Consider the following 228,698-nt stretch of genomic DNA (forward strand, 5'->3'; position numbering starts at 1 on the left):
TCAGGTGTGTAAGCGCAGTAATGCGTTCAGCTAACTGATACTAATTGCCCGTAAGGCTTGATCCTATAACAAGTCTGCCTTGTAGATCGGCGCCGTGCGCAAGCACTGGCTGCGATCCAAAGCGACATGTTGGATTCTCGTGTGTGATACACACAACTCAAAATTACTGCTTCTTCCCGATTGGTCGCGCTGCGAAGCAACGCGACAACCCTCTTTGCCTGATGACCATAGCGAGTCGGTCCCACCCCTTCCCATCCCGAACAGGACCGTGAAACGACTCTACGCCGATGATAGTGCGGATTCCCGTGTGAAAGTAGGTAATCGTCAGGCTCCCTAAGCCAAAAACCCCCGCCCGAAAGGCGGGGGTTTTTGCATTTCAGCGGCGGAAATGCGAGGCGGCCGGGCAACGGGTAGCGTGCTCCATCATCGCATCCCCTCGGCGTCCGCCGGAGATCAGCCGTCTTCCTTCTACCTGCACCCACCGCGGAACGAAGCCGCGTGATTTGGTACGATCGAAATGTCGTCGGCGATTGCATACGTCGACGTTCACGTTCGAAACCGGGACTTGATGGAGAGGGCGGGGAATGAATATCGGTGACGCGTCGCGCGAATCCGGAGTCAGCGCAAAAATGATCCGGTACTACGAGCAGGTCGGCCTTCTTGCGCCGAGCAAGCGTACCGACGCCGGCTATCGGATCTACGGCGCGGACGAAATCCACATCCTGCGCTTCATCCGTCAGGCGCGACGGCTTGGCTTTCTCGTCGAGGACATCCGCAAGCTGCTGATGCTCTGGCAAGATCGCTCCCGCGCCAGCGCCGAAGTGAAGTCGATCGCCCTCGAGCACGTGGCCGAACTCGACAGGCGCATCGCCGAACTGAGCGACATGCGCGATACGCTGGCCGACCTGGCCGCGCACTGCCATGGTGACGGACGGCCAGAATGCCCGATTTTGGCGCGCTTGGCCGATCCCGTCAGTGAACCAGATTAGTGCGTGCACTCAGGGCTCGAAATGGGTGCCTGACTCAACCTCTATAAAAATCAATAAGTTAGGTTTGGTGGGTGCGCGCCCATTCCGAATTGGAATGCTTTCCATGCAAGTATTTCACTAGCATCTTGGTGCGGCGTCGCTATAATTCGGGAATACCCTATACGGGAAATCCCTGAATCTCGATTCGCCAGGGGTCCCCCTTCCTTGGAGAACATCATGATCGCCTACATCGTCGAAAAGCTGAGCAACTGGTTCGAATCCGCAGAACGTGAGCGCCGTGAGGCTTACCTCGCCACGTCGTCGGATATCGTCCAGCTCGAGCACCGCATCCGTTCGCTCGAAACCAACGGCTACTCGCTGTAATTCGAGTCACCGTCAGGTGCCGCGTGGCACCGACCGATAAGCAAGCCCCGTGTTGACGGGGCTTTGTTTTTTTGTGCGCCGGATCTGGCGAAATCGCTGCCGCGGCGCTATGGTATGGGCCTACTTTTCACCGTGAAGGACACGATCATGCGTTTGCGTCTCGATGTGCGTCGCAGTGCCCGCGCGCGTCTCGTTCTGGGCGCGGCCGTGCTTGTCCATGGCTTCGCGGCCGGTGCCGCGACTTCGTCCAAACCGCTGATTCTCGATACGCAACGCGGTATCCAGGACGGTAAGGGCGGGCTGGTGCTGCAGACAGCGCCGTTGTCTTCCGAGCCGATCGTCGAGCCGGCGGGCATGCGGGCTCCGGCCGGGCAAGCGCCGAACACGTCGGTGCCGCTGTTCGTCGCACCCTATATCAATGTGCCCGGCTGGGGAGTACCGCCGGCCAACCAACCGAGACTCGCACCGAGGCCGCAGCCGTAACGGCCGGTCGCCCGGTCAATTTCCGCGGTGCTCGATCTGACAACGGGCGCCGCTATCCTGTCCCAGCACCTCGACCAGATAGGGCAGTGCCTCGTTCATGCTCTGCGCAAGCGTATACGGCGGATTCAGGATGAACATCCCGCTGCCGTAGAGGCCCAGTCCATCGGTAGGCGGATTCGATACCGTCAGTGTCAGGTGCAGCCAGTTGTTCGGTTGCAGGCGCTTCAACTGCTCGGGAAAGCGCTGCGATTCCGTCCGCGTGACCTGCGGATACCAGATCGCGTAGCAGCCCGTCGCGAAACGCTTCAGGCATTCCGTCACGCAGCTTACCGTGCGCGCGTAATCCTTCTTGTCCTCGTAGGACGGGTCGATCAGCACGAGTGCGCGTCGCGGCGGCGGCGGCAGCAGCGCCTTGATGCCTTCGAAGCCGTCGCCGGCGAAGATCATCGCGCGTCGCCCGGCGTCGCGGAAGTTGTGGCGCAGCACGTCGATTTCCGTCGTGTGCATTTCGAACAGGCGCATCCGGTCCTGCTCACGCATCGATCGCCATGCGATATACGGGGAACCAGGGTAGAAGCGCAGTTCGCCGTCGTCGTTCAGTGCGCGTACTTCGTCCACATAATCACCCAGCGCTTCCGGCAGGTTCTTGTCGTTCCATAGCCGGCCGATGCCGGTGTCGAATTCCGCCGTCTTTGCCGCGTAGCCGTCGCGCAGCGAGTACACGCCGGCACCGGCATGCGTGTCGATGTACCAGTACGACTTGTCTTTCTTGTTCAGGTAGCGCAGCAGTTGGACGACGACGGCGTGCTTGAGCACGTCCGCGTGATTGCCTGCGTGAAAACCGTGACGATAACTGAGCATGGCGGGCTGCCTGAAACAGAAGGTGAATCGATGAAAGCGGTCGATCGGGTGCGGCTGTCAGGCCGGGCGCCGATGCGGCCGCGTATTGTACGCGAGTGGCCGTGAGTCGCCTTACTCGTATGCGTCGCCGACGACCTCTTCGATGCGTTGCTTCACATCCGGCGTCAACTTCGCGGCGACGTCGAGCGCGCGCATGTTCTCGCCGATCTGCTCGATTCGCGATGCGCCGGTGATCACCGAGCTCACGCGCGGATTCGCGAGCACCCACGCGATCGCGAGCTGGCCCGTGCTGCAGCCGAGGTCGACCGCGATCCCGCCGAGCCGTTCGACGATGTCGTTGCTGGCCTGATCGGTCAACCGGTCGCGCATCCAGTCGTAACCCTGCAACTGCGCGCGGCTGCCCGGCGGAACACCGTTGCGGTACTTGCCGGTGAGCAGGCCCGATGCCAGCGGGCTCCAGGTCGTGAGGCCGAGGCCGTAGTCGTCGTAGAGCCGCGCATATTCCCGTTCGACCCGCGTGCGGTGGAACAGGTTGTACTGGGGTTGCTCGACGACCGGCTTGTGCAGGTGATGCCGTTCGGCGATCTCGCACGCGGCACGGATCTCGTCGGCGCTCCATTCCGACGTGCCCCAATACAACGCCTTGCCGCGCACGATCATGTCACTCATCGCCCAGACGGTTTCCTCGATCGGTGTGTTTGGATCGGGCCGATGGCAATAGACGAGGTCGACATAATCGAGCTGCAGCCGGCGCAGCGAGCCGTCGATCGCGTTCAGCAGGTATTTCCGGTTCAGCGTGTGATACTGGTTCGGTGCTTCCGCGAGCCCCCAGAAGAACTTCGTGGACACGATATAGCTGATGCGCGGCCAGTCGAGCGATTTGAGCGCGTGGCCCATGATTTCCTCGGATTTGCCGCCGGCGTAAACCTCGGCGTTGTCGAAGAAGTTGACACCCGCGTCGCGTGCCGCGGCGAGGCATTCCCGCGCGACCCGCTGATCGACCTGATTGCCGTACGTGACCCACGAGCCGAGCGAGAGCGCGCTGATCTGCAGGCCGGAACGGCCTAGCCGTCGATAGTGCATGCGAATCTCCTGCGTGACAGAACCGATCTTAAGCTTAGACGTTTTGCGCGCGAACGGCGGGGCGGATCGTGCACAATGACGGCTGGCCCGCCGGTACGTCGCGCGATGAAAGCGGATGCGGCCGGCGCGTGTTTTATCGATCCGATAACGGGAGGAGACGGACATGGCAGCAGATCTGAATGGCAAGACCGCAGTCGTCACGGGCGCCGCAAGCGGCATCGGCAAGGAAATCGCACTCGAGCTCGCGAAAGCGGGCGCGGCCGTCGCGATCGCCGACCTGAACCAGGACGGCGCGAATGCGGTCGCCGACGAGATCAACAAGGCAGGCGGCAAGGCGATCGGCGTCGCGATGGACGTGACGAACGAGGAAGCCGTGAACAGCGGCATCGACAAGGCTGCCGAAACGTTCGGCTCGGTCGACATCCTCGTGTCGAACGCGGGCATCCAGATCGTCAACCCGATCGAGAACTACGCGTTCTCCGACTGGAAGAAGATGCAGGCGATCCACGTCGACGGCGCATTCCTGACGACGAAGGCCGCGCTCAAGCACATGTACAAGGACGATCGCGGCGGCGTCGTGATCTACATGGGTTCGGTGCACTCGCACGAAGCGTCGCCGCTGAAGTCGGCGTACGTGACGGCCAAGCACGGCCTGCTCGGCCTCGCACGCGTGCTCGCGAAGGAAGGCGCGAAGCACAACGTGCGCTCGCACGTCGTGTGTCCGGGCTTCGTGCGCACGCCGCTGGTCGACAAGCAGATTCCGGAGCAGGCGAAGGAGCTCGGGATCAGCGAAGAGGAAGTGGTGAAGAAGGTGATGCTCGGCAACACGGTCGACGGCGTGTTCACGACGGTGCAGGACGTCGCGCAGACGGTGCTGTTCCTGTCGGCGTTCCCGAGCGCCGCGCTCACCGGCCAGTCGGTCGTCGTCAGCCACGGCTGGTTCATGCAGTAACGCGGGCGCGGGCGGCGTAGCTGCCCGCTGCGATGAACGGCACAAAAAAACGCGCTCCGGGGAGCGCGTTTTTCATTTCGGCGGGGCCGGCGGCGGCGGCCGCCTGCCGGTGCCGAGTTACTTCAGCACGGCTGCGATTGCATTGGCGACCGCGTCGAGGTTGCGCGTGTTCAGCGCTGCGACGCAGATCCGGCCCGTGCCGACCGCATAGATGCCGAACTCGTCGCGCAGGCGATCGACTTGCGCCGAGGTCAGGCCCGAATACGAGAACATCCCGCGTTGCGCGTTGATGAAGCTGAAGTCGCGATCGACGCCGCTCGCCTTCAGGCGCTCGACGAGACCATTGCGCATCGCGCGGATGCGATCGCGCATTTCACCAAGCTCCTGCACCCACGAAGCGTGCAGTTCCGGCGATGCGAGCACCGCTGCGACGACCGCGCCGCCATGGGTCGGCGGGTTCGAGTAGTTCGTGCGGATCACGCGCTTCAGTTGCGACAGCACGCGCGTGGCTTCTTCCTTGCTCGACGTGATGATCGACAGCGCGCCGACGCGCTCGCCGTACAGCGAGAACGACTTCGAGAACGACGACGACACGAACGCGTTCAGGTCGGCCGCGGCAAACAGGCGCACGGCGGCCGCATCGGCCTCGATGTTCTCGCCGAAGCCCTGATACGCCATGTCGAGGAACGGCACGAGGTTGCGCGCCTTCACGACGTCGACGACTTGTTGCCATTGCGCTTCGGTGAGGTCCACGCCGGTCGGGTTGTGGCAGCACGCGTGCAGCACGACGACCGTGCCTGCCGCATAGCCGTTCAGCGCCGACAGCATGCCTTCGAAGTTCACGCCGTTGGTGGCGGCGTCGTAATACGGGTACGCGACGACTTCGAAGCCGGCCGCTTCGAACAGCGCGCGGTGGTTTTCCCAACTCGGATCGCTGATTGCGACCTTCACGTTCGGGTTCACGGTGCGCAGGAAATCGGCGCCGATCTTCAGTGCGCCCGTGCCGCCCAGTGCCTGGGCCGTGACCACGCGGCCCGCTGCGATCAGCGGCGAATCGTTGCCGAGCAGCAGCTTCTGCACGGCCGCATCGTAGGCGGCGATCCCGTCGATCGGCAGGTAGCCGCGCGGCAGGCCGGCCTCGACACGCACCTTCTCTGCTTCGCGAACCGCGCGCAGCAGCGGAATCTTGCCTTCTTCGTTCGTGTACACGCCGACGCCGAGGTTGACCTTGGTCGGACGCGCATCGGCGTTGAAGGCTTCGTTCAGGCCCAGGATCGGGTCGCGGGGAGCAAGCTGGACAGCGGAGAAGAGCGACATGATGATTCGGCAGTAGTGAAAAGAGGGTCAGGCTTTCAGCCGGCGGGCGGGCGCAGCGAACCGCGCGCCAACGGGCGCGACGCCGGAAAGCGCAGCAGCCTGACATTGTAGCGAATTCGCGCTGGCGGGGGCGCGCGATTCGGCGGCGAATCGCGATTTCGGGCGGCCGTCGCGCGTCAGGAGCCGACAGCAGTTCGCGCGGCCGCGAAGCGCTAGAATGCTTTCTTTGCCCTCGCTCCGGCCGCATTCCATGTCCGAACATCATGCCGAAGTCGGCGACGCGCTCGACGAATCCAAATTCGTCACCTTCGAAGGGTCGCCGTTCCAGCTGTATCAACCGTATCCGCCCGCAGGCGACCAGCCGACCGCGATCGACACGCTCGTCGAAGGTATCGGCGACGGCCTTGCCTTCCAGACGCTGCTCGGCGTGACGGGTTCGGGCAAGACCTTCACGATGGCGAACACGATCGCGCGGCTCGGCCGCCCGGCGATCGTGTTCGCGCCGAACAAGACGCTCGCGGCCCAGCTTTATGCCGAGTTCCGCGAGTTCTTCCCGCGCAACGCGGTCGAGTACTTCGTCTCGTACTACGACTACTACCAGCCTGAGGCCTACGTGCCGCAGCGCGACCTGTTCATCGAGAAGGATTCGTCGATCAACGAGCACATCGAGCAGATGCGGCTGTCGGCGACGAAGAGCCTGATGGAGCGCCGCGACGTGGTGATCGTCGCGACGGTGTCGGCGATCTACGGTATCGGCAACCCGTCCGAATACCACCAGATGATCCTGACGCTGCGCACCGGCGACAAGCTCGGCCAGCGCGACGTGATCGCGCGGCTGATCGCGATGCAATACACGCGCAACGAGCAGGATTTCCAGCGCGGCACGTTCCGCGTGCGCGGCGACACGATCGACATCTTCCCGGCCGAACATGCGGAAATGGCCGTGCGCGTCGAGCTGTTCGACGACGAGGTCGAGACGCTGCACCTGTTCGACCCGCTGACCGGGCGCGTGCGGCAGAAGATTCCGCGCTTCACCGTGTATCCGTCGTCGCACTACGTGACGCCGCGCGACACCGTGATGCGCGCGGTCGAGACGATCAAGGACGAATTGCGCGAACGCCTCGAATTCTTCCACCGCGACGGCAAGCTCGTCGAGGCGCAGCGCCTCGAGCAGCGCACGCGCTTCGACCTCGAGATGCTGCAGGAGCTCGGCTTCTGCAAGGGCATCGAGAACTACTCGCGGCATTTCTCGGGCGCCGCGCCCGGCGAGCCGCCGCCGACGCTCGTCGACTACCTGCCGCCCGATGCGCTGATGCTGCTCGACGAATCGCACGTGCTGATCGGCCAGTTGAACGGCATGTACAACGGCGACCGCGCGCGCAAGGAAAACCTCGTCAATTACGGGTTTCGCCTGCCGTCGGCGCTCGACAACCGGCCGCTCAAGTTCCCCGAGTTCGAACGCAAGATGCGCCAGGTCGTGTTCGTGTCGGCCACGCCGGCCGACTACGAGAAGCGCGTGACTGGGCAGGTCGCCGAACAGGTCGTGCGGCCGACGGGGCTCGTCGATCCGGAAATCGAAGTGCGGCCGGCGAGCTCGCAGGTCGACGACGTGCTGACCGAGATCAACGCGCGCGTGAAGGCCGGCGAGCGCGTGCTGATCACCGTGCTGACGAAGCGCATGGCCGAACAGCTGACCGAGTTTCTGGCCGACCATGGCGTCAAGGTGCGCTACCTGCACAGCGACATCGACACGGTCGAGCGTGTCGAGATCATCCGCGATCTGCGGCTCGGCACGTTCGACGTGCTGGTCGGGATCAACCTGCTGCGCGAGGGCCTCGACATTCCCGAAGTGTCGCTCGTCGCGATCCTCGATGCGGACAAGGAGGGCTTCCTGCGCGCCGAACGCTCGCTGATCCAGACGATCGGCCGCGCCGCGCGGAACGTGAACGGCAAGGCGATTCTCTATGCCGACACGATGACCGAGTCGATGAAGCGCGCGATCGGCGAAACCGAGCGGCGCCGCGCGAAGCAGATCGCGCACAACGAGAAAATGGGCATCACGCCGCGCGGCGTCGTGAAGCGCATCAAGGACATCATCGACGGTGTCTACAACGCGGACGAGGCGCGCGCGGAGCTGAAGGAGGCGCAGCAACGCGCGAAATTCGAGGACATGTCGGAAAAGCAGCTCGCGAAGGAAATCAAGCGTCTCGAGAAGCAGATGGCCGATTACGCGAAGAACCTCGAGTTCGAGAAGGCCGCCGCGACGCGCGACCAGCTTGCGCTGCTGCGCGAGCGCGTGTTCGGCGCGAACGTCGGCGACCACATCAGCGGCGGCCGGTAAATCTTTCCAAACGTCACCAAAACCTGTCAGTAACCGGTCTGTAAGCCTTGTCGGATCAGGGGTTTACACGGTATCCGGTTTGTTCGGAAACCGGTTCGGTGCTAAACTCCGCTATTATTGAGAATAGTTCGCATTAACGTTCTTCATTGCGTTAGTGTTTTCAGCGAGCCGCCCCGGCGGCGGCTCGGATGTCGTCAAGATAGTCAGACAAATAACAAGGAGTGTCCATGTTGGGTTCTTCGTTCATCCGCACGACGGTTGCGGTAGCGGCGGCGCTTGCCGCGATGTCGGCCTCGGCGGCCGAATATCCGATCGGCAAGCAGCAGATCCAGGGCGGCATGGAAATCGGCGCGGTGTACCTGCAGCCGATCACGATGGACCCGGAAGGGATGATGCGCAAGGCGTCGGATTCCGACATCCACCTCGAGGCCGACATCCATGCGGTCAAGAACAACCCGACGGGTTTCGCCGAAGGCGACTGGATGCCGTACCTGCAGGTCGCGTACAAGCTGACGAAGCAGGGCGACACGAAGTGGAAGGCTGAAGGCGACCTGATGGGCATGGTCGCGAGCGACGGTCCGCACTATGGCGACAACGTGAAGCTGAACGGCCCGGGCAAGTACCACCTGACGATGGTCGTCAAGCCGCCGATGCAGTCGGGCCACATGGCGTTCGGCCGTCACGTCGACAAGGAAACGGGCGTGGGCGCATGGTTCAAGCCCATTACGCTCGAGTACGACTTCCCGTTCGCCGGTATCGGCAAGAAGGGCGGTTACTGATCGGCGGCATCACGAACGGCGCGCTTCGGCGCGCCGTCGGCGTAGAGAATCCAGAATGAAAACTCCCCAGAAAATCATCGCCGCAGCCGCTGCGTTGTGGCTTGCAGGCGCAGCGCACGCAGCCGATCTGCCGACGTTCAAGCTCGAGATGGCGGACGGCAAGCTGAATCCCGCCCGCATCGAAGTGCCGGCCGGCCAGCGTTTCAAGATCGAGATCAAGAACACCGGCAAGGGCGCGGCCGAATTCGAGAGCGTGCAACTGCGCAAGGAGAAGGTGCTTGCGCCGGGTGCCGATTCGTTCGTGGTCGTCGCTCCGCTGTCGCCGGGCGAATACAAGTTTTTCGACGATTTCCACCAGCAGGCACAGGGCGTGATCGTCGCGAAGTAACGCGTTTTATCTGCGCGCGAGCATACCAGTCCGTTGCTTCGCGCGTCAGGAGGTATCGATGGGTCAGATCTTGTTCATCGTCTGGCGGGAGAGCGTCGAAGCGCTGCTCGTCGTCGGCATTCTCTATGCATGGCTGAAAAACGGCGACGACGACGCGCGCCGCGGCCTGCCTTTTCTCTGGGCCGGCGTCGGCGTCGGCTTGCTGATGGCGGTCGGCCTTGGTGCCGCGCTGGTCGGTTTCACCGAAGTGCTGTCCGGCGACGCGCAGGACTACTTCCAGACCGCGATGGTGCTGATCGCATGCGTGCTGATCGTGCAGATGGTGCTGTGGATGCGCCGGCACGGGCGCACGCTGAAGCGCGACATGGAGCAATCGCTGCAGCAGAGCACGCGCGATTCGAACTGGTGGGGCGTCGCCGTGCTGGTCGCGCTTGCGATCGCGCGCGAAGGCAGCGAGACGGTGATCTTCCTGTACGGCCTCGGTTTCGGCCAGTCGGGCCACGTCGACGGCAGCCAGATGCTCGCGGTCGTGATTGGCCTCGGTCTCGCGTTCCTCACGTTCTATCTGTTGCAGCTCGGCGGCAAGTACTTCTCGTGGCGGCATTTCTTCCGCGTCACCGAAGTGATGCTGCTGTTCCTCGGCGCGGGCCTGTTCCAGACCGGCGTCGACAAGCTGATCGACAAGGAAATCCTGCCGCTCGGCATCTCGCAGGTGTGGGACACGTCCGCGATCCTCGATGATTCGGGCACGTTCGGCTCGCTCGTCGCGACGCTCACCGGCTATCGCGCGCACCCGGCACTGACCAACCTGGTCGCCTATGCGGTGTACTGGGCGGTTGTCTGGCTGCTGATGAAGCGCGCGAGCCGTCGTCCGGCCGTTGCAGCAGGCCGCGCGGCATGAGCGTTGTCGCCGCAGCCAAGCCGGGCTGGCTCGCGCAGGCCGGCCAGTGGATGCAGCGCCACGGTGCGCTGATCCGCGGCATCCAGTGGGGCGTCGTCGCCGTCTACGCGTTCCTGATCATCGTGCCGGCGGTGTTGCCGCTGCCGGACGATTCCGCGCATCTGTGGAACAACCTGACGCTGATCGCGCAATTCGCGTTCTGGGGCATCTGGTGGCCGTTCGTGCTGCTGTCGATGGTGATGCTCGGCCGCGTCTGGTGCGGCGTGCTGTGCCCGGAAGGTGCACTCACCGAATACGCGAGCAAGTTCGGCCGCGGCGGCCCGATTCCGCGCTGGATTCGGTGGGGCGGCTGGCCGTTCGTCGCGTTCGGGATCACGACGATCTACGGGCAGATGGTGAGCGTGTACCAGTACCCGCTCGCGGTGCTGTTCGTGCTCGGCGGCTCGACCGTCGGCGCGATCGTGATCGGCGTGCTGTACGGCCGCGAGAAGCGCGTGTGGTGCAAGTACCTGTGCCCGGTCAACGGCGTATTCGGGCTGCTCGCGCGGCTCGCGCCGATGCGCTACAAGGTCGACGAGGATGCGTGGCGCCGTTCGTACAAGAATGGCGAGCATGGCCATCGCGTGATTCCGATCAACTGCGCGCCGCTCGTGCCGTTGCGCAGCATGAAGGGCGCCGCGGCGTGCCATATGTGCGGCCGCTGCAGCGGGCACCGCGACGCGATCTCGCTGTCGTCGCGCTCGCCGTCCGACGAGGTCGTGAACCTCGGCGCGCAGCAGGCGAACCCGTGGGATACCGCGCTGATCCTGTACGGCCTGCTCGGCGTTGCGATCGGCGCGTTCCACTGGACCGTCAGTCCGTGGTTCGTGCAGATCAAGCAATGGCTCGCGGGCTGGCTGATCGACCGTGACATCACCTGGCCGCTCGAAACCAACGCGCCTTGGTTCCTGCTCACGCATTATCCGGATCGCAACGACGTGTTCTCCTGGCTCGACGGCGGGCTGATCGTCAGCTATATCGTCGGCACGGGGCTCGTGTACGGCACGGCGCTGCTGGTGCTGCTGGCCGGCGCCACGCTGATGCTCGGCCGCTTCGATCGCGTGCGGCTGCATCACCTCGCGCAGGCGCTGATCCCGATCGCGGGCGCGGGCGTGTTCCTCGGGCTGTCGGCAACGACGTTGTCGTTGCTGCGTGCCGAACACGTGCCGCTCGGCTGGGCAACGGACGTGCGCATCGCGATCCTGGTCGGGGCCAACGCATGGAGTGCGTGGCTCGCGTGGCAAGTGACCGGGCGTTATGCGGCGTGGCCGCGCCGGCTCGCGGCATTCGCGTGGTTCGCCGTCGGGCTTGCGGTCGTCGACAGCGCATGGTGGTTGATGTTCTGGGGTTTCTGAAGCGGCTCGTGTGCGGCCTCGGCTGCGGCTTCGGCTGTGGTGCGAAGCCGCGAGGAAACAAGCGCGGTTCAGCTTTCGGCATGCATTGAGCGACAACGAACGTGGGTGACTAGCGTCACGCATTGGTCGCTCAAACAAAAAAGCGACACGTCGTTCGACGTGTCGCTTTTTTTCTTCCTTGTGCGAGAACCAAAAAAAAGTGGCTTGGCTTGCTGCAACGGCTGCTTGAGTGTGTTTGCACGAAGGGGTCTAGATCTCGCGTGCAAGCCGTTACGCTGGCTAATGCCCAACACCTCTCAGGGAGGTGGTCCCCACAATACTCGGTCGTTACTTCGTCAGGATCAGTTTGCCGAGCCGTGTGGCACGCAACTGATAGGTCTCTCCGTTATGCGCGATGCTGATGTGGCTGTGGCCTTGCAGCAGCGCATCGCTGCTGACGACCCGCGTGCCTGCATCGCGGTTGCCGGCGGGCTTCGCCGGCGTCGTGACCGCTGCCGTCTTTTGACGGCTGCTGCCTGCGGTGCCGGTCGTGCGGCGCAAGGTCAGCGTGGTCGGGCGCATGGTGTCGGTCATTCGGTTGATCGGTGACTGTCGATACGATGGAATGAATTCTAAATGATAACTATTCCCATTTACAAAAACTCTTTATCGATCGAAGCGGTGGACTTGATAGTTTGAATCAAAGGGCGGCCCGCAGGCCGCCACCGGGTTCAGTGCAGCGGATCGGGATCCTTGCGGCCCTGTGCGTATTCACGGATCAGGCGGACCGTGTCGATATCCGACGTGCGGTACGCTTCCTTGACGATTCCGTGCGTCTGCCGTGCTTCTTCGCTGTCGTCCGAGACGGTCAGCGTCGTGCGGTATTCGAAACGCAGGAACAGCTCGTGGTCTTCGCGCTCCTCGATCGTCATCGTCAGCGAGCCGCCGATCTCGCCATCGGCCGCGCGGATGTCGTAGCGGACCTGCTGGTTCGGCGTGAACGTGACGTGGTCGCGTACGGTCGCGTGGCCGTAGTGCAGTTCGCGTTCGAGCGTCGTTTCCGTCCGTTCGTGGACGACGCAGCTATCGAGGCCGAGCACGAACAGCTGCGGCTGTTCGGCGCGCAGCACGAGGCCTTCCCAGAGCTGGTCGCGGGTGAGGGTCGGCACGGCCGGATCATCGGAGTTGATCTGGATCAGGTGTTCGAAGTTCAAGGGTACGGATTCCTTCTGGTGGTGGGCGGCCACATGGTTCAAGAAGTTATTGTGACGCAAAACCATCCGTTTCGCGGCACCTGCCGCCCCCGATCGGGCGTCAGGCTTCGATGCGGCCCATGCGGCCGGTCTGGTAGTCGACGACGGCCTGCCGGATCTCTTCCTCGGTATTCATCACGAACGGGCCGTAGCGGACGATCGGCTCGTTGAGCGGCACGCCGCCGATCAGCAGCAGGTCGAGCGGCGTGTCGCCGGCGGCGAACGTGACCGTGTCGCCGTCGTCGCCGTATACGATCATGTGCCGTGCATCGACAGCCTGCCTGTCGGGCCCGTAGAGGCCCGTTCCGTCGATCGGATAGGCAAACACGCGATAGCCGGCCGGCACGGGCTGCGTGACCGTCGCGCCCGGTTCCAGCGTGAAATGCTGGTAGAGGATCGGCGTGCGCGTCTCGATCGCGGCACGGACGCCGAACGCTTCGCCGGCGATGACGCGCACGCGTGCGCGGCCGTCCGGCGACGTCGCGCTCGGAATGCGGTCGGCGGGGATCTCCTGATAGCGCGGCGCGATCATCTTGTCGCGGCGCGGCAGGTTGACCCATAGCTGGAAGCCGTGGGAGCGGCCGCCCGCCTGCGCGAACGCCGGGTCGGGCATCTCGCTGTGCACGACGCCTGAGCCGGCCGTCATCCACTGCACGTCGCCGGGGCCGAGCGTGCCGGCATGGCCGGACGAGTCGCGATGGCGGAAGCGCCCGTCGAGTGCGTAGGTCACGGTTTCGAAGCCGCGATGCGGATGGTCGGGCGCGCCCACGGCTTCGCCGGGGGCGTAGTCGACGGGGCCCATTTCGTCGAGCAGCAGGAACGGATCGAAATCCATCAGCAGCCGGGTGGGGAACGGGCGGTGAACCACGAAGCCGCCGCCTTCGGTCGTGCGAAGCGCGGGGTAGGTGCGATCAAGCGAGCGAGCGGTCGTCATGCGGAAGCCCTCGAAATCATCGGAATAGCGTTATTTTTGAAACATAGCGCTATTATATTGGGCGTTTAACCGTTCGATTTGCGGCGGTTCGCAATGGATTGTTCTGAAATTGGAACGATGACATGAATATCGATGCGCATAACCTGAACGACCTGATGTACTTTTCGCAGGTTGTCGAACATGGCGGTTTCTCGGCTGCGGAGCGCGTGCTGGGCATCTCGAAATCGCGCCTGTCGCGGCGCCTGACCGAGCTCGAGGCGGCGCTCGGCGTGCGCCTGCTGCAGCGCTCGACGCGCAAGCTCGCGCTGACCGAGGCGGGGGAACTGTTCTACCAGCATTGCCAGGCGATGCTCGCCGAAGCGCAGGCCGCGATGAACGCGGTGCAGCAGCTGCGCGCGTCGCCGCGCGGCTCGGTGCGGGTCAGCGTGCCCGTCACGCTGTCGCAGACGATGTTGTCGCGCATCCTGCCCGAATTCCTGCGTCGTTATCCCGAGGTGAAGGTACACGTCCGCGTGACGAACCGCGTGATCGACCTGTTCGAAGATTCGGTCGACGTCGCGCTGCGAGTTCGCTCGGAACCGCCGCAGAACGCCAACATCGTCGTGCGGCCGCTGTGGCGCACCGAGCAGATGCTGGTCGGCGCGCCGAGCCTGCTGAGCCAGAATGCGCCGCCGCTGGTGCCGGACGACCTGACTTACTTCGAGACGCTCGATACGCCGAGCGTCGACGGGCGGCATGTGTTCAACCTGATCGCGCCGGACGGTACGCGTCATGTGCACGAGCACGACCCGCGGCTCGTGACGGCCGACCTGATGACGATCCGCGAGGCCGTGCTCGACGGCCTCGGCATCGCGGCGCTGCCGGAGATGATGTACGGCAACGCGCTGCGTGCGGGCCAACTGTCGCCCGTGATGCCGGGCTGGACGCTGCCGGTGCCGCAACTGTATGCGGTGTTCGTGTCGCGGCAGGGGATGCCGCCCGCGGTGCGTGCATTCGTCGACTACCTGGTCGAGAAGCTCGATCACGGCGCCTACAAGGAGCCGGGTTGCCCCGAGCGCGAAAAGAACGAAGCAGCGGCCGATGCTTCGGCGACCTGAACACGACGCGCACGACGAGGCAAATTTGTTTTGTCATTGAAGCGTCGCCGGCAATCGCAAGTTTCAATCGCCGGAACCTTGAATGCACGGGCGGGCGGGCCTATATTGAAATCCCATTTCGTGAAGGAAGTTTCTGAGCGAAATCAGGTGGCCGCATATATTGCGAGCCAGATAGGGCAGAACGCGCAGTCCGTGCAGACCACGGTAGCCGCATTTGCGTTGCTCGAGGCGCAACCGATACCGCCGAAGAGCCCGCCGCCCGAAGGCGCCCGCGTGCGCATGAAAAAAGGCCTTCATCTGGCGATGAAGGCCTTTTACTTTGGGGGCGGCCGGCTAGGTACGCCCGGTTAGGGGCGGCCGGCGAGGTGCACCCCGCAAGGTGCGAAACGCGCGTGCGTTACTTCGCTTTCGCGCCCGGCTCCGTCACGAAGCCGAGCTTCGTCAGGCCGCCGGCCTGCGCATCCGACATCACTTCGGCCACATGCTCGTATGCAACCTTGCGGTCCGCACGCAGGTGCAACTCTGGCTGCGGCGTGCGTTTCGCCGCTTCCGCGATGCGTGCCTGCAACTGTTCGCGCGTGACGGTGTGGTCGTCCCACAGGATCGTGCCGTCGCCCTGGATCGCGACGTCGACCGTCTGCGGCTTTTCGTCGACGGGCTGGCTGCTGGCGTGCGGCAGGTCGATCTTCACCGCATGCTGCATCGCCGGGATCGTCACGAGAAAAATGATAAGGAGTACGAGCATGACGTCGACGAGCGGCGTCATGTTGATCTCGCTCATCACGGCATCGTCGTCATCGTCGCTGAAACCGCTGTTCATTGCCATGGTTCACCTCGCCTCAGCTGGCGCGCGTCGCGAGACGCAGGCCGTCGCGCGTCGACGACGATGCGAGGCTCGCGCCCGTCACGAAGTACGCGTGCAGGCCGTGCGCGAAGCGGCGCAGCTTGCTGACGACACCCTTGTTCGCGCGGGTCAGCGCGTTGTAGCCGAGCACGGCCGGGATCGCGACGAACAGGCCGAAGGCCGTCATGATCAGCGATTCGCCGACCGGGCCCGCGACCTGGTCGATCGACGTCTGGCCGGTTGCGCCGATCGCGAGCAGTGCGTGGTAGATCCCCCAGACCGTGCCGAACAGGCCGACGAACGGTGCCGTGCTGCCGATCGACGCGAGGATCGCGAGACCGCTCTGCATGCGCGAGATGCCTTCGTCCATCGTGTCCTTCAGGCAGCGCGTGACCCAGTCCGACACGTCCATGCGATCGTGCAGGTGCGGTTGCGTCTGGTGGTGGTGATCGGCGGCTTCCTTGCCCGACAGCGCGAGTGCGAGGAACGGGTTGTCGTTCGGCGTCGATGCGGCGAGGCCGAGCTTCTTGACGCCGTCGTCGAAATTGTCCGAATGCCAGAACGCCTGTTCGGCGTTCTTCGTGAGGCGGTTCAGGCGAACCACGTTCCAGCCCTTGATGACGATCACGATCCACGACAGGACCGACATCACGAGCAGCGTGATCGCGATGGCGCGCGTGACGAAATCACCTTGCGCCCAGACGTGCGCGATACCGTAGCTTTGCATTTTCTTGTTTCCTTTGAATCTTCCGGATGAGGCAGGTTAGTCGGTGAGCCCGAAGCTGTAGGGCTGTGTGCGGGCGGCGCGGATCGCCTGGCCGTTCTCGATGTACGGACGGCAGGTGGTCGAACGCATCGCGTCGAGTGCGGCATCGTCGAGGCGCGGGTAGCCGCTGCTCTTCTGCAGATCGATGCTTTCGATCTTGCCGGTCACGCCGACGACGAAGTGAACGTAGGCCGTACCCGATTCGCCGCGGCGGCGCGACATCGACGGGTAGTCAGGCTTCACGAAGTTGCATTGGAGCGTCGGCACGTTCTTCGGCGCGCTGACTTGCATCGTCTCGCGAGCCGGGCCGGGCGCGGCGGCCGGTGCTGCGGGAGCGGGCGCGGCGGGAGCGGGCGTCGGATCGGCGGCTGCCGGAGCGGGTGTCGGCGACGGGGCCGGCGATTGCGTAACCGGCTGAGGCGTCGGCTTTGCCGCTTTCGGCACCGGCTTCGGCTCGACCTTCGGCTTGACGCGCGGCACCGGCTTCGGCGGCGCGGGCTGCGGGATCGATTCGGCCGCGACCTGCTGGGCGATCGGTGCCGGCGTGATGAGTTGCGCGGTGATCGTCTGGACCTCGACCGATTTCGGCGGCGGCGCGTTGCGATGCAGCCAGGCGGCAGTCAGCATGACCGCGTGTGCGGCAAGCACACCGACCGCGACGACGATCACTCGGGGATTCATACGTGGTGCAGCCGGCAAGACGCCGGCAGGAGCGGAATGCGAAGCCTGCATGTTAGCTTGAAAGAACGATGTCGCACCCGGGGCGCGGCGGGTGAATCGGCATCACTTGCGGAAGATCAGCAGCGAGATGCAAACGGTGGTCACGAATCCGATCAGCAATTCCATCACAGGCTCCTTGGCAGGTAAGCCGCTGGCTCGCGTAGACGGTGGCTTGCTGACGGTCAAAACAAAAAATGCGGCCGGGGCCGCATGTGCACACTCGGCGCCGGTCAGGCGGCCTTGCGTTCGTAGAACGTGACCGGGATCGGGTGAGCGTGATGCTCGACACCGCACCGGCTCGCGCAGACGCCTTGCTCGGCCATGAGGTCGCGTACGGACTCCTCGCACTTGCCGCAGCACGTGGCCACGCCGAGCTCGAACTGGAGTTCATCGAAAGAGTTCACGCCCTCAGCGAGGGACGCGCGAATCTTGCGATCGGAAACAGACTTGCACACGCAGACGATCATGATGAGTTGCGATAGCTAACGTTAATGCGAATTATTATCATTAATTTTGCTGACGTTGACAAGTCTGGGTCGGGCTTTTTTTAAGGTCATCGGACCCTTGAAACGGCGGGGGCGGCGCAGCCGCATCGGGAGAGGGTGTACCGGCCCGCGTCAGGCGGTCGCGCAGGCGCGCGCGTTCGGCGAGGAAATGGTGACGGATTCGACCGGCGCATCGAGGCCGAGCAGCGTCGACGCGAGCGCCTGCAATTGCCGGCCGTCGCCGGTCGAGCAGAAGCGGGGCGACGCGACGGGCGTGCCGGCGGGCGCGCGCAGGCCGTGCTGGTCGAGCACGCGCGCGAGCTGGAGCGCGATCGCGTCGCTCGTGTCGATGATCGCCATGCGGTCGCCGACAATGTCACGAATCGTTGCGGTGAGAAACGGATAGTGCGTGCAGCCGAGGACGACCGTATCGGCGCCGTCGTCCAGCATCGGCTGCAGATAGCTGTCGAGCAGCGCGCGCAGCGCGGGCGAACCCGTGTCGCCGCTCTCGATTGCCTGCACGAGCCCGTGGCCCGGCTGGCAGATGAAGCGGCAGCCGGCGCCGTGACGTTCGAGCAGCGCCTGGAAGCGCGCGCTGCGCAGCGTGGCCTGGGTGGCGAGCACGCCGGCGACGCCGCTCGCGGACTGCTGGACGGCCGGCTTGATGCCCGGCTCGACGCCGACGAGCGGGATTGCGAGATGCTCGCGTACCGCTGCGATCGACTGGGCGGTCGCCGTATTGCAGGCGACGACGAGCGCCTTCGCGCCCTGACGGACAAACCATTCGCCGATCGCGAGCGTACGCTCGGTGATGAATGCGTCGTCGCGTTCACCGTACGGGATGTAGCGCGTATCGGCCGTATAGACGAACGATTCGCCGGGCAGGTGCGCGCGCACGGCGCGCAGCACCGACAGGCCGCCGAGCCCCGAATCGAAGATTCCGACAGGGGCGGCGGCGTGCATCGCGGGAGCGGCTGGCTGGTTCGTCATCGTCATGCGGACGGCGCGGCGGGCGGGGCGATTACTCGGCCGAACCCATCATCGTTTGCTGGTAGTTCTGCAGGCCGACCTTGCCGATCAGGTCGATCTGCGTTTCCAGCCAGTCGATGTGCTCTTCGGTGTCGTCGAGAATCTTTTCGAAGATTTCGCGCGACACGTAGTCACGAACCGATTCGCAGTAGGCGATCGCTTCCTTGCACGTGGTCTGCGAGATCTGCTCGAGCTTCAGGTCGCACTTCAGGATCTCTTCCGTTTCCTCGCCGACGAGCAGCTTGTGCAGGTCCTGCAGGTTCGGCAGGCCGTCCAGCATGAACACGCGCTCGATCAGCCAGTCGGCGTGCTTCATTTCGCCGATCGACTCGTCGTACTCGTGCTTGCCGAGCTTGTCGAGGCCCCAGTGCTTGTACATGCGCGCATGCAGGAAGTACTGGTTGATCGCCGTGAGTTCATTCTTCAGTTGGGCGTTCAGATATTCGATGACTTTCTTGTCGCCTTGCATGGCTGTTCCTTGTTCAGTGGGGCTTCAGAAACCGAACGATAATCGCTCGAACGAGAAAAGCCAAGCCTCGAAGCCTTGTCGGGCCTGCCTTTTGCGTGTAATGAGAATCAGCCTTGAAGAACCGGCTGCGCACAATAATGAGAACGAGAAGCAAAAAGGCCGGACTCCCGTCCGGCCTTTTGTGCGATCGAGCTTAAGCGGCTGCGACCGGGATCTTGCCGATCTTCGCCTGCCACTCCTTCGGACCGGTCTGGTGCACCGACGTGCCCGACGAATCGACGGCGACCGTCACCGGCATGTCCTGCACGTCGAACTCGTAGATCGCTTCCATGCCGAGGTCTTCGAACGCGAGCACCTTCGCGCCGCGGATCGCCTTCGACACGAGGTAGGCCGCACCGCCGACCGCCATCAGGTAGGCCGCCTTGTGCTTCTTGATCGCGTCGATCGCGACCGGGCCGCGCTCGGCCTTGCCGACCATCGAGATCAGGCCCGTTTGCGCGAGCATCGTCTCGGTGAACTTGTCCATGCGCGTGGCCGTCGTCGGGCCGGCCGGACCGACCACTTCGTCGCGTACCGGATCGACCGGGCCGACGTAGTAGATCACGCGGTTCGTGAAGTCGACCGGCAGCTTCTCGCCCTTCGCGAGCATGTCGGCGATGCGCTTGTGCGCGGCGTCGCGGCCGGTGAGCATCTTGCCCGACAGCAGCAGCGTCTGGCCCGGCGTCCAGCTCGCGACTTCTTCCGGCGTCAGCGTGTTCAGGTCGACGCGCTTGCTGGTTTCCGTGTTCGGTTCCCACTGGACCTTCGGCCAGGCGTCGAGCGACGGCGCTTCGAGCTTGGCCGGGCCCGAACCGTCGAGCACGAAGTGCGCGTGGCGCGTGGCCGCGCAGTTCGGGATCAGCGCGACCGGCTTCGACGCGGCGTGCGTCGGTGCGGCCATGATCTTCACGTCGAGCACGGTCGCCAGGCCGCCGAGGCCCTGCGCGCCGATGCCGAGCGCGTTGACCTTCTCGTGCAGTTCGACGCGCAGTTCCTCGACCCAGTCCTTCGGGCCGCGCGCGATGATTTCCTGGATGTCGATCGGCTCCATCAGCGATTCCTTCGCCATCAGCATCGCCTTCTCGGCGGTGCCGCCGATGCCGATCCCGAGCATGCCGGGCGGGCACCAGCCCGCGCCCATCGTCGGGACCGTCTTCAGCACCCAGTCGACGATCGAGTCGGACGGGTTCAGCATCACGAACTTCGACTTGTTCTCCGAGCCGCCGCCCTTCGCCGCGACCTGCACGTCGACCTTGTCGCCCGGCACGATCTCGTAGTGGATCACGGCCGGCGTGTTGTCCTTCGTGTTCTTGCGGGCACCTTCCGGCGGGTTGACGATCGACGCGCGCAGCACGTTGTCCGGGTGCGTGTAACCGCGACGCACGCCTTCGTTGATCATGTCGGTGAGGCCCATCGTCGCGCCGTCCCAGCGCACGTCCATGCCGACCTTCACGAAGATCGTGACGATGCCGGTGTCCTGGCAGATCGGGCGCTTGCCTTCCGCGCACATGCGGCTGTTCGTGAGGATCTGCGCGATCGCGTCCTTCGCGGCCGGGCTCTCTTCCAGCTCGTACGCGCGGCCGAGTGCCTGGATGTAGTCGAGCGGGTGGTAGTAGCTGATGTACTGCAGCGAATCCGCGATGCTCTGGATCAGGTCTTCCTGTTTGATGACGGTCATGGCTGAGACTCTGTGAGGACAGTGGGGAATACGTTTTATGCGTTGACGGCTGCTTCGACCGGCTGGCGGGACGCGGCCGCGGCGGGCGCATGCGTGTCGTGGAAATGGGCCGGGTGCGTGTGGGTCGTCAGGCGGTCGACCCACGCCATCACGAGCGCCGACACGAGGAACGACACGTGGATGATCACCTGCCACATGATCGCGTGCGTCGTGTGCTGGTCGGGGTTGATGAAGGTCTTCAGCAGGTGGATCGACGAAATGCTGATCAGCGCCATCGACAGCTTGACCTTCAGCACGCCCGCGTTCACGTGGTCGAGCCATTCGGGCTCGTCGGGGTGGCCTTCGATGCCGAGGCGCGATACGAACGTTTCGTAACCGCCGACGATCACCATGATCAGCAGGTTCGAGATCATCACCACGTCGATCAGGCCGAGCACCGCGAGCATCACGCTGACTTCGTCGAGGCCGGCTGCATGCGACAGCAGGTGCCAGACTTCCTTCAGGAACAGGAACACGTAGACGGCCTGCGCGACGATCAGGCCCAGGTAAAGCGGAACCTGGAGCCAGCGGCTCATGAAAATCAGCGCGGGAAGCGGGCGGAGCGGGCGACGGGCGGGGCGGCCGGGCGAATGCGGGGCGGACATGATGGCGGTGCGGGCGCGGTGCGCAGGTATCGGGGGTAATCTTGAAAAGGCGCGCTATTGTAACGCGTCGGCCGGCGCGACTGCAGCGACGCGCCGGCACTGGCGGGGACCGATCAGGATGCGGCCGCCGGCACGCGTTTCACGCGCAGGCTCGCGAGCACGATGCCGGCGACGACGCACGCGAGCGCGATGCCGTGCGCGAGCGTCGGGCGCTCGCCGAGGAATGCGATCCCGTACGCGGCCGCGGCGATCGGCAGCACCGCGCTGAACACGCCGGCGAGGCTGCCCGGCACGTGCCGGATGCCTTTCATCCACAACCAGAACGAGAAGATGCTGGCCGACAGGCCATACCAGACGACGAGCGCCCACGTGCCGGCCGGCACGCTTGCGTAATCGAAATGCCACAGCGCCGTCGCGCCGAGCGGCAGCATCAGGAACAGGCCGAACAGGTGCGTGTACGCGCAGATGTCGATCGGCGCGAGCGTCTGCGTGAGCCGGCGCGACAGGATCACGTAGATCGATTCGCAGCACACCGCGCCGAGGATCAGCAGGTTGCCGGTCAGCGAGCCGGATGCGTCGCCGTGGGCGCCGTGCGCGGCCGCGCTGCCGTTGGCGAGGTTGATCGTCACGACGCCGGCGATCGCGAGCGCGATCGACACGAGCGCACGGCCGTTCGGTTTCTCGCGCAGGATCAGCCATGCGAACAGTGCGACGATCGCCGGGATCGTGCTCGTGATGACGCCGGCCGCCACCGCGCTCGTGCGCTGCACGCCGTTGAGCATCAGCAGCGTAAACATGAAGGTGCCGAAGAACGCCTGCAGGAACAGGTTCAGCCACTCGCCGCGCTTGACCGCGCGCATCTTCACGGGGCTGAACAGCGGCCACAGCACGGCGATCGCGATCACGAAGCGCAGCGTGGCGAGGATGGCGACGGGGACGAATGCAACGATGGATTTACCGATACCGACGTTGCTGCCGACGAACAGCATCGACAGGATGAGGAAGAGGGCGTAGCGATTCAAGCTGGAATCCGGGGGGCGAGTTCAGTTAGGATTGTAGGGTCGCGGTCGTTACGGCGCAAAGCGCCGCCCGGCGTGCGAAACGGCCATGCCGCGTAAGTGACGGGTAAGTTGGAGCGCTTATCGTGGAAATTGCCGCGCCGCACGTTCATCGTCGTGTGACGTGGTGCGGTGCAGCATCGCGCGCAGCCTTCGCGGCCGTGTGCGGGTGGTGGGAGACAGCGGCGCGGATGCGCCGGCCAAGACGCGCGGCGCGCACGATCGCGCCGCCATGCAGAGGATTCATGTTCACCAAGGGGTTGTCGATGTCCACGATTGAATCGGTTCTTCACGAAACCCGCCAGTTTGCGCCGCCCGCGGCGCTCGAGCAGGCGGCGGCCATTTCCGGCATGCCGGCCTATCGCGCGCTCGTCGCCGAGGCCGAACGCGATTACGAAGGCTTCTGGGCGCGTCTCGCGCGCGAGGGCCTCGCGTGGCACAAGCCGTTCACCAAGGTGCTCGACGAGAGCAACGCGCCGTTCTACAAGTGGTTCGACGACGGCGAGCTGAACGCGTCGTACAACTGCCTCGACCGCCACGTCGAAGCCGGCAACGGCGAGCGCGTCGCGGTGATCTTCGAGGCCGACGACGGCACCGTCACGCGCGTCACCTATGCCGATCTGCTGGCGCGCGTGTCGCGCTTCGCGAATGCGCTGAAAAAACGCGGGATCGGCAAGGGCGACCGTGTCGTCATCTATATCCCGATGTCGATCGAAGGCATCGTCGCGATGCAGGCCTGCGCGCGCATCGGCGCGACGCACTCGGTCGTGTTCGGCGGCTTCTCCGCGAAATCGCTGAACGAACGGCTCGTCGACGTCGGCGCGGTCGCGCTCGTCACCGCCGACGAGCAGGCGCGCGGCGGCAAGACGCTGCCGCTCAAGAGCATCGCCGATGAAGCGATCGCGATGGGCGGCTGCGAAGCGGTGAAGAGCGTGATCGTCTATCGCCGCACCGGCGGCAAGATCGACTGGCATACGGGCCGCGACCTGTGGATGCATGAGATCGCGGACGGCGAGTCGGATCGTTGCGAACCGGAATGGGTCGGCGCCGAGCATCCGCTGTTCATCCTGTATACGTCGGGCTCGACCGGCAAGCCGAAGGGCGTGCAGCACAGCACCGGCGGCTACCTGCTGTGGGCCGCGCAGACGATGAAGTGGACCTTCGACTGGAAGCCGACCGACGTGTTCTGGTGCACGGCCGACATCGGCTGGGTGACTGGCCACACGTACATCACGTACGGCCCGCTCGCATGTGGCGGCACGCAGGTCGTGTTCGAAGGCGTGCCGACCTACCCGGACGCCGGGCGCTTCTGGAAGATGATCGGCGACCACAAGGTCAGCGTGTTCTACACCGCGCCGACCGCGATCCGTTCGCTGATCAAGGCGGCCGACGCCGATGACAAGGTGCATCCGAAGAGCTATGACCTGTCGAGCCTGCGCATCATCGGCACGGTCGGCGAGCCGATCAACCCCGAAGCGTGGATGTGGTACCACAAGCACGTCGGCCAGGAGCGCTGCCCGATCGTCGATACGTGGTGGCAGACCGAGACGGGCGGCCACATGATCACGCCGCTGCCGGGCGCGACGCCGACGGTGCCCGGTTCGTGCACGCTGCCGCTGCCGGGCATCATGGCGGCCGTCGTCGACGAGACGGGCCAGGACGTGCCGAACGGGCAAGGCGGGATCCTCGTCGTCAAGCGCCCGTGGCCCGCGATGATCCGCACGATCTGGGGCGACCCGGAGCGTTTCAAGAAGAGTTACTACCCGGAAGAGCTCGGCGGCACGCTCTATCTGGCCGGCGACGGCACCGTGCGCGACAAGGACACCGGCTACTTCACGATCATGGGCCGGATCGACGACGTGCTGAACGTGTCGGGCCACCGGCTCGGCACGATGGAGATCGAGTCGGCGCTGGTGTCGCACGAGCTCGTTGCCGAGGCGGCCGTGGTCGGCCGGCCGGACGACACGACGGGCGAGGCGGTCGTCGCGTTCGTGGTGCTGAAGCGTTCGCGTCCGGAAGGCGAGGAAGCCGCGGCGCTCGCGAAGACGCTGCGCGACTGGGTCGGCAAGCAGATCGGACCGATCGCGAAGCCGAAGGACATCCGCTTCGGCGACAACCTGCCGAAGACACGCTCGGGCAAGATCATGCGGCGCCTGCTGCGCTCGCTCGCGAAGGGCGAGGCAATCACGCAGGACACGTCCACGCTCGAGAACCCGGCCATTCTCGATCAGCTCGCCGAAGTGCGCTGATCTCACCTGTCGTGCGCCACGCGCGCATGAGCCCCTGCGCGGCAATCCCGATTGTCCGCGCAGGGGCTTTTTGCTAAACAACGGCATGACCGTTCCGACCCGTCCGGCGCCTGTCGCGCCGCCGCCCGTTCCCGAGCCGCTCGCGCGTGCCCACGCGCGCTACTGGCGCTTCAACGTCGCGTTGATCGCGGTGCTGATGGCGATCGGTTTCTCGGTGTCGTTCATCGTGCCGTTCTTCGGGCCCGCGCTCGCCGGGGTCCGGTTCGCCGGCTTCAGCCTGCCGTTCTATGTCGGCGCGCAGGGTGCGATTCTCGTGTATCTCGTGCTGATCGTCGTCTACATAGGGCTGATGCAACGCGCGGACCGCACGCTGCGCCGCGCGTACGACGACCATGCGGCGCGCACCGGCAATGCGCACGGCGGGCGCTGATTCATGCTGACGCATCGACTGATACGCGCATACGCGCTCTACACGCTCGGTTTTCTCGGGTTCGTGCTGCTGATGTGGCGGATCGAGCGCGCAACCGGCTCCGGTGTCTGGATCGGCTACGTGTTCCTGTTCGTGCCGATCGCCGTGTATGCGGTGATCGGGCTGCTGTCGCGCACGTCCGATCTCGTCGAGTACTACGTGGCCGGGCGGCGCGTGCCGTCCGCGTTCAACGGGATGGCGACGGCGGCCGACTGGCTGTCGGCCGCGTCGTTCATCGGCCTGGCCGGATCGCTGTACTCAACCGGCTACGACGCGCTGGCGTACGTGATGGGCTGGACGGGCGGGTTTTGCCTCGTCGCCTTCCTGCTCGCGCCTTATGTGCGCAAGCTCGCGCGCTACACGATTCCCGATTTTCTCGGCACGCGCTTCTCGAGCACGGCCGTGCGCGCGCTGGCGGCCGGCGCGGCGATCCTGTGTTCGTTCGTGTATCTGGTCGCGCAGATCCAGGGGATCGGCTTGATCGCGACGCGCTTCATCGGCGTCGATTTCGCGATCGGGATCTTCTGCGGGCTCGCGGGCATTCTCGTGTGCTCGTTTCTCGGCGGGATGCGCGCGGTCACGTGGACGCAGGTCGCGCAGTACATCATCCTGATCAGCGCGATCCTGATTCCGGTGTCGCTGATCGCGATGAAGAACGGGCTCGGCCCCGTGCCGCAGTTCAATTACGGCAAGCTGATGGAGCGCGTCGCGGCGCGCGAGGCGCATGTGCGCGATGCGGCCGACGAGCAGCAGGTGCGCGACGCGTACCGTCGGCAAGCCGCGGATATCCAGACGCGGCTCGACCGGTTGCCGGCGTCCTATGCGGACGCGCGCAGGCATCTCGCCGACCAGCTCGCCGACTTGCGACGCCACAACGGGCCGCTGCGCGAGATCAGCCAGCGCGAGCGCGAGCTGGCCGACTTCCCGCGCGATCCGGCGGCGGCACGCGTGGCGTGGACGCAGACGCGCGACGATCTGCTGGCCCGTGCCGAGCCACCCGTGCCGATGCACGAGCCGTTTCCCGCCGCGAGCGACGACGAACGCAAGCCGCGCGAGCGGAATTTCCTCGCGCTGCTGCTGTGCCTGTCGCTCGGCACCGCGAGCCTGCCGCATATCCTGACGCGCTACAACACGACCACGTCGGTTGCGTCGGCGCGGCGCTCGGTCGGCTGGACGCTGTTCTTCATCGCGCTGTTCTACCTGAGCGTGCCGGTGCTCGCGGTGCTGATCAAGTACGAGATCCTGGCGAACCTCGTCGGGCGGCCGTTCGCCGAATTGCCCGCGTGGGTCACGCAATGGCATCACTTCGAACCCGACCTGATCAGCGTCGTCGAGGTGATTCGCGACGGCATCGTGCACTGGTCGGAAATCCAGATGCAGCCGGACATGGTCGTGCTCGCCGCGCCGGAGATCGCGGGGCTGCCGTATGTCGTGTCGGGGCTGATCGCGGCCGGCGCGCTTGCCGCGGCGCTGTCGACCGCGGACGGGCTGCTGCTGACGATCGCGAACGCGCTGTCGCACGACGTCTATTACTGCATGGTCGCGCCGGACGCGTCGAGCCAGCGGCGCGTGACGATCTCGAAGGTGCTGCTGCTGGGTGTCGCGCTGTTCGCGTCGTATGTCGCGTCGCTCAATACCGGGAAGATCCTGTTTCTCGTTGGCGCGGCGTTCTCGCTGGCGGCATCGAGCTTCTTTCCGGTGCTCGTGCTCGGTGTGTTCTGGAAGCGCACGACGACGCGCGGCGCGATCGCCGGCATGGTGACGGGGCTCACGGTGTGCGTGTACTACATCGTGTCGACCTATCCGTACTTCACGCAGCTGACGGGGGTCGCGGGGCACACGTGGTTCGGGATCGAGCCGATCAGTTCGGGCGTGTTCGGCGTGCCGGCGGGGTTTGCGGTGGCGATTGCGGTGAGTTTGTGCGATCGGCGGCCGGATGAATATACGCGGGCGTTGGTGGATTACATTCGGCATCCGTGAGGGGGAGGGCGCGGGGAGGCCGGCGGGACGGAACGGTCGCATTGCCACACACGCCGACGATCAAGTAGATGGGTTCGTCCATCACGGCTTCGACGGCTTCGGGAAAGAGATGTGGCCGAGTATGACTAATGAAAAGCGTCGAACAAGCGCCAATGCTACTCGAGATATTGAACGAATCAGGCGACGTGGTTTGTGTTTGACGCTCGCCGGGTTCGCTACCTCGAATCCTGAACGGATATGACGCGCTCGACGATATGGGCGAAGGTCTGGACGGAGGGGCGGATGGCTTCGATATCGAGCGCGCCGAACCCCAACAGAAATCCGTCACGAAATTTTGGATCGCCTTGATTGAACGTGTGAAGCCGGCGAAGGTAAATGCCCTGTTCGAGAGAACGCGATATGGTCGTGTCGAAGTCGACCAGATCGCGAATCCTGACAGTCATATGCAGACCCACCGCGTTTCGCGACGTCTCGAGTGCATCGCCAAAACTCTGATCCAGGCATCGGAGCAATTCCGAATGTCTTGCACCGTAGATATCGCGCATCCGCCGAATATGCTTCGCGAAATGCCCGTCGGCAATGAAGTCGGCCATCGCCGCCTGTAACGAAAGGTGCCCTGGCCTGTACAAGCGTAACGAAGCGGCTGCAAAGGAATCGACCAGATCGGGCGGAACGACGATATAGCTGAGCCTCATGCCGGGATACATGATCTTGCTGAACGTTCCCATCAGAATGACGCGATCGCTTTTATCGGCACCTTGAAGAGACGGAAGCGCGCGCTGGTCATATCGGAATTCACTGTCGTAGTCGTCTTCCAGCACGAATGCGTCCCACCGCTCGGCAGCCTCGCACAGCCGGGTGCGCCGTTCGTCCGACAATGTGACGCCCATCGGAAACTGATGCGATGGCGTCGTCACGATCAGGCGGGGCCGACGCACGCATCGTTCGATCTGTATGCCGTTGTGATCGACGGCAATAGCCTCCACATCCAGCCCATTGGCACGCAACAGGATCGGTGTCGCCCAATGGCAAGGGTTCTCGACATAAGCCAGTTCACCCGCATCGGCCAGAATGCGCGAGCAAAGATCGATCGACTGATTGCTGCCCATGGTCACGATGATCTGTTCCGGGGTAGTTCGGACTGCTCGCGATATGCGCAAGTAATCGGACAGTGCGCGGCGCAACGGGAGATATCCCCCTGGATTGGAGTAGCCCATGAGATCCACGTGCTGCTCCCCGAGATAGCGATTCTGGATACGCCTCCATGTCTGATAAGGAAAGTGAGCCGTATCGCAGACCCCAGGCACGAACGCGCCCTTGCGCTCCTGAATGCCGGCGGGAGCGCGTATCAGTTGCTCCCCGCGTTCAGACAGCGTTCGTGCCGTCGACGCTCGGAGCGACGGCTTCGTCGATTGCGGCAGCGTGTCGGCGACAAGCGTGCCGCTCGTGGAGTCGGAACGAAGATAGCCGTCGGCCGAGAGCCTTTCGTAAGACGTTACGACGGTTATCCGGGAAACCTCGAGTGCCGCTGCGAGCGTTCGCGACGACGGCAAACGCGTCGAGGCCTTCAGCGTGCCGTCGGATATCGCGTCTCGGATCGCGTTCGCGATCTGGACCTGTAGCGGTGCGGACCCGTCTCGACGAAGGCGGCTGATCAGGAGGTCGGCGAGCAGCGAGTCAGCCATTGGACCTATCGAACTTTCTGAATTGGACTCATAGCATCACCACGGGAACACGTACTGTCAAGGCCAACCTCTTTCCGTTTATTGGCGGTCCTATGCGAGTATCTCTGGGCAAGAATATTCTTCAGTTACATCGGGTGATAGGTCTGAGCATTGGCCTGTTCGTCGTCATGGTGGCGATGACGGGCGCGGGCATGCTATTTCGTGCGCAGCTCGAACCGGTCGTCTACCCTGGTCTGCTCAAAGTTCAGACGTGTAACGCGCGCCTGCCGCTCGATACGTTGATCGCCAATGCCCGCGCTTCCAATCCGGCAGCAGGCCGGCCAAAGCAACTCCGCATATACGGTGACGCGGATTCCAGCACACGTATTCTCCTTGGCGACAACCGGTGGTACTACGTAAATCCATGCACCGGCAAAGTCCTCGGAAGCGAGGATCGTTACGGTGGCCTGTTCGGTGCGATGGCTGCCCTCCACAGTTTTCATTTCCTGAAAAATGGAAGCGTTGTCGCAGGATCGCTTGCGCTGACATTTGCGTTCGTCCTCGTCGTTGGCGGCCTGGCGGTGTGGATTCCGGAGACGCTGCGCAAACGCAGGCGAGCCGACGCGACCGCGGTCAACCTTCCCGTTCGTGCGCGCCGGCTCAACCTGCACAAACGGCTCGGCGGCTATGTCAGCGTCATCCTGCTTGCGTGCGCGCTCACCGGTGCCTTGCAGTCGTTCCAGTTCGTGAGGGACGCGCTCTATGCACTGACGGCCTCCATGCCCCCCACGCCGTCCCCCAAACTGGTCGTGCAGTCCACTACGCCCGGTTTGCCCGTGGAGGAACTGTGGCAACGAGCACAGGCTCTGGTGCCGAAGCCGGAATATGCCCGCATTCACTACCCAGCCAATCCCGGGGATGCTTTCAACGTCGACCTCGTCGCACGCGGCGCACCGCATATCAATGCATTTTCCTATGCAAGTCTCGATACGAGAACGGGCAAGGTATTGCGGTTTACTTCCTATTCCGATAACAGCTTAGGTCATCGAATTTACCTGACGGCGCTTGCACTGCATTACGGATGGCTGAGCGGCGGGTTTCTGCAAGTGCTGCAACTCATCGGCGTACTCTCGGTGCCGGTCCTGGCTTACATCGGCATCGGAAGCTATCTGCGCGGAAAACGCAAACGGCCTGAATCGGCGCTCGCGTCGGCGCCCGCGGCTCAACAGACGACGCTCACGTTGAAAGTGGCCAGGAAAACAGCCGAGGCGGAGAACGTTCAATCGTTCGAACTCGTCGACCCTGCCGGAAAACCGCTGCCGCCATTTACGGCCGGCTCCCACATCGATGTTCATGTACCCGGTGGAAAGGTGCGTCAATACTCGTTGTGCAATTCCTCAGCGGAGAGGCATCGTTATCTGATTGCCGTCATGCTGGCCGAATCGACGCGCGGCGGATCGAAGGCCATGCATGAGCGGCTCGGCGAAGGGGACTTGATCGAAGTCGGCCTGCCTAAAAATTTCTTCCCGCTCGTGGAAACCGCGAAGCGCTCCGTGCTTGTCGCGGGCGGTATCGGTATCACGCCGATCCTGAGCATGTCGGAACACCTGGCTGATGTGGGAGCCGATTTCGACATGCACTACTTTGCGCGCTCCGCGTCTCGCGCTGCCTTTGTCGAGCGCATCCAGCGTTCGACATTCGCCGACCGCGCTTTCTTTCACTTCACGCAAGACGAGCAACAGCAGCGGCTGGACCTGGCCGGATTTTTCGACAGTCACGATACCGAAACGCACCTGTACGTATGCGGCGGTGAGGCATTCATGAATGCGGTCATCAACGCAGCATTGGGAAAGGGGTGGCGCGAAGACCGAATACACCGGGAGTACTTCAGCGCAGAGCAGAGGGAATGTGACGGAAATTCCGAATTCGATGTCGTGATCGCAAGCACGGGCAAGACGATTCGGATACCCGAAGACAAGACCGTCATGGTGGCTTTGGCTGATTGCGGAATCCATATTCAGGCGTCGTGCGAACAAGGCGTCTGCGGCACCTGCGTGACGCGTGTGCTGGATGGCGAACCGCAACATCGCGACTTGTTTCTCTCCGATGACGAGAGAAAAAGAAACGACCTCTTCACTCCCTGCTGCTCGCGCGCCAATAGCCGGACGCTGGTACTCGATCTTTAAGTGAAACGACCGGCAGCGCCGGTAAAACCAGAAACAAATTTCTGATTGGAGAGGCCGTTGGCGCGATCGAGGATCGCGCTCTCGGCTTGGCATGCGCTCGTCAAGCGCAGGTGCGAGCTATTTGCAGCGTTGCTGCGACTGCACGGCGCATCGCCTTCATGGGCAATGAGATCGACAGGAATCGACCGTTTTTTTCAACCACTGGATGGAGATACAAATGAAGATCCCGACAAAGCTGGCCGTCGTGGCAAGCCTGCTCGCAGGCATGGGCACGAGCAGCCTCGCGCAGGCCCATGGCATCTGGTTCGCGCAGCGCTCGAACCAACTGGCGTTGGTCTACGGCATCGGCGCCGACGATCTGGACATGATCAAGCGGCAGTCCAAGGTAAAGAGCGTCACCGCCTACGACGAACAAGGCAAGGAGGTTTCCACGCAACTCACGGCCAGTGGCCCGCTGCTCGTAGTGAATACCGACAACCAGCCGGCAATCGTTGCCGGCGTGTTGGACAACGGCCTGTGGAGCAAGACGACGGACGGCAAGTGGTACAACAAGGGCAAGGATGAAGTGCCCAACGCCGAGATCAGCTTGCACACGTTCAAGTACGCGGTGCATCTGCGTCGCCCTCTGCATGGGGCGATGCCGATACTGCCAGGGCAGAAGCTGCAGATCGTGCCGGTCGGCAATCAACTGCCGGATCGGATGGGCCAGCCGCTCACGGTTCGGGTGCTGTATGACGGCAAGCCCGCAGCGGGCGTCGAGGTGCAGCCAGACCTTCTCAACGATCCCGACTCCGAACCGCTTAAGACGGGAGCCGACGGCAACGTGACGATTCCGGTGCGCAACCAGGGTTTGAACGTCGTCGTTGCGAAATTCGACTCGCCGTCGTCGGAACCCGCGAAGACGAACAGCGACGAGCACGAGGCCACGCTGTCTTTCGTGCTGCCGCATCTGCCGGAGTGATCGACCGGACCGCCATCTGCTGGTCGCCTGCAACGATGATTGCCGGCGTTCTCTTCGTTCCCGAAAGCGCTGACTGCCACGCATGAAGGACATTGTTTCAACTGCTTTTATTCACCCATCCCGCATTCACATGAAAAAGTCTTTGATTGCAGCGGTCCTGCTAGCCTCGGTCGCATGTACGGCACGTGCCCAGAGCAGCGTTACGCTCTACGGCTTGATTGACGTCGGGATCAATTATGCGAACAACATTGGCGGTCATAGCCAGTATTCAATGGGCGCGGGCAATCTCGCCGGCAATCGCTGGGGGATGCGTGGTTCCGAGGATCTCGGCGGCGGCCTGAAAACGATTTTCGTGCTGGAGAATGGATTTAGTATTGCGAACGGACGGCTTGGCCAAGGGGGAGACGAATTCGGGCGACATGCGTATGTCGGCCTGTCGTCATCGAACATGGGTACCGTTACGTTCGGCCGTCAATATGATCCGATTACCGACCTGATCTACATGTTCGTCGCGGCTCAGACGTGGGCCGGATACGCGAGCGCCCATCCTGGCGATGTAGACAACACCGATGGCAGCAACCACATCAACAATGCGATCAAGTTCACCAGCGTGTCGTATGGTGGATTCACATTCGAGGGCGCCTACAGCTTCGGCGGTATCGCTGGAAAATTCAACCAGAATCAGATCTGGTCGGTCGCGGCGAACTATGTTCGGGGGCCGCTCACACTTGGGGCCGCCTTCGCCGATGCACGGGATCCCAACTTCTCCTACTTCGGCAATAACGCGGCTTCAAGCGCTACCGGGTCCAATATGGGCGCAAGTCGTGTGTATTCGGGCTATGCGTCCGCGAAAAGACAGCAGATCTTCGTTGCGGGCGCTTCTTACGTCGTCGGTGCCGCGACCCTCGCTGTCGACTACAGCAACACGCAGTTCAAGAATATCGGGGCGTTGCCGGGTCTCCCGGCAACAGGCGCGGGTGGCGATGCACGATTCCACGACATTGAAGTCAACATCCTCTATCGCCTCACGCCTGCACTCCAGTTGGGCGTCGGCTATAACTTCTTGAAAGGCTATGGCGTCAACGGTGCGATTTACAATCAAGGTGCGATTGGCGTCGATTACTTTCTGTCGAAGCGGACGGATTTATACGCAAACGCGGTCTATCAGCACGCGTCGGGCACTGATTCGACAGGTGGGAGGGCGGTCGCCAACCTCAACGGCCTGACGGCTTCCACCACCCAGAGTCAAGCGGAAGTCGTTTTCGGCATTCGACATCGCTTTTAGCAATCTGCGTTCGAGGACTGAAACCTATTCGCACCTCGCGGGCACGATACGAGGTCGTGCCTGCGTCGTCGCACTGAATAGCGATCGTCTCGTCGAGCTTGCTGAATGACATGCATCATGCACTGGCCGAACCCGGTGGGCGAAACGAATACCTGCCGCTGCTTGGGTAGCCGATTCGTGAGCTTGAAAACAAAAAACCCCGCAAATCATTGATTTTGCGGGGTTTTCGCCAAGAATTCTGGCGGAGAGAGGGGGATTCGAACCCCCGATAGGCGATTAACCTATACACGCTTTCCAGGCGTGCGACTTAAACCACTCATCCATCTCTCCGGAAGACCGAGAGTATAGCAAACTCTGGCGGCGGCCCGCCACTCCCTTGCATGCACGTCAGAAATCCGTCGTCATCGACAGCCATACCGGCCGCGTATCTGCTCGTCACCGACTACGACTGCCCGTTCGAGGAAGCCGTCACGTTCACGCTCGTGTCGAAGGATCCGCTGAAGGTGCGCGCGCAGCGCACGGTCGGTGCGATGTATGCGTCGTGCCATCTGGACGACATCACGTGGTCCGACGACCGGCATTTCAGCGCGACGTTCGTGGATATCGACGGGCGATGGGATTTCAAGATTCGTGACCGATCCGTGCCGTTCATTCTGCCTCGGCTGGGCATGCATTGCGTACAGGATCGGTAGTGCGCGATCGACTGCCGCGAGCGCGTCATGCGTGCGTGTGCACCGTCTGAAATCCGCCAGAACCGGCGGTTTCATTTTTCTTTCGCATTGATCAGACATGTAAGTTTCGGCGCGCGCTGATCTTGCATGGTCCGGACGTATGGCGGCAGGAACGGCGATGTTCGGGTATCGCGTCCGCACGCAACATTACAAAATGAATGGAAATTGAAAGAATTCCTTCCCTTGACGCGATGCGCCCGTGCCATTTATTGTCCGTCTGCCGCCGTGAGAGAGCACGGCGGTTATCGCGGATGTGCGCGTCGCGCGCACGACAACACGTAGCAAAAAGCAGAAAAGGAAACGTGGTAGCCACATGAAGCCGCTATTCGACGACAAGAAATCCGATGCGGTCAGCGATCGTCCTTCCACCCCGTCTTTGTCACCCGTCGCGGTGCCTGCCGCCGCCGTCGTGCCGGCAGCGCAGCCGACGGAGCACGCGCGCCTGATCACCGTCGACGAGATCGACCAGCTCGGCGCGACGCAGGGTACGCGGATCGCCGCCTTCTCCCAGCAGATACTCGCGAGCGTCCGTGCGTCGGATGCCGACCAGTTCGGCGACAAGCTCAACGAACTGATCTCGACCGCGAAAGGACTCGACCCGCGCGGTGCCGACAAGGGCGGCTTCATCACGCAATTCACGCGGCTGTTCCGCTCGACCAAGGAAAAACTGCTGTCGCAATACGAGTCGGTGAGCAAGCGGATGGATACGCTCGTCGTCGAGCTCGAAAACCATGCGCAGCGCCAGAAGGCCGGCATCGACGAGCTCGAGCGGATGTACAACGACAACTACGCGCTGCACCAGGAGCTCGAGCAGTCGAAGGCGCACGGCGAAACGGCGCTCGCGACGCTGCGCGCGCATCTCGCGGCCGGCCAGCAGCCGGCGGACGACGCGTTCGCCGCGCAACGCCTGCTCGACGTGAAGCGCAAGGTCGACGCGCTCGAAAGCAAGCTCGACGACCTCGACCGCGCAATGCTGATGTCGAAGCAGCTCGCGCCGCAGATCCGGATGGAGCAGGACCAGAAACGCACGCTGACGTCGAAGTTCATGACGATCAAGACCGTGCTGATCCCCGCGTGGACCAACGCGTTCGCGCTCTACCTCGAGCAGCTCGGCACGAAGCGTGCGGCGGCGCTCGCGAACGCGACGTACGACGCGGCCGACGAGGCGATCCGCGCGCAGGCCGACCTGAATCGCCAGAACGCGCAGGAAGTCGCGAAGCTCGGCCAGCGCCCGGTGATCTCGACCGACACGTTCGAATATGCGCAGCAGCAGCTGTTCGGCGCATTCGACGACGTCACGCAGATCATTGCCGACGGCAAGCGCCAGCGTGAGCAGGACGCGCCGCGCCTGCGCCAGCTCGAACAGGACCTGATCACCCGATTCGCTCCGAAGCATAACTAAGGAACACCGCATGATTACGCTTGAGAAACGCGCGGCGAAGGTCGCGATCGTCCTCGAGAAACGCCAGATCCTGAAGCCGCCCGTCGTGCGCGTCGGCGCGGCGCTCGACATCTCGGGCTCCGCGAAGCCGCTTTACCAGTCGGGCGTGATCCAGGAGACGCACGACCGGATCCTCGGCATCGCACTGAAGTTCGACGACAACGGCGAAGTCGATACGTGGACCTTCACCGAAGGCTACGACCGCCTGCCGACCGCGACGCCGGACAACTACGGCTCGTACATCTCCGATCACGTGCTCGAAGCCCGGATCGACAAGTGGGGCGGCACGCAGTACGCGCCGGTGATGAACGACATCGTCGACTTCTTCTTCCGCGCGCCGGAGCCGAAGCGCGAAGAAAAGCGCGGCTTCCTGAGCCGGCTGTTCGGCGGCGCGGACGAAGCGCCCGCGCCGGCCGCCTCCGCACCGGTGAACGGCCACCTGCCCGCATGGGTGCTGTTCGTCACCGACGGGCAGAACCCGAAGAACGACCGCAAGCGCGTGCGCCAGTTGATGGCCGAGTCGCAGCACTTTCCGCTGTACTGGTCGCTCGTCGGCGTCGGCGATCCGAACGAATTCGGCTTCCTCGCGGAAGTCGCGGACGAAATGCCGAACGTCGGGTTCCTGCATCTCGAGTCGCTCGATCTCAGCGACGAACAGATCTACGAACAGTTGATCACGCAGGAATTCTGCGACTGGGTGCGCGCGAAGTAAGCGCGGCCCGCATGCCCCTTTTTCAAAACTCGATTACCCCATCATGTTGAAAGACTTCAAGATCCCGCTGTCGCTCACGGTGCTCGCGCTGGTCGCGGCCTATTTCCTCGGCGGCGTAAAGGACATGCTGATCGTCGCGGTCCTGTGTGTGCTCGAAATTTCGCTGTCGCTCGACAACGCGGTCGTCAATGCATCGGTGCTCAAGAACTGGTCGGAGAAGTGGCGCAACCGCTTCATGGTGTTCGGCCTGCCGGTTGCCGTGTTCGGCATGCGGCTCGTGTTCCCGCTGCTGATCGTCGCGGTGATCGGCCACATCGGAATGTGGGATGCGTTGACGCTCGCGATCGAATCGCCGGAGAAGTACGCGGCGATTCTGACCTCCGCGCATCACCAGGTGTCGGCGTTCGGCGGCGCGTTCCTGCTGATGGTGTTCTTCAAGTTCATGCTCGACACCGAGAAGGACGAGCACTGGATCGGTTTCCTCGAAGGCCCGATGCGCCATCTCGGCCGCATCACGGCGCTGGAAGTGGCGCTGACGCTCGCGATCGTGATCGTCGCGTCGTTCTACGTGCCGGCGGCCGAGCAGGTTAGCTTCCTGCTCGCGGGCGCGTTCGGCGTGATCAGCTTTGTGATTGCGCACGGCATCGGCGACCTGATCGGCGGCGAGGACACCGGCACGCGCGTGGTGCGCGAAGGTGTCGCGGGCTTCATGTATCTCGAAGTGCTCGATTCGTCGTTCAGCTTCGACGGCGTGATCGGTGCGTTCGCGTTGTCGAACAACATCTTCCTGATCGCGCTGGGCCTCGGCGTCGGCGCGGCCTACATCCGGGAGATGACGCTCGTGCTGCTGAAGAAGGGCACGCTCGCGCAGTATCGCTTTCTCGAACACGGTGCGTTCTGGGCGATCGGTGCGCTCGCAACGATCATGTTCCTCGGCGTGAAGTTCGAGGTGCCCGAGGTCGTCACGGGCCTGATCGGCGCGGCGATGATCGCGGCGGCCGTGTGGTCGTCGATCGTCGTGCAACGCAAGGAAGACCGGACCGCCGTGGCGAGCAAGTAATACACGCGGCACGGAAACCATCAACGAGGGGCCGCGCACGGCGGCCCGGCATTGCCGCCGGCGCAATGGCGGTTCCAGCAGAAGAGGTTCAGATGATCAATTTGTCGAAAGGCGGTCGCGTCAACCTGTCGAAGGAAGCGCCCGGCACGCAGAAATTCCGCATCGGTCTCGGTTGGGACGCAAACGCGACGGACACGGGCACGGATTTCGATCTCGACGTGTCGGTGTTCCTGTGCAAATACGATGCGCAGACCAATCCGAAGCTGATCTCGGATCAGCACTTCGTGTTCTACAACAGCGAAGTGCGCACGATGGACCGCAACGAAACCTTCATCCAGCCGGGCGACGATTTCCCGAAGCGCGGGATGCCGGCGTCGAAGTGCATGGGCGTCGTGCATAGCGGCGACAACCGCACGGGCAGCGGCGGCGGCGACGGCGACGACGAAGTGATCTTCATCGACATGACGAAGCTTGCTGCCGACGTCGAGGAAATCTCGGTGGTCGTGACGATCGACCAGGCCGAAGCGCGCCGTCAGAATTTCGGGCAGGTTCGCAACAGCTACATCCAGATCGCCGACGAGGTGTCGGGTGCGGTGATCGCGAAGTATGCGCTGGAAGAGGATTTCTCGATGGAGACGTCGGTGCAGGTCGGCAGCTTCTATCGCCGCGACGGCCACTTCATGTTCAAGGCGGTCGGCGCCGGCTACAACCGTGGCCTCGGCGACTTCGTGCGCGCGTACGGCGGCGCGGTCTGACTGGCGGCAGCCCGGCGTGCGGGAAACCGCTGCGCCGGGCAGGATGCAGCGATGACGAATCCGTCCGACGAGCCGAAGCGGCTCGAGTTCGATACGACGCCCGAGCGCACGCCCGGGCGTCTTGCGTTCGACGCGCCGTCCACGGCCGGTGCGCCGGCTGCACGCGCGCCCGACCGGCCGGCGCCGCAGGCGCTCGACTTCGGGCCGGCGCCCGACCAGGCCGTGCGCACGGCGCCCGCCGATGCGGTCGGCCGCGCGCTGTTCGGCGAATCGAACCACCCGCTGCTCGAATCGTGCTTCCGCGCCGCACAGGCCAGCTTCCCGAATCTCTATCCCGACTACGCGCCGCGCATCGAGCGGCACATCCGGCAACTGGTGCCGCTCAAGCTCGCGACGGTCGCGACGATCGGCGACGGCGCGCTGGAGACGGCGGGCAACCTCGTCGAAGCCGTCGCGGCAACGACGCGCGAATTCAACGAACTCGGCGCGGCCGACATGATGGCCGGCCTGCTCGTGCAGGCGACGCGCAAGGCCGGCATGTTCGAACGCTGGTTCGGCGCGGCGTCGAGCCATGTCGACTACCGCGCGGCGCTCGGCGCGCTCAAGCAGTCGCTCGGCTTCTTCCCGCGCCGCACCGAGGAGCTTGCCGCGAAGGTCCGCCATGCGGAAGAAAACCTCGTGGTCGTGCTCGCGGCGCTGAGTGCGGTGGCGGACGTCGTGCGTGTGCCGGACGACGCGGGCATCGAGCGCACGCTGTTCGACCGCCGCAACATCGTCGGGCAGGCCGTCCAGCAGATCCGGATGCAGCCCGCGCAACTGCGCGGGCTCGACGAGCGCGTGACCGATCTGCTGTCGCGCGCCGACCACCTGATGAACGTCGTGCTACCTGCGGCACTGGCGGCGCGGCCGCAGCGCTGAGCGAACGGCACGACGGCCACGCGCGCTTCGGCGCCCGTGGTCGCTGCCTGGGCCACGCTTCGTCACGCCGTTTCGCGCGTGCCGCCGCGAGTCTGCTATCTTCCCGGGCATCTCATCGCTTTCCCGCCGATTCTCCATGACTGACCGCATCGTCGCCGCATTCGATTTCGACGGCACCATCACGACTACCGACAGCTTCCGCCATTTCGTCCGCTACGCGGTCGGCACGCCGCGCTTCGCGTGGGCCGGGCTGCGCGCACTGCCGTGGATCGTCGCGATGAAGGCCGGGCTGCTGTCGCGTGGCGACGCGAAGGCGAAGTTCGCGTGGTTCGCATTCGGGCCGGTTCGCGAGGACGCGCTCGACGCTCGGGCGCGCACGTTCGTCCACACGTATCTGCCGAACTTCGTGCGTCCGGAAATGCTCGAGCGGATTCGCGAGCATCGGGCGCGCGGGCATGAAGTCGTGCTGGTCAGCGCGTCGCCGTCGCTGTATCTGGAGAAGTGGGCGAAGACGGCCGGTTTCGACGCCGTGCTCGCGACGCGGCTTGCGTTCGAGCGCGGCGCGTTCGCCGGGCGGCTCGACGGCGAGAATTGCTGGGGGCCGCAGAAGGTCGTGCGGCTGCGCGGGTGGTGGGGCAACCGGCCGCCGAAGCAGTTGTTCGCATACGGCGACAGCCGCGGCGACAAGGAAATGGCCGAACTCGCGAACTGGTCGTGGATCCGCGGGCAGGGAGCGATGCCGCCGATCGGCGATTGATGCGGCGCGCTGCCGGCGCTGGTATTACGCGTCGACCTGCGCGTGACGCGTGCCGCGCGAAGGACGATAAGCACCCCAGCGATTCGCACGCGCGAACGTGCCGACGTCGTTGAAGCGCACGCCCACTTCGCGCAGTGCCGCATGCGCGGTTCGCGCGGTCAGTTGCCGGATGTAGAACGGGTCGCGCACGACGAAGTGATGGATCGCGTGCGTGCTGCCGAAGTTGAAGCAGAACAGCTGGAACGGCAGCATCCACCACGGGTTGAGTACCTGCGTCTGCTGGATCACGTTGCGCGAATCGATGTCGCCGAAGTAGTGCATGTTCGAGCTGACGAAGTTGATGCAGAAGCTGCGCACGAAGTTCGGCCCGAGCCACACGACCGCCAGGAAATCGACGACATCCATCACACGCTCGACCAGGGCCGGCACCGTCACCGCATAGCCGAACGCGTGCAGCGCGAACAGCCCGATGTGATAGACGATGAACGCATGCCACAGCGCGTAGTACACGTGACCGACCGGCATGTATGACGACACCTGCTCGACGCGCAACTGCATGCGCTCGGCCGGATCCTGCACCGGCTGCGCGGCCACGTACTGCTTCACCTTGCGGCGCATCGCGGCCGGCCGCAGCACGACGGCGAGCATCCCGTCCGCGATCATCAGCAGGCGCTTCACGCCCCAGCGCTCGCCGTTGGTGATGCCGAATTCCTCGAGATCCGATTCGCCGCCCGACACCTTGTGGTGATGCAGGTGCATGCGCCGCCGCGTCCACGGGTTGATCGTGCCCGGCCGCGTGAGCCAGCACAGCGCCATCATCAGGTGATAGGCCCACGGCGTCTTCTTGAAGTACATCAGGTGGATCAGGTCGTGCTCGAGTTCGTGGATCAGCGAAGTGACGAACGCGGCGAGCGGCAGCGCGACGTACCACGCGATCGTGCCGCGTGCATACAGCCACGCGATCGCGAGCATCGCGGCGACCGACACGGCCATCACGGTCGCGCCGACGAGGTTCTGGTTGTCGAGCAGCGGAAAGCGCGCGCGGATCGCATCGCTCGCGGCATTGACCTCGCGGCGGACGTACGCGACCTTGTCTGCGTCGTTGCGAAAGACGGTTCGTGCGGGTTGGCTCATCGACCGGAATCCGTGCGGAAAGAGTGGGGCAGTGGGGCGTTATGCCGATGTGACAAGCATAGGCGGGCGCCGCACCGCATGCGAGGGCCGCCGGTGCCAATGGTGGTGTCATTTCGGGCCATGGTGGACGACGAGCGGGAGTCCGACGGTGCGCCGCGCGGCTAGAGCACCGCCGCGGTGTCATTGCGGGCCAGCGGCGCTACAATCCGCCGAAATCGCTCCGGAGTCCGCCGCATGGCCCTGTCCGCCCCGGATGCCGCGCGCCAGTTGAACAAGGCGACGGTGTCGTCCGCGTATGCGCTGTTCATGCTGATGCTGGCCGAGGAGCGCGGCATCGATAGCGGCCGCATTCTCGCCGGCTCGGGCGTCGAGCGCGAGCGGCTCGCGCAGCCCGATGCGCGCATCACGCCGCTGCAGCAGGCGGCGATCGTGTTCAACCTGCTCGACGCGACCGACGATCCGTCGATCGCGATCGAGATCGGCCTGCGCAGCAGCCTGACGAAAGCGGGGCTGATCGGCTTCGGGCTGATGAGCTGCGCGACGCTCGGCGAGGCGATCGCGCTCGGCATCCGCTATCTGCCGACGCGCGTGCCGTTCTTCTCGGTGCGGCTCGCGCAGCTCGACGGGATCGTCGACATCGACGTGCTCGAAGCGTTTCCGCTCGGCCGGCTGCGCCAGTTTGCAGTGGAGAACTTCCTGGTCGAGACCGCGATCCTGTTCAATTCGTTGCTGTATCCGGCGCCGGGGCGCACGCTGCAGTCGCGCGCCGAACTGCACTTCGAATGGCCCGAGCCGCCGTGGTTCGAGCGTTATCGCGCGCGGCTGCCGCGCTGTCATTTCGACGCGAGCGCGAACCGCATCCGTTGCGACGCCGCGCTGCTCGACGAGCCGATCGGCACCGCGAACGCGCAGACTGCGCAGATGATCGTCCAGCAGTGCGAGGCCGAACTCGCGCGGCTCGGTTATGCGGAGAGCATCGTCGAGCGCGTGCGCAACCTGCTGATTTGCGGCGATGGCGGTTATCCGTCGGTCGACGACGTCGCGCGCGAGCTGCACGTGTCGGCGCGCACGCTCAAGCGCAAGCTCGCCGAGTACGGCGCGACCTATTCGGCGCTGCTCGACGAGATCAGGCTGCGCGATGCGCTGCGGCTGCTGGAGGGCACGCGGCTGCCGGTCGACGAGATTGCGGCGCGCGTTGGTTATACGGACCGCGCCAATTTCACGCGTGCGTTCAAGCGCTGGACGGGTGTTGCGCCGAGTGAGCGGCGCTGAGCGCGGGGGCGAACGGATCTTTGCTGCAGCCTTCCCGATCCTGCGCCCGGCGCCGCTTCGTCAGACGATCTCGACCCAGTTCGCGCCGCGTCCGCCCGCTGCCCGCGCGTGCAGCGACAGCGCGCCATCGTCCGGCGCGATCGCATACACCGACACGTTTTCAGACTGCTCACCGCACGCGACGAGCCAGCGCCCCGACGGATCGATCGCGAACCCGCGCGGCTGCGTCTCGGTGGTTGTCGCGTGTGCGGGCTCAAACGTGCCGTCGGCGGTGCGGCGATAGCAGAGCAGTTGGCTCGACGTGCGTTCGCTGACATAAGCGAACCGCTCGTCGGGCGTCAGGTGCAGGTCGGCGGCCCACACCGAAGGTTCGGCGGGCGCGGGCGGCCGTGCATGGCCTTGCGCAAGCCCGGCGACGGCCGGGTGGCGCGCGCTCACATGCGCGTCGCCGAGCCGGCCGGTGTCGGGATCGCGCGCGAACGTCGCGAGCGTGCCCTGGAATTCGCTGACGACGACGAGCGCGCGGCCGTCGCGCGCGAATCGCAGGTGACGCGGGCCGAAGCCGGCCGGCACGCGCGTTTCGCCGTGTTCGGCCAAACGCGGGCCGGCCGCGTTCTCGACGAGCGCGAAGCTGAACACGCGATCCGAGCCGAGCGAACTGACGTACGCGAAACGATTGTCCGGCGACACGATCACCGCGTGCGCGTTCGCGATGCCGCCGGCCACCTGCAGCGGCGCGCCGTCGCCGTCGCGCACGCGCGCGGCATCGTAGAGGCTCAGCGAATGCCCGCCGTACGACGCACCGAGCAGCCAGCGGCCGCTGCGGTCGAGCGACAGGTACGCGTGGCTCGCATCGATCGCGGTCGCGCCGATGCGCGCGAGCGCGCCCGTGGCCGCGGCGACGCGGAACGCGACGATCGTCGGCTGCTCGCCGCGCGTCGCGACGTAGAGCCGTGCGCGGTCGGCCTGCACGGCGATCGGCATCGCGACGTCGGCGGCCGGGTAGCGGGCGAGCGGCGCGAGCGTGCCGTCGCTCGCGAGGGAGAACGTGGCGAGGTCGCCGTCGGCGGCATTCGAGACGACGACGGTGAAGCGGTCAGTGTTCGGCATGGCGGAGCATCGTGGCGTTCGTGAAGGACTCGTCGGCCGGCAGGCCGCGCGGCGGATCGCTGCGCCGGTGCGTGCGCGCGAACAGCGCGGCGACTGCGGCGACGACGGACGCGATCGCGAGCGCATACAGCCCGCCCGTGATCGAACCCGTATGTTGCTTCAGATAGCCGAATGCCGTCGGCGCGACGAAGCCGCCGAGATTGCCGACCGAGTTGATCAGCGCGATCACGGCCGCGGCCACGCGCGTGTCGAGGTAACCCTGCGGGATCGGCCAGAACAGCGACGCAGCGGCCTTGAAGCCGAGCGCGGCGAAGCAGATCGACGCGAACGACCACACGGGATCGTGCGATGTCGACGCGAACAGCCCGCACGCGGCGAGCACGAGCGCGAACGCGAGCCAGCGCTGCGGATGCTTCCATTTCGCGGACAACACCGCGAAACCGTACATCGCGCCGATCGCGATCATCCACGGAATCGTGGTGTACAGGCCGACCTGGAAATCGCTGAGGCCGCCCATCTTGCGAATGATCGTCGGCAGCCAGAACGTGGCCGCGTAGATCGTCAGCTGGATCGAGAAGTACAGGAAGCAGAACAGCATGATCTGCGGATCGCGCAGCAGCGCGGTGGCGCGCACGGGCACGTTCGAGCGTACGTCGCGCGTCGCGCGCTCCTCATCGAGCGCCGTTTCGAGCGCCGCGCGTTCGTCGGTGGTGAGCCACGTCGCGTCGCGGATGTGCGATTTCAGCAGCAGCCAGCTCGCGCCGCACAGCGCGACCGAGAACAGCCCTTCGATCAGGAACATCCATTGCCAGCCTTCGAGGCCGAAGCCGCGGATCGACAGCAGCGCGCCGGTGACGGGCCCGGACAGCACCGACGCGAACGCGGAGCCGCCGAGGAAGATCGCCATCGCCTTGCCGCGCTCCTGCGGCGGCAGCCATTGCGACAGGTACAGCACGACGCCGGGGAAGAAGCCGGCCTCGGCCGCGCCGAGCAGGAAGCGCAGCACGTAGAACGACGTGTCGTTCCACACGAACGCCATCGCGGCCGCGACGATGCCCCACGTCGCCATGATCCGCGCGAGCCACACGCGTGCGCCGTAGCGCTGCATCAGCAGGTTCGACGGCACTTCGAACAACGCATAGCCGACGAAGAACAGCCCGGCGCCGAGCCCGTACGCGGCCGCGCCGATGCCGATCGACGCTTCGAGGTGGCGATCGACGAAACCGACGTTCACGCGGTCGATGTAGTTCGCGATGAACATGATCAGCACGAGCGGCAGCACGTGCCACTTCACTTTCGAGACGGCGGACGCGAGCGGGTCGCGGCCGGGCAGCGTGGGCGAGGGCGGGTTCAACGGTGTCTCCGGTCGGTCGGCGAACGTGGCGGCAGCCCGCGTCGGCGTCTGGGTGGTGGCTTATGTAGTATGTCGTCGTATGACATGGTACGCCTGAGTGTTGATGGAGGCGTCACGGGTTTACCCGGAAATTTCCCGGATATTGGTGAATGTCATGAGATCGGTTGGATATTCGATCATGTCTGATGACGTATGACTATCGTGGGCATGTGCGCTGCAAGCCATTTGCAGGTGAATCCGGCTACGCTGTATCGAGAGCGCGCGCGGTTGCGGCAAAATACCGGGCTCGCGCGCTCGGTGTGCATGGCATGTGCGCGAACGGCGGCGATTTCATGCTGAAGACGGAGCGACGGAACATGCAGGACAACCACCATGGACGGCACTTCTTCGCGTTCAACGGCGATGCGGACGGCCTGTGCGCGCTTCAGCAACTGCGGCTCGCGGAAGGCGTGCGCGGCACGCTCGTGACCGGCGTGAAGCGCGACATCCGGCTGCTCGAGCGGATCGATGCGCGGGCCGGCGATCGTGTCACCGTGCTCGACGTGTCGCACGATCAGAACCGCGACGCGTGCGCGCGATTGCTGCGCGAAGGGGCGACAGTCCGCTATTTCGATCATCACTTCGCAGGCGAGCTACCCGCCGATCCGGGCTTTCACGCGCATATCGACACGGCGGCTGATGTCTGCACGAGCGCGCTCGTGAACCGCCATCTCGGCGGCCGGCATGTGCGCTGGGCGATCGTCGCGGCATTCGGCGACGAACTGCCGGCGCTCGGCGACGCGCTCGCGCGCGAGCAAGGGATCGACGACGCCGAACGCTGCACGCTCGCCGAACTCGGGCTCTACCTGAACTACAACGCATACGGCGATTGCATCGGCGATCTGCACTTCGATCCGGCGGCGCTCGCCGACGCGATGTTGCCGTGCGTCGATCCGCTCGATTTCGTGCGCGGGACCGCCGTGTTCGCCGCACTGCGCGACGGCTACCGCGACGACATGGCGCGCGCATGCGCGCTTGCGCCGCTGCGCGAGGTGCCGGGCGCGACGCTGGTACGGATGCCTGATCAACCGTGGGCGCGGCGCGCGACCGGGATGCTCGCGAACGAACGAATGCGCAACGCGCCGCATGCGGCGCTCGCGGTGCTGTCGCCGCGCGCCGATGGCGGGCTCGTCGTCAGCGTGCGCGTGCCCGACGGCCGGCCGCTCGGCGCCGACGAGTTCTGCCGCGGCTTTGCGACCGGCGGCGGGCGCAAGCGCGCGGGCGGCATCAACCATCTGCCGGAAACCGAGTTCGACGCATTCGCCGCGCGTTTCGAGGCGGCGTTCCGGCTCGATTGACGAAGCGATCGGCGACGCGCGCGCCGTGGCCTGATCAGCCGAATCAGCCGGTCGCACCTGCGAACACGGCCGGCACGTACCGCGCATCGCGGTGCAGATGCACCCGACATCGAGCGTAGGCCGGCGGACGCGGCGAAGAATCGTCGGAATGGACTAACGCGTTTCACCGGGCACGCGACGCGGTGCGATGGCCGTCGCCGTCATCGGCACGTCGGCATGTCGAGCGTCGACACCGTGTGGCATAGCCGCGACAATACGCATCCTGTTCCGCTTTCCGCATCGAGGTGCCCGTGCCCGCCAAGTCGTCCGTTGCTCCCGCGATCGTCTGGTTTCGCGACGATCTGCGCGTGACCGACCAGCCCGCGCTGACGCGCGCGGTCGAGTCAGGCCGGCCGCTCGTGTGCGTGTTCGTCGACGATACGGGCGCCGGTTCGGGGCGCCCGCCGGGCGGCGCAGCGCGCTGGTGGCTGCACGGGTCGCTGGCCGGGCTCGACGCCGCGCTCGCGCGTCACGGCGGGCGCCTGCTGCTGTTGCGCGGCGACGCGCAGCGCGAGATCGAGCGCGTCGTACACGACACGGGCGCGGCCGCCGTGTACTGGAACCGCCGCTACGCGCAGCCGCAACGCGACGCCGACGCGGCGCTGAAGGCGTCGCTCAAGGCACGCGGCGTCAAGGTCGAGAGCAGTAACGGCAGCCTGCTGAACGAGCCGTGGGAGGTGCTGACGGGCAGCGGTGCGCCGTACCAGGTGTTCACCGCGTACTGGCGCGCGGTGCGCCGCGACCGCACGGTCGCCGCGCCGCTGCCGGAGCCGGAACGGATCGTGTTTCAACCATGGCCTGAAACCGTGCGTGGCCGTGCGCTGGCGCTCGACGCGCTCGCATTGCGCGCGCCCGTGCCGGACTGGGCCGGCGGCCTGCGCGACGCATGGCCCGCGCCCGACGAGGCCGGTGCGCATCAACGGCTCGACGCGTTCCTGACGGCATCGCTTGCCGGCTACGCGGATGCGCGCGATCGTCCCGACCGGCCCGCGACGAGCCGGCTGTCGCCGTTCCTGCGCTTCGGCAACGTATCGCCGCGACAGGTGTGGCACGCGGTGCAGGGCGCAGAGAATGCAGGCGGCGCGGCGTACGTTGCGGGCGCCGACAAGTTCCTGAGCGAGCTCGGCTGGCGCGAATTCAGCTACGCGCTGCTGTATCACTTCCCGGCGCTCGCGACCGACAACTTCCGCGCGCAGTTCGACGCGATGCCGTGGCGTGACGATGCCGCGGCGCTGCGCGCGTGGCAGCGCGGCCGGACCGGCTATCCGCTCGTCGATGCGGGCCTGCGCGAGCTGTGGACGACCGGCTGGATGCACAACCGTGTGCGGATGGTCGTCGCGTCGTTCCTGGTCAAGCATCTGCTGATCGACTGGCGCGCGGGCGAAGCGTGGTTCTGGGACACGCTGGTCGACGCCGATCCCGCGAACAACGCGGCGAGCTGGCAGTGGGTGGCCGGCTGCGGCGCCGACGCCGCGCCGTATTTCCGCATCTTCAACCCGGTCGCGCAGGGCGAGAAGTTCGACCCGGACGGCGCATACGTGCGGCGCTGGGTGCCCGAACTCGCGAGCCTCGACACCGCGTCGATCCACGCGCCGTGGGAAGCGTCACCGCTGCAGCTCGACGCGGCCGGTGTGCGGCTCGGCGTCGACTATCCGGCACCGCTCGTCGATCACGCCGCCGCGCGCGTTCGCGCGCTCGATGCGCTGGCTGCATTGCCGAAACGTCGCTGATCGTCTGCCCGCGCGGTACGGTTCGCCGCGTCAGTTGCAGAACGCGACGCGTTCGAGCAGCGCGTACGCGATACCCGAATCGAAGTAGGCCGCGCCGCACCACGCGACGAACGCGAGCGTGCCGGCCGCCAGCGCCGCGCGGATCATGCCCATGCCGCGTTGCCCGATGCCGGGCGCGCGACACGCGCGTCGTCGATCGGCAGGTGCAGAAGCGCTGCGAGCACGCCGAGCGCGATCGAACCGATCCACAGCGGCAGGTACGAATGCGTCGCGTCGTACACGATCGCACCGAGCCAGACGCCGAAGAAGCTGCCGAGCTGGTGGCCGAAGAACACGAAACCGAACAACGTCGCGATGTAGCGCACGCCGAACACCTGCGAGATCACGCCGTTCGTCAGCGGCACCGTGCCGAGCCAGGTGAACCCCATCACGGCCGCGAACACGTAGACGCTCGCGGGCGACAGCGGCACGACGACGAACGCGGCCATCGCGAATGCGCGCACGAGGTACAGCACCGACAGCACGTACTTGCGCCGCAGCAGCCCGCCGAGATGCCCGCATGCATAGGTGCCGGCCACGTTGGTCAATGCGATCAGCGCGAGCGCGACGCTCGCGTGGCGCGCCGGCAGCCCGTGGTCGAGCAGGTACGCGGGCAGATGCGTCGCGATGAACGCGAGCTGGAAGCCGCACGCGAAGAAGCCCGCATTCAGCAGCCAGAAGCCGCGATGCGCGAACGCCTCGCGCACTGCTTCGCCGATCGACTGGTCGGGGCCGGCGGCGGCGGCCGTATGCGCGGGCCGGTCGCGCAGCAGCACGGCGAGCGGCGCGAGCAGCGCCGCGACGAGCGCCAGCGCGACGAATGCGTGCCGCCAGCCGATACCGCCGATCAGTTCCTGCGCGACGGGCACCATGCAGAACTGGCCGAGCCCGCCGATCGCGCCGGCAACGCCGAGCGCCCAGCCGCGCCGGTCGGGCGGAAACAGGCGGCTCAGCGCGCCGTAGATCGATGCGAATGCCGATCCCGACAGTGCGATGCCGATCACGAGCCCGGCGCCGACCGTGAACATGCCGGTCGACGCCGCGAGCGCCATCGTGACGAGCCCGGCCGCATACAGCAGCATCCCGGCGACGATCACGCGCACCGAGCCGAAGCGGTCGGCGACCATCCCCGTGAACGGCTGCGCGACGCCCCAGATCAGGTTCTGCAGCGCCAGTGCGAGCCCGAACGCTTCGCGCGACCAGCCATGGTCGAGCGATACGGGCGCGAGGAACAGGCCCTGCACATGGCGGATGCCGAGCGCGGCGCCCATGATCAGGCCGCCCGCCAGCACGGGCAGCCAGCGGCGCCGGACTTCCTGCTCGATCGGGGTCATGCGTGTCTCCGGATGTGGGCGCGCGGCGAAACGGCCGCGCTCGATCCGATTAGACGATCGGGTACGGCGTCGCTCAAGCGATCATTCGGTCAGGTTGGCATGCGTGTAGGGAATGTGACGGGGTGCGGCCGGGCGAGGTGGCGGCGGCCGGCCGTGGTCACGGTCATCCGGAAAGCCTGCGCCGGCTTACGTCGACGCCATGTCGTGCGCGCGCATCGCGGTATCGCATTCGGCCGCTTCGGCGAGCATCCAGTCGCGCACGTCGGCGACTTCGCGGCGCGGGGCCGGATCGTGCTGGAACAGCCAGTAGCCGTACGCATCCGACAGCGCCTGCGTGTGCGGCCCGAGCACCGCGAGCCGCCCGTCCGCGAGCATCGGCGAGACCAGCGCGAGCCGGCCGAGCGCGACACCCTGGCCCGCGATCGCGGCCTGGATCACCTGGTCGTACTGGTTGAAGCGCAGCACGCCTTTGGGGCGCGCGTCGCCGAGCCCGGCCGCGTGCAGGTGCGTGCGCCACTGCAATTGCGGTTGCGGCGGCCCGTCGAATTCGAGCAGCACGTGGTCGGCGATTGCGGCCGCGCTCGTGACAGGCCGCGCGGCGAGCGCGGGATGCCCGACCGGCACGACGATCTCGTCGAACAGGCGCAGCGCGCCGGCCGGCGCGCGGTCGCGCGGGCAATAGCGGATGCCGAGGTCGATGCCCTCGGCGCGCAAATCGAGTACCTTGTCGTTCGCGGCGACGCGCAGGTCGATCTCCGGCAGGCGCGCCTGCAGCCGCCCGAGTCGCGGCAGCAGCCACAGCGCGGTGACGCCGATGCTCGCGGTGATCGTGACGGGCTGGCGTTCGCGCGAGGCGGCGAGCGACGCGACGGTGTCCTGCAGGCTGTGCAGCGCCGCATCCGCGACGCGGAACAGCCGTTCGCCTTCCGGCGTGAACGCGATCTTCCGGTAGCCGCGCTGCAGCAGCACGACGCCGAGATGCGCTTCGAGCGCATGCACCTGGCGGCTGACCGCCGACTGCGTGACGCACAGGTCCTGCGCGGCGAGCGTGATGCTCATGCGGCGGCCGACGGCGACGAAACCGCGGACCAGGTCGAGCGACGGGAGGCGGACGAGAGGCGTTGACATGCGCGTGACTCATGCGAACGGAGCAGGAAGATTGGTTGAGAACGCGGCACGCGTCAAGTTCAATGGAGGCTAGCCGATGGGCGCGGGCGGTGGCTCGCGCCGGCTCGGAGCGTGAAGCACGGGGCCGGAGCGGGCGCTGAAGCGCTGACTCTGGCCGACCGCAAAGCATGGGACCAGAGTAAGCGCTAAAGCGCTAACTGCGATCGACAGGAGACAGGATGACGATTTCGAACGAAGGAGACGGAGCGGCACCGGGCAGTCGCGCGGCGGGCGCGTTGCCGCCCGAGCCCGTGACGCTGCGCGCGGCCGACGGTTATGCATTGCGCGGCCATGTGTGGCGCCATCGCGGCGGCGGTGCGGCGCGGCCCGTGACGGTCGTCAATTGCGCGACGTCGGTGCGCTGCGACTATTACTTCCGTTTCGCGGCCTGGCTGTTCGCGCAGGGGCGCGACGTGCTCGTCTACGACTATCGCGGCATCGGCGGGTCGCGCCCGGCGCGGCTCGCGAAGCTGCGCGCGAACTGGCTCGACTGGGGGCAGCTCGATTGCGAGGCCGCGCTGCAATACGCACACGACGCGTTTCCGGGCCAGCCGATCGACGTCGTCGCGCACAGCATCGGCGGCTGCGTGCTCGGGCTCGCGGCATCGAACGTGCACGTGCGGCATGCGGTGACCGTCGGCGCGCAGTATGCGTACTGGCGCGATTACCTGCCGGCCGAGCGGCGGCGCATGTGGTGGAAGTGGCATGTCGCGATGCCGGCGCTCGCGGCCGTGTTCGGCTACGTGCCCGCGAAGCGGCTCGGCTGGATGGAGGACACACCGCGCGGCATCGCGCTGTCGTGGGCGCGTTCGCGGCCGCGTTTCGAGGACGGCTACGTCGGCGGCCTGTTCGAGGAAGGAGCCGTGAGCCGTGCGGCGCTACCCGCGCGCTTCGCGGGGCTGTCGGCACCGATGCTCGCGATCGGTACCGATGACGACGCGTTCGGCACGATCGACGCAATCGAGCGGCTGGTCGGTTACTACACGGGCAGCGACGTCACGCACCTGCGGATTGCGCCGGCCGACATCGGCGTCGACGCGATCGGCCATTTCGCGTTTTTCCACAGCCGCTTCACCGACACGCTGTGGCCCGTCGCGCTGTACTGGCTGCAACACGGCGTGCTGCCGGCCGATGCGCCGGGCAGCGTGCACGCGCTGCATCCGGCGTCGCGTGCTCGGTTGACGGGTGGCGGCGTGCCGGGCGTTGCCGCGAACGGATGAAGCGGGGCGGCCGCGCAATGGGGTGCCTACGCGGCACGTTGTTGCGCGCGGCCTTCGAGTGTCGTTCGTGAAGCATCCGTCGTTCGGTACCGATCGCGAGCATCGGCGCAGACAGCCCCGCGAAGCGCGCGGGCAGCGCCGTGCGGCTCACGGCACCTTCCTCGAGCAGTTCGATGCGGGCGCGGCAATCCGCGCACATGCCGGTTCGTGCGCCGGCGCGATCGATTAACATCGGACGTTTCATTCCACAGCCCAGGCTGCCGCGTGCCGATGTCCATTCCGTCCGATTCCGCTTCCCCGGTCGCCCCCCCCCGTGCGTGGCGCATGCATGCGCTCGACGTGCCGGCCGCCGCGTCCCGCGCCGGCGTGCGGATCGCGCGCATCGATTTCGACTGGCGCGTGCCGCTGGCGTCGCCCGCGTATGCGGCGCTCAGCGATGCCGAGCGTGCACGGGCCGCACGCTTCATGCGGCACGAGGATGCGGTGCGCAGCGCCGCGACGCGCGCCGCGCTGCGCGACGTGCTCGGCGCGGCCCTCGGTGTCGCGCCGCACGCGGTCGCGATCGTCGTCGACGAAGCGGGGCGGCCGTCGCCGGACCCCGCGCATGGCACGACGCTCGATTTCAACGTGTCGCACGCGGGCGATCATGCACTGCTCGCGTGGGTGCCCGCGGGCCGTGTCGGCGTCGACATCGAATCCTGCAGCCGCACGACCGACTGGCGTGCGCTGACGAGCGAAGTCTGCGCGCCGGCCGAGGCCGCGTATCTCGACGGCCTGCCGCCCGACGCGCGCGCCGGCGAATTCATGCGAGTCTGGTCCGCGAAGGAGGCGCTGCTCAAGGCGCTCGGCACCGGCATCGGCGGCGGGCTGCGCGCGTTCGCGGTCGTGCCGCCGCGCGATGCGGCGACACCGGCGACGACGATCGTCGAGCCGGCCGCGCCCGCCGCCGGCGTCGCGGCGTTCGACGCGGCGTGGGTCGACGCGGCGCCCGGCTACGCGGCATGCGTCGCGTGGACGCGCGCGTGAACCGGCGTCAACGAGCGGCGTTCATTCGAGCGGCGTGTCGTTCGGCGCCGCGTAGCGCGCCCTGATCACGTCGCTCATCGGGAAGTCGAACGACAGCCCCTTCGGCGGCACCGGCTTCATGAACCACTTGTCGTACAGCGCGTCGATCTCGCCGCGCTTCATCAGTTGCACGAGCACGCCGTCGACGAGCGCCTTGAACTGCGGATCGTCCTTGCGCAGCATGAACCCGTAGGCTTCCGACGATTGCGGCGTGCCGACGATCTGCCAGTCGGCCGGCTTCGCGGCGAGCTGGCGCACGCCCGCGAGCAGCACGTCGTCCATCATGTACGCGGCCGCGCGGCCCGATTCGAGCGTGAGGCGTCCTTCGCCGTAGTCCTTCGCGCTGATGACCTGCATGTTCAGCTTCTTTTCCTCGTTCATCTTGCGCAGCAGGCGTTCGGACGTCGTGCCCTGGTTCGTCACGACCGTCTTGCCGGCGAGGTCGGAGAAGTCGCGGATGCCCGACGTCGTGCGCGTCAGCAGGCGCGTCGTCGCGACGAAGAAGGTGGTCGAGAACGCGACCTGCGCATGGCGCGCGGCCAGGTTCGTGGTCACGCCGCATTCGAGGTCGACGATGCCGTTCTGCACGAGCGGGATGCGGTTCTGCGACGTGACCGGGATGAAGCGCACCTGCAGGTCGGGCTTGCCGGTGCGCGCCTTCACCGCGGCGATCACGCGGTCGCACAGGTCCTGCGAGAAGCCGATCACCTTGCCGCCCGCGTCGACATAGGAGAACGGCACCGACGTTTCGCGATGGCCGATCGAGATCAGGTTGCTCTGCCGGATCTTCTCGAGCGTGCCCGACAGCGGCTCGGCGGCGAGCGATGCGCCGCACGCGAGCGTGCACGCGGCGACGAGCAGGCTGCGGCGGAACAGGGCGGCGAACCGCGGCGGGAAGGTCATGGCGGGGCTCCTTGGCGAATAGTGATCCGTATGTTGCCAAAGACAAAATAATTGCAACATATGTTAATGCCAGGGTTCTTCGGGCCGGCCCGTCAGGCCACGCCGGACATCAGGGAAACTCCCAAGTCGAAATCGGCGAAAAACGGGTTGTCTAGACAAGTTTGGCTGGCTACACTTCAATCCATTCCGAACTTGTCTAGACAGGATTGCTCACATGATTACGTTGACCCCCGGCCATTTGACCCTCCCGCAACTGCGCCGGATCGCACGCGAATCCGTGCAACTGACGCTCGACCCGGCCAGCTTCGCGAAGATCGACGCCGGCGCGAAGGCCGTTGCCGACATCGCTGCGAAGGGCGAGCCGGCCTACGGCATCAACACGGGCTTCGGCCGCCTGGCCAGCACGCACATCCCGCACGACCAGCTCGAACTGCTGCAGAAGAACCTCGTGCTGTCGCACGCGGTCGGCGTCGGCGAGCCGATGGCGCGCTCGTCGGTGCGCCTGCTGATGGCGCTGAAGCTGTCGAGCCTCGGCCGCGGCCACTCGGGCATCCGCCGCGAAGTGATGGACGCGCTGATCAAGCTGTTCAACGCGGACGTGCTGCCGCTGATCCCGGTCAAGGGTTCGGTCGGCGCATCGGGCGACCTCGCGCCGCTCGCGCACATGTCGGCCGTGCTGCTCGGCGTCGGCGAAGTGTTCATCCGCGGCGAGCGTGCCAGCGCGCTCGACGGCCTGCGCGTCGCGGGCCTCGCGCCGCTGACGCTGCAGGCGAAGGAAGGCCTCGCGCTGCTGAACGGCACGCAGGCATCCACGGCGCTGGCGCTCGACAACATGTTCTCGATCGAAGACCTGTACCGCACCGCGCTCGTCGCGGGTGCGCTGTCGGTCGACGCGGCCGCCGGCTCGGTGAAGCCGTTCGACGCGCGCATCCACGAACTGCGCGGCCATCAAGGCCAGATCGACGCGGCCGCGTCGTACCGCGACCTGCTCGAAGGCTCGCCGATCAACCAGTCGCACCGCGACTGCGACAAGGTGCAGGATCCGTACAGCCTGCGCTGCCAGCCGCAGGTGATGGGCGCGTGCCTGGACCAGATGCGCCATGCGGCCGACGTGCTGCTGATCGAAGCGAACGCCGTGTCGGACAACCCGCTGATCTTCCCGGACACCGGCGAAGTGCTGTCGGGCGGCAACTTCCACGCCGAGCCGGTCGCGTTCGCAGCCGACAACCTCGCGCTGGCCGCAGCGGAAATCGGCGCGCTGGCCGAGCGCCGCATCGCGCTGCTGATCGACGCGACGCTGTCGGGCCTGCCCCCGTTCCTCGTGCGGGACGGCGGCGTGAACTCGGGCTTCATGATCGCGCACGTGACGGCTGCCGCGCTGGCGTCGGAAAACAAGACGCTCGCCCATCCGGCGTCGGTCGACTCGCTGCCGACTTCCGCGAACCAGGAAGACCACGTGTCGATGGCGACGTTCGCCGCGCGCAAGCTCGCCGACATCGCGGACAACACGAAGCACATCCTCGCGATCGAACTGCTGGCCGCCGCGCAGGGCGTCGACCTGCGCGCGCCGTATCACACGAGCCCGAAGCTGGCGCCCGCGATGGAAACGATCCGCAGCAAGGTCGCGCACTACGAGCTCGACCACTACTTCGCGCCGGACATCGCGGCGATCGCGCAGCTGGTCGGCGAACGCGCGTTCGCGAAGATCAGCCCGTTCTCGTTCGCATCGGAACAGTAAGCCGATGAGCGCGCCGGTCTACCAGGAGATCAAGGATTTCATCCTGGGCCGCATCCACGCCGGCGAGTGGGAGGAGGGCGACCAGGTGCCGTCCGAGAACGAGCTGGCGCGCGAGTTCAAGGTTGCGCGCATGACCGTCAACCGCGCGCTGCGCGAGTTGACGGCCGAGCAGGTGCTCACGCGCATGAAGGGCGCGGGCACCTACGTCGCGCGGCCGAAGTACGAGTCGACGCTGGTGGCGATCCGCAGCATCTCGGAGGAGGTCGGCGCGCGCGGGCATGCGTATCACGCCAGCGTGCTCGGCCTCGAGACGATCCGCGCCGACGACGCGCTCGCCGACGAGATGCAGGTGGCCGTGCGCACGAAGCTGTTTCATTCGCAGGTGCTGCACTTCGAGAACGACGAGCCGGTGCAGCTCGAAGAACGATGGGTGAATCCGGCGGTCGCGCCGGATTACGCCGAGCAGGATTTCACGAACACGACGCCGAACCTGTACCTGATGCGCGCGGCTCCGCTGCAGCGCGTCGAGTACCGGATCGAAGCGGCGGCCCCGGCGCCGGAGCGGCGCGAGCAGCTGCGGATGGACGACGTCGAGCCGTGTCTGGTTTTACATCGGCGCACCTGGTCGCAGGGCGTCGTCGCCTCGGTGGCGAATCTGTGGCATCCCGGCAGCCGTTATCGCTTCACCGGGCATTTCTGATTCCTATTTGATATTCATTTTCCTTCGGGAGCAGTCGTCATGAACCATCCGAAACACATCGATCCCCGTCTCGATCCGACGCGCACGATCCGCGCGCCGCGCGGCAGCGAGAAGACCTGCAAGACCTGGCTGGCCGAAGCGGCCTACCGGATGATCCAGAACAACCTGGATCCGGAAGTCGCCGAGCATCCGCACGCGCTCGTCGTGTACGGCGGCATCGGCCGCGCGGCGCGCAACTGGGAATGCTACGACCAGATTCTCGCGTCGCTGAAGGATCTCGAAGAGAACGAGACGCTGCTGATTCAATCGGGCAAGCCGGTCGGTGTGTTCCGCACGCACAAGGATGCGCCGCGCGTGCTGCTCGCGAACTCGAACCTCGTGCCGCACTGGGCGACGTGGGATCACTTCCACGAACTCGACCGCAAGGGCCTGATGATGTACGGCCAGATGACGGCCGGCAGCTGGATCTACATCGGCAGCCAGGGCATCGTGCAGGGCACCTATGAAACATTCTTCTCGGTTGCGAACCAGCACTTCAACGGCGATCCGTCGGGCCGCTGGATCCTGACGGGCGGCCTGGGCGGGATGGGCGGCGCGCAGCCGCTGGCCGCGACGATGGCCGGCTTCTCGATGATCGCGGTCGAATGCGACGAGACGCGTATCGACTTCCGCCTGAAGACGCGCTACGTCGACAAGAAGGCGACGACGCTCGACGAGGCGCTCGGCATGATCGACGAAGCGAAGCGCACGGGCAAGCCGGTGTCGATCGGCCTGCTCGGCAATGCGGCCGACGTGTTCGCGGAACTCGTCGAGCGCGGCATCACGCCGGATTGCGTGACCGACCAGACGAGCGCGCACGACCCGATCAACGGCTACCTGCCGCAGGGCTGGACCGTCGCGCAATGGCGCGAAGCGCAGAAGGTCGATCCGCAGAGCATCGTGAAGGTCGCGAAGCAGTCGATGGCCGTCCAGGTGCGCGCGATGCTGGCATTGCAGGACCGTGGCGCGGCGACGCTCGACTACGGCAACAACATCCGCCAGATGGCGCTGGAAATGGGCGTCGAGAACGCGTTCGACTTCCCGGGCTTCGTGCCGGCGTACATCCGCCCGCTGTTCTGCGAAGGCAAGGGCCCGTTCCGCTGGGTCGCGCTGTCCGGCGATCCGGAGGACATCTACAAGACCGATCAGAAGGTGAAGGAGCTGATCCCCGACGATCCGCACCTGCACAACTGGCTCGACATGGCACGCGAGCGCATCGCGTTCCAGGGCCTGCCGGCACGGATCTGCTGGGTCGGCGTGAAGGATCGCTACCGCCTCGGCCAGGCGTTCAACGAGATGGTGAAGAACGGCGAACTGAAGGCACCGATCGTGATCGGCCGCGACCACCTCGACACGGGTTCGGTCGCAAGCCCGAACCGCGAGACGGAATCGATGAAGGACGGTTCGGACGCGGTCAGCGACTGGCCGCTGCTGAACGCACTGCTGAACACGGCAGGCGGCGCATCGTGGGTGTCGCTGCACCATGGCGGCGGCGTCGGCATGGGCTTCTCGCAGCACTCGGGCGTCGTGATCGTCGCCGACGGTACGGCTGAAGCGCACGAGCGTCTCGGCCGCGTGCTGCTGAACGACCCGGCGACGGGCGTGATGCGCCATGCGGATGCCGGCTACGAACTCGCGCAGCAGACGGCCCGCGAAGCCGGCCTGAAGCTGCCGATGCTCGGCCGCTGAGCATGACGGCGCTCGCTCAGGCGCCGGTGAACGCGACGCTGGCCGCCGCGATGATCCGCGCAGCGGATCTCGTCGCGTCGCCGTGGAAGAACGGCGGCGGCGTGACGCGCGAGATCGGTGCATTCCCGCCCGGCGCCGCGCTCGACGCATTCGCGTGGCGCGTGAGCGTCGCGGACGTCGGCGCGGCCGGGCCGTTCTCGCGTTTCGACGGGATCGACCGCACGCTGGTGCTGCTGTCCGGCGCGGGCATGACGCTTGTCGAAGCGGGCGGTGCACGCCACGTGCTCGATACGCCGCTGGCGCGCGCGGATTTCGCGGGCGAGACGGCGATCGACGCGACGCTGCACGACGGCGCGACGCGCGACTTCAACCTGATGACGCGCCGTTCGGCCGCGCGCGGCGCGCTCGACGTATGGCGCGCAGGCGCGCATCGCATCGAGCGTGCCGATACCGTGCTGCTGTTTTGCGCGACCGGTGAGGTCGGCGTCGAAATCGACGGCACGCACTACGCACTGGAAGAAATGGACACGCTGCGGCTCGACGGGCCGCGGCGTGCGTTTGACGTCGTCGTGAGCGGGGGCGGCGCGCTGCTTGCCGTCTCGCTCGCCGTCGGCGAACGAGGCTGAACGCATGAAACCGACTGTCTGGCATCACCTGAGGCTGTGTCCGCACGGCCATCCCGACGAGACGATCGACGATGCGGCGATCGCCGTCGACGAAACCGGCACGATCGCCTGGCTCGGCGCGTTGTCCGCGCTGCCGCACGATCATGCGCACTGGCAGCGCGAGGATCTGCACGGCGCGTGGGTGACGCCGGGCCTCGTCGACTGCCATACGCACCTCGTATACGGCGGCACGCGCGCCGACGAATTCGCGCAGCGCCTCGCGGGCGTCAGCTACGAGGAAATCGCACGGCAGGGCGGCGGGATCGTGTCGACGGTGCGCGCGACGCGCGCGTCCGACGAGACGACGCTGTTCGTGCAGGCCGCCGCGCGCCTGCAGCCGCTGCTCGCCGAAGGCGTGACCGCGATCGAGATCAAGTCGGGCTACGGGCTCGACCTCGCGAGCGAGCGCAAGATGCTGCGCGTCGCGCGCCAGCTCGGCGAACGCTTCCCGGTCAGCGTCTACACGACCTTCCTCGGCGCGCATGCGCTGCCGCCCGAATATGCAGGCCGCGCGGATGCATACATCGACGAAGTGTGCGAACGGATGCTGCCGACGCTGGCCGACGAGGGGCTCGTCGACGCGGTCGACGTGTTCTGCGAACGCATCGGCTTTTCGCTCGCGCAGACCGAGCGCGTGTTCGAGGCCGCGACGCGGCGCGGGCTGCCGGTGAAGCTGCATGCGGAGCAACTGTCGAACGCGGGCGGCACGGCACTTGCCGCGCGCTACCGCGCGCTGTCCGCCGACCACCTCGAATTTCTCGACGAAGCCGGCATCGAGGCGATGAAGGCGGCCGGTACGGTCGCCGTGCTGCTACCCGGTGCGTATTACTTCATCCGCGAAACGCAAATGCCGCCGATCGAGCTGCTGCGCAAGCACGGCGTGCCGATCGCGCTCGCGACCGATCACAACCCCGGCACGTCGCCGCTCGAATCGCTGCTGCTGACGTTGAACATGGGCTGCACGCTGTTCCGCATGACGGTGCCCGAGGTGCTGCAGGGCGTCACGCGCCATGCGGCCGCGGCGCTCGGCCGCGCGGATCGGCACGGTGCGCTCGAGGTGGGGCGTCAGGCCGACTTTGCCGCGTGGTCGGTCGGTTCGCTGTCGGAGCTCGCCTACTGGATCGGCCGGCCGCTGTGCGAGCAGGTCGTGCGCGGCGGCGCGACCGTGTTTCGCCGGATGAACGGATAGATTTGCATGGAACCGGACCAGGCGCTGAAGCACGTGCGGTCCGGTCGACTGCAACGGGGCACGAGCCAGCGCCGATGCGCCGGCACCTGCCAACCGTGGAATGGGATCGGATCGAATGCTGGAGCGTCGATTCCGGTCAATGAGGACTCGCAATGACCGACACCATGTTGTTCGCGGACCATGCCTACCTGCCCGATGGCTGGCGCCGCAACGTGCTGCTGCGCTGGGACGCAGCCGGCACGCTGACCGAAGTGACGCCCGACACCGACGCACCGGCAGGCGTCGCGCGTGCGGCCGGGCCGGTGCTGCCCGGCATGCCGAACCTGCATTCGCACGCATTCCAGCGCGCGATGGCAGGGCTCACCGAATACCGCGCGAATCCCGCCGACAGCTTCTGGAGCTGGCGCGACCTGATGTACCGTTTCGCACTGAAGATCACGCCCGACGCGCTCGCGGCGGTCGCGCGCTGGCTGTATGTCGAGATGCTCAAGTGCGGCTACACGTCGGTGTGCGAATTCCACTACGTGCATCACGCGCAGGACGGTTCGCGCTATCCGCAGATTGCGGAACTCGGCACGCGCGTGGTCGACGCCGCGCGCTCGGCCGGCATCGGCATCACGATGCTGCCCGTGTCGTACCAGTTCGCGGGCTTCGGCAACAAGCCGCCGCGCGACGACCAGCGCCGCTTCATCAATACGCCCGAAGGCCTGCTCGAACTGCTCGACGCCATGCGTCGCGCCGCGCCCGAGCACGGCGGGCTGCGCTACGGCGTCGCGCCGCACTCGCTGCGCGCGGTGTCCGAGAACGGGCTGCGCGCACTGCTCGACGGGCTGCCCGACGACGCGCCCGTGCATATCCATATCGCCGAGCAGACGGCCGAAGTCGACGATTGCGTCCGTACATACGGGGCGCGCCCCGTGCAATGGCTGCTCGATCGCTTCGACGTCGATGCGCGCTGGTGCCTCGTGCATGCGACGCACATCGACGCGGCCGAAACCGCAGCGCTCGCGAAGCGTCGCGCGGTCGCCGGCCTGTGCCTGACAACTGAAGCAAACCTCGGCGACGGTGTGTTCCCGGCCGTCGACTATCTCGCGCAGGGTGGCGTGATCGGCGTCGGCTCGGACAGCCACGCATCGGTCGACTGGCGCGCGGAACTGCGCCTGCTCGAATACGGGCAGCGGCTCGTGCACCGCGCGCGTAACGTGCTGGCGAGCGACACGCAGGCGCATGTCGCCGATCGCCTGTTCGATGCATCGCTCGCGGGCGGCGCGCAGGCCAGCGGGCGGCGTGTCGGTGCGCTGCGCGAAGGCTGTCGCGCCGACTGGCTCGTGCTCGATCCCGATCATCCGGCGATCGCCGAGCACGGCAGCGCGTCCTGGCTGTCGGGCATCGTGTTCGCCGAGCAGGGCGAGACGCCCGTGCTCGACGTCTACACGGGCGGCGAGCGCGTCGTGAGCGGCCGCCGCCATCGCGACGAAACCGTCGCGTATGCAGACTACCGCGCCGCGCTGGCGCAACTGCTGCGCTGACGCGCGGCAACCGGCGCACGCCGCCCGCGTGCGCCGGCAGACTCTAACGGTGATGCGACATGACTGAACAACCGGCTGTAATTACGCTGAAGCAGGGCACGCTGCCGCTGCTGATCTCGATTCCGCACGCAGGCACGTACATCCCCGACGACATCGCCGCGACGATGACGCCCGACGCGCGCTTCGTCGACGATTGCGACTGGCATCTCGAGCGGCTGTACGGGTTCGCGGCGGGCCTCGGCGCATCGATCCTCGTGCCGTCGCATGCGCGTTACGTCGTCGACCTGAACCGTCCGCCCGACAACGAGAACCTGTATCCGGGGCAGGACACGACGGGGCTCGTGCCGGTCGATACGTTCGACAAGGCGCCGCTGTATCCGGCGAACGCGCTGCCCGGCAACGACGAGATCATGCGTCGCCGCGACCTTTACTGGCGTCCGTATCACGACGCGCTGCAGGGCGAAGTCGCGCGCCTGAAGCGCGAGCACGGCCGCGTGCTCGTGTGGGAGGCGCATTCGATCCGCTCGCACGTGCCGCGCTTCTTCGAAGGCCGCCTGCCGGACTTCAACTTCGGCACGTCGGGCGGCGCGAGCGCAGCACCGGGCCTCGCGGAGGCGCTGGCCGAGCGCGTGCTCGCACATGGCGGTTATACGGCCGTCGCGAACGGGCGCTTCAAGGGCGGCTACATCACGCGTCACTATGGCGTGCCCGACACCGGTGTAGAAGCCGTGCAGCTCGAGCTGTCGCAGATCACCTACATGGAAGAGGCGCGTCCGTACGCGTACGACGAAGCGCGTGCAGCGCGGATCGTGCCGCTGCTGCAGACGCTCGTCGAAACCGCGCTCGCGTATCGCTGAGCACGGCCCGCCCGCTTGCGGCGGCGCGGCGGAGCAGCGGGCGACAGCCCGCCGGCGCGCAGTATCCGCGCCGACGCAATGCACAACACGGCATCGATCCCGGCGATCGATGCCGTTTTTTTGTCTGATCGATATCGTCATCGGGACCTGAAAATTTGACGCAATTTTTAGGTGATATAAGCTGAATGTCAGGAAGTCGTCTCGCACGCGCACCGGCGGCGGAGCCATCGATCATGGTTGCACCGTGCCGGAATCCGTTGCGAGACACCTTGCCGACGTGTCGCCGCGCGGCATTGCCGCATGCGCTTCATCGCGACACGTGTCCTGCATCCGTCAGTCAGTCGAGTACGATCGTGAAAGCCGCCAGCCCTTCGATACGCCGGACCCGAAGTCCGTCGGCGGGCGCGCCGCCTCAGGCCGGGCCGATCCGGCATGCTGATCGCGGCACGCGTGCCGCCCCTTTACGCGAGCCTCGTTTCTTCGCTGTTTCCCATCGCGGCCTGCGCCGCTACAACCTCGTGACCGCGCACGTGTTCAGCGCGGTGCAGTGCGACGGCAGCGCATCGTTGTTGCCCTAGCGTCCTTTTCCGCTTTCGTCCCGGGCCGCATCGCCTGTTGCCGCATCGTCCGCGCGGCGGGATCGCGCATGCCCATGCGTCGCGTCGTGGTGCGCGCGTGCGGCGCAACCGCGGACCCTTGTCGTCCCGCGCGCGCGAGTTGCGCGCGATCACCGGAGAAACGCCCATGCGTGTGCGCCCGATCGTAGCCGTCACCGCCGACCGCATCCTGCGCGGTGCGCATCCGAATCACACGGCGGGCGAGAAGTACCTTGCCGCGCTCGTCGACGGCGCTGGCGCGCTTGTGTTCGTGCTGCCCGCGCTCGGCGCGCGCCAGCCGGCCGATGCGATTGTCGCGGCGGTCGACGGGCTGCTGTTCACCGGCAGCTATTCGAACGTCGAGCCGCATCATTACGGCGGCACTGCGAGCGCGCCCGACACGCTGCACGATCCCGCGCGCGATGCGACCGCGCTGCCGCTGATCCGCGCGGCGATCGACGCGGGCGTGCCGGTGCTCGCGATCTGCCGCGGCATGCAGGAGCTGAACGTCGCGTACGGTGGCACGCTGCATCAGCGGCTGCACGCGACGACCGGCTTCGACGACCATCGCGAGCGGGCGGCCGATCCGCTCGAACGGCAGTACGGCCCCGCGCACGTCGTGCAGCTCGCGCCGGGCGGCCTGCTGCAGCGGGTCGCGCGCGGCGCGCACGAGGCGACGGTCAATTCGCTGCACGACCAGGGCATCGAGCGTCTCGGCGCGGGGCTTGTCGTCGAAGCGAGCGCGCCCGACGGACTGGTCGAGGCCGTCAGCGTGCGCGGCGCGCGCGCATTCGCGCTCGGCGTGCAGTGGCATCCCGAATGGCGTTTCGCGGAACAGCCGCTGTCGCGCGACATCTTCGCGGCATTCGGCGCGGCGTGCCGCGCGCGCATGTCGCATCGCATTCATGCGGCCGGCGGCGCGACGCCGTCGCCGGCCGCATCCGACGTCGACTGAAAGAGGCCGATCATGCAACCCGAACTGAGCGAATTCCTGCGACAACACCGCATCACCGAGGTCGAGGCGATCATTCCCGACATGGCCGGCATCGCGCGCGGCAAGATCATCCCGCGCAACAAATTCGAATCCGGCGAATCGATGCGGCTGCCGCAGGCCGTGATGGTACAGACCGTCACCGGCGACTATCCGGAGGACGGCTCGCTGACCGGCGTGACCGATCCCGACATGGTGTGCGTGCCCGATCCGTCGACGATCTGCCTGATTCCGTGGGCTGTCGATCCGACCGCGCAGGTGATCCACGACTGCGTGCATTTCGACGGCTCGCCCGTCGAGATCTCGCCGCGCTACGTGCTGCGCCGCGTGCTCGAGCTGTACGACGCGAAGGGCTGGAAGCCCGTGGTCGCACCGGAACTCGAGTTCTATCTGGTCGACATGAACGCCGATCCCGACCTGCCGCTGCGTCCGCCGGTCGGCCGTACGGGGCGCGCGGAGACCGGCCGCCAGTCGTATTCGATCGAGGCCGTCAACGAGTTCGATCCGCTGTTCGAGGACATCTACGAGTACTGCGAGATGCAGGGCCTCGATATCGAGACGCTGATCCACGAAGTCGGCGCCGCGCAGATGGAGATCAATTTCGTGCACGGCGACGCGCTGCCGCTGGCCGACCAGGTGTTCCTGTTCAAGCGCACGGTGCGCGAGGCTGCGCTGCGGCACAACATGTACGCGACGTTCATGGCCAAGCCGATGGAAAACGAGCCGGGGTCCGCGATGCATATCCACCAGAGCCTTGCCGATGCGCGCACGGGGCGCAACCTGTTCGCCGACGAAGACGGCGCCGTGTCGCCGCTGTTCCACAGCTATCTCGCGGGGCTGCAGAAATACACGCCGGCGCTGATGCCGATCTTCGCGCCGTACATCAACTCGTATCGCCGGCTGTCGCGCTTCATGGCCGCGCCGATCAACGTGCAGTGGGGCTACGACAACCGCACGGTCGGCTTCCGCATCCCGCAGTCGAGCCCGGTGGCGCGACGCATCGAGAACCGGATTCCGGGCGTCGACTGCAACCCGTACCTCGCGTTCGCGGCGACGCTCGCCGCCGGTTATCTCGGCATGACGCAGCAGCTCGCGCCGACCGAGCCGATCGCATCGGACGGTTACGACCTGCCGTACCAGCTGCCGCGCAATCTCGAGGAGGGCATCTCGTTGATGGCCGCGTGCGAGCCGCTCGCCGGCATCCTCGGCGACAAGTTCGTGAAGGCCTACCTGGCGTTGAAGGAAACCGAATACGAAGCGTTCTTCCGCGTGATCAGCTCGTGGGAACGCCGGCATCTGCTGCTGCACGTATGAGCGTGCGGCACTGCTTTACGGAGGAAACATGACCGACCGAAACGAAGCCGTTTCACCGCGACCGGCCGCGCACACGACCGCCGAATATCGCGCGCTCGACGCCGCGCACCACATCCACCCGTTCTCGGACATGGGCGCGCTGAACCGCGCGGGCAGCCGCGTGATCGTGAAGGCCGACGGCGTCTACCTGTGGGACTCGGACGGCAACAAGGTCATCGACGGGATGGCCGGCCTCTGGTGCGTGAACGTCGGCTACGGCCGCAAGGAACTCGCCGACGCCGCGTATCGCCAGCTGCAGGAACTGCCGTTCTACAATACGTTCTTCAAGACGACGCACCCGCCGGTGATCGAGCTTTCCGCGATGCTCGCGGAAGTGACGCCCGCCGGCTTCAACCACTTCTTCTACTGCAACAGCGGCTCGGAAGGCAACGACACCGTGCTGCGCCTCGTGCATCAGTACTGGCGCGTGCAGGGCAAGCCGCAGAAGAAGTACGTGATCTCGCGCAAGAACGGCTACCACGGCTCGACGATCGCGGGCGCCACGCTCGGCGGCATGGGCTATATGCACGAGCAGATGCCGTCGAAGGTCGAGCACATCGTGCATATCGACCAGCCGTATTTCTTCGGCGAAGCACAGCCGGGCGAAACGCCGGAAGCGTTCGGCCTCGCGCGTGCGCAGCAGCTCGAAGCGAAGATTCTCGAACTCGGCGCGGAGAACGTCGCGGCGTTCATCGGCGAGCCGTTCCAGGGCGCGGGCGGCGTGATCTTCCCGCCGTCGACGTACTGGCCGGAAATCCAGCGGATCTGCCGCAAGTACGACATCCTGCTGGCCGCCGACGAAGTGATCGGCGGCTTCGGCCGCACCGGCGAATGGTTCGCACACCAGCACTTCGGCTTCGAGCCGGACCTGATCACGATGGCGAAGGGCCTCACGTCGGGTTATGTGCCGATGGGTGCGGTCGGGATCCACGAGCGGGTGGCACGGCCGATCATCGACAACGGCGAATTCAACCACGGCCTCACGTACTCGGGCCACCCGGTCGCCGCGGCCGTCGCGGTCGCGAACCTGAAGCTGCTGCGCGACGAAGGGATCGTCGAACGCGTGAAGAGCGACATCGGTCCGTATTTCCAGCGCCGGCTGCGCGACGCGCTGGGCGACCATCCGATCGTCGGGGAGATTGCGGGAACGGGGCTGGTCGCGGGCGTTCAGCTTGCGCGCGACCGCGGCAGGCGCGAGCGGTTCGGTGCGGATGTCGATATCGGCACGATCTGCCGCGACTTCTGCTTCAACGGCAACCTGATCATGCGTGCGACCGGCGACCGGATGCTGCTGTCGCCGCCGCTCGTGATTCGCGAGGCGGAGGTCGACGAGATCGTCGACAAGGCGACGCGCGCGTTTGATGCGACGGCGGAGCGGGTGGGGTGCGCGCGGTAAGTTGGCGCCATATGGATGCGGTGCCGCGTCGGCACCGCTGTCCGGATGCGCGCGATTCGACGAGCGCGACGCCAAAACGAAAAGGGCCTGCGTCGTGAGACGCAGGCCCTTGAATTCTTTGGTGGCGGTACTTCCCTGAAATTGCCCCTCACAAGCCATCTCAAATATGGACGTGGCCGACCATCAAGCGCAAACATACCCCCAGAAATACCCCCAGATGACGATGGTTGCCCGGTCTTACACAAGTGGTTTTCATCCGTGCCCATGTCGTGCGCGTGGTCGTTTCGCGTGGGGCGCGAATTTTCGGTTGAGCGTGCGTTATGTCCCCGAACCCGCTAAATTGTCTACTGCCTTCGCCTAGCTCCACGGAGCGAACGCCGGCCCCTTCACCGGCCCGGCGGAGGTTCCAGCTAATGAAGGCCGTGCAAGAAGGGCGTGATATGGCGAAAGAGGGGAACTGGATCGGCCATTCATCGGCGCAGCGTCGGAAACGGCGCGATGGTACTTGCGAATATCTTGATCCGAAAAATCAAAGCCTTGCCATCATGCTCGGCGTGTCGGCGTTTCATCCGGAGAGCGCTTTGTTCGCTGGCGCAAATCTGTGGGAGGTAGATGGGTTCGTCGAGCGAATGGAAACGATCGCGGCTCCCGATGCAGAAATGTTCCGCGAAGCGCTCAACAAAATTCGGGAACGCTTCAAGAAGGATGATCTGTCCGGGAACATTCACGAGGGCGAGGCGTGGGACTCCCTGCGCACCCATGCCGCGATCATCAATGTTGGTATGCGCACGTGCAAGAACGACGACGTCTCGATCCCGGCGCTTGCGAGCGAGCACGCTCGCAAATCGAATGGACGAAAGCTGACCGACGCACAGCGCGACGAAATTGTGCAGCGGGCAAGGCTGGGTGAGACGCACCGGAAGTTGGGGTATGAGTTCGGTGTATCTCACCAATACGTCAGCACGTTATGTGCCAAATACGCCAAAAAGAAGGTCGCATCACCGTTTCCGGGCGCGGCAACCAACCAGCGTTAGTTGCCACCATAGTTGCCGCGATTAGGCGCCTAGCCTTATCCAGAAATGCGCCGTGATTGCGGCGTGACTGCCAAGAGTTGCCATGTTTAGCGTTGGCTCCGTGTTCCGGGAATGGCCCGGAACGTTCTAGCGGAGCCTCAAATGGCTGAGATCAAACAGGCGCTCGTCCGCCGCAAGCAGGTCGAGATTGAAACCGGCCTGCCCCGTTCCTCGATTTACGCAAAGATGCGCGCGGGCACGTTCCCGCAAAACGTCCGTATCGGCGCTCGCTCGGTCGCATGGCGACGCGCTGACATCGATGCGTGGATCGCTGATCCCGCCAGTTTCCGCGCGGAGGTCTAACAAATGACCTGCTTTCGCCGCGACCGTGTGCCGTCCGTCGCCGACGTGCTGGCGCACCTGCACCTGCACCCCTCAAAGCCGAACGGGTCGGGCTACGCGCAAGTGCGTTGTCCGATCCACGGGGAGACGCATCCGAGCCTTTCGATCCACCTTGAGCGCGGCAATTGGCGTTGCTTTGCTTGCGGCGCGACCGGCGGTGACGTGTTGGAACTGTTCCGCCGCGCGCGCGGGCTGACGTTCGTTGCAGCAGCCCGCGAGTTGGGCATGTGGGAGGCGAAATGAGCGAATCGACCGAGAAGCTGATTTTGACCGATGCGGATTACAGGAGGGCAGCCGGCCATCTGTTCGACTTCAAGAAGAGCGAGGGCTTTGTACCCGTCGCCCTGCATTTGTATCGCCAATCGGACGGCTCGATCCTTTACGGCCGCGTGCGAATGCACAAGCCGGACGCTAGCGGCGGCCACGAAAAATTCGTTCGCCCTTTCTGGAATGACGGCACGGGCTGGAAGCATGGCGAGCCGAAACAGGACGGCGGGAAGTTGTTGTACGGATTGCACGACCTGAGCGCGAATTCGAACGTGCCGGTGCTCGTTGCCGAGGGCGAGCAAAAGGTCGATGCGCTGACCCGAATCGGCGCGGGCCGGTTTGTTGCAGTCACGTCCGGCGGAGCGACGAGCGCGGACGGGGCGAACTGGTTGCCGCTCGCTCGCCGTCACGTCATCCTGTGGGCGGATCACGACGTACCTGGCGCGAAGTACGCCGAGGACGTGGCGGCGAAGCTCGTACCGCTGGGCTGTTCGGTGGCACGCATCGATGTGGCTGCGCTTGGCCTGCCGGCAGCGGGCGACGTGATGGACTGGATCGTCGCGCTCGGCCGGCAACCGAGCGCAGATGATGTTTTGGCGCTGCCGAAAATCGTCACCGAGTTGGAAAACGCCGGTACGTCCGTTGCGACGCAGATCGCTAGCGATGCGCCTGCCGATGAGGCTGTACCCGCTAAATCGGACGATGAGGCCATTGCTTGGCTCGCGGCGCTGCCGCCGATGCAGTATGACCGCGTGCGCAAGGACGAAGCAGGGCGCTTGAACGTGCGGCCCGCGACGCTCGACCAGATGGTGAAGGCGGCACGCGGCGAGATCGAAATTGACAACGCCGTGCCGTTTCAGGACGTTGAGCCGTGGCACGAGCCCGTCGACGGGGGCGCTCTGCTGTCCGAGATGGCGCACACGATCCGCCGTTTCATCGTCTGCGATTCTGAGACGGTAACCGCCGCCGTACTGTGGTGTGTCGCTGCGTGGCTGGTCGATCACGTTAGCGTGTGCCCGATTCTGCTCATCAATGCTCCGGAAAAGGCGTGCGGCAAGACGCAATTCCTCACTGTTGTTGGCCGCATGGTGCCCCGTCCGGCGCAGGCGGCGAGCATTTCGCAGTCGGTCTTGTTTCGTATGATCGAAAAGTATCAGCCGACGTTACTCGTGGATGAGATCGAGACCGTGCTGACGAAGGATGCCGAGGACTTGCGCGGCTTGATGAACGCAGGGCATACGCGCGATTCGGCGTTCGTCTGGCGCAGCGTGGCCGTGGGCGATGACTTCGAGCCGAAGCGCTTCAACGTTTTCGGGTTTAAGGCGCTCGCCGGCATCAATGCCGACCGGCTGGCGGAAACGATCACGAGTCGCGCCGTGGTCGCGCAGATGCGCCGCAAATTGCCGCACGAGACAGCGGAGCGCTTGCGGCACGCGGAACCTGGCCTGTTCGACGCGCTGCGTGCGAAGCTGGCGCGATGGGCGGAGGACTATGCCGAAGCAGTTCGCGCATCCCGTCCCGAATTGCCCGATGCGCTCAGCGACCGGGATCAAGACAATTGGGAGCCGCTGTTTGCGGTCGCCGATCTCGCCGGGGGGAATTGGCCCGAAGTTGCTCGCCGCGCGGCACTCAAGCTGTGCAGCAACGGGGCCGTTGCACAAAGTTCCGGGGCAGAATTGCTCGCGGACATCCGGGATGTATTCGAGACGTGCAAGATGCGGCGTATCTCTTCCGTCGACCTCTTGGGGTACTTGAGCGACGACGAGGAAAAACCGTGGGCAACTTGGAATCGCGGCAAGCCGATGATACCCCGGCAGCTATCCGAGAAGCTGTCCAAATACGGCATCACAAGCGCAAATATCAAGTTCGGCTACGCCGATGTCCGAAAGGGCTACCGCGCTGAGCAATTCGACGAAGCATTTTCTCGCTACCTGTCCGCTACTCCGGATTCGTCAGCTACTTCGCTACCTTCCAATGTTGGCGTGTGTTTGCCGGTAGCGGACGCGGAATCGGGTAGCGCTACCGAACACGTTTCCGCTACCGCCAAATCCTTGTTGGTTAAGGTCGGTGGCGAAGTAGCGGCAAAAGCGGGGGATTCGTCGGAGAGCGAAAAAAGCGCGACCGACGATGACGGGGAGGGGGTATGAGTAGCGTTGCGCAGATTTTGGGCAAGGCGGAATCGCTTGGGGTTCGCCTTCGGCTCGACGGCGAGATCGTGCGGATGAATGGCCCGAAGGACGCTCGCGATGCGATCCGGGCAGACGTAATCGCGCATAAACCGGAAATCGTCGAACACCTTCGCGCCGCCGCGGACGACGCCGAGTCGATCCCCGCCGATTGTGTGGGTGCGCTCCACGATCCAGACGGTGGGCTGTATCTGCCGTGGGGGCCATACCTTAGCCGGGACGATGTGCATCGGATGCGCGCCGAACTGATTCGCATGGTAGAGGAACTATCGGCGCTTGAGCGTTGGACGAGCGCACATCGCGACGATGTGCTTGCGCGGGCAATACGGGGACCGCTGGCCGACTTGTTGCCGAACACAGCCTACTTTTGCGAGCGACTCGAAGCCGTCCATGCGGAAGCCGCCGCATGTGCCGCTTTGGATCGTCGAAGTGCACCCGGCACTTGATACGGCCGCGCGCGCTTCGCCGGCGGGTGTACCACGTCAAACGCAAGCGCGTCGCTGTGCACGGTAAGAGAGACATTTGTGAACAGACGAACAGTTGTTCCGTGTCGACCGTCGCCCGATGGGCAGCGCCAATCTACGGTTGCAACTCTTCGGACAAGAGTGCATGTGCATCTTGATGCGATATAGGCTGATGAATTGAACGTAAAATGGGGTGGGGCGATCGTCACATGGTCGCGTCCTAGCCACCAAAAACAACGTCATCGAGTAGACCAATGCGATTAATCTCATTTTCGGTTTCCAATTTCAGAAGCATAACGGGCGCTCACAAGATAGCAATAAAGGACTCTACAGTTCTGATTGGAAAAAATAACGAAGGTAAGTCGAATCTCTTACGTGCTCTAAGTATTGCCATGAAGGCTCTAACTGCGCACGCCGGCGACCCGATTCGTGTCGAATCTCGAGATAATCAGCGCTACCTTTGGCGGCGGGATTTTCCGATATCTTTGCAAGGGCGAGCGCGAGGTACGGAATCGGTATTCCGTCTTGAGTTTTCTCTGGATGATGATGAGGTGATGGAGTTTCGTGACGAGATTAAGAGTGGCCTAAATGGAACGTTGCCGATTGAAATAAAATTTGGGAAAACAAATGCCGCCGACATTCACGTTCCAAAGCGTGGGCCTGGCGGCAATGCTCTCTCAGCAAAATCAAATAAGATCGCGCGCTATATCGCGGATAGAATTGAATTTAATTATATCCCGGCTATTAGGACGGAGGATGAGGCGCTTTCAGTCGTGCAGGAAATGTTGTCGACCGAATTGGCCGAGCTTGAGGAAAACGGTGAGTACATCGCGGCGCTGCAAAAGATTACCGATCTACAGCAGCCGATCCTAGAACGTGTGTCTGAGTCGATAAAGAATTCATTGGCGGATTTTCTTCCAAACGTCAAAAACGTATCGGTTAGAATTCCGCAGTCTGCGCGACGGACCGCTCTAAGAAATCAATGTCGAGTCGAGATTGATGACGGCTCGCCCACGCTTCTTGAATATAAGGGAGATGGCGTAAAGAGCCTCGCTGCCCTGGGGCTGCTGAAGGACAAGAAGAAGCCTAATGGAGCTTCGGTCATCGCGATCGAAGAGCCAGAGTCCCATCTCCATCCGGGGGCGATGCATGGTCTGCGCGACGTGATAGAAAAACTTTCTAAGAACAACCAAGTCGTTATCACGACGCACTGCCCACTCTTCGTTGATCGATCCAGTGTCGGTAGCAATATCCTTATAGATTCGAATAGCGCAAAATCGGCAAAGGATATTGCCTCGATTCGCCGCCTGCTAGGTATTAGAGCTTCCGATAATCTTGTTAATGCAAGTAATGTATTGGTTGTTGAAGGGGATGAGGATGTGATCGCGCTGGGACCGATTCTTGCAGCCGAAAGCCCAATTATCGCCAAGGCGCTTAGGCAGCACAATCTTATTATCGAGCCGATTGGTGGGGCTGGCAATCTTTCTTACAAGCTCACATTGCTTTCAAATGCGCTTTGTGTTACGCATGTCCTTCTGGATAATGACGATGCTGGAACGAAGGCATACAAAAAAGCGGAAGATGAGAAAACAATAAAACTGGCTGACGTTACATTTGTCAATTGCAAAGGCATGCCGGCCTCTGAACTCGAAGATTGCTTTGAAAGAGCCGTCTATGAGCAGCGAGTGTTGGAGGAATTCGATGTCGATCTAACGGATACAGCATTTCGAGGGAACGCGAAGTGGTCAGACCGAGCGAAGGCATGTTTTGAGAAACAAGGGAAATTATGGAATACCCGGGTGGAGGCTCAATTGAAAGCCGTCGTTGCCGAGGTGGTCGCAAAAAATCCTGCAAATTCCCTCAATTTGCACAAACGCAATTCTATCGACGCGCTCGTGAAAAGCCTGGAGAAGAAGCTTGGTCTGCCGGAATAGCGTAAGTGTTCGATAAATTGAGCGGAGCCGGCTGTTATCGCCTATAACGCCTCCTCCCTGGACGGCATCGCATGAGGCGACCGAGACAATCCTACGTCGTTTATGCGATGCCCCCGGATGCGGCAGGTATGTAAGCAGTACACACCTTGCGCATTACGCGGGGCGATAGTCGAAGCCCCGCGGAAGCGAGCCATATCGAGCCGTCAATACGAGGCAGCGCGCTCTACGCGAGACCGCCGGATGTGCGGGCGGCAGTTGAAGGGCGGACAACTTAATCGGGCAGCGGGCGTTAGATTCGTTTCTTCGGATTTGCGGGCGCGCGCTGCGACCGAGCGCGGCACGAATGTCTCTGAATGCGGGCGTTTTTGTCGGGCGGCGCACACGCCGATGCGTTTGCCCCTCAGTCGACGCACTCAGCCCTCGTGACTGGCTTTGCGGACGTCTGCGTGATCGTATGAGGAGGGGTAGGGGGTAGGCAATCTCTAGCGCGTCTGCGCCGATGATCGTGGCGGAAGTCGAATTTTCGCGAAGTCAGGCGAGAAACCAAATTTTCAACCCTCCCTGTGTAAGCGTGTCGGAGCGGAAAGTCGCGTACCGAACCTTTTCGATCAGACGTGCTCGCCTCAGAAGAAAAATCGCTTTGAAGACAATTGGGACTGTCTCCACGGGCCATGCGGGGCCCGCATGATAATCCCAGCCGCTTAGGGCATACTCTGAGTAACGGCACAATAGTTCAGCTTTCGGGGCAAGCATGGCAGACGAAAAAAACTCCAATCAAACGGTGGCCGAAGCGCCGCAATTTGACTTCGACGCGCATAAGGCGAATGCGATCGAAAAATATCGAGACCTACACGGCACCTTCTCCGATCTGGCGGGAACGGCAAAAGGTGTTCTGGAGCGCGCCTTGTCAGTGAGTCAAGTTTCCGTTCACTCCATTCAGGCGCGTGCGAAGACGGTTGCGAGCTTTTCTGAAAAAGCTGTCAAGCCGTCAGATACGGATCCAAATTTGCCAAAATATTCAGATCCAATATCTCAGATAACCGATCTGGCGGGTGTCCGAATCATCACATTTCTTCCCAAGGTTGTTGCAAATGTGCGAGAGGTAATAAACCGCGAGTTCAATGTTATTGAGTTTCAGGACAAATCTGAGGTGCTCATTAGTCAAGGGAAATTTGGGTATCAGAGCTTCCATTTTCTGGTAACGTTTAACGAGGCGCGCATTCAACTTTCCGAATATTCGCGCTTTAAGGGATTGGTCTTTGAGATTCAGGTGCGTACGCTTCTGCAACATGCTTGGGCGGAAATGGAGCACGACATTCAGTACAAAAATGAAGCAGTCATTCCTAATAGCATTCGGCGACGCTTTATTGCGCTCGCAGGGATGCTTGAGCTAGCTGATAGGGAGTTTGAATCTCTGCAGGAGGCCGATCAGAAGCTTAGAGAGGACGCGCGGCAGTCGGTTAAGCAGGGGCAGTTGGAAGAAATCGAAATTACCCCTGATGCTCTTAAAGCTTATCTTGACGGAAAACTTGGTTCTGACGCTCGTCACGATAAATTCAGTTACGACTTGGAGGCCGACCATTTGGTCGAGATGGGATTTCGTACACTAGCGCAAGTAGATGCCTGCATCCGCAGCTATGACGATGATGTAGTGTCACGCGCATTGTGGGGTAATCGTCAAGGCCAGTTGACACGATTCCGAGAAATGCTTTTAGCGAGTATGGGTGAGATTTTCGCGCAACGGCATCCGTGGATGCGTGATTCAGAATATTGGGGAACACGCATTCCAGAGAAGCTTGATATGCTTCGGAAGGCGGGCATACAAATCGGAGCATTTGATCCCCTTGCCATACCGTCGACCGAGCAGACGAACCCAGTTCAACAATAGGTGGTCGATTTCACGGCTGCACTTGACTTTGCCGCGTGAGGCTTGAAATTGTTATTGGGCTCCCCCGGCCATCTGTAGCAAGTCAAATTTTCCGGAGAAGTCATGCCGCGCAAATCGAATGCAATCAAGGCGCTCGCAGGAACCTTGCGCGCTGACCGCCTCAAAGGCATTGCGGCCGAGCAATTGGACATCGCACCGCCGCCGCCGGCAGGTATGTCATCGCGTGCGGCTGCGGAATGGGTCCGCGTCGCGCCGCTCGTCGTGAGCTTGGGTCTATTGAGCGCGTCCGACCTGCGCGCGCTCGAACTGCTTGCCGAAACTTTGGCAACGGAGGTGCGGTTGCGCGAGACGCTGGACCGTGAAGGGTTGACGATTGCAACCGGAACTGGCGGAAGCAAGGCGCATCCGGCGCTGCGCGCGCTGAGCGACGCACGCGCGCAAGCGGCCCGTCTGCTCGATGCGTTTGGCCTAAGCCCGCGTGGCCGGCAAGCGATCGATGCACCGCCACCGGTGCCGGCCGACAATCCCTATGCGGCGTTCGTTAAATCGACGCGCGGGCAGGGGTAATATTTCGCGGCTACCGTGTCGCCGTGCTGAAAGGGATGACTTCCGCACCAGCCTTGAGTCGGTCGAGGTAGTCCGCCCATTTCTGCATCATTTCGCGACGCTGAGGCAGGAAGGTCGTGCGGTTATACGCGCGTCCGAGCGGGTCTTTCACGGTATGGGATAGTTGTGATTCGATCACCTCGACCGCGACACCGAGCACTTCGACCATGATGGTGCGTGCCGTCGCCCGAAAGCCGTGGCCAGTGACTTCGGTGCGCGTATCGTAGCCGAGCCGGCGCAGCGCGGCGTTAATCGTTGCCTCGCTCATTGGTCGATTCCGGTCGCGTGCCCCGGGGAATACATAACGTCCGCCACCGGTCAACGCGTGCAATTCGCGAAGGATGGCGACGGCCTGATTCGGCAGCGGGACGATATGCGCTCCACCGTCCATCTTGTCCGCTTTGTTGCGTTTCATGCGTGCGCCATCAATTTCCCACGTCGCGTTGTCCAAGTCGATTTCCGACCATTCGGCGGCGCGCAACTCGCCCGGGCGACGGAATAGCATCGGCGCGAGCTTGAGCGCGCACTGAACCGGAAACGTGCCGCCGAAACCGTCGAATGCGCGCAACAACTCGCCCACCTTGCCGGGGTCCGTGATGGCCGCGAAGTGCTTTTGTTGAATCGGCGGAAGCGCGCCCCGAAGGTCGGCTGTTACGTCGCGCGTTGCACGACCGGTTGCGACGGCATATCGGAATACTTGGCCGCAGTTCTGTTTTGCCCGGTGGGCCGTGTCGAGCGTCCCGCGAGCTTCGATTCTGCGGATAACGTCGAACACCTCGGCCGGCTGAATTTCGGAGATAGGTCGCTTCCCGAGCCAAGGGAACACATCGTTCTCGAAGCGGGCAATGATCTTGCTCGAATGGCTTTTTGCCCATCCGGGCGAATGCTTGTTGAACCACTCGCGCGCGACGGCTTCGAAACTCGTCGCGGCGGCGAGGCGGGCGGCGCGTTTGTCCGCTTTCTTGGCTTCGCCGGGATCGATGCCTGCCGCCAGCTTCTCGCGGGAGTCATCGCGTTTCTTGCGTGCCGCTTGTAGCGATACGTCTGGATAGACGCCAAGCGCGAGCAACTTTTCCTTACCGGCGATTCGGTACTTGAATCGCCAGTAGCGCTGTCCCGTTGGCGTGACGAGTAGGAACAGACCGCCACCGTCAAACAGCTTCTGCGGCTTGTCGCCGGCCTTAGCGTTCCTTATTGCGATGTCGGTGAGCGGCATGGGGGTATCTCCGAACGGAGGCGCAGCATTTCGCGGCGCGTACCCCTAAAAATACCCCCACATACCCCCGGCTGCCGTTGGCGTTTTCCGGAATTCCCGGGAATAAAAAAACCCGCTAAGCCTTTCAGCTAAGCGGGTTTCAGGATGTTCCAGGAACACCCCGGAATATTCTTTGGTGGGCGGTACTGGGATCGAACCAGTGACCCCTGCCGTGTGAAGGCAGTGCTCTACCGCTGAGCTAACCGCCCAAAGAAGCTGAAATTATGTCAGAGCTTTTGGGGTTCGTAAAGCCCTTTCTGCAAATTTTTTTCAGGCCCGCGCAACGATCGGTCAGCCGGCCGTCGACGGCTCGACGAGATCGAGGATCGAACCGTCGCGCGGTGCCGTTCGATTGACCGGCGTTCCGCATGTGGCATGCAGCATGCGCAATCCGGCCTCCTGCTCAGCCCGCGAGCGCGGGCAGTGCGTCGATCGATGCGCGTACGTAGTCGGCGAAGCGCAGCGCCACCGGTTCGGCGGTACCGCTGCGCTTCAGCGCGAGCGTGCGCGATTCGAGCGACGCGTCCTTCAGCGGCCGGAACGCGAGCCGGTCGCTTTTCACCTGCTGCAGCACGCGCGGCACCAGCGCGATGCCCATCCCGAACTCGACCATCGACAGGATCGTCTGCCACAGCCGCGCCTCGTGGCGGATCAGCGGGCTGAATCCGGCGTTTACGCACTGCGCGATGATCAGGTCGTGATAGTGCGGCGCGGCGTCGCGCGGAAACAGGATGAACGGTTCCGCCGCGAGCGCGGCGACCGCGACCTGCCTGCGGCGCGCGAGCGGATGCGCGGCCGGCAGGCAGCAGACGAACGGTTCCGCATAGACGGGCGCCGATTCGACCTCGGGCGGGAAGTGGCCCCAGTGCGCATAACCGAGATCGATCTGGCCGCGCTGGATCGCCTGCACTTGCGCGTGCGTGTTCATCTCGCTCAGCACGACCTCGACGCCCGGGTAGTCGGCCTCGAAGCGCCGCACCGCGTCGGGCAGCCCGCGATACAGCATCGAATGGACGAAGCCGATCCGCAGTCGGCCCGCGAGGCCCGACGCGGAGCGCACCGTCAGGCGCTCGGCCTCGGCCGCCTGCAGCAGCAGCCGGCGCGCTTCGCCGAGCAGCACCTCGCCCGCGTTGGTCAGCGCGACGGTCTTGTTTGTGCGCGAGAAGAGCTGCACGCCGAGCGCGTCCTCGAACTTGCGGATGTCGAAACTCAGCGCCGGCTGCGAGATGAACAGGCGCTTCGCCGCGCGCCCGAAATGCAGCTCCTCGGCAACCGCCACGAAGTAGCGCAACTGCCTCAGTTCCATGGTGTCTTCTCCCGGCGTCGGCATCGATAAGCGATATCTATCGTACCGGATAAATCCTGTATTGGACGCTTATCGATCGCGCGCCTACGCTCTGCGGAAGGCTTTGCACAAGGCTGGCCGCGCGCCGCGGCGTCAGGTCCGGCCGACGTGCAGGCAACCCAGGAGACATACGCATGAACGACACCGCCCGCACGCCGGATACCGGCGCATCCAACATCCCCGACAGCCGGGGCATCGATTTCTTCACCGCCGATCCCGATCTCGGCGCGTTGCTGAAGCTGCATCTCGGCGACGCGCCTTATGCCGAACTCGAGCCGCAGCTCCGTGCGCTCTGCGCGCGCGTGTCGGGCGAGCTCGACGAATGGGCGTCGCGTGCGGACAAGCACCCGCCCGTGCTCGAGCACCGCAACCGGCGCGGCGAGGCCGTGCAGCGGATCGACAAGGATCCCGCGTATGTCGCGCTCGAACGCGTCGCGTATTCGGAGCTCGGGCTCGCGTCGCTGAGCCACCAGCCCGAATCCGTGCCGCCGCTCGTCAAGTACGCGCTGACGTTCCTGTTCGTGCAGGCGGAATTCGGGCTGTGCTGCCCGGTCAGCATGACCGATTCGCTGACGCGCACGCTGCGCCGCTTCGGCGATCCGGCGCTCGTCGCGCGTTACCTGCCGATGCTCGCGTCGCGCGATTTCGACACGCTGTACCAGGGCGCGATGTTCATGACCGAGCAGGCGGCCGGCTCCGACGTCGGCCGCATCGCGACGCGTGCGGCGCGCGAGACCGACGCGCACGGCGAGACCGTCTGGCGCCTGACGGGCGACAAGTGGTTTTGCTCGAACGCGGATGCCGATCTCGCGATGGTGCTCGCGCGGCCCGACGGCGCGCCGGACGGTATCAAGGGCCTCGCGCTGTTCCTGCTGCCGAAGACGCTGCCGGACGGCACGCGCAACCGTTACCGGATCGTGCGCTTGAAGGACAAGCTCGGCAGCCGGTCGATGGCGAGCGGCGAGATCGCGCTCGAAGGCGCGCAGGCCTACCTGATCGGCGAGATCGGCCGCGGTTTCCACCAGATGGCCGACATGATCAACATGTCGCGGTTGTCGAACGGCGTGCGCGCGGCGGGGCTGATGCGGCGCGCGCTGAACGAGGCGCTGCACGTCGCCGCGCACCGCGAAGCGTTCGGCCGCAAGCTGATCGAGATGCCGCTGATGCAGCGCCAGTTGATGAAGATGCTGCTGCCGGCCGAGGCCGCGCGCGCGATGTTCATGCAGATCGCGCTGCTGCTGCCGCAGGCCGATGCGGGCGACGAGCAGGCCGCGCGCTGCGTGCGGATCCTGACGCCGCTGATCAAGTTCCGTGCGTGCCGCGATGCGCGCCGCGTGACGGGCGACGCGATGGAAGTGCGCGGCGGCACCGGCTACATCGAAGAGTGGAGCGATGCGCGGGTCGTGCGCGATGCGCATCTCGGCTCGATCTGGGAGGGCACGAGCAACATCGTCGCGCTCGACGTCGCGCGGGCCGCGCAGCGCGAGCACGCGCTCGACGCACTGCGCGCGTTCCTCGGCGACCGGCTCGGCGCGGCGCCGCTGCCCGACGCGAGCCGCGAGGCGCTGCGGCGCGTTCTCGCGCGCGCATGCGATGCGCTCGCGCGGGTCGCGGCCGAAGGCGACGATTCGCGCGTGCGGCAGGCCGCATCCGCGCTGTACTACACGAGCGCGGCCGTGCTGATGGCCTGCGAGGGCGTGCGGCTCGCGCCGGATTTCCGGCGCCTCGCGCTCGCGCACTTGATCGTGCGCCACAAGCTGCTGCCGGTCGATCCGTTCGCGCAGGCGTCGCGCGACGACGAATCGGCCGCATTCGACGCGCTGCTGCGCGGCACGCCGATCACGCTCGACACGGCGCTCGACCTGCTGCCGGAGGTCGAACGATGAACGCGACGCGAGGCGCGCTGGACGGCCTGAAGGTCGTCGACCTGAGCCGCGTGCTCGGCGGCCCGTACTGCACGCAGGCGCTCGCCGACCACGGCGCGACGGTGGTCAAGATCGAGCCGCCGGACGGCGACGAAACACGCGGCTGGGGGCCGCCGTTCCTCGGCGATACCGCGTGGTACTTCATGGGCGTCAACCGCAACAAGGAAGGGCTCGCGCTCGACCTGTCGCGCGACGAAGGGCGCGCGATCCTGTGGCGCCTGCTCGAAGACGCCGATGTGCTCGTCGAGAACTTCAAGCCCGGCACGCTCGCGCGCTGGGGGATGGACTATGCGCGCGACCTGCAGCCGCGCTTCCCGCGCCTGATCCACTGCGCGGTGACGGGCTTCGGCGCGGACGGTCCGCTCGGCGGGCTGCCCGGCTACGACGCGGTGATCCAGGCGATGGCGGGGTTGATGAGCGTCAACGGCGAGTGTGATGGCGACGCGACGCGCATCGGTTTGCCGATCGTCGACATGGTGACCGGGCTCAACGCGCTCGCGGGCATCCTGCTGGCGCTCGCGGAGCGCGAGAAGAGCGGGCGCGGGCAGTCGATCGACATCGCGCTGTACGACTGCGGCGTGTCGCTGCTGCATCCGCACCTGCCGAACTTCTTCGGTTCGGGGCGCGTACCGGCGCGCAGCGGCAACGCGCATCCGAACATCGCGCCGTACGACAGCTACTGCACGGCGACCGTGCCGATCTTCCTCGCGGTCGGCAACGACCGGCAGTTCGCGCGGCTCGTCGCGCATCTCGGCGCGCCGGCGCTCGCAGGCGATCCGCGTTTCGTCGACAACCGCAGCCGCTGCGCGCACCGGCCCGAGCTGAAGGCCGAACTGGAAGCACGGCTCGCCGCGCACGCGTGCGAGCCGCTCGCGCGCGACCTGATGGCGGCCGGCGTGCCGTGCGGGCCGGTGCGAACGGTGGCCGACGTCGCGCACGATCCGCATGCGCTGCACCGGAACCTGTTCGTCGAGATCGGTGCGTATCGCGGCACCGCGTCGCCGGTGAAGCTGTCGCGCACGCCGGCCACCTATCGAACGCCGCCGCCCGCGCTCGGCCGCGACACGCGCGCGGTGCTCGATCGGCTCGGCGTCGATCGCGCGCTTCAACAGCAACTGCTCGATGCCGGCGTGCTGAAAACGGCACCCGGCCAGGCGCCCGACTAGGTGCACCCGACCGACACAACGCCGCCGGCCGGCGGCGCAATGCCGGCCAACCGGGAAAGGCGCGCGGCAGTCGCGCCCCCGAACACCAACCTGGAGACATCGATGAGCCGTCCGCAATCCCCGCCCGCCGTCCAGCCGCAGCCGCGGCCCGGGCGCGCCGCCTTCGCGGCGTTCGTCGGCACCACGATCGAGTGGTACGACTTCTACATCTACGGCACGGCCGCGGCACTCGTGTTCGGCAAGGTGTTCTTTTCGAGCACGATGGACCCCGGCGTCGCGACGCTGCTCGCGTTCGTCACGTTCTGGGCCGGCTTCGCCGCGCGGCCGCTCGGCGGGATCGTGTTCGGGCATCTCGGCGATCGCGTCGGCCGCAAGACCGCGCTGGTGATCACGCTGGTGATGATGGGCCTCGCGACGACCGGCATCGGCCTGCTGCCGGGTTATGCGCAGATCGGCGTATGGGCGCCGGCCGGACTCGTCGTGCTGCGCGTGCTGCAGGGCATCGCGGTCGGCGGCGAGTGGGGCGGCGCGGTGCTGATCGCGAGCGAGAACGCGCCCAAGCACCGCAGCATCCTGTACGCGGCGTTCGCGCAGCAGGGTTCGCCCACCGGCAACCTGCTCGCGACGGCCGCGTTCTTCGCGCTGAGCGCGCTGCCGACGCCGTCGTTCCTGATGTGGGGCTGGCGCATTCCGTTCCTGCTGTCGGCGGTGCTCGTGATCATCGGCATGGTGATCCGGCTGAAGCTCGAGGAATCGGCCGACATGCAGCGCGTGCTTGCGCGCAAGCGCACGGTGAAGCTGCCGCTGCGCGAGGTCGTGCGCGATCACTGGGTGGTCGTGCTGCTCGCGGCCGGCACGCTGCCGGTGATCAACGTCACGTATTTCCGCAGCACGTTCGCGCTGTCGTGGGCGACCAAGGAGCTCGGCTACGCGCAGGGCACGTTCCTCGGCATCCTGTCGATCTCGCTCGTCGTGCAGTTCCTGATGCAGCCGGTCGGCGCGTGGTTCGTGTCGAAGATCGACATGCGCCGCGCGATGTGCTGGATCCTGATTCCGGAAATCGTGCTGATGCCCGTGATGTTCCATGCGCTCGCGACGCGCTCGTACTGGGTGGCCGTCGCGGGCATGTGCATCTCGACGATTCCGTCCGCGATGTTCTACGGCGCGGTCGGCGGCGTGCTCGCGCGCGTGTTTCCGGCGAACATCCGCTACACGGGCCTGTCGCTCGCGTATCAATTGAGCGCGCTCGTCGTCGGCGGCGGTACGCCCGTGCTCGCGCAGGCGATCCTCAATTCGACGGGCAGCATCGTCGGCGTCGCGGTCGCGTCGGGACTTTACGCGCTCGTGTCGCTCGCCTGCATGCTGGCGCTGCTGAACCGCACCGGCTATCGCGCGGACGAGCTGTCGACCGCCGAGCGCAGCGATGCGGCCGAATGGGGTACCGAAGGCGGAAGCGCAGAAAGCGCGAGCGGCGGGCCGCAGCAGCCGGGCGACGGCGGCGCGCTGAAACCGGCCGGTTGAGTCGCGTCGATCGCGCGACCCAAAATGAAAAACGGCACCGTGCGATACACGGTGCCGTTTTCTCTGGATCAGGCGGCCGGCAGGCTGCCGATTCCACGCATCACGTCATCAGCCTTCCGTCGGCGGCACGTAGCCGGACGCCTGGTCCGCGCCGTCGCCGAAGAAGTACTTCTCGGTCTGCTTCATCAGGTACTGGCGTGCCCGCGGGTCGGCCATGTTCAGGCGGTTTTCGTTGATCAGCATCGTCTGCTGCTTGAGCCAGCCCTGCCAGGCTTCCTTCGAGACGCTTTCATAGATGCGCTTGCCGAGTTCGCCCGGCAGCGGCGGGAAATCGAGACCTTCGGCTTCCTTGCCGAGCTTCGCGCATTGAATCATACGGGCCATCGTGTACTTCTCCTGTAATCGGACTGGGGGAGGGCGGGCGTCTTGCGCCGCTCAGAGCTGTTTCATCAGCACGAGCGACTTGCGCTGCCAGTTATAGAGCTTGCGGCGGTCTTCCGGCAGGTCGTCGACGCTGACCTTGACGAAACCGCGCTTGAGGAACCAGTGCTCGGTGCGCGTCGTGAGCACGAAGATGTGCGTGAGGCCGCGCGCGCGGGCGCGCTGCTCGATGCGCTTGAGCAGGCGCTCGCCGTCGCCCGAGCCCTGCGCTTCCGGCGCGACCGTCAGGCACGCCATCTCGCCGATCTTCTCCTGCTGGTACGGATACAGCGCCGCGCAGCCGAACAGCACGCCATCGTGCTCGATCACCGAGAAGTGGTCGATGTCGCGTTCGATCTGGTGGCGGCCGCGGCGCACCAGCGTGCCGTCCGACTCGAGCGGCTCGATCAGCGACAGGATGCCGCCGACGTCGTCCGGCGTCGCTTCGCGCAGGCTCTCGAGGTTCTCGTACGAGATCATCGTGCCGACGCCGTCGTGCAGGAACAGTTCGAGCAGCATGCTGCCGTCGAGCGATTGCGGAATCAGGTGCGCACGCGTCACGCCGCCGCGGCACGCGCGGATCGAGTGCTTCAGGAAGAACGCGTCGTCGCCCTGGATGTTGCCGGAATCGAGCAGCTCGGCCGCCGCGTCGAGCGACATTTCGCGGATCAGCCCGCCTTCGTCGTCGACGATGCCGGGGCCGTCGGTCAGGAACACGATCTTGTCGGCGCGCAGCGCGATCGCGGCGGCCGACGCGACGTCTTCCATCGACAGGTTGAACGCCTCGCCGGTCGGCGAGAAACCGAGCGGCGACAGCAGCACGAGCTTGCGGCTCGCGAGCGAATGGCGGATCGATTCGGCGTCGATCTTGCGCACGATGCCCGTATGCGCGAAATCGACCCCGTCGAGAATCCCCACCGGCCGCGCGGTCACGAAGTTGCCCGACACGACGCTGATGTGCGCGTGCGCCATCGGCGAGTTCGGCAGACCCTGGCTGATCGCGGCCTCGATGTCGAGACGCACTTCGCCGGCCGCTTCCTTCGCGGATTCGAGCGCGCGCGCATCGGTGATGCGCAGGCCGTGCGAAAACTCGGATTCGACACCATGCAGGCTCAGCTGCTCCTCGACCTGCGGGCGCGAGCCGTGCACGAGCACGATCTGGATGCCCATCGCCTGCAGCAGCGCGATGTCGGACACGAGCGCGTTCAGCAGCCCCTGCTGCACCACTTCTCCGCCGAACCCCACGACGAACGTGCTGTTGCGGAACTTGTGGATATAGGGCGCGACGGAGCGCATCCAGTCGACGAACTGCGCGTGGCTGACGGCCGAATCGTCTGCGGCCGGCGGCGTCGCGGCGCCGGTCTGGGCGGGAGGGAGGTCGGTTTGGGAATTCATGGGCGGGATTATAATGCGCCCCCATGTCGAATGTACCTAAAAGTCCCGCGCCGACGCGGGCCAAAGCGCCGTCGGCCCGGCACCCGGATGGTGCGGCCGATGCGCGCCAGCAGCAGGGCCAGGCGCCGCGCCAGCAGCAGGAAAAGCAGGCGGGCCAATCGCCACGCGGGCCACGCGGGCCGCGCGGCGACGAACGCCGCGGCGATGCGCGCCAGCCGGCCACGACGAACGCACCCGATGCACGCACCCCGCGCCGCGAGCGTCCGCCGCGCGCCGCCGTCGCACCGAATCCCGTTCCGCCGATCAAGTACCCCGAGAGCCTGCCCGTGTCGGGCAAGCGCGACGAAATCGCACGCGCGATCGCCGGTCATCAGATCGTCATCGTCTGCGGCGAAACCGGCTCGGGCAAGACCACGCAGTTGCCGAAGATCTGTCTCGATCTCGGCCGCGGCCTCGGCGCCGGCGGCACGGGCCTGATCGGCCATACGCAGCCGCGCCGGCTCGCCGCGTCGTCGACCGGCCGCCGGATCGCCGAGGAGCTCGGCACGCCGTTCGGCGAGGTGGTCGGCTACAAGGTGCGCTTTACCGACAACCTTGCGCCGGGCGCGTCCGTGAAGCTGATGACGGACGGCATCCTGCTCGCGGAGACGCAGACCGACCCGCTGCTGAAAGCGTACGACACGCTGATCATCGACGAGGCGCACGAGCGCAGCCTGAACATCGACTTCCTGCTCGGCTACCTGAAGGAAATCCTGCCGAGGCGGCCGGACCTGAAGCTGATCGTCACGTCCGCGACGATCGACGCCGATCGCTTCGCGCGCCATTTCGGCACCGACGAGCGCCCGGCGCCCGTGATCGAGGTGAGCGGGCGGCTGTATCCGGTCGAGATGCGCTACCGCCCGGTGGCCGAGGATCGCCCGGCCGTGAAAAATGCCGAAGGCACGGCCGGCCGCGACCGCGTGAAGACCGCGCGCGAGGCCGAGCGCGACCTGATGGACGCGATCGTCGACGCGGTCGACGAGCTGTGTCGCGAAGGCCCCGGCGACGTGCTGGTGTTCCTGCCCGGCGAGCGCGAGATCCGCGAGGCGGCCGAGGCGCTGCGCAAGCACCATCCGCCGCACACCGAGATCCTGCCGCTGTTCGCGCGACTCTCGGCGGCCGACCAGGACAAGGTGTTCAAGGCGTCGAACGCGCGCCGCATCGTGCTCGCGACCAACGTCGCCGAAACGTCGCTGACGGTGCCGGGCATCCGCTACGTTGTCGACACCGGTCTCGCACGCGTAAAGCGCTATTCGTACCGGAACAAGGTCGAGCAACTGCAGGTCGAGTCGATCTCGCAGGCCGCCGCGAACCAGCGCGCGGGCCGCTGCGGCCGCGTGGCCGACGGCGTCTGCATCCGCTTGTACGAGGAAAGCGACTACCAGGCGCGTGCGCGCTTCACCGATCCGGAAATCCTGCGCTCGTCGCTCGCGTCGGTGATCCTGCGGATGAAGTCGCTGCACCTGACGGCGATCGAATCGTTCCCGTTCCTCGAACCGCCGCCGGGCCGCGCGATCGCGGACGGCTACCAGTTGCTCAACGAGCTCGGCGCGGTCGACGACGACAACGCGCTGACGCCGCTCGGCCGCGAACTCGCGCGGCTGCCGCTCGACCCGCGCGTGGGCCGGATGATTCTTGCCGCGCGCGACCAGCAGTCGCTGCGCGAGGTGCTGATCATCGCGAGCGCGCTGTCCGTGCAGGACCCGCGCGACCGGCCGATCGAAGCGCAGGAGCAGGCCGACCAGGCGCACCGCCGGTTCGCCGACGAGCGTTCCGAATTCCTGCAGTGGCTGAAGATCTGGGCCTGGTTCGAGGAAGCCGTCGCGCACAAGAAGTCGAACCGCCAGCTGGTCGACGCGTGCCGGCAGAACTTCCTGTCGCACCTGCGGCTGCGCGAGTGGCGCGACGTCCATTCGCAGTTGCTGACCGTCGTGCGCGAGCACGGCTGGCGGCTCAACGAAGTCGAGGCGACCTACGAACAGGTCCATCTGGCCCTGTTGACGGGCCTGCTCGGCAACCTCGGCCTGAAGGCCGACGACGATCCGCACTATCTCGGCGCGCGCGGGATCAAGTTCTACCTGTGGCCGGGCTCAGTGCTCGCGAAGAAGGCCGGCCGCTGGGTGATGGCGGCCGAGCTCGTCGAGACGAGCCGGCTGTACGCGCGCTGCCTCGCGAAGATCGAGCCCGAATGGGTCGAGAAGATCGGCGCGCACCTGCTGAAGAAATCGCTGTCGGAGCCGCACTGGGAAAAGCGCCCGGCGCAGGTCAGCGCGTACGAGCGCGCGACGCTGTACGGGCTGCCGATCTACCACCGCCGGCGCGTCGCGTTCGGCAAACAGGATCCGGCGCGCGCGCGCGAGCTGTTCATCCGCGGCGCGCTGGTCGAAGGCGAGTTCGACACGAAGCTCGCGTTCTTCGCGCACAACCGCAAGCTGCTCGCCGACATCGAGCAGCTCGAGCACAAGTCGCGCCGGCAGGACGTGCTGGTCGACGACGAGCTGATCTACGCGTTCTACGACCAGGCGATTCCGGAAGGGATCCACACCGGCGTCGCGTTCGAGCGCTGGTATCGCGACGAGGTGAAGCAGGGCGGCCAGCCCGAGGACAAGCTGCGGCTGCTGTACCTGTCGCGCGACGACCTGATGCGCCACGAGGCGGCCGGCGTGACGACCGAGCTGTTCCCGAAGCGCGCGACGATGGCCGGTGTCGAGATGGCGCTCACGTACCACTTCGAGCCCGGCACGCCGCGCGACGGCGTGACGCTCGCGGTGCCGCTGTACGCGCTGAACCAGGTCGACGCGCGCCGCTGCGAGTGGCTCGTGCCGGGGATGCTGAAGGAAAAGGTGCAGCTGCTGCTGAAGTCGCTGCCGCAGAAGCTGCGCCGCCACTGCGTGCCGCTGCCCGAGTACGCGGCCGGCTTCGTCGAGCGGATGGGGCGCGAGCGCTTCGGCGCGGGCGGGCTCGTCGAGGCGCTGATCGCCGACGTGCGCGGCGAGACGCAGGTCGCGATGAAGACGGCCGATTTCAAGCTCGAGACGCTGCCCGCGCACCTGTTCATGAACTTCAAGGTGATCGACGAGCACGGCCGCCAGCTCGCGATGGGGCGCAATCTCGCGCAGCTTCGCCAGGAACTCGGCGCGCAGGCGCAGCAGCAGTTCCAGAAGATCGCCGCGGCGTCGACGATCTCGACCGGCGGCGAGGCCGATGCCGGTCCGGCAGCCGGCCAGGCCACGGCGCCCGCCGCCGCGGCCGGTGCCGCCGGCCGCGGCGCGAAGGCCGGCAAGGGCGCGGCGCCGCAGACGGCGGCACCGGCGGAAGCCGGCGCGACGGCGCTGTACGAGAACCTGACGACGTGGAATTTCGGCAAGCTCCCCGAGCTGCTGGAGATCCGCCGGCGCGGCCAGACGCTGTACGGCTACCCGGCGCTCGTCGACCGCGGCACGCATTGCGACGTCGAGGTGTTCGATTCGCCGGAGGAGGCCGCGCGCATCCACCGGGCCGGCTTGCGGCGGCTGTTCGCGCTGCAGCTGAAGGAGCCGATCAAGTTCCTGGAGAAGAACCTGCCGGGCCTGCGCGAGATGGCGATGCAGTACATGTCGCTCGGCACGCAGGACGAGCTGCGCGACCAGCTGATCGACACGGCGCTCGACCGCGCGTGCCTGCAGGACCCGCTGCCCGACGACGACGCGAGCTTCCACGCGCGGCGCGACGAGGGCCGCAGCCGCCTGAACCTGCTCGCGCAGGAAATCGCGCGGCTGGTCGGGCAGATCCTCGCCGAATACGCGGGTCTCGTGAAGAAGCTCGCGCAGGCGAAGCCGTTCGCGCAGGCCCACGCCGATCTGCAGCAGCAGCTCGCCGCACTGGTCGGCAAGCGCTTCGTGATCGATACGCCTTACGTGCAGCTTGCGCACTTCCCGCGCTACCTGAAGGGCATCGCGCTGCGGATCGACAAGCTGAAGGCCGATCCGGCGCGCGACGCGAAGCAGTCAGCCGACCTGCTGCCGCTTGCCCAGCAGTACCTGCGCGCGGTGTCGCAGCGCGGCGGCGTCGCCGACCCGCGGCTCGCGGAATTCCGCTGGCTGCTCGAGGAACTGCGAATTTCGCTGTTCGCGCAGGAACTGCGCACGCCGATGCCGGTCTCTGTCAAGCGTCTGCACAAGGTCTGGGAGTCGATGCAGCGTTAGCGCAACATCGGTTTTCCAGGCCCGCACCGGCGGCCGGCCCCGGCCGCCCGTACTGCGCATGCCGCGCCGGCCTGTCCGGTCGCCGCGGCATGCGTCGAAGTGGCGCAACGCCGATTTCGGTCAACCGGCGAGGCCGGTTGAGCGTTTTACAATGACGGTTGTTCCACGACGTGAGTCTTCATGCGCACTTTCCTTTCCCTCGGCCGCACGCTCGCGCTGGCCGCCGCCGTACTGGCGCCCGCCGCACACGCGAATAACGTGATCGTCCTCAATTCGGCCGAAGCGACGCTTTCCCTGATCGATCAGCAGACCCGCGAGGTCGTCGGCACGATGCCGACCGGCAAGGAGCCGCACCACCTGATGGCGGCACCCGACAATTCGTCGCTGATCGTCGCGAATTCGGTCTCGAACAGCCTGATGTTCGTCGATCCGAAGACGGGCAAGCTGCAACGCACGGTCGAAGGCATTGAGGATCCGTACCAGCTCGGCTTCTCGCCCGATCACAAGTGGTTCGTGTCGACCGGGCTGCGCCTCGATCGCCTCGACATCTACAGCTACGACGGCCGTGACTTGAAGATCGCGAAGCGCCTGCCGCTCGCGGTGATGCCGAGCCACCTCGCGTTTACGAAGGACAGCAAGACGGTGCTCGTGTCGCTGCAGGTGTCCGGCGAGATCGCGGCGGTCGACCTCGCTACCCAGACGGTCAAGTGGAAGATGCCGGTCGGCAAGGTGCCGGCGGGCCTGTGGCTCACGCCGGACGACAAGTACCTGCTCGTCGGGATGACGGGCGCCGATTACGTGGCGGTCGTCGACTGGCGCAACCAGAAGGTTGTGAAGACGATCCAGACCGGCAAGGGCGCGCACAACTTCCGCTCGCTCGCCGACGGCACGCACGTCGCGGTGACGAACCGGGTCGCGAACACGATCAGCATCATCGACGAGAACACGCTCACCAACGTCGGCGACATCACCGGCCTGCTGCCGGGCCCCGACGACATGGAGCTGTCCGCCGACAAGAAGACGCTGTGGGTGACGTTCCGCTTCGCGAAGAAGGTCGGGATCATCGACCTGGCGTCGCGCAAGCTGGTGCAGACGATCTCCGTCGGCCGCTCGCCGCACGGCATCTACTTCTACGACCGCGCGCCGTGGAAGGCGGCGAACGGCGCGTAACGGGCGGGGGCGAACGATGCTGCACCTGATCGATGCGTTCGTGTCGGACATCCAGACCTGGCTGTACGTCGACGTCGTGCAGCCGCTCCTCTTCAAGTTCAACCTGATGGACTATGACGAGGACACCTACGACGCGCTGTACTGGGTGATCATCGGCGCGCTGCAGATGGTGCTGATGTTCGCGCTGCTGCGCCCGCTCGAGGCGCTGCTGCCGGTCGAGCGCTGGAAGAACCGCCGCGCGGTGCGGGTCGACGTGATCTATACGGCGATCTCGAAGCTCGGCATCTACACGCTGTTCTTCTTCTTCGCGCTGCAGCCGGTATTCGACAACTTCCAGGCATGGCTGCGCCTGCACGGCGTCGCGAACGTCAACCTCGACTATCTGTGGCCGGGCGTGACCTCGCAGCCGATCGTCGCGTTCGCGATCTATCTCGTCGTGCTCGACTTCGCCGGCTACTGGTATCACCGCTGGCAGCACAAGTTCGGCATCTGGTGGGAGCTGCACGCCGTGCACCACAGCCAGCGGCAGATGTCGCTGTGGTGCGACGACCGCAACCACCTGCTCGACGACGTGATCCAGTCGTGCTTCTTCGCGGCGATCGCGCTCGTGATCGGCGTGACGCCGTCGCAGTTCGTCGTGCTGACCGCGTTCACGAACTTCATGCAGAGCATCCAGCATACGAATGCGCGGCTGTCGTTCGGCTGGCTCGGCGAGCGCCTGCTCGTGAGCCCGATCTTCCATCGGCGCCACCACGCGGTCGGCTACGGCCACGAAGGCACCAAGTACGGCTGCAACTTCGGCGTGCTGTTCCCGTGGTGGGACATGATGTTCGGCACCGCGTCGTGGAACCGCACGGTCGAACCGACCGGCATCCGCGAACAGGTCGACGGCGTGTCCTACGGCGAAGGCTTCTGGGCGCAGCACGGCCTCGCGTTCGTGCGAATCTTCCGGCGCCTGTCCCCCGCGAAGCGCGGCGCGGCGTCGGCCTGATCCGGCCACACTCCCGTTGAGCGGCTCTCCCACGCGGCCCGCATGCGCTTTGGCGCATGCGGGCCGCGTGGTTTATCCTTTCCCCGTTTTTCTCCGTCGATACAGGCTCGCATGAACGATTTGCTGCGTTCCTTCGTCCGGGCATTGGCGAGCGCATTGCACCCGCGCATGCTCTGGCTCACCCTGATGCCGTTTCTCGTCTCCGCCGTCCTGTGGGGCGTCCTGCTGTGGTTCTCGTGGCAGACGCTGCTGGACCTCGCGCGCGGCGCGCTCGACGGCTTCGTGCTGACGGCCGCGCTGTATCGCGCGTTCGACATGATCGGCATGTCGCAGCTGCATGCGGTCGTCGCGCCGTTCGTGGTCGTGTCGCTCGCGATTCCGCTGATCGTGCTGACCGTGCTGCTGCTGATCGCGACGATTTCGATGCCGGTCGTGATCAAGCACCTGTCGAACCGGCAGTTCGCGGCGCTCGAGGCGAAGCGGGGCGGCACTTTCTTCGGCAGCGTGTTCAATTCGCTGTGGGCGGCGCTGGCCGGCGTCGTCGTGCTCGTCGTCACGATCCCGCTGTGGCTGATCCCGCCGTTCTTCGCGCTGCTGCCGCCGGTGATCTGGGGCTGGCTCACCTACCGCGTGATGACCTACGACGCGCTCGCGCTGCACGCGAGCCGCGACGAGCGCCGCGCGCTCGTGCGGCAGCATCGCTGGCCGCTGATCGGCATCGGCGTCGCGACCGGGCTGCTCGGCACCGTGCCGACCTTCGTATGGGTATCGTCGGTCTGGATGATGGTGCTGTTCCCGTTCGTCGCGGCGGCCATGATCTGGGTTTACGCTTTCATCCTCGTCTTCTCGGCGCTGTGGTTCGGGCACTATTGCCTGCGCGCGCTGGAGGACCTGCGCGCGAGCGCGCGCGCCACCGCAATCGACATGGGGCAGGCATGAGCATCGGCATCATCATCATCGGCGACGAAATCCTTTCGGGCCGCCGGCAGGACAAGCATCTGGCGAAGGTCATCGAGCTGCTCGGCGCGCGCGGCCTCGCGCTCGACTGGGCCGAATATGTCGGCGACGATCCGGCACGCATCACGGCGACGCTCGCACGCGCGATCGCGTCGGGCGACATCGTGTTCTCGACGGGCGGCATCGGCGCGACGCCGGACGACCACACGCGCCAGTGCGCGGCCGCCGCGCTCGGCGTGCCGCTCGAACTGCATCCGGAAGCGAAGGTGCTGATCTCGGAGCGGATCCGGGAAACGCATGCCGATCCGGCCAAACCGGTCGACTTCGACTCGCCGGAGAACCAGCACCGCTTCAACATGGGTGTGTTCCCGGTGGGCGCGACGATCATCCCGAACGGCTATAACCGGATTCCCGGCTTCTCGGTCGGCGATCTGCATTTCGTGCCGGGCTTCCCGGTGATGGCCTGGCCGATGATCGAATGGGTGCTCGATACGAAATACGCGCACCTGCATCACGCGACGCCGCACGCGGAGCGCTCGCTGTACGTGTTCGAGCTGCCGGAATCGACGCTCACGCCGCTGATGGAGCGCATCGAGCGCGACTTCCCGGGCGTGCGTGTGTTCAGCCTGCCGAGCGTCGGCGATGCGGAGCGCGGCGGCATCTACGCGCGCCGTCACATCGACCTCGGCGTGAAAGGGGAGCCGGAAGCGGTCGCGGCCGCGTTCGTGAAGCTGCGCGAAGGCGTGCACCTGCTCGGCGGCGACGTCGTCGAGCCCGACACGTCGCGCGCCTGACCGGGAGCGGGCGTACAAAAAGCGACGGGCCGCGCAATGCGGCCCGTTATCGGCATGTCATCGCCCGGCTCGACGATGAAGCTGTCGCAACCGGTCGGGCGCGTGCGCCTTCAGGCGCCGATCCATGGCAGTTTGCGGAAGCACCAGCCGTCGACCGTCTTGCGGTGGCCTTCGGCGTCCTTTGCACCCTCGAAGCCTTCGAGCAGGTCGAACGCCTTCGTGAAGCCGGCCTGCGACGACGCGACCGCGGCGAGCTTCGAGCGCGCGGCGCTGCGGCACAGGAACAGCACGGGCGTATCGGGCGCGATGGCCGCCTTCAGTTCGTTGACGAATTCGGCGTTCGGCACGCCGCCCGGGTAGCGCGTCCATTCGAGGTGCAGGTACTGGCCGTCGCCGACGAGCGGGCGGCCGATCCAGTCGAGTTCGGCACGGGTGCGCACGTCGACGAGGCGCGCCGACGGGTCGAGCTGCAGCAGTTCGAATGCCTCGACCGGCAGCAGCGCGCCGGCGTAGTTGAGCGCGCCTTGTGCGCGGCGTTCGTCGGCCTTCGCGTAAAGCTGGTCGAGCGTACTCATGGTGGGAGTCTCCTGATCGGTCAAACGAACATTCTAGCGCGGCGCCGCGGCCCGGATGTCCGCATGCGGCACGGTGGACGCACCGCACACGCGCTCACCAAAAGAGTGCAGAATTGCACGCATGCACCAGAATGATTCGACGGGCGCGGCGCATCGCGAAGATTGCACCATTGCGGTGCTTCCGGTTGATGGCCGGTGCGGCGCCAGGCCCCGGAATCGCGCAGCGCAGCCCCGTCGCGGCGAGCGCCGGCGCGATTCGTGCCAGTCTTGCGCATGGGTGGCACGGAAGCTGCTTTATAGAATTCGGTCGAATCGGGGCGCGCTGCGCCAAAGCAAGACCCCGATCAGCTCGATAAACGAGGCGGTTCCCAGTCCGCCGGAATTGTTCAATCAGGAGAAGAGGTTATGAGTAAAACCGTCGCCGACGTCATGCAGCTCGTGAAGGACGAGGACGTCAAGTTTGTCGATTTCCGCTTCACGGATACGCGCGGCAAGGAACAGCACGTGTCGGTGCCGGTTTCGGCGTTTGACGAAGACAAGTTCGAAAGCGGTCATGCATTCGACGGTTCGTCGATCGCGGGCTGGAAGGGCATCGAGGCGTCGGACATGCTGCTCATGCCGGACCCGAGCGCCGCATTCGTCGACCCGTTCTATGAAGAGTCGACCCTCGTGCTGACCTGCGACGTGGTCGAGCCGGCCGACGGCAAGGGCTACGAGCGCGATCCGCGTTCGCTCGCGAAGCGCGGCGAAGCGTATCTGAAGAGCACGGGCATCGGCGACACGGCCTACTTCGGTCCGGAACCGGAATTCTTCATTTTCGACTCGGTCCAGTGGAACACGGACATGTCGGGCTGCTTCGTGAAGATCAACTCGGAAGAAGCGCCGTGGTCGTCGGGCAAGGAATTCGAAGGCGGCAACACGGGCCACCGTCCGGGCACGAAGGGCGGCTACTTCCCGGTCGCGCCGGTCGACACGTTCCAGGACATGCGTTCGGAAATGTGCCTGCTGCTCGAACAGCTCGGCATCCCGGTCGAAGTGCACCACCACGAAGTGGCGGGCCAGGGCCAGAACGAAATCGGCACGAAGTTCTCGACGCTCGTGCAGCGTGCGGACTGGACGCAATGGTCGAAGTACATCATCCATAACGTCGCGCACTCGTACGGCAAGACGGCGACGTTCATGCCGAAGCCGGTCGTCGGCGACAACGGTTCGGGCATGCACGTTCACCAGTCGATCTGGAAGGACGGCCAGAACCTGTTCGCGGGCAACGGCTACGCCGGCCTGTCGGAACTGGCGCTGTTCTACATCGGCGGCATCATCAAGCACGCCCGTGCGCTGAACGCGATCACGAACCCGACGACGAACTCGTACAAGCGTCTGGTCCCGCACTTCGAGGCACCGGTCAAGCTGGCCTACTCGGCACGCAACCGTTCGGCATCGATCCGCATTCCGCACGTGTCGAACCCGAAGGGCCGCCGCATCGAAACGCGCTTCCCGGATCCGATGGCGAACCCGTACCTGTGCTTCACGGCGCTGATGATGGCCGGCCTCGACGGGATCCAGAACAAGATCCATCCGGGCGAAGCAGCGGACAAGAACCTGTACGACCTGCCGCCGGAAGAGGATGCAAAGATCCCGACCGTCTGCGCGGGCCTCGACCAGGCACTCGAAGCACTCGACAAGGATCGCGAGTTCCTGACGCGCGGCGGCGTGTTCACGGACGGCATGATCGATGCGTACCTCGCGCTGAAGGAGCAGGAGCTGGCGAAGTTCCGCATGACGACGCACCCGATCGAGTTCGAGATGTACTACTCGCTGTAATCGGCGATGGCGCTTCGATTCAGCGCCTTTTTGCCGGTTCGTTCCCGTCGCGCAGCCTGCGGCGGGAGCGGCGGAGTCTGAAAGGGGCGGCGTCCAGCCGTCCCTTTTTTGTTCCGACGATTTTCATTTTCTGGCCCGTTGAGGCGCGACAAGCACGCAGATGGTTCTGAAGAATCTGATCAAGGCGAAGACGGGGCAGCCCGAGCGGCTGACGGACGACGAGCGGCTTGCGCGTTCGGGCCTGCTTGCGGGGCTAGAAGCGCTGCCGACGGTCGTGATCGTGCTCGACCGCAAGACGCTGCGGATCGCGTTCGCGAACCCGTCGGCGGAGGCGATGCTCGACATCTCGCGCAGGCAGCTCGCGCAGCGGCCGTGGGGCGAGATTTTCCCGAACGCGAACGAGCTCGCATCGACGATCACCGCGATCGGCGAGGAGCGCTTTCACGCGACGCACCTCGATACCGTGCTCGACCGGCCCGGCCGCGAACCGCTGCACGTGCACGCGATCGTCGGCTTCCTCGAGACCGCGCCCGATTTCGTACTCGTCGAGCTGTTCGAGAACGAGCGTCAGTCGCGCACCGATCGCGAGGAGCGCATTCACGACCTGACCGCGGTCAACAAGCAGTTGATCCGCAACCTCGCGCACGAGATCAAGAACCCGCTCGGCGGAATTCGCGGCGCAGCCCAGCTGCTCGAATTCGAGCTCGGCGAGCGCGAGCGCGGCGAGCTGCGCGAATACACGCAGGTGATCATCAAGGAGTCCGACCGCCTGCAGACGCTCGTCGACCGGTTGCTGGAGCCGCATCGGCATCCGCACATTGTCGGCGACGTGAACATTCATGAAGTGTGCGAACGCGTGCGCGCGGTGATGCTCGCGGAATTCCCGCGCGGGCTCACGATCGAGCGCGACTACGATGTGAGCGTGCCGGATCTGCGCGGCGACAAGGAGCAACTGATCCAGGCGCTGCTCAACATCGTGCGCAACGCCGCGCAGGCGCTGCGCGAACGGATCGCGCAGGGCGACGCAAAGATCGAGCTGCGCACCCGCATCGCGCGCAAGATCACGATCGCGAAGCGCCTGTACAAGCTGGCACTGGACTTGCACGTGATCGACAACGGGCCCGGCATTCCGGAAGAGATCCGCGACCGGATCTTCTACCCGCTCGTGTCCGGGCGCGACGACGGCAGCGGCCTCGGCCTCACGCTCGCGCAGACGTTCGTGCAGCAGCACGACGGGATGATCGAGGTCGAGAGCCGGCCCGGACGTACCGAATTTCAGATTCTGCTGCCGCTCGACCATTGAGCGGCGACAGCACGATTCACCGGATTCACCCATACCTGACCGACCTATGAAGCCGATCTGGATAGTAGACGACGACCAATCGATCCGCTGGGTGCTTGAAAAGGCACTCGCCCGGGACAGCTTCGCGACGAAGAGCTTCGCGAACGTGCGCGACGCGCTGGCCGCGCTCGACCACGAGACGCCGCAAGTGCTCGTGTCCGACATCCGCATGCCGGGCGGCTCGGGCCTCGAGCTGCTGCAGGCGATGCACGAGCGGCTGCCGGGCCTGCCCGTCATCATCATGACGGCGTTCTCCGATCTCGACAGTGCCGTCGCGGCGTTCCAGGGCGGCGCGTTCGAATATCTCGCGAAGCCGTTCGACGTCGACAAGGCGGTCGAGCTGATTCGCCGCGCGGTCGAGGAAAGCCTGCGCGGCGGTGCGCCGCAGGACGAGCGCGTCGCCGAGGCGCCCGAGATGCTCGGCCAGGCGCCCGCGATGCAGGACATGTTCCGCGCGATCGGCCGCCTGTCGCATTCGGCCGCGACGGTGCTGATCACCGGCGAATCGGGCACCGGCAAGGAACTCGTCGCGCGTGCGCTGCACCGTCACAGCCCGCGCGCGAACGGGCCGTTCATCGCGCTGAACACCGCGGCGATTCCGAAGGACCTGCTCGAATCCGAGCTGTTCGGCCATGAGCGTGGCGCGTTCACGGGCGCGCAGACGACGCGGCAGGGCCGCTTCGAGCAGGCCGAGAACGGCACGCTGTTCCTCGACGAAATCGGCGACATGCCGTTCGACCTGCAGACACGCCTGCTGCGCGTGCTGTCGGACGGGCAGTTCTATCGGGTCGGCGGACACAACCCGCTGCGCGCGAACGTGCGCGTGATTGCCGCGACGCACCAGAATCTCGAATCGCGCGTGCGGCAGGGGCTGTTCCGCGAAGACCTTTACCACCGGCTCAACGTGATCCGGCTGCGCCTGCCGCCGCTGCGCGAACGCAGCGAGGACATCGCGCTGCTCACGCGCCACTTCCTGCAGAAGAGCGCTCGCGATCTCGGCGTCGAGCCGAAGCGCGTGTCCGACGATGCGCTCGCATACCTGACGTCGCTGGCGTTTCCCGGCAACGTGCGGCAGCTCGAGAACCTCGCGAACTGGCTCACCGTGATGGCGCCCGCGCAGACGGTCGAGATCAAGGACCTGCCGCCCGACCTCGTGCCGGCCGGTGCTCCGGTCGTCGCGACGGGCGACGGCGCGGATGCGCGCGGCAGCGGCGGCGATGCGGCGCTCGCGCAACCGATGATCGGTGCGGCGCCGGTGGCGTCCGCGCCTGTCGCGGCCGCGCCGAGCGGCGGCGCGCCGGCCGGCTATCCGGTGTGGGAGCATGGCCTGCGCACCGAAGTCGCGCGGCTGTTGCGCGAGAACTCGGCCGACGTGATGGACGAGCTCGCGCGCCGCTTCGAGGCGGCCGTGATCCGCGAGGCGCTCGACTTCACGCGCGGCCGCAAGGTCGAGGCCGCGGAGCGGCTCGGCATCGGCCGCAACACGATCACGCGCAAGATCCAGGAACTGCACCTGGAGCCCTGAGCACGATTCGCGGCATGCGCGGGCGTCGCGCATGCCGCGATCGGACATAATCGCGGTTTGCACGCAGTTTCCCAATCCGCCGATCCGCAATGTCCGATTCCTTCCGCTGGCCCGCCGGGGCCGACCCGTTCCGTTTCCTCGAAGCGCTCGACAGCAAGCGCGCCCGCACGTGGGTCGACGAGCAGAATGCGCGCACGCGCGCCGCGCTGCGCGACGACGACGCATTTCGCGCGCTCACGGCGCGTCTCGCAAAAGCCTATCTGCCGCGCGAACGCCCGGTGATTCCGACTCGCTGGCGCGACTGGGCCTACGACCTGTGGCAGGACGATCTCCATCCGAAGGGGCTGTGGCGCCGCACGCGCTGGGACGACTGGCGCGCCGGCCGTCCGGCGTGGGAAACGCTGCTCGACGTCGACGCGCTCGGTGCCGAGGAGGGCGAGTCGTGGGTGTTCGAGCAGGACGCGATCCTGTATCCGGACGGCGATCGCGCGCTGCTGTCGCTGTCGCCGGGCGGCGCCGACGCGGTCGTCGTGCGCGAGTTCGATCTCGTCGAGCGCCGTTTCGTCGATGGCGGTTTCACGATCGACGAGCCGGGGCATCACACGATCGGCTGGATCGACCGCGATACCGTCTACGTGAGCTGGGATCGCGGCGAAGCGCATACGACCGCGGCCGGTTATCCGTATGAAGCGCGGCGCTGGGCGCGCGGCACGCCGCTTGCCGACGCGCCCGTCGTATTCCGCGGCGAACCCGACGATATCAGCGCGGGCGCTGGGTTCGATCCGATCGACAACCGCCATGTTGCATGGCGCAGCGTCGATTTCTTCGACGCGCATGCGTACCGGCTGACGGACGCGGGCGAGTGGGCGCGCTACGACGTGCCGACGCATGTCGAGGTCGGGTTCTGGGAGGGTTGGCTCGTGCTGGAGCCGCGCCTCGACTGGGACTGCGGCGGCGTGCGCCATGCGGGCGGGTCGCTGCTCGCGATCCGCGAGCAGGCGTTCCTGGCCGGGTCGCGCGAGCTCACGACGCTGTTCGCGCCGCAACCGTCGACGTCCGCCTGCACGTGGACGCACACGCGCACGATGCTGATCGCGAGCTGGCTCGACGACGTGCACAACCGCACGATGCTGTGGCAGCCGCGGCAGGCCGACGACGGCACGTGGACGTGGGATGCGCGGCCGTTCGACTGGCCGGGCGACGCGCAGATCGACGTCGAGCCCGTCGAGTCGACGCTGAACGACGAAGTCTACGTGGACGTCGACACCTATCTCGATCCGCCCGAATGCTGGCTGGCCGATCTTGCCGATCGCGCGGCCGATGCGCCGTCGCGCCGCGTGCTGCTCGACCGGCCGCCGGTGCAGTTCGATGCGGCCGGGCTCGTCGTGCGTCGCGCAAGCGCGCGCTCGCGCGACGGCACGGTGGTGCCGTACACGCTGATCGGGCCGCGCGATGCGCTGGACGCCCTCGATGCGCCCGGCGGCGCCGCGCGCGTCGCGCGGCCGTGCCTGCTGTCGGGTTATGGCGGCTTTGCGATCCCGAACCTGCCGGGCTACAGCGATGCGTTCGGCATCGGGTGGCTCGAGCGCGGCGGCGTCTTGGCGTTCGCGCACATCCGCGGCGGCGGCGAGTTCGGGCCGCGCTGGCACGTCGACGCGCAGCGCGAACACCGGCAGCGTTCGTTCGACGACTTCATCGCGGTGGCCGAGGATCTGGCTGCCACCGGCGTGACGACCGCCGCGCAGCTCGGGATCGAGGGCGGCAGCAACGGCGGGCTGCTGGTCGCCGCGTGCATGGCGCAGCGGCCGGAGCTGTTCGGCGCGGTGCTGTGCCGCGTGCCGCTGCTGGACATGCGGCGTTATCCGAAGCTGCACGCGGGCGCCGCGTGGCTCGACGAATACGGCGACCCGGACGATCCGCGCGAGGGCGCGGCGCTGGCCGCGTATTCGCCGTATCACCGCGTGCGCGAAGGCGTCGCGTATCCGCCGCTGCTGCTGACGACGTCGACGCGCGACGATCGCGTGCATCCCGCGCATGCGCGCAAGATGGCCGCGCGCATGCATGCGCTCGGTCACGAACGGGTGTGGTACTGGGAGAACACCGACGGCGGCCACGGCAGCGCCGACGATCTGGAACGCGCCGAATCCGACGCGGCCGAATTCGGGTTCCTGTGGGCCCATCTCGGGCCGGCGCCCGCGCGGCGCTGAACGCGCGCGGGCTACTGCGCGATCAGCCGACGACCGCGACGACGGGCGTGTGGTCGGACGGCTGTTCCCACGTGCGCGGCGTGCGGTCGACCTCGCACGACGTGCAGGTTGCGGCGAGCGCCGGCGACAGCAGGATGTGGTCGATGCGCAGCCCCGCGTTGCGGCGGAACGCCATCATCCGGTAGTCCCACCACGTGAAGGTCTTCTCGGGCTGTTCGAAGCGGCGGAACGCATCGACGAAGCCGAGCTCGATCAGCTTCGTGAAGTGCGCGCGTTCCTGCGGCGACACGAGGTTCTGGCCTTCCCATTTCGCGGGATCGTGCACGTCGCGGTCTTCCGGCGCGATGTTGTAGTCGCCGAGCAGCGCGAGCTTCGGGTGGCGCTGCAGCTCGGTGCTCAGCCATGCGTGCAGCGCGTCGAGCCACTGCATCTTGTAGACGAACTTGTCGGAGTCGAGCGCCTGGCCGTTCGGAAAATAGGCGGACACGATGCGCACGCCGTCGATCGTCGCGGCGACCACGCGCTGCTGCGGATCGTCGAAGCCGGGAATGTTGCGCACGATGTCCGATTCGTCGACGGACAGCGTGTCGCGCGCGAGGATCGCGACGCCGTTGTAGGTCCTCTGGCCCGTGAACCAGCTGCGGTAGCCGATCGCTTCGAGATCGGCGCGCGGGAATTTCTCGTCCGGCAGCTTCAGTTCCTGCAGGCACAGCACGTCGGTGCCGCTTTGCGCGAGCCAGTCGAGCACGTGCTGCTTGCGGACGTTGAGCGAGTTGACGTTCCAGGTGGCGATTTTCATGAACGGGAGTATGCGTGCGGGGTGAATGCGAAGGCCGCCATCTTACCGCGAGCACGCGGCGCGAACGCGCGCGATGCGCGACGCGGCGAAGGTGTCGCGCATCGCTGGATCGGGGAGGGGAGAAGAAATTGTGACAAAAGTGTTGACGTAAGTACTCCCTCACCCTATAATTTATTTCTCTGACGCGGGGTGGAGCAGTCTGGCAGCTCGTCGGGCTCATAACCCGAAGGTCGTAGGTTCAAATCCTACCCCCGCAACCAAGCACACCAGACGATGTGCAGCGCAAGTGACCGATGCGCGCTTCGTCGACAGGAACCCGGCCTCGTGCCGGGTTTTTTGTTTTCTGCGCGCGCATCGTTGCGCGTCGCTATTGCGCAGCCCACTCAACGGCCGCCTTCGCATGCAGCGCGGTCGTGTCGAATACCGGCAGCGGCGAGTCGTCCGCGCCGATCAGCAGCGTGATTTCCGTACAGCCGAGGATCACGGCCTGCGCACCGCGCTTCACCAGTCCTTCGATGATCGTCACGTACGTCGCGCGCGATTCGGGCGAGATGACGCCGTGACACAGCTCGTCGTAGATGATCCGGTGCACGTCGTCGCGCCCGCGTTCGTCCGGTACGAGCACGTCCATCCCGAACTTTTCGCGCAGCCGGTCCGCATAGAACGGTAGCTCCATCGTATAGCGCGTGCCGAGCAGCGCGACGCGCTCGACGCCCGCGTCGCGCAGCGCGGTGCCCGTCGGATCGGCGATGTGCAGGAACGGCAGCGTCACCGCGGCTTCGATCGCGTCGTGCACGCGGTGCATCGTATTGGTCGTCAGCACGACGAGATCGGCGCCGGCCGCTTCGAGCTGCCGCGCGGCGTCGGCCATCCGTTCGCCGAGCGCGGCCCAGTCGTGCGTGCGCTGCAGCGCTTCGATCTCCGCGAAATCGACCGTCACCAGCACGCTCTTCGCGTTATGGTGCCCGCCATGCAGCGCCTTCGAATGCCGGTTGATCATCCGGTAGTACTCGGCCGACGATTCCCAGCTCATTCCGCCGATCAGTCCGATCGTCTTCATTCGTCACCTTTGCGTTTCGTGTGTCGCGGCAGACGAGTATAGGCGCCGCTCTCCGCGCACGACCGGTACGATCCGCGCAAAGCGGGCCGGTACGGCGCAGCCGGGCGCGGCTGCACGCGACAGTTGAAACCGGCACTGTGTTTTTGTACAGTATCGGCACCGTGAACCCGACCACCATTCCGCCTGCCGATCCGCACGCACCGCCGCCTGGCGACGCGCTGCCGCGCATGCGCAAGATCATTCACTGCGATTGCGACTGCTTCTACGCGTCGGTCGAGATGCGCGACGACCCGTCGCTGCGCAATCGGCCGCTCGCGGTCGGCGGCCGGCCCGACCAGCGCGGCGTGATCGCGACCTGCAACTACGAGGCGCGGCGCTACGGCGTGCATTCGGCTATGTCGTCGGCGCTGGCGATGCGCAAGTGCCCGGACCTGCTGATCCTGCCGTCCGCGATGGACAAGTACCGCGCGGCGTCGCGGCAGATCATGGCGATCTATCGCGACTACACGCCGGATGTCGAGCCGCTGTCGCTCGACGAGGCGTACCTCGACGTCAGCGGGTCCGAGCGGTGCCAGGGCAGCGCGACGCTGATTGCGCGGGAGATCCGCCAGCGCGTGCACGACACCGTCGGCGTGACCGTGTCGGCCGGCGTCGCGCCGAACAAGTTCATCGCGAAGATCGCATCCGACTGGAACAAGCCCGACGGCCTGTTCGTCGTGCGGCCGCACGAGATCGACGCGTTCGTCGCGGCGCTGCCGGTGCGCAAGCTGCACGGCGTCGGCAAGGTGACGGCCACGCGGCTCGACAGGCTCGGCATCCAGACCTGCGCGCAATTGCGCGACTGGCCGCTGATCGACCTGCACCGCGAATTCGGCGCGTTCGGGCGGCGGTTGTACGAGCTGTCGCGCGGGATCGACGAGCGGCCCGTGCAGGCCGACCAGGAGCGCAAATCGGTCAGCGTCGAGACGACTTACGTGACCGACCTGACGACGCTCGAGCAATGCGCGGAGGAAATCCGCCGCCTGGTTGTGCAGCTCGACGCACGAATCGCGCGCGCGGGTGCCGCGCGGTCGATCCGCAAGCTGTACGTGAAGATCCGCTTCGCCGATTTCCAGCGCACGACGGTCGAGTGCGTGGCCGAAGCGACGAATGCGGATACGGCCGTCACGCTGCTCGCGAAGGGGCTGCAACGGCGCGCGCAGGCCGTGCGGCTGCTCGGCGTCGGCGTACGCATCGACGAGGACACGGCCGAGCGTCACGGGCAGTTCTCGCTGTTCGACGACGCATCGCCCGCACCATGAAAAAAGGCACCGCCGAAGCGGTGCCTGTCGATGCAGCCCGAAGGGCCGGGCGGCGCGGCGTGCTCAGTGCGCGGGCGCGGCCATCCCGTTGTGGCGCAGCAGCGCATCGATTTCCGGCTCGCGGCCGCGGAACGCCTTGAACGAATCCATCGCCGGACGGCTGCCGCCGACCTCGAGGATTTCGCGGCGATAGCGCGTGCCGGTCGCCGCGTCGAGCACGCTGCCACTCGCGGCGGCCGCTTCCTCGAACGCCGCGTACGCGTCGGCCGACAGCACCTCGGCCCACTTGTAGCTGTAGTAGCCGGCTGCATAACCGCCCGCGAAGATATGGCTGAACGTGTTCGGCCAGCGCGAGAACGCCGCCTGCGGGATCACGTGATAGCGCTCGTTGATCTCGCGCGCAAACGCGGTCACGCCGGTCGAGCCCGCCGGGTCGAAGTCGACGTGCAGCAGCATGTCGAACATCGAGAACACGATCTGGCGCAGCGTGCCGAGCCCGCTCTGGAAATTCTTCGCGGCGATCATCTTGTCGAACAGTTCGCGCGGCAGCGTGGCGCCCGTGTCGACGTGCGACGACATCGACGACAGCACGTCCCATTCCCAGCAGAAGTTCTCCATGAACTGCGACGGCAGCTCGACCGCATCCCATTCGACGCCGTTGATGCCCGACACGCCGAGCTCGTCGACGCGCGTGAGCATGTGATGCAGCCCGTGGCCGAACTCATGGAACAGCGTGATGACTTCGTCGTGCGTGAAGCACGCGGGCTTGCCGCCGACCGGCGCCGAGAAGTTGCAGGTCAGGTACGCGACCGGCGTCTGCACGGTGCTGCCGCGCTTCGCACGCGAACGCGCGTCGTCCATCCATGCGCCGCCGCGCTTGCCTTCGCGCGCGTACAGGTCGAGATAGAACTGCGCGACGAGCGAGCCGTCGCGGTTCTCGACGCGGAAGAAGCGCACGTCCTTGTGCCACACCGGTGCGTCGTCCGGCTTGATCCGCACGCCGAACAGCGTCTCGGTGACGGTGAACAGGCCCTTCAGCACGGCCGGCTCCGGGAAGTACTGCTTGACCTCGTTTTCCGAGAACGCATAGCGCTGCTGGCGCAGTTTTTCGGCCGCGTACGCGACGTCCCACGGCGCGAGTTCGGCGAGGCCGAGTTCCTTCGCGGCGAATGCGCGCAGTTCGTCCCAGTCCTTGTCCGCGTGCGGGCGCGCACGCGTCGCGAGATCCTCGAGGAATGCGATCACCTGCTGCGGCGATTCGGCCATCTTCGGCGCGAGCGACACTTCGGCGAAGTTGCGGTAGCCGAGCATCTGCGCCTCTTCGCGGCGCAGCTTCAGCTCGTCGGCGACGATTGCCGTGTTGTCCCATTCGGCGTTGCCGCCGCCGTACTGCGGCCCGAGTTCCGACGCGCGCGTCGCATAGGCGCGGTAGAGCGTCTCGCGCAGCGCGCGGTTGTCCGCGTACTGCAGCACCGGGAAGTAAGACGGGAAGTGCAGCGTGAATTTCCAGCCGTCCTTGCCGTCCTTCTGCGCGGCTTCGCGGGCGGCTTCGATCGCGTCGCCGGGCAGGCCGGCCAGTTCGGCCTCGTCCTGCGCGAAGTACGCGTACGCGTTGGTCGCGTCGAGCACGTGGTCGGAGAACGCCTTCGACAGCGCGGCCTGCTGTTCCTGCAGTTCCGCGAAGCGCGGCTTCCGGTCTTCGGGCAGTTCGGCGCCCGACAGGCGGAAATCGCGCAGTGCATTGTCGAGGATCTTCTTGCGCTCGGCGGACAGCGTCGCGTATTCGGCACTCGCGGCGATCGCCTTGTATTTCTCGTACAGCGCGAGATTCTGGCCGACGCTCGACCAGAACTCGGTCACGCGCGGCAGGTTCTCGCCGTATGCGGCCCGCAGCTCGGGCGTGTCGGCGACCGCGTTCAGGTGACCGACGATGCCCCATGCGCGGCCGAGCGGCTCCGTCGCCTGCTCGACCGTCTCGACGACGGCGGCCCAGGTCGACGGCGTCGCGGGCGCGCTCGCGGCCTCGACCGCGCGGCCGGCTGCGTCGAGCAGCGTATCGAGCGCGGGCGTCACGTGTTCCGGTCGGATTTCGCCGAAGCGGGGCAGGTCGGAGAAGTCGAGGAGCGGATTGGTATTGGCGCTGGCGGACATAAGACTCCCTGTCTGTTGCCGGATGAACCGGGATGAAAAGGGTAACGGCGCGATGGCGCCCGATACCGACATTATTGGGGCGCATCGTGCGCTTTCCAATCGTTAGTTTCTAACGGCGCGATTGACGCAGGGTCGGATGCGGGGGAAGGCCGTCGAGCAACGTGCAGCCGGCGTGGTGCAGCCGGCGCGGTGCGGCTGGCGCGGTGCGGCTGGCGAGACGCCGGCGCACGGAACCGCGCGCCGGCTGAACGGGCAGGGGGGGTCAGGCGGCCGCGGCGGCGGCGCGCTCGGCGGCTTCGATCGTGTTGATCAGCAGCATCGTGATGGTCATCGGGCCGACGCCGCCCGGTACCGGCGTGATGTGGCCGGCGACTTCCTTCACGCCCGCGAAATCGACGTCGCCGCACAGCTTGCCCGCGTCGTCGCGATTCATGCCGACGTCGATCACCGTCGCGCCGGGCTTCACCATGTCGGCCGTCAGGATGTTGCGCTTGCCGACCGCGGCGACCACGACGTCGGCCTGCCGCGTGTGCGCGGCGAGGTCGCGCGTCTTGCTGTGGCAGATCGTCACGGTCGCGCCGGCTTCGAGCAGCAGCATCGCCATCGGCTTGCCGACGATGTTCGAGCGGCCGATCACGACCGCGTTCGCGCCCTGCAGCGCGATGTCGTGCGCCTCGAACATCTTCATCACGCCGTACGGCGTGCACGGGCGGAACAGCGGCTTGCCGGTCATCAGCGCGCCGGCGTTGGCGACGTGAAAGCCGTCGACGTCCTTCTCCGGCGCGATCGCCTCGATCACCTTGTGGCTGTCGATGTGCGCCGGCAGCGGCAGCTGGACGAGGATGCCGTGGATCTTCGGGTCGCGGTTCAGCTCGTCGATGCGTGCGAGCAGGTCGGCTTCCGACAGCGTTGCCGGATACGCGTCCTTCAGCGAGAAGAAACCGTTGTCCTCGCACGCCTTGATCTTGTTGCGCACATAGACTTCGCTCGCCGGGTTCTCGCCGACGAGGATCACCGCGAGGCCGGGCTGGTGGCCGCGTGCGGTCAGGGCGGCGGCGCGTTCGGCGGCCTGCGCGCGCAAGGTCTTCGAAAGGGCGTTGCCGTCGATGAGGAGGGCTGTCATGGTGGTGGGTCCTGCCGGGAAGTTGGAATGCGTGCGTACGGCACCGAAGCGCCGCAGCAAAACACGCAATTATACCGTTCGCCTGCTGCCGTCCGACAGCGAATAAGCGGAAAGCGTCATGGCCGCAGCGCTCGCGCGCCGGGAGGAAAGGCCGCCGCCGCGCGAGTGGGCCGCATCGCGCGGGGCGGCTGCGGGCCGGGCGGGCAGTGCCGCCGCGGCCGGCGAGCGCTCAGGCCTGTTTCTTCGACAGCGCGAGGCGCAGCAGGTCGGCCACCGTGTTGACGTTGAGCTTTTCCATGATGTTCGCGCGGTGCGCTTCGACCGTCTTGATGCTGATGCCGAGATCGTCGGCGATCTGCTTGTTCAGGCGGCCCGCAATGATCCGTTCGAGCACCTGCTGCTCGCGCGCGGTCAGCTTCGACAGGCGTTCGCTCGCGGCGCGCTGTTCCTGGACGCTCTTGCTCTCGCTTCGGGCCTTGTCGAGCATCCGCTCGACGAGCTTGCGCAGCTCGGCTTCGTCGAACGGTTTCTCGATAAAGTCCATCGCACCCTTTTTCATCGTCGACACGGCCATCGGCACGTCGCCGTGCCCCGTGACGAAGATGATCGGCAGCGCGGCGTTGTCGGCGATCAGGCGTTCCTGCAGTTCGAGGCCGCTCATGCCCGACATCCGCACGTCGAGGATCAGGCATGCGATCTGGCCGGCCTGCTGCGCAGGCTGGTATGCATCGAGGAATTGCTCGGCGCTCGAGAAGCATTGCACGCGATAGCCGTTCGCCTCCAGCAGCCAGCGCAGCGAGTCCCGTACGGCCTCGTCGTCGTCGACGACAAAGACGGTTTCCTGAGTGGTGGTGACAGGGCTATTCATAGTTCTCCCGTTACGGTATGTGATGCCGATGCCTCGCGCCCCCCTTGGCCGAGATCAGCGGGTTCCCCAATGGGCAGGCTGCAGTGGAACGTCGCGCCGGAAATGCGGCCATCCGGCTCGACGTTGTTGACCACCCACAGACGCCCCCGATGCGATTCGATGATCGAACGGCAGATGTTCAGCCCCATGCCCATGCCATCGGACTTGGTGCTGTAAAACGGTTCGAACAGGCGTTCGGCGGTCGCTTCGTCGACGCCCGGACCCTGGTCGATCACGCGGATGTCGACGAATCCCGCATCGATGTCGGCGACGACGCGGATCACGCCGTCCGCCGACGCCGGCTTCACGTCGGCCATCGCCTCGGCCGCGTTCTTCATCAGGTTCATCAGCACCTGCTCGATCAGCACGGGGTCGACATAAATAATAGGCATTCTTGCGAGGATTTCCGTGACGATCCGGATCCTGCGCTTCCTGGCCTCGATTTCGGCGAGCCCGACCGCGTCGGCGACGATGTCCGCGACGCGCGCCGGCTGGCGCTTCGGCTCGCTGCGCTTCACGAATTCGCGGATCCGCTTGACGATCATCCCCGCCCGCAGCGCCTGCTGCGCGGTCTTTTCCAGCGCGGGCTGCAGCGTCTCGGGCGTGCCGCGGCCGCTCTTGACGAGCGCCAACGTGCCCGAGCAGTAGTTGTTGATCGCGGCGAGCGGCTGATTCAATTCGTGAGCAATCGACGACGCCATTTCACCCATCGTCATCAATCGGCTCGTGAATTGCAGCTTCTCTTCCTGCTGGTGCGCGAGTTCCTGCGCCTTCTTGCGGGTCGTGATGTCGGTCGCGATCTGCATCTGCGCGAGATGGCCGTCCACCCACTGGATGTACTGGCGGCGCACCTCGAACCACTTCTGGATGCTCTCGACGTACACCTCCTGCGCATCGGCGGTGCTGCTCGTCAGCGCGGCGGCCGGCAGGCCCGCGAATGCGTCGACCATGTCGATCGAGTCGGACGATGCCTGCGCGCGGTCGAAGCCGCCGCCCGACAGCTCGAGATGGCCGTCGGGGCGGATGCCGAACAGGTGGCGGTAGTAGCGGTTCGCGAACAGCAGCTCGGCCTCGTCGGCGGCCAGCACCGACACCGCGGCGTCGAGGCTTTCGAGCACCGTCGTGAAGCGCTCGTGCGCGGCCGCGAGTTCCTCGCGCGCGCGCTTCGGCTCGGTGATGTCGGTCATCGACGACATCCAGCCCGTCTGGCGGCCGGAACTGTCGATCAGCGGCGATACGTACAGGCGCGCATGGAACAGCGTGCCGTTCTTGCGCCGCACGCGCAGCTCGAACCCCGAGCTCGGCGCCTTGCCGCGCAGCGTCATGTCGAGCTGGCGCTGCATTTCCGGGTAAGCGTCGCGCGGCCAGTACGGGAACGGCGCGACCTTGCCGACGAGGTCGGTTTCGTCCCAGCCGGTCATCCGGCAGAACGCGGGGTTCACGTGCGTGATGCGGCCGTGCATGTCGAGCACGCGCATGCCGATCAGCACCGAGTTTTCCATCGCACGGCGGAAGAACGCTTCCGCGTACAGCGCCTGCTGCGCCTCGAAGCGCTGGCGCGTGTGCTTCCACAGGCTCCAGAGGCTCCACAGCACGAAGCACGACAGCCCCGCGACGAGCCACACGAGCGTGTTGTTGGTCAGGTTCGTGAGCTGCGGGAACGCGTACACGCGCACGGTCAGCCCCTGGCCGGGCGGATCGAGCGGCAGGTCGTAGTGCGAGTCGCGCGGCAGGCGCGGGCGCGTCGACGTGGACGACAGCTCGCGGTTGTTCGAGTCGGTGATCGAGATCTTGTACTTCGACGATAGCTCCTGCGGGATGTCGTGCTTCAGGATGCCTTCGACCGAGAACACCGCGGCGATCGAGCCGAGATATTCGCGGTCGCCGCGCATCACGGGTGTCTGCAGCGTGATGAAGCCGTTGCCGAAGTCGTCGTAGATCAGCGGCGAATAGGCCTGGCGGCGCGTGCTGCGCGCTTCGTCATAGGCGCCGCGCACGGCGTCCTGCATCTGCGCGTCGCCGGGCTTCGCGAGCCGCTGGCCGAGCAGCGGCGGATGCACGGCCGGCCAGCGCTGCACGCCGGGCGATGTGTACCAGTTCAGGTAGAGGATTTCCGGATGCGTCTGCATCACGTCCGCGACGGCCATCTGGAACGCGTTCTGGTCGAGGCGGCCCGACGCGAGATCGCGCGACAGCGCCTGGAGCTGCTCCTGCGCGCCCGTCATCGACAGGCGGATCTGCTGCTGCGCCCACGCGACGTTACGGAAGAGGGTGTCTTCCTGCTGCTGCTGTTCGCGGCGATTGAGGCTCCACAGGATGAGGCTCATCACCACGAGGAACACGAGGATCGACAGCAGCGGCGTCAGCAAATAGGAATTGGACCACCACGGTCCGTGGTGCCAACGGGACGGCTGCGACTCCGCCGGCGGGCCCGACGGTCGCGCCGAGCGTGCGAAAAGCCGATCGGTCAACATGGCAGGATTGTAGCGCAGCGCAATACATGGAAAACCCATACCGGATATGTTGAACGGAAACGGATTTATGCCGCCGGGACGTGCCGCGGAGCCCCGAAGCATGGGTGCGGCGCAGCAATATTCCGCATTACGAGAAAAGATCTCACGATTCGAAAATTTTGTTGCGCGGGCCCGCGCACGCTCATTACAATCCGCTGGAGCTTGCCCGCAGCCGGTCGCGTCGCGTCGTCTGCACGAGAGCGATCCTCACATTCCAGGACCCAGGAGACGAGAATGTCCGCTGTACCGAACGAAGTGATGAAATATGTCGCCGCCGAACGTGACGACGACCCGCAAGAAACCGTTGAGTGGCTGGAGTCGCTCGATGGCGTGATCTCCTCCGTGGGCACCGGCCGCGCGCACTACCTGATCGAAAAGCAGATCGAGTTCGCCCGCATGCACGGCGAGCACCTGCCGTTTTCCGCGAATACCCCGTACATCAACACGATTCCGGTCGAAGCCCAGGCGAAGATTCCGGGCGACCAGGACATCGAGCACCGCATCCGTTCGTACACGCGCTGGAACGCGCTGGCGATGGTGCTGCGTGCAGGCAAGGACACGAACGTCGGCGGCCACATCGCATCGTTCGCGTCGGCCGCGACGCTCTATGACGTCGGCTACAACCACTTCTGGCACGCAGCGTCCGACCAGCACGGCGGCGATCTCGTGTTCGTGCAGGGCCACTCGTCGCCGGGCGTGTATTCGCGCGCGTTCCTGCTCGGCCGCCTGAAGGAAGAGCAGCTCGACAACTTCCGCCAGGAAGTCGACGGCAACGGCATTTCGTCGTACCCGCACCCGTGGCTGATGCCGGACTTCTGGCAGTTCCCGACCGTGTCGATGGGTCTCGGCCCGATCATGGCGATCTACCAGGCGCGCTTCATGAAGTACCTGCAGGCGCGCGGCATCGCGACGACGGAGGGCCGCAAGGTGTGGGCGTTCCTCGGCGACGGCGAGACGGACGAACCGGAATCGCTCGGCGCGATCGGGATGGCGAGCCGCGAGAAGCTCGACAACCTCGTGTTCGTGATCAACTGCAACCTGCAGCGTCTCGACGGCCCGGTGCGCGGCAACGGCAAGATCATCCAGGAACTGGAATCGGAATTCCGCGGCGCCGGCTGGAACGTGATCAAGGTCATCTGGGGCAGCCGCTGGGATGCGCTGTTCGCGCGCGACAAGACGGGCGCGCTGATGCGCCGCATGATGGAAGTCGTCGACGGCGAATACCAGACGTACAAGTCGGAGTCGGGCGCGTTCGTCCGCGAGCACTTCTTCAACTCGCCTGAGCTGAAGGCGCTGGTCGCCGACTGGTCGGACGACGACATCTGGGCGCTGAACCGCGGCGGCCACGATCCGCACAAGATCTATGCGGCGTTCCACGAAGCCAGCAACACGAAGGGCGCGCCGACCGTCATCCTCGCGAAGACCATCAAGGGCTACGGGATGGGCGAGTCGGGCCAGGCGATGAACATCACGCACCAGCAGAAGAAACTGCCGGTCGAGCAACTGAAGAAGTTCCGCGACCAGTTCCGCCTGCCGATCACCGACGAGCAGATCGCCGACGTGCCGTACCTGAAATTCGAGGAAGGCTCGAAGGAACTCGAATACATGCGCAAGCAGCGCATGGACCTCGGCGGCTACCTGCCGCACCGCCGCGAGAAGGCGACGTCGCTGCCGGTACCGGCGCTCGACGCGTTCGAGCCGCTGCTGAAGGGCACGGGCGAAGGCCGCGAGATCTCGACGACGATGGCGTTCGTGCGGATCCTGAACATCCTGCTGAAGGACAAGGCGCTCGGCAAGCGCGTCGTGCCGATCGTCCCGGACGAATCGCGCACGTTCGGCATGGAAGGCCTGTTCCGCCAGATCGGCATCTGGAACCAGCAGGGTCAGAAGTACGTGCCGGAAGATTCCGACCAGCTGATGTTCTACAAGGAATCGGAAACCGGCCAGATCCTGCAGGAAGGCATCAACGAAGCGGGCGGCATGTGCGACTGGATCGCGGCGGCGACGTCGTACTCGACGCACGGCGAGATCATGGTGCCGTTCTACATCTTCTACTCGATGTTCGGCTTCCAGCGGATCGGCGACCTCGCATGGGCCGCGGGCGACATGCGCTCGCGCGGCTTCCTGCTGGGCGGCACCGCGGGCCGCACGACGCTGAACGGCGAAGGCCTGCAGCACGAAGACGGCCACTCGCTCCTGTGGGCGGCATCGGTGCCGAACTGCGTGAGCTATGACCCGACCTTCGGCTACGAACTGGCCGTGATCATCCAGGACGGCCTGCGCCGCATGGTGCAGGACCAGGAAGACGTGTACTACTACATCACGGTGATGAACGAGAACTACGAGCACCCGGCGATTCCGCAGGGCGAGCACGTGGCGGCCGACATCATCAAGGGCATGTACGCGTTCAGGAAGGCCGACGCCGACAAGAAGGCGCCGCGCGTGCAGCTGCTCGGCGCGGGCACGATCTTCAACGAAGTGATCGCTGCCGCCGACCTGCTGAAGAACGACTGGGGCGTCGCCGCCGACCTGTGGAGCGTGCCGAGCTTCACCGAGCTCGCGCGCGAAGGCCACCAGGTCGAGCGCTGGAACCTGCTCCATCCGACCGAGGAGCGTCGCCTGTCGCACGTGCAGAAGTGCCTGAAGGACACGCAGGGCCCGGTCATCGCATCGACCGACTACGTCCGCGCGCTGGTCGACCAGATTCGCGGCCAGATCGATCGCCGCTTCGTCGTGCTGGGCACGGACGGCTTCGGCCGCTCGGATACCCGCGAGAAGCTGCGTCACTTCTTCGAGGTCGACCGTCACTGGGTCACCGTCGCGGCGCTCAACGCGCTGGCCGACGAAGGCACGATCGAGCGCAAGGTGGTCGCGGACGCGATCGCCAAGTACAACCTCGATCCGTCCAAGCCCAACCCGATGACCGTTTAACGCACACGCCGTGTGATGTCGCGCGTCGCTTCCGCGAGGAGCGCGCGCGGCCATGGAGACAGATACAGATGAGTCAAGCGATCGAAGTGAAGGTGCCGGATATCGGCGATTACAAGGACGTGCCCGTCATCGAAGTGCTCGTGAAGGCGGGCGACACGGTCGAGCCCGAGCAGTCGCTCGTCACGCTCGAGTCCGACAAGGCGACGATGGACGTCCCGAGCCCCGCGGCGGGCACGGTCAAGGAAGTGAAGGTGAAGGTGGGTGACTCGGTGTCGGAAGGCACGCTGATCATCCTGCTCGAAGGCGGCGCGGCCGCCCAGCCGAACGGCGCAGCTGCGCCGGCAGCAGCCCCGGCTCCGGCAGCAGCCCCGGCTCCGGCAGCAGCGCCGGCACCGGCCGCGGCTGCACCGGCTGCCGCACCGGCAGCGGCCGGCGGCACGCTCGAAGTGAAGGTGCCCGACATCGGCGACTACAAGGACGTCCCGGTGATCGAGATCGGCGTGAAGGTCGGCGACACGGTCGAGAAGGAGCAGTCGCTCGTCACGCTCGAATCGGACAAGGCGACGATGGACGTGCCGAGCCCGGCTGCCGGCGTCGTGAAGGACATCAAGGTGAAGGTGGGCGATTCGGTGTCGGAAGGCACGCTGATCGTGCTGCTCGAAGCCGCAGGCGCACCGGCTGCCGCACCGCAGGCGAGCGCACCGGCTCCGGCCGCTGCTGCATCGGCTCCGGCTCCGGCACCCGCCGCCGCACCCGCGAAGGCTGCGCCGGCACCGGCTGCCGCCGCACCTGCCGCAGCGCCGTCGGGCGAATACCGCGCCAGCCACGCATCGCCGTCGGTGCGCAAGTTCGCGCGCGAACTCGGCGTCGAAGTCGCACGCGTGCAGGGCTCGGGTCCGAAGGGCCGCATCACGAAGGACGACGTCACGGGCTTCGTGAAGGGCGTGATGACGGGCCAGCGCGCAGCACCGGGCGCGGCAGCGGCCGCGCCGGCAGGCGGCGGCGAGCTGAACCTGCTGCCCTGGCCGAAGGTCGACTTCTCGAAGTTCGGCCCGTTCGAGGCGAAGCCGCTGTCGCGCATCAAGAAGATCTCGGGCGCGAACCTGCATCGCAACTGGGTGATGATCCCGCACGTCACGAACAACGACGAAGCGGACATCACCGATCTCGAGGCGCTGCGCGTCCAGTTGAACAAGGAGCACGAGAAGGCGGGCGTGAAGTTCACGATGCTCGCGTTCGTGATCAAGGCGGTCGTCGCCGCGCTGAAGAAATTCCCGACCTTCAACGCGAGCCTTGACGGCGACAACCTCGTGTTCAAGCAGTACTTCCACGTCGGTTTCGCCGCCGATACGCCGAACGGCCTCGTCGTGCCGGTGATCCGCGATGCGGACAAGAAGGGTCTCGTCGACATCGCGAAGGAAATGAGCGACCTGTCGAAGGCCGCGCGCGAAGGCAAGCTGAAGCCGGACCAGATGCAGGGCGGCTGCTTCTCGATCTCGTCGCTCGGCGGGATCGGCGGCACGAACTTCACGCCGATCATCAACGCGCCGGAAGTGGCGATCCTCGGGTTGTCGCGCGGGCAGATGAAGCCGGTGTGGGACGGCAAGCAGTTCGTGCCGCGTCTCATGCTGCCGCTGTCGCTGTCGTATGACCATCGCGTGATCGATGGCGCGGAAGCCGCGCGGTTCAATGCGTATCTCGGCGCGTTGCTCGGCGATTTCCGGCGCATCATTCTTTGATGAGCGGGGAGGTGCTCGCGGGGGCGTGGGGTTTATGTTGGTTATCCACGCTTCGTCGTTGAACTTGTTTTCCTGACGGTCTGCCAGCGTCGCCCCTGCGCGGGGCGGCGGTCACTTTTCTTTGTCTTCCAAAGAAAAGTAACCAAAAGAAAGGCGCGTCCTTGGGCGGACGGCAAAGGTGGTTCTGCCCCAGGTCGCCGTTCTTTTGCCAGGCCGTAGTTCTCCCGCGGGTTTCTCCCCCCTCTGTCTGCAGCTAATCAAGAAGGGGACAGTAATGAGTCTCATCGAAGTCAAGGTTCCGGATATCGGCGATTTCAGCGGCGTCGATGTCATCGAAGTCAATGTGAAGCCGGGCGACGTGATCGAAAAAGAGCAGACGCTCATCACGCTCGAATCGGACAAAGCCTCCATGGAAGTGCCCAGCGACGTCGCCGGCACCGTCAAGGAAGTCAAGGTCAAGGCCGGCGAGAAAGTCTCGCAAGGCACGGTCATCGCCATCGTCGAAGCATCGGCAGGCGCCGCCGCACCCGCGAAAGCACCCGAACCGGCCAAGCCCGCAGCGGCTGCTCCGGCACCGGCCGCAGCCGCCCCGGCACCCGCGCCGCAAGCCGGCAGCTACGCCGGCGCAGTCGACGTCGAATGCGACATGCTCGTGCTCGGCGCCGGCCCCGGCGGCTACTCGGCCGCGTTCCGCGCAGCCGATCTCGGCATGAAGACGGTGCTCGTCGAACGCTACTCGACGCTCGGCGGCGTGTGCCTGAACGTGGGCTGCATCCCGTCGAAGGCACTGCTGCACACGGCGCTCGTCATCGACGAAGCCGCGGCGCTCGCGTCGCACGGCATCACGTTCGGCAAGCCGCAGGTCGATCTCGGCAAGCTGCGCGACTTCAAGGGCGGCGTCGTCAAGAAGCTGACGACGGGCCTCGCCGGCATGGCGAAGGCGCGCAAGGTCGAAGTCGTCACGGGCGTCGGCGCATTCGTCGATCCGTATCACATGGAAGTGCAGGGCGAAAACGGCAAGAAGGTCGTCAAGTTCAAGCAGGCGATCATCGCCGCGGGCTCGCAGGCCGTGAAGCTGCCGTTCATGCCGGAAGACCCGCGCGTCGTCGATTCGACGGGCGCACTCGAACTGCGCCAGCTGCCGAAGCGCATGCTCGTGATCGGCGGCGGCATCATCGGCCTCGAAATGGCGACGGTGTACGCGACGCTCGGCGCCGAGATCGACGTCGTCGAAATGATGGACGGCCTGATGATGGGCGCGGACCGCGATCTCGTGAAGGTCTGGGAAAAGTACAACGCGAAGCGCTTCGGCAACGTGATGCTGAAGACCAAGACGGTCGGCGCGGAAGCGAAGGAAGACGGCATCTACGTGAAGTTCGAGGGCGAGAAGGCGCCGGCGGAAGCGCAGCGCTACGACCTCGTGCTCGTCGCGGTGGGCCGCAGTCCGAACGGCAAGAAGATCGGTGCCGACAAGGCCGGCGTCGCCGTCACGGATCGCGGCTTCATCGACGTCGACAAGCAGATGCGCACGAACGTCCCGCACATCTTCGCGATCGGCGATGTCGTCGGCCAGCCGATGCTCGCGCACAAGGCCGTGCATGAAGGCCACGTCGCAGCGGAAGCCGCGCACGGCGAGAAGGCGTACTTCGACGCACTGCAGATTCCGTCGGTGGCGTACACCGATCCGGAAGTGGCGTGGGCCGGCAAGACGGAAGACCAGTGCAAGGCCGAAGGTATCAAGTACGGCAAGGCGGTGTTCCCGTGGGCCGCTTCGGGCCGCGCGATCGCGAACGGCCGCGACGAAGGCTTCACGAAACTGATCTTCGACGAGGAAACCCATCGCGTGATCGGCGGCGGGATCGTCGGCCTGAACGCGGGCGACCTGATCAGCGAAGTGTGCCTCGCCGTCGAGATGGGCGCGGACGCGGAAGACATCGGCAAGACGATCCATCCGCACCCGACGCTCGGCGAATCGATTGGCATGGCCGCCGAGCTGTACGAAGGCGTCTGTACGGACCTGCCGCCGCAACGCAAGAAGTAACGCGACCGGCACGGCCGGTCATGCGCTGGCCATGAAGAACGCCGCCGCCCGGGCAATCCGGGCGGCGGCGTTTTCTTTTGCTCGCGGCCGGCGCGGCGATCGAACGGCCGTTCGAGCGTAGCGAACGGCGGCAGGTTCGCGCCGTTTCCGGCGCCGGAAACGAAAAAGCCGCGCTGGGCGCGGCTCTTTCAGGAGCAGGGGACGCTTACGCGGCCGGCTTGCTCGAACGACGCGCAGCGGCGGCGGTGGCAGCCTTCGTTGCGACGGCAGCAGCAGCGTTGAAGTTCGTTTCAGCGATCTCGACGGCTTGCTTCGTTGCCTTCTGAACCGTTTCGTACGTGGTGTTCGCAGCGTTCAGTGCCGACTTCAGCGCGGCGACAGCCGTTTCCGAACCGGCCGGGGCGTTCTTCGCGACGTTGTCGACGAGTGCCTGGACCTTCTTGTTCTGCTCTTCGAATTGCGCTTCGGCAACCTTCGTGAACTCGGCTTGCGTCGACGATGCGATTTCGTACAGGTGACGGCCGTACGACAGCACCTTTTCCGCGACCGGCTGCGACAGGCTCGCTTGCAGTGCGATCAGTTCCTGAGCGTCCTTCACCGACAGCAGACGCTGTGCGTTTTCCTGGCTCTCGACCAGCGTCGACTTCACGACCTGCAGGTTCAGTTCGATCAGCTTTTCGACGCCTTCGAACGCCTTGGTCGTCAGACCGAACAGGCTTTCGAGGTTGGCTTTCTGTGCGGCGGCGATTTGCTCGGGGGTCAGCAAGGACATGTCAAGCTCCTGAAAAGCGATCGCGTCGATCGCAGGGTAAAGGGGCACTACGATGGGGAACCTCGGATGCGCGTCCTTTGTGCAACGCAGCAATGAAACGTATTTTAGGGCAGAGAAAACGGATGTCAAGTATTTTTTGTGCGTTGCACAATCGTGACAAATTATCGATAAAACAACGAGTTATCATGGCCGTTCGGAATCGGTTTCACGCTCGATCCCAAATGGTGCGCACGGGCGCGGGGCAGGCGCAGCGCACCATGAGTACGTACAGGTAAACCTGACAGGCTTGTGGAACGTTATCCTTCCGTTCCTGTCGAAAACGCGCCGTTTCGATGCACATGCCGTGGCGACGTGCCGTCGTCATGGTCAAGAGGCGCTGCAGGCACGCCCCGAGCGCCGGATACGTAGTTTCCCCGCTTTAAATTGCCCCGAAAGTGACGTTATCTCAATTAACCGTGTGGTAATCGGGAGACGGGCGCTGTCGGGCAGTGCTTCCCATGATTTTTTTCGATGGGAGCGGGAGGGTCGATTGGTCTGAGGTTGGCCGACCCTTACATTCCGGTTTAACGACGATCGGTAAGTGCCTAATATTGCTCTTTTTTTAAGCTTTAACTACACTTGCGGAAACCTCCCGCCCGCTTTGTCCAGACCCCAATGAAAGCCGAATCGTTTTCACCGCGCAGATTGTTGCAGAGCATGACGCTCGGCGCGGCTGTGTCGGTCGCCGTCGCCTTGCTGGCGACCGCCGCGTCCGTCGCGCCCGCTGACGCCTTTGCCGCCACTGCGAAGACCCAACAAGCCGCCAAGAAAAAGGCCGTCGCTCCTGCTTCGTCCGCGAAGAAGAAGTCGGTCAAGGCCGCATCCAGCCAATCCGCCAAGGTCGCCGCGGCCGATGCGCCGCGCGCGAAAGCGTCGCGCAAGCGCATGACGCTCGCAGCGGGCGTGCACGGCGGCCACCGCGGCGCAGTGCGCCAGGTCGCGTTCCAGCCGCGCCGTCCGACCGTCGGCCAGGCGTTCGGCCTGCACGACACGCCGGACGCGCTCGCGCTGCGCTCGAGCGTCGCGTACGTCGTCGACCAGAATTCCGGCGAGCCGCTGTTCGACAAGAATTCGCACGCCGTCGTGCCGATCGCATCGATCTCGAAGCTGATGACGGCGATGGTCGTGCTCGATTCGAAGACGCCGATGACCGACCAGATCGAAGTCACCGACGAAGATCGCGACTACGAGAAGGGCACGGGCTCGCGCCTGTCGGTCGGCTCGGTGCTGTCGCGCGAGGACATGCTGCATATCGCGCTGATGGCGTCGGAAAACCGCGCGGCCGCCGCGCTGTCGCGTTATTACCCGGGCGGCCGTCCGGCGTTCATCGCCGCGATGAACGCGAAGGCGAAGGCGCTCGGCATGGCCGATACGCATTTCGAGAATTCGACCGGCCTGTCGAGCTCGAACGTGTCGAGCGCGCGCGATCTGGTGAAGATGGTCAATGCGGCGTACCAGTACCCGATGATCCGCCAGTTCTCGACCGATCGCAGCTACGAGGTGTACACGGGCAAGCGCAATCTCGCCTACAACAGCACGAACGCGCTGATCCGCGGCAACGGCTCGTGGGACATCGGCCTGCAGAAGACCGGCTTCATCAACGAAGCGGGCGAGTGCCTCGTGATGCAGGCGACGATCCATGGCCGGCCGATGGTGATCGTGCTGCTCGATTCGTACGGCAAGTATTCGCGCTTCGCCGACGCGGCACGCCTGCGCAACTGGCTCGATGCCGGCGGCGGCGAGCGCCTGACGGCGGCCAACACGCCGAACGGCGGCACCTGATCGCCGGCGGCGGTCCCGCCGCCGCGCCGATTGGTTGCAAGAAAAAACCCCGCAATCGCGGGGTTTTTTCGTTGGAGAGAACCGGGGCGGTGAAGGCGGCTTATGCCTGCCGCTGCAGCCCGTCCGCATCCTTCGCGGGCGCCGGCCGATAGCCGAGCGATTCCGAGATGGTGAGCGCCGTGCGGCTCAACTGGCCGAGCCACGCGTCCTGCAGGCGATCGGCCGGTGCCGACAGCGACAGGCCCGCGACGAGCTTGCCAGAATCGTCGTAGATGCCGGCCGCGATACAGCGCACGCCGAGCTCCAGTTCCTCGTTGTCGCGTGCGCATGATTGCTGGCGGACGATCGTCAGCTCGCGCTCGAGCTTCGCGATGTCGGTGATGCTGTTCTGCGTATGGCCGGACAGCCCCGTGCGCGTCGCATAGGCGCGCACGCGCGACGTTTCGTCGGCCGCGAGGAACAGCTTGCCGACCGACGTGAGGTGCAGCGGCGCGCGGCCGCCGATCGCGCGGACGACCTGCATCCCCGAACGCTCCGAATAGGCGCGCTCGATATAGACGATCTCGTCGCCCTGGCGCACCGACAGGTTCACGGTCTGCCCGGTGAGACGGTGCAGCTCGCGCATCGGCATCAGCGCCGCGTCGCGCACCGACAGGCGCGCCTTCACGAGGTTGCCGAGCTCGAGCAGCCGCATGCCGAGGCGGTACGTGCCGGGATCGGAGCGGTCGACGAGGCGGCAGGTCACCATGTCGTTGAGGATGCGGTGCGCGGTCGACGGATGCAGCTCCGTCCGCTGCGCAAGCTCCTTCAGGCTGACGGGGTCGCTGTGCGCGGCGAGCGCGTCCAGCAGCCGCATCATGCGTTCGATCACCTGGATCGACGTTTTTGAATCCGGGGTGGGTTGGCTCATGTCGGGGAGGAATCGGTTGACGCGTCAGGCGGTGTTGGGCCGATTGTATCTCGTATTGTGAAAAAAGCGAACGCCGTTCGAGGAAGTCCTCGCTTCGCGCCGCGCGGGCTTGCGCGCAAGCCCGCGTTGGTCTTGCCGGCCAAACGGCGGATAATGAGAGCCGTTTTCTCGAAGGAGCACGTATGCGAGTCGGTTTGTTCGTGACCTGCCTGGTCGATCTGATGCGCCCCGAAATCGGTTTCTCGGCGCTCAAGCTGATTCGCGACGCCGGCTACGAGGTGATCGTGCCGCCCGCGCAAACCTGCTGCGGCCAGCCGGCCTACAACTCCGGCGAGCGCGCGCTGGCGCGCGATCTCGCGGAAAAGACGCTGCGCGAGTTCGAGCAGTTCGATTACGTGGTCGCGCCGTCGGGTTCGTGCGGCGGGATGATACGCACGCACTACGGCGACCTGTTCCGCGACGACCCCGAACTGATGGGGCGCTACGCGCGCTTTCAGCAGAAAGTCTACGAACTGACCGATTTCCTCGCGAACGTCGCCAAGGTCTCGCTCGAGCCCGGTGAATTCACCGGGCCCGTCACCTATCACGACTCGTGCTCGGGCCTGCGCGAACTCGGCGTGAAGGCGCAGCCGCGCGCGCTGCTCGCACAGCGCGGCATCGCGGTCACCGAGATGAAGGACTGCGAGCACTGCTGCGGCTTCGGCGGCACGTTCGCGGTCAAGTACGGCGATATTTCGGCGGCCATCGCGGACGAGAAGTGCGCGAACGTGCGTGCGTCGGGCGCGGGCGCCGTCGTGCTGGGCGATCTCGGCTGCATGCTGAACATCGAAGGGCGGTTGCGCCGCACCGGCGACCGCGACACGCGCGTGCTGCACGTCGCGCAGGTGCTGGCGGGCGACGTCTGACGCCCGGTTCCGCTCACTTTTCCCCCGATACCGCGATGCAAGTCCAATCGATGCATTTCAAGGCGCGCGCCGGCCAGAAGCTGGCCGACCAGCGCCTGCAGCAGAACCTGAAGAAGCTGTCGACGAAGTTCGTGTCCGCGCGCGCCGACGCGATGACCGCGATCGACTTCCCGGCCACGCGCGCCGCGCTCAAGGCGCGCCGCAACCGCGCGCTGGAGAACCTCGACGTGTGGCTCGACGCATTCGAGCGCGAGGCGACGCGGCGCGGCACGACGGTACTGTTCGCCGAAACGACCGCGGATGCCGCGCGGCTCGTGGCCGACATCGCGCGCCGGCACGACGTGAAGAAGGTCATCAAGACCAAGTCGATGGTGTCCGAGGAGATGCGTCTGAACGCGGTGCTCGCGGAGATGGGCGTGCAGTCGATCGAGACGGATCTCGGCGAATACATCCTGCAGATCAACGACAACGAACCGCCGAGCCACATCATTGCGCCCGTCGTGCACAAGGACAAGGACGAGATCGCCGACCTGTTCGCGCGCACGCACCATCGCGCGCGGCTCACCGAGATTCCGGACATGACGCGCGAGGCGCGCGAGGTGCTGCGCCCGCATTTCATGTCGGCCGACATGGGCGTGACGGGCGGCAACTTCGTGATTGCCGAGACGGGTTCGGTCGCGATCGTGACGAACGAAGGGAACGAGGGGATGTGCACGGTGATGCCGCGCGTGCATGTTGCGGTGACGGGCATCGAGAAGGTGCTGCCGACGCTCGAGGATCTGGCGACCGCGATGCGCCTGTTGCCGCGCTCCGCGACGGGGCAGAAGACGTCGAACTATTTTTCACTGCTGACCGGGCCGCGCGGCCCGGGCGACGAGGACGGCCCCGAGCACAACTACGTGGTGCTCGTCGACGGCGGCCGCACGGGCCTGATCGGCGGCGAGTTCCAGGAGATGCTGCGCTGCATCCGCTGCGGCGCGTGCATGAACCACTGCCCGGTTTACCAGAAGGTCGGCGGCCATGCGTACGGCTGGGTCTACCCGGGGCCGATGGGGTCGGTGCTGACGCCGAGCTACGTCGGGCTCGAGAGCACGCTCGACCTGCCGCAGGCCGCGACGCTGTGCGGCGAATGCGACAGCGTGTGCCCGGTCGGGATTCCGTTGTCGCACCTGTTGCGCACGCTGCGCGAGAAACAGGTCGAGCGGCACCTGCGGCCGTGGCGCGAGCGGACCGCGCTCGCCGCATGGGGCTTCGTCGCGCGGCGGCCGACGCTGTACGCGCTGACGACCAAGCTCGCGGTGCGCGTCCTCGAGCGGCTGGGCGGCAACGGCGGCATGCTGCGGCGTCTGCCGATGATGGGCGGCTGGATGGATACGCGCGACATGCCGACGCCGACCGGGCGCACGTTCCGCGAACTGTACGCGGCATCGAAAAGCCACCTCGGCTGAGCACTGTTCATCCGGCGACAACAGTGCGTTCGCTATTTACATATTTATCTCGATAGATGCGGTCTATAGAATCTTGTCTGTAGTCCCCGGAATCGGTTTTCGGGGAACGAGGTCAAGGAGGTCCGCATCATGAAAAAGACAATATCGATGTACTGGCCGCTGGCAATCGTCGTCCCGCTGGCCGCGGCTGCCTATCTGCATGCGATGGCCGATGCGCCGGCGCGCGGCCCGCTCGCGGTTCACCAGGCGTCTGCCGAACTGGCGCGCGCGGTGTCGTTCGGGCTGGTCGACGACGCGGCGAAGCCGCTGCCGGCGGCATCCGGCGACGTCGTGCTCGCCGCGCCGAAGGCGCTGTAATGCTGGGCGCCGTCGCTTTGCGCGGCGGCGCGATTTCGGGCGCCTTTGTATAATGGCGCGTTCTTGTTCCACGCGGTCCGCCGCGGCTTTCCGATAGTGCGATGACCCGCGTTGCGATCTGTTTCGTCTGTCTCGGCAACATCTGCCGCTCGCCCACCGCGGAAGGCGTGATGCGCCACCAGGTCGACGCTGCCGCGCTGGCGGACCGGATCGCGATCGATTCGGCCGGCACCGGCGACTGGCATGTGGGCGAGCCGCCCGATACGCGTGCGCAGGCTGCCGCGCGCAGCCGCGGCTACGACCTGTCGGCGCTGCGCGCGCGGCAGGTGAGTGCGGCGGACTTCGAGCGTTTCGACCTGCTGCTCGCGATGGACGAAGCGAATCTTGCGGAACTGCACCGCCGCTGCCCGCCGCAGCATCGCGACAAGGTGCGCCTGCTGATGGAATTCGCGCCGGACTCGTCTGAAACCGAAGTGTCCGATCCGTATTTCGGCGGCGCGCAGGGCTTCGAACAGGTGCTCGATCAGGTCGAACGCGCGTGCGCGGGCCTGCTGCAGACGCTTCGGGCCCGCACGCAGCGCTGATCGCGGTATTCAGCGATCTGCGAATACCCTATCAAAGGCATGGATACTTGACTAAATCTGTCAAATATTTATACTTGACCAAAATCGTCAAGATTGCAGTCCCCTAGACACCATGAGACTCACCACCAAAGGCCGTTTCGCCGTCACGGCGATGATTGACTTGGCACTGCGCCAGGAGCAGGGCCCGGTGACGCTTGCAGGCATCAGCCAGCGCCAGCGGATTTCGCTCTCGTATCTCGAACAGCTGTTCGGCAAGCTGCGCAGGCATGAAATCGTCGAATCCGTGCGCGGCCCGGGCGGCGGCTACAACCTCGCGCGTCGCGCGCAGGACGTCACCGTTGCCGACATCATCATCGCGGTCGATGAACCGCTCGACGCCACGCAGTGCGGCGGCAAAGGCACGTGCGACGGCTCGAAGCAGCCCGACGGCCATTGCATGACGCACGAGCTGTGGTCGACCCTGAACCAGAAGATGGTCGAATACCTCGATTCCGTGTCGCTGCAGGATCTCGTCGATCAGCAGCGCGCACGCGAGGGCGCACCCGCGGTGCTGCGCGACCGGCGTACGCCGGAGCCCGTCGCCGCACCGGCCGAGCCCGTGCGCACGATGCCGCTCGGCCCCAATTCGGTGTTCAACATCGCGAGTTCGTGAGCGCGAAGGCGCCCGCCATACCCCATAACGCACATAGTCCCTGCACAGAATACCCGGAGCGACAGATGACCCAAGAGACTCTCCACCTGCCCATCTATATGGATTACAGCGCGACGACGCCCGTCGATCCGCGCGTGGTCGACAAGATGGTGCCGTACCTGCGCGAGCAGTTCGGCAACCCGGCGTCGCGCAGCCACGCTTACGGCTGGGACGCGGAGCGTGCGGTCGAGGAAGCGCGCGAGCAGGTGGCCGCACTTGTGAACGCGGATCCGCGCGAGATCATCTGGACGTCCGGCGCAACGGAATCGGACAACCTCGCGATCAAGGGTGCCGCGAACTTCTACAAGGGCAAGGGCAAGCACATCATCACGGTGAAGACCGAGCACAAGGCCGTGCTCGATACGTGCCGCGAGCTCGAGCGCGACGGTTTCGAAGTCACCTACCTCGACGTGAAGGATGACGGCCTGCTCGACCTCGACGTGTTCAAGGCCGCGTTGCGCCCCGATACGATCCTCGTGTCGGTGATGCACGTGAACAACGAGATCGGCGTGATCCAGGACATCGAGACGATCGGTGAAATCTGTCGCGAGAAGGGCATCGTGTTCCACGTCGACGCTGCACAGTCGACCGGCAAGGTCGGGATCGACCTCGCGAAACTGAAGGTCGACCTGATGTCGTTCTCGGCGCACAAGACCTACGGTCCGAAGGGCATCGGCGCGCTGTACGTGCGCCGCAAGCCGCGCGTGCGCATCGAGGCACAGATGCACGGCGGCGGCCACGAGCGCGGGATGCGTTCGGGCACGCTGGCGACGCACCAGATCGTCGGCATGGGCGAAGCGTTCCGCATCGCGCGCGAAGAAATGGCGACCGAGAACGAGCGCGTCCGCATGCTGCGCGACAAGCTGCTGCGCGGCCTGTCGCAAATCGAGGAAACGTACGTGAACGGCGACATGGAACACCGTGTCCCGCACAACCTCAACATCAGTTTCAACTTCGTCGAAGGCGAGTCGCTGATCATGGCGATCAAGGACGTCGCGGTTTCGTCGGGCTCCGCATGTACGTCGGCGTCGCTGGAGCCGTCGTACGTGCTGCGTGCGCTCGGCCGCAACGACGAGCTCGCGCACAGCTCGATCCGCTTCACGGTCGGCCGCTTCACGACGGAGCAGGAAGTCGACTTCGTGATCAATCTGCTGAACAGCAAGATCGCGAAGCTGCGCGAACTGTCGCCGCTCTGGGAAATGCACCAGGAAGGCATCGACCTGTCGACGATCGAATGGGCCGCTCACTAAGCGCCACACTGAACATATCCGCGGGCGGATTCGCGCACGCAGACGTAACGAGTCAAGGAGTCTGAGTCATGTCTTACAGCAACAAGGTTCTGGATCACTACGAAAACCCGCGCAACGTCGGTTCGTTCGCGAAGGACGACGACACGGTCGGCACGGGCATGGTCGGCGCGCCGGCCTGCGGCGACGTGATGAAGCTGCAGATCCGCGTCGGCGCGGACGGCGTGATCGAAGACGCGAAGTTCAAGACCTACGGGTGCGGTTCGGCGATCGCGTCGAGCTCGCTCGTGACCGAATGGGTGAAGGGCAAGACGCTCGACGAGGCGCTGTCGATCAAGAATACGCAGATCGCCGAAGAGCTCGCGCTGCCGCCGGTGAAGATTCACTGCTCGATCCTCGCGGAAGACGCGATCAAGGCAGCCGTGGCCGACTACAAGAAGCGCCACGACACGAAGGAAGGCGATCAGGCAGCGGCCTGAGCGGCATCGAGCGGGTTGGGTTCAGAAGGAACGCGGCGGGTCCCGGTGGCGCGTCGCGCAAGGACATCATGGCAATTACACTGACCGAAAAAGCAGCACAGCACGTCCAGAAATACCTCGTCCGTCGCGGCAAGGGTGTTGGCCTGCGGCTTGGCGTTCGCACGACCGGGTGCTCGGGGCTCGCATACAAGCTCGAGTATGTCGACGAGCTGGCTCCCGAGGATCAGGTGTTCGAGAGCCATGGCGTGAAGGTCGTCGTCGATCCGAAGAGCCTCGCGTACATCGACGGCACCGAGCTCGACTTTGCCCGCGAAGGCCTGAACGAAGGGTTCAAGTTCAACAACCCGAACGTGAAGGACGAGTGCGGCTGCGGCGAATCGTTCCGCGTGTGACGCGGATCTCCGCGCAATGCGGGCAAGAGGCGGCACGGGCCGCCTTTTTAATGTGCGGCGTTTGCCGCGCGACGAACCGGAATTGAACGCGACGATGGTCTCGCTGAAAGACAGCCATTTCGACCTGTTTCACCTGCCGGCGCAATTCGCACTCGACGAGGCGACGCTCGACGCCGCCTATCGGACAGTGCAGACGCAGGTGCATCCGGACCGCTTCGCGGCGGCCGGCGACGCGCAAAAGCGCATCGCGATGCAATGGGCAACCCGCGCGAACGAGGCGTACCGCACGCTGCGCGATCCGCTGAAGCGCGCGTCCTATCTGCTGTCGCTGCGCGGCGTCGACATCGGCGCTGAAAGCAACACCGCGATGGAACCGGCGTTCCTGATGCAGCAGATGGAGTGGCGCGAGGGCATCGAGGATGCCGCGGCCGCCCGCAACGTCGACGCACTCGACACGCTGCTCGCCGAGTTGCGCGACGAGAAGCGCGTACGCGTCGAGCGCCTCGGCACGCTGCTCGACAGCGGCGCCGATCAGGCGGCCGCCGAGGCCGTGCGCCAGCTGATGTTCATCGAACGTGTCGCGTCGGAAGTGGGCACGCAGATCGAGCGCCTCGAAACTTAACCGCGTGCCTTGCGGCACGCGCAGCAAACGGGCCGAGCGCCCGAACGAACCAAGATGGCTTTACTGCAAATTTCCGAACCGGGCATGGCGCCGGCGCCGCACCAGCGGCGACTCGCCGTCGGGATCGATCTCGGCACGACGAACTCGCTCGTCGCGGCCGTGCGCAACAGCGTGGCCGAAGTGCTGCCGGACGAAGCGGGCCGCGTGCTGCTGCCGTCGGTGGTCCGTTACCTCGAGAAGGGCGGCCGCCGCATCGGCCACGAAGCGAAAGAGCAGGCCGCGACCGATCCGCGCAACACGATCGTGTCGGTCAAGCGCTTCATGGGCCGCGGCAAGGCCGAGGTCGAAGGCGCGGCGAATGCGCCGTACGAATTCGTCGATGCGCCGGGCATGGTGCAGATCCGTACCGTCGACGGCGTGAAGAGCCCGGTCGAAGTGTCGGCCGAGATTCTCGCGACGCTGCGCTATCGCGCCGAAGATTCGCTCGGCGACGATCTGGTCGGCGCGGTGATCACGGTGCCCGCGTATTTCGACGAAGCGCAGCGCCAGGCGACCAAGGATGCCGCGCGTCTCGCGGGCCTCAACGTGCTGCGCCTGCTGAACGAACCGACTGCCGCGGCGATTGCGTATGGCCTCGACAACGCGTCCGAAGGCCTCTACGCGGTGTACGACCTCGGCGGCGGCACGTTCGACCTGTCGATCCTGAAGCTGACGAAGGGCGTGTTCGAAGTGCTGGCCGCGGGCGGCGATTCCGCACTCGGCGGCGACGACTTCGATCACGCGCTGTTCGGTCACGTGCTCGCGCAGGCCGGTATCGACGCAAGGACGCTCGCGCCCGAGGACGTGCGCCTGCTGCTCGACCGCGTGCGCGTGCTGAAGGAAGCGCTGTCGTCCGCGCCGCAGGCGTCGCTCGACGTGACGCTGTCGGGCGGCGCGCACGTCGTGCAGACGGTCTCGCACGACACGTTCGCATCGCTCGTCGAGCCGCTCGTGCAGCGCACGCTCACACCGACCCGCAAGGCGCTGCGCGACGCGCAGGTGACGCCGGCCGACATCAAGGGCGTCGTGCTCGTCGGCGGCGCGACGCGCATGCCGGTGATTCGCGACGCAGTCGCGAAATATTTCGGCCAGCCGCCACTCGTGAACCTCGATCCGGACCAGGTCGTCGCGCTCGGTGCTGCGATCCAGGCCGACCTGCTCGCGGGCAATCGCGGCACCGGCGACGACTGGCTGCTGCTCGACGTGATTCCGCTGTCGCTCGGCGTTGAGACGATGGGCGGCCTCGTCGAGAAGATCATTCCGCGCAACTCGACGATTCCGATCGCACGCGCGCAGGAATTCACGACTTTCAAGGACGGCCAGACCGCGATGGCGATCCACGTCGTGCAGGGCGAGCGCGAGCTCGTCGCCGACTGCCGGTCGCTTGCGCGCTTCGAGCTGCGCGGTATTCCGCCGATGACGGCCGGCGCCGCGCGGATTCGCGTGACCTATCAGGTCGACGCGGACGGCCTGCTGTCGGTGTTCGCACGCGAACAGCTGTCGGGCGTCGAGGCGTCGGTCGTCGTGAAGCCGTCGTACGGCCTCGCCGACGACGACATCGCGAAGATGCTCGAGGACAGCTTCAAGACCGCCGAAATCGACATGCGCGCACGCGCGCTGCGCGAAGCGCAGGTCGAGGCCGAGCGGATGCTCGAGGCGACGCAGGCCGCGCTGGCGACCGACGGCGAACTGCTCGATGCGGACGAGCGCACGCAGATCGACGCGCTCGCCGCGGCGCTGCGCGCGGTTGCGCAAGGCGACGATACGAATGCGATCGAAGCGGCGACCAAGACGCTGGCCGACGGCACCGACGAATTCGCGGCGCGCCGGATGGACAAGAGCATCAAGCGCGCACTGTCGGGCCGCCGGCTCGACGAGATCTGAACTGACGAACTGCGCATCGGCCGGCGACGGCCCGCGCGATAATGAACCGTGCGGCGCCTGTCGCCGCACCCTGACTGACGGAACGGACATGCCTCAACTGGTGGTGCTGCCTCACGTCGAACTGTGCCCGGACGGCGCAGTGATCGACGCGACGCCCGGCAAGAGTATCTGCGACAACCTGCTCGACCACGGAATCGAGATCGAGCATGCATGCGAGAAGTCGTGCGCGTGCACGACGTGCCACGTGGTGATCCGCGAGGGCTTCAACGATCTGGCGCCGTCCGAGGAGGACGAGGACGACCTGCTGGACAAGGCGTGGGGGCTCGAGCCGACGTCGCGCCTGTCGTGCCAGGCGATCGTGAACGAAGATTCGGACCTGGTGGTCGAGATTCCGAAGTACTCGATCAACCACGCGAAGGAAAATCACTGACAAACCGGAGGCAGGCGATGAAATGGACCGATTCGCGCGAACTAGCCATTGCGCTGGCGGACAAGTACCCGGACATCGACCCGCAGCGGATCAACTTCGTCGACCTGCGCCAATGGGTGCTTGAACTCGACGGCTTCGACGATGATCCGAAGCATTCCGGCGAGAAGATCCTCGAAGCGATCCAGGCGCACTGGATCGACGAATCCGACTTCGACGACGAAGACTGAGCACGGCGTGCGCCGCAATGGCGCACGCGGCTCCAATGAGAAAACGGCTCGTGAGCAATCGCTCGCGAGCCGTTTTCGTTTTCAGGTCGCTTGCCCGGGCACGACGCGCGGGCAGCGGCCGCTTACGCGCCGACCAGCGTGCCGTTCTCGATCCGCACGCGCTGACCCTGGCCGAACGGCGGCGGGTTGTGGTACGTGAACGTACGCGTCGCGCCGCTTTCCATCTGCACTTGCACCTGATAGTCGGTTTCCGCGCGTACCTGCTTCTCGACCTGGTTGCCGGCGAGACCGCCGCCCAGCGCGCCGATGATCGTCATCGCGGTGCGGCCGTTACCGTTGCCGAACTGGTTGCCGAGCAGGCCGCCGGCAGCGGCACCGCCAACGGCGCCGATCCCCGAGCTCTGGCCCGGCGTGCGCGTCTGCGTGATCGCGACGACCGTGCCGCAGCTCTGGCAGTAGGCTGCCTGGGCGGGCGCCGACGGCTGCTGCGCATATTGCGGCGGCTGCGGTGCCTGCGTATGACGGCGGTGCGTCGTCGCCGGGCGCGGCGCGGGCTTCGGTTCGGCCTGCGCGATCGCCTTCTGCTGCGCGGCGGCTTGTTCGGCCGCCTGCTGCCGGGCTTGCGCGGCCAGCGCGGCGCTGGCGGCCGCGGCCGTATCGACGGCCGGCTGCGACGCGATCAGCGCGGCCTGGGTCTGGCCGTTCTGTTCGTTGCTGCTGCTGGCCTTCGGGAATACGCCCGTGATCGCTGCTGTCGCCGCGAGGCTGGCGACGATGACGGCGCCCGCTGCAGTGGCGATCAGCGGATGGAGGCGTTGCTTTTGCGGCGTGGTCTGATTCTGGTTGTCCATTTTTTTCTCCGATGTCGATCCGGATCGGCACGTCGGCGCCGGGCCGGATCCCACGCTTCGGGATCGAGCAGACTCGGCGTTCCGGCGCCTCGTTCTGGTCCCGTTGTCATGCGTGGTGACGCAAAAGGAGTGTCGTCGAGCGGCGAGGGGCGCACCGTATCAAGGTGTAACGAATTGCAGCAGGGCGCCGGCGATTGTTGCCGGGAAAACCCGGGGCGGGCCGTCGCGACGAGGGAATAAAACGGGGGAGGATCGAAAGCCGGCGGACGCCGGCTGGCGGGATTTACGCGTCGTTACAAAGCTGATGCGTGCGCGCCACGGGGTGCGGCGCGCACGCGTGCGCGGCCGTCAGTCTTCGCGGCGCAGATGGGGGAACAGCAGCACGTCGCGGATCGTCGGGCTGTCGGTCAGCAGCATCACGAGGCGGTCGATGCCGATCCCGCAGCCGCCGGTCGGAGGCATCCCGTATTCGAGCGCGCGGATGTAGTCGGCGTCGAAGAACATCGCTTCCTCGTCGCCCGCATCCTTCTGCTCGACCTGCTTCTTGAAGCGTGCGGCCTGGTCTTCCGGATCGTTCAGCTCCGAGAAGCCGTTCGCGATCTCGCGGCCGGTCATGAACAGCTCGAAACGCTCGGTGATGCCCGGTACCGTATCCGATGCGCGTGCGAGCGGCGACACCTCGACCGGGTAGTCGATGATGAACGTCGGTTCCCAGAGCTGCGCTTCGGCCGTTTCCTCGAACAGCGCGAGCTGCAGTGCGCCGATGCCCGCGTTCAGGAACGCCGGCTGCCCGACGTCGACGCCGAAGCGCTTCAGTTCGGTGCGCAGGAACGCGTCGTCCGACAGCTGGCCGTCGGTGTACTGCGGCGCGTACTTCTGGATCGCCTGCGTGATCGTCAGGCGATGGAACGGCTTCGCGAGGTCGAGCTCGCGGCCTTGATACTGGATCGTCGCGGTGCCGAGCGCATCGACCGCCGCCTGGCGGATCAGTTGCTCGGTGAAGTCCATCAGCCAGCGATAGTCGGTGTACGCGGCGTAGAACTCCATCATCGTGAATTCCGGGTTGTGACGCGGCGACACGCCTTCGTTCCGGAAATTGCGGTTGATTTCGAACACGCGCTCGAAGCCGCCGACGATCAGGCGCTTCAGGTACAGCTCCGGCGCGATGCGCAGGAACATCTGCATGTCGAGCGCGTTGTGATGCGTGACGAACGGCTTCGCGGCCGCGCCGCCCGGGATCGGGTGCAGCATCGGCGTCTCGACTTCCATGAAGTCGGCCGAATCCATGAACTTGCGGATCGACGCGATCGTCTTGGTCCGCGCGCGGAACGTATCGCGCGTTTCCGGCGTGACGATCAGGTCGACGTAGCGCTGGCGGTAGCGCATTTCCTGGTCGGCGAGGCCGTGGAACTTGTCCGGCAGCGGACGCAGCGCCTTCGACAGCAGGCGCAGCTCCTTGCACTGGACCGACAGCTCGCCCTTGTTGGTGCGGAACAGCACGCCGCGCGCGGCGACGATGTCGCCGAGGTCCCACTTCTTGAATGCGTCGTAGGTTTCCGCGCCGACGTCGTTCGGCGTCACGAAGAACTGGATCTGGCCCGAACCGTCCTGCACCGTCGCGAAGCTTGCCTTGCCCATCACGCGCTTGAGCATCATGCGGCCGGCAACCGACACCTCGACCGGGCTCGCTTCGAGCGCGGCCTTGTCCGAGTCGGCGAATTTCACCTGCAGATCGGCTGCGTGGTGCGTCGGCCGGAAGTCGTTCGGGTAGGCGACGCCTTGCTCGCGCAAGGCGCGCAGCTTCTCGCGGCGCTCGGAGATGATCTGGTTTTCGTCCGCTGCGACGGCGGGCTGCGTTTGGGTCGGTTCGGTCATGATGGTCGAAATTCGGATTGGGTGCGGCAACGCAAACGGGAAGGGCAAGGGCGGCGCGACCTGGCCAGGTGCGCGCCGCGGCGCTTACACGCCCTGTTTGAGGCTCGCGCTGATGAAGTCGTCGAGATCGCCGTCGAGCACCGCGCGGGTGTTGCTCATTTCGACGTTCGTGCGCAGGTCCTTCACGCGGCTCTGGTCGAGCACGTACGAGCGGATCTGGTGGCCCCAGCCCACGTCGGTCTTGCTCGATTCGAGCTTGTCCTGCTCGGCCTGGCGCTTGCGCATCTCGACTTCGTACAGGCGCGACTTCAGCATCGCCATCGCTTCCGCGCGGTTGCGGTGCTGCGAGCGGTCGTTCTGGCACTGCACGACGATGCCGGTCGGCATGTGCGTGATCCGCACCGCCGAGTCGGTCTTGTTGATGTGCTGGCCGCCGGCGCCCGAGGCGCGGTACGTGTCGATGCGCAGGTCGGCCGGGTTGATCTCGACTTCGATCGAGTCGTCGATTTCCGGATACACGAACACCGACGAGAACGACGTATGGCGGCCGCCCGACGAATCGAACGGCGACTTGCGCACGAGACGGTGGATGCCCGTTTCGGTGCGCAGGAAGCCGTATGCGTATTCGCCCGAGACCTTGACCGTCGCGTTCTTGATGCCGGCGACGTCGCCGTCGGACTCTTCGAGTACTTCGGCCTTGAAGCCCTTGCGTTCGCAGTAGCGCAGGTACTGGCGCAGCAGCATCGACGCCCAGTCGCACGCCTCGGTGCCGCCGGCGCCGGCCTGGATGTCGATGAAGCAGTTGTTCGGGTCGGCCGGGTTCGAGAACATCCGGCGGAATTCGATGTCGCCAACGCGTGCCTCGAGCTTCGCGGCATCCTCTTCCGACGCGACGAGCGTGTCCTCGTCGCCTTCCTCGCGGGCCAGCTCGAACAGGTCGAGCGCGTCGCGCAGGTCGCTATCGAGCGCCGTCAGCGTCGTGACGACGCCTTCGAGCAGCTTCTTCTCGCGGCCGAGTGCCTGGGCGTTCTTCGAATCGTTCCAGACGTTCGGGTCTTCGAGTTCCTTGTTGACTTCGGTCAGACGCGCAGCTTTGGCGTCGTAGTCAAAGATACCCCCGGAGCTCGCCCGCGCGGTTGCGCAGGTCGAGCAGGGAGCTTTCGATCGCGTTGAGACGTTCCGCTTCCATGATCGTTCGCTTTTCTTGCTTCGTAAAAAAGCGGAATTATAGCCGATCGGCAGGGTTGCCCGGTGACGCAAACGGTGCTCGCACGCGTGCCGCGGCCCCGTCCGGTGCGGCGTGCATGCATCGGCGGGCACTGCGGGCCGGGCGGCCCGTGCTCAGCCGGCCGCGTGTTCGACGATCAACTGGACGCGCGTGACGCCGTTCCATGTGTCGGCGACGAGGCGGTACGCGATCAGCGCGCTCGCCGGCAGCGGCTCGGTGTGGTTGAACCAGATCGCGTTGAAGCGCTGGCGGCCGCGCGCAAGCTGCAGCTTCAGGTGCTTTTCCTTCACGAGCGACTGCGACACGACGTCGAATTCCCCGGAGAAAAGCGGGGCCGGAAAACCTTGCCCCCAGACGGCCTCGTCGAGCAGCCCGACGAACTGCGGCGTGAAGTACGCGTCCTCGAGTTCGCCGTCGGTCTCGATCACGCGGGCGAGCGCATCGTCGGACAGCCATTCGCGTGCGACGGCCTCGAACGTGGCCGCGAAGCGCGGCACGTTCTCGGTATCGAGCGTGAGACCGGCCGCCATCGCATGGCCGCCGAACGCGACGATCAGGTCCGGTTCGCGTTTCGACACGAGGTCGAGCGCGTCGCGCAGGTGGAAGCCGGCGATCGATCGGCCCGACCCCTTGACCCGCTTGCCTTCGTCGTCCGCGTGCGCGAACGTGAACGACGGGCGGTGGAATTTTTCCTTGAGCCGCCCGGCGACGATGCCGATCACGCCCTGGTGCCATGCGGGGTTGAACAGCGTGATCGTGCACGCGTCGGCCGGGTCGACGTCGGCGAGATCGGCGAGCGCCTGCTGCTGCATGCCGGCCTCGATCTCGCGGCGCTCGCGGTTCATCACGTCGAGCTGCTGCGCGAGATCCCACGCGCGGCCGATGTCGTCGGTGATCAGGCATTCGATGCCGAGCGACATGTCGGACAGCCGCCCCGCGGCGTTGAGCCGCGGCCCGAGGCCGAAGCCGAGGTCGAAGCCCGACGCGGTGCGCGCTTCGCGCGCGGCGGCGCGGAACAGCGCGGCGATGCCCGGCTGCATGCGGCCGTTGCGGATCCGCTGCAGCCCCTGCGCGACGAGCACGCGGTTGTTGCCGTCGAGCCGCACGACGTCCGCGACGGTGCCGAGCGCGACGAGGTCGAGCAGGCCGTCGAGGCGCGGCTCCGCTTCCTTGCTCGCGAATGCGCCGCGCCGGCGCAGTTCGGCGCGCAGCGCCAGCAGCACGTAGAACATCACGCCGACGCCGGCGATGTGCTTGCTCGGGAACGCGCAGCCGGGCTGGTTCGGGTTGACGATCGCACGGGCAGCGGGCAGCGCGTCGCCGGGCAGGTGGTGGTCGGTCACGAGCACGTCGATGCCGCGCGCGTTCGCGGCTTCGACGCCCGCGACGCTCGCGATCCCGTTGTCGACGGTGATCAGCAGGTCGGGTTTGCGCGCGGCCGCGAGCTCGACGATCTCGGGCGTGAGGCCGTAGCCGTATTCGAAGCGGTTCGGCACCAGGTAGTCGATCTGCGCGCCGAACATCCGCAGGCCGCGTACCGCCACCGCGCACGCGGTCGCGCCGTCGCAGTCGTAGTCGGCGACGACGAGCAGGCGTCGCTTGTCGGCGATCGCGTCGGCAAGCAGCGACGCCGCGTCGGCGCAGCCCTTCAGCTCGGTGGGCGGGACGAGGCGCGCAAGCGCGGTCTCGATATCGGTCGGGGACTGCACGCCGCGCGACGCATACAGGCGCGCGAGAACGGGATGCAGGCCGTGGCGCGCGAGCACTTCGGCGTCGGCGGGCGCGACGGGGCGGGTAACGATCCGGGTCATTCGGGGTCTGCTTGTTATTCGAACAGGGAGGCGAGCGCACGGCGGCGCCAGAACTTGCGCAGGTCGCCGCGCGTCGCGTGCAGCGTCACGGAGCTCGTATCGCCGCACAGCGTGAATTCGACGCTGGCGAGCGCGCCGTTCTGCAGCGCGGCGAGCACCGGCGCGAACCAGTCGCGCTCGAGCGCGGCGAGCCCGTCGTGCCAGCGCGCCCAGTCCTGTTCGATGAATGGGGTGGTCAACGCCGGCAGTTCGACGAGCGTCGCGCCGTCGCCGGCGGGCAGCGCGTCGAACGCGGCGGGTGGGGCGCCGGCTTCGGCCTGCGCGGCGCGCGCGAGGCCGAGCGCGGCGGGCGACGCGGACAGCACGCGCGCGAACGGCTTGCCGACCGGCTTCAGCGTGCCCTGCGCATGGAACCAGATCGAATTGACGGCCGGCAGGCCACGCGCCTCTCGGGCTTCGTTGACCGGGTGCTGGAACCACGCCATCTGCACTTCGTTCTGCAGTTTCATCCACATCCGCGAGCGTTCGCCCGTGTGTGCCTCGTGCGGCAGCCAGATCTCGATGTTGCGGCCGCTCGCGCGCAGCGGCGCGGCGCCGGCGAGCCGTGCGAGCTGTTCGCTCGACAGGTACCAGCGCGCGGGGTTCGGCGCTTCGAGCCGCACGCCGAGCTCCTCGATCAGCGGCCGCGCGACCGCGAGCAGCGCGGCCGCGTCGCCGTCGTCGAGCGCGAGGGCTGCCGGATCGACGAGCACCAGGTGATCGTGCGCGATTTCGACGTGCACGGGCTCGACGCATGCCCATGCTTGTGCGCCGGGGTCGCCGCCGTCCGCCAGCAACATGTAGGGCGCGAGCGGCGCCTCGTCCGCGGCGTTGCCCTGGGTCGCGCCGAACTGGCGGGCCAGCCAGCGCTCGTGCGGCAGCGTGCGCTGGAAGTCCTCGCCGGCCACGCGCTCGACGAGGCGTGCGCGGGCGAGCAACTTTTCGAGCGCGGGGCTGTCCAGCGTGTGCAGGGACGAGGCCGCATCGGCCGCCGACGGCAGCGCGAACGGAACGAGAAAATGGAGGCGTCGGTCGTGCATGATGGTGCGCATTGTATGGCAAACTGCGCGCGTGATCGGGCCGGCAGACGGCCCGTTCGCGTCCGGCGGCCGTTTTTCGACCGGGCCCGGGCCGGTGGCCGCCGCCGGGCGGCGGTCCGGCCGCGGGGCGCCTTCCCGCCGTAACCAGCAGAAAGGATTCGCTTGAAACTTCCGTACGAATGGCAGATCGGCTGGCGCTATACGCGCGCCGGCAAACGCACGACCGGCAACGGCTTCATTTCCTTCATCGCCCTCGTATCGATGCTCGGCATCGCGCTCGGCGTCGCGGCGCTGATTGTCGTGCTGTCGGTGATGAACGGCTTCCAGAAGGAAGTGCGCGACCGCATGCTGTCGGTGCTCGCGCACGTCGAGGTGTTCTCGCCGACGGGCTCGATGCCCGACTGGCAACTGACCGCGCAGGAAGCGCGCCGCAATCCGTCGGTGGTCGGCGCGGCGCCGTACGTCGACGCGCAGGCGCTGCTCACGCGCCAGGACGCGGTGAGCGGCGTGATGCTGCGCGGCGTCGAGCCGACGCTCGAGCCGCAGGTGTCCGACATCGGCAAGGACATGAAGGCCGGGCAGCTCGGCGCGCTCGTGCCGGGCCAGTTCGGCATCGTGCTCGGCGACGCGCTCGCCGGCAACCTCGGCGTAACGGTCGGCGACAAGGTCACGCTGGTCGCGCCCGAAGGCTCGATCACGCCGGCCGGCATGATGCCGCGCCTGAAGCAGTTCACGGTCGTCGGCGTGTTCGAGTCGGGCCACTACGAATACGACAGCACGCTCGCGATGATCAACATCCGCGACGCCGAGGCATTGTTCCGGATGGCTGCGCCGACCGGCGTGCGGCTGCGGCTGACGGACATGCAGAAGGCGCCGCAGGTCGCGGTCGAGCTGTCGCATACGCTGTCGGGCAGCCTGTACATCCGCGACTGGACGCAGCAGAACAAGACGTGGTTCTCGGCCGTGCAGATCGAGAAGCGGATGATGTTCATCATCCTGACGCTGATCATCGCGGTGGCCGCGTTCAACCTCGTGTCGTCGCTCGTGATGACCGTGACCAACAAGCAGGCCGACATCGCGATCCTGCGCACGCTCGGCGCGCAGCCGGGGTCGATCATGAAGATCTTCGTCGTGCAGGGCGTGACGATCGGCTTCGTCGGCACGGCGTCGGGCGTCGCGCTCGGCTGCCTGATCGCGTGGAGCATCCCCTGGCTGATCCCGATGATCGAGCACCTGTTCGGCGTGCAGTTCCTGCCGCCGTCCGTGTACTTCATCAGCGAGCTGCCGTCGGAACTCGTCGCGAGCGACGTGATCCGGATCGGGCTGATCGCATTCGCGCTGTCGGCCGTCGCGACGCTCTATCCGAGTTGGCGCGGCGCGAAGGTGAAGCCGGCGGAGGCGCTCCGCTATGAATGACCGCGCAACCGCATTCGCGGATTCAGAACAACACAACAGACAGGATTCGGCAGGTATGCAGGAATACGTGCTTCAGGCGCGCGGGATCACGAAGGCGTTCGTGCAGGGTGGCTTCAACGTGCAGGTGCTCAACAATACCGAACTGACGGTGCGGCGCGGCGAGAAGCTCGCCGTCGTCGGTGCGTCGGGTTCGGGCAAGAGCACGCTGCTGCACGTGCTGGGCGGGCTCGACGAGCCGAGCGCGGGCGAAGTGTCGCTGCTCGGCAAGCCGTTTACGCAACTCGCCGAGCGCGAGCGCAACGAGTTGCGCAACCGCGCGCTCGGCTTCGTCTACCAGTTCCATCACCTGCTGCCCGAGTTCACCGCGCTCGACAACGTCGCGATGCCGCTGCGCATCCGCCGGATGACGACCGAGGACGCGCGCGCGCAGGCCCAGGCGATGCTCGAACGCGTCGGTCTCGGCCCGCGCGCGAAGCACCGGCCGGGCGAGCTGTCGGGCGGCGAGCGGCAGCGCGTCGCGATCGCGCGCGCGCTGGTCACGAAACCCGCGTGCGTGCTCGCCGACGAGCCGACCGGCAACCTCGACGGCACGACGGCAGACACGGTGTTCAACCTGATGCTCGAACTGTCCGAGACGCTCGAAACGAGCTTCGTGATCGTCACGCACGATCCCGATCTCGCCGCGCGCTGCGACCGCATCATGCGGCTGCGTGACGGCGTGCTGCACGAGGAGCCGGCGCTGCCGGTGTAAGCCAACACCCCTGGCCGGGCCGCCGGGTTCGTCCCGGCGCGGCGCGAGGGGTACAGGAATGCCGTCATGTGGATCGATACGCACTGCCATCTCGATGCCGCCGAGTTCGACGCCGATCGTGACGCGGTCGCGCAGGCGGCACGCGCGGCCGGCGTGTCGCGCATCGTGATCCCGAGCATCGGGCGCGATAACTTCACGACGGTGCGCGAACTTGCGCAGCGCACGCCGGGTGCCGTCTATGCGCTCGGCATCCATCCGATGTATACGCCGCACGCGCGTGACGAGGATCTCGACCGGCTGCGCATGGAGATCGAAGCGAGCCTCGACGATCCGCGCTTCGTCGCGATCGGCGAGATCGGCCTCGACTATTTCGTGCCGGGGCTCGACGAAGACCGGCAGCAGTTCTTCTACCAGGGGCAGCTGAAGCTGGCGCGCGAATTCGACCTGCCCGTGCTGTGCCACGTGCGCAAGTCGCAGGACCGCGTGCTCGCGGGGCTGCGCCGCTTCGGCGTGCGGCGCGGCATCGCGCATGCATTCAACGGCAGTTTCCAGCAGGCCGAAGCGTATCTCGCGCAGGGGCTGCATCTCGGCTTCGGCGGCAACGTGACATTCACGCGCGCGTTGCAGATCCGCCGGCTTGCGGCGCAATTGCCGCTCGACGCGATCGTCGTCGAGACGGACGCGCCCGACATCGCGCCCGAATGGGCGTACAAATCCCGCAACACGCCCGACCAGGTGCCGCGCATCGGTGACGTGCTCGCCGAACTGCGCGGTCTCGACGCCAGTTCACTCGGCCTATCCACTTCGGCTAACGCGCTCGCCGCGCTGCCGCGACTCGCACTTTCGTCCGCATAATCGTTGCCGGAAGGCGCCGCATTCGCAATGGCGGCGCCAGGTCGACGAGGAGGCGCGATGCGCATGTGGTGGATCGCGTTTGCGCTCGGCGTCGTCGTGCTGCAGCGGCAGGCGGCGTTGCCGGGCGCGATCGCATGGACGGCCGGTGCGGCCGCGCTTGCCGGTTGCGCGGCGCTGGGAGCGTGGTGCATGCGCCGCCGGCGCACGCGCACGACCGTCTCACTCGGATGGATGCTGTGCGCGCTCGCGGCCTGCGTGGCGGGGTTCGGTTACGCGGCGGCGCGGGCCGAATGGCGGCTGCGCGACAGCTTGCCCGTCGACTGGGAAGGGCGCGACATCGTCGTCACCGGCGTGATCCGGGGGCTGCCCGTCGTCGACGACACGGGCGCGCGGCTGCTGCTCGCGGTCGAGTCGAACGATGCGGGGCTGGCCCGTTTCCCGCCATTGATCCGGCTGTCGTGGCGCGTGTATGGCGCATCCGCGACGCGCAATCCGCTTCCCGAACTGCGTGCCGCGCAGCGCTGGCGCTTCGTCGTGCGCCTGAAGCGCCCGCACGCCGAGGCCAATGCCGGCGTGCGCGACAGCGAGGCGGCGTGGCTTGCCGCAGGCATTCGCGCGATCGGTTACGTCAGCGCGCCGCGGCGGTCGGTATTGCTCGATGCGCATGCATCGGGTTGGCGTGCATCGATCGATCGGCTGCGCGACGTGCTGCGGGCACGCATCGGCGAGACGCTCGGTGTCGACGCCGGTCATCGCGGCATCGTCGCCGCGCTCGCGATCGGCGACCAGTCCGGCATCGGCGACGACGACTGGCGCGTGCTGCGCAACACGGGTACGAGCCATCTGGTCGCGATCTCCGGCCTGCACGTCGGGCTCGTCGGCGCGATCGCGGGCGGGCTGGTGTCGATGGTCTGGCGCCGGCTGCGCTGGCGTGCGCGGGCCGCGACGCTCGTGTTGCCGGCGCCGTATGCGGCATCGCTTGCCGCGCTGGCGGCCGCGGCCGGCTATGCGGCGCTCGCCGGTTTCAACGTGCCGGCGCAGCGTGCGTGGTGGATGATCGCGGCCGGCGGCATCGCGTATCTGGCCGGGCGCAGCGTGCCGACGTCGGCGGTGCTGTGCGCGGCGCTCGGCGGCGTGCTGCTTGCCGATCCGTGGGCCGTGCTGTCGGCCGGGTTCTGGCTGTCGTTCGGGGCGGTCGCCGTCATTCTGCTGACCGTCGCCGGCTGGCGCGCGGCGCGCGAGGTCGACGCGCAAGGCGAGGAGGGCAACGATACGGCCGGCCTGTCGAGCCGGTTGCGTGCGTGGGGTACGCGCGCCGCGCGCCGTATCGCCGAGGCCACGCGCGTGCAGTATGCGGTGACGATCGGTCTCGCACCGCTGACGGCGGCGTGGTTCGCGCAGATTTCGCTATCTGGCCCGTTCGGCAATGCATTCGCGATTCCCTGGGTGAGCACGGTCGTGACGCCGATCGTGCTGGCCGGCATCGCACTGCCCGCACCGCTCGATGCGTACGCGTTCCGGCTTGCGCATGCGGCGCTCGAACCGATGATGACGCTGCTCGGGTATCTCGCCGACTGGCCGGCCGGCGTGTTCTGGCTGCGCATGCCCGACTGGCCGGTGCTGGCGCTTGCGTGCGTGGGTGTCGCATGGGCGCTGATGCCGCGCGGCTGGCCGTTGCGCTGGGCGGCGCCGCTCACGTGGCTGCCGCTCGTCGCGCCGGCACCGGATGCGCCGCCGCCGGGCGGCTTCCGGCTGACCGTGCTCGACGTCGGGCAGGGCGCGTCGGTGCTGGTGGAGACCGCACGCCGAACCTTGCTGTTCGATGCGGGGCCGGGCGCGGAGTCGACGCATGCCGGCGCGCGGATCGTCGCGCCGGCGTTGCGCTCGCGCGGCATCGCGGTGATCGATTCGCTCGTGCTCAGTCACGCGGACGCCGATCACGCGGGCGGCGCGCCGGCCGTCTATGCGGCAGCCGACGTGCGCCAGCTGCTGGCCGGCATTGCGCCGAAGAACCGGCTGTGGCGCGACGCGACGGCCGCCGGCGTCGTCGACCGGCTGCCGTGCGCGGCCGGGCAGCGCTGGACCTGGGACGGCGTCGTCTTCACGATGCTCTGGCCACCGGGCGGCCCGGGCACGGGCGCGTCGAACGGGCAATCGTGCGTGCTGCGCATCGACGCGGGCGGCACGTCCGCGCTGCTGACGGGCGACATCGAGGCACGCACCGAACGCCAGCTCGTGGACGCCGCGCGCGACGCGCTGGCCGCGCAGATCCTGGTCGTTCCGCACCACGGCAGCCGCACGTCGTCGGTCGAGCCTTTCCTCGATTCGGTCGGGCCGCGCGTCGCGGTATTTCCTGTAGGCTATCGCAATCGTTTCGGGCATCCGCACCGGACCGTCCTCGCGCGCTACGAGGCACGCGGGATTCCGCTGCCGCGCACCGATCGCGACGGCGCCGTGCGGTTCGACGTCGCACCGGCCGACGGCGGGTTCGCATTCGAGCGTTATCGCGACGTACGGCGGCGGTACTGGATGGACCGTTGAGCGGGGCGAGGGCCGGTTTATAGAAATGCAGGGGCCCCGCGCAAAGTGCCGAAGCACGGGCCCGGCAGAACGCGAAGCATGGGACGGGAGTAAATGCCAAAGCACTCACTCCCGTCGACAAAGGAGACATCGGCATTTGAAGGACATCCTCCACTTCTCGCATGCGAACGGCTTTCCGGCGTCGACGTACCGGACGATCTTCGCCGAACTGGCCGACGACTACGAGCTGCGCTACATCGAGCGGATCGGCCACGACCGCCGCTACCCGGTGACGCGCGACTGGCCGCATCTCGTCGAACAGCTGCTCGACGACATCGGCAGCCGCTACGAGCGTCCCGTCTGGCTGGTCGGCCATTCGCTCGGCGGCTACCTGTCGCTGATGGCCGCACTGAAGAAGCCGCAATGGGTGCGCGGCGTCGTGATGATCGATTCGCCGATCATCGCGGGCTGGCGTGCGGGCGCGTTGCGCGCGAGCCAGTGGGCGGGGCTCGACGAGCGGCTGTCGCCGGCCGCCGCGACCCGCAACCGGCGCACGCACTGGGTGAGCCGCGACGAAGTCTGGCGGCATTTCCGCGAGAAGCCCGCGTTCGCGCGCTGGGACGAACGGATGCTGGCCGACTACATCGACTACGGCATTCCGCAGGCCGGCGCCGACGGCGAGCGTGCGCTTGCGTTCGACCGGCAGGTCGAATACCTGATCTACCGGACGCTGCCGCACACGCTCGGCCCGCGGCTCGCGCACGGCGCGCCGGTGCCGATCGGTTTTCTCGCCGGCACGCGTTCGCGCGAGGTGCGGCAGGTCGGGCTCGACGCGACACGCCGTGCGGCGCGCGGGCGCGTCGAATGGCTCGAGGGCAGCCACCTGTTTCCGATGGAGCGGCCGCTCGAGACCGCCCGTGCATTGCAGCGGATGCTGAATTCGCTGAAGGCGGAAGAGGGCGGTGTGTCGCAGGGCGGCGCGCCGCTCGCGAGGCGCGCCTGACGCTTCGTCCGGCGGCTGGTACGCGCCGCGGCGGGTGCCCGCCGCGCCGACCGGCCGGCCGGTTCTCCCCCCGGCGCGCGGTTGGCGCGGGTCCGCCCGAAAGGGCGCGATCATCACGTCAGTTGCTGAGAAAAGGGCGGGCTTTACGGTATAATCCGTTTTTCCCGCGAGCATCCAGCGATGACCAAATATGTTTTCGTCACCGGCGGCGTAGTTTCTTCCCTTGGCAAGGGCATTGCCGCCGCTTCCCTCGCCGCGATCCTCGAATCGCGCGGTCTGAAAGTCACCCTCCTCAAACTCGATCCCTACATCAACGTCGACCCCGGCACGATGAGCCCGTTCCAGCACGGCGAAGTGTTTGTGACGGAAGATGGAGCGGAGACGGACCTCGACCTCGGCCACTATGAGCGCTTCATCAGCACGAAGATGCGCAAGGCCAACAACTTTACGACCGGCCAGATCTACGAATCGGTGATCCGCAAGGAACGCCGCGGCGACTATCTCGGCAAGACCGTGCAGGTGATTCCGCACATCACGAACGAGATCCAGGCGTTCATCGAGCGCGGGGCCGCATCGGCCACCTGCGGCGAGCCGGATGTCGCGATCGTCGAGATCGGCGGCACGGTCGGCGACATCGAGTCGCTGCCGTTCCTTGAAGCCGCGCGCCAGATGAGCCTGCGCCTCGGCCGCAACAGCGCGTGCTTCGTGCACCTGACGCTGGTGCCGTACGTCGCGACGGCCGGCGAGCTGAAGACGAAGCCGACCCAGCACAGCGTGCAGAAGCTGCGCGAGATCGGCATCCTGCCGCACGTGCTGCTGTGCCGCGCGGATCGCCGCATCCCCGACGACGAATCGAAGAAGATCTCGATGTTCTCGAACGTGCCGGAAGACGCCGTGATCTCGGTGTGGGACGCCGACAGCATCTACAAGATTCCGCAGATGCTGCACGACCAGGGCCTCGACAAGATCATCTGCGACGAGCTGAAGCTGACGCCGCACGATGCCGACCTGAGCATGTGGTCGGAACTCGTCGAGAAGCTGGAGAACCCGAAGCACGAAGTGACGATCGGCATGGTCGGCAAGTACGTCGACCTGACCGAATCGTACAAGTCGCTGATCGAGGCGCTGCGTCACGCATCGCTGCACACGTCGACCAAGGTCAACATCGAGTACATCGACTCGGAAGAGATCGAGACGAACGGCGTCGACAGCCTGAAGCACCTCGACGCGGTGCTGGTCCCGGGCGGTTTCGGCCGTCGCGGCACCGAAGGCAAGATCGCGGCGATCCGCTATGCGCGCGAGGCGAAGGTGCCTTATCTCGGCATCTGCCTCGGCATGCAGCTCGCGGTGATCGAGTTCGCGCGCGACGTCGTCGGCCTGAAGCAGGCGAACAGCACGGAATTCGATCCGGACACGCCGGAACGCGTGGTCGCGCTGATCACCGAGTGGTACGACCGCGACGGCAAGGTCGAGACGCGCACCGAGGAATCCGATCTCGGCGGCACGATGCGCCTCGGCTCGCAGCGCTGCCCGATCAAGCCCGGCACGATGGCGGAAGAAATCTACGGCAAGGACGTGAACGAGCGTCATCGCCACCGTTATGAAGTCAATAACCGCTTCGTGCCCCAGCTCGAAAGCGGCGGCCTTATCATCAGCGCGCGTACCCCGAGCGAGGATCTGCCGGAAATGATGGAGCTGCCGCGCTCGATGCACCCGTGGTTCGTCGGCGTGCAGTTCCACCCGGAATTCACGTCCACGCCGCGTGACGGTCATCCCCTGTTCAAGTCGTTCGTCGAAGCCGCGCTCGCCAACAAGCAAGCGCGCGGAGTGAAAGCATGAAGCTGTGCGATTTCGAGGTCGGTCTCGACAAGCCTTTCTTCCTGATCGCGGGTACCTGCGTCGTCGAATCGGAGCAAATGACGATCGACACGGCGGGCCGCCTGAAGGAGATCTGCGCGAAGCTGAACGTTCCGTTCATCTACAAGTCGTCGTACGACAAGGCGAACCGCAGCTCGGGCAAGTCGTTTCGCGGCCTCGGAATGGACGAGGGCCTGCGGATCCTGTCCGAGGTGAAGCGCCAGCTCGGCCTGCCGGTGCTGACCGACGTGCATTCGATCGAAGAGATCGAGCAGGTCGCGTCGGTCGTCGACGTGCTGCAGACGCCCGCGTTCCTGTGCCGCCAGACCGATTTCATCCACGCATGCGCGCGCTCGGGCAAGCCCGTCAACATCAAGAAGGGCCAGTTCCTCGCGCCGCACGACATGAAGAACGTGATCGACAAGGCGCGCGACGCGGCACGTGAAGCGGGGCTGTCGGAAGACCGCTTCATGGCGTGCGAGCGCGGCGTCTCGTTCGGCTACAACAACCTCGTGTCGGACATGCGTTCGCTCGCGATCATGCGCGAAACGAACGCGCCCGTCGTATTCGACGCGACCCACTCGGTGCAACTGCCGGGCGGGCAGGGTACGAGCTCGGGCGGCCAGCGCGAATTCGTGCCGGTGCTCGCGCGTGCGGCGGTCGCGACGGGCGTCGCGGGCCTCTTCATGGAAACGCACCCGAATCCGGCCGAGGCGAAGTCGGACGGCCCGAACGCGGTGCCACTGAACCGGATGGGCGCGCTGCTGGAGACCCTCGTCACGCTCGACCAGGCGGTGAAGCGCAACCCGTTCCTGGAAAACGATTTCAATTAAAGATCGAATGAACCTTGCGGCGGCTTCGCGCGTCAGTAGCGAAAGCGGTTCCGGCACGCGCGCCGTCGCAATTTGAAGAATCCATCGTCATTCTCAGAGGAAACCCATGAGTGCAATCGTAGATATCATCGGCCGCGAGATTCTGGATTCGCGCGGCAACCCCACCGTCGAATGCGACGTGCTGCTCGAATCGGGCACGATGGGCCGCGCGGCGGTGCCGTCGGGCGCGTCCACGGGCTCGCGTGAAGCGATCGAACTGCGCGACGGCGAAGCCGGCCGCTACAACGGCAAGGGCGTGCTGAAGGCAGTCGAGCACATCAACACCGAAATCTCCGAAGCCATCATGGGCCTCGACGCGTCGGAACAGGCGTTCCTCGACAAGACGCTGCTCGAGCTGGACGGCACCGACAACAAGTCGCGCCTCGGCGCGAACGCGATGCTGGCCGTGTCGATGGCCGTCGCGAAGGCTGCCGCCGAAGAGGCAGGCCTGCCGCTGTACCGCTATTTCGGCGGTTCGGGCGCAATGCAGCTGCCGGTGCCGATGATGAACATCGTCAACGGCGGCGCGCACGCGAACAACAGCCTCGACATCCAGGAATTCATGATCGTCCCGGTGAGCCAGCCGACGTTCCGTGAAGCCCTGCGTTGCGGCGCGGAAGTGTTCCACGCACTGAAGAAGATCCTGAGCGACCGCGGCATGAGCACGGCAGTCGGCGACGAAGGCGGTTTCGCACCGAACTTCGGCAGCAACGACGAGTGCCTGTCGACGATCCTGCAGGCGATCGAGAAGGCCGGCTACCGTGCGGGTGAAGACGTGCTGCTCGCGCTCGACTGCGCGGCATCCGAGTTCTACCACGACGGAAAGTACCAGCTCGCGGGCGAAGGCCTGCAACTGTCGTCGGCCGAATTCACCGACTACCTCGCGACGCTCGCCGACAAGTTCCCGATCGTGTCGATCGAGGACGGCATGCACGAAAGCGACTGGGAAGGCTGGAAGCTGCTGACCGATCGCCTCGGCAAGAAGGTGCAGCTCGTCGGCGACGACCTGTTCGTCACGAACACGCGCATCCTGAAGGAGGGCATCGAGAAGGGCATCGCGAACTCGATCCTCATCAAGATCAACCAGATTGGTACGCTGACCGAAACGTTCGCGGCGATCGAAATGGCGAAGCGCGCGGGCTACACGGCCGTGATCTCGCACCGCTCGGGCGAAACGGAAGATTCGACGATCGCGGACATCGCGGTCGGCCTGAATGCCGGTCAGATCAAGACGGGTTCGCTGTCGCGCAGCGACCGCATCTCGAAGTACAACCAGCTGCTGCGCATCGAGGAAGATCTCGGCGACATCGCGAGCTACCCGGGTAAATCGGCTTTCTATAACCTGCGCTAACGCGCTAATATCGGGTTCGTCATATCGACGCCGCTCTGTGCATGTGCGCGGAGCGGCGCTTCTTATATCTGCGTCTCTTACATGCGGCTTGTCACTGTCGTCCTGATTGCCTTGCTGGCGCTCATTCAGTACCCCCTATGGTGGGGACACGGCGGCTGGCTGCGGGTGCATGAATTGCGTCAGCAGCTCGGCGACCAGCTGCAGAAGAATGCGGACGAGAAGCTGCGCAACGAGCGGACCGCAGGCGAAGTGCAGGATCTGCAGGGCGGTACAGCGGCCATCGAGGAGCGCGCGCGCTACGAGATGGGCATGGTGAAGGACGGCGAAGTATTCGTGCAGTTCGTGTCGCCGAATGCACCGGCGGTGCCGCTGAACAACACGCCTTCGAACACGTCGACGCGCGGTGCCGTGTCGGCGGCGCCGGTGCGTGTCGTGCCGAATCCGCAGTCGATCGCGAAGCCGTCGCGGCATCATGGCGGCGACAAGGGCAAGGCCGCGCATCACTGAGCGCGGCAGCTCGAACCCATTGAAAAAGCGCGGGAAATGCCGCGCTTTTTTATTTCCTGCGGGTGTTCAATCGTCCGGGCGATCGCTTACCACCACCAGCCCGGATAGCCGTAGCCGATGCCCGTTCCCCAGCGATTTCCCCATCCGCCGTAATACCCGCCATAGACGGTCACGGGCGGAGGCGAATAATAGGCCCACGCGCGCGCGGCTGCCTCGGCCGCCATCGCGCTGTTCTGTTCGCGCAGCACCTGCCGGTCGATCTCGTCGTAGCGCTTGCGTTCGGCGCTCGACAGCGCGGGCGGCTGGCCGCCCGACGCGCCCGGTTCGGGCAGGCGGCTCAGGATCGTGGAGGACGGCGGCGGCATCGCGCAGCCGGCAAGCGCGAGCGTGCCGGCGGCAACGCTCGTCAGGACGATGGTGCGAAACGGGCGATTCATGTGTTTCTCCTGCAGCGCGCCGACGGCGGGAAGCGGCTTGCGCCGAAGGCCGAGCCTTCGGCGTCGTGCGTGCGGCGCCCGTGCGTCATTATGCGCCCGCACCCGGACGGCGGGCATCGGGCGCGCCGCTCAGTGACGCTGGCCGGTTGCCGGCGCGATGCCGGTCTCGACGCCGGGCGCCGCGAACAACTGCGCGACGTCGACGGGATCGAATTCGTAGCGCTGGTTGCAGAACTCGCAGTGGATCTCGACGTGGCCGCGCTCGACGATCACGCTGTCGACTTCGTCGCGGCCGAGCATGCGCAGCATCGCACCGACCTTCTCGCGCGAGCAGGAGCACTGGAAGCGCGTGCCGGCCGGCTCGAAGTGCTGCACGTTCTCCTGCCAGAACAGCCGGCGGAACACGACTTCCGGTTCGACTTCGAGCAGCTCCTTCGCGGACAGCGTGCCGCCGAGCGTGCAGACGCGCTCCCACGTGTCGATATCGGTTTCTGCGTTGCGCGGCACGATGCCGCCGTCACCCGGCAGCTTCTGCAGCAGCATGCCGACCGCACGGTCGCGATCGGCCGCGAGCCACAGCCGCGTGTCGAGCTGCTCCGAGTGGTGCATGTAATGCTCGAGCACCTGCGATACCGATTCGAGCGGGCCGTCGACACCGTTCAGCGGCACGATGCCCTGGTACGGCTGCTGGCCCGGCAGCTTGTCGGCCGGGTCGAGCGTGATCACGCAGCGGCCGTGGCCGCTCGCGTTGACGAGCGACGCGAAACTCGTGTCGTCGCCGATCGTTTGCGCCGCGTCGCCGGAGAACTTCGCGGTGGCCCGCATCGACAGATCCGAACCGCACTGGACGACCAGCATCTGGACCGGCCCGTCGCCGAAGATCTGCATGATCAGGGTGCCGTGAAATTTCAGGTTCGCGGACAGCAGCGCGCACGCGGCCATCATCTCGCCGAGCACCGTGCGCACGGGGGCAGGGTAGTCGCGGCGGGCGAGCACTTCCTGCCACGTATTGCGCAGCGAAACGATCTCGCCGCGCACGGGCGCCGCATTGAACATGAATTTCTGTAACTGGTCGCTCACTCTTCTTCCTTGAAATCCGCGCGAATCACCCGATCCGCACGAGTTGCTCCTTGAAATGCGCACGCCGCTCGACGTATGTCTTCGCGTTCGCGCGCAGCCGCGCGATGTCTTCCGCCGACAGCTCGCGCACGACTTTCGCCGGTGCGCCGAGAATCAGCGAATTGTCCGGGAACGTCTTGCCTTCCGTCACGACCGCACCGGCACCAACCAGACAGTTGCGGCCGATGACCGCTCCATTCAAGACCACCGCCTGAATACCGATCAGCGAACCTTCGCCGATCGTGCAGCCGTGCAGCATCGCCTGGTGCCCGATCGTCACGTTTTCGGCAATCGTCAGCGGAAAACCGGGGTCCGTGTGCAGTACCGCGCCTTCCTGGACGTTGCTGCCGGCGCCGACGGCAATCGTCTCGTTGTCGCCGCGTATCGTCGCGCCGAACCAGACGCTCGCGTTTTCCTCGAGCACGACCTTGCCGATGATGGCCGCCGTATCGGCGACGAATACGCTTTCGTGGATCGTCGGGGCCGTATCGCCCAGCTTGTAGATCGTCACGGAGTCTCCTTGTCTCTTCGGTGATGGGCGCCGGTAGAATGGCGCGTCTGGTTTGCCCGGCGCATGGCACCGCGGAACGATCGCATATTGTAAACCGTCGCGTGCGTGCGCTCCCGCGATGCGCATGCAGGGTGTCCCCGTTTATGAGCATGGAGTCTTCTTCTTTCGGTCATGCGCCGGTTTGCGTGCGCCACGCCGCGCTCGACGCGCTGCGCGCATCCGAACCCGCGGCCAAGGCCGCGCAGGTGCGTTCGCTGTACGACGCGCTGCTGGCCGGGCAGGCCGCGATCGCACCGTCGCTCGAACTGCGTGAACCGGCCGGCCTGCCCGGGCGCCCGGAACGTCCGACGCTGGTCGAGCCGCGCCAGCTCGAGCGGCGCAGCATGCGTTCGCCCGAAGGGCGCGCGGTGCTGCTGCACGCGCTCGCCCATATCGAATTCAATGCGATCAATCTGGCGCTCGATGCGGTCTGGCGCTTTGCGGGCCTGCCGGACGTGTTTTATGCGGACTGGCTGAAGGTCGCGGCCGAGGAGGCCTATCACTTCACGCTGCTGTCCGACCGGCTGGCAGCATTCGGGCATGCGTACGGCGATTTTCCCGCGCACAACGGGCTGTGGGAGATGTGCGAGCGGACCAAGGGCGATGTGCTGGCGCGCATGGCGCTCGTGCCGCGCACGCTCGAGGCCCGCGGGCTCGATGCTTCGCCGCCGATCCGTGCGCGGCTCGTACAGGCGGGCGACGATGCGTCGGCTGCGATCCTCGATGTGATCCTGCGCGACGAGGTCGGTCATGTCGCGATCGGCAACCGCTGGTTCCGGTATCTGTGCGACGAAACCGGCCGCGATCCGGTGTCGGCCTACCGCCAGCTCGCCGAGCAATACCATGCGCCACGGCTGCGGGGCCCGTTCAACTTCGATGCACGTCGTGACGCCGGATTCGAGCAGGCCGAACTCGACGAACTGGCCGCGCAGGACGCAGCGGCCGGAAATGCGGCGCGTTAGCCGGATCGCGTCCGGCTGCGTATCGTTTGTCGCCGCACGCGTGCCGCCGCCGGCCGGCCCGCTCGCCCGGCGGATCGCGTTTCCCGGCGGGACGCGCGGCCGGTCCGGCCGGCCCTCGCACCGCCGCTACGCTAGAGAAGTGCCTCGAATGCCGACCGCCTGAACTGTGGCACCACCGCTATAATCGAACGATCATTCTTTTTTCTGGCGGCTGCAATGAGTGCGTCGAGTTCTGTTTCCGATTTCGTCACGGTGCGCGGCGTGAAGCTGCATGTGCGGCGCTGGGGCCGGCCCGATGCGCCGACGCTGTTCATGCTGCACGGCTGGATGGACGTCGCGGCGTCGTTCCAGTTCGTCGTCGATGCGCTCGCGGGCGACTGGCAGGTGATCGCACCCGATGCGCGTGGCTTCGGGCTGTCCGACTGGCCGGTCGCGCGACAGGGCGGCGGCCACTACTGGTTCCACGAATACCTGGGCGACCTCGATGCGCTCGTCGATCACTATGCGCCGACCGGCGAAGTCAACCTGGTCGGACACAGCATGGGCGCGAACGTCGTGTGCCTGTACGCGGGCGCGCGGCCGGAACGCGTGCGGCGCGTGGTCGACCTCGAGGGTTTCGGGCTCGCGCCGGCGCGGGCCGGGCAGGCGCCGCGCCGGCTGCGCGGCTGGCTGGACGAACTGCGCGAGCCGCCCGCGCTGCGCCCGTACGCGTCCCTCGACGACGTGGCGGCGCGCCTGACCAGGACCAATCCGCGGCTCGACCCGCGCCGCGCCGCGTTCCTCGCCGCGCACTGGTCGAAGCGCGGCGACGACGGCCTCTACCACCTGCTGGCCGACCCCGCGCACAAGATGCCGGGGCCGCTGCTGTACCGGCTCGACGAGGTGATGGCCACCTGGGCGCAGGTGCGCGCGAAGGTGCTGCACGTCGAGGCCGTCAATTCGCCGACGCTCGCGCACCTCGCCGGCGACATCCCGCTGCCGGAATTCAAGGCGCGTTTCAACGCGTTCCCCGACTGGCGCGAGAAGCTCGTCGAGGATGCCGGCCACATGGTGCATCACGACCAGCCCGAGCAGATCGCGGCGCTGATCGAGGCATTCTGCGCGTAGGTCCGCGACGGCGGCGGCGGGGCAGGCTGGCGGTGCAATTGCCGCATTGCAGTAGAATGAAGCCTTACCTGCCATGCCGACAATGAACGCCGATCTCCACTGCCATTCGAATGTTTCCGACGGGTTGCTGTCGCCTGCCGACGTCGCGCGCCGCGCCCATGCCGGCGGCGTGACCCTGTGGGCGCTGACCGACCACGACGAGATCGGCGGCCAGGCGGAGGCGCGCAGCGAGGCGGAAGCGCTCGGCATGCGCTACCTGAGCGGCGTCGAGATTTCGGTCACGTGGGCATCGCGCACCGTGCATATCGTCGGCCTGAACATCGATCCCGCGAACCCGACGCTCGTCGACGGCCTGTACCGCACGCGCCACGGCCGCGCGGCGCGCGCGGTGGCGATCGGTGCGCAACTCGAGACGCTCGGCATCCCCGGCGCGTACGAAGGCGCGCTGAAGTACGTATCGAATCCCGACCTGATCTCGCGCACGCACTTCGCGCGGTTTCTCGTCGAGCACGGCCACGCCGAATCGACGTCCGACGTGTTCGACCGCCTGCTCGGTGACGGCAAGCCCGGGTTCGTCCCGCATCGCTGGGCCGCGCTGTCCGATGCGGTCGGGTGGATCCGCGCGGCGGGCGGCGAAGCCGTGGTCGCGCATCCGGGCCGTTACCGCTATACGCCCGTCGAATTCGACGCGTTCTTCGCCGAGTTCATCGAGTTGGGCGGCCGCGCGATCGAGGTCATCACGGGCAGCCACACGCCCGACCAGTACCGCGAATATGCGGACGTTGCCCGCCGCTTCGGCTTCGAAGTGTCGCGCGGCTCGGATTTCCACGCGCCGGGCGAGGGCCGCGTCGAGCTCGGCAGCCTGCCGCCGCTGCCATCCGACCTGACACCGGTCTGGGAGCGCTGGCTCTGACATCGGGCGGTTGCCCGTCGCCCGCGTCGTGGCCGACGCGCGCATCCGACTTCTCCCTCTTTACCTGCTTCCATGTCCCAGTTCTTCAGGATTCATCCGGATAATCCGCAGCCGCGCCTGATCAAGCAGGCCGTCGAGATCGTCAGCAAGGGCGGCGTGATCGCGATGCCGACCGATTCGAGCTATGCGCTCGCGTGCCATCTCGACGACAAGGATGCGGTCGAGCGGGTGCGCCGGATTCGCGGCCTCGACGAGAAACAGCACCTGTCGCTGCTCGTGCGCGACCTGTCGGAGCTCGCCAACTTCGCGATGGTCGACAACCGCCAGTACCGGCAGATCAAGTCGGTGACGCCGGGCCCGTACGTATTCATCCTGCAGGCGACGAAGGAAGTGCCGCGCCGGCTGTCGCACCCGTCACGCAAGACGATCGGGTTGCGGGTGCCCGATCACGCGATCACGCTCGCGCTGCTGGAATCGCTCGGCCAGCCGCTGCTCGGCACGACGCTGATCCTGCCGCCGGACGACGAGCCGCTCAACGATCCCGAAGACATCCGTGCGCGGCTCGAGAAACAGGTCGATCTCGTGATCGACGGCGGCGCGTGCCCGCGCGAGCCGTCGACGGTGATCGACCTGACGGGCGACGCGCCGGAACTCGTGCGCGCGGGGCGCGGCGCGCTCGAACCGTTCGGACTCTCGGCCGCGTAAGCGCGCGACGTTCCGTTTTTTGCGCGAAGGCGCTTGTTACAATAACGCGATATGGATGCTTCCCTGATACAGACCATCGCCGTCTACGCGCTGCCCGTGATCTTCGCGATCACGTTGCACGAGGCCGCGCACGGCTACGCCGCCCGCCTGCTCGGCGACAACACCGCCTACGTGATGGGGCGCGTGTCGTTCAATCCGATGCGCCACATCGATCCGATCGGCACGATCGCGATCCCGCTCGCGATGTATTTCCTGACGGGCGGCGCGTTCCTGTTCGGCTATGCGAAGCCGGTGCCGGTTTCGTTCGGCAACCTTCGCGATCCGCGCTGGGGCAGCCTGTGGGTAGCGCTCGCGGGTCCGGCCTGCAACTTCGTGCAGGCGCTGATCTGGGGCCTGCTGACCCTCGTGCTGCCCGCGGTCGGCGTCGACGAACCGTTCTTCACGCGGATGGCGTTTGCCGGCGTCAGCGCGAACCTCGTGCTCGGCGTGCTGAACCTGTTTCCGCTGCCGCCGCTCGACGGCGGCCGCATCCTGGCGGCGCTGCTGCCGCCGAAGCAATCGATCGCGCTGTCGCGCATCGAGCCGTACGGTTTCATCATCGTCCTCGTGCTGGTCGCGACGGGCGTGCTGACGAACTTCTGGCTGCGCCCGCTCGTCAACGTCGGCTATGCCGTGCTGAGCGCCATCCTGTCCCCATTCGCCTCGCTTTTCTAACGACAATCATGTTCCCAGAACGTATTTTCTCCGGCATGCGACCCACCGGGTCGCTGCACCTCGGTCATTACCACGGCGTGCTGAAAAACTGGGTGAAACTGCAGTCCGAGTACCCGTGCTTCTTCTGCGTCGTCGACTGGCATGCGTTGACGACGCACTACGAGACTCCCGAGGTCATCGAGAAGAACGTCTGGGACGTGCTGATCGACTGGCTCGCGTCCGGCATCGATCCGGCGCAGGCGACGCTGTTCATCCAGAGCAAGGTGCCCGAGCATGCGGAGCTCGCACTGCTGCTCGGCATGAGCACGCCGCTCGGCTGGCTCGAACGCGTGCCGACCTACAAGGAGCAGATGGAGAAGCTGAAGGACAAGGACCTGTCGACCTACGGCTTCCTCGGCTATCCGGTGCTGATGGCGGCCGACATCCTGCTGTATCGCGGCTCGCTCGTGCCGGTCGGCGAGGATCAGGTGCCGCACGTCGAGATGACGCGCGAGATCGCGCGCCGCTTCAACTACCTGTACGGTCGTGAGCCGGGTTTCGAGGAGAAGGCGCTCGAGGCCGCGAAGAAGCTCGGCGGCAAGCGCGCGAAGCTCTATCACGAGCTGCGCAACGCGTATCAGCAGGAAGGCGACGACGAGGCGCTCGAACAGGCGCGTGCGATGCTGCAGGAATCGCAGAGCCTGTCGATGAGCGACCGCGAGCGCCTGTTCGGCTATCTCGAAGGCGCGCGCAAGATCATCCTCGTCGAGCCGCAGGCGCTGCTGACCGAAGCGTCCCGGATGCCGGGCCTCGACGGCCAGAAGATGTCCAAGTCGTACGGCAACACGATCGGCCTGCGCGAAGACGCCGACACGATCACGAAGAAGGTCCGCACGATGCCGACCGATCCGGCGCGCGTGCGCCGCACCGATCCGGGTGATCCCGACAAGTGCCCGGTGTGGCAGCTGCACCAGGTCTACACGGACGAAGCGACGCACGAGTGGGTGCAGAAGGGCTGCCGCTCGGCGGGCATCGGCTGCCTCGACTGCAAGCAGCCGGTCGTCGAAGGCATCCTGCGCGAGCAGCAGCCGATGCTCGAGCGCGCGCAGAAGTACATGGACGATCCGTCGCTGCTGCGCGCGATCGTCGCGGACGGTTGCGACAAGGCGCGCAAGTACGCGACGGAAACGATGCGCGACGTGCGCGACGCGATGGGCCTGTCGTACAACTGATCCGGTCCGCGCGCATGAACGAATCCGTCATCGCCGCCGCGGGCGGCCACGTCGCACAGGCCGAGCCGTCGCGCTGGGTCGCCCGGTGGTCGACGCTCGTTCCGACGGGCGGCGCGGTGCTCGACGTCGCTGCGGGCGGCGGCCGCCATGCGCGCTGGTTCGCGTCGCACGGGCATCCGGTCGTCGCGCTCGACCGCGACCCGGCCGCGCTGGCCGCGTTGCGCACGATCGCGGGCGTCGATGCGCGCGACGCCGATCTCGAAGGCGCGCCGTGGCCGCTGCCGGCCGGCGAGCGGTTTGCCGCCGTGATCGTCACCCATTATCTGCATCGTCCGCTCTGGCCCCATCTGCTCGATGCGGTTGCGCCGGGCGGCGTGCTCATCTACGAAACTTTCGCGCAAGGAAACGAAACGGTCGGCAAACCGTCCAACCCCGCGTTCCTGCTCGCCCCGGGCGAGCTGCTGGACGCCGTGCACGGCCGCCTGCGGGTGGTCGCGTACGAGGACGGTTTCGTCGCCGCGCCGCGCGAGGCGTTCGTCCAGCGTCTCTGCGCGGTGCGCGAGGGCGCGACCCCGAAGGCGGGGGCGGGAATTCCACGTTACGAACTGCCCGGCTAATCCGCTACAATCTCAACGTTTACCGGTACACATTCAATCGCGTTTCATGGCTAACGGCACCCAAGACGGCATTCAAATCCGCGGCAGCATCCCCGCGATCGTCACCCCGATGCTCGAAGACGGCAGTCTCGACCTGCCGGCGTTTCGCAAACTGATCGACTGGCACATCGCGGAAGGCACCGATGCGCTCGTCGTCGTCGGTACGAGCGGCGAGTCGGCAACGCTCAACGTCGAAGAGCACATCCTGATGATCCGCACGGCGGTCGAGCATGCGGCGAAACGCATCCCGATCATCGCGGGCGCGGGCGGCAACTCGACCGCCGAGGCGATCGAACTGACGAAGCACGCGAAATCGGTCGGTGCGGACGCGACGCTGCAGGTCGTGCCGTACTACAACAAGCCGACGCAGGAAGGCATGTACCGTCACTTCAAGACGATCGCCGAAGCGGTCGACCTGCCGGTGATCCTGTACAACGTGCCGGGCCGCACGGTCGCCGATATGGCGAACGAGACGATGCTGCGTCTCGCGCAGGTGCCGGGCATCATCGGCGTGAAGGAAGCGACCGGCAACATCGATCGCGCCGCGCACCTGATCAAGGCCGCGCCGAAGCATTTCGCGATCTACAGCGGCGACGATCCGACCGCGATCGCGCTGATGCTGCTCGGCGGCCACGGCAACATCTCGGTGACGGCGAACGTCGCGCCGCGCGCGATGAGCGAGCTGTGCCGTGCGGCGCTGGCCGGCGACGTGCAGACGGCCCGCGAACTGCACATGAAGCTGCTGTCGCTGCACAAGAACCTGTTCATCGAGGCGAACCCGATTCCGGTGAAGTGGGCACTGCAGGCGATGGGCAAGATGCAGGGCGGCATCCGGCTGCCGCTCACGGCGCTCGACGAGCGCTACCACGATGCCGTGCGTTCGGCCCTCGTCGAGGCCGGCGTCCTCGCCTGATGCCGAGGCGGCCGCGTCCTGCGGCCGCCGGCTCGACCCCTGATCAACCCGCACCGGCCGGCTCCGTCCGGCGCCGCTCCTGACGAGCGTTCAAGCAAGACGAAGGATTTCATGAAACGTTTCGCCTTTTCCTCTCGCGCCATCCAGATGTCGATGGTGGCGCTGGCGCTGGGCGCGCTCGCTGGCTGCGATACGCTGAACGACTACCTGGCTCCCGACCGGGTCAACTACAAGAACACCGGTTCGGCGCCGCCGCTCGCGGTGCCGAGCGACCTGAAGCCGGTGCCGACGACCCAGCAGTTCGTCGCGCCGCCGACCAACGCGGGGCTCGGCACGCTGCCGCCGCGGGCCACGACGCAGGCCGGCAACGCGACCGACGGCATCCCGAGCGCGCAGGATCCGCTCGGCATGCACATCGAGCGCGACGGCGATCGCCGCTGGCTCGTCGTCGATGGCCGGACGCCCGAGCAGCTGTGGCCGATCCTGAAGGAGTTCTGGCAGGAGAACGGCTTCTCGCTGAAGACCGACGCGCCGTCGACGGGCATCATGGCCACCGACTGGGCCGAGAACCGCGCGAACATTCCCGACGACTGGTTCCGCCGCACGATCGGCAAGGTCATCGATTTCGCGTACTCGTCCGGCACGCGCGACCGTTTCCGTACGCTCGTGAACCGCACGTCGGACGGCAATACCGACATCTCGATCACGCATAGCGCGATGGAAGAAATGATGGTCGGCCCGCAGGGCGGCACGTCGTCGCGCTGGGAAGAGCGTCCGCGCAACCCGGTGCTCGAAGCCGTGTTCCTGTCGAAGCTGATGCAGAAGTTCGGCCTGACCGACGCGCAGGCGAAGCAACTGCTGACCGATGCACGTCCCGCGACGGCGCCGGCGCAGGTCGGCGACACGAGCAGCGGCGCAGCGACGCTGCAGCTGGCCGAGTCGTTCGACCGTGCGTGGCTGCGCGTGGGTCTCGCGCTCGACCGTACGAACTTCACGGTCGACAATCGCGACCGCGAGAAGGGCGTATATACCGTGCGCTATGCGAATTCGATGGAAGAGCTCAAGCGCGACGGCCTGTTCGGCAAGCTGTTCTACGGCGGGCCGTCGGCGGCGAAGCCGGGCCGGGAATTCCTGGTCAACGTGCGCGCGCAAGGCGGCGGTACACAGGTCGCGGTGGTCGGCGCAAACGGGCAGGTCGACAACTCGTCGGACGCGCAGCGGATCATTTCGCTGCTGCATGCGCAGCTGAACTGAGCGCGTGCGATTCGCCAGCCTCGGAAGCGGCAGCGAAGGCAACGCGCTGGTCGTCGAGGCCTCGAGCGGCACGACGACCACCCGCGTGCTGCTCGACTGCGGCTTTTCTGCCAAGGAGGTCGAGCGTCGGCTCGGCCGACTGAATCTCGGCATCGATGATCTCGATGCGATCCTCATCACCCATGAACACAGCGACCACGTCGGCAGCGCGCTGACGCTCGCCCGGCGCGCGTCGCTGCCGCTCTACATGAGCTGGGGCACCGCGCGCGCGGTCGGCGCGGACGAGGCCGATGTCGATCTCCACGTGCTGTGGGGCGACGAGACGGCCGCGATACGCGATCTGGCCGTCATGCCTTATACGGTCCCTCACGATGCGCGCGAACCGCTCCAGTTCGTCTTCATGGACGGCTGCAGCCGGCTCGGCGTGCTGACGGACGTCGGGATGGCCACGCCGCACATCACGGCCGTCCTGAGCGGCTGTGACGCGCTGGTGCTCGAATCCAACCATGACCCCGCGATGCTGGCCGCGAGCCGCTATCCGCAGTCGCTGAAGGCGCGGATCGGCGGCAACCACGGCCACCTGAGCAACGACGCGGCGGCCGACATCCTCGCGTCGCTCGAACGCAGCCGCCTCAAGCACCTGGTCGCGGCGCACCTGAGCCAGCAGAACAACCTGCCGGAACTGGCGCGCCAGGCGTTTGCCGGCGTGCTGGGGACGAGCGGGGAGGAGGTGGTCGTGGCCACGCAGGACGCGGGATTCGACTGGCTGATGCTCGGATGAGCGGGGCAGGGCCGCTGCGGCGGCCTGGTGCGGCGGACGGGCGATCGATCCGGAACCTGCAGACGTAAAAAAACCGGCCCTCGGGCCGGTTTTTTTTCAGCTGACGCTGAGGCTTACTGGCTTGCGCCCGAAGCCGGAGCAGCCGTCGCTGCCGAAGCAGCCGACGCCACTGCAGCAGCAGCGTCGCTCGCAGCAGCCGTTGCCGACGAAGCAGCAGCCGAAGCGTCGCTCGCAGCACCAGCAACTGCCGAAGCAGCCGACGAAGCAGCAGCAGCTGCGTCGCTTGCAGCCGACGAAGCAGCTTGATCAGCGCTCTTGTTGCAAGCAGCCAGTGCAACAGCAGCCAACAGGGAAGCTACGAGGAGGGATTTCTTCATGATCACGTCCTTTTATGGTTAAAGGTAAGCAACAGCGCGAAACAATACCGGTAATGTGCTCCAACACCGACCTGGGCCGCTGGTGGAGACGCACTTCTAGAGCGTGAATCTTCCCTACGGCTTGGGCGGAAATTATATGCACTTTCCTATCGACCGTCGACAAATGCGGGGTCAATACGTTGTCTTTCCCATACAGAATTTGATCTGTATGGGCATACGGGGCGACTCACACTAATTCCGGCTTCCGACCCGTATCCAGCCCGCACGATACCACTCGTGCAACAAGGCTGTCATCGAGGGAACCTGAGATAGTGTTACAAACCGTTTCGCCTCCACCTGGCGTTGATTGGCCAGTTCGGGCAGCCATTCGCCGGCCTGCTCGAGCGGTCCTTCCTCGCCATTAATGAAGTACGATCGCGCGTTATACATCAATGCGGCCCTTCTGTCGAGACATACGCCGCGGCGTGACGCTTGCGCGACGAACGCGGCCTCGGTCAGCGGACGTGCGGGCGGGTCGAATACGACGTTCGGCTTGGGCTCGCTCAGGTAGCAGCCGAGGAATTCGGCGACGTCGCGCTTGCGCCAGCGGATTGCGTCGACGATCTCGGCGACGCGTTCGACCATCGCCGGAGGCAGCTGCGCGGGCGTGTCGACGGCCGGCTGCTTCGGATCGCGGTAGAGGTCGTCGCCGTTCCCGTCGCGCAGGCCGCCGCGCTCCGCGAGGTAGTACAGGAACTGGGCGCCCAGCTCGCCCGCGGACGGGGCCCGGAAGCCGATCGAGCAGGTCATGCATTCGCCTTCTGCGACGCCGTCGTGCGCGATGTGCGGCGGCAGATACAGCATGTCGCCGGGCTCCAGCACCCATTCGTCGCTCGGTTCGAAGTTTTCGAGGATCTTCAGCGGCACGTCCGGTTGCAGCGACAGGTCTTTCTGCGCACCGACGCGCCAGCGGCGCCGGCCTTCGACCTGCAGCAGGAATACGTCGTATGAATCGAAGTGCGGGCCGACGCCGCCGCCGTCGGTCGCATACGAGATCATCAGGTCGTCCAGCCGCGCGTCCGGGATGAAGCGGAAGCGGTCGAGCAACGCGCGTGCCGCGTCGACATGCAGGTCGAGCCCCTGCACGAGCAGGGTCCATGACTTGCGCGTGACGGCCGGCAGCGAGTCGGGCTCGAACGGCCCGTGCGCCAGTTGCCACTTGTTACGAAAATGGGTGATCAGTCGCGATTCCGCGTCATAGTCGGATGCGAGCTCGAACAGCGCATCGCGCGTGACCGGCGACGCAACGCCGGGGATCGCCTGGCGGATCAGGAGCGGCTTCTTTTGCCAGTAGCCGCGCATGAATTGCGCCGGCGTGAGACCGCCGAGCAATGGTGTGGGAAGATCGGAAGGCGGCGCGCCGAGCGGGGCGGCAGCGGCATCCCGCGGTTCGGCTTGAGACCGGTTGCGCATCGTATAATGAGACTTGTATTTGGGAGAATTGGATGAAAATCGCAAAAAACACCGTCGTATCGGTCACTTACAAGCTGTCGGATGCACAGGGCAATCTGATCGAGGAAAGCGACGAGCCGATGGTCTATCTGCACGGCGGCTATGATGGCACGTTCCCCAAGATCGAGGAACAGCTCGACGGGCACGAGCCGGGTTACCAGGCGCAGATTCAGCTCGAGCCGCAGGACGCGTTCGGCGACTACGATCCCGAACTCGTGAAGATCGAGCCGCGCGATCGTTTCCCCGAGCCGCTCGAAGTGGGCATGCAGTTCGAAGGCACGCCGGAAGACGGCGACGAGGACGTCGATTCGCTGATCTATACGGTCACCGACGTCGCCGAAGACAAGGTCGTGCTCGACGGCAATCACCCGCTGGCAGGCATGGCGCTGCGTTTCGCACTCACGGTGAAGGACGTCCGCGAAGCAACCGAAGACGAAATCGAGCACGAGCACGCGCATGGCGCGGAAGGGCTCGAGATCGTCGACGAGGATGAAGACGAAGACGGCGAATCGCCGTCAGGGCGCACCCTGCACTGAGCTCGCAGGGAGGCCGGGCGCCGGCCCCGATGCGGGGGGCGGTGCCGGCCACGACGCGCCGCCGGGTGCGGCGCCGTCACCCTGCAGCGGCGGCGCGACCGCCGACGAGTCGGGCAGCGCCGGCAACGCGGGGATTTCCGGCATCTGCGGCAGCGGGACATCGTCGTGCGGCACGAGCGGCAGCGCGGGCGGCACAGGCAGGTTCTTCGGTACCTCCTGCAGGCTCACGTTGAAGATCGTCTGCCGTGCCGGCGACACGCTCACCTTTACCCACTGATTCACCGGATGGCGCGGTCCGATCGCGACGCGCGTCACGTTTCCCACCAGGTCGCCGTCGTCGGTCCGCAGCGGTCGATCGATCAGAAAGCCGTTCGCGAGCGGTTCGCCGCTCGCGTGCATCACCAATATCGGGCCGCGGAACGTCGTCGCCGCCTTCACCAGCGTTCGTTTCAACTCGCGGAAGCCGTCGCGCACGCGCGGCCGGTTGAAACGCAGCCACGCGAACCGCTCCGAGCGTTCATAGCGTTCGAATTGCGGATCGCCTTCGAAAATCACCACCATCGCACGCGCTTCGCGCCGCTTCGCGTATTCGGCTGCGTGATCGATCCAGAACCCGTTCGCGATGACGCGGTCCTCGAATTCGCCGTTGCGGCCGCCGGCCGTCAGGAAGTGGTTGTTCGGCGCCGGTGCGTTGAGTGCGACATAGACGATGTCGTCGCGCATCCAGCGTGCGTTTTCGCGATACGGCCGGAACCGGGCGATCTCGCTTTCCCGCGTGATCTGCAGCGCGCCCGGGTCGGGCAGCGCCGAATCGGCGAGCAGCGTCTGCCGCAGGAAGTCGAGCCGTTCGACCGGATCGTAGTTGCCGCCGGCCACGGTGTTGCACGTTACCCAGTCGTCGTGGCCGGGGATGAAGACGAGCGGCACGCGTGCGGCGTCCAGGATCGCGCCGCGCTGCGAATACAGCGCATCGCGGCACGCTTCCTTCGAGCCCTTGAGATCGCCCGCATAGACGACGAAAGCGAGGTTGCGCTCGCGCGCGATCGAATCGAGCAGCCGCTGGGTCGCCGGTTCGTCCGCCGGTACGTTGATGACGCCCGACACGACCGCGAACGAGTAGGGCGCGGTGGCACGCTTCGGCGGCGCTGCCAGCGCGCCGGCCTGCGCGAGCGCCAGTACCGCCGCGGCGAGCGTGGCGGCGGCGCGGGCCGGCAGGCGCCGCGGGATGCGCTTACGCGTGCCCGTCGGCATCGTGCGACCGGACCAGCGTGCGCAGCTCGTACAGCAGGTCGAGCGCCTCGCGCGGCTTGAGATCGTCGGGGTCGATGTCGCGCAGCTTCTCGAGCGCCGGATGCGGTGTGTCGGGCAGCGCCGGCGCGTCCGCGCATTCGAAATCGTCGGCGACCACCGGCTGCGCGCTGAACAGGTCGAGTTGCGGCGTGTGCTGTACCGCCGACTGCTGTTCGAGATAGGCGAGGTGCTTGCGCGCGGCGCGGATCACGGGCGCCGGGACGCCCGCGAGCTGCGCGACCTGCAGGCCGTAACTCTGGTTCGCCGGGCCTTCGTTGACCGCGTGCAGGAACACGATGCCGTGGCCGTGCTCGACGGCCGACAGGTGCACGTTGGCTGCCTGCGGGAATTCGGCCGGCAGTTGCGTCAGCTCGAAGTAGTGCGTCGCGAACAGCGTGTAGCAGGCGTTGTGCGCAAGCAGGTGGCGCGCGATGGCCCATGCGAGCGCCAGGCCGTCGAACGTCGACGTGCCGCGGCCGATCTCGTCCATCAGCACGAGGCTTTGCGGGGTCGCGTCGTTGAGGATCGCCGCGGCCTCGGTCATCTCGACCATGAACGTCGAGCGGCCGCCCGCGAGATCGTCGGCCGCGCCGATGCGCGTGAAGATCCGGTCGATCGGACCGAAGCATGCGGACTTCGCCGGCACGTAGCTGCCGACGTAAGCCATCAGCGCGATCAGTGCGGTCTGCCGCATGAACGTCGACTTACCGCCCATGTTCGGACCGGTGATCAGCAGCAGCTTGCGTTCGGTGCCGAACCGGCAGTCGTTCGCGATGAACTGCTCGACCTGCGCTTCGACGACCGGGTGGCGGCCTTGTTCGATTTCGATGCCGATCTCGTCGGTGAAGGTCGGCGCGACCCAGTCGAGCGCGCGTGCGCGTTCTGCGAATGCGGCGAGCAGGTCGAGCTCGGCGAGTGCCGACGCGACGCGCTGGCACTCGGGGATGAACGGCAGCAGCGCCTGCAGCACCGCGTCGTACAGCGCGCGCTCGCGCGCCAGCGCGCGTTCCTGCGCGGACAGTGCCTTGTCCTCGAAGGTCTTCAGTTCGGGCGTGATGTAGCGCTCGGCGTTCTTCAGCGTCTGGCGGCGGCGGTAGTCGTCGGGCACCTTGTCGGTCTGGCCGCGCGTGACCTCGATGTAGAAGCCGTGCACCTTGTTGTATTCGACGCGCAGGTTCGCGATGCCGGTGCGCGTGCGTTCGCGCGCTTCAAGATCGATCAGGAACTGCCCGCAGTTCTCCGAGATGTCGCGCAGCTCGTCGAGCTCGGCGTCGTAGCCGCGCGCGATCACGCCGCCGTCGCGCACCATGGCAGCCGGCTCGGGCGCAATCGCACTCGTCAGCAGGTCGAGGCATTCGGCGGGCGGCGCGAGCGCCGCGTCGACACGGGTGAGCGCGTCCGCATTCGCGACGATCGCGCCGATGCGCTCGCGCAGCGCCGGCAGCGCGGCGAACGTGTCGCGCAGGCTCGACAGGTCCCGCGGGCGCGCGGACAGCAGCGCGAGACGCCCGGTGATCCGTTCGACGTCGGCGATCTGGCGCAGCGCGCTGCGCAGTGCGTCGAGGCTTGCATTCGCCGGCGCATCGAGCAGCGCGCCGATCGCCTGCTGGCGCGACTGCGCGGCGACCGACGCGCGCGGCGGGTGATGCAGCCAGTGACGCAGCAGGCGGCTGCCCATCGTCGTGCAGCAGGTGTCGAGCAGCGAATACAGCGTCGGCGACTCGGTGCCGCGCAGCGTCTCGGTCAGTTCGAGGTTGCGGCGCGTGGCCGGATCGAGCCCGATGTATTCGGTTTCGTTCTCGACCTTCAGACTGAGCACGTGCCGCAGTTGCTGGCCTTGCGTGGCTGCTGCGTAGAGCAGCAGCGCGCCGGCCGCGCCGCAGGCGCTCGTCAGCGAATGCGCACCGAAACCGTCGAGGCTCGCGACATCGAGCTGGTCGCACAGGCGCTGCGTGCCCGACGCGATGTCGAAGTGCCACGCCGGCACGCGCTTGGTTGCGCCCGTGCCTGTCGGCACGGCGTCGGTTGCGCCGTCCGCCGTCAGGATTTCGGCCGGCCGGATGCGCTCGAGCGCGGCGCCGAGCTGCTCGGGTTCGATTTCGGCGAGCCGCAGCGCACCGCTTGCGAGGTTCAGCCACGCGAGGCCGATGTTGACCGCGACGCCGCGCTTGTTGTGGCCCGTGCACATCGCGAGCAGGTAGACGTCGTTCTTGTCGGACAGCAGCGCGGCATCGGTCAGCGTGCCGGGCGTGACGACGCGCACGACCTTGCGCTCGACGGGGCCCTTCGACGTGGCCGGATCGCCGATCTGCTCGCAGATCGCGACCGATTCGCCCATCTTCACGAGCTTCGCAAGATACTGCTCGACCGCGTGATGCGGCACGCCGGCCATCTTGATCGGCGTGCCGGCTGTGGCGCCGCGCTGCGTGAGGGTCAGGTCGAGCAGGCGCGAGGCCTTTTCGGCATCTTCGAAAAACAACTCGTAGAAGTCGCCCATCCGGTAGAACACGAGGGTGTCGGGATGGTCGGCCTTGATGCGCAGGTACTGCTGCATCATCGGGGTGTGGCCTGCAAAGGCTTCGGGCGACAACGTGGTCATAGGTCAGGCATCAGGTTTGTTGCTTTGGTCGCCCGAGTTTACCAGTGGCCCCGACGTGCAAGTGCGAAGTTCGCCGTTCGGCCAGGTGCCGGAGACCACGACCGGCTGCTGCCGGCCCTGTCCGACGAGCCGACCCCGCACTCGGGCGGGCCCGCGAAAGTCGGCGTCACCCGGCTCACGGCGCTTCGCGCGCCGATCCTGCCCGGCACCTCAGGACGCGTGCGTCGACGTCAGGCTGAGTGCTACCGCTTGCGCGACTTCGATGCCGTCGATGGCTGCCGAATAGATGCCGCCCGCATACCCCGCACCTTCGCCGGCCGGATACAGACCTTCGACGTTCATGCTTTGGTAATCGTCCTTGCGTCGAATCCGGATCGGCGACGAAGTGCGCGTCTCCACGCCGGTGAGCACGGCATCGTGCATCGCGAAGCCCGCAATCTTCTTGTCGATCTGCGGCAATGCTTCACGGATGGCTTCGATCACGTAGTCCGGCAGCGCGGTGCTGAGGTCGGTCGGATTCACGCCCGGCTTGTACGACGGCTCCACCGAGCCCAGCGACGTCGACGGCCGGCCCGCGATGAAATCCCCGACCAGCTGGCCCGGCGCGCGGTAATCGCCGCCGCCGAGTTCGAATGCGCGCTCTTCCCATTTGCGCTGGAACGCGATGCCCGCCAGCGGACCGCCTGGATAGTCTTCCGGCGTGATGCCGACGACGATGCCCGCATTCGCGTTGCGCTCGGCACGGGAATACTGGCTCATGCCATTGGTGACCACGCGGCCCGGCTCCGAGGTCGCCGCGACCACCGTGCCGCCGGGGCACATGCAGAAGCTGTAGACGGCCCGCCCGTTGCTGCAGTGGTGGACCACCTTGTAGTCGGCCGCACCGAGTTGCTTGTGGCCCGCAAACTTGCCGAAGCGGCTGCGATCGATCAGCCCCTGCGGATGTTCGATGCGAAAACCCAGCGAAAACGGCTTGGCTTCGATATACACACCGCGATCGTGCAGCATCTGGAAGGTGTCGCGCGCGCTGTGGCCCACGGCCAGCACCACGTGGTCGCACCGGAGCGTTTCCCCGTTCGAGAGCTTCAGCGAGCGTACCTTGCCCTGATCGATTTCGATGTCGTCGACCCGGGTTTCGAAGCGCACTTCACCACCCAGTTCGTGGATGGAGGCGCGCATTTTTTCCACCATGCTGACGAGGCGGAACGTGCCGATGTGCGGCCGGCTCAGATACAGAATGTCTTCCGGCGCGCCCGCCTTGACGAATTCGTCGAGCACCTTGCGGCCATAGTGGTTCGGATCCTTGATCTGGCTGTACAGCTTGCCGTCGGAAAACGTGCCGGCGCCGCCTTCGCCGAACTGCACGTTGGATTCGGGATTGAGTACGCTCTTGCGCCACAGGCCGAAGGTGTCCTTGGTGCGCTCGCGCACGGCCTTGCCGCGTTCGAGGATGATGGGGCGGAATCCCATCTGCGCGAGGATCAGCCCTGCAAACAGGCCGCACGGCCCCATGCCGATGACGACCGGGCGCAGGAAATCGGCGTGCTCCGGGGCCTTCGCGACGAAGTGGTACGCCATGTCGGGCGTCACGCCGCAATGCGGCTTGCCGGCGAGTTGCTCGAGCGCGGCCGCTTCGTCCTTGACTTCGACATCGACGATATACGTCAGCTTGATGTCGGAGCGCTTGCGTGCATCGTGCGCACGGCGGAACACGGTGTAACGGACGAGCCCGTCTGCCGCCACGCCAAGCTCCTCGAGGCGCGCGCGAATCGCGGCTTCGAGAGCGCTTTCGGGATGGTCGAGGGGGAGTTTAATTTCGCTTAGCCGTAACATGGGTACTCGGATGCTGTCGCCACGACGTCGTGGCGGTGTTGAAACAGGCGGGGCAGGCATGCGGGTGGGGGCGTTGTTCGCCACGCGGGCATCCCGGATGCTAATCATTCATCGCTGGAAAACGCGGTACGACGGGCTGCATGCTGACCAGGCCGGACAACTCGGGCAACGTCAGGACGGGAGCGTGAAGCGCGGGGAAGATTTTTCCGTCCCCGAACCATCGGAAGGCGAAAGCCGCTCCATCATCACGGTGCCGGCGAGTGGTTTGTCGAAAGCCACGCCAGGCGGGCGTAGCGCCCTTGTCGTTCATGCCGGCCAACATAGCACATCGATATCAATGCCACGCAAAAATGCGGCCGCCAGAGCGAAAAGGGCGGTAGCGACGCACGCGGCATCGCTTTGCCGACGGCCCGTGCCGCGTGAAGCGGGCCCGGGCCGTCGAAGCGCACCGCACAGGCGGGCGCGGCCGGGACTTATTCGGCCGTCGGATGCACGCGGGTGTAGCGATTCAGGATCGGGATCATCTGCGCGTAGATCTTCGGGTTCGCGGCGACGATCTCATGGCGATGCAGGAAATCGGCATCGCCGGTGTAGTTGCCGACGAGGCCGCCGGCCTCGGTGATCAGCAGGCTGCCCGCCGCCATGTCCCACACGTTGATGCCCTGCTCGAAGAATGCGTCGAGGCGGCCGGCCGCGACGTTCGCGAGATCGAGTGCCGCCGCGCCCGGGCGGCGCAGGCCCGTGCACGCCTGCGTCATTTCGGTGAAGAGGCGCGCGTATGCGTCGAGGCCGTCCTTCTCGCGGAACGGGAAGCCGGTGCCGACCAGTGCGTCGGACAGGCGGTCGCGGCGGCCGACGCGGATGCGGCGATCGTTCAGGTACGCGCCGCGGCCGCGCGTGGCCGTGAACAGGTCGTTCTTGTTCGGATCGTAGACGACGGCCTGCGTGACGACGCCCTTGTGCTCGAGCGCGATCGATACGCAGTAGTACGGGAAGCCGTGGATGAAGTTGGTCGTGCCGTCGAGCGGATCGATGATCCACTTGAATTCGGATTCGTTCTCCGATTCGCCCGATTCCTCCGCGAGGATCGCGTGGTCGGGGTAGGCGGTCTTCAGCGTCTCGATGATCGCCTCTTCGGCGGCCTTGTCCACTTCGGTGACGAAGTCGTTCTGCTGCTTCCTGCGGATCTCGATCAGGTCGAGATCGAGGGATGCGCGATTGATGATCTGTCCGGCGCGGCGCGCAGCCTTGACAGCAATGTTGAGCATGGGATGCATGAGCCTGGATCCTGTAGCCGGCGGCACGGGCCGCCACGAAGTGGAACAACCGCCCGGGACGGCGCAAGCGTGCCGGGCGAGGTGAGACGCGAATTGACAAAGAGCGGGGTACGACCCGCGTCGCACGGAGCGCGACGCGTAAAGGCATGATTTTACCCGATTTTTGGCGGTTTCAGGCGACCGGAATGCGGGGAAACCCCCGCTGGCCGTCCGGACGAGTGGGTTTGCCGGAGCGATAGCGCTACCATACGGCCATTCTGATGAACCGAGTCGTATCGTAGTGGAAACCCCGCAGAACACCGCCGCGCCGTCCGAGTCGGGCGCGGACACGTCCCGGCCGTCGTCCGGCGGCTTCACGTCCACCCGTTTCGTGCTTGTCGAGCCGAGCCATCCCGGCAATGTCGGGGCGGCCGCCCGCGCGCTGAAGACGATGGGCTTCTCGCGTCTCGTGCTGGTCGCGCCGCGCGTGCCGCACGTGCAGAGCGACCCCGAGGCGATCGCGATGGCCAGCGGCGCGGACGACGTCCTCGCGTCCGCGCATGTCGTGCCGACGCTCGGCGACGCGCTGTCCGGCGTCCACTGGTCGATTGCGCTGACCGCGCGCACGCGCGAATACGGGCCGCCGCGCCTCGCGCCGCGCGCGGCCGCCGCGCAGGCGTGCGCGCAGGTCGGCGCGGGCGACATCGCGCTCGTGTTCGGCAACGAGCGCACGGGCCTCGCGAACGAGCATGTCGAGCAGTGCAGCGCGCTTGCGCACATCCCGGCGAACCCTGCATACAGCTCGCTGAACCTCGCACAGGCCGTGCAGGTGCTCGCGTACGAGCTGCGCGTCGCGTTTCTCGAGCAGGCGAGCGAGCCTTCGCCGCAACCGTCGGCCGAGGCCGGCACGCTCGCGCAGAGCGACGAGATCGAGCGGATGTACGTGCACCTCGAGAACGCGCTGATCGCGCTCGATTTCCTCGACCCGCGCAATCCGAAGAAACTGATGCCGCGGCTGCGGCGCCTGTTCGCACGCACGGGCCTCGAGCGCGAGGAGGTCAACATCCTGCGCGGCGTCGCGAAGCACATCCTGCTGAAAACGGGCAAGCCCGACGGCGACGCATAAGCGGCCGGCGCGCCGGCAACCTGGCGTTCAGGCGCGGCGTCACGGTCGGCCGGGCGGCGTTGCGCGGCCTCCGGAAGCGCCGGGCCCGCAGCGTTTCCGGCCGGCCGAACCTCCCGCAAACACTGCGACAGCGAGCCTCCCGCCCGAATACCCGCGCCGGCGGCGGGGTGAACGCGCGACCTCGTGCGGCCGTGTGCGACTGGCCCTACAATCGCCGGACGTCATAAGCAAATTACCCGGCGCGATAACGGCCGGTCATTGCCGGCGGTGCGTGCCGGCCTTTTCCCCGATCAGATCATGTTCACGAGACTGCGCGAAGACGTTGCAACGATTCGCGAGCGGGATCCCGCCGCTCGCAGTGCCTGGGAAGTGCTGACCTGTTATCCGGGGCTGCATGCGCTCGTGCTGCACCGGTTCGCGCATGCCTGCTGGCGCGCAAAGCGCTACTGGCTTGCACGTTTCGCGTCGCAGGCCGGGCGGTTCCTGACGGGTATCGAGATCCACCCCGGCGCGACGATCGGCCGGCGCGTGTTCATCGATCACGGCATGGGTGTCGTGATCGGCGAAACGGCGATCATCGGCGACGACTGCACGATCTATCAGGGCGTGACGCTGGGCGGCACGTCGCTCACGCGCGGCGCGAAGCGCCACCCGACGCTCGAGGCCGGCGTGATCGTCGGCGCGGGCGCGAAGGTGCTCGGCGGTTTCACGGTCGGCGCGGGTGCGAAGATCGGTTCGAACGCGGTCGTCGTGAAGCCGGTGCCGGCGGGCGGCACGGCGGTCGGCAATCCGGCGCGCATCGTGATGCCGGCGCAGCCGAAGCCGCAGCCGGAACGCGCGGCGTTCTGCGCATACGGGATCACGCCGAACGCCGACGATCCGATGTCGCTCGCGATTCACGGGCTGATCGATCACGCGGCGAAGGAAAGCCGCCGCGTCGACGAGATCGTCGCGGCGCTCGAGCGGCTCGGCACGCATCTGGAAACGCTGCAGGGCGCCGACGCGGCGCGCCTCGACCTGCGCAGGCTGTCGGCGGTGCTGGAAGGAAAGACGGTCGAGCGCCAGGCGTAATGCGATGCACGCCGACGGCTGCCGGTCGGTGAGACGGCAGCCGCGGCGTCAGTCGAGCGGCATCGCGTGGATGCCTTCCGCGTCGACGCGCAGGTAGCCGCCGCGCGGCGCACCGTGGTCGAGATCCCAGTCGGGCAGCACCCAGCGGATGCCGCCCGGTTCGGCGTGGCTCGCGGGGCGGTGCGTGTGGCCGTGAATGATCACGGTTGCGCGGCTTTTCCGGAACAGCGCGGCCACGCCTTCACGCGTGACATCGTAGATCGCCGAAGCAGGGCGCATCCGGCCCGCTTCGCTGTTCGAGCGCATGCGTTGCGCGAGCGCGCGGCGCCAGCGCAACGGCCATGCGAGAAACAGCCATTGCGCGACGCGGTTGCGTGCGAAGCGGCGGAACACCTGGTAGCCGCGGTCGGCCGTGCATTGCGCGTCGCCGTGCGCGAGCACGATGCGCTGGCCGAACGCCATGATCAGCGAAGGGTCGGGCAGCAACATCGCGCCGGCTGCCTTCATGAAGCGCCGGCCGAGCAGGAAATCGCGGTTGCCGTGCATCACGTAGAGCGCGATCCCGCGTTCCGAGAACGTATGCATCAGCGCGGCCATGCGTGCCGCGAACGGATCGTCGTCGAGGATGTCGTCGCCGATCCAGTATTCGAAAAGATCGCCGAGGATGAACACCGAGTCGGCGCTGTCCGCGGTGTATTTCACGAAATGCTCGAACGCGGCGACCGTCTTCGGAATCGCCTCGCTCAGATGCAGATCGGAGAGCAACAGGAACGGGCGTGCGGCTTGCGCGTATTCGCGCTCGCCCGGCACGCCCGCGGAGACGCTTCGCGGCGGACTCTCCTGCAACATCGAAGTGCCTCCGTTACCGTGCGTCAGACCACGACGGCCTTCTCGATCACGACGTCGTCGGTCGGCACGTCCTGGTGGAAACCGGCGTTGCCCGTCTTGACGCCCTTGATCTTGTCGACCACGTCCTGGCCTTCGACGACCTTGCCGAACACCGCGTAGCCCCAGCCCTGCGGCGTCGGCGACGAGTGGTTCAGGAAGTCGTTGTCGTTCACGTTGATGAAGAACTGGGCGGTGGCCGAGTGCGGATCGTTCGTGCGCGCCATCGCGACCGTGTAGTTGTCGTTCTTCAGGCCGTTGTTCGCCTCGTTGTCGATCGGCGCGTCGGTCGGCTTCTGCTTCAGGCCCGGCTCGAAGCCGCCGCCCTGGATCATGAAGCCGTTGATCACGCGATGGAACACGGTGCCGTCGTAGTGGCCCTTCTTCACGTAGCTCAGGAAGTTCTCGACCGTCTTCGGTGCCTTCGCGGCGTCGAGCTCGAGCTTGATCACGCCGTGGTTCGTATGCAGTTCAACCATGATGAATTCCTTCGATGAGGCGGTTTAAATGGCACGCGGCCGGTCGTGCGACGCGGCCGCGTGAGTCGCCGGACGTGCCGGCAGGTTCTTACTTCGAGACGATGCTGGCCGATTCGATCACGACCGGTTGCGCGGGCACGTCCTGCATCGGGCCGCGCGAGGTCGTCGCCACGCCTTCGATCTTCTTCACGACGTCGAGGCCCGACACGACCTTGCCGAACACCGCATAGCCGTTGCCGTCCGGGTTCGGGTAGTCGAGGCCGCTGTTGTCGACCGTGTTGATGAAGAACTGCGCGGTGGCCGAGTTCGGATCGCTCGTGCGTGCCATCGCGATCGTGCCCGTCAGGTTCTTCAGACCATTGCGGCTCTCGAGCGGAATCGGCGCGCGGGTCGGCTTCTCCTCGAAGCTGGTCTTGTAGCCGCCGCCCTGGATCATGAAGCCCTTGATCACGCGATGGAAGATGGTGCCGTTGTACTGGCCGGCCTTCACGTAATCGAGGAAGTTGGCGACCGACTTCGGCGCCTTCTCCGGGTAGAGCTCGACACGGATGTCGCCCTGCGAGGTCTTGAGCTGCACGACCGGGTGCGCGGTGGCCGTTTGCGCGAAAGCGGGCGCGGTCGCGAGAAGGGCGGCGCCGCCAAGCGCCAGCAACAGACGTTTCATTGCGATCCTCAGGTTGGGAGGGAAAGGGGGCCGCGCCGCTTATTGCGACGGCGGCGCGACATACGGTGCCGCCAGTGCGCCTGACGGACCGCTGAACTGGAACGTCGGCGACATCGGCAGCGTGGTGGTGCTCACGTTCGCGGCTGCGCGTTCGGAGTAGTCGCGCGTGGCCGGCGCGACCGCGCGGGCATTCGGCGCGACCTTCGGCGGCGACACGATCTTCTGCAGGTCGGCGAGGCGCTGCGCGGTCGCGCCGCTCGTGCGGCCGAGCGATTGCGCACGCTTGTACGATTCGGCCGCGAGGCGCAGGTACAGGTCGCCGAGGTTTTCGTACGCGAGCGAGTAGCTCGGGTTCGATTGCGTCGCCGTGACGAGCGCGGTGCGCGCTTCGTCGTAGCGGCCGTGCTTCGCGTAGAGCGCCGCGAGGTTGTTGTACGGCTCGGGCAGTTCGGGGTACGCCTGCGTGATCGCGACGAACTGCTGGATCGCATCGTCGTCGCGGTTCAGGCGGGCCAGCACGGTGCCGCGCTTGAACTGCGCCTGCACGTCGCGCGGGTTCGACGCGATGCGCGCGTCGAGCTGCGCAAGCGCCTGCTTCCACTGCTTGCCGGCGATCGACGCGTCGATTTCGGGGGTGCCGTCGGCGGTGGCCGGGGCTTTCTGCGCATGCGTCGCGGGGGCCGCGAACAGCGTCAGCGCGACGCCCATGACGGTGGTCGCAACGAGGGTCGCAGCGCTCGGCGCGCGGCCGCGATGAGGTTTCATAGGCGTAAATCGGAATGTTATACTCCGAGCCATTCTAACAAAACGTCTGCGCGTTCCGGCGAGCCGCAGGCAGTCTTTCTTAGCCTCTCGTGGCCGTCACCGCTGTGCTTGCAGCCTGACCGCCCCGTGTGATAGCGAGGACGCTCGGCCTGGCGCCGCAGCAGATGGTCCGTCCGCTTCGCATGCTGGGCGAGCTTCGCCAGGGCGGTCTCCTTCGGCTCACGGTTCATCTCTATGGAATCACTGCGCATCTACAACACGCTCGCGCGTGACAAGCAAGTTTTCGTGCCGCGCCAGTCCGGCGAAGTGCGGATGTACGTATGCGGGATCACCGTCTACGACTATTGTCACGTGGGCCACGCGCGCATGCTGGTCGTGTTCGACCTCGTCCAGCGCTGGCTGCGTGCGATCGGCTACCGGGTCACGTATGTGCGCAACATTACGGACATCGACGACAAGATCATCCGCCGCGCGGTCGAGAACGGCGAGACGATCAAGTCGCTGACCGACCGGTTCATCGGCGCGATGCACGAGGATGAAGGTGCGCTCGGCATCCAGCGGCCCGACATCGAGCCGCGTGCGACGCAATTCATTCCGCAGATGCTCGGCATGATCGAGACGCTCGAGACGAACGGTTACGCGTACCAGGCGGCCGACGGCGACGTCAATTACTCGGTGCGCAAGTTCGCGAACTACGGGAAGCTGTCGGGCAAGTCGCTCGACGATCTCCGCGCGGGCGAGCGCGTCGCCGCGAACGACGCGAAGGAAGATCCGCTCGATTTCGTGCTGTGGAAGCGCGCGAAGCCGGAAGATCCGGAAGGCGCGTCGTGGGCATCGAAGTACGGGATGGGCCGCCCGGGCTGGCACATCGAGTGCTCGGCGATGGGCTGCACGCTGCTCGGCGATCATTTCGACATCCACGGCGGCGGGCAGGATCTGCAATTCCCGCACCACGAGAACGAGATCGCGCAGAGCGAAGGCGCGACCGGCCAGACGTTCGTCAACTACTGGATGCACAACGGCTTCGTGCAGGTCGACAACGAGAAGATGTCGAAATCGCTCGGCAACTTCTTCACGATCCGCGAAGTGCTCGAGCGGTACGACGCCGAAGTCGTGCGCTTCTTCATCGTGCGCACGCACTACCGGTCGCCGCTCAACTACAGCGACGTGCATCTCGACGATGCGCGCGCGTCGCTCACGCGTCTCTATACCGCGCTGAAGGATGTCGAGGCCGACACGCTCGCGCTCGACTGGAACGAGCCGCATGCGCAGCGTTTCGCGGCCGCGATGAACGACGACTTCAACACGCCCGTCGCGGTGGCGACGCTGTTCGAGCTGGCGGGCGAGGTGAATCGCACGCGCGACGCGGCGCTCGCGCGGCAACTGAAACAACTGGCAGGCCTGCTCGGCCTGCTGGGGCGCGAACCGCGCGCGTTCCTGCAGCAGGCGTCCGGCGCCGCGCAGGCGGGCGCGCTCGCCGCCGACGAGATCGAAGCGAAGATCGCCGCGCGCGTCGCGGCGAAGCAAGCGAAGGACTATGCCGAAGCGGACCGGATCCGGGCAGAACTGCTCGAGGCCGGCATCGCACTTGAAGACAAACCGGGCGGATCGACCGAATGGCGTCGCGTATGAGCGCGGTGCGTTCCACTGACCGATCCGTCAGGTAGGAGGCAGGATGGCAACGGCCAGAAAAGCGCCGGTCAGGCGCGCGACCCCGGTCGCCGCGCGTCCGGCAGCCAAGCGCGTGCCGTCGAAGGCGGACGCCACGCGCGCCGCGCCGAACGGCGCGCTGAACGGTCATGCGCAGCCGGCGGCTGCGCAGCCGGCCGCCGACGCGGCCCGCAAGACGCGTGTGTCCGAAGCGGACGGCGAGGAGGTTGTCGTGCGTCCTGCATACTGGGACAAGGCATGCGCCGACCTCGTCAAGCGCGACCGGATCCTGAAGAAACTGATTCCGAAGTTCGGTCCCGCGCATCTCGTGAAGCGCGGCGACCCGTTCGTCACGCTCGCGCGCTCGGTCGTCGGCCAGCAGATTTCGGTGCCGTCCGCGCAGTCGCTGTGGGCGCATATCGAGGACGCCTGTCCGAAACTCGCACCGCAGCCGGTGATCCGGCTTGGCGCGGACAAGCTGATCGCTTGCGGGTTGTCGAAGCGCAAGACCGAATACATCCTCGATCTCGCGCAGCATTTCGTGTCGGGCGCGCTGCACGTCGACAAATGGATGTCGATGGACGACGAGGACGTGATCGCGGAACTCACGCAGATCCGCGGCATCAGCCGCTGGACGGCCGAGATGTTCCTGATCTTCAACCTGTCGCGGCCGGATGTGCTGCCGCTCGACGACCCGGGCCTGATTCGCGCGATCAGCGTCAATTACTTCAGCGGGGAACCCGTCACGCGCAGCGAGGCGCGCGAGGTCGCGGCCAACTGGGAGCCGTGGCGCACCGTCGCGACCTGGTACATGTGGCGCAGCCTCGATGCACCCGACACCGACGCCTGAGTGTTGGCTATCGGGTTTTAAACATCAATAGTTGAGAGTCGGTTTTGAGCGTCGCCCGCGCGGGTAGAATACGCGCTGCCGCAAGACCCAAGGATTCGAACACATGAAGACCACGTTTCTGGATTTCGAACAGCCGATCGCCGAACTCGAGGCCAAGATCGAAGAACTGCGATTCGTGCAGGATGACTCGGCTGTCGATATTTCGGAAGAAATCGAGCGGCTGTCGAAGAAAAGCCAGCAACTGACGAAGGACCTCTACGCGAACCTGTCGCCGTGGCAGGTTTCGCAGATCGCGCGGCACCCGCAGCGTCCGTACACGCTCGATTACGTTGCGGAACTGTTTACCGATTTTCACGAACTGCACGGCGACCGCGCATTCGCGGACGATCTGTCGATCGTCGGCGGTCTCGCGCGCTTCGGCGGCCATCCGTGCATGGTGATCGGTCACCAGAAGGGCCGTGACACGAAGGAACGCGCCGCGCGCAACTTCGGGATGCCGCGTCCGGAAGGCTATCGCAAGGCCGAACGCCTGATGCGTCTCGCCGAGAAGTTCGGGCTGCCGATCTTCACGTTCGTTGACACGCCGGGCGCGTACCCGGGCATCGGCGCGGAAGAGCGCGGCCAGTCGGAGGCGATCGGCCGCAACCTGTACGTGATGGCCGAGCTGAAGACGCCGATCATCACGACGGTGATCGGCGAGGGCGGTTCGGGCGGCGCACTCGCGATCGCCGTGGCCGACACCGTGATGATGCTGCAGTTCTCGACCTACTCGGTGATCTCGCCGGAAGGCTGCGCGTCGATCCTGTGGAAAAGCGCCGCGAAGGCGCCGGAAGCCGCGGAAGCGCTGGGCCTGACCGCGCACCGCCTGAAGGCGCTCGGCCTGATCGACAAGATCATCAACGAGCCGCTCGGCGGCGCGCATCGCGATCCGAAGGGCATGGCTGCGCTGCTGCGCCGCGCGCTCGCCGATTCGCTGCGCCAGTTCCAGGGCATGAGCATCGATGCGCTGCGCGAGCGCCGCTTCGAGCGCCTGATGGCCTACGGCAAGTTCAAGGAAACCACGCCGGGCGCATGACCGGCCGCGTGCTCGATACGCGCGCCGCCGAGCGCGCGTCACTCTCGTGATCCCACCGACCGAATTCTCCGCCGACCGCGCCGTACTCGACGCGGTCGGCGTTGCGCTTTCCGGCATGCCGTCCGATGCACGCATCGCGATCGCCTATAGCGGCGGCCTCGATTCGACGGTGCTGCTCGACGCGGCCGTGCGTGTCGCGGGCGGGTCGCGCTGTATCGCGCTGCACGTGCATCACGGCCTGAGCGCGAACGCCGACGCATGGGTCGCGCATGCCGAGGCGGCAGCGGCGCGGCTCGGCGTAGAATTCGAATCGATGCGCGTCGACGTGCCGCGCGACAGCGGTCTCGGTATCGAGGCGACCGCCCGCGAGCGTCGTTATGCCGCGCTCGACGCGATGTGCGAGCGCCATGGCGCGGCTACGCTGTGGCTTGCGCAGCATGCGGACGACCAGGCCGAGACCGTGCTGCTGCAACTGTTGCGCGGCGCGGGGATCGCGGGGCTCGCCGCCATGGCGCCGCGCTACCGTCCCGATGGCGCGAGCGTCGAGCGCGTGCGTCCGTTGCTGCGATTGTTGCGCGCGCAACTCGAGCGTTATGCGACGCAGCACGAACTCGAATGGATCGACGACGAATCGAACAGCGACACGCGCTACGCGCGCAATGCGCTGCGCATCGACGTGCTGCCGGCGCTGGCCGTGCATTTCCCTGGCTTTCGCGACGCGCTCGGTCGCGCGGCCCAGCATGCGGCCGCCGCACAGCGGCTGCTCGACGATCTGGCCGAACTGGATTTCGCCGTCGCCGCGCGCGATGACGGGCGGGCGCTGTCGCGCGAGTCGCTGGTCGCGTTCGACGACACGCGCGGCGCGAATCTGCTGCGTTTCTGGATGCGCCGGCTCGGTTTGCCGGGTGCGTCCGCCGCCCGGCTCGCCAACATGATGCGGCAACTGCGCGCCGCGCACGACGCGCATGCGCTGCGCGTCGATCACGCGGGGCAGTGCCTGCGGCTCTATCGCGATGTCGTTTACTGGGAAGCGGGCGACAGCGCCGAACCGGCCGACGACGGCACCGGTACACCGCACCCGGAATCGACGCTCGCGTGGGATGGGCAGGAAGTCTGGCACCTGCCGGGATGGCGCGGCACGTTCGTGTTCGCGCCGGCCGATGCGGGAAGCGCCGACGCGGTGCCGGAGGCGCTGCTGCGCGGCGCACGGCTCGCCGCGCGCGCCCGTGCGGGCGGCGAGCGGATGCGCACGTCGCCGGGCGGGCCGGGCCGGACGCTGAAGAATCTGTTCCAGGAGCGCGGCGTGCCGGCATGGCAGCGCGACGTGCCGCTGCTGTTCGCGGGCGACCGGCTGATCTACGTGCCGCGGCTTGGCGTGAACCGCGATGGCGAGTTGTTCGACAACGGGCCGTCCGGCGGCGCATGGCGCCGGATCGAATGGCGTCCCGACCTGCTGATCGCGTAACGGCGGGCAGGCTTCCGGCAGCGTGATGGCGCGCCCATTTTCACCATTTGGTAAACAGCGCCGGAACGGCCGTGGACACGGCGAGCGGCTTGTCAAGCGGGCTTCTATCGGGTACGCTCGGACGTTTGCTCGGCTCGATTTTTGAGCGATTTGTGCAGGTTTCCCGCGTGACGTACCCGGTTTGCGCGGCCTGATCGGCCTTCCGGGCAAAATCCGTCACGCTTGCGTGTTGCGTCCCAGCCGTCCCCCTCGTCGTCCGTCCACAGCCACAAGCCGCGTGACCGAACGGCAACGCGGCCTGCCCAGCGCGCCCGTGCGGTCTCTCCTCCAGTTCAGAACGACAATGGCACTCATCGTACACAAATACGGCGGCACTTCGATGGGCTCGGTCGAGCGCATCAAGAACGTCGCGAAACGCGTCGCAAAATGGCATCAGGCCGGGCACCAGATGGTGGTCGTGCCTTCGGCGATGTCCGGCGAAACCAACCGTCTGCTCGGTCTTGCGAAAGAGATTTCGAGCCAGCCGAGCCCGCGTGAGCTCGACATGATCGCGTCGACCGGCGAGCAGGTCAGCGTCGGCCTGCTGTCGATCGCGCTGCAGGAAATCGGCGTCGAGGCCGTGAGCTACGCCGGCTGGCAAGTGCCGATCAAGACCGACAGCGCGTTCACGAAAGCGCGCATCCACTCGATCGACGACGAGCGCGTGAAGGCCGATCTGAATGCCGGCAAGGTCGTGATCATCACGGGCTTCCAGGGCGTCGATCCGGACGGCCACATCACGACGCTGGGCCGTGGCGGCTCGGACACGTCGGCGGTGGCGGTCGCGGCTGCGCTGGATGCCGAAGAGTGCCTGATCTATACGGACGTCGATGGCGTCTACACGACCGATCCGCGTGTCGTCGAAGAGGCGCGACGCCTCGATCGCGTGACGTTCGAGGAGATGCTGGAAATGGCCAGCCTCGGCTCGAAGGTCCTGCAGATCCGCTCGGTCGAATTCGCCGGCAAATACCAGGTGAAGACGCGCGTGCTGTCGAGCCTGACCGATCCGCTGATTGCGCTCGACGAAGAAATGCGCTCGGGCACCCTGATTACTTTTGAAGAAGACGAGACCATGGAAAAGGCAGTCATTTCCGGCATCGCGTTCCAGCGCGACGAAGCACGCATTGCTGTGATGGGCGTGCCCGACAAGCCGGGCATCGCGTATCAGATCCTCGGCCCGGTCGCCGATGCGAACGTCGACGTCGACATGATCATCCAGAACCAGAGCGTCGAAGGCAAAACCGACTTCACGTTCACGGTCGGCCGTGGCGACTACCAGAAGGCGATGGACATCCTCACCAACCAGGTGAAGGGCCATGTGAACGCCGAGCAGGTGCAGGGCGACCCGAAGGTGTCGAAGGTGTCGGTCGTCGGCGTCGGCATGCGTTCGCACGTGGGCGTCGCGAGCAAGATGTTCCGCACGCTGTCGGAAGAGGGCATCAACATCCAGATGATCTCGACGTCCGAAATCAAGATTTCGGTGCTGATCGACGAGAAATACATGGAGCTGGCCGTCCGCGCGCTGCACAAGGCATTCGAACTCGACCAGGCATGATGAAATTTTCGTGATGCGTTGACGAAAATGCATCACGGAAATTGACGCGCGGTTCGAAACCCTATATTATTTCGTTCTCGTCGCACTGCCTCCCTGGTGCGAGCGAAAGTTTGGGAGACGTGGCCGAGAGGTCGAAGGCACTCCCCTGCTAAGGGAGCATCTGGGCCAAAACCTGGATCGAGGGTTCGAATCCCTCCGTCTCCGCCAAAAGCGGTGACAAAGCCCCGCAAGTTCTCGGACTTGCGGGGCTTTTTCTTTTTCGGCTGCATCACGCCCTCACGCACAAAACATTCGATGCAGCCGGATCTCATCCTCAGGCGGAAGTGGCCGAGGTTACCAGTCAGGCAATGAGTGCTCGACTTGAGCGGCGGTAACGCGCTACATATCGCGTATCGATTGGCGCGACTCAAGGTGATGCTCTTGGCCAGCCCGCATTCCGTTCTGACTGTCCTCTCTCATCGGCCTGTCGACGGACTTGTCGACAATCACGGGCGTTACGCGCGGCTGCACGGCTACCGGCATGCGACGGTCGACGGCATGCACGTGTATGGCGAGCGCCAGCAGGTCCTGCACAAGTACCACGCGATCATCGCGCAGCTCGTCGCGATGGAGCCGGGTGCATTGCTGCTCGTGCTCGATCCGTTCTCCGTCGTGTTCGACCCGCACGCGCTGCCGGATGTCGCGCACGGTTACGATGCGATCGTCACGACGCAGACGTCGAAATCGGCGCTGCCCGCCGCAAGCGGCATGATCTTCCGCAACGTGCCCGATGTGCGGGAGCGGTTGCGCAAGCTGGCGGTCGAACTGGGCAAGTGGGCGATGCATCTTCCGGAGCGGCAGCACGCGTGCGAGGCGACGCTGCTTGCGGAGACCTTTCCGCCGCTGCCGTTCGACTTGCCGCTCGCGAACGGCCATTTCGCGTCGGCCCAGACGGTCTGGAGGGACGGGGTCGCGATCGATGCGATCGCCGGCGCCCGGCCGCTCGTGGCGCACCAGGCGCCCGAGTGGCGGCAGGTGGAGGGCGTCTGGGCGCCGACTGCCGACTACGACTTCCGCTATGTGGCGGCACTCGTCGACGATGCCGAACGGGTCCAGCGTGGTGATCACCCGCACGCAATGGACGACTGGCGTGCCGCGCAGCAACGAACGCGCGCCGCGGAGCGGCATGTGAATCCGCAGGCGCGTGTTGCGTTCGTGAGCCTGCATACATCGCATATCGCGGGCTACGGCGACCTGCACGAGGAGAACTTCGTTCGCTACTGCACGCGGCACGGCTATGCGTACCATGCGTATCGTGAGGCGCCCGCATTCCTGCCGGGCGGCATCGATGCGAACTGGGCGAAGCTGCATCTGATTCGCGAACATCTGCCGCATCATGCATTCGTGTTCTGGGTCGATGCGGACATCCTGGCGATCGATCAGAGTCAGTCCGTCGGCAGTACGATCGACGGCCGCGACTTCGTGATCGGTACCGATCACACGGCCTGGGCGATCAACTCGTGCATGATCGGCGTGCGCAACGTGGCGCCGATGCGCGAACTGGTCGAGCGCATCTGCGCGCGCATCGAGGGTTTCGGCGATCGTTCGTCGGTCTACGCGAGCGGCGGCGACCAGCAGGCGATCTATGTGGAACTGCTGCAGTCCGGCATGATCGATGCGCGCCATATCGTCGATGCGATGACGCTCGCGTCATCGCCGGTCTATGCCACGCGCGACAGCCGCTTCGTTCATTTTCCCGCACAACACAACCACTATCGCGCGGTGACGATGCGCGTATGGGACCGTCTGAGTCATCAGCGCTAGCGGCCGGGAACATGAACGACGCGGTGCCTGCAGCGACGCCGGACGGTGGAGCGGCCATGCGCGCCCGACCTGCATCGAGCAACGCTGAATGAAATAAAAATGAAAGCAGTGATGTAAGGCTGGGAGCACCGCGCGATCGCGCTCCGGCACGGCGTCAACCATCGCGCTCCGGCCCTCCGAAATGATGCGTTGACGTCAAAATTGCGGCGCTGCGTCGATTTCCACGACGTCCCTCATCGCGCAATACAAAAAATTACTCATAAAAATCAGTCTTCTGCGCCGACGCCGAAAATCGATGCGCTGCTGCGATGCAAAAAATAATCGATCGCCTTATGCTGGTTAACCCGATTGCGCTTGAGCGACATCAAGTTTTCGCGTGATGCCGCTTTACATTTTGCCAACATTGGCGATTCACGAAATCTATCTGTCGATCTGATTTCGTTCCTTTCGTTTCGCCTGTCCCCGATGCAGTGCGCGACCTCATCAAGGCCTTGTTGACATGCATGATTTTCCCTTCCTGAGCCTGGCCATCTGGGTTCCGATCCTGTTTGGCGCGTGCGTGCTGCGCGCCGGTTCCGACCATCATCCACGCCGGACACGACTGATTGCGCTCGCCGGTGCGCTGGCGGGGCTGGTCGCCGTCGTCCCGCTGGTCGCCGGTTTCGATGCGCATTCGGCCGCGATGCAGTTCGTCGAAAGCCGCAACTGGCTGGCGGCGTTCAATTCGGGATGGCGGGTCGGCATCGACGGCGCGTCGCTGTGGCTCGTCGTGCTGACCGCATTCACGACGCTCGTGGTGGTGATCGCGTCGTGGGAGTCGGTCACGGTGCGCGTCGCGCAGTACTACGCGTCGTTCCTGATCCTGTCGGGGTTGATGGTCGGCGTGTTCGCCGCACAGGACGGGCTGCTGTTCTTCATCTTCTTCGAGGCGACGCTGATCCCGCTTTACCTGTTGATTGGCACGTGGGGGCGCGAGCGCCGCGTGTATGCGGCCGTGAAGTTCTTCTTCATCTCGTTCGCCGGCTCGCTGCTGCTGCTGATGGCGATGCTGTACCTGTACGCGCAGTCGCATACGTTCGACCTGGCCGTGTGGCGCACGCTGCAGCTCGGTTTCGCGCCGCAGTTGCTGGTATTCCTCGGCTTCTTCGCCGCGTTCGCGGTCAAGGTGCCGATGTGGCCGGTTCATACGTGGCTGAGCGACGTGTACACGGACGGCCCGACGGGCGCCGCGCTGATGCTCGCGATGCTCAAGCTCGGCGGGTACGGGTTCCTGCGCTTCGCGCTGCCGATCACGCCCGACGCGAGCCATTTCTTCGCACCGGCCGTGATCGCGCTGTCGCTGTTCGCGATCGTCTATGCAAGCCTGATCGCGCTCGCGCAGACCGATCTCGGCAAGCTGCTCGCGTACTCGACGGTCGCGCACATGGGCATCGTCACGCTCGGGCTGTTCCTGTTCAACCGGATCGGCGTCGAAGGCGCGATCGTGCAGCTCGTGTCGTACGGCTTCGTCGCGGGCGCGATGCTGCTGTGCGTGAACGTGCTCGTCGATCGCACGAAGCAGCGCGAGATCGCCGCGTACGGCGGTGTGGCGGGCGTGATGCCGCGTTTCGCGACCTTCGCGCTGCTGTTCGCGATGGCCAACGTCGGCCTGCCGGGCACGTCGGGGTTCGTCGGCGAGTTCATGGTCATCATGGGCGCGATCCGTTTCAACTTCTGGATCGGCGCGATCGCGGCGCTGACGCTGATCCTCAGCGCGTCGTACACGCTGTGGATGCTCAAGCGCGTCGTGTTCGGCAAGGTCGCGAGCCAGCGGATCGCAAAGCTCGCCGACCTGAACCGTCGCGAGATCGTGATGTTCGCGTCGCTCGCGCTGGTCGTGCTGGCGGTCGGCATCGATCCGAAACCGTTTACCGACGCGATCGATCCGACCGTCGGCAAGCTGATCGACGAGGCCAGCCGTTCGAAGGTGCCGGCAGCGGATGGCCCGGTGCGGGCGCAGCCGTCGTACATGGCATCGACGCACGGCTGATCGCGGCACGCCGCGAGAGCGGGGGCGCATCGCACGGCGATGCGGTCGTTGCGCACACATCGATTGCGGTCCGGCGCATGCGGCGCCGGGCCCGCTTCCGGCTGCGTGAAATTGCCCCGCGACAATGTGTCTCACGGCAGATTTTGCAATGATGATTTGTCGCACCCACCGGTTTTTCATCGCACCCGCGCGACGTATGATTCGGCCACTTTCGTGAATCGAATGCGCATCGGGCATACGCAAAACGGATTCAATGACCCTCGGGCTGTGTGATGAAAACAAGAGCTTCAAGAGGCTGGTCGGCGCTGATGTCAATCGGCGCGGCGCTGAGCCTGTCAGGCTGTAAGTTAGATGTACTAAATCCGAAAGGAAGCGTGGGCGCTGCCGAAAAGGCGCTGATCGCGACGTCCACCTGGGCGATGCTGATCGTCGTCGTGCCGGTGATCTTGCTTACGCTGTGGTTCGCATGGCGCTACCGCGCATCGAACCGCAACGCAACGTACGCGCCGAACTGGTCGCACTCGACCGCGATCGAAGTCGTGATCTGGACGGTGCCGACGCTGATCATCCTGTTTCTCGGCGTGCTCACGTGGAAGACCACGCACGAGCTCGACCCGTACAAGCCGCTCGAGTCGTCGGTGAAGCCGATCGACGTCGAGGTCGTCGCGCTCGACTGGAAGTGGCTGTTCATCTATCCGGAACTCGGCATCGCGTCGGTGAACCAGCTCGCGATTCCGGTGGGGACGCCGGTGAACTTCCGCATCACGTCGGATTCGGTGATGAACTCGTTCTTCATTCCGCAGCTCGGCGGCCAGGTCTACGCGATGGCCGGCATGCAGACGCGCCTGCACCTGATCGCCGACGAGCCCGGCAACTACGCAGGCACGTCCGCCAACTTCAGCGGCCGCGGGTTCTCCGACATGAAATTCCGCACGCTCGCCGAGCCGCGCGAACAGTTCGATGCATGGGTGCAGAAGGTGAAGGCATCGCCGGACCGGCTCGATGCGACCGTGTACGGCACCGTCGCGCAGCCGAGCGAGAAGGCGCCCGTGCGCTACTTCTCGTCGGTCGATCCGCGGCTCTTCCACAACATCATCGCGAAATACAACGATGGCCACGTCCTTGACCTGAAGGACGCCGCCTGCGGCACGAAGGGGTAACGCATGTTCGGCAAACTCACACTATCGGCGATCCCGTTCGATCAGCCCATCATCATGGTGGCCGGCGCCTTCATGGGGCTGGCCGTGCTGGGCATTCTCGCCGCGCTGACGATCACCGGCCGGTGGAAATGGCTGTGGACGGAATGGCTGACGACAGTCGACCACAAGAAACTCGGCGTGATGTACATCATCGTCGCGCTGATCATGCTGCTGCGCGGCTTCGCCGACGCGATCATGATGCGCATGCAGCTCGCGCTCGCGTACAACGCGCCCGGCTACCTGCCGCCGCACCACTATGACCAGATCTTCACGGCACACGGCGTGATCATGATCTTCTTCATGGCGATGGTGTTCATGGTCGGCCTGATGAACCTGATCGTGCCGCTGCAGATCGGCGCGCGCGACGTCGCATTTCCGTTCATCAACTCGCTGAGCTTCTGGATGACGGCGGTCAGCGCGATCCTGATCAACATCTCGCTCGTGATCGGCGAATTCGCGCAGACGGGCTGGCTCGCGTACCCGCCGCTGTCGGAGCTGCAGTTCAGCCCGGGGGTAGGTGTCGATTACTACCTGTGGGCGCTGCAGATCTCGGGCGTCGGCACGCTGCTGACCGGCGTGAACTTCTTCGTGACGATCATCAAGATGCGCGCGCCGGGCATGACGCTGCTGAAGATGCCGGTGTTCACGTGGACCGCGCTCTGCACCAACGTGCTGATCATGGCGTCGTTCCCGATCCTGACCGCGACGCTCGCGCTGCTCGGCCTCGACCGTTACCTCGGCATGCACTTCTTCACGAACGAAGCCGGCGGCAACGCGATGCTGTACCTGAACCTGATCTGGGCGTGGGGCCATCCGGAGGTGTACATCCTGATCCTGCCGGCGTTCGGCATCTTCTCGGAGGTCATCGCGACGTTCGCGAAGAAGCCGCTGTTCGGCTACAAGACGATGGTGTACGCGACCTGCGCGATCATGGTGCTGTCGTTCCTCGTGTGGCTGCATCACTTCTTCACGATGGGCTCGGGTGCGAACGTGAACGCGTTCTTCGGCATCATGACCATGATCATCGCGATCCCGACCGGCGTGAAGGTGTTCAACTGGCTGTTTACGATGTATCGCGGCCGGATCGAATTCACGACGCCGGTGCTGTGGACGATCGGCTTCATGGTCACGTTCACGCTCGGCGGCATGACCGGCGTGATGATGGCGATCCCCGGCGCGGACTTCGTGCTGCACAACAGCCTGTTCCTGATCGCGCACTTCCATAACGTGATCATCGGCGGCGTGCTGTTCGGCTATCTCGCGGGCTTCAACTACTGGTTCCCGAAGGCGTTCGGCTTCAAGCTGAACGAGAAGCTCGGCAAGGCCGCGTTCTGGTTCTGGCAGGTCGGCTTCTACGTCGCTTTCGTGCCGCTCTACGTGCTCGGCTTCATGGGCATGACGCGTCGCCTGAACCACTACGACAACCCGGCCTGGCATCCGTGGCTGCTGGTCGCCGCGTTCGGCGCCGTGCTGATCGCGATCGGCATTGCATGCCAGCTGCTGCAACTGGTGGTCAGCATCCGCAACCGCAACCTGCCTGAGTACCGCGACACGACGGGCGACCCGTGGGGCGGCCGCACGCTGGAGTGGGCGACCTCGTCGCCGCCGGCCGACTACAACTTCGCGGTGATCCCGCAGGTGCGCACGCTCGACGCGTACGCGGACCTGAAGGCGCGCGGCGAAGGCCGGCCGAACCCGGCGTCGATCCGCGATATCCACATGCCGTCGAATACCTGCGCGGGCCTCGTGGTCGCGATTTTCAGCCTGGTGCTCGGCTTCGCGCTGGTGTGGCACATCTGGTGGCTCGCGATCGCCGGGCTCGTCGGGATCGTCGCGACGCTGGTGATCTACAGCTCGCGCGATAACGACGGTTATTACATCCCCGCGTCGACGGTGCGGAAGATCGAAGACAAGCAGCCGACCAAGCGCGTGCCTGCGCGTGTCGACGACGTGGAACTGGAGGCCAACTGATGTTGCAGAAAACCTTGAGCGCAACCCTGCTCGAGCACGACGACCATCCGCCGTCGCATTCGGTGTTCGGTTTCTGGCTGTACCTGATGACCGACTGCGTGATCTTCGCGGCGCTGTTCGCGACGTTCGCGGTGCTCGGCCACCAGTTTGCGGGCGGGCCGACCGCGAAAGACCTGTTCGACATTCCGGGCGTTGCGGTGGAAACCGCCGCGCTGCTGCTGTCGAGCATCACGTACGGGTTCGCGATGCTCGCTGCGTACAAGCAGCGGCGCGGCGCGCTGCTCGCGTGGCTCGCGGTGACGTTCGTGCTCGGCGCGGCGTTTCTCGCGATGGAGCTGCGCGAGTTCTCGCACCTGATCGCGGAAGGCGCCGGCCCGCAGCGCAGCGCGTTCCTGTCGGCGTTCTTCACGCTGGTCGGCACGCACGGGCTGCACGTGACGGCCGGCCTGCTGTGGATGATCGTGCTCGCCGGGCAGATCGTGTTCCGCGGCGGCGACCTGACCGATCGCGACCTGCGGCGCCTGACGTGCCTGAGCCTCTTCTGGCACTTCCTCGACATCGTGTGGATCTGCGTGTTTTCCTTTGTCTATCTCGCGAGCGTGATCTAAATGGCCCATTCGCATTCGTCTCAACTCGAAGAAGGGCACGGCAGTGTCGGCGGCTACGTCGCCGGCTTCATCCTGTCGGTGCTGCTCACGGCCGCGTCGTTCGGCCTCGTGATGGGCGGCGTGCTGTCGCCGCATGCGTCGCTGATCGCGTTGGCCGTGCTGGCATTCGTGCAGATCGTCGTGCACCTCGTGTACTTCCTGCACATGAACAGCTCGTCGGGCCAGCGCTGGAACGTGATGGCATTCAGCTACACGGTGCTGACCGCGGCGATCCTGATCGTCGGCACGCTGTGGGTGATGCACAACGTCAGCATGAACATGATGTCGCGCTGAGCGGCGTCGCGGCGCAGCGGTCGATGTCCATGCGCGTTCATGAAACAAAGGCGGCACGCGAGTGCCGCCTTTTTTATTCCTGCTGCGTGGTGCGAGCCGGTCAGTGCGGGCCCGTGTCCGCCGTCAGCGCATGCGTGCAGTCCGTACGGTACTCGGCGGCGAGCCGATCCTTCGCGGCGTCGAGATCGTCGGGGTAGTAGGGGCTCGCGTGCGCCGGCTCGTAGCCGACCTGTTCGAGTTCGGTCAGCTCGCGCACGAGGTCTCCGTGCGTGACTTCGTGGCCCGTGTGAACGAACGGGTAGGCGTTGCATTCCTGCGGCGTCAGGTGCGGTGCCGCGAACGCGGCGGTGCTCGCGCATGCGAGCAGCATGCAGGCGACGGTGGTCGACAGTTTCATTCGGTGGCTCCTGTGTTCGCGGCCCGATGCCGCATGACGTCAGCGTAGGCGGAGCGCACGACCGGGTGGGCGACGCATGGATGAAACATGTTTCACGCGCGTTGGCCCCGGCGCCGGATGAAGCTATTTTCATCTGGCGCCGGACGGCGATCGCGTCGTCTACGATAGTCGCGGGCGCATGGCGTGCGCCCGTCATGAAGTTCATTGCGAGGACAGGCATGCGAGTACTGACGGTCGAGGACGATGCGGTGACCGCGAACGAAATCGTCGGCGAACTGACCGCACGCGGGTTCGAGGTCGACTGGATCGACAACGGCCGCGAAGGGATGATGCGCGCGATGAGCGCATCGTACGACGCGATCACGCTCGACCGGATGCTGCCGGGCGCAGACGGTCTCGCGATCCTGACCGCGATGCGCACGGTCGGCATCGATACGCCGGTGCTGATGCTGAGCGCGCTCGGCGATGTCGACGAGCGCATCCGCGGGCTGCGCGCGGGCGGCGACGATTACCTGACGAAGCCATTCGATTCCGGCGAACTGAGCGCACGCATCGAGGTGCTGCTGCGCCGCCGGCAGGCGTCGGGTGTGCCGCAGCAGACACTGTTGAAGGTCGGTGCGCTCGAGCTCGACCTGATTTCGCGCTGCGCGCGCCGCGGCGCCGACGAGATTCCGCTGCTGCCGACCGAGTTTCGCGTGCTCGAATTCATGATGCGCAACGCGGGCCAGACGATCACGCGCACGATGCTGTTCGAGGCCGTGTGGGGCTATCACTTCGATCCCGGCACCAACTTGATCGACGTCCACATGGGCCGACTGCGCAAGAAGATCGACCCGCCCGGCGCGAACCCGATGATCCAGACGGTGCGCGGTTCGGGCTACATGCTCGCGTAACGGAGGCACGGATGGATGCGGCCCGCGCGGCGAACTTCACACGCCGCTGGCATACGACGACGTTTCGCTGGCTGTGCGCGTATGCGGCGATCTTCTCGGTTTCGCTGCTGCTGCTCGCGGGCGTAATCAGCGTCGCCGCGACACACACGATGACGCGCGACACCGACGAGGTGCTCGCGTGGCAATTGATCTATTTCGATTCGATTCCCGATGCGCAGTTGCCGCTCGCGATCCACCGGCGACTCGAGCACGAACACTTGCATACGAGTTTCTACGGGCTGTTCGACGCGGCCGGGCGCCGCGTGGCCGGCGACATCGCGACGCTGCCCGCGCTGCGTACGGATCGCGCCGGACGCACGCTGAACCGCACGCTCGTGCTGCTCGACGGCCAGCCCGCACCGATCACGCGCGCGATGGCAGTGCGCCGCGACAACGGGATGACGCTGGTAGTCGCGCGCGACCTGTCGCATTTCATCCAGATCCGCGATGTCGCGATCCGCGGGCTCGTGATCGGCGGCGTGATGATCCTGGTCGCGGGCATCGCGGGCGGCAGCATGCTCGGCATGCGGCAGATGCGCCGCGTCGCCGCGATCCGGCGCGCCACGCGGCAGATCGCCGAGGGCGACCTCGGCAAGCGGCTGCCGGTCGGCCGCTACGACGAGCTCGACTTGCTCGCGCATCTCGTGAATCACATGCTCGACGAAGTCGAGCGACTGATGGGCGAGGTGCGTCATACCTGCGACGGCATCGCGCACGATCTGCGCACGCCGCTCGCGCGCGTGCATACGATGCTGGCGCGACTGGCCGAGCAGCCTTTTTGTGCGGACGATCCCGCGTCGGCGGCGCTGCTGGCGTCGGCGCGCGACGAGACCGACCGGCTGCTCGAGCGCTTTCGCGCGATGCTGCGCATCTCCGAGATCGGTACGCTGAGCCGGCGCGGCGGCTTTGCCGTGGTCGACGTCGCGGCATTGCTGCGCGACGTGTGCGAACTCTACGAGCCGCTCGCCGAAGCCGTCGACGTGTCGTTCGAACTCGACGCGGCACCGGTCGACGGCATTCATGGCGACCGCGCATTGCTGTTCGAGGCGTTCAGCAATCTCGCGGACAACGCCATCAAGTTCACGCCGCCGGGTGGCCGCGTGCGCGCCGTACTCCGCGCGACGCCGGGCGGCCCGCTCGTCCGGTTCGAGGACACCGGGCCCGGCATCCCGCCCGGCGAGCGCGACGCGGTGCTCGAACGCTTCTATCGCGGCGAGCATACGCGTCATGTGAAAGGCTCGGGGCTCGGGTTGAGCATCGTATCGGCGGTGATGCACGTGCACGGCTTCGCGCTGCGGATCGGCGATGCGCAGCCGGCCGGTGCGGCGATTACGGTCGAATGCTGGCCGCGCTCGCTGGCATGACGGCGCCGGGGAACGGTCGATGCGCATCCTGCTGATTGCTCAGCCGCATCCGGAGGCGGCGCGGCTCGACAAGGCATTTCGCGAGAGCACACACGGCGTCGAGCGCGTCGGGGAATGGCGCGACGGCTGCTTCGCGGCGACGCAGGACCGGTTCGATGCAATCGTGATCGTTGCGCCCGACGCGGCTGACGGCCCGGCGGTCCTCGATGCATTGCCGCGACTCGCCGGATCGGCCGCAGGCGCGACGATCGCCGCGATCGTCGCCGGTGCAACACCGACACAGCGCGCACGGATGCTGCAGGCCGGCTGCGACGTGTGCCTTGCCCATCCGTGTTCGTTCGTGGAATTGCACGAGCGTTTGCGCGCGCTGTGGCGCCGCGCAGGCGTCATCGAGATGCGCGAGTCGGTCCGGCTCGACACGGCGACGCGCGCCCTCGAAGAGGGGGGCCGGAGGCTGGCGCTCAGCGCACGGGAATTCCGTCTCGTCGAATGCCTGCTGCGCGCATCGGGGCGACCGGTCGGGCGCGATGCCGTGCTGCGTTACGCATGGGGCGATGCCGACATCGAACCCGAAACGGTCAATGCGCTGGTCGTCCGGCTGCGGCGCAAGCTGGCCGCGCACGCCTTTTCCGCGCGCATCGAAACGGTTGCGCGATTCGGGTTCAGGTTCGACTTGGGCGCATGACGGTGCGGAATCGCGCCACGTTCGTGGACGGCAGGCGTGCCGCGCGTCGCGCGGCTTGCCCGGTCGCGTGCGGTCAGTGCGAATAGAGTTCGCGATTGAGTTGCGCGAGCTGGCCGTCGCGTTCGGCATGGACGAGTTCGCGATAGACCTGCGCACGCGTCAGCGGCGTTGCCTGCGGCGTATTCCATGCAGCGTGTGGCGACGACGGTGCGGGCGTCTGCGGCGCGGTGGCCGCGTTGGGCTGCGTTGCGCCGGCCCGGCCGGGCAGCGCGACGCAGAGGGCGGAGAGGAGGATGGCGAACATCGATGTCTTCATGGCGTGGTCCTTTTCGTATGGCAGCGGCCGGTGCCGCGTGTGCGATGCCGGCCGGAAACACGTTATCGGGCGCGGACTTCCAGGCGCCCGGCGCGCCGATGAAGAAACGTTCATGAACGCGCGTCGCGCCAGCCGCCGCCGAGCGCGCGCACGAGCCCGACGGATGCCTGCAGGCGTCGCGCATCGGCATCGAGCGACGCGATCTGCGTATCGAGTTCGGTCGTCTGCGCGGTGACCACGTCGAGATAGCTGACGGCACCGTCGCGATAGCGCGACATCGCAAGCGCAAGCGAATGCCGGGCCGCGACGAGCGCCGCGTCGTCCTGGCCGGATTCGTCGCCAAGGCGGTGCAGCAGCGCGAGATCGTCCTCGACTTCACGAAACGCCTGCAGCACGATGGCCCGGTAGCGCGCGCCCTGTTCGGCAAACTGCGCACGGGCCTTGCGTACGCCGGCGGCGCGCAGGCCGCCGTCGAACAGCGTCATCGCGAGGCGCGGCCCGATCGACCAGATCTCGTTCGGTGCGGCGAGCCACGGCGAAAACGTGTCGCTCTGGAAGCCGGCGTCGAGGCCGAGCGACAGGTCCGGGAAATACGCGGCGCGCGCGACGCCGATCCGTGCGTTCGCGGCCGCGACGCGGCGTTCCGCGGCGGCAATGTCCGGGCGGCGTTCGAGCAGCGTCGACGCGAATCCGGTCGGAATCGACGGAACGCGCGGCAGCGCGGCGACGGGCGGCAGCGAGAACGTCGACGCGGATACGCCGACGAGCGCGGCGATCGCGTGCTCGTCGAGCGCACGGCGCGCGGCGATGTCGGACGCGCGCGCCTGTGCGAGCGCGAGCTGGGTTTGCGCACGCGAAACGTCGAGCCCCGATGCGAGGCCGCCGCGATGGCGGCTGACCGTCAGTTGCCACGCGCGGCGGTACGTGTCGATCGTTTGCGCGAGCGTATCCGCTTCGCGGTCGAGCCCCGCGAGTTCGAAATAGGTGCTGGCGACGGCGGCCTGCAGGCTGAGCCGGACGGAGGCGAGGTCGTCGCCGGCCGCCTGAGCGTCGTCGCGGCCGGCCGCGACCGTGTTGCGGACCTTGCCCCACAGATCGACGTCGTAGCCGAGCCCCGCTTCGAGCGTGTTCGACTCGTAGATGTCGGGCTGGCCGCTGCCTCGCAGCGGCCGGCGCGCGGATTGCCGGTCGCGGTCGGTCTCGGCATCGATTCCCAGGGTCGGCAGCAATGCCGCATGCGCCTCGTCGAACAGCGCGGTGGCTTCGTCGTGCCGCGCGACGGCGGCGGCGAGGTCGGGGTTCGCGCGCGCGACGAGCGGCTCGAGCCGGTCGAGCGTCGTGTCGCCGTATACGCGCCACCAGCCGTCGCGCGGCAGGCGGTCGGCCGGCGCGGCATCGACCCACGGGCCCGTTTCGCGAAAGGCGGCCGGAAGCGGAACGGCCGGCGCGCGATAGGCCGGCGCCAGCGAACAGCCGGCGAGCAGGGCGACGCTGCCCAGCAACCCGGCGAGCAGACGGTCAGCCATGCGCACGCTCCATCGTCGCGGCGCTCGCGATGCGCACGGGGTCGCCGTCCGCGAGCGAATCGGGCGGATTGTCGATCACGCGGTCGCGGGCTGCGAGCCCCGACGCGATCTCGACGCGCGTGCCGAGATCGGTCGCGATCGATACGTTGCGCAGCCGCGCATGCCCGCTCGCGTCGAGTACGGCGACTTGCAACCCGTCGTGGCGGAAGATCAGCGCGCTTGCGGGAATCGTCAGCGCATGCGCGGCATCGGCCACTGCGATTCGCACCTGCGCATATTCGCCCGGGAACAGCGTGCCTGCGGGGTTGGCGATCGAGAACTGCGCGAGCAGCGTGCCGGAAGCCGGATCGATCGACTGCGCGGAATCCGCGAGCGTGGCGTCGAACGTCGCGCCCGGGCGTTCGGGCACGGTCAGCGCGACGTGCATGCCCGCCCGGATCGCGCCCGCATCGTCTTGCGGCACGTGCACGTAGAGCCGCAGCCGCCGTGCGTCCGAGACGGTGAACAGTTCGGCGCCGTTGCCGCTGCCCGCGTCGATCAGTGCGCCGACATCGGTCTTGCGGGCGGTCACGACGCCGTCGAACGGCGCGGCGAGCCGCTTGAACGATTCGAGCGCCTGGAGCCGCCGCACGTTGGCGGTGCTTGCCGCGACGGCCGCGCGTTTGGCGTCGAGGTCGCTGCGTTTCTCGTCGGCCTCCTGCCGCGACACGGAATCCTGTGCGAGCATCTCGGCCCAGCGCGCGGCCGTGACGGCCGCAAGCCGCTCGTTCGCGTTCGCGCTCTGCAGGTCGGCGCGTGCCTGCTGCAGCTGCTGGTCGAGATCGGGCGTGTCGATCGACGCGAGCAACTGGCCGGCCTTGACGTGCGCGCCGATGTCGGCGTACCACGCATGCAGGTAGCCGGGCACGCGCGCGTAGATCGGTGCGTCGACATACGCATCGAGGCGGCCGGGCAGCACCAGCGCATCGGCGGCGGCCGGCTGCGGCGCGACCGTCGCGACGGTCGGGATCGCCTGCTGCGCGGTCCACGCGGCGATCGCGCGCGCGTCGTGCGCGCGTGCGACGAGGCCGGCTGCCGCGGCGGCGAGCGCGGCGATCACGCCCGCGATCGCGAGCGGCTTCAGGTAGCGCGGCGTACCGGGGGGACGGATTTCGAATTCAGTGGACATGTTGTTCTCCCGGAGTGAGGGACAGGGATTCGGAGCGGGGCGCGCGATCGCGCCGGTGGACGAGGCTGAACACGACGGGCACGAACACCAGCGTCGCGACGGTCGCGCACAGCAGGCCGCCGATGACCGCACGGCCGAGCGGGGCGTTCTGTTCCCCGCCGTCGCCGAGACCGAGGGCCATCGGCGCCATGCCGATGATCATCGCGAGCGCCGTCATCATCACGGGCCGAAAGCGCGTGAAACCGGCCTCGAGCGCGGCGACGGCCGCGTCGGCGGTGTGTGCGAGCCGTTCGCGCGCGAAGGTCACGACGAGGATGCTGTTCGCGGTCGCGACACCCATGCACAGGATCGCGCCCGTCAACGCCGGGACCGACAGCGGCGTGCGTGTGACGAACAGCATCCAGACGATGCCGGCGAGCGCCGCGGGCAGTCCGCTCACGATCACGAACGCGTCTCGCCACGAGTGGAAGTTCACGACGATCAGCAGGTAGATCAGCAGGACCGCACCGGCGAGGCCGGCGAGCAGCCCGCCGAATGCGCTGTTCATCGTCTGCACCTGGCCGCGCACGGTCACGCGCGATCCCTTCGGCAGGTCGGCGGCGCTCGCCCGCAGCACGCGGTCGATGTCCGTGCTGACCGCGCCGAGATCGCGGCCCTGCGTCGTCGCGAAAATGTCGAACAGCGGCGCGATGTCGTAGTGCGACACGACCGCGTCGGTCTGGCCGCGCACGATCGTCGCGAGGCCGCCGAGCAGTTGCGGGGCGCCCGAGCGGCCCGTGACGGGCAGTGCGCGCAGGTCCGACAGCGACGTCATCCGGTACTGCGGCGTCTGCGCGACGATCGGATAGGACACGCCGTTGTGCGGATCGAGCCAGTAGGTTGGCGACACCTGGCTCGTGCCGGACAGGCTCGCCACCACGGCGTTGGTGACATCCTGCTCGGTGATGCCGAGCTGCGCGGCGCGTGCGCGGTCGACCGATACCGTGAACTGCGGATAGGTCGACGCCTGTTGCACGCGCGCGTCGGCGACGCCCGGCACCGTCCGGATGCGCCGCAGCAGCTCGGTCGCATAGGCGCGGTTGGCGGCACGGTCGGGGCCTGTCACCTGCACGTCGATCGGCGCGGGCGCGCCGAAGTTGAGGATCTGGCTCACGATGTCGGCGGGCAGGAACGAGAACGCCACGCCCGGAAACGCGTGCGGCAGCACGGTGCGCAACTGCTTCACGTAGTTGGCCGTCGGCGCGTGGTCGCCCGCGAGCGACACGAGGATGTCGCCGTCCTGCGGACCGATCGTGCCGCTGTTGCTGTACGTGAGGTTGATCCCGCTGTTCGGCAAACCCATGTTGTCGACGATGCTCGCGAGCGCGTGCGGCGGCACGACGCCGCGCACCGTGTGCTCGACGCGGTCGAACAGCGCGGCCGTCTCCTCGATGCGCGTGCCGATCGGTGCGCGCACGTGGATCGCGATTTCGCCCGCGTCGACCGACGGGAAGAAGTTGCGGCCGAGCCACGGCACCAGCACGAACGACAGCGCGACCGCGGCGAGGAACAGCATGACGAAGCGTGCGCGATGGGCGAGTGCGAGGCCGAGCACGACACGATAGCCTGCGCGCAGTGCCGCGAAGCGGCGCTCGAACCCCTGCTGGAACGCGACGAGCGGATTGCGTGCGCGCGATGGCGGGAACGGTGCGCCGTGCGGCGCGAGCACGGCCGCCGGATGCGCGGCATGCGGCCGCAACAGGTAACGGGCCATCATCGGCACGAACGTGCGGGACAGCACGAACGACGCGATCATCGCGAAGATCACGGCCTCGGCCATCGGCACGAACAGGAAGCGGGCCACGCCGTCGAGCAGCAGCATCGGCACGAACACGATGCAGATGCACAGCAGCGACACGAAGGCCGGCGCGACGATCTGCGACGCGCCGTCGAGGATCGCGCTGCGCACGTCCTTGCCCTGTTCGAGATGCCAGTTGACGTTCTCGATCGTGACGGTCGCATCGTCGACGAGAATGCCGACAGCGAGCGCGAGCCCGCCGAGCGTCATCACGTTGAGCGTCTCGCCCGCGGCGGCGAGTGCGGCGATCGCCGCCAGCACCGCGAGCGGAATGGATGCGGCGATGATCAGCGTCGAGCGCCAGCTGCCGAGGAACAGCAGGATCATCGCGGAGGTGAGCGCGGCGGCGATCAGGCCTTCGCGCGCCACGCCGCTCACGGCGCCCTTGACGAACACGGACTGGTCGCCCATCACGACGAGCCTGAGCGACGGCGGCAGCGTCGCCTCGACGCGCGGCAACTGCGCCTTGACGCCGGCGATGATGTCGAGCGTCGACGCCGAGCCGCTTTTCAGCACGCTCATCAGCACCGCGCGGCGGCCGTCGACGCGCACGATATTGCCCTGCGGCGGAAAACCGTCGCGGACGTGCGCGACGTCGCGCATGAAGATCACTGCACCGTTCACGGTCCGGATCGGCAGCGCATTGAGCTCGTCGATCGTCAGCGGGCTGTCGTTGAGCCGGATGTTGTATTCGAAGCGGCCGATCTTCTGCGTGCCGGCCGGGATGATCTGGTTCTGCTGCGCGAGCGCGGTCGCGACGTCCTGCGCGGACAGCCCCTTCGCCTGCAGCGCCTGCGGATCGAGGTCGATCTGCACCTGGCGTATCTTGCCGCCATACGGCGACGGAATCGCGACGCCCGCGACGGACAGCAGCTGCGGCCGGATCACGTTGGTCGCGTAGTCGCCGAGCTGCTGCTCGTTGAGCGTGTCGCTCGTCAGCGCGAGCTGCAGCACGGGCACGGTCGACGCGTTGTAGTTGAGGATCTGCGGCGGCGTGGTGCCGGGCGGCATCTGCTTGAGCACGGTCTGCGAGATCGACGTGACCTGTGCCGTGGCCGTGCGGATGTCGACGCTCGGCTGGAAGAAGATCTTGACGATCCCGAAGCTGCGGAACGACTGCGACTCGATGTGCGCGACGTCGTTGACCGTGGTGCCGAGCGTGCGTTCGTAATACGTGACGATGCGCCCCGACATGTCGGCCGGCTGCAGGCCGGCGTAGTTCCACACGACGCTGATGACCGGAATCCGGATGTCGGGAAAGATGTCGGTCGGCGTGCGCAGTGCCGCGAGCGGTCCTGCGATCAGGATCAGCAGCGCGAGGACGATGAAGGTGTAGGGGCGCGCGAGCGCGAGTCGGACGAGTTTCAGCATCGGCGAGGTCTCCGCCGGCGCGGGGCGCCGGCCTGTCAGCGAGGTGCCGAAGCGTGGCGGGAACCCGGTTCGGCTCGCGCAGTGTGCGTGGCGCCGCTTAACGCCGGGCGCGGACCAGGATGAAAGATGTTTTAGGAACGGTCGCGGCGACGGCCGGCGCCGATTGTTACAAGACGTTAGCGCACGCTTCCCGTTGCGATGCCGCGCATCAGTTCTTACAAACTTGAAATATGCGGGGACGGTGCTTGCCGTTATAGTCGAATCACCACATGACACAATCAGAAGAGGAATCCATGAAGACCTTGCGTGTTGCCTCGCTCTTGACCGGTATGACGGCCTTGCTCGTGTCGGGCGCAGCAATGGCGGGCGTCAATGTCGGGATCAACGTCGGCGTGCCGGCACCGGTTTACGTCGCGCCCGCGCCCGTGTATGCGCCGCCGCCTCCGGTCATCTATCAGCCGGCGCCGGTGTATGCACCTGCGCCCGTCTATGCGCCGGCGCCGGCGATCATAATCGGCTGGCACGGCGACCGCTACTGGGACGGCCGCCGCTACTGGGGCCGCGACGAGTGGTATCGCCACCATGGCCGCGGCTGGGGCGGCGATCGCGATCGTGGTCACTGGGATCATGGCCGCCACAACGGCTGGCGCTGATCGACACGCTGCGCCCGCGTGACGCGGGCGCGGCGTCCGTTCGTGAAGAAACCGCCCGCGTGGCGGTTTTCTTTTGGCTCGAAGGATTGAATGGGTAGAATCGTCACACGTTACTACCCTCATTCGACCGACAGGGCCTCTATGACGAAGGGTTCGCCCCGGGCCGCCATCGCGCGCGTCCGCTTCGGCGCGCTGCATGCCGCACGGGCCGCCGGCCGCGTTGCCGCGGTGTTTGCGATGCAGGCGGCGTTTGCCGCGACGGCCGCGCACGCGGCCTACGCGATTGCGCAGTACGGCGAGCCGAAGTATCCGCCGGGCTTCAAGCATTTCGACTACGTCAACCCCGATGCGCCGAAGGGCGGCACGCTCGTGCTCGCGAACCCGAGCCGGCTGACGTCGTTCGACAAGTTCAATCCGTTCACGATGCGCGGCAACCCCGCGCCCGGCATCGACATGCTGTTCGAGAGCCTGGCGACGGGCAGCTCGGACGAACCGGCCTCCGCGTACGGGCTGCTTGCCGACGATATCGACATCGCGCCCGACCGCCGCTCCGTCACGTTCCACCTGAATCCTCGCGCGCGCTTCTCGAACGGCGACGCCGTCACGGCCGACGACGTCAAGTTTTCGTTCGACACGCTGAAGAGCAAGCTGGCCGCGCCGCAGTTCGGCGCGTATTTCGCTGAGATCGCGAAGGCCGTGGTCGTCGACCCGGCCACCGTGCGCTTCGAGTTCCGCAGCGCGAATCGCGAGCTGCCGCTGATCGCCGGCGGCGTGCCGGTGTTCTCGCGCAAGTGGGGATTGCGCGCGGACGGCTCGCGCATCCCGTTCGACCATCTCGCGTTCGAGCAGCCGATCGGCAGCGGCCCGTACCTGATCGAGCGCTACGACAACGGCCGCACGATCACCTACCGGCGCAACCCCGCGTACTGGGGCGCCGACCTGCCGGTGCGGGTCGGCACCCACAACTTCGAGCGGATCGTCTACAAGCTGTACGGCGACGGCGTCGCGAGGCTCGAGGCGTTCAAGGCCGGCGAATACGATGTGCTCGTCGAGTACATCGCGCGCAACTGGGCGCGACGCGACGTCGGCAAGCGTTTCGACAGCGGCGAGCTCGTCAAGCGCGAATTCCGCCAGCACAACGGCGCGGGCATGCAGGGCTTCTTCATGAATTTGCGCCGGCCGCTGTTCCGCGACGTGCGCGTGCGCCAGGCGCTCGATCTCGCATTCGACTTCGAATGGCTGAACCGGCAACTGTTCTACAGCGCCTACACGCGTCTCGACAGCTATTTCGCCGACACCGACCTGCAGGCGACCGGCACGCCGGGCGCAGGCGAGCTGAAGCTGCTGGAGCCGCTGCGCGCGCAGCTCGACCCGGCAGTGTTCGGCCCGATGGTCACGCAGCCGGACACGAACCCGCCGGGCTCGCTGCGCGCGAACCTGCTGAAGGCGCGCGCGCTGCTCGCGCAGGCCGGCTGGACCTATCGCGACGGCGCACTGCGCAATGAGAAGGGCGAGCCGTTCACGTTCGAGATCCTCGACGATGCGGGCGGCGCGATGGAAGGTGTCGTGACCGCCTACCGGCGCAATCTGGCAAAGCTCGGCATCGACGCACGCTTTCGCACGGCCGACTACGCGCTGCTGCAAAAGCGCCTCGACGCGTTCGACTACGACATGACGACGGTCCGCCTGCCGGGCGTGCAGGTGCCGGGCGCCGAGCAGTTCTCGCGCTACGGCAGCAAGTTCGCCGACGAACCGGGCTCCGACAACATCATCGGGCTGAAGTCGCCGGCCGTCGACGCGCTGCTGCATGCGCTCGGCACCGCGCAGTCGCGCGACGAACTGCTCGACGCGACGCACGCGCTCGACCGCGTGCTGATGCACGGCTACTACGCGGTCCCGCAGTGGTACAGCACGACGCATCGGATCGCGTACAAGCGCACGCTCGCCTATCCGCAGACGCTGCCGCTGTACTATTCGGCCGAGGGCTGGGTCGTGTCGACCTGGTGGGCGAAGCCCGCTCACTGACCCGCGCCGGCCCTTCGTCCAACCCAGCCTACCGATCACGAGTCGACGCCCTATGTGGAGCTACATCCTCAAACGCCTGCTGCTGATGATCCCGACGCTCGTCGGCGTGCTGACCCTCACGTTCGCGGTGACCCAGTTCGTGCCGGGCGGCCCGGTCGAGCAGGCCGTGCAGGAGTTGCGCAAGGGCGCGACGGAGCAGGGCGCGGTGCCGTTCGGGATGCGTGCGCACACCGGCGTCGACGCGCAGCAGCTCGCGCAGCTCAAGGCGCTGTACGGTTTCGACAAGCCGCCGCTCGAGCGCTACTGGCTGATGCTGAAGCGCTTCGCGCGCTTCGATCTCGGCGACAGCTACTTCCGCCACCAGAGCGTGTGGTCGCTGATCGTGCAGAAGCTGCCCGTGTCGATCAGTATCGGGCTGTGGACGTTTTTCCTCACGTATCTCATATCGGTGCCGCTCGGCATCGCGAAGGCCGTGCGCAACGGTTCGCCGTTCGACGTCGCGACGAGCCTCGTCGTGCTCGTCGGCTATGCGATCCCGGGCTTCGTGCTCGGCGTGCTGCTGCTCGTGCTGTTCGGCGGCGGCTCGTTCTGGCAGCTCTTTCCGCTGCGTGGCCTCACGTCGGACAATTTCGCCGAGCTGTCGCTCGTCGGCAAGGTGCTCGACTACCTGTGGCACATCGCGCTGCCGATCACGGCGTCGGTCGTCGGCAGCTTCGCGGTCATCACGATGCTCACGAAGAATGCGTTCCTCGACCAGATCCGCCGGCAATACGTGCTGACCGCGCGCGCGAAGGGGCTCTCCGAGCGCAGCGTGCTGTGGAAGCACGTGTTCCGCAATGCGATGCTGCCGCTGATCGTCGGTTTCCCGGCCGCGTTCATCGGCGCGTTCTTCACCGGCAGCCTGCTGATCGAGACGCTGTTCTCGCTCGACGGCCTCGGGCTGCTGTCGTACGAGTCGGTGGTGCGCCGCGATTACCCGGTCGTGCTCGGCACGCTGTACCTGTTCACGCTGATCGGGCTCGCGACCAAGCTGATTTCCGACCTTTGTTATGTGTGGGTCGATCCACGCATTCAATTCGACAACCTGGAGCGCTGACATGAAACCGTCCGTCTGCATGCCCGGCGTCACCGGGCGAGGTGCGCGATGAACCGGGCCGTCGTGTCGTCCCGCATCGACGTGGCGCGCGCGCGCGTGTCGCCGTCTCCCGCGCGTCGCGTATGGCAGCGCTTCCGGCAGCAGCGCCTCGGCTACTGGAGCTTCGTGATCTTCGTCGTCGCGTTCGCCGCGAGCCTTGCGGCGCCGCTTTGGTCGAACGACAAGCCGCTCGTCGTGCGCTACGACGGCCAATACTATTTCCCGCTGTTCCATGCGTACCCGGAGACGACCTTCGGCGGCGATTTCCCGGCGCCGGCCGACTATCTCGATCCGTATGTGCGCAAGCGGCTCGAGGCGCCCGGCAACTTCGTCGTCTACCCGCCGAACCGCTATTACTACGACACGCTGAACTACTTCTCGAACGTGCCGAACCCGGCGCCGCCGTCGCGCCAGAACTGGCTCGGCACCGACGCGCAGGGGCGCGACCTGCTCGCGCGGCTCGTGTACGGGTTCCGCGTGTCGGTCGAGTTCGGGCTGATCCTGACCGTGATCGGCACGCTGCTCGGGATCGCCGCCGGCGCCGTGCAGGGCTTCTTCGGCGGACGCATCGACATCGTCGGGCAGCGGCTGATCGAGATCTGGAGTTCGCTGCCCGAGCTGTACCTGCTGATCATTTTCGCGTCGATCTTCGAGCCGAGCTTCCTGCTGCTGATCGTGCTGCTGTCGCTGTTCGGCTGGATCGGGCTGGCCGACTACGTGCGCGCGGAATTCCTGCGCAACCGCACGCAGGACTACGTGCGCGCGGCGCGCGCGATGGGGCTCACGAACTGGCAGATCATCTGGCGCCACGTGCTGCCGAACAGTCTCACGCCGGTGATCACGTTCCTGCCGTTCCGGATGAGCGGGGCGATCCTCGCGCTGACGAGCCTCGATTTCCTCGGGCTCGGCGTGCCGCCGCCGACGCCGAGCCTCGGCGAGCTGCTCGCGCAGGGCAAGGGCAACCTCGACGCATGGTGGATCTCGCTGTCGACGTTCGGCGTGCTGGTCGCGACGCTGCTGCTGCTGACCTTCATGGGCGACGCGCTGCGCAATGCGCTCGACACGCGGATCGCCGATTCGATACGCGCGGCGGGAGGCCAGCGATGAGCGAAACGGTCGTATCGAAGCACGACGAGCCGCTGCTGTCGCTCGAACGTCTGCATGTGCGCTTCGGCGACACGGTCGCGGTGGACGACGTGACGCTCGCGATCGGCCGCGGCGAGCGCGTCGCGCTGGTCGGCGAGTCGGGGTCGGGCAAGAGCGTGACCGCGCTGTCGATCCTGCGGCTGCTGAGCGACGCCGACGTGAGCGGCGCGATCCGCTTCGCGGGGCAGGATCTTGCGGCCAAGAGCGAGCGCGAGATGCGCGGGCTGCGCGGCTCGGACATCGCGATGATCTTCCAGGAGCCGATGACGGCGCTCAATCCGCTGTATACGATCGGCGTGCAGATCGGCGAGACAATCGTGCTGCACGACGGCGTATCGGCCGTCGAGGCGCGCAAGCGCGCGATCGCGCTGCTCGCGCGCACGGGCATCGCGGAACCCGACAAGCGCGTCGACAGCTACCCGCACCAGTTGTCGGGCGGGCAGCGGCAGCGCGCGATGATCGCAATGGCGCTCGCGTGCCGGCCGCGGTTGTTGCTCGCCGACGAGCCGACCACCGCGCTCGATGTGACGATCCGCGCGCAGATCGTCGACCTGCTGCTGGAACTGCAGCGCGAGGAAGCGGAAAAGCGCGGGATGGCGATCCTGCTGATCACGCACGACCTGAATCTGGTGCGGCACTTCGCCGACCGCGTCGCGGTAATGGAGCAGGGCCGGCTCGTCGAGAGCGGGCCGGTCGAGCGGATCTTCGCGGAACCCGAGCATCCGTATACGCAGCGGCTGCTGAACAGCCGGCCGCAACGCACGGTCGCGCCGGTGATGCCGATCGCGCCCGTCGTGCTCGACGCGCGCCATGTGAGCGTGCAGTTCGCACGCAAGCGGCCGGGTTTCGCGGGCTGGTTCGGCACGGTGCCCGTGACGGCCGTCGCGGACGTGTCGGTGTCGGTGCGACAGGGCGAAACGCTCGGCATCGTCGGCGAATCGGGGTCCGGGAAATCGACGCTCGCGATGGCGTTGCTCGGGCTGCAGAAGACGGCCGGCGGCGAGATCGAATTCCAGGGGCGCGCGCTGTCGACCTATCGCGGCCGCGAACAGACCGCGCTGCGCTCGAACATGCAGGTCGTCTTTCAGGATCCGTTCAGTTCGCTTTCGCCGCGTCACACGATCGAACGGATCGTCGGCGAGGGGCTCGAGCTGCATCGCCCGGAAATGACGCCCGATGCGCGCCGCGCGAAGTCGCTCGCGGTGCTGCGCGAAGTCGGCCTCGACCGCACGGTATTGCACCGCTATCCGCACGAATTCTCGGGCGGGCAGCGCCAGCGGATCGCGATCGCGCGCGCGCTGGTGCTGGAGCCGCGCATCCTGATCCTCGACGAGCCGACTTCCGCGCTCGACGTGTCGATCCAGCAGCAGGTGCTGAAACTGCTCGCGAATTTGCAACAGAAATACAACCTCGGCTATGTATTCATCAGCCACGATCTGGAGGTGATCGGCGCGATGGCGCACCGCGTCGCGGTGATGCAGGACGGCGCCGTCGTCGAGTCGGGAGACGTGGCCGACATCTTCACCAGACCGTCACATCCTTACACACAAAAGCTGTTGAAAGCGGTCTGGAAAGCGTGATAGGCGTCCAATGGTCTGATCATCTCGATTGTATTTTTTAATTTGTTTTGACAAACGATTACGCGCTGGCTAGTATCGACCGAAATTTTCCGCCAATCAGCTGATTTTTAAGCATATTCCATCGACCAATGCAGCATCGATCCCTGACCCAGGCATGCGCGCGCACCATCGCCGGGCTGTTCATCGGCGCCCTGTTCGCAGCAGCTCCCGGCGCGTTCGCCGACGAAGTCAGCAGTTTTAACCAGAATGTCACGAATTCGACTCAAATCGGGTCGGGTTCCTCCGTCCAGCAGACCAGTGCCCAGCCGTCGGGCGGCGGCGCGAAGTCGTTCCTCGCCGGCATGGCGGGCAAGGCAGGCGACGTCGTCGTCGGCGCGCTGAACATGATCGGCGTGCGTTATCGCTGGGGCGGCAACTCGCCGGATTCGGGCCTCGACTGCAGCGGCTTCGTCCGCTACGTGTTCCAGGACACGCTCGGCATGTCGCTGCCGCGTCGCGCGGAAGAGATGAGCCGGGTCGGCGAGAAGGTGAGCATGAGTAACCTCAAGCCGGGCGACCTCGTGTTCTTCAACACGATGCGCCGCACGTTCTCGCACGTCGGCATCTATATCGGCGACAACAAGTTCGTGCATTCGCCGTCGACGGGCAGCACCGTTCGCGTCGACGATCTCGACAGCGGCTATTGGGAAAAGCGTTTTACCGGCGCGCGCCGGCTCGAGTCGGAGTTCCCGATGAAGGCCGAGGATCTGCGTCAGCGCGTGCGCGCGACGATCGGCGACGATTCGGCGAGCGGCAACAACTGACGTTCGCCGGTCAGCCGGACCGGATCGAAAAAACCCTGTCACCGAAAGGCGGCAGGGTTTTTTGTTTTGGGGCCGGCGCAGGCAGCGACGCGGAAGTCGTTCCGCAGGTCGCGGGGCGGCGGCGCGCGCCGTCCCGTCCCGCGACCGGCGTGCTTCTTACGCGGCGGCTACGCCGCGCGCCGCCGCGAGCTTGCGCTGCAGTTCCGGCATGATGCGCGCGACCGCTTCCTCGCCTGCGAGAATCGCCGCGTTGCGCTGGTTGAAGTCGCTGCCGCCCATGGCCGCAAGGTTCGGGCGGATCACGACGTCCGCGTATTTGTCGAGCTCGTAGGTCTTGATCGTCTGGCCCATGATCGTGAAGGTCTGCAGCAGCATCTCGATCGGGTTGCTGGTCGCCGCGCCGTCCGGCCGGGACGAGATGTCGACCGCGATCACGAAGCTCGCGCCCATCTTGCGCGCGTACGACGCGGGCACCGGGCTCACGAGGCCGCCGTCGACGTATTCGCGGTTGCCGATCTTCACCGGTTCGAACACCGACGGCACGCTGCACGACGCACGCACCGCGAGCCCCGTGTTGCCTTGCTGGAACAGGATCGGCTGGCCGCTCTGCAGATCCGTCGCGACGATGCCGAGCGGCTTCGCCATCTTCTCGATCGGCCGGTTGTTGAGCGACTTGTTCAGGAAGTTCTGCAGTGCGACACCCTGCAGGAGGCCGCGCGAGCGGAACGGCAGCGCCCAGTCGCTGATCGCCGCCTGGTCCATGTCGAGCGCGATCTTGTTGATCTGCAGCGCGCTCATGCCCGACGCATAGAGTGCGCCGACCACCGAGCCCGCGCTCGTGCCCGCGACGATCTCGATCGGGATGCCGCGCGCCTCGAGCGCCTTCAGCACGCCGATGTGCGAGAAGCCGCGCGCGGCGCCGCCGCCGAGCGCGATGCCGATCTTCACGGGCTTCTCGTTCGGCTGCGCGGGGTTGGAGGCGTTGTCGGGACGGGATTTGCCGCCGAACGACGTACACGCGGCGAGGCTGGCGGACGCGCACGCGATCGTGAAATGGCGGCGCGACAGGCGAGGGGACGACATCGAATGGTTCTCCGGCGGCTTGGCGGCGGGTTACACGGCCCGCGGCGGCGATAGGTTCCGAGCGGCCGCGCGGCAGGTTCCGTGCGACCGGCGCCGCGCCGGCTGGCGGCCGCGGCGCGCACATCATAAAGCAAGCGGTGCGCTTGGCGCGATGTCAGGCGCGAGTATAATTCCGGCTTCTTTCCCGTTCCGGGCGTCGCCGGCCCCGTTGCTGTCCGGGCTGCCGCCGTCGATCCCGCGTCGAATCATTCATGCGCCCCAGGCGTTCGAGTTACCGTTTATGACCCGTCCTGTCCGTACCCGCTTCGCGCCGAGTCCCACCGGCTTCATCCACCTCGGCAACATCCGCTCCGCACTCTATCCGTGGGCGTTCGCCCGCAAGATGAAGGGCACGTTCGTGCTGCGCATCGAGGATACCGACGTCGAGCGCTCGTCGCAGGAAGCGGTCGATGCGATCCTCGAAGGGATGCAGTGGCTCGGTCTGGATTTCGATGAAGGCCCGATCTACCAGATGCAGCGGATGGACCGCTATCGCGAGGTGCTCGCGCAGATGCTCGAGAAGGGCCTCGCGTACCCGTGCTACATGTCGGCCGAGGAACTCGACGCGCTGCGCGAACGCCAGCGCGAGGCCGGCCTGAAGCCGCGCTACGACGGCACGTGGCGCCCGGAGCCCGGCAAGGTGCTGCCCGAGCCGCCGGCCGGCGTGAAGCCCGTGCTGCGCTTCCGCAATCCGTTGACCGGCACGGTCGTGTGGGACGATGCCGTGAAGGGGCGCGTCGAGATCTCGAACGAGGAACTCGACGACCTCGTGATCGCGCGCCCGGACGGCACGCCGATCTACAACTTCTGCGTGGTGGTGGACGACATGGACATGGGCATCACGCACGTGATCCGTGGCGACGACCACGTGAACAACACGCCGCGCCAGATCAACATCCTGAATGCGCTCGGCGGCGAGGCGCCCGTCTATGCGCACCTGCCGACCGTGCTGAACGAGCAGGGCGAGAAGATGAGCAAGCGGCATGGCGCGATGAGCGTGATGGCGTATCGCGATGCGGGCTTCCTGCCTGAAGCGGTCGTCAACTATCTCGCGCGCCTCGGCTGGTCGCACGGCGACGCGGAGATCTTCTCGCGCGAGCAGTTCGTCGAATGGTTCGATCTCGAGCATCTCGGCAAGTCGCCCGCGCAGTACGACCACAGCAAGCTGAGCTGGCTGAACGCGCATTACATCAAGGAAGCCGACAACGCGCGCCTCGCCGCGCTCGCGAAGCCGTTCCTCGACGCGCTCGGCATCGACGACGCGGCGCTCGCGACGGGCCCGGCGCTCGACGCCGTGGTCGGCCTGATGAAGGATCGCGCGACGACGGTCAAGGAGATCGCGGAAGGCGCCGCGATGTTCTACCGCGTGCCGGCACCGGAAGCCGACGCGCTCGCGCAGCACGTGACCGATGCGGTGCGGCCGGCACTGGCCGATCTCGTTGTCGCGCTGAAGGCGGCCGACTGGACGAAGGAAGCGGTGTCCGCTGCGCTGAAGGCGACGCTCGGCACGCACAAGCTGAAGATGCCGCAACTCGCGATGCCGGTGCGCCTGCTGGTGGCCGGTACGACGCACACGCCGTCGATCGATGCGGTGCTGGTGCTGTTCGGTCGCGACGTCGTGGTGTCGCGCATCGAGGCCGCGCTGGCCTGAGGTTCGTGCGTGAGCGAAGCTGTCTGCGCGTGAGATCGCGGCAGCTTCGCAAAAAATTTCGCTCGAATCGCAAAAAGGGTATTTACAAGTTCAAAGTCGGTCCATATAATCTCATTTCTGTTCTGCAAGGGGGTATAGCTCAGCTGGGAGAGCGCTTGCATGGCATGCAAGAGGTCAGCGGTTCGATCCCGCTTACCTCCACCAACAGAACAAATTGGATTGATTTGCGAAGCAGTAGTTGTAGTAATAAATGCTTCACAGAATGATCTAAAGCAGTTAGAATTCCGGCCTTCGCTGTTGATGGGAAGTGAATAGCGAAAGTCAGACAGATCTGAAAAGATTTTGTCCCCTTCGTCTAGAGGCCTAGGACATCACCCTTTCACGGTGAGTACAGGGGTTCGAATCCCCTAGGGGACGCCAGATTCAGCGGCGTTTCGTAGAAGTGTCGCGAGGCTTGCAGGAACGTAACCGACGTCCTGCGGGTTGGGTAAGAAAGCTGGAGCGGTAGTTCAGTCGGTTAGAATACCGGCCTGTCACGCCGGGGGTCGCGGGTTCGAGTCCCGTCCGCTCCGCCAGAACGAAGCCCGTTCAAGACGTTTTTGAGCGGGCTTTTGTATTAAGGATGTAAGCAGTACGTTGTCCCCTTCGTCTAGAGGCCTAGGACATCACCCTTTCACGGTGAGTACAGGGGTTCGAATCCCCTAGGGGACGCCAGATTCAGCGGCGTTTCGTAGAAGTGCCGCAACGCTTGCAGGAACATGAACGATGTCCTGCAAGTGGGGTGAAGGAAGCTGGAGCGGTAGTTCAGTTGGTTAGAATACCGGCCTGTCACGCCGGGGGTCGCGGGTTCGAGCCCCGTCCGCTCCGCCAGAACGAAGCCCGTTCAAAGAACGTTTTTGAACGGGCTTTTGCATTAAGGATGTAAGCAGTACGTTGTCCCCTTCGTCTAGAGGCCTAGGACATCACCCTTTCACGGTGAGTACAGGGGTTCGAATCCCCTAGGGGACGCCAGATTTCGGCGTCGTTCGAACAAACGACGCGCCGGCAGGAAGCAACCGACGCCTGCCAGGCAAGCAGCAAGACTGGAGCGGTAGTTCAGTCGGTTAGAATACCGGCCTGTCACGCCGGGGGTCGCGGGTTCGAGTCCCGTCCGCTCCGCCAAACAAACGAAAGTGCCCGCCTTGTGCGGGCATTTTCGTTTGTGCGTCCGGTTGTTGCGCCCGTTCTCGGGCGCGTGACAGCGGAGCGGAGGAAGCCGCCTGCGCGGCTTCCGGCGGGACTCGAAGGGCTGCGCTTGCAAATCAGGCGCCGCACCGCTACGAGAAATTCGCGATTGCATCCGCACGCGACTGCGCTATCGTGGCGGGATGCGTTCTTGACCCCTGCGCGATGCTCGATCCAACCGACCTGCGACTCCTGTATCAGCTCCGGCCAGCGGAGCCCGGCGATTTCCCGTTTGCCGAAGCGCTGACGCACGGCAACATGGGCGGCTACTACAAGCGCCATGGGCTCGTGTGGCGCAGCGACCTGTTCTATGCGAGCTGGCGCGAATCCGAGAACTTCATCCTCGAGGCCGACGGCGAGCGCATCGGCGTGCTGCGCGTGACCGAGGAAGGCGATTCGCTGCATATCCGCGACGTCCAGATCGCGGCCGGCCATCGCGGGCAGGGCGCCGGCACCTACATGCTCGACATGGCGCACCGCTGGGCACGTGCGCGCGGGCTGCACGAATTGCAGTTGCGCGTGTTCGTCGACAATCCCGCCGCGCGTCTCTACCTGCGCATGGGCTATCGGGTAGCCGGCCCGCGGCTCGCGCAACTCGGCTCGATCCGCCACATGGTGCGGCCGGTCTGAAGATCTGACGATCCGGAGCGCAGCGCTCAGCGGACGGCGTCGATCGCGTCGTCGTCCGGCGATTCGTCGTCCGCAATGCGGCCTTCCGCGCCGCGGTGCTCGTAGCCGCGCAGCATGAACGCGCGCGGGCTTTCGCCGAATGCACGGCGGAACATCGCCGAGAACGCGCTCTGGCTCTGGTAGCCGAGCTCGCGCGCGATATGCGACAGCGGGCGCCCCTGATTCAGCAGCGGGATCGCCCGCGCCAGCAGCGCCTGCTGGCGCCACTGCGAAAAGCTCACGCCCAGTTCCTGCTTGAAGAGCCGCGAAATCGTGCGCGTGCTCGCGCCGACCTCGCTCGCCCAGTGTTCGAGCGATTCCGCATGCGCCGGTTGCGCGAGTACCGATTCGCACAGCATGCGCAGCCGTTTCTCATCAGGCATCGGCACCGCAAGCGGCAACGGCTCGGCATGGCTCAGCTCGTCGAGCACGAGCCCGCACAGCAGGCGCTCGCGCGCGGTGCTCAGCTCGCGCGCATCGAGTGCGACGATCAGTTCGCGCAGCAATCCCGTCACTTCGACGACGCGGCACGCGTCGAGCCCGTCCGGCACGATCGATTCGTCGATATACAGCGTGCGCAAATACGCTTCCTCGACGATCACGACTTCATGCGTCACACGCGGCGGCACCCAGATCGCGCGGGACGGCGGCACCATCCACGTCGTGCCGGTCGTCGCGACGCGCAGCACGCCGCGCGATGCGTACGCGAGCTGCGCCCACGCATGCGTGTGCAGCGGGATGCGGTGGCCGGCGTCGACCTGCCGCGCGCGCACGCGCATCGGATGGACGGCGGTCGGCGCGAATTCGGGCGGGATGTCGATGACGTCGTATGGGTTCGATGCGTCGGCTTGGACGGGAGGATTCATGGACGGTTCGGGCGGCGCGGCGGCGATGCCGTTATTTTAGAAGGCGCCGCGCGAGCGCATGCGGCGGTTTTTGGGGCGATCATGCCCGGGTCAAATGAACTTTGTATGGGAGCGGGCGAAGTCGGCGCGACTGCCCGGGGCCCCGCGCGCTTGCCGGTCAGAACCATCGGGCCGATCCGGTGGTCTATCGATGGGTGCGCAATTTCGCACGAATCGCGCGCGAACACGGCAACATACGAATCGAAGAGGAGAACCACGATGCGCTACGTATTCGTCTACGGCACCCTGAGAGCCGGAGAGACCAACGACATCGGCCATGCGGCCGCACGACACGGGATCGCCACGCCGACGCTGCTTGGCGCGGCCGCGCTGCCGGGCGAGCTGTACGATTTCGGTACGTATCCGGGGATGGTCGCCGGGTCTGCGGCCAAGTCGCTGGTCTGGGGCGACGTCTACGAGGTCGATGAACGGCTCGTTCCCGTGCTCGACGAGATCGAGCGCGTTTATCCGGGCGTCGACACGCTGTTCAAGCCGGAAGAGGTGACCGTCGAGCTCGGCGGCCGGCAGTACGCATGCCTGTATTACCCGGTCGCCGCGCATGCGGCAGCCGGGCGTCCGCGCATCGCGTCGGGAGACTGGGTCCAGCACCGGCGCGAGCGAGAGGTCGCCTGAGCGTCCGCGCGGCAGTCGGTTTCGCCGCAAAAGGAAAGCGCCCCGCGGGGCGCTTTTTTCGTGCGGTCGTCGCGTGCGGGCCGGCGACGGCACGTGGCCGGCCGCCGATCGCAGCGAACTGCTTCGTCAGATTTCCTCGTACAGCGGCAGCGTCAGGAATTCGGTGAAGCCTTCCGACGTCGACATCTGCTCGAAGATCGCCGCGGCGCGCTCGTACGGCTGCGTGTTGCCGCCGACCGAACGCTTCACGTTGTCGAGTTCGACCTTTGCGTATTCGCGCACGAGGTCGGCCGTGACCTTGCGGCCGTCGTCGAGCACGCCCTTCGGCGAGCGGATCCACTGCCACACCTGCGAGCGGGAAATCTCGGCGGTGGCCGCATCTTCCATCAGGTTGTGGATCGGCACGCAGCCGTTGCCGTCGAGCCACGCGCCGAGGTAGTGGATGCCGACGTTGATGTTGTTGCGCAGGCCGGCTTCGGTGATCGGCGCTTCAGGCTGGAAGTCGAGCAGGTTCTTGCCTTCGATTTGCACGTCGTCGCGCTGCTTCGCGATCTGGTTCGGCTGGTCGCCGAGCACCTTGACGAACTCTTCCATCGCGATCGGCACGAGGCCCGGGTGCGCAACCCAGCCGCCGTCGTAGCCGTCGGTCGCGTCGCGCTGCTTGTCCGAGCGCACGCCGCCCATCGCCTTGTCGTTCGCTTCCGGATCGTTCTTGATCGGGATCAGCGCGCTCATCCCGCCGATCGCCGGCGCGTTGCGCTTGTGGCAGGTCTTCAGCAGCAGCAGCGCGTACGCGCGCATGAACGGCACCGTCATCGTGATCTTCGAACGGTCGGCGAGACAGAAATCGCGGTCGTTCTTGAACTTCTTGATCGCCGAGAAGATGTAGTCCCAGCGGCCGGCGTTCAGGCCCGAGCTGTGCTCGCGCAGTTCGTACAGGATCTCGTCCATCTCGAACGCGGCGAGGATCGTCTCGATCAGCACGGTCGCGCGGATCGTGCCGCGCGGGATGCCGACCTGTTCCTGCGCGGCGACGAAGATGTCGTTCCACAGGCGCGCCTCGAGATGGCTTTCCATCTTCGGCAGGTAGAAGTACGGGCCCGAGCCGCGCGCGATCAGCTCCTTCGCGTTGTGGAACAGGAACAGCGCGAAATCGAAGATGCCGCCGGACACGCGCTGGCCGTCGACCGTCACGTGCTTCTCGTCGAGATGCCAGCCGCGCGGACGCACGATCAGCGTCGCGACCTTGTCGTTGAGCTGGTACGACTTGCCGTTCTGCTCGAGCGAGATCGTGCGGCGGATCGCGTCCTTCAGGTTGATCTGGCCGTCGATCTGGTTCGTCCAGCTCGGCGCGTTCGAATCCTCGAAGTCCGTCATGTACGAATCGGCGCCCGAGTTCAGCGCGTTGATGATCATCTTGCGCTCGACGGGGCCCGTGATCTCGACGCGGCGGCATTGCAGGTCGGCCGGCAGCGGCGTGACCTTCCAGTCGCCCTCGCGGATCGCCCTGGTATCGGCCAGGAAGTCCGGGCGCTCGCCCGCGTCGAGGCGTTTCGTGCGCTCGGCGCGCGCCTGCAGCAGCGCCTGGCGGCGCGGTTCGAACGCGCGGTGCAGCGCTGCGACGAGTGCGAGCGCGTCGGGCGTCAGGATCGCTTCGTAACCCGGCTTGATTTCGCCGGTGATCGTCATGCCTTGCGGCAGCGTGATCGGGGTGCTCATGAGTCTCATCTCCTTGGTCGGTCAGTTGCGGTTTCGGTGAAAGGGGAAGGCGGCAGCTGCGAGCGTCATGCACCCGGGCCGGGGCGCGTGCGGTTTGCGTGTCTGCCGGATGGGGCCGGGGTGGCGAGGAATGCGAGCAGGTCGGCCATGCCGGTGCCCGTGCCGTCGGGCGGTGCGCCGAGTTCCTCGGCGGGCGCGCCTGTGCGGTTGAGCCAGAACGTCGTGTAGCCGAACCACGCGGCACCGGCGACGTCCCATGCGTTCGACGACACGAACACGATGCCGCGCGGGTTCGGCCCGAACGCGGCGGTGCCGAGCGCGTAGACGGCCGGACTCGGCTTGTACGCGCGCACGGTGTCGGCCGACAGCACGCGATCGAACAGCCCGGACATGCCGGCGCTCTTGATCGCGATGTCGAGCATCTGCGGGTTGCCGTTCGACAGGATCGCGAGCGGCGGGCGCGGCTCGAGCGCGCGCAGCTTGCGCAGCGCGGGCACCGTATCGGGATAGGTGGACAGGCACGCGTATTCGTCCATCAGCCGCTTCTCGGCCGCGCTGTTCAGCGCGAGGCCGAGCGCGCGCGCGGCGAACCGCAGCGCATCGAGCGTGATGTCCCGGAACGGGCGATAGCGGGCGCCGGCCGGATCGGCGAGCGTGCGCAGCTGCGAGTATTCGATTTGCTTGCGTCGCCACAGCTGCGACAACCGTTCCCCGTGACCGGGAAACATCTGCTCTGCCGCGGCCACGACCGCATGCACGTCGAACAACGTGCCGAATGCGTCGAAGAGGATTGCGTCGGGAGAGGAGAGTGTCGTTGTGGCCGACATAGCCTTGCGCTCCGGTTTCAGAGGTCGGGTCGATTCTATTCGTGATCGCAGGTGCTAAAAAAGACGCTAATCATCACTTGATCTTTTACTTTCATATACATAATCTTGAGCGGCTTAAGCTATTTGAAGGGCGGCGGTGCCGTCCCCGCGAGTCATGGACCGGTTCAAACAGATCGAAACGTTCGCCGCGGTCGCGGCGAAGGGCAGCTTGTCGGCGGCTGCGCACGCGGAAGGCGTCGCGCCGGCGATCATCGGCCGCCGCCTCGACGCGCTCGAGGAGCGGCTCGGCGTCAAGCTGCTGGTGCGCACGACGCGCAAGCTCACGCTGACGTTCGAGGGGTCGGCATTCCTCGAGGATTGCCAGCGGATCATCAACGACATGCAGAACGCGGAGGCGAGCGTGTCCGCCGGTGGCGTCAAGGCGAGCGGCCACCTGCGCATTTCCGCGCCGGCCGGCTTCGGCCGGCGGCACGTCGCGCCGCTCGTGCCCGAGTTCAGCAGCGGGCATCCGGACGTGTCGGTCACGCTCGACCTGTCCGACCGGATGGTCGACCTCGTCAACGAAGGGTTCGATTGCGCGGTGCGGCTCGGCGAACTGCCGGACTCGTCGCTGGTGTCGCTGAAGCTCGGCGAGAATCGCCGCGTGTGCGTTGCGTCGCCCGCGTATCTCGCGCGGCGCGGCACGCCCGCCACGCTCGCGGAACTGGCGCGGCACAACTGCCTCGCGCTCGCGGCGAACGCGAACCAGCAGCGCGGCTGGGCGTTCCAGGTGGACGACAAGGTCGTGTCGATCCGCGTGAACGGCACGATGGAATGCTCGGACGGCGCGGTGCTGCACGAGTGGTGTCTCGCCGGACACGGCCTGGCATGGCGCTCGTGGTGGGAGGTCGGCGACGACATCGCGGCCGGCCGGCTCGTCAGCGTGCTCGACGCGTTCGCCGCGCCGCCGATCGGCATCCACGCGGTGTTTCCGCAGCGCCGCCACCTGCCGCTGCGCGTGCGCCTGTTTCTCGATTACCTGAAGCACACGTACGAGCGGCCCGGTTATTGGGGCGAGTAGGCCGCGCGTGCCCGCGCGTTTCCGATATGAGGGCGAACCCGCTGCCGGTGCCGGTTGCGCGGTTTCGCACACTACAATCGTAGGAGGCACGCGCGACGCATCGCGGTCGGCCCGAACGGGATCGCGGCGCGCGGAGTGCGATTGACGAAGGAGGGCGCGATGTTCCGGCACATCCTCGTTCCAACCGACGGTTCCGAACTGTCGCAAAAGGCGATCGACGGCGCGATCGACCTGGCGCGCGCGGTCGGCGCGCGCGTGACGGCCTACGCGTGCCTGCCGCAGTATCCATACTCGCCGTTTTCCGAAGTGATCATCGAGCCGCCCGCCGATTTCCGGGCGCGCAGCGAGCGCGAGGCGCGCGCGCACCTCGACGAGGTCGAATCGGCCGCGAAGGCGGCCGGCGTCGTCTGCGACACGTGGACCAGCGTGCATCCGTCGCCGTATCTCGGCATCATCGAGGCGGCCGAACGCGGCGGCTGCGACGTGATCTTCATGGCGTCTCACGGACGCCGCGGGCTCGGCAGCCTGCTGATCGGCAGCGAGACGCAGCGTGTGCTGACCCATACGAAAATTCCGGTGATCGTCTATCGGTAGCGCGGTGCCGGTTGTGGCCGCGCGGGCGGCAGCAGGACCGGCACCGTAGAAAAAGGGCGCGCCGGACCAAGCCGGTGCGCGTCGTTGCTGGCGGCCCGCGGGCCGCGCGGCCGGTCGCGCGATCTGCATCGCGCGCCTGCCGTCTCCTCCCTGATTTTTGTTCTGTTGCCGATGCCGCGCCGCCTGCGCGCGTTACGCGACCTTCTTGCCGTCGAAGAACTGTTCGTCTTCGGTCGAGCCGTGCAGCGCGGTCGTCGATGCTTCGCGTTCGACCGTCTGCGTCACCGCGTCGAAGTAGCCGGTGCCGACTTCACGCTGGTGCTTGACGGCCGTGAAACCCTTGTCGGCTGCCGCGAACTCGGCCTGCTGCAGTTCGACGAACGCGCTCATCTGCGTGCGGGCATAGCCGTGCGCGAGGTTGAACATCGAGTAGTTCAGCGCATGGAAGCCGGCCAGCGTGATGAACTGGAACTTGTAGCCCATCGCGCCGAGTTCCTTCTGGAATTTCGCGATCGTCGCGTCGTCGAGGTTCTTCTTCCAGTTGAACGACGGCGAGCAGTTGTACGACAGCAGCTTGCCCGGGAACTGCTTGTGGATCGCTTCCGCGAACTTCTTCGCGTACTCGAGATCCGGCTTGCCGGTTTCGCACCAGATCAGGTCGGCATGCGGCGCGTACGCGAGGCCGCGCGAGATCGCCTGCTCGAGGCCCGGCTTCGTGCGGAAGAAACCTTCCACCGTGCGCTCGCCCGTCAGGAACGGCTTGTCGTTGTCGTCGACGTCGGACGTGATCAGGTCGGCCGCTTCCGCGTCGGTACGTGCGACCAGCACGGTCGGCGTGCCCATCACGTCGGCCGCGAGACGCGCAGCCGACAGCTTCGCGACGGCTTCGCGCGTCGGCACGAGCACCTTGCCGCCCATGTGGCCGCACTTCTTCACCGAAGCGAGCTGGTCTTCGAAGTGAACGCCCGATGCGCCTGCCTCGATCATCGCCTTCATCAGTTCGAACGCGTTCAGCACGCCGCCGAAACCGGCTTCCGCGTCGGCCACGATCGGCGCGAAGAAGTCGACATAGCCTTCGTCGCCCGGGTTCTTGCCTTCCGACCACTGGATCTGGTCGGCGCGCGTCAGCGTGTTGTTGATGCGCTTCACGACGAGCGGCACCGAGTTCGCCGGGTACAGCGACTGGTCCGGGTACATTTCGCCCGCGACGTTCGCGTCGCCGGCCACTTGCCAGCCGGACAGGTAGATGGCCTTCAGGCCGGCCTTCACCTGCTGCATCGCCTGGTTGCCGGTCAGCGCGCCGAGTGCGTTGACGAACGGTTCGTTGTTGATGAGGCCCCACAGCTTTTCCGCGCCGCGCCTGGCCAGCGTGTGCTCGATCGGGATCGAGCCGCGCAGGCGGACCACGTCCTCGGCCGAGTAGCCGCGCTTGATGCCTTTCCAGCGCGGATCGGTTTCCCATTGCTTTTGCAGTTCCTGTGCCTGTTGCTGACGCGACATGATGAGCTCCTTGATGCGGTGTGTTGCCTAATGGGTCGAATCTGACGGTGCGGATGCTGTTCTCGAAGCGGGAAGCGGCGCGTTCCGTTTCGTGAAGTCTTGTATAAGAGTCTAGGCAAATCGACGGGAGCGAAACAGCGGCTGTATCAGAAAGTGCGTAAATTTTTAGTTGTTTTAAATCAATTATTTGAATTCTTGATTTCGGGATAAGAAATGCTTTTTCCCATCCCGCAATCGTCTGGGTTGTGCCACGCAGCATGATTTTTTACGACACAAAAAAATTTTTCGTATCGTGAAATGTGCGGCGGGACGAAAAAAAACCGGCGCAGATGCGCCGGTCGGCTGGATTGGCGGGGCGGCCATCGGTGGGGCGGCCGCCCGTGCGTGCTTACGACGCGGAATTGCCGCGGCGCGGGCCGCTGCTGCGCTGGCCGTCGCGACGCGGGCCGCCGTCGCGGCTGCCGCCCGGCTTGCCGCTCCAGCCGCCGCCATTGCCGCCGCCGTAGCTGCGGCCGTTGCCGCCATGACCGCCGCCCGGCTTGCCGCCGAAACGTCGGCCGCCGCCGTTACCGCCGCCCGGACGGCCGCGGCCGCCGTTGCCGCCGCGCGGGGGCGCCGACTTGCGCGGCTCGAAACCTTCGATCACGTTGACCGGCAGCGGCGAGCGCACGAAGCGCTCGATGCGCTTGAGCGCGCCCTGTTCGGCGTGGTGCACGAGGCTCACCGCGATACCCGAGCGGCCCGCACGGCCCGTACGGCCGATACGGTGCACGTAGTCTTCCGCGAACTTCGGCAGGTCGTAGTTGAACACGTGCGTGATGCCCGGGATGTCGATGCCGCGTGCCGCGACGTCGGTCGCGACCAGCACGCGCACGCGGCGCTCGCGCAGCGCACGGATCGTGCGGTTACGCGCGCCCTGCGGCAGGTCGCCGTGCAGCGCGGCCGATTCGAAGCCTGCGTCGGCGAGACGGCCGGCGAGCTGGTCGGCGTCGATCTTGGTCGCCGTGAAGATGATCGCCTGGTCGAGCGCGTCGTCGCGCAGCAGGTGATCGAGCAGGCGATCCTTGTGGTCGCGGTCGTCGACGTAGTGCACGGTCTGCGCGATGTTCGCGCGCGACTCGAGGCGCTGCTGGATCTCGATGCGCTCGGGATCCTTCAGCAGGCGGCTCGTCAGCGAACCGATCTTGCCGTCGAGCGTGGCCGAGAACAGCATCGTCTGGCGCGTCGCGGGCGTCGCGGCGACGATCGTTTCGATATCGTCGATGAAGCCCATGTCGAGCATGCGGTCGGCTTCGTCGAGCACGAGCATCTTCAGTTCGGACAGGTCGATGCGGCCGCGCTCGAGGTGGTCGAGCAGGCGGCCCGGCGTGGCGACCAGGATTTCGGGGTTCTTCGCGAGCAGCATCAGCTGCTGGCCGTAGGCGACGCCGCCGAGGATGCTGACCGTGCGCAGGCGCTTCAGGTGCTTGCCGTAGGTCGATGCGGCCGTGGTGACCTGCATCGCGAGTTCGCGGGTCGGCGTCAGCACGAGCAGGCCCGGGCGCGCGACGGGTTGCGGGCGGCGCACGCGGCGGTCGCCCTGGTTCGGTTCGCGCGGCGCGCGCGGTTGCTGCGCCAGCGTCTTCTGGAGCTGCGCGAAGCGTTCGATCGCGGGCAGCATGAATGCGGCCGTCTTGCCCGAACCGGTCGGGCTCGACACCAGCAGGTCGCGGCCGGCGATGCCGGCCGGAATCGCGCGCTGCTGGACCGGCGTCGGCTTCACATAGCCGGCGGCCTGCAGCGCGGAGACGATCTCCGGCGACAACCCGAGCGACGCGAAGCTCGGCTCGTCCGACGCCGGTTCGACCGCGGCCGGTACGGCGGCGTCGTCGAGACCGAGCGCCTGGTCGGCGATCGCGTTGAGCGGGCTGGAGTTGATGCTCGAAGTCATAACAATCCTTGAAACACAGTGGGTGAAACGTCGGCGCCAATCGCGCATACCCAAGTCGTCGGATTCAGCGAGCAAATCGGGAAACGGGTGCAATCCGCCGAACAGTCGGCGGATGAGGCATTAGAAGCTGTTTTGGGTGCGGCGCGCTTCAGGAGCGGGGCCGCCAGCCTGATAAGTGACGACCGCGAGGGTCGAAGCAGGAGGGGACAGGTTCTAAACCGGATTGGAGCTTAACGCTACGAGGCGTCGGGCCGGAACGGCAAGCGAGCCGAGCGCGGAGGTGACGCAGGCTGCATTATAAAGAGATTTGCTGCGCTGCGCCACTGATTTGATTGCCTATTGCGAACGGCGTGGTTCGGTCAGGAAGCCGTGCCGTTTTTCAGCGATTCGACGAGTTCGATGTACTGCTGCTTCGCGGCATCCTGCGACGTGCCCTTCAACGCATCCCATGCGTCGTACTTGTATTTGCCGACGATGTCGGTGAAGCCGGGCTTGTCGCCGTGCGCATCGCCGTCGGTTGCCTGCTTGAAGAGCGCGTACAGGCGCAGCAGGGTCAGGTTGCCCGGGCGTTCCGTCAGTTGCTTGACGTCGATCTGGGCCTGGTCGAATTGGGCGGTGAGTTCGCTCATCGGGTGTCTCCGTAAGGGTTTCAGGTCGGGCGATCTTAACAAGCGGACCGCCGCGCGGGGTCGAGCGATCCTTCCAAACCGCCGTCGGCGCCGAACGCGCGCACAGATCGGGCCCGATCGCCCGTGGGAGCGGGGTGCCGCATTACAATGTCGGCCATGACGCAAACAGTGCTCCTCGCCATCGATACGTCGACCGAATACTGCTCGGTCGCGCTGCTGCGCTCGGCCCATGCCGATGACGCCGTTTCCACCCCGCAAACCTGGGTCCGCCACGAACAGACGGGCGCAGTGTCGAGCACGCGCGTGCTGCCGGCGATCCAGGAGCTTTTCGCCGAATCCGGGCTGACGCTCGCCGACTGCGACGCGATCGCGTTCGGCGCCGGCCCCGGCTCGTTCACCGGCCTGCGTACCGCGACCGGCATTACCCAGGGACTCGCGTTCGGGAGCGGGCTGCCGGTCGTGCCGATCGGCACGCTGCTCGCGTGCGCGGAGCACGCGCGGCTGCGCGCGCCCGGCACGACCCGCGTGCTTGCCGCGCTGGACGCGCGGATGGACGAAGCCTACTGGGCGGACTTCGCGTGGGACGACAGCGCCGGCGACTGGCGCACGCTGCATCCGGCGTCGCTCGATGCGCCGGGCGCCGTCGGCGTGCCCGACGCGCCGTTCACGCTCGCGGGCAATGCGGCTGCCGCGTTCGGCGCGCAGTTGCCGGCCGCGGCGCGCGCGGCCGTGATCGACGGCGAAGCATTGCCGCATGCGCTGGCGGTCGCGCATGCCGCGCTGCGCGCGTTCCGCGCCGGACGCACGGTGCCGGCCGATCAGGCCGCGCCCGAATACGTGCGCGACAAGGTCGCGCAGACGACTGCCGAGCGGATCGCGGCACGGGCCGCGCAGACGGGCGGAGCGAAGGGATGACGGGGGTATTGCTGAGCGACCGCTATCTGGCGCCGATGACGGACGCGGATCTCGACGAGGTCGTTGCGATCGAGCAGGTCGCGTACGAATTCCCGTGGAGCCGCGGCAACTTCGAGGATTCGTTGCGCAACGGCTATCTGGGCGTGTGCCTGCGGCATGTGACGGGTTCGCTGATCGGCTATTGCGTGCTGATGCCCGTGATCGACGAGATGCACCTGCTGAACCTGTGCGTCGCGCCGGCCGCGCAGCGCGCGGGCGCGGGTCTCGCGCTGCTGCGCGAGGCCGTGCGCATTTCGCGCGCGGAGCGGCTCGACGGCGTGCTGCTCGAGGTGCGGCCGTCCAATCCACGCGCGATCCATCTGTACGAGCGTTTCGGCTTCGTGACGATCGGCCGGCGCAAGAACTACTATCCGGCGAAGCATCGCAGCCGGGAGGACGCGATCGTGATGCGTCTGACGCTGAACAAGGACGAGGGGGACGCGCATGGCGTGGGCTGAAGCGGTGCTCGAGGAAATGGGCCTCGCGCAGATCTGGGTGCGGCGCGGGCAGCGCGCGGACGAAGGCGCGGCAGCCGACGCGGCCGCCGTCGCGCAAACCGGGGCGGCGGACGACGTTTCCGTCGTTGCGGCCGATCGGCCGGCGCGCGCGGTGCGTGCCCCGGTGCAAGACGATGCGCCGCCGGCGGTCGTGCGAGCCGCCGAGGCCTCGCCGGCTCGCGAGCCGGGCATACCGGCATCGGGCATACCGGCATCGGGCATGCCGACATCGGGTGTACCGACATCGGGTGTACCGACATCGGGTGTACCGACATCGGGCGTACCGGCATCGGGCATACCGGCATCGGGCATACCGGCTCCGGATGCACCGGCGCGTCGTGTCGTCGATGGCGATCGCATGCTCGCGCCGGCGGCTTCAGCCGATGCAATGCCGCCGATGGATGACGCGCCGCCTGTCGGAGAAGACGATTTCGCGTGGTTCGACGCGGCGCCGCCGGGCGAGCCCATGCCGGCAGCCGAACCGCGTCCTGCCGGAACGCCGGTTGCGATGCTCGACTGGGATGCGCTGGCCGCGCGCGTGCACGACTGCACCCACTGCCGGCTGTGCGAGAAGCGGACCAACACCGTGTTCGGCGTCGGCGACCGTGAAGCGGACTGGATGCTGATCGGCGAAGCGCCTGGCGAGAACGAGGACAAGCAGGGCGAGCCGTTCGTCGGCCAGGCCGGCAAGCTGCTCGACAACATGCTGCAGTCGCTGGCGCTCAAGCGCGGCGACAACGTGTATATCGCGAACGTGATCAAGTGCCGGCCGCCCGGCAACCGAAATCCGGAACCGGACGAAGTTGCAAGCTGCGAGCCTTATCTGCAGCGCCAGGTAGCGCTCGTGAAGCCGAAGCTGATCGTCGCGCTCGGGCGCTTCGCCGCGCAGACGTTGCTGAAGACGGACGCCAGCATCGCGTCGCTGCGCGGCCGCGTGCATGCGTACGAAGGCGTGCCGGTGATCGTCACCTACCACCCGGCGTACCTGTTGCGCAGCCTGCAGGACAAGTCGAAGGCGTGGGCCGACCTGTGCCTCGCGCGCGACACGTTCCGTCGCGCAGACGGTAGCGACGCGAACGGGCCGGCCGGGCAATGACGACCGGCGCGGCGTTCGCATTCGTCGATACGCTGCGCGACGCCGCGGTTCGCGATCTGGGCTGGCTGCTCGCGAGCCCGAGCCTGCTGACCGCGGCACCCGGCGCGCCGCTCGCGCATCCGTGGCCGGATGCGGCCGGACAGTCGGCCGTCGAAGCATGGCTCGCCGCGCTCGATGCGGCGCCCGAGCCGCTGCACCTCGCGCTCGCCGGGTTGCGGCCCACCCGGCTCGGCCGCTACGCCGAATGCCTGCTCGAGTATTTCCTCACGCACGGGCCGTCGCTGCGGCTCGTCGCGGCCAATCTCCCGCTGCGCAGCAACGGCCTGACGCTCGGCGAAGTCGATTTTCTCGTCGATGCGCCGGGCGGGCAGCGCCTGCACTGGGAACTCGCGGTGAAGTGCTATCTGTGCGCGCCGGTGCGCGCCGGCGCGTCGCTCGCCGACTTCGTCGGGCCCAATCTCGTCGACCGGTTCGACCGCAAGCGCAGCCGGCTGCTCGACCACCAGTTGCGGCTCGGCGATCGCGCCGGGTTTGCGCTGCTCGGCTACGGCGCGCCGTCCGACGCGCAGATGTTCATCAGGGGCTGGCTGTTCTATCCGCACGGCGCACCGTTGCCGCCGGTGTCCGCCGAAATCTCGCCGGATCACCCGCGCGGTTTCTGGCTGACGCATGCGCAGTGGCCGGCGTGGGCGGCCGCGCAGCGTGCAGGCGTTGCGTGGAGCGTGTTGCCGCGGCTTGCTTGGCTCGCGCCGCGGCGTGTTGCCGCCGACGCCGGCTTCGAACCCGAACCGCTCGCGGCCGCACTCGAGCTGCCGTCCGTGCTGGCGACGCGTCAGGCCCCCGACTTGATCGGCATTTATGAGCAGGGCGGCGATGGCACGTGGCGCGAGACGGCGCGCGGCTTCGTCGTGCCGGACGACTGGCCGGCGCGTGCGCAGGCGTTCGCGGCGCAGGACGACTGACGCCGCGTCAGGCGACGCTTACCACCAGCGATGGAAGTGATGAACCGGGCCGACGCCGTGGCCGACGTCGAGGCGGCCGCTCGCGGCGATTGCGCCGGTCAGGTAGGCCTTCGCTTCGCGCACCGCGCTTTCGAGGTCGGGCTGCTGCGGCAGCAGCGCGGCGATCGCCGACGACAGCGTGCAGCCCGTGCCGTGCGTGTTGCTGACCGGCACGCGCGGGCCGTCGAGCCGCACGGTGTGCGCCGCATCGACGAGCCAGTCGGGGCTCGCGGCCGCGTCGGGCAGGTGGCCGCCTTTCATCAGCACGGCGCGCGCGCCCGTCTGCAGCAACGCCTGGCCTTGTCGGACCATGTCGTCTTCAGTGGTCGCGGGTGCGTCGCCGAGCAGCGCGGCCGCTTCGGGCAGGTTCGGCGTGACGACGGTCGCCAGCGGCAGCAGCGCGTCGCGCAGCGCATCGACCGCGTCGGGTGCGAGCAGCGCGTGCGAACTCTTCGAGATCATCACCGTGTCGAGCACGACGAAGCGAGGTGCGTAACGGCGCAGCGCGTCGGCCACCGCGTGCACGATCGCCGCGTTCGCGAGCATCCCGATCTTGACCGCGTCGATGCGGATGTCGCTGAACACCGCGTCGAGCTGCGCGGTCACGAACGCGGCGTCCGGCGCGTGCACGCCCGTCACGCCGCGCGTGTTCTGCGCGGTCAGCGCGGTGATCACGCTGGCGCCGTACGCACCGAGCGCGGAAAACGTCTTCAGGTCGGCCTGGATGCCTGCGCCGCCGCCCGAATCGGAGCCGGCGATCGTCAGGATGTTGGGTATCGGGTGCGTCATGATGGCAACGCGCCGGTTCGAAGACCGGCGCCGGCGGACGGAAACGGAAAGTGTAGCGTCAGTGCCGCGCTTCGCCGATCAGCGCGACCGAGTCGAACTGACGCTGGTTCGCCTGGTGGCGGCGCATCACGAGCCACATCGTCAGGCAGACGAACGTGCCGAACAGCACGATCACGACACCGACTGGCACGTCGAGCCACACGAGCACCGCATACAGGCACAGCATCACGAGCACCGACAGGTTCTCGTTGAAGTTCTGCACCGCGATCGAATGGCCGGCCGACAGCAGCACGTGGCCGCGGTGCTGCAGCAGCGCGTTCATCGGCACGACGAAGTAGCCCGACAGCGCGCCGACGCACATCAGGAAGATGTACGCGACGATCAGGTAGACCGGCATGCGCAGGTGGCCGAAGTGCACGGCCCAGTTCGACGGGAACAGGTCGCGCGTGTAGAACGCCATCAGCATCACCGCGATGCCCATGATGATGCCGACGGGCAGCACGGTCAGCGACTTCTTCAGCGGGATCCGGGCGGCGGCGGCGATCGCGCCGGCCGCGACGCCGACCGCGACCACGGCCTGCAGGATCGCGCCTTCCGACAGCGACATGCCGAGCGACACCTCGGCCCATTTCAGCACGATGAACTGCAGCGTCGCGCCCGCGCCCCAGAACAGCGTCGTGACCGCCAGCGAGATCTGGCCGAGCTTGTCGCGCCACAGCACCATGAAGCAGTCGGCGAAATCCGTGAGGAGCTTGACCGGGCCGCGTTCCTGCTTCGGATAGCGGGCGCCCGTATCGGGAATGCGCAGGTTGAACAGCGCGGCGATCACGTAGATCGCCATGATGATGGCCATCGCCGCTTCGGCGGGCGTGCCGATCCAGCGGGGCGTGTGCGCGATCACGTGCGATGCGATGTGCGGACTGATCAGCGCGCCGCCGAGCACGGTGCCGAGGATGATCGAGCTGACGGTCGTGCCTTCGATCCAGCCGTTCGCGGCGACCAGCCGATCGGCCGGCAGCAGCTCGGTGAGAATCCCGTATTTGGCGGGCGAGTAGGCCGCCGCGCCAAATCCGACGATCCCGTACGCGATCAGCGGGTGGGCGCCGAACAGCATGATCATGCAGCCGACCACCTTGATCGAGTTGGTGATGAACATCACGCGCCCCTTGGGGCGCGAATCCGCGAAAGCACCGACATACGCCGCCAACACCACATAGGACAACACGAAGAACAGCTTCAGCAGCGGTGTCATCCAGTTGGGGGCGTGGAGGTCTTTCAGCAGGGCGATGGCGGCGATGAGAAGCGCATTGTCGGCCAGCGACGAGAAAAACTGCGCGGCCATGATGGTGTAAAAACCTTTTTTCATCTGATGCGATGCTTTCGTCGCTGCGGCAGGGCCGCGTAGGCCGCCTGATATGCGATCGGCTTATTCCGTTCGAAATGGGTTGTGCGCACGGCTTTATAACATGAAAATACGCCAATTCGGACTAGCAAGATTCCCCGATCGTTCCGCAAATTGTCGGCTTCGGTGCTCAAAAGGCGCGGTAAGCTGATGATTCGCAAGCGTCTTTACGTAAATTTCCCATGCCGCGCCCGATCTCCGCCACCATCCACACCGCCGCTCTCGCGAACAATCTCTCCGTCGTCCGCCGCTTTGCCGGCCCGTCCAAGGTCTGGGCGGTCGTCAAGGCCAACGCGTACGGCCACGGTCTCGCCCGCGTGTTTCCCGGCCTGCGCGGCACCGACGGCTTCGGCCTGCTCGACCTCGACGAGGCCGTGAAGCTGCGCGAGCTCGGCTGGGCCGGCCCGATCCTGCTGCTCGAAGGCTTCTTCCGGTCGACCGACATCGACGTGATCGACCGCTACAGCCTGACGACGACCGTCCACAACGACGAGCAGATGCGGATGCTGGAAACGGCGCGGCTGTCGAAGCCCGTCAACGTGCAGCTCAAGATGAACAGCGGGATGAACCGGCTCGGCTACCTGCCGGAAAAATACCGCGCGGCCTGGGAGCGCGCCCGCGCGTGCCCCGGTATCGGCCAGATTACGTTGATGACCCATTTTTCGGACGCGGACAACGAGCGCGGCGTTGCCGAGCAGCTCGCGACGTTCGAGCGCGGCGCGGAAAACATCGCCGGCGCGCGCAGTCTCGCGAATTCGGCCGCCGTGCTGTGGCATCCCGACACGCATTTCGACTGGGTGCGGCCGGGGATCGTGCTGTACGGCGCGTCGCCGTCCGGGCTGTCGTCCGATATCGCCGACACGGGGCTGAAACCCGCGATGACGCTCGCGTCCGAGCTGATCGCGGTGCAAACGATCGGGAAAGGCCAGGCCATCGGCTATGGCTCGACGTTCTCCGCGCAGGCGCCGATGCGGATCGGCGTCGTCGCGTGCGGCTACGCGGACGGCTATCCGCGCGTCGCGCCGGAAGGCACGCCCGTGATCGTCGACGGCATCCGCACGCGTATCGTCGGCCGCGTGTCGATGGACATGATCACCGTCGACCTGACCCCGTGCCCGCAGGCCGGCGTCGGCGCGCGCGTCGAGCTGTGGGGCAATACACTGCCGATCGACGACGTCGCTCGCCATTGCGGCACGATCGGCTACGAGCTGATGTGCGCGGTCGCCGGCCGCGTGCCCGTGCGCGCGGAATAAGGGCGTTGCGCGTGGCCAAACAGAAAACCGTCTACGTCTGCAGCGAGTGCGGCGGGCAGACCCCGAAGTGGCAGGGGCAGTGTCCGTCGTGCCAGGCCTGGAATACGCTGGTCGAATCGGTCGCCGAGTCGCCGTCGGCCCACCGTTTCCAGTCGCTCGCGAAGCGGGCGCCCGTCCAGCGCCTCGTCGACATCGAAGCGGCCGACGTGCCGCGCTTCTCGACCGGCATCGGCGAATTCGACCGCGTGCTCGGCGGCGGGCTGGTCCCCGGCGGCGTCGTGCTGATCGGCGGCGACCCGGGCATCGGCAAGTCGACGCTGCTGCTGCAGTCGCTCGCGGACATCGCGAGCGAACGGCGCGCGCTCTATATCAGCGGCGAGGAATCGGCCGCGCAGATCGCGTTGCGCGCGCAACGGCTTGCGCTGCTCGATGGCGGCACGCCGGCGGCCGAGCTGCAACTGCTCGCCGAGATCCAGCTCGAAAAGATCCAGGCCGCGATCGACGCGGAGCGGCCCGACGTGGCCGTGATCGACTCGATCCAGACCGTCTATTCGGAAGCGCTCACGTCGGCGCCGGGCTCGGTCGCGCAGGTGCGCGAATGCGCGGCGCAGCTCACGCGCATCGCGAAACAGTCGGGCACCGCGATCATCATGGTCGGGCACGTGACGAAGGAGGGCAACCTGGCCGGCCCGCGCGTGCTCGAGCACATCGTCGACACGGTGCTGTATTTCGAGGGCGACACGCATTCGTCGTTCCGGCTCGTGCGCGCGTTCAAGAACCGCTTCGGCGCGGTCAACGAACTCGGCGTGTTCGCGATGACCGAGCGCGGGCTGCGCGGCGTCGCGAATCCGTCCGCGCTGTTCCTGTCGCAGCACGAGCAGATCGTGCCCGGCTCGTGCGTCCTCGTCACGCAGGAAGGCACGCGCCCGCTGCTCGTCGAAATCCAGGCGCTGGTCGATACCGCGCACGTGCCGAACCCGCGCCGGCTCGCGGTCGGCCTCGAACAGAACCGGCTCGCGATGCTGCTCGCGGTGCTGCACCGGCACGCGGGCATCGCGTGCTTCGACCAGGACGTGTTCCTCAATGCAGTGGGCGGCGTGAAGATCACCGAGCCGGCCGCCGACCTCGCGGTGCTGCTCGCGATCCATTCGTCGATGCGCAACAAGGCGCTGCCGAAGGGGCTGATCGTGTTCGGCGAAGTGGGGCTGGCGGGCGAGATCCGGCCGTCCCCGCGCGGGCAGGAGCGGCTGCGCGAGGCGGCGAAGCTCGGCTTCACGGCCGCGCTGATCCCGAAGGCGAATGCGCCGAAACAGCCGATCGAAGGGCTGAACGTGATGGCCGTCGAACGGATCGAGCAGGCGATCGACCGCGTGCGCGATCTCGAGTGATCGGCCCGGCAGCCGCGCGGGCTGTGGCTGCCGGCGATCTGTCGCGTAATTCTCTGTAAAGAATATGTAGGCTGATGTAACCCGCCGGACATCGCTTTTCCCTATCCTTTGCCGGATTGTCGAACCGCGCAATGCGAAGGGAACCTATGTTGAAATCGTATGGGGAAGCGCCGGGCGGACGCCTTTACAACCTGCGCGGCTGCCGCGTGTCGGAGCCGATTCGCCAGCCCTGGGGCGGCGGATGCCGGATCGTCGAATGGATCGACGAGGAAGGGCGCCTGGCGCGCAAGGTCGTGTCCGAGGACGTGACCGAAGCGGAGGTCGCCGCGGCGATCCGGCGGCCGACCGAAGGGCGCCGGTACCTGATGGGCGACGACGAGCAGCTGCCACGCGATACGTTGCCGCGGCGTTGAGCCGGCAGGCGGCCTGCGAACCGACGGACAAAGGCAGTAAAAAGGCCGGGCCAGTGCGCCCGGCCTTGTCGCATGCGGGCCCGGCGCGGGCCCGATGGCTTGTCGAAGAACCGGTGCCGCCGGCGTGCCTGGCCGGCGGCGCCGGCCGGCTGCACTGCGGCCGCGTTCAGCCGATCTGTTCGAGCTCTTCGTGCGCGGCGAGCCAGTCGGCCTCGATCGTTTCGAGACGCGTGTTGACGTCCCCGAGCTTGCGGATCGCGTCGGTCAGCTCCGTCTTGCGCGCGGCCTCGTAGCTCGCCGGATCGGCGACGAACGCGTCGAGGCGCGCCTTCTCCGCGTGCAGCGTCTCCATTTCCTTTTCGAGCTTCGTGATGCGCGTCTGCAGCGGTTTTTTCAACACCGACAGGCGCTGCCGCTCCTCGGCGGCCTGACGCTTCTGGTCCTTGCGGTTCGCCGCGGCGCCCGCGCCCGACGCAGCCGCGCTGTCGGCCTTCGCGGCCGCGCGCTGCTCGGCCGCATGCTGCAGCAGCCAGTCGCGGTAATCGTCGAGGTCGCCGTCGAACGGCTGCAGCCGGTGCTTCGCGACCAGCATGAACTGGTCGGTCGTCGCGCGCAGCAGGTGGCGGTCGTGCGATACGAGGATCAGCGTGCCTTCGAACTGCGCGAGCGCCATCGTCAGCGCGTGGCGCGTTTCGAGATCGAGGTGGTTCGTCGGTTCGTCGAGCAGCAGCAGGTTCGGCTTCTGCCAGATGATCAGCGCGAGCGCGAGGCGCGCCTTTTCTCCGCCCGAGAACGGGCCGACGGCGCTGGTCGCCATGTCGCCCGAGAAATTGAAGCCGCCGAGGAAGTCGCGCAGTTCCTGCTCGCGCGTGTCGGGTGCGAGCCGCGCGAGATGCGCGAGCGGCGAATCGTCCTCGCGCAGCGTTTCGAGCTGATGCTGTGCGAAATAACCGATCGTCAGCCCCTTGCCCTCGCGGACGTCGCCCGACAGCGGCGCGAGCGTGCCGGCCAGCGTCTTGATCAGCGTCGACT

198 protein-coding genes, 11 tRNA genes and 1 rRNA gene (1 of these 210 running past the window's edge) are annotated in these 228,698 nt (G+C 66.3%); 139 read left to right on the forward strand and 71 right to left on the reverse strand.

Annotation, left to right across the window (positions count from 1 at the left end):
• Positions 1–217 precede the first annotated feature (217 nt).
• From rrf to KVT39_RS13300, 4 genes are all read left to right on the forward strand, one after another.
• Positions 218–330, forward strand: a 5S ribosomal RNA gene (rrf, locus tag KVT39_RS13285).
• Positions 331–584: 254 nt separating this feature from the next.
• Entirely contained in the window at positions 585–989 is a 405-nt protein-coding gene (gene cueR, locus KVT39_RS13290; protein ID WP_034183477.1) for a Cu(I)-responsive transcriptional regulator, read from the forward strand.
• A gap of 216 nt (positions 990–1,205) precedes the next feature.
• Positions 1,206–1,352, forward strand: coding sequence for a DUF3563 family protein (locus KVT39_RS13295; RefSeq protein ID WP_072445473.1), 147 nt, complete (start codon positions 1,206–1,208; stop codon positions 1,350–1,352).
• A gap of 114 nt (positions 1,353–1,466) precedes the next feature.
• A complete protein-coding gene (locus KVT39_RS13300; RefSeq protein ID WP_034183478.1) occupies positions 1,467–1,835 on the forward strand; it encodes a hypothetical protein in 369 nt (122 codons plus the stop codon).
• 15 nt (positions 1,836–1,850) lie between these two features.
• Here KVT39_RS13300 and KVT39_RS13305 read toward each other — a convergent pair whose 3' ends face one another.
• Together KVT39_RS13305 and KVT39_RS13310 are read right to left on the reverse strand one after the other, a co-directional pair.
• Positions 1,851–2,696, reverse strand: a complete 846-nt coding sequence (locus KVT39_RS13305) for a 23S rRNA (adenine(2030)-N(6))-methyltransferase RlmJ (protein ID WP_105391865.1) — start codon at positions 2,694–2,696, stop codon at positions 1,851–1,853.
• Between the two features lie 111 nt (positions 2,697–2,807).
• Positions 2,808–3,779 (reverse strand): aldo/keto reductase, encoded by a 972-nt coding sequence (locus KVT39_RS13310; RefSeq protein ID WP_034183480.1) that lies wholly within the window; start codon positions 3,777–3,779, stop codon positions 2,808–2,810.
• Between the two features lie 163 nt (positions 3,780–3,942).
• Here KVT39_RS13310 and KVT39_RS13315 point away from each other — a divergent pair, with 163 nt between their 5' ends.
• Positions 3,943–4,731, forward strand: coding sequence for a 3-hydroxybutyrate dehydrogenase (locus tag KVT39_RS13315; protein ID WP_217589317.1), 789 nt, complete (start codon positions 3,943–3,945; stop codon positions 4,729–4,731).
• A gap of 117 nt (positions 4,732–4,848) precedes the next feature.
• Here the strand turns inward: KVT39_RS13315 and KVT39_RS13320 are convergent, their stop codons facing one another.
• Entirely contained in the window at positions 4,849–6,048 is a 1,200-nt protein-coding gene (locus tag KVT39_RS13320; RefSeq protein WP_034183482.1) for an amino acid aminotransferase, read from the reverse strand.
• Between the two features lie 250 nt (positions 6,049–6,298).
• On the opposite strand from KVT39_RS13320, the gene uvrB reads away from it, so the two are divergent.
• From uvrB to KVT39_RS13345, 5 genes are all read left to right on the forward strand, one after another.
• Positions 6,299–8,389: an excinuclease ABC subunit UvrB gene (uvrB, locus tag KVT39_RS13325; protein ID WP_034183483.1), complete on the forward strand. Its 2,091-nt coding sequence runs from the start codon at positions 6,299–6,301 to the stop codon at positions 8,387–8,389.
• 227 nt (positions 8,390–8,616) lie between these two features.
• Positions 8,617–9,168 (forward strand): iron transporter, encoded by a 552-nt coding sequence (locus tag KVT39_RS13330; protein WP_034183484.1) that lies wholly within the window; start codon positions 8,617–8,619, stop codon positions 9,166–9,168.
• Positions 9,169–9,223: 55 nt separating this feature from the next.
• Positions 9,224–9,556 (forward strand): cupredoxin domain-containing protein, encoded by a 333-nt coding sequence (locus tag KVT39_RS13335; protein WP_034183485.1) that lies wholly within the window; start codon positions 9,224–9,226, stop codon positions 9,554–9,556.
• A gap of 58 nt (positions 9,557–9,614) precedes the next feature.
• The gene (locus tag KVT39_RS13340; RefSeq protein WP_027784952.1) at positions 9,615–10,457 is read left to right on the forward strand and encodes an FTR1 family protein; all 843 of its coding nucleotides are present in this window, start codon (positions 9,615–9,617) and stop codon (positions 10,455–10,457) included.
• The gene (locus KVT39_RS13345; RefSeq protein WP_217589318.1) at positions 10,454–11,851 is read left to right on the forward strand and encodes a 4Fe-4S binding protein; all 1,398 of its coding nucleotides are present in this window, start codon (positions 10,454–10,456) and stop codon (positions 11,849–11,851) included. The genes KVT39_RS13340 and KVT39_RS13345 overlap by 4 nt, the downstream gene beginning before the upstream one ends.
• A gap of 327 nt (positions 11,852–12,178) precedes the next feature.
• Here KVT39_RS13345 and hemP read toward each other — a convergent pair whose 3' ends face one another.
• The 3 genes from hemP to KVT39_RS13360 form a co-directional block, all read right to left on the reverse strand.
• Positions 12,179–12,424 carry a hemin uptake protein HemP gene (hemP, locus tag KVT39_RS13350; RefSeq protein WP_034183487.1) on the reverse strand — a complete coding sequence of 82 codons (246 nt, stop codon included), beginning with the start codon at positions 12,422–12,424 and terminating at the stop codon, positions 12,179–12,181.
• 137 nt (positions 12,425–12,561) lie between these two features.
• Positions 12,562–13,044 carry an SRPBCC family protein gene (locus tag KVT39_RS13355; protein WP_034183488.1) on the reverse strand — a complete coding sequence of 161 codons (483 nt, stop codon included), beginning with the start codon at positions 13,042–13,044 and terminating at the stop codon, positions 12,562–12,564.
• A 100-nt stretch (positions 13,045–13,144) separates the two neighbouring features.
• Complete coding sequence (locus tag KVT39_RS13360; RefSeq protein ID WP_105391868.1) at positions 13,145–14,017, reverse strand: pirin family protein; 873 nt, start codon at positions 14,015–14,017, stop codon at positions 13,145–13,147.
• Between the two features lie 122 nt (positions 14,018–14,139).
• On the opposite strand from KVT39_RS13360, the gene KVT39_RS13365 reads away from it, so the two are divergent.
• On the forward strand, positions 14,140–15,114 hold the full coding sequence (locus KVT39_RS13365; RefSeq protein WP_034183490.1) for a LysR family transcriptional regulator: 975 nt from the start codon (positions 14,140–14,142) through the stop codon (positions 15,112–15,114).
• 397 nt (positions 15,115–15,511) lie between these two features.
• Here KVT39_RS13365 and KVT39_RS13370 read toward each other — a convergent pair whose 3' ends face one another.
• The 10 genes from KVT39_RS13370 to KVT39_RS38000 all read right to left on the reverse strand — a co-directional run bounded on the left by KVT39_RS13370 (position 15,512) and on the right by KVT39_RS38000 (position 23,120).
• A complete protein-coding gene (locus KVT39_RS13370; RefSeq protein WP_217589319.1) occupies positions 15,512–15,940 on the reverse strand; it encodes a biopolymer transporter ExbD in 429 nt (142 codons plus the stop codon).
• A gap of 13 nt (positions 15,941–15,953) precedes the next feature.
• Entirely contained in the window at positions 15,954–16,685 is a 732-nt protein-coding gene (locus tag KVT39_RS13375; RefSeq protein WP_034183491.1) for a MotA/TolQ/ExbB proton channel family protein, read from the reverse strand.
• Positions 16,686–16,721: 36 nt separating this feature from the next.
• Positions 16,722–17,456 (reverse strand): energy transducer TonB, encoded by a 735-nt coding sequence (locus tag KVT39_RS13380; RefSeq protein WP_034183492.1) that lies wholly within the window; start codon positions 17,454–17,456, stop codon positions 16,722–16,724.
• 218 nt (positions 17,457–17,674) lie between these two features.
• Positions 17,675–17,911: a bacterioferritin-associated ferredoxin gene (locus KVT39_RS13385; protein ID WP_039370093.1), complete on the reverse strand. Its 237-nt coding sequence runs from the start codon at positions 17,909–17,911 to the stop codon at positions 17,675–17,677.
• 150 nt (positions 17,912–18,061) lie between these two features.
• Positions 18,062–18,925, reverse strand: coding sequence for a glutamate racemase (gene murI / locus KVT39_RS13390; protein ID WP_034183494.1), 864 nt, complete (start codon positions 18,923–18,925; stop codon positions 18,062–18,064).
• Positions 18,926–18,950: 25 nt separating this feature from the next.
• Positions 18,951–19,427 (reverse strand): bacterioferritin, encoded by a 477-nt coding sequence (gene bfr / locus KVT39_RS13395; protein ID WP_006762677.1) that lies wholly within the window; start codon positions 19,425–19,427, stop codon positions 18,951–18,953.
• A gap of 193 nt (positions 19,428–19,620) precedes the next feature.
• Entirely contained in the window at positions 19,621–21,144 is a 1,524-nt protein-coding gene (locus KVT39_RS13400) for a fumarate hydratase (protein WP_034183495.1), read from the reverse strand.
• Between the two features lie 35 nt (positions 21,145–21,179).
• Positions 21,180–21,788: a TIGR00645 family protein gene (locus KVT39_RS13405; RefSeq protein WP_217589320.1), complete on the reverse strand. Its 609-nt coding sequence runs from the start codon at positions 21,786–21,788 to the stop codon at positions 21,180–21,182.
• Positions 21,789–21,901: 113 nt separating this feature from the next.
• Positions 21,902–22,810 carry a DMT family transporter gene (locus tag KVT39_RS13410; RefSeq protein WP_034183497.1) on the reverse strand — a complete coding sequence of 303 codons (909 nt, stop codon included), beginning with the start codon at positions 22,808–22,810 and terminating at the stop codon, positions 21,902–21,904.
• A gap of 145 nt (positions 22,811–22,955) precedes the next feature.
• Positions 22,956–23,120, reverse strand: a complete 165-nt coding sequence (locus tag KVT39_RS38000) for a hypothetical protein (protein ID WP_254640490.1) — start codon at positions 23,118–23,120, stop codon at positions 22,956–22,958.
• Between KVT39_RS38000 and acs the strand changes: the two genes are divergently transcribed.
• From acs to KVT39_RS13430, 3 genes are all read left to right on the forward strand, one after another.
• On the forward strand, positions 23,113–25,095 hold the full coding sequence (gene acs, locus KVT39_RS13420; RefSeq protein ID WP_217589323.1) for an acetate--CoA ligase: 1,983 nt from the start codon (positions 23,113–23,115) through the stop codon (positions 25,093–25,095). The two genes, KVT39_RS38000 and acs, sit on opposite strands and share 8 nt — an antisense overlap.
• A gap of 85 nt (positions 25,096–25,180) precedes the next feature.
• A complete protein-coding gene (locus tag KVT39_RS13425) occupies positions 25,181–25,525 on the forward strand; it encodes a DUF4212 domain-containing protein (RefSeq protein WP_034183498.1) in 345 nt (114 codons plus the stop codon).
• 3 nt (positions 25,526–25,528) lie between these two features.
• Positions 25,529–27,544 (forward strand): sodium:solute symporter family protein, encoded by a 2,016-nt coding sequence (locus KVT39_RS13430; protein WP_217589325.1) that lies wholly within the window; start codon positions 25,529–25,531, stop codon positions 27,542–27,544.
• Between the two features lie 215 nt (positions 27,545–27,759).
• Here KVT39_RS13430 and KVT39_RS13435 read toward each other — a convergent pair whose 3' ends face one another.
• On the reverse strand, positions 27,760–29,229 hold the full coding sequence (locus KVT39_RS13435; RefSeq protein ID WP_105391872.1) for a PLP-dependent aminotransferase family protein: 1,470 nt from the start codon (positions 29,227–29,229) through the stop codon (positions 27,760–27,762).
• A gap of 92 nt (positions 29,230–29,321) precedes the next feature.
• Between KVT39_RS13435 and KVT39_RS38480 the strand changes: the two genes are divergently transcribed.
• From KVT39_RS38480 to KVT39_RS13450, 3 genes are all read left to right on the forward strand, one after another.
• On the forward strand, positions 29,322–31,394 hold the full coding sequence (locus KVT39_RS38480) for a PepSY domain-containing protein (protein ID WP_105391873.1): 2,073 nt from the start codon (positions 29,322–29,324) through the stop codon (positions 31,392–31,394).
• Between the two features lie 217 nt (positions 31,395–31,611).
• Positions 31,612–32,355, forward strand: a complete 744-nt coding sequence (locus KVT39_RS13445; RefSeq protein WP_105391874.1) for a DUF4198 domain-containing protein — start codon at positions 31,612–31,614, stop codon at positions 32,353–32,355.
• A 130-nt stretch (positions 32,356–32,485) separates the two neighbouring features.
• The gene (locus KVT39_RS13450; protein WP_105391903.1) at positions 32,486–33,640 is read left to right on the forward strand and encodes a porin; all 1,155 of its coding nucleotides are present in this window, start codon (positions 32,486–32,488) and stop codon (positions 33,638–33,640) included.
• A gap of 239 nt (positions 33,641–33,879) precedes the next feature.
• Here KVT39_RS13450 and KVT39_RS13455 read toward each other — a convergent pair.
• Positions 33,880–33,970 (reverse strand) — tRNA-Ser (locus KVT39_RS13455).
• A 50-nt stretch (positions 33,971–34,020) separates the two neighbouring features.
• Between KVT39_RS13455 and KVT39_RS13460 the strand changes: the two genes are divergently transcribed.
• The 7 genes from KVT39_RS13460 (at position 34,021) to KVT39_RS13490 (ending at position 40,014) form a co-directional block, all read left to right on the forward strand.
• A complete protein-coding gene (locus KVT39_RS13460; protein ID WP_254640491.1) occupies positions 34,021–34,332 on the forward strand; it encodes a hypothetical protein in 312 nt (103 codons plus the stop codon).
• Between the two features lie 352 nt (positions 34,333–34,684).
• The gene (locus tag KVT39_RS13465) at positions 34,685–35,773 is read left to right on the forward strand and encodes a toxic anion resistance protein (protein ID WP_217589326.1); all 1,089 of its coding nucleotides are present in this window, start codon (positions 34,685–34,687) and stop codon (positions 35,771–35,773) included.
• A gap of 10 nt (positions 35,774–35,783) precedes the next feature.
• Positions 35,784–36,524, forward strand: coding sequence for a VWA domain-containing protein (locus tag KVT39_RS13470; RefSeq protein WP_034183503.1), 741 nt, complete (start codon positions 35,784–35,786; stop codon positions 36,522–36,524).
• A gap of 43 nt (positions 36,525–36,567) precedes the next feature.
• Positions 36,568–37,584, forward strand: coding sequence for a DUF475 domain-containing protein (locus KVT39_RS13475; protein WP_034183504.1), 1,017 nt, complete (start codon positions 36,568–36,570; stop codon positions 37,582–37,584).
• Positions 37,585–37,676: 92 nt separating this feature from the next.
• Positions 37,677–38,339 (forward strand): TerD family protein, encoded by a 663-nt coding sequence (locus tag KVT39_RS13480; RefSeq protein ID WP_217589327.1) that lies wholly within the window; start codon positions 37,677–37,679, stop codon positions 38,337–38,339.
• A gap of 51 nt (positions 38,340–38,390) precedes the next feature.
• On the forward strand, positions 38,391–39,257 hold the full coding sequence (locus tag KVT39_RS13485) for a hypothetical protein (RefSeq protein WP_217589328.1): 867 nt from the start codon (positions 38,391–38,393) through the stop codon (positions 39,255–39,257).
• A 136-nt stretch (positions 39,258–39,393) separates the two neighbouring features.
• Positions 39,394–40,014 carry an HAD family hydrolase gene (locus tag KVT39_RS13490; RefSeq protein ID WP_034183507.1) on the forward strand — a complete coding sequence of 207 codons (621 nt, stop codon included), beginning with the start codon at positions 39,394–39,396 and terminating at the stop codon, positions 40,012–40,014.
• Positions 40,015–40,038: 24 nt separating this feature from the next.
• Here KVT39_RS13490 and KVT39_RS13495 read toward each other — a convergent pair whose 3' ends face one another.
• Positions 40,039–41,148 (reverse strand): fatty acid desaturase, encoded by a 1,110-nt coding sequence (locus KVT39_RS13495; protein WP_034183508.1) that lies wholly within the window; start codon positions 41,146–41,148, stop codon positions 40,039–40,041.
• A 234-nt stretch (positions 41,149–41,382) separates the two neighbouring features.
• Here KVT39_RS13495 and KVT39_RS13500 point away from each other — a divergent pair, with 234 nt between their 5' ends.
• Positions 41,383–42,420 carry an AraC family transcriptional regulator gene (locus KVT39_RS13500; protein ID WP_217589329.1) on the forward strand — a complete coding sequence of 346 codons (1,038 nt, stop codon included), beginning with the start codon at positions 41,383–41,385 and terminating at the stop codon, positions 42,418–42,420.
• A 60-nt stretch (positions 42,421–42,480) separates the two neighbouring features.
• On the opposite strand, the gene KVT39_RS13505 is transcribed toward KVT39_RS13500, so the two are convergent.
• A complete protein-coding gene (locus KVT39_RS13505) occupies positions 42,481–43,530 on the reverse strand; it encodes a beta-propeller fold lactonase family protein (RefSeq protein WP_217589330.1) in 1,050 nt (349 codons plus the stop codon).
• Complete coding sequence (locus KVT39_RS13510) at positions 43,517–44,884, reverse strand: MFS transporter (protein WP_217589332.1); 1,368 nt, start codon at positions 44,882–44,884, stop codon at positions 43,517–43,519. The genes KVT39_RS13505 and KVT39_RS13510 overlap by 14 nt, the downstream gene beginning before the upstream one ends.
• A gap of 356 nt (positions 44,885–45,240) precedes the next feature.
• On the opposite strand from KVT39_RS13510, the gene KVT39_RS13515 reads away from it, so the two are divergent.
• Both KVT39_RS13515 and KVT39_RS13520 read left to right on the forward strand, forming a co-directional pair.
• A complete protein-coding gene (locus KVT39_RS13515) occupies positions 45,241–46,221 on the forward strand; it encodes an acetyltransferase (protein WP_217589334.1) in 981 nt (326 codons plus the stop codon).
• Positions 46,222–46,511: 290 nt separating this feature from the next.
• Entirely contained in the window at positions 46,512–47,990 is a 1,479-nt protein-coding gene (locus KVT39_RS13520; RefSeq protein ID WP_217589335.1) for a deoxyribodipyrimidine photo-lyase, read from the forward strand.
• A gap of 30 nt (positions 47,991–48,020) precedes the next feature.
• On the opposite strand, the gene KVT39_RS38485 is transcribed toward KVT39_RS13520, so the two are convergent.
• From KVT39_RS38485 to KVT39_RS13530, 3 genes are all read right to left on the reverse strand, one after another.
• On the reverse strand, positions 48,021–48,143 hold the full coding sequence (locus KVT39_RS38485; protein WP_034183512.1) for a hypothetical protein: 123 nt from the start codon (positions 48,141–48,143) through the stop codon (positions 48,021–48,023).
• Positions 48,134–49,363 (reverse strand): MFS transporter, encoded by a 1,230-nt coding sequence (locus KVT39_RS13525; RefSeq protein ID WP_254640492.1) that lies wholly within the window; start codon positions 49,361–49,363, stop codon positions 48,134–48,136. Before KVT39_RS13525 ends, KVT39_RS38485 begins: the two co-directional genes overlap by 10 nt.
• Positions 49,364–49,549: 186 nt before the next feature.
• Positions 49,550–50,491 carry a LysR substrate-binding domain-containing protein gene (locus KVT39_RS13530; RefSeq protein ID WP_217589336.1) on the reverse strand — a complete coding sequence of 314 codons (942 nt, stop codon included), beginning with the start codon at positions 50,489–50,491 and terminating at the stop codon, positions 49,550–49,552.
• Between the two features lie 218 nt (positions 50,492–50,709).
• Between KVT39_RS13530 and KVT39_RS13535 the strand changes: the two genes are divergently transcribed.
• Together KVT39_RS13535 and KVT39_RS13540 are read left to right on the forward strand one after the other, a co-directional pair.
• Positions 50,710–51,750 carry an alpha/beta fold hydrolase gene (locus tag KVT39_RS13535; protein WP_217589337.1) on the forward strand — a complete coding sequence of 347 codons (1,041 nt, stop codon included), beginning with the start codon at positions 50,710–50,712 and terminating at the stop codon, positions 51,748–51,750.
• A gap of 270 nt (positions 51,751–52,020) precedes the next feature.
• The gene (locus KVT39_RS13540) at positions 52,021–52,776 is read left to right on the forward strand and encodes a 4'-phosphopantetheinyl transferase superfamily protein (RefSeq protein ID WP_105391881.1); all 756 of its coding nucleotides are present in this window, start codon (positions 52,021–52,023) and stop codon (positions 52,774–52,776) included.
• A 21-nt stretch (positions 52,777–52,797) separates the two neighbouring features.
• Here the strand turns inward: KVT39_RS13540 and KVT39_RS13545 are convergent, their stop codons facing one another.
• A complete protein-coding gene (locus tag KVT39_RS13545) occupies positions 52,798–53,718 on the reverse strand; it encodes a glutamate/aspartate ABC transporter substrate-binding protein (RefSeq protein ID WP_217589338.1) in 921 nt (306 codons plus the stop codon).
• A 214-nt stretch (positions 53,719–53,932) separates the two neighbouring features.
• Between KVT39_RS13545 and hutH the strand changes: the two genes are divergently transcribed.
• The 18 genes from hutH to KVT39_RS13635 all read left to right on the forward strand — a co-directional run bounded on the left by hutH (position 53,933) and on the right by KVT39_RS13635 (position 75,181).
• Complete coding sequence (gene hutH, locus KVT39_RS13550) at positions 53,933–55,456, forward strand: histidine ammonia-lyase (protein ID WP_034183518.1); 1,524 nt, start codon at positions 53,933–53,935, stop codon at positions 55,454–55,456.
• Positions 55,457–55,460: 4 nt separating this feature from the next.
• Positions 55,461–56,156, forward strand: a complete 696-nt coding sequence (gene hutC / locus KVT39_RS13555; protein WP_131945934.1) for a histidine utilization repressor — start codon at positions 55,461–55,463, stop codon at positions 56,154–56,156.
• A 39-nt stretch (positions 56,157–56,195) separates the two neighbouring features.
• Entirely contained in the window at positions 56,196–57,884 is a 1,689-nt protein-coding gene (gene hutU, locus KVT39_RS13560; RefSeq protein WP_034183520.1) for a urocanate hydratase, read from the forward strand.
• 2 nt (positions 57,885–57,886) lie between these two features.
• Positions 57,887–58,510, forward strand: coding sequence for a HutD family protein (locus tag KVT39_RS13565; RefSeq protein WP_217589339.1), 624 nt, complete (start codon positions 57,887–57,889; stop codon positions 58,508–58,510).
• A gap of 4 nt (positions 58,511–58,514) precedes the next feature.
• Entirely contained in the window at positions 58,515–59,738 is a 1,224-nt protein-coding gene (gene hutI / locus KVT39_RS13570; RefSeq protein WP_034183601.1) for an imidazolonepropionase, read from the forward strand.
• A 152-nt stretch (positions 59,739–59,890) separates the two neighbouring features.
• Complete coding sequence (locus KVT39_RS13575; protein ID WP_034183522.1) at positions 59,891–61,267, forward strand: formimidoylglutamate deiminase; 1,377 nt, start codon at positions 59,891–59,893, stop codon at positions 61,265–61,267.
• 59 nt (positions 61,268–61,326) lie between these two features.
• Positions 61,327–62,124 carry an N-formylglutamate deformylase gene (hutG, locus tag KVT39_RS13580; protein WP_217589341.1) on the forward strand — a complete coding sequence of 266 codons (798 nt, stop codon included), beginning with the start codon at positions 61,327–61,329 and terminating at the stop codon, positions 62,122–62,124.
• Between the two features lie 744 nt (positions 62,125–62,868).
• Positions 62,869–63,675 (forward strand): gamma-glutamyl-gamma-aminobutyrate hydrolase family protein, encoded by an 807-nt coding sequence (locus KVT39_RS13585; RefSeq protein ID WP_034183524.1) that lies wholly within the window; start codon positions 62,869–62,871, stop codon positions 63,673–63,675.
• Positions 63,676–63,687: 12 nt separating this feature from the next.
• The gene (locus KVT39_RS13590) at positions 63,688–65,025 is read left to right on the forward strand and encodes a glutamine synthetase family protein (protein ID WP_105391888.1); all 1,338 of its coding nucleotides are present in this window, start codon (positions 63,688–63,690) and stop codon (positions 65,023–65,025) included.
• Positions 65,026–65,053: 28 nt separating this feature from the next.
• Positions 65,054–66,460, forward strand: a complete 1,407-nt coding sequence (locus KVT39_RS13595) for an aspartate aminotransferase family protein (RefSeq protein ID WP_217589342.1) — start codon at positions 65,054–65,056, stop codon at positions 66,458–66,460.
• Positions 66,461–66,873: 413 nt separating this feature from the next.
• A complete protein-coding gene (locus tag KVT39_RS13600; protein ID WP_217589343.1) occupies positions 66,874–67,494 on the forward strand; it encodes a hypothetical protein in 621 nt (206 codons plus the stop codon).
• A gap of 141 nt (positions 67,495–67,635) precedes the next feature.
• Positions 67,636–67,836, forward strand: a complete 201-nt coding sequence (locus KVT39_RS13605; protein WP_060112473.1) for an AlpA family transcriptional regulator — start codon at positions 67,636–67,638, stop codon at positions 67,834–67,836.
• A 3-nt stretch (positions 67,837–67,839) separates the two neighbouring features.
• The gene (locus KVT39_RS13610; protein ID WP_217589344.1) at positions 67,840–68,118 is read left to right on the forward strand and encodes a CHC2 zinc finger domain-containing protein; all 279 of its coding nucleotides are present in this window, start codon (positions 67,840–67,842) and stop codon (positions 68,116–68,118) included.
• Complete coding sequence (locus KVT39_RS13615; protein ID WP_217589345.1) at positions 68,115–70,289, forward strand: DUF3631 domain-containing protein; 2,175 nt, start codon at positions 68,115–68,117, stop codon at positions 70,287–70,289. Before KVT39_RS13610 ends, KVT39_RS13615 begins: the two co-directional genes overlap by 4 nt.
• The gene (locus tag KVT39_RS13620; protein ID WP_217589346.1) at positions 70,286–70,774 is read left to right on the forward strand and encodes a hypothetical protein; all 489 of its coding nucleotides are present in this window, start codon (positions 70,286–70,288) and stop codon (positions 70,772–70,774) included. Before KVT39_RS13615 ends, KVT39_RS13620 begins: the two co-directional genes overlap by 4 nt.
• 272 nt (positions 70,775–71,046) lie before the next feature.
• Positions 71,047–72,726: an ATP-dependent endonuclease gene (locus tag KVT39_RS13625; protein WP_217589347.1), complete on the forward strand. Its 1,680-nt coding sequence runs from the start codon at positions 71,047–71,049 to the stop codon at positions 72,724–72,726.
• Between the two features lie 751 nt (positions 72,727–73,477).
• Entirely contained in the window at positions 73,478–74,614 is a 1,137-nt protein-coding gene (locus KVT39_RS13630; protein WP_217589348.1) for a GTP pyrophosphokinase family protein, read from the forward strand.
• A 102-nt stretch (positions 74,615–74,716) separates the two neighbouring features.
• Positions 74,717–75,181 (forward strand): phage terminase small subunit P27 family, encoded by a 465-nt coding sequence (locus KVT39_RS13635; RefSeq protein ID WP_217589350.1) that lies wholly within the window; start codon positions 74,717–74,719, stop codon positions 75,179–75,181.
• 10 nt (positions 75,182–75,191) lie between these two features.
• On the opposite strand, the gene KVT39_RS13640 is transcribed toward KVT39_RS13635, so the two are convergent.
• The 3 genes from KVT39_RS13640 to KVT39_RS13650 all read right to left on the reverse strand — a co-directional run bounded on the left by KVT39_RS13640 (position 75,192) and on the right by KVT39_RS13650 (position 77,781).
• Positions 75,192–76,436 (reverse strand): integrase arm-type DNA-binding domain-containing protein, encoded by a 1,245-nt coding sequence (locus KVT39_RS13640; protein WP_217589352.1) that lies wholly within the window; start codon positions 76,434–76,436, stop codon positions 75,192–75,194.
• Positions 76,437–76,609: 173 nt separating this feature from the next.
• A tRNA-Val gene (locus tag KVT39_RS13645) sits at positions 76,610–76,684 on the reverse strand.
• Positions 76,685–76,878: 194 nt separating this feature from the next.
• The gene (locus tag KVT39_RS13650; protein ID WP_217589354.1) at positions 76,879–77,781 is read right to left on the reverse strand and encodes a LysR family transcriptional regulator; all 903 of its coding nucleotides are present in this window, start codon (positions 77,779–77,781) and stop codon (positions 76,879–76,881) included.
• A 173-nt stretch (positions 77,782–77,954) separates the two neighbouring features.
• Between KVT39_RS13650 and KVT39_RS13655 the strand changes: the two genes are divergently transcribed.
• The 3 genes from KVT39_RS13655 to KVT39_RS13665 all read left to right on the forward strand — a co-directional run bounded on the left by KVT39_RS13655 (position 77,955) and on the right by KVT39_RS13665 (position 82,432).
• Positions 77,955–79,706, forward strand: a complete 1,752-nt coding sequence (locus tag KVT39_RS13655; protein WP_217589356.1) for an acyl-CoA dehydrogenase family protein — start codon at positions 77,955–77,957, stop codon at positions 79,704–79,706.
• Entirely contained in the window at positions 79,703–80,911 is a 1,209-nt protein-coding gene (locus KVT39_RS13660; protein WP_105391892.1) for a CaiB/BaiF CoA-transferase family protein, read from the forward strand. Before KVT39_RS13655 ends, KVT39_RS13660 begins: the two co-directional genes overlap by 4 nt.
• Before the next feature lie 102 nt (positions 80,912–81,013).
• A complete protein-coding gene (locus KVT39_RS13665; protein ID WP_217589359.1) occupies positions 81,014–82,432 on the forward strand; it encodes an MFS transporter in 1,419 nt (472 codons plus the stop codon).
• Between the two features lie 108 nt (positions 82,433–82,540).
• Here KVT39_RS13665 and KVT39_RS13670 read toward each other — a convergent pair whose 3' ends face one another.
• The gene (locus KVT39_RS13670; protein WP_006478357.1) at positions 82,541–82,816 is read right to left on the reverse strand and encodes an oxidative damage protection protein; all 276 of its coding nucleotides are present in this window, start codon (positions 82,814–82,816) and stop codon (positions 82,541–82,543) included.
• Between the two features lie 51 nt (positions 82,817–82,867).
• Positions 82,868–84,247: an amino-acid N-acetyltransferase gene (argA, locus tag KVT39_RS13675; protein ID WP_034183531.1), complete on the reverse strand. Its 1,380-nt coding sequence runs from the start codon at positions 84,245–84,247 to the stop codon at positions 82,868–82,870.
• Between the two features lie 23 nt (positions 84,248–84,270).
• Between argA and hrpA the strand changes: the two genes are divergently transcribed.
• The 5 genes from hrpA (at position 84,271) to KVT39_RS13700 (ending at position 92,382) form a co-directional block, all read left to right on the forward strand.
• Entirely contained in the window at positions 84,271–88,470 is a 4,200-nt protein-coding gene (gene hrpA / locus KVT39_RS13680; protein ID WP_217589361.1) for an ATP-dependent RNA helicase HrpA, read from the forward strand.
• 180 nt (positions 88,471–88,650) lie between these two features.
• The gene (locus KVT39_RS13685; RefSeq protein WP_034183533.1) at positions 88,651–89,640 is read left to right on the forward strand and encodes a beta-propeller fold lactonase family protein; all 990 of its coding nucleotides are present in this window, start codon (positions 88,651–88,653) and stop codon (positions 89,638–89,640) included.
• Positions 89,641–89,656: 16 nt separating this feature from the next.
• The gene (locus KVT39_RS13690) at positions 89,657–90,631 is read left to right on the forward strand and encodes a sterol desaturase family protein (protein ID WP_105391895.1); all 975 of its coding nucleotides are present in this window, start codon (positions 89,657–89,659) and stop codon (positions 90,629–90,631) included.
• Between the two features lie 111 nt (positions 90,632–90,742).
• A complete protein-coding gene (locus KVT39_RS13695; protein ID WP_034183535.1) occupies positions 90,743–91,570 on the forward strand; it encodes an EI24 domain-containing protein in 828 nt (275 codons plus the stop codon).
• Complete coding sequence (locus tag KVT39_RS13700; protein ID WP_217589363.1) at positions 91,567–92,382, forward strand: molybdopterin-binding protein; 816 nt, start codon at positions 91,567–91,569, stop codon at positions 92,380–92,382. Before KVT39_RS13695 ends, KVT39_RS13700 begins: the two co-directional genes overlap by 4 nt.
• Before the next feature lie 110 nt (positions 92,383–92,492).
• Here the strand turns inward: KVT39_RS13700 and KVT39_RS13705 are convergent, their stop codons facing one another.
• Entirely contained in the window at positions 92,493–92,957 is a 465-nt protein-coding gene (locus tag KVT39_RS13705) for a rhodanese-like domain-containing protein (RefSeq protein WP_034183537.1), read from the reverse strand.
• 405 nt (positions 92,958–93,362) lie between these two features.
• Between KVT39_RS13705 and glnA the strand changes: the two genes are divergently transcribed.
• The 4 genes from glnA to KVT39_RS13725 all read left to right on the forward strand — a co-directional run bounded on the left by glnA (position 93,363) and on the right by KVT39_RS13725 (position 99,852).
• The gene (glnA, locus tag KVT39_RS13710; RefSeq protein WP_034183538.1) at positions 93,363–94,778 is read left to right on the forward strand and encodes a type I glutamate--ammonia ligase; all 1,416 of its coding nucleotides are present in this window, start codon (positions 93,363–93,365) and stop codon (positions 94,776–94,778) included.
• Between the two features lie 160 nt (positions 94,779–94,938).
• Complete coding sequence (gene glnL / locus KVT39_RS13715; protein WP_034183539.1) at positions 94,939–96,081, forward strand: nitrogen regulation protein NR(II); 1,143 nt, start codon at positions 94,939–94,941, stop codon at positions 96,079–96,081.
• A 46-nt stretch (positions 96,082–96,127) separates the two neighbouring features.
• A complete protein-coding gene (gene ntrC / locus KVT39_RS13720; protein ID WP_034183540.1) occupies positions 96,128–97,645 on the forward strand; it encodes a nitrogen regulation protein NR(I) in 1,518 nt (505 codons plus the stop codon).
• A gap of 89 nt (positions 97,646–97,734) precedes the next feature.
• On the forward strand, positions 97,735–99,852 hold the full coding sequence (locus KVT39_RS13725; protein ID WP_217589364.1) for a prolyl oligopeptidase family protein: 2,118 nt from the start codon (positions 97,735–97,737) through the stop codon (positions 99,850–99,852).
• Positions 99,853–99,874: 22 nt separating this feature from the next.
• Here KVT39_RS13725 and xth read toward each other — a convergent pair whose 3' ends face one another.
• On the reverse strand, positions 99,875–100,651 hold the full coding sequence (xth, locus tag KVT39_RS13730; RefSeq protein ID WP_034183542.1) for an exodeoxyribonuclease III: 777 nt from the start codon (positions 100,649–100,651) through the stop codon (positions 99,875–99,877).
• A 183-nt stretch (positions 100,652–100,834) separates the two neighbouring features.
• Here xth and KVT39_RS13735 point away from each other — a divergent pair.
• A tRNA-Met gene (locus KVT39_RS13735) sits at positions 100,835–100,911 on the forward strand.
• Positions 100,912–101,018: 107 nt separating this feature from the next.
• On the opposite strand, the gene KVT39_RS13740 is transcribed toward KVT39_RS13735, so the two are convergent.
• The gene (locus KVT39_RS13740; protein WP_217589365.1) at positions 101,019–101,711 is read right to left on the reverse strand and encodes an aspartate/glutamate racemase family protein; all 693 of its coding nucleotides are present in this window, start codon (positions 101,709–101,711) and stop codon (positions 101,019–101,021) included.
• A gap of 137 nt (positions 101,712–101,848) precedes the next feature.
• On the opposite strand from KVT39_RS13740, the gene dinB reads away from it, so the two are divergent.
• On the forward strand, positions 101,849–103,012 hold the full coding sequence (dinB, locus tag KVT39_RS13745) for a DNA polymerase IV (protein WP_175749895.1): 1,164 nt from the start codon (positions 101,849–101,851) through the stop codon (positions 103,010–103,012).
• 63 nt (positions 103,013–103,075) lie between these two features.
• On the opposite strand, the gene KVT39_RS13750 is transcribed toward dinB, so the two are convergent.
• The 4 genes from KVT39_RS13750 to fixL form a co-directional block, all read right to left on the reverse strand.
• A complete protein-coding gene (locus tag KVT39_RS13750) occupies positions 103,076–105,163 on the reverse strand; it encodes a M3 family metallopeptidase (protein ID WP_175749896.1) in 2,088 nt (695 codons plus the stop codon).
• Between the two features lie 262 nt (positions 105,164–105,425).
• A complete protein-coding gene (gene folD, locus KVT39_RS13755; protein ID WP_131945853.1) occupies positions 105,426–106,286 on the reverse strand; it encodes a bifunctional methylenetetrahydrofolate dehydrogenase/methenyltetrahydrofolate cyclohydrolase FolD in 861 nt (286 codons plus the stop codon).
• Positions 106,287–106,515: 229 nt separating this feature from the next.
• On the reverse strand, positions 106,516–107,154 hold the full coding sequence (gene fixJ / locus KVT39_RS13760) for an oxygen response regulator transcription factor FixJ (protein ID WP_006493245.1): 639 nt from the start codon (positions 107,152–107,154) through the stop codon (positions 106,516–106,518).
• Positions 107,151–109,667, reverse strand: a complete 2,517-nt coding sequence (gene fixL, locus KVT39_RS13765; protein ID WP_034183547.1) for an oxygen sensor histidine kinase FixL — start codon at positions 109,665–109,667, stop codon at positions 107,151–107,153. The genes fixJ and fixL overlap by 4 nt, the downstream gene beginning before the upstream one ends.
• Positions 109,668–109,940: 273 nt before the next feature.
• On the opposite strand from fixL, the gene aceE reads away from it, so the two are divergent.
• From aceE to lpdA, 3 genes are all read left to right on the forward strand, one after another.
• Entirely contained in the window at positions 109,941–112,637 is a 2,697-nt protein-coding gene (aceE, locus tag KVT39_RS13770; RefSeq protein ID WP_034183548.1) for a pyruvate dehydrogenase (acetyl-transferring), homodimeric type, read from the forward strand.
• Positions 112,638–112,705: 68 nt separating this feature from the next.
• The gene (gene aceF, locus KVT39_RS13775; RefSeq protein ID WP_217589366.1) at positions 112,706–114,376 is read left to right on the forward strand and encodes a dihydrolipoyllysine-residue acetyltransferase; all 1,671 of its coding nucleotides are present in this window, start codon (positions 112,706–112,708) and stop codon (positions 114,374–114,376) included.
• 274 nt (positions 114,377–114,650) lie between these two features.
• Complete coding sequence (gene lpdA, locus KVT39_RS13780; RefSeq protein WP_217589367.1) at positions 114,651–116,417, forward strand: dihydrolipoyl dehydrogenase; 1,767 nt, start codon at positions 114,651–114,653, stop codon at positions 116,415–116,417.
• 205 nt (positions 116,418–116,622) lie between these two features.
• On the opposite strand, the gene KVT39_RS13785 is transcribed toward lpdA, so the two are convergent.
• Positions 116,623–117,189: a phasin family protein gene (locus tag KVT39_RS13785; protein WP_034183551.1), complete on the reverse strand. Its 567-nt coding sequence runs from the start codon at positions 117,187–117,189 to the stop codon at positions 116,623–116,625.
• Between the two features lie 654 nt (positions 117,190–117,843).
• On the opposite strand from KVT39_RS13785, the gene pbpG reads away from it, so the two are divergent.
• Positions 117,844–119,010 (forward strand): D-alanyl-D-alanine endopeptidase, encoded by a 1,167-nt coding sequence (gene pbpG, locus KVT39_RS13790; protein WP_034183552.1) that lies wholly within the window; start codon positions 117,844–117,846, stop codon positions 119,008–119,010.
• A 100-nt stretch (positions 119,011–119,110) separates the two neighbouring features.
• Here the strand turns inward: pbpG and KVT39_RS13795 are convergent, their stop codons facing one another.
• Complete coding sequence (locus KVT39_RS13795; protein WP_034183553.1) at positions 119,111–119,920, reverse strand: IclR family transcriptional regulator; 810 nt, start codon at positions 119,918–119,920, stop codon at positions 119,111–119,113.
• Positions 119,921–120,102: 182 nt separating this feature from the next.
• On the opposite strand from KVT39_RS13795, the gene KVT39_RS13800 reads away from it, so the two are divergent.
• From KVT39_RS13800 to iscX, 12 genes are all read left to right on the forward strand, one after another.
• Positions 120,103–120,825 carry a (Fe-S)-binding protein gene (locus KVT39_RS13800; RefSeq protein WP_034183554.1) on the forward strand — a complete coding sequence of 241 codons (723 nt, stop codon included), beginning with the start codon at positions 120,103–120,105 and terminating at the stop codon, positions 120,823–120,825.
• Positions 120,826–120,860: 35 nt separating this feature from the next.
• On the forward strand, positions 120,861–122,273 hold the full coding sequence (locus KVT39_RS13805; RefSeq protein WP_034183555.1) for a lactate utilization protein B: 1,413 nt from the start codon (positions 120,861–120,863) through the stop codon (positions 122,271–122,273).
• A gap of 129 nt (positions 122,274–122,402) precedes the next feature.
• Positions 122,403–122,630 carry a hypothetical protein gene (locus tag KVT39_RS13810; protein WP_034183556.1) on the forward strand — a complete coding sequence of 76 codons (228 nt, stop codon included), beginning with the start codon at positions 122,403–122,405 and terminating at the stop codon, positions 122,628–122,630.
• A gap of 101 nt (positions 122,631–122,731) precedes the next feature.
• A complete protein-coding gene (locus KVT39_RS13815) occupies positions 122,732–123,214 on the forward strand; it encodes a low molecular weight protein-tyrosine-phosphatase (protein WP_034183557.1) in 483 nt (160 codons plus the stop codon).
• Positions 123,215–123,326: 112 nt separating this feature from the next.
• Entirely contained in the window at positions 123,327–123,866 is a 540-nt protein-coding gene (iscR, locus tag KVT39_RS13820; protein WP_009691731.1) for a Fe-S cluster assembly transcriptional regulator IscR, read from the forward strand.
• Positions 123,867–123,931: 65 nt separating this feature from the next.
• Positions 123,932–125,155, forward strand: coding sequence for an IscS subfamily cysteine desulfurase (locus tag KVT39_RS13825; protein WP_034183558.1), 1,224 nt, complete (start codon positions 123,932–123,934; stop codon positions 125,153–125,155).
• A 68-nt stretch (positions 125,156–125,223) separates the two neighbouring features.
• Positions 125,224–125,631 carry a Fe-S cluster assembly scaffold IscU gene (gene iscU, locus KVT39_RS13830; protein ID WP_006481982.1) on the forward strand — a complete coding sequence of 136 codons (408 nt, stop codon included), beginning with the start codon at positions 125,224–125,226 and terminating at the stop codon, positions 125,629–125,631.
• A gap of 68 nt (positions 125,632–125,699) precedes the next feature.
• Positions 125,700–126,023 (forward strand): iron-sulfur cluster assembly protein IscA, encoded by a 324-nt coding sequence (gene iscA / locus KVT39_RS13835; RefSeq protein ID WP_011885413.1) that lies wholly within the window; start codon positions 125,700–125,702, stop codon positions 126,021–126,023.
• Between the two features lie 94 nt (positions 126,024–126,117).
• The gene (gene hscB / locus KVT39_RS13840; RefSeq protein ID WP_105392859.1) at positions 126,118–126,645 is read left to right on the forward strand and encodes a Fe-S protein assembly co-chaperone HscB; all 528 of its coding nucleotides are present in this window, start codon (positions 126,118–126,120) and stop codon (positions 126,643–126,645) included.
• A 54-nt stretch (positions 126,646–126,699) separates the two neighbouring features.
• The gene (hscA, locus tag KVT39_RS13845; RefSeq protein ID WP_034183559.1) at positions 126,700–128,568 is read left to right on the forward strand and encodes a Fe-S protein assembly chaperone HscA; all 1,869 of its coding nucleotides are present in this window, start codon (positions 126,700–126,702) and stop codon (positions 128,566–128,568) included.
• Positions 128,569–128,656: 88 nt separating this feature from the next.
• Positions 128,657–128,998 (forward strand): ISC system 2Fe-2S type ferredoxin, encoded by a 342-nt coding sequence (gene fdx, locus KVT39_RS13850; protein WP_034183560.1) that lies wholly within the window; start codon positions 128,657–128,659, stop codon positions 128,996–128,998.
• A 17-nt stretch (positions 128,999–129,015) separates the two neighbouring features.
• Positions 129,016–129,225 (forward strand): Fe-S cluster assembly protein IscX, encoded by a 210-nt coding sequence (gene iscX / locus KVT39_RS13855; protein WP_034183561.1) that lies wholly within the window; start codon positions 129,016–129,018, stop codon positions 129,223–129,225.
• A 122-nt stretch (positions 129,226–129,347) separates the two neighbouring features.
• Here iscX and KVT39_RS13860 read toward each other — a convergent pair whose 3' ends face one another.
• From KVT39_RS13860 to KVT39_RS13880, 5 genes are all read right to left on the reverse strand, one after another.
• Positions 129,348–130,076, reverse strand: coding sequence for a glycine zipper 2TM domain-containing protein (locus KVT39_RS13860; protein WP_034183562.1), 729 nt, complete (start codon positions 130,074–130,076; stop codon positions 129,348–129,350).
• A gap of 348 nt (positions 130,077–130,424) precedes the next feature.
• Positions 130,425–131,951, reverse strand: a complete 1,527-nt coding sequence (gene lysS / locus KVT39_RS13865; RefSeq protein WP_217589368.1) for a lysine--tRNA ligase — start codon at positions 131,949–131,951, stop codon at positions 130,425–130,427.
• Positions 131,952–132,035: 84 nt separating this feature from the next.
• Positions 132,036–133,140, reverse strand: a protein-coding gene (gene prfB / locus KVT39_RS13870; protein ID WP_105392842.1) for a peptide chain release factor 2 whose coding sequence is annotated in 2 segments (ribosomal slippage) — positions 132,036–133,058 and positions 133,060–133,140 — 1,104 coding nt in all. Because the reading frame shifts where the segments join, the coding sequence is not laid out codon by codon here.
• Between the two features lie 152 nt (positions 133,141–133,292).
• Positions 133,293–134,990: a single-stranded-DNA-specific exonuclease RecJ gene (gene recJ, locus KVT39_RS13875; protein WP_217589370.1), complete on the reverse strand. Its 1,698-nt coding sequence runs from the start codon at positions 134,988–134,990 to the stop codon at positions 133,293–133,295.
• Positions 134,991–135,004: 14 nt separating this feature from the next.
• Positions 135,005–136,069 carry a regulator gene (locus tag KVT39_RS13880; RefSeq protein ID WP_152603989.1) on the reverse strand — a complete coding sequence of 355 codons (1,065 nt, stop codon included), beginning with the start codon at positions 136,067–136,069 and terminating at the stop codon, positions 135,005–135,007.
• Positions 136,070–136,231: 162 nt separating this feature from the next.
• On the opposite strand from KVT39_RS13880, the gene KVT39_RS13885 reads away from it, so the two are divergent.
• From KVT39_RS13885 to ftsB, 9 genes are all read left to right on the forward strand, one after another.
• Positions 136,232–137,485 carry a lipoprotein-releasing ABC transporter permease subunit gene (locus KVT39_RS13885; protein ID WP_034183566.1) on the forward strand — a complete coding sequence of 418 codons (1,254 nt, stop codon included), beginning with the start codon at positions 136,232–136,234 and terminating at the stop codon, positions 137,483–137,485.
• Positions 137,486–137,540: 55 nt separating this feature from the next.
• Positions 137,541–138,236 (forward strand): lipoprotein-releasing ABC transporter ATP-binding protein LolD, encoded by a 696-nt coding sequence (lolD, locus tag KVT39_RS13890; RefSeq protein WP_006482997.1) that lies wholly within the window; start codon positions 137,541–137,543, stop codon positions 138,234–138,236.
• A 66-nt stretch (positions 138,237–138,302) separates the two neighbouring features.
• On the forward strand, positions 138,303–139,091 hold the full coding sequence (locus KVT39_RS13895) for a TatD family hydrolase (RefSeq protein WP_105392843.1): 789 nt from the start codon (positions 138,303–138,305) through the stop codon (positions 139,089–139,091).
• 57 nt (positions 139,092–139,148) lie between these two features.
• Complete coding sequence (locus KVT39_RS13900) at positions 139,149–141,632, forward strand: DNA internalization-related competence protein ComEC/Rec2 (protein ID WP_217589372.1); 2,484 nt, start codon at positions 139,149–139,151, stop codon at positions 141,630–141,632.
• A gap of 136 nt (positions 141,633–141,768) precedes the next feature.
• Positions 141,769–142,614, forward strand: coding sequence for an alpha/beta fold hydrolase (locus tag KVT39_RS13905; protein ID WP_034183569.1), 846 nt, complete (start codon positions 141,769–141,771; stop codon positions 142,612–142,614).
• 180 nt (positions 142,615–142,794) lie between these two features.
• On the forward strand, positions 142,795–144,453 hold the full coding sequence (locus tag KVT39_RS13910; RefSeq protein ID WP_034183570.1) for a CTP synthase: 1,659 nt from the start codon (positions 142,795–142,797) through the stop codon (positions 144,451–144,453).
• The gene (gene kdsA / locus KVT39_RS13915; RefSeq protein ID WP_034183571.1) at positions 144,450–145,304 is read left to right on the forward strand and encodes a 3-deoxy-8-phosphooctulonate synthase; all 855 of its coding nucleotides are present in this window, start codon (positions 144,450–144,452) and stop codon (positions 145,302–145,304) included. Before KVT39_RS13910 ends, kdsA begins: the two co-directional genes overlap by 4 nt.
• 106 nt (positions 145,305–145,410) lie before the next feature.
• Positions 145,411–146,694, forward strand: coding sequence for a phosphopyruvate hydratase (eno, locus tag KVT39_RS13920; protein WP_011352544.1), 1,284 nt, complete (start codon positions 145,411–145,413; stop codon positions 146,692–146,694).
• Between the two features lie 81 nt (positions 146,695–146,775).
• A complete protein-coding gene (ftsB, locus tag KVT39_RS13925; protein WP_034183572.1) occupies positions 146,776–147,201 on the forward strand; it encodes a cell division protein FtsB in 426 nt (141 codons plus the stop codon).
• 86 nt (positions 147,202–147,287) lie between these two features.
• Here ftsB and KVT39_RS13930 read toward each other — a convergent pair whose 3' ends face one another.
• The 3 genes from KVT39_RS13930 to KVT39_RS13940 all read right to left on the reverse strand — a co-directional run bounded on the left by KVT39_RS13930 (position 147,288) and on the right by KVT39_RS13940 (position 149,268).
• A complete protein-coding gene (locus KVT39_RS13930; protein WP_217589373.1) occupies positions 147,288–147,638 on the reverse strand; it encodes a hypothetical protein in 351 nt (116 codons plus the stop codon).
• Positions 147,639–147,767: 129 nt separating this feature from the next.
• Positions 147,768–148,718 (reverse strand): Hsp33 family molecular chaperone HslO, encoded by a 951-nt coding sequence (gene hslO, locus KVT39_RS13935; protein ID WP_034183574.1) that lies wholly within the window; start codon positions 148,716–148,718, stop codon positions 147,768–147,770.
• A 25-nt stretch (positions 148,719–148,743) separates the two neighbouring features.
• Positions 148,744–149,268 (reverse strand): gamma carbonic anhydrase family protein, encoded by a 525-nt coding sequence (locus KVT39_RS13940; protein WP_034183575.1) that lies wholly within the window; start codon positions 149,266–149,268, stop codon positions 148,744–148,746.
• Positions 149,269–149,411: 143 nt separating this feature from the next.
• Between KVT39_RS13940 and KVT39_RS13945 the strand changes: the two genes are divergently transcribed.
• From KVT39_RS13945 to KVT39_RS13990, 10 genes are all read left to right on the forward strand, one after another.
• The gene (locus KVT39_RS13945; protein ID WP_217589374.1) at positions 149,412–150,269 is read left to right on the forward strand and encodes a ferritin-like domain-containing protein; all 858 of its coding nucleotides are present in this window, start codon (positions 149,412–149,414) and stop codon (positions 150,267–150,269) included.
• A 216-nt stretch (positions 150,270–150,485) separates the two neighbouring features.
• Complete coding sequence (locus KVT39_RS13950; protein WP_217589375.1) at positions 150,486–151,376, forward strand: alpha/beta fold hydrolase; 891 nt, start codon at positions 150,486–150,488, stop codon at positions 151,374–151,376.
• Between the two features lie 82 nt (positions 151,377–151,458).
• Positions 151,459–152,289 (forward strand): 3',5'-nucleoside bisphosphate phosphatase, encoded by an 831-nt coding sequence (locus KVT39_RS13955; RefSeq protein ID WP_034183603.1) that lies wholly within the window; start codon positions 151,459–151,461, stop codon positions 152,287–152,289.
• 72 nt (positions 152,290–152,361) lie between these two features.
• On the forward strand, positions 152,362–152,994 hold the full coding sequence (locus tag KVT39_RS13960; RefSeq protein WP_034183578.1) for an L-threonylcarbamoyladenylate synthase: 633 nt from the start codon (positions 152,362–152,364) through the stop codon (positions 152,992–152,994).
• Positions 152,995–153,045: 51 nt separating this feature from the next.
• A complete protein-coding gene (locus KVT39_RS13965; RefSeq protein ID WP_034183579.1) occupies positions 153,046–153,708 on the forward strand; it encodes a site-2 protease family protein in 663 nt (220 codons plus the stop codon).
• An 8-nt stretch (positions 153,709–153,716) separates the two neighbouring features.
• Positions 153,717–154,919 carry a tryptophan--tRNA ligase gene (locus KVT39_RS13970; RefSeq protein ID WP_012328807.1) on the forward strand — a complete coding sequence of 401 codons (1,203 nt, stop codon included), beginning with the start codon at positions 153,717–153,719 and terminating at the stop codon, positions 154,917–154,919.
• 14 nt (positions 154,920–154,933) lie between these two features.
• Positions 154,934–155,536: a bifunctional 2-polyprenyl-6-hydroxyphenol methylase/3-demethylubiquinol 3-O-methyltransferase UbiG gene (locus tag KVT39_RS13975; protein ID WP_131947122.1), complete on the forward strand. Its 603-nt coding sequence runs from the start codon at positions 154,934–154,936 to the stop codon at positions 155,534–155,536.
• Positions 155,537–155,582: 46 nt separating this feature from the next.
• Positions 155,583–156,488: a 4-hydroxy-tetrahydrodipicolinate synthase gene (gene dapA, locus KVT39_RS13980; RefSeq protein ID WP_034183581.1), complete on the forward strand. Its 906-nt coding sequence runs from the start codon at positions 155,583–155,585 to the stop codon at positions 156,486–156,488.
• Between the two features lie 111 nt (positions 156,489–156,599).
• Positions 156,600–157,742 (forward strand): outer membrane protein assembly factor BamC, encoded by a 1,143-nt coding sequence (gene bamC, locus KVT39_RS13985; protein ID WP_034183582.1) that lies wholly within the window; start codon positions 156,600–156,602, stop codon positions 157,740–157,742.
• Positions 157,743–157,746: 4 nt separating this feature from the next.
• Positions 157,747–158,523 carry an MBL fold metallo-hydrolase gene (locus tag KVT39_RS13990; RefSeq protein WP_034183583.1) on the forward strand — a complete coding sequence of 259 codons (777 nt, stop codon included), beginning with the start codon at positions 157,747–157,749 and terminating at the stop codon, positions 158,521–158,523.
• Positions 158,524–159,131: 608 nt separating this feature from the next.
• On the opposite strand, the gene KVT39_RS13995 is transcribed toward KVT39_RS13990, so the two are convergent.
• Positions 159,132–160,352, reverse strand: coding sequence for a cupin domain-containing protein (locus KVT39_RS13995; RefSeq protein WP_034183584.1), 1,221 nt, complete (start codon positions 160,350–160,352; stop codon positions 159,132–159,134).
• Between the two features lie 32 nt (positions 160,353–160,384).
• Between KVT39_RS13995 and KVT39_RS14000 the strand changes: the two genes are divergently transcribed.
• Positions 160,385–160,927, forward strand: coding sequence for a peptidylprolyl isomerase (locus tag KVT39_RS14000; RefSeq protein ID WP_034183585.1), 543 nt, complete (start codon positions 160,385–160,387; stop codon positions 160,925–160,927).
• Here the strand turns inward: KVT39_RS14000 and KVT39_RS14005 are convergent.
• From KVT39_RS14005 to KVT39_RS14020, 4 genes are all read right to left on the reverse strand, one after another.
• Positions 160,907–162,178 (reverse strand): hypothetical protein, encoded by a 1,272-nt coding sequence (locus KVT39_RS14005; protein ID WP_131947121.1) that lies wholly within the window; start codon positions 162,176–162,178, stop codon positions 160,907–160,909. The genes KVT39_RS14000 and KVT39_RS14005 overlap by 21 nt on opposite strands.
• Entirely contained in the window at positions 162,159–164,816 is a 2,658-nt protein-coding gene (gene mutS / locus KVT39_RS14010; protein WP_217589376.1) for a DNA mismatch repair protein MutS, read from the reverse strand. Before mutS ends, KVT39_RS14005 begins: the two co-directional genes overlap by 20 nt.
• A 210-nt stretch (positions 164,817–165,026) precedes the next feature.
• A complete protein-coding gene (locus KVT39_RS14015) occupies positions 165,027–166,649 on the reverse strand; it encodes an NAD(P)/FAD-dependent oxidoreductase (RefSeq protein ID WP_131947119.1) in 1,623 nt (540 codons plus the stop codon).
• Between the two features lie 473 nt (positions 166,650–167,122).
• The gene (locus KVT39_RS14020; protein ID WP_034183589.1) at positions 167,123–167,926 is read right to left on the reverse strand and encodes an inositol monophosphatase family protein; all 804 of its coding nucleotides are present in this window, start codon (positions 167,924–167,926) and stop codon (positions 167,123–167,125) included.
• Between the two features lie 280 nt (positions 167,927–168,206).
• On the opposite strand from KVT39_RS14020, the gene KVT39_RS14025 reads away from it, so the two are divergent.
• Together KVT39_RS14025 and cysE are read left to right on the forward strand one after the other, a co-directional pair.
• Positions 168,207–169,031 (forward strand): RNA methyltransferase, encoded by an 825-nt coding sequence (locus KVT39_RS14025; RefSeq protein ID WP_217589377.1) that lies wholly within the window; start codon positions 168,207–168,209, stop codon positions 169,029–169,031.
• Positions 169,032–169,328: 297 nt separating this feature from the next.
• Positions 169,329–170,102 carry a serine O-acetyltransferase gene (gene cysE, locus KVT39_RS14030; protein WP_034183604.1) on the forward strand — a complete coding sequence of 258 codons (774 nt, stop codon included), beginning with the start codon at positions 169,329–169,331 and terminating at the stop codon, positions 170,100–170,102.
• A 48-nt stretch (positions 170,103–170,150) separates the two neighbouring features.
• On the opposite strand, the gene KVT39_RS14035 is transcribed toward cysE, so the two are convergent.
• From KVT39_RS14035 to KVT39_RS14050, 4 genes are all read right to left on the reverse strand, one after another.
• Complete coding sequence (locus KVT39_RS14035) at positions 170,151–170,951, reverse strand: UDP-2,3-diacylglucosamine diphosphatase (protein ID WP_105392856.1); 801 nt, start codon at positions 170,949–170,951, stop codon at positions 170,151–170,153.
• 23 nt (positions 170,952–170,974) lie between these two features.
• The gene (locus KVT39_RS14040; protein WP_217589378.1) at positions 170,975–171,466 is read right to left on the reverse strand and encodes a peptidylprolyl isomerase; all 492 of its coding nucleotides are present in this window, start codon (positions 171,464–171,466) and stop codon (positions 170,975–170,977) included.
• Positions 171,467–171,554: 88 nt separating this feature from the next.
• Positions 171,555–172,130, reverse strand: a complete 576-nt coding sequence (locus tag KVT39_RS14045) for a peptidylprolyl isomerase (protein ID WP_034183593.1) — start codon at positions 172,128–172,130, stop codon at positions 171,555–171,557.
• A 39-nt stretch (positions 172,131–172,169) separates the two neighbouring features.
• A complete protein-coding gene (locus KVT39_RS14050) occupies positions 172,170–172,895 on the reverse strand; it encodes a tetratricopeptide repeat protein (protein WP_217589380.1) in 726 nt (241 codons plus the stop codon).
• A 234-nt stretch (positions 172,896–173,129) separates the two neighbouring features.
• Here KVT39_RS14050 and cysS point away from each other — a divergent pair, with 234 nt between their 5' ends.
• From cysS to cyoD, 12 genes are all read left to right on the forward strand, one after another.
• Positions 173,130–174,527 (forward strand): cysteine--tRNA ligase, encoded by a 1,398-nt coding sequence (gene cysS, locus KVT39_RS14055; RefSeq protein ID WP_034183595.1) that lies wholly within the window; start codon positions 173,130–173,132, stop codon positions 174,525–174,527.
• 43 nt (positions 174,528–174,570) lie between these two features.
• A complete protein-coding gene (locus KVT39_RS14060; protein WP_217589382.1) occupies positions 174,571–175,395 on the forward strand; it encodes a DNA-3-methyladenine glycosylase in 825 nt (274 codons plus the stop codon).
• A gap of 103 nt (positions 175,396–175,498) precedes the next feature.
• Positions 175,499–176,470: an acetyl-CoA carboxylase carboxyltransferase subunit alpha gene (locus KVT39_RS14065; protein ID WP_006478433.1), complete on the forward strand. Its 972-nt coding sequence runs from the start codon at positions 175,499–175,501 to the stop codon at positions 176,468–176,470.
• A gap of 46 nt (positions 176,471–176,516) precedes the next feature.
• The gene (gene tilS / locus KVT39_RS14070) at positions 176,517–177,935 is read left to right on the forward strand and encodes a tRNA lysidine(34) synthetase TilS (protein WP_217589384.1); all 1,419 of its coding nucleotides are present in this window, start codon (positions 176,517–176,519) and stop codon (positions 177,933–177,935) included.
• A gap of 343 nt (positions 177,936–178,278) precedes the next feature.
• Positions 178,279–179,529 (forward strand): aspartate kinase, encoded by a 1,251-nt coding sequence (locus KVT39_RS14075; RefSeq protein ID WP_034184693.1) that lies wholly within the window; start codon positions 178,279–178,281, stop codon positions 179,527–179,529.
• Positions 179,530–179,642: 113 nt separating this feature from the next.
• Positions 179,643–179,736 (forward strand) — tRNA-Ser (locus KVT39_RS14080).
• Positions 179,737–179,943: 207 nt separating this feature from the next.
• Entirely contained in the window at positions 179,944–181,332 is a 1,389-nt protein-coding gene (locus KVT39_RS14085) for a hypothetical protein (RefSeq protein WP_217589506.1), read from the forward strand.
• Between the two features lie 499 nt (positions 181,333–181,831).
• On the forward strand, positions 181,832–183,361 hold the full coding sequence (locus tag KVT39_RS14090; protein WP_034184694.1) for an NADH-quinone oxidoreductase subunit M: 1,530 nt from the start codon (positions 181,832–181,834) through the stop codon (positions 183,359–183,361).
• A 272-nt stretch (positions 183,362–183,633) separates the two neighbouring features.
• Positions 183,634–184,521 carry a ubiquinol oxidase subunit II gene (cyoA, locus tag KVT39_RS14095; RefSeq protein WP_034184695.1) on the forward strand — a complete coding sequence of 296 codons (888 nt, stop codon included), beginning with the start codon at positions 183,634–183,636 and terminating at the stop codon, positions 184,519–184,521.
• A 3-nt stretch (positions 184,522–184,524) separates the two neighbouring features.
• On the forward strand, positions 184,525–186,531 hold the full coding sequence (gene cyoB / locus KVT39_RS14100) for a cytochrome o ubiquinol oxidase subunit I (RefSeq protein WP_034184696.1): 2,007 nt from the start codon (positions 184,525–184,527) through the stop codon (positions 186,529–186,531).
• Positions 186,531–187,139 (forward strand): cytochrome o ubiquinol oxidase subunit III, encoded by a 609-nt coding sequence (gene cyoC / locus KVT39_RS14105; protein ID WP_217589386.1) that lies wholly within the window; start codon positions 186,531–186,533, stop codon positions 187,137–187,139. Before cyoB ends, cyoC begins: the two co-directional genes overlap by 1 nt.
• Positions 187,140–187,472 (forward strand): cytochrome o ubiquinol oxidase subunit IV, encoded by a 333-nt coding sequence (gene cyoD / locus KVT39_RS14110; protein ID WP_217589387.1) that lies wholly within the window; start codon positions 187,140–187,142, stop codon positions 187,470–187,472.
• A gap of 100 nt (positions 187,473–187,572) precedes the next feature.
• On the opposite strand, the gene KVT39_RS14115 is transcribed toward cyoD, so the two are convergent.
• Positions 187,573–187,869: a DUF4148 domain-containing protein gene (locus KVT39_RS14115; RefSeq protein ID WP_217589388.1), complete on the reverse strand. Its 297-nt coding sequence runs from the start codon at positions 187,867–187,869 to the stop codon at positions 187,573–187,575.
• 218 nt (positions 187,870–188,087) lie between these two features.
• On the opposite strand from KVT39_RS14115, the gene KVT39_RS14120 reads away from it, so the two are divergent.
• The 3 genes from KVT39_RS14120 to KVT39_RS14130 are packed head-to-tail and all read left to right on the forward strand — an operon-like array spanning position 188,088 to position 190,850.
• Entirely contained in the window at positions 188,088–188,762 is a 675-nt protein-coding gene (locus tag KVT39_RS14120) for a response regulator transcription factor (protein ID WP_006483985.1), read from the forward strand.
• Positions 188,763–188,773: 11 nt separating this feature from the next.
• Positions 188,774–190,165: a HAMP domain-containing sensor histidine kinase gene (locus KVT39_RS14125; RefSeq protein WP_034184700.1), complete on the forward strand. Its 1,392-nt coding sequence runs from the start codon at positions 188,774–188,776 to the stop codon at positions 190,163–190,165.
• A gap of 19 nt (positions 190,166–190,184) precedes the next feature.
• Positions 190,185–190,850 carry a response regulator transcription factor gene (locus KVT39_RS14130; protein ID WP_217589389.1) on the forward strand — a complete coding sequence of 222 codons (666 nt, stop codon included), beginning with the start codon at positions 190,185–190,187 and terminating at the stop codon, positions 190,848–190,850.
• Positions 190,851–190,923: 73 nt separating this feature from the next.
• Here the strand turns inward: KVT39_RS14130 and KVT39_RS14135 are convergent, their stop codons facing one another.
• From KVT39_RS14135 to KVT39_RS14150, 4 genes are all read right to left on the reverse strand, one after another.
• Positions 190,924–191,166, reverse strand: a complete 243-nt coding sequence (locus KVT39_RS14135) for a DUF4148 domain-containing protein (protein WP_034184702.1) — start codon at positions 191,164–191,166, stop codon at positions 190,924–190,926.
• A 110-nt stretch (positions 191,167–191,276) separates the two neighbouring features.
• A complete protein-coding gene (locus KVT39_RS14140) occupies positions 191,277–192,692 on the reverse strand; it encodes an efflux transporter outer membrane subunit (protein WP_034184703.1) in 1,416 nt (471 codons plus the stop codon).
• The gene (locus KVT39_RS14145) at positions 192,685–193,860 is read right to left on the reverse strand and encodes an efflux RND transporter periplasmic adaptor subunit (protein WP_217589390.1); all 1,176 of its coding nucleotides are present in this window, start codon (positions 193,858–193,860) and stop codon (positions 192,685–192,687) included. The genes KVT39_RS14140 and KVT39_RS14145 overlap by 8 nt, the downstream gene beginning before the upstream one ends.
• Positions 193,850–197,068 (reverse strand): efflux RND transporter permease subunit, encoded by a 3,219-nt coding sequence (locus tag KVT39_RS14150; RefSeq protein ID WP_217589391.1) that lies wholly within the window; start codon positions 197,066–197,068, stop codon positions 193,850–193,852. The genes KVT39_RS14145 and KVT39_RS14150 overlap by 11 nt, the downstream gene beginning before the upstream one ends.
• A gap of 293 nt (positions 197,069–197,361) precedes the next feature.
• Between KVT39_RS14150 and KVT39_RS14155 the strand changes: the two genes are divergently transcribed.
• The 6 genes from KVT39_RS14155 (at position 197,362) to KVT39_RS14180 (ending at position 204,410) form a co-directional block, all read left to right on the forward strand.
• Entirely contained in the window at positions 197,362–197,721 is a 360-nt protein-coding gene (locus KVT39_RS14155; protein ID WP_034184706.1) for a hypothetical protein, read from the forward strand.
• Between the two features lie 141 nt (positions 197,722–197,862).
• A complete protein-coding gene (locus KVT39_RS14160; RefSeq protein WP_034184707.1) occupies positions 197,863–199,746 on the forward strand; it encodes an extracellular solute-binding protein in 1,884 nt (627 codons plus the stop codon).
• A 52-nt stretch (positions 199,747–199,798) separates the two neighbouring features.
• Positions 199,799–200,842 (forward strand): microcin C ABC transporter permease YejB, encoded by a 1,044-nt coding sequence (locus tag KVT39_RS14165; protein ID WP_034184708.1) that lies wholly within the window; start codon positions 199,799–199,801, stop codon positions 200,840–200,842.
• A gap of 48 nt (positions 200,843–200,890) precedes the next feature.
• The gene (locus KVT39_RS14170; RefSeq protein ID WP_175749911.1) at positions 200,891–201,988 is read left to right on the forward strand and encodes an ABC transporter permease; all 1,098 of its coding nucleotides are present in this window, start codon (positions 200,891–200,893) and stop codon (positions 201,986–201,988) included.
• Positions 201,985–203,607, forward strand: coding sequence for an ABC transporter ATP-binding protein (locus tag KVT39_RS14175; RefSeq protein WP_105390440.1), 1,623 nt, complete (start codon positions 201,985–201,987; stop codon positions 203,605–203,607). The genes KVT39_RS14170 and KVT39_RS14175 overlap by 4 nt, the downstream gene beginning before the upstream one ends.
• 128 nt (positions 203,608–203,735) lie before the next feature.
• Positions 203,736–204,410 carry a C40 family peptidase gene (locus KVT39_RS14180; RefSeq protein WP_034184711.1) on the forward strand — a complete coding sequence of 225 codons (675 nt, stop codon included), beginning with the start codon at positions 203,736–203,738 and terminating at the stop codon, positions 204,408–204,410.
• 156 nt (positions 204,411–204,566) lie between these two features.
• Here the strand turns inward: KVT39_RS14180 and KVT39_RS14185 are convergent, their stop codons facing one another.
• On the reverse strand, positions 204,567–205,493 hold the full coding sequence (locus tag KVT39_RS14185; protein ID WP_034184712.1) for a patatin-like phospholipase family protein: 927 nt from the start codon (positions 205,491–205,493) through the stop codon (positions 204,567–204,569).
• Between the two features lie 280 nt (positions 205,494–205,773).
• Between KVT39_RS14185 and gltX the strand changes: the two genes are divergently transcribed.
• The 9 genes from gltX (at position 205,774) to KVT39_RS14230 (ending at position 209,037) form a co-directional block, all read left to right on the forward strand.
• On the forward strand, positions 205,774–207,183 hold the full coding sequence (gene gltX, locus KVT39_RS14190; protein ID WP_034184713.1) for a glutamate--tRNA ligase: 1,410 nt from the start codon (positions 205,774–205,776) through the stop codon (positions 207,181–207,183).
• Between the two features lie 128 nt (positions 207,184–207,311).
• Positions 207,312–207,387 (forward strand) — tRNA-Ala (locus tag KVT39_RS14195).
• Between the two features lie 140 nt (positions 207,388–207,527).
• Positions 207,528–207,603 (forward strand) — tRNA-Glu (locus tag KVT39_RS14200).
• Between the two features lie 78 nt (positions 207,604–207,681).
• A tRNA-Asp gene (locus KVT39_RS14205) sits at positions 207,682–207,758 on the forward strand.
• Between the two features lie 63 nt (positions 207,759–207,821).
• A tRNA-Glu gene (locus KVT39_RS14210) sits at positions 207,822–207,897 on the forward strand.
• 79 nt (positions 207,898–207,976) lie between these two features.
• A tRNA-Asp gene (locus KVT39_RS14215) sits at positions 207,977–208,053 on the forward strand.
• 65 nt (positions 208,054–208,118) lie between these two features.
• A tRNA-Glu gene (locus KVT39_RS14220) sits at positions 208,119–208,194 on the forward strand.
• A gap of 73 nt (positions 208,195–208,267) precedes the next feature.
• A tRNA-Asp gene (locus tag KVT39_RS14225) sits at positions 208,268–208,344 on the forward strand.
• A gap of 228 nt (positions 208,345–208,572) precedes the next feature.
• Positions 208,573–209,037: a GNAT family N-acetyltransferase gene (locus tag KVT39_RS14230; protein ID WP_034184714.1), complete on the forward strand. Its 465-nt coding sequence runs from the start codon at positions 208,573–208,575 to the stop codon at positions 209,035–209,037.
• Positions 209,038–209,063: 26 nt separating this feature from the next.
• On the opposite strand, the gene KVT39_RS14235 is transcribed toward KVT39_RS14230, so the two are convergent.
• Positions 209,064–209,942: a helix-turn-helix domain-containing protein gene (locus tag KVT39_RS14235; RefSeq protein WP_034184715.1), complete on the reverse strand. Its 879-nt coding sequence runs from the start codon at positions 209,940–209,942 to the stop codon at positions 209,064–209,066.
• Between the two features lie 258 nt (positions 209,943–210,200).
• Here KVT39_RS14235 and KVT39_RS14240 point away from each other — a divergent pair, with 258 nt between their 5' ends.
• A complete protein-coding gene (locus KVT39_RS14240; RefSeq protein ID WP_217589393.1) occupies positions 210,201–210,614 on the forward strand; it encodes a gamma-glutamylcyclotransferase family protein in 414 nt (137 codons plus the stop codon).
• Positions 210,615–210,740: 126 nt separating this feature from the next.
• Here the strand turns inward: KVT39_RS14240 and aceB are convergent, their stop codons facing one another.
• On the reverse strand, positions 210,741–212,333 hold the full coding sequence (gene aceB, locus KVT39_RS14245; protein WP_217589394.1) for a malate synthase A: 1,593 nt from the start codon (positions 212,331–212,333) through the stop codon (positions 210,741–210,743).
• A gap of 65 nt (positions 212,334–212,398) precedes the next feature.
• Positions 212,399–213,160: a haloacid dehalogenase type II gene (locus KVT39_RS14250; RefSeq protein WP_105390445.1), complete on the reverse strand. Its 762-nt coding sequence runs from the start codon at positions 213,158–213,160 to the stop codon at positions 212,399–212,401.
• Between the two features lie 154 nt (positions 213,161–213,314).
• Between KVT39_RS14250 and KVT39_RS14255 the strand changes: the two genes are divergently transcribed.
• Positions 213,315–214,220 (forward strand): LysR family transcriptional regulator, encoded by a 906-nt coding sequence (locus KVT39_RS14255; RefSeq protein WP_217589395.1) that lies wholly within the window; start codon positions 213,315–213,317, stop codon positions 214,218–214,220.
• 159 nt (positions 214,221–214,379) lie between these two features.
• Complete coding sequence (locus tag KVT39_RS14260; protein ID WP_152863932.1) at positions 214,380–214,814, forward strand: universal stress protein; 435 nt, start codon at positions 214,380–214,382, stop codon at positions 214,812–214,814.
• A gap of 192 nt (positions 214,815–215,006) precedes the next feature.
• Here the strand turns inward: KVT39_RS14260 and aceA are convergent, their stop codons facing one another.
• The 3 genes from aceA to KVT39_RS14275 form a co-directional block, all read right to left on the reverse strand.
• On the reverse strand, positions 215,007–216,314 hold the full coding sequence (gene aceA / locus KVT39_RS14265) for an isocitrate lyase (protein ID WP_034184719.1): 1,308 nt from the start codon (positions 216,312–216,314) through the stop codon (positions 215,007–215,009).
• 388 nt (positions 216,315–216,702) lie between these two features.
• The gene (locus KVT39_RS14270; protein WP_034184720.1) at positions 216,703–218,244 is read right to left on the reverse strand and encodes a DEAD/DEAH box helicase; all 1,542 of its coding nucleotides are present in this window, start codon (positions 218,242–218,244) and stop codon (positions 216,703–216,705) included.
• A 359-nt stretch (positions 218,245–218,603) separates the two neighbouring features.
• Positions 218,604–218,873, reverse strand: coding sequence for an acyl-CoA-binding protein (locus tag KVT39_RS14275; protein WP_011352486.1), 270 nt, complete (start codon positions 218,871–218,873; stop codon positions 218,604–218,606).
• 147 nt (positions 218,874–219,020) lie between these two features.
• On the opposite strand from KVT39_RS14275, the gene tsaB reads away from it, so the two are divergent.
• Genes tsaB through KVT39_RS14295 form a run of 4 tightly spaced genes read left to right on the forward strand, consistent with a single transcriptional unit; the run spans position 219,021 to position 222,382 of the window.
• Positions 219,021–219,788 (forward strand): tRNA (adenosine(37)-N6)-threonylcarbamoyltransferase complex dimerization subunit type 1 TsaB, encoded by a 768-nt coding sequence (gene tsaB, locus KVT39_RS14280; RefSeq protein ID WP_105390449.1) that lies wholly within the window; start codon positions 219,021–219,023, stop codon positions 219,786–219,788.
• The gene (rimI, locus tag KVT39_RS14285; protein ID WP_034184722.1) at positions 219,785–220,285 is read left to right on the forward strand and encodes a ribosomal protein S18-alanine N-acetyltransferase; all 501 of its coding nucleotides are present in this window, start codon (positions 219,785–219,787) and stop codon (positions 220,283–220,285) included. Before tsaB ends, rimI begins: the two co-directional genes overlap by 4 nt.
• Positions 220,272–221,420, forward strand: coding sequence for a uracil-DNA glycosylase (locus KVT39_RS14290; RefSeq protein ID WP_217589396.1), 1,149 nt, complete (start codon positions 220,272–220,274; stop codon positions 221,418–221,420). Before rimI ends, KVT39_RS14290 begins: the two co-directional genes overlap by 14 nt.
• Positions 221,417–222,382, forward strand: a complete 966-nt coding sequence (locus tag KVT39_RS14295; protein ID WP_034184724.1) for a DUF1853 family protein — start codon at positions 221,417–221,419, stop codon at positions 222,380–222,382. The genes KVT39_RS14290 and KVT39_RS14295 overlap by 4 nt, the downstream gene beginning before the upstream one ends.
• Before the next feature lie 18 nt (positions 222,383–222,400).
• Here the strand turns inward: KVT39_RS14295 and thiD are convergent, their stop codons facing one another.
• Positions 222,401–223,210 (reverse strand): bifunctional hydroxymethylpyrimidine kinase/phosphomethylpyrimidine kinase, encoded by an 810-nt coding sequence (gene thiD / locus KVT39_RS14300; RefSeq protein WP_034184725.1) that lies wholly within the window; start codon positions 223,208–223,210, stop codon positions 222,401–222,403.
• 58 nt (positions 223,211–223,268) lie between these two features.
• Positions 223,269–224,576, reverse strand: a complete 1,308-nt coding sequence (lplT, locus tag KVT39_RS14305) for a lysophospholipid transporter LplT (protein ID WP_034184726.1) — start codon at positions 224,574–224,576, stop codon at positions 223,269–223,271.
• Positions 224,577–224,794: 218 nt separating this feature from the next.
• On the opposite strand from lplT, the gene alr reads away from it, so the two are divergent.
• The 3 genes from alr (at position 224,795) to KVT39_RS14320 (ending at position 227,666) form a co-directional block, all read left to right on the forward strand.
• Positions 224,795–225,865 carry an alanine racemase gene (alr, locus tag KVT39_RS14310; RefSeq protein WP_105390452.1) on the forward strand — a complete coding sequence of 357 codons (1,071 nt, stop codon included), beginning with the start codon at positions 224,795–224,797 and terminating at the stop codon, positions 225,863–225,865.
• 11 nt (positions 225,866–225,876) lie between these two features.
• Complete coding sequence (radA, locus tag KVT39_RS14315; RefSeq protein ID WP_072437254.1) at positions 225,877–227,253, forward strand: DNA repair protein RadA; 1,377 nt, start codon at positions 225,877–225,879, stop codon at positions 227,251–227,253.
• A 146-nt stretch (positions 227,254–227,399) separates the two neighbouring features.
• On the forward strand, positions 227,400–227,666 hold the full coding sequence (locus KVT39_RS14320) for a DUF2866 domain-containing protein (protein ID WP_034184728.1): 267 nt from the start codon (positions 227,400–227,402) through the stop codon (positions 227,664–227,666).
• A gap of 166 nt (positions 227,667–227,832) precedes the next feature.
• On the opposite strand, the gene KVT39_RS14325 is transcribed toward KVT39_RS14320, so the two are convergent.
• Positions 227,833–228,698: the 3' end of an ATP-binding cassette domain-containing protein gene (locus tag KVT39_RS14325; protein WP_131947362.1), read on the reverse strand. The gene runs 1,066 nt beyond the window's last position; the window shows 866 of its 1,932 coding nt (coding positions 1,067–1,932); the start codon falls outside the window, past its right edge; it ends in the stop codon at positions 227,833–227,835.

Origin of the sequence: Burkholderia sp. GbtcB21, assembly GCF_019091065.1 — a bacterium.
GTDB lineage: Bacteria > Pseudomonadota > Gammaproteobacteria > Burkholderiales > Burkholderiaceae > Burkholderia > Burkholderia pyrrocinia_C.

What these genes read in the sequence shown, in the direction of transcription:
- cueR (WP_034183477.1), top strand. Translation starts at nt 585, where the DNA reads ATGAATATCGGTGACGCGTCGCGCGAATCCGGAGTCAGCGCAAAAATG.
- KVT39_RS13295 (WP_072445473.1), top strand. Translation starts at nt 1,206, where the DNA reads ATGATCGCCTACATCGTCGAAAAGCTGAGCAACTGGTTCGAATCCGCA.
- KVT39_RS13300 (WP_034183478.1), top strand. Translation starts at nt 1,467, where the DNA reads ATGGGCCTACTTTTCACCGTGAAGGACACGATCATGCGTTTGCGTCTC.
- KVT39_RS13305 (WP_105391865.1), bottom strand. Translation starts at nt 2,696, where the DNA reads ATGCTCAGTTATCGTCACGGTTTTCACGCAGGCAATCACGCGGACGTG.
- KVT39_RS13310 (WP_034183480.1), bottom strand. Translation starts at nt 3,779, where the DNA reads ATGCACTATCGACGGCTAGGCCGTTCCGGCCTGCAGATCAGCGCGCTC.
- KVT39_RS13315 (WP_217589317.1), top strand. Translation starts at nt 3,943, where the DNA reads ATGGCAGCAGATCTGAATGGCAAGACCGCAGTCGTCACGGGCGCCGCA.
- KVT39_RS13320 (WP_034183482.1), bottom strand. Translation starts at nt 6,048, where the DNA reads ATGTCGCTCTTCTCCGCTGTCCAGCTTGCTCCCCGCGACCCGATCCTG.
- uvrB (WP_034183483.1), top strand. Translation starts at nt 6,299, where the DNA reads ATGTCCGAACATCATGCCGAAGTCGGCGACGCGCTCGACGAATCCAAA.
- KVT39_RS13330 (WP_034183484.1), top strand. Translation starts at nt 8,617, where the DNA reads ATGTTGGGTTCTTCGTTCATCCGCACGACGGTTGCGGTAGCGGCGGCG.
- KVT39_RS13335 (WP_034183485.1), top strand. Translation starts at nt 9,224, where the DNA reads ATGAAAACTCCCCAGAAAATCATCGCCGCAGCCGCTGCGTTGTGGCTT.
- KVT39_RS13340 (WP_027784952.1), top strand. Translation starts at nt 9,615, where the DNA reads ATGGGTCAGATCTTGTTCATCGTCTGGCGGGAGAGCGTCGAAGCGCTG.
- KVT39_RS13345 (WP_217589318.1), top strand. Translation starts at nt 10,454, where the DNA reads ATGAGCGTTGTCGCCGCAGCCAAGCCGGGCTGGCTCGCGCAGGCCGGC.
- hemP (WP_034183487.1), bottom strand. Translation starts at nt 12,424, where the DNA reads ATGACCGACACCATGCGCCCGACCACGCTGACCTTGCGCCGCACGACC.
- KVT39_RS13360 (WP_105391868.1), bottom strand. Translation starts at nt 14,017, where the DNA reads ATGACGACCGCTCGCTCGCTTGATCGCACCTACCCCGCGCTTCGCACG.
- KVT39_RS13365 (WP_034183490.1), top strand. Translation starts at nt 14,140, where the DNA reads ATGAATATCGATGCGCATAACCTGAACGACCTGATGTACTTTTCGCAG.
- KVT39_RS13370 (WP_217589319.1), bottom strand. Translation starts at nt 15,940, where the DNA reads ATGGCAATGAACAGCGGTTTCAGCGACGATGACGACGATGCCGTGATG.
- KVT39_RS13375 (WP_034183491.1), bottom strand. Translation starts at nt 16,685, where the DNA reads ATGCAAAGCTACGGTATCGCGCACGTCTGGGCGCAAGGTGATTTCGTC.
- KVT39_RS13380 (WP_034183492.1), bottom strand. Translation starts at nt 17,456, where the DNA reads ATGCAGGCTTCGCATTCCGCTCCTGCCGGCGTCTTGCCGGCTGCACCA.
- KVT39_RS13385 (WP_039370093.1), bottom strand. Translation starts at nt 17,911, where the DNA reads ATGATCGTCTGCGTGTGCAAGTCTGTTTCCGATCGCAAGATTCGCGCG.
- murI (WP_034183494.1), bottom strand. Translation starts at nt 18,925, where the DNA reads ATGACGATGACGAACCAGCCAGCCGCTCCCGCGATGCACGCCGCCGCC.
- bfr (WP_006762677.1), bottom strand. Translation starts at nt 19,427, where the DNA reads ATGCAAGGCGACAAGAAAGTCATCGAATATCTGAACGCCCAACTGAAG.
- KVT39_RS13400 (WP_034183495.1), bottom strand. Translation starts at nt 21,144, where the DNA reads ATGACCGTCATCAAACAGGAAGACCTGATCCAGAGCATCGCGGATTCG.
- KVT39_RS13405 (WP_217589320.1), bottom strand. Translation starts at nt 21,788, where the DNA reads ATGTCCGCCCCGCATTCGCCCGGCCGCCCCGCCCGTCGCCCGCTCCGC.
- acs (WP_217589323.1), top strand. Translation starts at nt 23,113, where the DNA reads ATGTCCACGATTGAATCGGTTCTTCACGAAACCCGCCAGTTTGCGCCG.
- KVT39_RS13425 (WP_034183498.1), top strand. Translation starts at nt 25,181, where the DNA reads ATGACCGTTCCGACCCGTCCGGCGCCTGTCGCGCCGCCGCCCGTTCCC.
- KVT39_RS13430 (WP_217589325.1), top strand. Translation starts at nt 25,529, where the DNA reads ATGCTGACGCATCGACTGATACGCGCATACGCGCTCTACACGCTCGGT.
- KVT39_RS13435 (WP_105391872.1), bottom strand. Translation starts at nt 29,229, where the DNA reads ATGGCTGACTCGCTGCTCGCCGACCTCCTGATCAGCCGCCTTCGTCGA.
- KVT39_RS38480 (WP_105391873.1), top strand. Translation starts at nt 29,322, where the DNA reads ATGCGAGTATCTCTGGGCAAGAATATTCTTCAGTTACATCGGGTGATA.
- KVT39_RS13445 (WP_105391874.1), top strand. Translation starts at nt 31,612, where the DNA reads ATGAAGATCCCGACAAAGCTGGCCGTCGTGGCAAGCCTGCTCGCAGGC.
- KVT39_RS13450 (WP_105391903.1), top strand. Translation starts at nt 32,486, where the DNA reads ATGAAAAAGTCTTTGATTGCAGCGGTCCTGCTAGCCTCGGTCGCATGT.
- KVT39_RS13460 (WP_254640491.1), top strand. Translation starts at nt 34,021, where the DNA reads ATGCACGTCAGAAATCCGTCGTCATCGACAGCCATACCGGCCGCGTAT.
- KVT39_RS13465 (WP_217589326.1), top strand. Translation starts at nt 34,685, where the DNA reads ATGAAGCCGCTATTCGACGACAAGAAATCCGATGCGGTCAGCGATCGT.
- KVT39_RS13470 (WP_034183503.1), top strand. Translation starts at nt 35,784, where the DNA reads ATGATTACGCTTGAGAAACGCGCGGCGAAGGTCGCGATCGTCCTCGAG.
- KVT39_RS13475 (WP_034183504.1), top strand. Translation starts at nt 36,568, where the DNA reads ATGTTGAAAGACTTCAAGATCCCGCTGTCGCTCACGGTGCTCGCGCTG.
- KVT39_RS13480 (WP_217589327.1), top strand. Translation starts at nt 37,677, where the DNA reads ATGATCAATTTGTCGAAAGGCGGTCGCGTCAACCTGTCGAAGGAAGCG.
- KVT39_RS13485 (WP_217589328.1), top strand. Translation starts at nt 38,391, where the DNA reads ATGACGAATCCGTCCGACGAGCCGAAGCGGCTCGAGTTCGATACGACG.
- KVT39_RS13490 (WP_034183507.1), top strand. Translation starts at nt 39,394, where the DNA reads ATGACTGACCGCATCGTCGCCGCATTCGATTTCGACGGCACCATCACG.
- KVT39_RS13495 (WP_034183508.1), bottom strand. Translation starts at nt 41,148, where the DNA reads ATGAGCCAACCCGCACGAACCGTCTTTCGCAACGACGCAGACAAGGTC.
- KVT39_RS13500 (WP_217589329.1), top strand. Translation starts at nt 41,383, where the DNA reads ATGGCCCTGTCCGCCCCGGATGCCGCGCGCCAGTTGAACAAGGCGACG.
- KVT39_RS13505 (WP_217589330.1), bottom strand. Translation starts at nt 43,530, where the DNA reads ATGCCGAACACTGACCGCTTCACCGTCGTCGTCTCGAATGCCGCCGAC.
- KVT39_RS13515 (WP_217589334.1), top strand. Translation starts at nt 45,241, where the DNA reads ATGCAGGACAACCACCATGGACGGCACTTCTTCGCGTTCAACGGCGAT.
- KVT39_RS38485 (WP_034183512.1), bottom strand. Translation starts at nt 48,143, where the DNA reads ATGGGCATGATCCGCGCGGCGCTGGCGGCCGGCACGCTCGCGTTCGTC.
- KVT39_RS13525 (WP_254640492.1), bottom strand. Translation starts at nt 49,363, where the DNA reads ATGACCCCGATCGAGCAGGAAGTCCGGCGCCGCTGGCTGCCCGTGCTG.
- KVT39_RS13530 (WP_217589336.1), bottom strand. Translation starts at nt 50,491, where the DNA reads ATGTCAACGCCTCTCGTCCGCCTCCCGTCGCTCGACCTGGTCCGCGGT.
- KVT39_RS13535 (WP_217589337.1), top strand. Translation starts at nt 50,710, where the DNA reads ATGACGATTTCGAACGAAGGAGACGGAGCGGCACCGGGCAGTCGCGCG.
- KVT39_RS13540 (WP_105391881.1), top strand. Translation starts at nt 52,021, where the DNA reads ATGTCCATTCCGTCCGATTCCGCTTCCCCGGTCGCCCCCCCCCGTGCG.
- KVT39_RS13545 (WP_217589338.1), bottom strand. Translation starts at nt 53,718, where the DNA reads ATGACCTTCCCGCCGCGGTTCGCCGCCCTGTTCCGCCGCAGCCTGCTC.
- hutH (WP_034183518.1), top strand. Translation starts at nt 53,933, where the DNA reads ATGATTACGTTGACCCCCGGCCATTTGACCCTCCCGCAACTGCGCCGG.
- hutC (WP_131945934.1), top strand. Translation starts at nt 55,461, where the DNA reads ATGAGCGCGCCGGTCTACCAGGAGATCAAGGATTTCATCCTGGGCCGC.
- hutU (WP_034183520.1), top strand. Translation starts at nt 56,196, where the DNA reads ATGAACCATCCGAAACACATCGATCCCCGTCTCGATCCGACGCGCACG.
- KVT39_RS13565 (WP_217589339.1), top strand. Translation starts at nt 57,887, where the DNA reads ATGACGGCGCTCGCTCAGGCGCCGGTGAACGCGACGCTGGCCGCCGCG.
- hutI (WP_034183601.1), top strand. Translation starts at nt 58,515, where the DNA reads ATGAAACCGACTGTCTGGCATCACCTGAGGCTGTGTCCGCACGGCCAT.
- KVT39_RS13575 (WP_034183522.1), top strand. Translation starts at nt 59,891, where the DNA reads ATGACCGACACCATGTTGTTCGCGGACCATGCCTACCTGCCCGATGGC.
- hutG (WP_217589341.1), top strand. Translation starts at nt 61,327, where the DNA reads ATGACTGAACAACCGGCTGTAATTACGCTGAAGCAGGGCACGCTGCCG.
- KVT39_RS13585 (WP_034183524.1), top strand. Translation starts at nt 62,869, where the DNA reads ATGCGTGTGCGCCCGATCGTAGCCGTCACCGCCGACCGCATCCTGCGC.
- KVT39_RS13590 (WP_105391888.1), top strand. Translation starts at nt 63,688, where the DNA reads ATGCAACCCGAACTGAGCGAATTCCTGCGACAACACCGCATCACCGAG.
- KVT39_RS13595 (WP_217589342.1), top strand. Translation starts at nt 65,054, where the DNA reads ATGACCGACCGAAACGAAGCCGTTTCACCGCGACCGGCCGCGCACACG.
- KVT39_RS13600 (WP_217589343.1), top strand. Translation starts at nt 66,874, where the DNA reads ATGAAGGCCGTGCAAGAAGGGCGTGATATGGCGAAAGAGGGGAACTGG.
- KVT39_RS13605 (WP_060112473.1), top strand. Translation starts at nt 67,636, where the DNA reads ATGGCTGAGATCAAACAGGCGCTCGTCCGCCGCAAGCAGGTCGAGATT.
- KVT39_RS13610 (WP_217589344.1), top strand. Translation starts at nt 67,840, where the DNA reads ATGACCTGCTTTCGCCGCGACCGTGTGCCGTCCGTCGCCGACGTGCTG.
- KVT39_RS13615 (WP_217589345.1), top strand. Translation starts at nt 68,115, where the DNA reads ATGAGCGAATCGACCGAGAAGCTGATTTTGACCGATGCGGATTACAGG.
- KVT39_RS13620 (WP_217589346.1), top strand. Translation starts at nt 70,286, where the DNA reads ATGAGTAGCGTTGCGCAGATTTTGGGCAAGGCGGAATCGCTTGGGGTT.
- KVT39_RS13625 (WP_217589347.1), top strand. Translation starts at nt 71,047, where the DNA reads ATGCGATTAATCTCATTTTCGGTTTCCAATTTCAGAAGCATAACGGGC.
- KVT39_RS13630 (WP_217589348.1), top strand. Translation starts at nt 73,478, where the DNA reads ATGGCAGACGAAAAAAACTCCAATCAAACGGTGGCCGAAGCGCCGCAA.
- KVT39_RS13635 (WP_217589350.1), top strand. Translation starts at nt 74,717, where the DNA reads ATGCCGCGCAAATCGAATGCAATCAAGGCGCTCGCAGGAACCTTGCGC.
- KVT39_RS13640 (WP_217589352.1), bottom strand. Translation starts at nt 76,436, where the DNA reads ATGCCGCTCACCGACATCGCAATAAGGAACGCTAAGGCCGGCGACAAG.
- KVT39_RS13650 (WP_217589354.1), bottom strand. Translation starts at nt 77,781, where the DNA reads ATGGAACTGAGGCAGTTGCGCTACTTCGTGGCGGTTGCCGAGGAGCTG.
- KVT39_RS13655 (WP_217589356.1), top strand. Translation starts at nt 77,955, where the DNA reads ATGAACGACACCGCCCGCACGCCGGATACCGGCGCATCCAACATCCCC.
- KVT39_RS13660 (WP_105391892.1), top strand. Translation starts at nt 79,703, where the DNA reads ATGAACGCGACGCGAGGCGCGCTGGACGGCCTGAAGGTCGTCGACCTG.
- KVT39_RS13665 (WP_217589359.1), top strand. Translation starts at nt 81,014, where the DNA reads ATGAGCCGTCCGCAATCCCCGCCCGCCGTCCAGCCGCAGCCGCGGCCC.
- KVT39_RS13670 (WP_006478357.1), bottom strand. Translation starts at nt 82,816, where the DNA reads ATGGCCCGTATGATTCAATGCGCGAAGCTCGGCAAGGAAGCCGAAGGT.
- argA (WP_034183531.1), bottom strand. Translation starts at nt 84,247, where the DNA reads ATGAATTCCCAAACCGACCTCCCTCCCGCCCAGACCGGCGCCGCGACG.
- hrpA (WP_217589361.1), top strand. Translation starts at nt 84,271, where the DNA reads ATGTCGAATGTACCTAAAAGTCCCGCGCCGACGCGGGCCAAAGCGCCG.
- KVT39_RS13685 (WP_034183533.1), top strand. Translation starts at nt 88,651, where the DNA reads ATGCGCACTTTCCTTTCCCTCGGCCGCACGCTCGCGCTGGCCGCCGCC.
- KVT39_RS13690 (WP_105391895.1), top strand. Translation starts at nt 89,657, where the DNA reads ATGCTGCACCTGATCGATGCGTTCGTGTCGGACATCCAGACCTGGCTG.
- KVT39_RS13695 (WP_034183535.1), top strand. Translation starts at nt 90,743, where the DNA reads ATGAACGATTTGCTGCGTTCCTTCGTCCGGGCATTGGCGAGCGCATTG.
- KVT39_RS13700 (WP_217589363.1), top strand. Translation starts at nt 91,567, where the DNA reads ATGAGCATCGGCATCATCATCATCGGCGACGAAATCCTTTCGGGCCGC.
- KVT39_RS13705 (WP_034183537.1), bottom strand. Translation starts at nt 92,957, where the DNA reads ATGAGTACGCTCGACCAGCTTTACGCGAAGGCCGACGAACGCCGCGCA.
- glnA (WP_034183538.1), top strand. Translation starts at nt 93,363, where the DNA reads ATGAGTAAAACCGTCGCCGACGTCATGCAGCTCGTGAAGGACGAGGAC.
- glnL (WP_034183539.1), top strand. Translation starts at nt 94,939, where the DNA reads ATGGTTCTGAAGAATCTGATCAAGGCGAAGACGGGGCAGCCCGAGCGG.
- ntrC (WP_034183540.1), top strand. Translation starts at nt 96,128, where the DNA reads ATGAAGCCGATCTGGATAGTAGACGACGACCAATCGATCCGCTGGGTG.
- KVT39_RS13725 (WP_217589364.1), top strand. Translation starts at nt 97,735, where the DNA reads ATGTCCGATTCCTTCCGCTGGCCCGCCGGGGCCGACCCGTTCCGTTTC.
- xth (WP_034183542.1), bottom strand. Translation starts at nt 100,651, where the DNA reads ATGAAAATCGCCACCTGGAACGTCAACTCGCTCAACGTCCGCAAGCAG.
- KVT39_RS13740 (WP_217589365.1), bottom strand. Translation starts at nt 101,711, where the DNA reads ATGAAGACGATCGGACTGATCGGCGGAATGAGCTGGGAATCGTCGGCC.
- KVT39_RS13750 (WP_175749896.1), bottom strand. Translation starts at nt 105,163, where the DNA reads ATGTCCGCCAGCGCCAATACCAATCCGCTCCTCGACTTCTCCGACCTG.
- folD (WP_131945853.1), bottom strand. Translation starts at nt 106,286, where the DNA reads ATGACAGCCCTCCTCATCGACGGCAACGCCCTTTCGAAGACCTTGCGC.
- fixJ (WP_006493245.1), bottom strand. Translation starts at nt 107,154, where the DNA reads ATGAATAGCCCTGTCACCACCACTCAGGAAACCGTCTTTGTCGTCGAC.
- fixL (WP_034183547.1), bottom strand. Translation starts at nt 109,667, where the DNA reads ATGTTGACCGATCGGCTTTTCGCACGCTCGGCGCGACCGTCGGGCCCG.
- aceE (WP_034183548.1), top strand. Translation starts at nt 109,941, where the DNA reads ATGTCCGCTGTACCGAACGAAGTGATGAAATATGTCGCCGCCGAACGT.
- aceF (WP_217589366.1), top strand. Translation starts at nt 112,706, where the DNA reads ATGAGTCAAGCGATCGAAGTGAAGGTGCCGGATATCGGCGATTACAAG.
- lpdA (WP_217589367.1), top strand. Translation starts at nt 114,651, where the DNA reads ATGAGTCTCATCGAAGTCAAGGTTCCGGATATCGGCGATTTCAGCGGC.
- KVT39_RS13785 (WP_034183551.1), bottom strand. Translation starts at nt 117,189, where the DNA reads ATGTCCTTGCTGACCCCCGAGCAAATCGCCGCCGCACAGAAAGCCAAC.
- pbpG (WP_034183552.1), top strand. Translation starts at nt 117,844, where the DNA reads ATGAAAGCCGAATCGTTTTCACCGCGCAGATTGTTGCAGAGCATGACG.
- KVT39_RS13795 (WP_034183553.1), bottom strand. Translation starts at nt 119,920, where the DNA reads ATGAGCCAACCCACCCCGGATTCAAAAACGTCGATCCAGGTGATCGAA.
- KVT39_RS13800 (WP_034183554.1), top strand. Translation starts at nt 120,103, where the DNA reads ATGCGAGTCGGTTTGTTCGTGACCTGCCTGGTCGATCTGATGCGCCCC.
- KVT39_RS13805 (WP_034183555.1), top strand. Translation starts at nt 120,861, where the DNA reads ATGCAAGTCCAATCGATGCATTTCAAGGCGCGCGCCGGCCAGAAGCTG.
- KVT39_RS13810 (WP_034183556.1), top strand. Translation starts at nt 122,403, where the DNA reads ATGAAAAAGACAATATCGATGTACTGGCCGCTGGCAATCGTCGTCCCG.
- KVT39_RS13815 (WP_034183557.1), top strand. Translation starts at nt 122,732, where the DNA reads ATGACCCGCGTTGCGATCTGTTTCGTCTGTCTCGGCAACATCTGCCGC.
- iscR (WP_009691731.1), top strand. Translation starts at nt 123,327, where the DNA reads ATGAGACTCACCACCAAAGGCCGTTTCGCCGTCACGGCGATGATTGAC.
- KVT39_RS13825 (WP_034183558.1), top strand. Translation starts at nt 123,932, where the DNA reads ATGACCCAAGAGACTCTCCACCTGCCCATCTATATGGATTACAGCGCG.
- iscU (WP_006481982.1), top strand. Translation starts at nt 125,224, where the DNA reads ATGTCTTACAGCAACAAGGTTCTGGATCACTACGAAAACCCGCGCAAC.
- iscA (WP_011885413.1), top strand. Translation starts at nt 125,700, where the DNA reads ATGGCAATTACACTGACCGAAAAAGCAGCACAGCACGTCCAGAAATAC.
- hscB (WP_105392859.1), top strand. Translation starts at nt 126,118, where the DNA reads ATGGTCTCGCTGAAAGACAGCCATTTCGACCTGTTTCACCTGCCGGCG.
- hscA (WP_034183559.1), top strand. Translation starts at nt 126,700, where the DNA reads ATGGCTTTACTGCAAATTTCCGAACCGGGCATGGCGCCGGCGCCGCAC.
- fdx (WP_034183560.1), top strand. Translation starts at nt 128,657, where the DNA reads ATGCCTCAACTGGTGGTGCTGCCTCACGTCGAACTGTGCCCGGACGGC.
- iscX (WP_034183561.1), top strand. Translation starts at nt 129,016, where the DNA reads ATGAAATGGACCGATTCGCGCGAACTAGCCATTGCGCTGGCGGACAAG.
- KVT39_RS13860 (WP_034183562.1), bottom strand. Translation starts at nt 130,076, where the DNA reads ATGGACAACCAGAATCAGACCACGCCGCAAAAGCAACGCCTCCATCCG.
- lysS (WP_217589368.1), bottom strand. Translation starts at nt 131,951, where the DNA reads ATGACCGAACCGACCCAAACGCAGCCCGCCGTCGCAGCGGACGAAAAC.
- recJ (WP_217589370.1), bottom strand. Translation starts at nt 134,990, where the DNA reads ATGACCCGGATCGTTACCCGCCCCGTCGCGCCCGCCGACGCCGAAGTG.
- KVT39_RS13880 (WP_152603989.1), bottom strand. Translation starts at nt 136,069, where the DNA reads ATGCACGACCGACGCCTCCATTTTCTCGTTCCGTTCGCGCTGCCGTCG.
- lolD (WP_006482997.1), top strand. Translation starts at nt 137,541, where the DNA reads ATGCAGGAATACGTGCTTCAGGCGCGCGGGATCACGAAGGCGTTCGTG.
- KVT39_RS13895 (WP_105392843.1), top strand. Translation starts at nt 138,303, where the DNA reads ATGTGGATCGATACGCACTGCCATCTCGATGCCGCCGAGTTCGACGCC.
- KVT39_RS13900 (WP_217589372.1), top strand. Translation starts at nt 139,149, where the DNA reads ATGCGCATGTGGTGGATCGCGTTTGCGCTCGGCGTCGTCGTGCTGCAG.
- KVT39_RS13910 (WP_034183570.1), top strand. Translation starts at nt 142,795, where the DNA reads ATGACCAAATATGTTTTCGTCACCGGCGGCGTAGTTTCTTCCCTTGGC.
- kdsA (WP_034183571.1), top strand. Translation starts at nt 144,450, where the DNA reads ATGAAGCTGTGCGATTTCGAGGTCGGTCTCGACAAGCCTTTCTTCCTG.
- eno (WP_011352544.1), top strand. Translation starts at nt 145,411, where the DNA reads ATGAGTGCAATCGTAGATATCATCGGCCGCGAGATTCTGGATTCGCGC.
- ftsB (WP_034183572.1), top strand. Translation starts at nt 146,776, where the DNA reads ATGCGGCTTGTCACTGTCGTCCTGATTGCCTTGCTGGCGCTCATTCAG.
- KVT39_RS13930 (WP_217589373.1), bottom strand. Translation starts at nt 147,638, where the DNA reads ATGAATCGCCCGTTTCGCACCATCGTCCTGACGAGCGTTGCCGCCGGC.
- KVT39_RS13945 (WP_217589374.1), top strand. Translation starts at nt 149,412, where the DNA reads ATGAGCATGGAGTCTTCTTCTTTCGGTCATGCGCCGGTTTGCGTGCGC.
- KVT39_RS13950 (WP_217589375.1), top strand. Translation starts at nt 150,486, where the DNA reads ATGAGTGCGTCGAGTTCTGTTTCCGATTTCGTCACGGTGCGCGGCGTG.
- KVT39_RS13955 (WP_034183603.1), top strand. Translation starts at nt 151,459, where the DNA reads ATGAACGCCGATCTCCACTGCCATTCGAATGTTTCCGACGGGTTGCTG.
- KVT39_RS13960 (WP_034183578.1), top strand. Translation starts at nt 152,362, where the DNA reads ATGTCCCAGTTCTTCAGGATTCATCCGGATAATCCGCAGCCGCGCCTG.
- KVT39_RS13965 (WP_034183579.1), top strand. Translation starts at nt 153,046, where the DNA reads ATGGATGCTTCCCTGATACAGACCATCGCCGTCTACGCGCTGCCCGTG.
- KVT39_RS13970 (WP_012328807.1), top strand. Translation starts at nt 153,717, where the DNA reads ATGTTCCCAGAACGTATTTTCTCCGGCATGCGACCCACCGGGTCGCTG.
- KVT39_RS13975 (WP_131947122.1), top strand. Translation starts at nt 154,934, where the DNA reads ATGAACGAATCCGTCATCGCCGCCGCGGGCGGCCACGTCGCACAGGCC.
- dapA (WP_034183581.1), top strand. Translation starts at nt 155,583, where the DNA reads ATGGCTAACGGCACCCAAGACGGCATTCAAATCCGCGGCAGCATCCCC.
- bamC (WP_034183582.1), top strand. Translation starts at nt 156,600, where the DNA reads ATGAAACGTTTCGCCTTTTCCTCTCGCGCCATCCAGATGTCGATGGTG.
- KVT39_RS13995 (WP_034183584.1), bottom strand. Translation starts at nt 160,352, where the DNA reads ATGCGCAACCGGTCTCAAGCCGAACCGCGGGATGCCGCTGCCGCCCCG.
- KVT39_RS14000 (WP_034183585.1), top strand. Translation starts at nt 160,385, where the DNA reads ATGAAAATCGCAAAAAACACCGTCGTATCGGTCACTTACAAGCTGTCG.
- KVT39_RS14005 (WP_131947121.1), bottom strand. Translation starts at nt 162,178, where the DNA reads ATGCCGACGGGCACGCGTAAGCGCATCCCGCGGCGCCTGCCGGCCCGC.
- mutS (WP_217589376.1), bottom strand. Translation starts at nt 164,816, where the DNA reads ATGACCACGTTGTCGCCCGAAGCCTTTGCAGGCCACACCCCGATGATG.
- KVT39_RS14015 (WP_131947119.1), bottom strand. Translation starts at nt 166,649, where the DNA reads ATGTTACGGCTAAGCGAAATTAAACTCCCCCTCGACCATCCCGAAAGC.
- KVT39_RS14020 (WP_034183589.1), bottom strand. Translation starts at nt 167,926, where the DNA reads ATGCATCCCATGCTCAACATTGCTGTCAAGGCTGCGCGCCGCGCCGGA.
- cysE (WP_034183604.1), top strand. Translation starts at nt 169,329, where the DNA reads ATGTTCACGAGACTGCGCGAAGACGTTGCAACGATTCGCGAGCGGGAT.
- KVT39_RS14035 (WP_105392856.1), bottom strand. Translation starts at nt 170,951, where the DNA reads ATGTTGCAGGAGAGTCCGCCGCGAAGCGTCTCCGCGGGCGTGCCGGGC.
- KVT39_RS14040 (WP_217589378.1), bottom strand. Translation starts at nt 171,466, where the DNA reads ATGGTTGAACTGCATACGAACCACGGCGTGATCAAGCTCGAGCTCGAC.
- KVT39_RS14045 (WP_034183593.1), bottom strand. Translation starts at nt 172,130, where the DNA reads ATGAAACGTCTGTTGCTGGCGCTTGGCGGCGCCGCCCTTCTCGCGACC.
- KVT39_RS14050 (WP_217589380.1), bottom strand. Translation starts at nt 172,895, where the DNA reads ATGAAACCTCATCGCGGCCGCGCGCCGAGCGCTGCGACCCTCGTTGCG.
- cysS (WP_034183595.1), top strand. Translation starts at nt 173,130, where the DNA reads ATGGAATCACTGCGCATCTACAACACGCTCGCGCGTGACAAGCAAGTT.
- KVT39_RS14060 (WP_217589382.1), top strand. Translation starts at nt 174,571, where the DNA reads ATGGCAACGGCCAGAAAAGCGCCGGTCAGGCGCGCGACCCCGGTCGCC.
- KVT39_RS14065 (WP_006478433.1), top strand. Translation starts at nt 175,499, where the DNA reads ATGAAGACCACGTTTCTGGATTTCGAACAGCCGATCGCCGAACTCGAG.
- KVT39_RS14075 (WP_034184693.1), top strand. Translation starts at nt 178,279, where the DNA reads ATGGCACTCATCGTACACAAATACGGCGGCACTTCGATGGGCTCGGTC.
- KVT39_RS14085 (WP_217589506.1), top strand. Translation starts at nt 179,944, where the DNA reads ATGCTCTTGGCCAGCCCGCATTCCGTTCTGACTGTCCTCTCTCATCGG.
- KVT39_RS14090 (WP_034184694.1), top strand. Translation starts at nt 181,832, where the DNA reads ATGCATGATTTTCCCTTCCTGAGCCTGGCCATCTGGGTTCCGATCCTG.
- cyoA (WP_034184695.1), top strand. Translation starts at nt 183,634, where the DNA reads ATGAAAACAAGAGCTTCAAGAGGCTGGTCGGCGCTGATGTCAATCGGC.
- cyoB (WP_034184696.1), top strand. Translation starts at nt 184,525, where the DNA reads ATGTTCGGCAAACTCACACTATCGGCGATCCCGTTCGATCAGCCCATC.
- cyoC (WP_217589386.1), top strand. Translation starts at nt 186,531, where the DNA reads ATGTTGCAGAAAACCTTGAGCGCAACCCTGCTCGAGCACGACGACCAT.
- cyoD (WP_217589387.1), top strand. Translation starts at nt 187,140, where the DNA reads ATGGCCCATTCGCATTCGTCTCAACTCGAAGAAGGGCACGGCAGTGTC.
- KVT39_RS14115 (WP_217589388.1), bottom strand. Translation starts at nt 187,869, where the DNA reads ATGAAACTGTCGACCACCGTCGCCTGCATGCTGCTCGCATGCGCGAGC.
- KVT39_RS14120 (WP_006483985.1), top strand. Translation starts at nt 188,088, where the DNA reads ATGCGAGTACTGACGGTCGAGGACGATGCGGTGACCGCGAACGAAATC.
- KVT39_RS14125 (WP_034184700.1), top strand. Translation starts at nt 188,774, where the DNA reads ATGGATGCGGCCCGCGCGGCGAACTTCACACGCCGCTGGCATACGACG.
- KVT39_RS14130 (WP_217589389.1), top strand. Translation starts at nt 190,185, where the DNA reads ATGCGCATCCTGCTGATTGCTCAGCCGCATCCGGAGGCGGCGCGGCTC.
- KVT39_RS14135 (WP_034184702.1), bottom strand. Translation starts at nt 191,166, where the DNA reads ATGAAGACATCGATGTTCGCCATCCTCCTCTCCGCCCTCTGCGTCGCG.
- KVT39_RS14140 (WP_034184703.1), bottom strand. Translation starts at nt 192,692, where the DNA reads ATGGCTGACCGTCTGCTCGCCGGGTTGCTGGGCAGCGTCGCCCTGCTC.
- KVT39_RS14145 (WP_217589390.1), bottom strand. Translation starts at nt 193,860, where the DNA reads ATGTCCACTGAATTCGAAATCCGTCCCCCCGGTACGCCGCGCTACCTG.
- KVT39_RS14150 (WP_217589391.1), bottom strand. Translation starts at nt 197,068, where the DNA reads ATGCTGAAACTCGTCCGACTCGCGCTCGCGCGCCCCTACACCTTCATC.
- KVT39_RS14155 (WP_034184706.1), top strand. Translation starts at nt 197,362, where the DNA reads ATGAAGACCTTGCGTGTTGCCTCGCTCTTGACCGGTATGACGGCCTTG.
- KVT39_RS14160 (WP_034184707.1), top strand. Translation starts at nt 197,863, where the DNA reads ATGACGAAGGGTTCGCCCCGGGCCGCCATCGCGCGCGTCCGCTTCGGC.
- KVT39_RS14165 (WP_034184708.1), top strand. Translation starts at nt 199,799, where the DNA reads ATGTGGAGCTACATCCTCAAACGCCTGCTGCTGATGATCCCGACGCTC.
- KVT39_RS14170 (WP_175749911.1), top strand. Translation starts at nt 200,891, where the DNA reads ATGAACCGGGCCGTCGTGTCGTCCCGCATCGACGTGGCGCGCGCGCGC.
- KVT39_RS14175 (WP_105390440.1), top strand. Translation starts at nt 201,985, where the DNA reads ATGAGCGAAACGGTCGTATCGAAGCACGACGAGCCGCTGCTGTCGCTC.
- KVT39_RS14180 (WP_034184711.1), top strand. Translation starts at nt 203,736, where the DNA reads ATGCAGCATCGATCCCTGACCCAGGCATGCGCGCGCACCATCGCCGGG.
- KVT39_RS14185 (WP_034184712.1), bottom strand. Translation starts at nt 205,493, where the DNA reads ATGTCGTCCCCTCGCCTGTCGCGCCGCCATTTCACGATCGCGTGCGCG.
- gltX (WP_034184713.1), top strand. Translation starts at nt 205,774, where the DNA reads ATGACCCGTCCTGTCCGTACCCGCTTCGCGCCGAGTCCCACCGGCTTC.
- KVT39_RS14230 (WP_034184714.1), top strand. Translation starts at nt 208,573, where the DNA reads ATGCTCGATCCAACCGACCTGCGACTCCTGTATCAGCTCCGGCCAGCG.
- KVT39_RS14235 (WP_034184715.1), bottom strand. Translation starts at nt 209,942, where the DNA reads ATGAATCCTCCCGTCCAAGCCGACGCATCGAACCCATACGACGTCATC.
- KVT39_RS14240 (WP_217589393.1), top strand. Translation starts at nt 210,201, where the DNA reads ATGCGCTACGTATTCGTCTACGGCACCCTGAGAGCCGGAGAGACCAAC.
- aceB (WP_217589394.1), bottom strand. Translation starts at nt 212,333, where the DNA reads ATGAGCACCCCGATCACGCTGCCGCAAGGCATGACGATCACCGGCGAA.
- KVT39_RS14250 (WP_105390445.1), bottom strand. Translation starts at nt 213,160, where the DNA reads ATGTCGGCCACAACGACACTCTCCTCTCCCGACGCAATCCTCTTCGAC.
- KVT39_RS14255 (WP_217589395.1), top strand. Translation starts at nt 213,315, where the DNA reads ATGGACCGGTTCAAACAGATCGAAACGTTCGCCGCGGTCGCGGCGAAG.
- KVT39_RS14260 (WP_152863932.1), top strand. Translation starts at nt 214,380, where the DNA reads ATGTTCCGGCACATCCTCGTTCCAACCGACGGTTCCGAACTGTCGCAA.
- aceA (WP_034184719.1), bottom strand. Translation starts at nt 216,314, where the DNA reads ATGTCGCGTCAGCAACAGGCACAGGAACTGCAAAAGCAATGGGAAACC.
- KVT39_RS14270 (WP_034184720.1), bottom strand. Translation starts at nt 218,244, where the DNA reads ATGACTTCGAGCATCAACTCCAGCCCGCTCAACGCGATCGCCGACCAG.
- KVT39_RS14275 (WP_011352486.1), bottom strand. Translation starts at nt 218,873, where the DNA reads ATGAGCGAACTCACCGCCCAATTCGACCAGGCCCAGATCGACGTCAAG.
- tsaB (WP_105390449.1), top strand. Translation starts at nt 219,021, where the DNA reads ATGTCGGCCATGACGCAAACAGTGCTCCTCGCCATCGATACGTCGACC.
- rimI (WP_034184722.1), top strand. Translation starts at nt 219,785, where the DNA reads ATGACGGGGGTATTGCTGAGCGACCGCTATCTGGCGCCGATGACGGAC.
- KVT39_RS14290 (WP_217589396.1), top strand. Translation starts at nt 220,272, where the DNA reads ATGGCGTGGGCTGAAGCGGTGCTCGAGGAAATGGGCCTCGCGCAGATC.
- KVT39_RS14295 (WP_034184724.1), top strand. Translation starts at nt 221,417, where the DNA reads ATGACGACCGGCGCGGCGTTCGCATTCGTCGATACGCTGCGCGACGCC.
- thiD (WP_034184725.1), bottom strand. Translation starts at nt 223,210, where the DNA reads ATGACGCACCCGATACCCAACATCCTGACGATCGCCGGCTCCGATTCG.
- lplT (WP_034184726.1), bottom strand. Translation starts at nt 224,576, where the DNA reads ATGAAAAAAGGTTTTTACACCATCATGGCCGCGCAGTTTTTCTCGTCG.
- alr (WP_105390452.1), top strand. Translation starts at nt 224,795, where the DNA reads ATGCCGCGCCCGATCTCCGCCACCATCCACACCGCCGCTCTCGCGAAC.
- KVT39_RS14320 (WP_034184728.1), top strand. Translation starts at nt 227,400, where the DNA reads ATGTTGAAATCGTATGGGGAAGCGCCGGGCGGACGCCTTTACAACCTG.